Origin of the sequence: Denitromonas ohlonensis (genome assembly GCF_007625205.1) — a bacterium.
GTDB lineage: Bacteria > Pseudomonadota > Gammaproteobacteria > Burkholderiales > Rhodocyclaceae > Nitrogeniibacter > Nitrogeniibacter ohlonensis.
On the sequence record NZ_VMNI01000002.1, the window covers coordinates 1 to 230,686 of the forward strand.

A 230,686-nucleotide genomic window follows, 5' to 3' on the forward strand; every position below is an offset into this window, starting at 1 on the left:
CACCCTCAGCGCCACCATCGGTGAAACGGCCAGCTGGTTCAGCCACGCCGGCGGCATCAAGACCATCGCCGCCGCAGGCCGACACACCATCCAGGCCCACACCGCCGCCATGGCCGTTCACGCCGACAAGGCGGTGAGCATTACCAGTTCAAACAACGAAATCCGCATCCTCGCCAAGGGCCAAATCGTACTCAAGGCTGGCCAAAGCTCGGTGACGCTCTCAGGCGGCGACATCACCTTCGCCTGCCCCGGCACCTTCTCGGTCAAGGGCGGGGGGAATGCGTTTCAGGGGCCGGGGCGGGGGAGCGCCAGTCTTTACGGATTGCCAATGGGGACGGTGGTCGAGGTTCCTCACTGGATCGAAGTCGAGCGCAAGTACTACGACGGTTCCGCCGTTCAGGGGGCTCCAGTAGAAATCACGTTCGCCGGCGGAACGATTCGCACAGCACGCTTGAACGAGGCGGGCTTTGCCCGCGTTGAAGGAACACCAGGGGGTCTGGCGGAGATCGAAATTGGTGAAGATGCGAGGTCATGGACACTGGACGACAGCGCCCAACCCCAGGCCAATCCAGCGTACGGAAAACGACTGAGCGAAGAACAAGCCGTCGCACTTTTTGAGCTGTACACAAGGGAGATCGTCTGATGGACGAGGCGCTCGACTGGTTCTGGGGCGTCCTGCAAGGCGACTTCAACGAAGAGCCCAGCCTGTCGCAAACCATCGTGTCAGGCATCATCACCGCCATTCCGATCATCGACCAGATTGCTGATGTGCGGGACGTAATCGCCAATCTGCACCAACTGTCGAAAGACTCGAAAGACACTTGGAAGTGGGTCGCGCTGGCGATCACGCTGATCGGCCTGATCCCTATACTTGGGAGCGTCCTGAAAGGCGTTTTCAAAATCCTGATCCAGTTCGTCCGCAAAGGCGGCAAACATGCTGACGAAGCGCTGGAGATGATTCTTGCCGTGGTGCGCGGGGCCGGCAAGGGCGACCCGGTCAAGTGGCTCAAATCCCTCCCGATGGACGACTACGCCCGGCAGGCATTGAAGAACTTCAACGAGATTGTCAACAAGCTCAAACTGGGTGTCTCGGATGTGCGTCACATGTGGCTGGCGAAAGCCGTATTTGGCGACAAGCTCAAGCGCCTGGAACTCGTTGAACAGCAAATCGACAAACTCAAAGCCTTGGGCCAGAGCAAGATCCCCGAAGCGATGCGCTTCCTCAAGAAGGAACTGGACGAACTGCTCGCTCGCGCCAAACCGGCAAGATTGGACGGCACAGCCGATGCAACGAATACCCTGGCGCACAGCGCCAAGCCATTGATACGCCTTGACTATGAAGTCGCTGTTCGCCGTCGCATTGGCGCAAAAGTGGAAAGCATGAAGGCTGCGGGCCGGAGTTCCGAGGATATAGCCCGATTCGCCCACGCAGAACGGCGAGCCATTGGCAAAGAAGCGAAAGATGCAACGGACGCTGACTTGGCGGAAGTTATCTACAGAAGAAACCAGAAAACATATGGCGACCCTCTTGGGCCAAAATATGAAGACTTGCGCCGCGGCACACGAATTGACGAGCACGGCGATGAGATTAAAGTCGGGCGCGGCAAACCCAAAACCAACGAAGAAATCATCGAAGGTGCCCAACGCACCGGGGGTGACGATTTTCCCTGGGACCGTATTCTCGAGTACAACAGCGCCAAGCAGTCCGGTGATGCAGATCGCGCCAAAGCGTTACTCGCGGAGATCGACAGGATCGTAAATGGAGGGAAATAAGCGATGAATCTTAACGTACTTCTGTGTCGCCATCACACGGCAGACGATGTCATTTCCCTTTCAATGAGCACTGGTGACTGGTTCTCTGTGGAAGAACGAGACGCGCCTAGCGATGGCGAGGTGCCACTCGATGCCCGTTTCGATATGGCCATTCGCGGGACCTACTATCAGGGCGATACTGTTCGCTACTGCGCGTACTGGGATTACTCAGATCGATTTTGCTTTCGAGACAATCACGATCAGATAACCCCCCTATTTGAGCGGGCTCGCAATGGGAAAATTCGAGCCCTGCATACATCCATTGATGCTGTGGTCGAACCGGCTAAAAAGCCGTCGGGGGCGCTGGAGCAAGGGAAAAGCCGGTTTAAGCTCGTTGTTGACGGAAAAGTAACGACGGATGTCGTTTACGAATCACAATTATTCCTGCGCCTGTATGGTGCAGACGTAACGCCTTTTTCAGACCGCACTTTGGGAAGCTGGGATTTTTTTGTCGGCGTCGCAGAGGCGGTCCACTGCCTCTCATCCGAGCATACACATCCTGAGAAATCAGAAACTGCCAAACATGAATGGGCCAACGTAAGTCTCCCGATTTCTCAACACTCGGGTGAAGTATGTGAAAAGAATGGTCGATGGGGTCGGGTTGACGATCTCAAGGAATCTCATCTTCTATGGAAAGGCGAAAGGATGCCCAGAAATCACGGAAAAAACGTAGATTGGGTATGGCTGGGACCAAGCTAGCATTTCGGCATGTGCTCACAATGTGGGGTTACCAGTGGCCTGCCCCTGCATGAAGGACGAAAGGCATTGTGGGTTTGGTGCCGGACGGTATGAGCATTCAAAGCACGACGCAGCGGTGCCGTGCGGTCATTTCGAGATTGAACGGTTCCAGCGTTAGTTCAGGCTCCGACGCCTGGTTCGGGCGTGTCATAAAAAATGGTGAAAATCTAAATTTGAAATAGACCGCACTACGGAACGCCAATGCCTCAACTCCCATGTCCGCCTGCCGCGCTGCGCGAGGCGTTGATCTCGCGATATTCGGAACCGCACCGGCACTACCACACGCTCGATCATATCTACGCGATGTTGAAGCACTTTGCCGCGTTTGGCTCGCTGTGCCGGCAGCCTGAGTTGATCGATGCCGCGATATGGTTTCATGATGCGATTTACAACCCGACGCGTCGCGACAACGAAGCACGATCTGCCGATCTGGCGACTGAATATCTGAGCGACATCGGCTGGTCTGACGACGCCTGTCGGCGGGTCGCGTCCTTGATTCATATGACCGCAAAACACGCGGCGCTGCCAGGCGACTACGATGCTGCGCTGCTGATGGATCTGGATCTTTCGATTCTCGCCGCGGAACCGAGCGCCTACGATGATTACGTCGATCGAATCCGTCGCGAGTATGCACATGTGTCAGACGACGTATTTGGTGCCGGGCGACAGGCGTTCATCACCCACCTGTTGGCGCGCACGCATATCTACGCTACACCGGCGCTATTTGAGGCTTGGGAAGGCTTGGCGCGACGCAATCTTGAGCGTGAACGCCGTGTTTTGACCGGCGGCGGCTATGCGTGACCGCCCTGACGCATCGATCGGGGCCACCACGCAGCACACCTCAGACGCCTCGACTCGCGCAGTGCCCCCAGCCGCTACAGCGCCGGAATATCCTCGACCGGAATCGCGAACCCGATCCCCTGCGTCCCGAGCAATACCGCCGTATTCACGCCGACGACATCGCCCACTTCGGTGATCAATGGGCCGCCGCTATTGCCGGGATTGATTGGGGCATCAGTCTGGAGATATCGCCTCTCGCCTTCGTCCCGGTAGCCAGAAAAAACACCCCCGGTGACGGTATAAGTCAGGCCCGAAGGGCTGCCGACGGTGTATAGCCGTTCGCCCTGACTGAGAGCAGCACTTTGTCCGCGTTTGATGTAGGGGCAGTTGCTGGCGGGCAGCCTGAAGCTGGCAAGGTCGCGCTCGTCGACGTATTCAATCTGATTGACGTCGAATTGGGTGCCATCAACCAGCGACACCTTGTAGGTTGCCATGCGGGCGTAGAGCGCGGTTTTGCTGATCTCGTCATTGACTTGCTGGCGCACAGCCTCGGGGAGCGTGCGTATGCTTTCCTTCACCTTGTCGATCTTGATCTGCAGCGTCAGCGCACCACCGCTGCCCTTGCCGTTGCGAGCAACTTCCTCTCGATACGCCGCCGACAAGGCCTTGAGATCCTGCAGCAACTCGCTTTGCTGGCGCGCAAATTCTTTGGCGATCAGGGGAGATTGTTCTGCGGCGCGCCTGGCGCTGGCGCTATCGAAATGCAGCACATGGCGATTGGTCACGACCCGGCAATCGGCGCTCACGATAAAGCCCGATCCGAGGCTGCCCCATGGCGTCTGGATGAACACCGTGGCGTTGCGCGCGGCTTCGATTGCGTTGCGTGGTGGGTGAGATTTGTTGAGCTTGGCGGCAATACCGCCTTGTGGCTGCGATGGCGTCGAAGCAACCGCTGCTGGCGCCCCCTCAACTGGAGCGGTGTCGGCCCCGTCGCCGCCAAAGATGGCAAAGGCGCCGCCCAACACGATGACCAGCGCAATCGCGCTTTTAACAAGAGGGAACCCCGGCGCATCGTCACCACCGCTGCGCCGGGGCGCGCGTTTCGCAGAAGCCATGGCTTCCTTCTCGGCGAGATACTGCGCATATTTTTCGAAGAACACGCCGCAGGATTCGCACTGCTCGGTGTTCGACTGGCTATGTCCGCACTTGGGGCAATCCATTGTCTCTCGCAAATTTACGTAAGACCGAATGCCAGCCTTTCTCTGGCCACGGTCGAGTCGGTGCTGTCGCGCGTCCCCTGAGCTTAGCCGGCCCGAGGATCGAAGGCGTCACGCACGACGTCGGCAAGCAAATTAGCGGCAAGCACCAGCACAAACATGAACACAAACGCCGCCGCCAGAGACCACCACACCATCGGGTCGCGGGCCAACTCCATGCGCGCGGCGTTGATCAGCGTGCCAAAGCTCGCCATGTTGGGATCGACGCCAATGCCCACATAGGACAACACGGCTTCGGCCAGTACCAGTCCGGAAAAGTCCATCACCAACGCGATGATCACGATGTGCATGAGATTGGGCAGTACATGGCGCAACAGAATGCGCACCGTGGGCACGCCGAATGCCCGGGCGGCCTGCACATACTCCAGCTCCCGCAACTTCAGGGTTTCGCCTCTGAGCAGACGGCACAACCCGGTCCAGCTGGTCATGCCAAGAATGAAGCACAACGCCAGCAGCCGCGCATCGGATCGCTCGGCCGCGGTGGCAAACCACTCGGGGTGGTTTTCGATGAATACCTGCATCATCAACACTGCCGCAGCAATCAAGAGCACGCCGGGAATGGAGTTGAGCACGGTGTAGAGGTACTGGATGACATCATCAACCCACCCGCCGAAATAGCCGGCAAGAATGCCGAGCGCGATCGCCAGCGGGAGCGTCACCAGCGTGGTGAGCGTGCCGATCATCAACGCGGTGCGCACGCTCTTGAGGGTGAGGTAAAACACGTCCTGCCCGACCTTGTCGGTGCCGAACACGTGGTATCCCTGCGCCAGCGACAGCAGCATGCCCGCCACAACGGCCACAATCGACCAGGTCAGCCAGGCACTGCGCCAGGCCAGTTGCGTCTGGCCGCGTATCAGACGGCCGACACCACCATTAAATACACTCAGCACGGCAGCGGCCAGCAGCGAGAGCCCGACACCCACCGCAGCGCCCCGCATGAGATGACTGGCGATATCAGCGCCATGATCCTGCGCTGCGTCCTCAAGATGTGCGCCACCATGGACCAGCCGCGGGAAGTCTCGCCGCTGACCGCCGTCAGGCAGTTCGACCGTCTCTTTGACGAAGGCATGCGTCGCGAGCGGCGCCGAATAGGTGCGCTCGACATCGGTCCGCTGACGGTGCATGACAACATCCAGCACGCTCGTCACTTCCGTGGCGTAGACCGTCTCCGTCTGCCCTGCCGTCGGCGGCAAAGCGGCGCGAAAATGCAGGCTGTCGAGAATGCCGATGAGAAGAAAGACCAGCAACACAACCATGGCGGCCATGCCTGCCGGGCGCTCCCCAACCCGCGCCCAGGAACGACGAAGGTGCGGACGGCGCCAGGCGTGCAGCGCACCGACGGCGAACGCGCCGAGCAGCAGGAAAAAGCAGGCATCGGTCCACAACACGACCGTTTCGAATCCGTGCTCGATCATTCGAACCTCACACGCGGATCCACCAGGGTGTAGGACAAATCAGTGAGAATCAGCCCCACGATGTAGAGCACCGAACCAATAAACACCATCGCCCGCACCACGGCAAAGTCTTGCGCCTGAATGGCGTCGATGGTGTAGCTCCCCAGCCCCGGAATCCCAAAGAAGGATTCGATGATCAGGCTCCCCATGAACAGCAAGGGGATCACCACGACCACGCCGGTGAGGATGGGAATCATGGCGTTCTTGAGCACATGCCGGAACAGCACGGTCAGTTCGGACACGCCTTTGGCGCGCGCCGTCCGGACATAGTCCCGAGAAATCTCTTCAAGAAAAATGGTGCGATACCACCGGGTGCTGCTGCCGATACCGCCAATCACGCCAAGCACCACCGGCAAGGCCAGGAAGCGCGGCGCATCCAGCCCGCCTCCGTAGCCCGAGATCGGCACCAGATGCCATATCTTAGATATCAACCACTGTCCGCCGATAATGTAGAACAGGCTTGAAATCGACATCATCGCGACACACACCACCACGCCCCAGAAATCGAGTGGCGTAGCGCGGAAGAACACCAGCATCAGCGCGAAGCTGACGGTAACGAACAAGCCCAATACAAAGGTCGGCAGCGCGATGGCCAGCGACGGCCCCATGCGCTGCTGGATCTCGCGCGCGATGTCCCGACCGTCGTCGGCCGCACCAAAATCGAACACGAACATGCGCAGTGACTTGTCGAAGAATACGGTGTCAGTCAGCTGCGCGCCGCCCTCGGCGCTTTCATTGAAGAACAAGGGTTTGTCGTAGCCGCGCTCGACCTTCCAGCGTTCGATGGCTTCCGGTGTGACGCGCTTGACACCCAATTGCATCCGCGCCATGTCATCCGGCGTGTTGACCACGAAAAACAGGGCAAAGGTGAGCAGATTGACGCCCATCAGAATGGGCAGCGCATACAGCAGGCGGCGGACGAGATAGGCCCACATGGTTCAACCCTCCGCCGCGTCGGCCACGCGGACCGTTTGCCGTTCGTGCTGGCGATACCGACGCACCATCGGCCAGATCATCAACACCAGCAACCCGGCCATGAGGCCCAGCGGCCAGATCACTGGTCGGTTCCAGACCAGACGTTTTTCGCTCCGCTGAACCGTATCGATACGTTGATACTTCAGCGTGTTGCGCACGATGGCGCCCGGTTTCCGGTTTTTAAGCCAGCCATGCTGAAGCACAAACGCTTTTTGATGAAAGCCCCAGATCCACGGCGCATCGTGTTGCAAAATGCGGTTCATCTTGCGAATGATGCTCAGGCGCTCCGGGCCGTTCGGCATCACTTTCATGGCCTCGAAGAGTCGGTCGAACTCGGCATTTTCGTAGTTGCTCGCATTCTCGCCCTGCGTCGCCACGCGCCCCTGCGGGCCATACAGCAAAAAATAGAAATTCTCCGGGTCGGGGTAATCAGCATTCCAGCCCAGGAAAAACATCTGCGCGTTGCCCTTGCGCAATTTGTCCTGCAAGCGGTTCCAGTCGGAATCTCGCACCACCAGCTGGAGATCGATCTTCCTGAGTTGCTTGGTCAGCCAATTCACGTATGACTTCTGCCCCATGCCTGACGAGGTCGTATCGAGGTGAATCACCAAGGGCGCCCCCGTGTTGGCGTCGCGTCCGCCCGGGTAACCCGCGTCGGCCAGCAGCTTGCGTGCGACGTCGACCGACTTGCGCACCGGCGCACCATTGATCCAGTCGTACACCATCGGGTTGATGCCCGCCTCACCGGGTTCATGACCGAAGATGCCCGGCGGCACCGGGTGCATCGCAGGTGACCCGCGGCCATTGAGAAACACCGAAATGAATTCTTCTTCATCAATGGCAATCGACAGCGCCAGACGCAGCTTGCGCGCCGCTTCGCTGGTGCCGCCGACCACGGGGTCGAGCATGTTGAAACCCAGGTACATCACGGTGGGTGACACCGAGGTGATCAGTTCGATCCCCTGCGCGCGCATCTCGTCGCTGAGTCCAACCTCACCCTCGCCGCCCATCTGGACGGCCTGATCAAAATTGTCGGACGACAGCCCCGAAGCGTCGTAATAGCCCTGCAGGAATTTGTTCCAGTAGGGAATGCCCTCTTTCTCGCGAGAGAACACCGCTCGATCAATGAACGGAATCGCCTTGCCACAATCGGCCACCATGCCGGCTGCGACATCATCGTCACTGGCTTCACACGGGTAGGTTTCGCCACGATAGTTCGGGTTGCGCGCCAGCACCATGCGCGCATTCGGGTCGTTCTCAACCAGCATGTACGGGCCTGTTCCCACCGGCCACCAGTCCAGCGTCAAATTCTTTTCCGCCATGCCGGGCTGTGCGTAAAAGCGATCGACTTCGCGTGGCACGGGCGCGAAAAACGGCATCGTCATCCAGTAGGACAGTTGCGGATAGGTGCCTTCAACCCGAATCCGGTAGGTGTAGCGATCAACCACCTCCACGCCATCGAGCACAAACTCGTCCAGATCGAGCCAGGCATCCGGCCCCGCTTTCTCTGCTGCCGCCGCAAGCGCCTCGTGCAGGCCACTCAAGCCGCGGATATACCCCCGCATCAGTTCGAAGATCGGCGAGTGCAGCCTGGGGTGCGCAAGGCGCTTGAGCTGATAGACAAAATCCTCGGCAATCAGCTCGCGGGAACCCACCAGCGGGAAGTCGGGAATTGCCGTCGCGACCTCAAGCGCCGCAGCAGGCATCGGCACATAGGCTGGACGCCCCGACGCGTCCTTCGCAAACGCGGGGTGAGGCTGATAACGCACACCGGGGCGCACCCTGATTTCGTACACGGTATGGGCCACGTCGGCGGCGGCCGCACTGTCAGGCAGCAGCGCGCCATCCTTGCCATAGCGATACAGCACTGGCATCTGAGCGGCAGCGCCTGGGATCAACGCATACGGACGCTGCAGATAGTGATACTGAAGCGGCGGCTCGTAGATCTGGTACAGAAAGGTCGCCTCGTCTTCGGAATACGACTGCACCGGATCGAAGTGCTTCGGCCGGTTAACAAAGGCCGAATAGAGAATATTCTGGCCCGCCTCCGCCGCCGGATACGGATCATTCCAGGCATTACCGCAGCCCGACAGCACCCCACAAAGCCCCGCCGCACACATGATCGAGACGCCTCGCCGCACGGTACCAATAACTGCCGATACGCCCGCCAGCGGGCGTCGAAGCAAATCAAATCGAAGGACAAGGCGCATTGTGCGCAAGCGGTTGAGCATGGCCGGCAGTTTAGCCCAAGCAGCGAACGACTGGCATCGGCGTTCTCCCCGCACAGGCATCCGGCGCTCGCAGATGAGCACGGCTCACATGGCCTCGCGCAGCTCAGCCATGCAGCGACTTCCCTTGCCCCGTACACACCTCTCAACGCGTCACCGGAGATTACGGCCTACAACCCCTCGGTCTGTGTGGCTTCGGCTATAATTCGCCGATTGGCTCAACGGAGATTAGATAAAAATGGGGCTTCTCACAGGAAAGCGAATTCTGGTCACCGGCTTGCTTAGCAACCGGTCGATTGCCTACGGTGTCGCGCGTGCAATGCATCGCGAAGGCGCCGAGTTGGCGTTTGCCTATCAGAACGAACGTTTCCAGGAACGCGTCAGCAAACTCGCCGCCGATTTCGGCAGTGAACTGATTTTGCCGTGTGACGTCCAGGACGACACGCAGATCGACGACCTCTTTTCACAGATCGGCGACGCCTGGGGCGGCATCGACAGCGTGGTTCACTCGATTGCCTACGCACCCAGCGATGCACTTGAGGGCGACTTCCTCGAAGGGCTGTCACGCGAGGCTTTCCGCATCTCCCAGGAGATCAGCGCCTACAGCTTCCCGGCCATGGCCAAAGCGGCGCGGCCGCTGCTGGCCGGACGCAATGGCTCGCTGCTCACGCTGTCCTACCTCGGCGCCGTTCGCACCATGCCGAACTACAACATCATGGGTCTGGCCAAGGCCAGTCTTGAAGCCTCGGTACGCTACCTCGCCGCCTGCCTCGGCCCCGAAGGCACGCGCGTCAATGCCGTGTCGGCCGGCCCGATCAAGACGCTGGCAGCCTCCGGCATTGGCAACTTCGGCAAGCTGCTCTCCTTCAACGAGCGCAACGCGCCGCTGCGTCGCAACGTCACAATCGACGAAGTCGGCAACGCCGCCGCATTCATGTGCTCCGATCTGGCCAGCGGCATCACCGGCGAGATCATGTATGTCGATGGCGGTTTCAATACCACCGCACTGGGCAACCCCGATCAAGGTTGATTGGCCTGACAGTCAAAAAAAAAACCGGCGTATCGCGTCGGTTTTTTTCAGCGCCCATAAAAAATGCCTCCCGCTCGGGAGGCATTTTTTTAAGCGGACCAAAGCTCAATCGAAGCGCCGGTCTCAGCCGTTGCTGTCAGTCGCCAGCGCAGCCGCGTTGATTTTCACCGCATAACGCTCACGCAGCGCACTCAAGAAAGCGCGCAAATCCTGCGCCCCCATCAACTGTGCGTACTGATCAGTCATCGTCTCCAGGCGAGGATCCTTGTCGTCAATCGTCACCTTTTTGACGGCATCCACACGAAACAGCGCATACCCTGCGCCTGGCACGCTCACACCGGTGTAGGCCGGCAGGCTATCGGACGCCACAGCAAAGACAGAAGTCATCGCGTTTGGCGGCAGCATCGGCAAACCGCGCTGGAGCTTGATCGGGTCGCCCCAAGTCAGGTCAGCCTTCTCGCCCTTCGTCAGCGCGGCCAGCTGGTCTGCGCCGGCCTTCGCTGCGGCTTCTGCTGCCTGTTGCTGGCGCAGTTGCGATTCGACTTCGGCTTTTACCTCATCGAAACTCCGTCGCTGTGCCGGCTCATGCGATGTCACACGCGCCGCAACAATCGTATTGTTTCCGATATCGATCGCATCCGTATTGTGCTTGCTGGCAATGGCTGATTGCGAGAACACCGCTTCGGCCAAGGCGGGAGACTCGAACCCGGCGACCGTCGTGACCCCCTTCTCGATCCAGTCTTCCGTCGAGCGGATTTCAAGCCCGAACTGGTTGGCCGCCGGCTCGAGCGAGTCCGGCTGCTCATACACCAGGTTGGCAAACTGCTCGGCAGACTCCGCGAAACGACGGCTGGCAGCGCGCTCGCGCAGCGTCGCCTCCAGTTGTCCGCGCGCTTCCTCAAAAGACGGGATCGTCGCCTTGCGAATGTCGTCGACACGAATAATATGGAAACCGAAATCTGAACGAACAAGCTCACTCACTTCGCCCGCCGCCAGCGCAAACGCTGCATCTTCAAACGGCTTGAGCATGGCACCGCGACCAAAGAAACCCAGGTCACCACCATTGGCCGACGAACCCGGATCATCCGAGGCGGTCTTGGCGATGGCTTCAAAGCGAGCGCCATCCGTCTTGATCTCGGCCAGCAGCGCTTCCGCCTTTTTTCTCGCGGCAGCCACGTCAGCCTCGGAGGCATCGGCAGCCACTTGAACCAGAATATGGCGCGCCTTGCGCTCCTCGGGCGACCCAAGATTCAACTTGGTTTGCTCGTACTCGGCGCGCAGTTCATCGTCAGAGACGGTCACTTTCGATTTCAGCGTGTCAGCGCTCAATACGAGGTAGGACAACTTGACGCGCGCCGGCACGGCATAGCTTTCAATATTTGCTTCGTAATATGCCTTCGCCGCTTCCGGAGAGATCTCAAGCGACTTGAGATAGGTCTCTGGCTCGAAACGCACCATATGCACCGTCCGCTCCTCCAGCTGCGCCGACAGCACGCGCGACACCGCCGCCTTGGGGACCATGGCTGCCTCACCCATGGCGCTGAGCACTTGCTGATAGGCCAGCTCGCCGCGGAGGCGCTCCTGGAAGCTCAGATCATTCATGCCCTGGCCGCGCAACGCGGCCTGATAGCGTGCATTGGAAAACTGGCCGTCTTCCTGAAATGCGGGAATGCCGGCAATCGTCTGACGCAACTGCTCGTCCGACACCGACAAACGGTGTTCGCTGGCGAACAGCGACAGCAGCCGCTGATTCACGAGATTGTCGAGCACCGCGCGCCGGAACAGCGGATCCTGGAACGTGGCCGGATCGACCTGCCCTTCGTTGGATGCGCGGATTCGGTCTTGTTGCTCGCGAACAGCCTGCTCGAACTCGTAAGCGGAGATGGGCGTACCACCAACCGTCGCGACCTCACCAGCAGCACCGTTGTTATTGAGATAAGACTCGATACCGAAGAATGCAAACGTCACCGAGATCAGGGCGAGAATGACTTGCGCGATGCGCTTGTTGTTTCGAACTGCCTCAAACATGTTTATGACCAAGTAGAGCGTTGAAAGGCGGATGGTATCGCGAAAGCGAAACTCGCATAAAAAAAGGCGAACGCAACGCTCGCCTTTGTTTGGTCTGGCGGAGTGGACGGGACTCGAACCCGCGACCCCCGGCGTGACAGGCCGGTATTCTAACCAACTGAACTACCACTCCGCTGTGCGCTGGTGGGTGCTGACGGGCTCGAACCGCCGACATTCGCCTTGTAAGGGCGACGCTCTACCAACTGAGCTAAGCACCCGCGCTCGAGCCACGAGACTCGAAAGCGCGCTAGTTTACTGTATCTTTGAGGGCTTTGCCAGCGCGAAACTTCGGCACTTTTGCTGATTTGATCTTGATAGCTACGCCCGTGCGTGGATTACGCCCCGTTCTGGCCGCCCGCTTGCCAACATAGAAGGTACCAAAGCCCACGAGCGTTACCGTGCCGCCTTTTTTCAGCGCCGTCGACACAGCCCCGATAGCCGCATCGAGCGCCCGGCCAGCTGCCGCTTTCGACAGATCAGCCTGGTCAGCGATTTGATCGATCAGTTCGGATTTATTCACGGATGTCCCCTTTCATTTTTTGATGTGGGCAACCACCACCACGCCGCCCCAGAACGGTGCGGCGTCATGGCAGTGCTGGCGGGTAACGCAGAGGTTTTATAGCGTGGGCTTTTTGCGACTGTCAAGCCGCGGTGCAGCGCAAAGGCGCAAAAGAAAACGGCCGCAGACGCGGCCATTTTCTTGTATTTGAACGCTTAGTGCGCTCGCAGGTTCTGCGGATCGGACGCTTTCTCCGAATCCGACACCGTCGCTCCGCCATCGGCAGAGGCCGGCGGCAGCGGCTCAGGACGACGCTCCAGTGCATGCTCCAGCACTTGATCAATCCAGCGCACAGGCACGATCTCCAGCGCGTTCTTGATGTTGTCAGGCATTTCCGCCAGATCCTTGACGTTTTCTTCCGGAATCAATGCGGTGGTGATCCCGCCGCGCACGGCAGCCAGCAGCTTTTCCTTGAGGCCACCGATCGGCAATACCTCTCCACGCAAGGTAATTTCGCCGGTCATTGCCACGTCGCAGCGCACGGGGATACCGGTCAGCGCCGATACCATGGCCGTCGTAATCGCCCCACCGGCGGACGGACCATCTTTGGGGATGGCACCTTCGGGCAAGTGGATGTGCAGGTCGCTCTTCTGATAGAAATCCTCAGCGATACCAAGCGAACGTGCGCGACGGCGAACCACCGACAGCGCCGCCTGAATCGACTCCTGCATGACCTCACCGAGTTTGCCGGTGTTAACCACCTTGCCTTTACCGGGCAAAACGACGGCTTCAACCGTCAGCAATTCACCGCCCACCTCGGTCCAGGCCAGACCAGTCACCTGCCCCACCTGGTTTTCCTTCTCCGCCATGCCGAAGCTGTAGCGACGAACGCCCAGGTACTTATCGAGGCTCTTGCTGTTAACGACGACCTTGGTGGCGCGCTTGCGCAGGACCAGCGCACGCACGACCTTGCGACAGATCTTGGAAATTTCACGTTCCAGACTGCGCACACCGGCTTCCCGCGAGTAGTAGCGAATGGCATCGCGCAATGCGTCTTCGGTGATGGTGACTTCGTCCTTCTTCAAGCCGTTGGCGCTCAATTGCTTGGGCACCAGATAACGCTGCGCAATATTGACCTTCTCGTCCTCGGTGTAGCCGGACAAGCGAATCACTTCCATCCGGTCCAGCAGCGCCGCAGGAATATTGAGCGTATTTGCCGTCGCCACGAACATGACGTCCGACAAGTCGTACTCGACTTCGATGTAGTGGTCGACGAACGTGGAGTTCTGTTCCGGATCGAGCACCTCAAGCAGCGCCGACGACGGATCACCGCGGAAGTCCTGACCCATCTTGTCGACTTCGTCGAGCAGGAACAACGGGTTCTTGACCGCGACCTTGGTCATGTTCTGCAAAATCTTGCCCGGCATTGAGCCGATGTAGGTGCGTCGATGGCCACGAATTTCGGCCTCGTCACGAACCCCACCCAGGGACATGCGCACGAACTTGCGATTGGTGGCCCGTGCAATTGACTGGCCCAGCGAGGTCTTGCCAACCCCCGGAGGCCCCACAAGGCACAGAATCGGCGCTTTGAGCTTGTCGACGCGCTGCTGAACCGCCAGGTACTCAACGATGCGCTCCTTGACCTTCTCGAGGCCGTAGTGCTCCTTGTCGAGCACTTTCTCGGCTTCTTGCAGGTCCTTGTGGATGCGCGAGCGCTTTTTCCACGGCAAGCCGATGACGGTCTCAATGTAGTTGCGCACAACCGTTGCCTCTGCGGACATCGGCGACATCAGGCGCAGCTTCTTGAGCTCGCCATTGGCCTTGGCAAGCGCTTCCTTGCTCATCCCGGAAGCCTTGATCTTGCGATCAAGCTCCTCGAGATCGGCACCGTCTTCGCCTTCGCCAAGTTCTTTCTGGATGGCCTTGACCTGCTCGTTCAGGTAGTACTCGCGCTGGCTTTTTTCCATCTGCCGTTTGACACGGCCACGGATGCGCTTTTCGACCTGGAGAATGTCGAGCTCCGACTCAAGCTGGGTCAGCAGACGCTCGAGACGCGCCGTGGCGTCGAACATTTCGAGTACTTCCTGCTTCTGCTCAAGCTTGAGCGGCAGGTGGGCTGCGATAGTGTCGGCCAAACGACCGGACTCTTCGATACCGCCCAGCGAAGTCAGAATCTCCGGGGGGATTTTCTTGTTCAGTTTTACGTACTGGTCGAACTGGGCAATGATCGCCCGACGCATCGCTTCAATTTCGTGCGAGGCCACTTCAGCAATCGGGATCGGCGTTGCCTTCGCGGTGAAGACGCTATCCAGGTCTGTGACAGAGTCCAGATTCGCCCGTTGAACGCCTTCAACCAGCACCTTGATGGTGCCGTCCGGGAGCTTGAGCATCTGCAAAATATTGGCGACACAGCCGATATCGTAGAGGTCCTGAGCACCGGGTTCGTCTTGAGCGGCGGACTTCTGGGCGACAAGCAAAATACTCTTCGCGCCTTCCATCGCCATCTCAAGGGCTTTAATAGATTTCGGGCGCCCCACAAACAGTGGGATCACCATGTGGGGGAAAACCACCACATCACGCAGCGGCAGCAGCGGGAATTCCATCTGCTCCTGCGGCAACTCCTGGGTGCCAGACATGACTTTTCCTTCAGAAAGGGATCACGGGCCCAGATGGGGGCCCGTGATGCAAATTCAAGATAGCAACCCCGAATTCAGTTGGAACCGGCAACCTTTTGCTGATCTGCAAAAATCAGAATGGGCTGGGCACTGCCTTCAATCGCACCTTCATCAATAACAATTTTCTCGACGTTTTCCATCGTCGGCAAGTCGTACATGACGTCAAGCAATGTGGCTTCGAGAATAGAGCGCAAACCTCGCGCCCCGGTTTTCCGCTTCAAGGCACGCCGCGCAATCGCACGCAGCGCAGCGTCACGAAACTCGAGATCGACGCCTTCCATGGAGAAGAGTTTGCCGTATTGCTTGACCAGCGCGTTCTTCGGCTCCGTGAGAATCTTGACCAGGGCTTCCTCGTCAAGTTCCTGCAAGCTGGCAACCACGGGCAAGCGTCCAACGAATTCCGGGATCAGGCCGAACTTGACCAGATCTTCCGGCTCGACGTTCAACAGGGTCTCGGAGGCTGGCTTGCCTTCGCGGCTTCGCACTTCGGCACCAAAACCGATACCGGCCTGCTCGGTGCGATCGCGAATGACGCGCTCGAGTCCGTCAAACGCCCCGCCGCAAATAAACAGGATGTTTGTGGTGTCGATCTGGACGAAGTCCTGATTCGGGTGCTTGCGCCCGCCTTGCGGCGGCACGGCGGCCACGGTGCCTTCGATCAGTTTGAGCAGCGCCTGCTGCACGCCCTCGCCCGACACGTCACGCGTGATAGACGGGTTGTCGGATTTGCGCGAGATTTTGTCGATCTCATCAATATAGACAATGCCTCGCTGGGCCTTGTCGACATCGTAGTCGCACTTCTGAAGCAGCTTCTGGATGATGTTCTCGACATCCTCACCCACATAGCCGGCTTCGGTCAGCGTGGTGGCATCGGCCATCACGAAAGGCACGTTGAGCAAGCGCGCGAGCGTTTGGGCCAGCAGTGTCTTGCCCGAACCGGTTGGGCCGACGAGCAGGATATTGCTCTTGGCGAGCTCGACATCGTCCTTGGTGGCCTCGAGGTGCTTGAGGCGCTTGTAGTGGTTGTAGACCGCCACCGCCAGAATACGCTTGGCTTTGGGCTGGCCGACCACGTACTGATTGAGGATCTCGAAGATCTCAAGCGGCGTGGGCAAGTCAGTGCGGCCTTCTTCGCCGCCGTGGTCACCCGCCAGTTCATCACGGATGATGTCATTGCAAAGCTCAATGCATTCATCGCAGATGAAGACGGAAGGGCCAGCGATGAGCTTGCGCACTTCATGCTGGCTCTTGCCACAAAACGAGCAGTACAGGAGCTTTTCGCCGCCCGTTTTCTTCTCAGTCATAACACTCTCTCGTTGGCGCTCAGACCGTATCGGCCCGGCTGGTCAGAACCTTGTCGATGATGCCATAGCGCACCGCCTCTTCGGCTGACATGAAGTTATCGCGATCCGTGTCCTTCTCGACCTGTTCAATGCTCTGGCCGCTATGATCGGCCAGCATTTTATTGAGCCGGCTGCGCAAGGTCAGAATCTCTCGCGCGTGGATTTCGATATCCGACGCCTGCCCCTGGAAACCGCCCAGCGGCTGGTGAATCATGATCCGCGAGTTCGGCAGGCAGTAACGCTTGCCCTTCTCACCCGCGGCCAACAGAAAGGCCCCCATGCTGGCCGCCTGGCCAATGCACAGTGTGCTGACGTTCGGCTTGACGAACTGCATGGTGTCGTAGATCGCCATACCGGCGGTCACGGCGCCACCCGGCGAGTTGATGTAGAAGTAGATGTCCTTGTCCGGATTCTCCGATTCAAGGAAAAGCATCTGCGCCACAATCAGATTCGCCGTCGTGTCGTTAACCGGACCGACCAGAAAAATGACGCGTTCCTTGAGCAAGCGCGAATAGATGTCGTACGCGCGCTCGCCCCGGCCGCTTTGCTCGATGACCATCGGCACCATGCCGAGGCCAACGGGATTCCAATCACTGGTCATTGCCATGCCTGAATGGTTTGTTGTCGGATGTCCGACGTTGATCATGCCGTAGCGCCCATGAGTTCGTCAAAGTCGACGACCTTGTCTTCAGTCTTGGCGTTATTCAGCACCCAGTCAACCGCGTTCTCTTCGATCACCAGTGCCTCGGCCTGCGCCATGCGCTGCGGCTGGCTGTAATACCACTCGATGACTTCTTTCGGGTCTTCGTAGCTCTGGGCGAAATCTTCGATCAGGGCACGAACCTGCTCCGGCTTGGCGTACAGATCCTTGGCGGCGACCAGTTCAGCCAGCACCAGACCCAGCTTGACGCGACGCTCGGCCTGCTCGGTGAACCAGTCTGCAGACACCGGCAGATCCTTGGTTTGCATGCCACGGCTTTCCATGTCGCGGCGGGCGTTTTCAGCCAGCTGCTCGGCTTCGCGGGTGACCAGCGCCTTGGGCACGTCAATCGGGTTGGCGGCCAGCAAGGCATCCATGGCCTGCTCTTTGATGCGGGTCTTGATCCGACGGCTGACCTCGCGCTCCAGATTGGCTTTCACTTCGTCACGCATCTTGGTCACGTCGCCGTCGGCCACGCCCAGCGACTTGGCGAACTCGGCGTCGATTTCCGGCAGCTTGGCAGCGCCAACTTCCTTGACGGTGATTTCGAACTCGACGGTCTGACCGGCGAGATTCGCTGCGTGGTAGTCCTCCGGGAAGGTCATGTTGAAGGTCTTGGACTCGCCGGCCTTGAGACCATCAACCGCGTCTTCGAAATCCTTCAGCATGCTGCCTGCGCCGATCACGAACGGGAAGTCGCTGGCCTGACCGCCTTCAAACACTTCGCCATCCTTGCGGCCGGTGAAGTCGATCACCACACGGTCGTCAGCGGCCGCGGCACGCTCGACGGTTTCGTAGTTGGTGCGTTGCTTGCGCAGCACATCGATGGTCTTGTCGATTTCAACATCGCTGACGGTCAGCGAGGGGCGCTCGATGGCCTTGTCACTGACTTCACCCAGCGTGATTTCGGGATACACCTCGAACACGGCGGTAAAGGCCAGTGCACCGTCTTCGGCTTCGGCTTTGGGCTCAAGACGCGGCTGACCGGCCACGCGCAGTTTTTCTTCCTGCACTTTCTGTGCAAAGGCTTTCTCAAGTGCGGTGCCGACGGCTTCGGAGCGCGCCTGACCACCGTAGCTCTGCTCGATCATCTTGAGCGGCACTTTCCCAGGACGAAAACCCGGCATTTTCACGGTACGGCCTAGATGCTTGAGACGCGCCTGAACCTCTTGCTCGACGGCCTCCTTGGCGACCGTAATGTCGATGCGACGTTCGAGGGCGTTGGTGGTTTCCTGGTTGGTTTGCATGAACATTCCCGACTAATGACTGGCGCGCCACGACCCGATGGCCGGACGCACACGCTACGTTGAGTGAAGACAAACGGTAAGTTTATCACAGGGGTAGGCCGGAACAGCGCAACGCAAATCACCCCATGTGCGAGCGCACGACACGCATCCGTCAATCATTGAAAAAACCCACCACATGGGGGGAACCCGTGACACTTTTCCTCCTCTGAACCAAGGAAACGCGGAAACTAATCATCACGCCGATGGCATCAAGTTATGGGATGGGCTGTCGTTAGAACACCCGAAGACCGCAACACCCCGGCACACCGGCTCCCCTCCGCCTGATCATGCGGCACCTAGCAGGAGACGTCAGATGAGCATCTTCAACGCCTACCAAGCCCGGTTTGAAGCGACACGCGAAGAAGAGATGTCGCTCCAGGAATATCTCGACCTGTGTCGTGACGACCCGAGCGCCTACGCAACGGCAGCCGAACGACTGCTACTGGCCATCGGCGAGCCGGAGTTCATCGACACCCGGGACGACCCGCGCCTGTCGCGGATTTTTTCCAACAAGGTGCTCAAGCGCTACCCCGCCTTCCCGGAGTTCTACGGAATGGAAGAGGCGATCGAGAACATCGTCTCTTACTTCCGCCATGCGGCGCAGGGTCTGGAGGAAAAGAAACAGATTCTCTACCTGCTCGGCCCAGTCGGCGGCGGCAAGTCGTCGCTGGCTGAACGTCTGAAGAGCCTGATGGAACATGTGCCCTTCTATGCCATCAAGGACTCGCCCGTCCATGAATCGCCCCTCGGTCTGTTCAAGCCCGAAGAGGACGGCAAGCTCCTGCAGGACGACTTTGGCATCCCCGCGCGCTATCTGAATACCATCATGAGTCCGTGGGCGGTGAAGCGGCTCCACGAGTTTGGCGGCGACATCACGAAGTTTCGTGTGGTCAAGCTGCGGCCCTCGGTGCTGCGCCAGATCGCGGTCGCCAAGACCGAACCGGGCGACGAAAACAATCAGGACATCTCCTCGCTGGTCGGCAAGGTGGACATCCGCAAACTCGAAGCGCACTCGCAGGACGACCCGGACGCCTACAGCTACTCCGGTGGCCTGTGCCTGGCCAACCGCGGTCTGCTCGAATTTGTGGAGATGTTCAAAGCGCCGATCAAGGTGCTTCACCCCTTGCTGACCGCCACCCAGGAAGGCAACTACAAGGGCACCGAGGGCTTTGGCGCGATCCCCTTCGACGGCATCGTGATGGCCCACTCGAACGAGTCGGAATGGGCCGCGTTCAAGAACAACAAGAACAACGAGGCCTTCCTCGACCGGATCTATACCGTCAAGGTGCCCTATTGCTTGCGCGCATCGGACGAGATCCGCATCTACGAAAAGCTGCTGCGCGAAAGCTCGCTCGCCGAGGCGCCGTGCGCCCCCGACACGCTGCGCATGATGGCGCAGTTCGCGATCCTGTCGCGTCTGGCCGAGCCCGAGAATTCCAGCATCTATTCCAAGATGCGGATCTACGACGGCGAGAGCCTCAAGGACACCGACCCGAAAGCGAAGTCGTACCAGGAGTACCGCGACTACGCCGGCGTCAATGAAGGCATGAACGGTCTGTCGACCCGCTTTGCATTCAAGGTGTTGTCGCGGGTCTTCAACTTCGACCACCGCGAAGTCGCCGCCAACCCGGTGCACCTCATGTATGTGCTCGAACAGCAGATCGAGCAGGAGCAGTTCCCGCAGGAGGTCGAAGACCGCTACCGCGCCTTCATCAAGGAATTCCTGTCGGCGCACTACGCCGAGTTCATCGGCAAGGAGATTCAGACGGCCTACCTCGAAAGCTACTCCGAGTACGGTCAGAACATTTTCGACCGGTATGTCACCTACGCCGACTTCTGGATTCAGGATCAGGAGTTCCGTGATCCGAACACCGGCGAGATCCTCGACCGCAACTCACTCAATGACGAGTTGGAAAAGATCGAGAAGCCCGCGGGTATCAGCAATCCGAAAGACTTCCGCAACGAGGTGGTCAACTTCGTGCTGCGCGCCCGCGCCCAGAACGCCGGCAAGAATCCGAGCTGGACGAGTTACGAAAAGCTGCGCGCGGTGATCGAGAAGAAGATGTTCTCCAACACCGAAGACCTGCTGCCGGTCATCAGCTTCAACGCCAAGGCCAGCGCCGACGAGCAGCGCAAGCACCAGGATTTCGTCAATCGCATGATCGAAAAGGGCTACACCGAGAAGCAGGTTCGCTTGCTCTGCGAGTGGTATCTGCGCGTCCGCAAATCCTCGTAAATCGGACGGCCGCAGCCTTCGGGCAGCGGCCACCGGCTTGCGGCAAAAGGGGGGAGGACGATGGTCCGGATCATCGACCGACGTTTCGACAGCAAGAAAAAGAGTACGGCCAATCGCCAGCGCTTCATGCGCCGCTTCAAGCGGCAGATCCGCAAGGCGGTGGCTGACGCGATTGACGGGCGCTCCATTCGCGACCTGGAAAGCGGCGAAGAAATCTCGATCCCGTCCAAAGACCTCTCCGAGCCGAGCTTTCAGCACGGCAAGGAAGGCGTCTGGGAGCAAGTCTTCACCGGCAATGACCGCTTCGCCTCGGGCGACGGCATCGACCGGCCCATGGGCGGTGGCGGCAGCGGGGGCGGCGGTGGCGCCTCGAACGAAGGCGAAAGCGAGGACGATTTCGTTTTTCAGCTCTCGCGCGACGAATTTCTCGACGTCTTTTTCGACGACCTCGCCCTGCCCAACCTCGTTCGCACCGAACTGGCCAAGCTCACCGAGTTCAAGACGCAGCGCGCCGGCTTTACGTCTGACGGCGTGCCGACCAACATCAACGTGGTTCGCTCGCTGCGCGGCGCCATTGGTCGGCGCAAGGCGCTCGGTGCGCCACTGGCCGCACGCGTGCGCGAGATCGACGACGAAATCGAAGCGCTGGAGCAGGACACCACCGCTCACCTCGACGAAATCGCCGCGCTGCGCGAAGAGCGCTCCCGACTGCTCATCCGCATCGAAGCCATCCCCTTCATCGACCGCTTCGACCTGCGCTACAACAACCGCATCCGCATCCCAAAGCCGATTACCCAGGCCGTGATGTTTTGCGTCATGGACGTCTCCGGCTCCATGGACGAGCAGAAAAAGGCCACGGCCAAGCGCTTCTTCATGCTGCTGTATCTGTTTCTTCGCCGCAACTACGAACATATCGACGTGGTGTTCATCCGCCATCACACCATCGCCAAGGAAGTGGACGAAGACGAGTTCTTCCACTCCCGCGAGTCCGGCGGCACCGTGGTGTCGAGCGCCCTTCGCCTGATGACCGACATCGTGCGTGATCGCTACCCCCCAGGCGCCTGGAATGTTTATGGCGCGCAGGCCTCGGACGGCGACAACTGGGATAACGACTCGCCCATTTGCTGCGACATCCTCGACAAAGAGTTGCTCGCCCTGTGCCGCTATTTTGCCTACATCGAGATCACCACCGGCGAAGCCCAGAACCTGTGGCGGCAATACGAAGGCCTGACCGCGCATCACCGAAATTTCGCCCTGCAGCGTATCGAATCCCTTGAAGACATCTACCCGGTATTCCGGGAACTGTTCAAAAAGGAGCCGGCATGAGCGACACCACACTGGCCAGCAAAAAATTGCCGAGCGGCGCCGAATGGACGTTCGAAGCCATCGGCCAGTATCACGAAGAGATCGCCCGGGTCGCGGCCAACTACAAGCTCGACACCTACCCGGTGCAGGTCGAGATGATCACCTCCGAGCAGATGATGGACGCCTACGCCTCCGTCGGCATGCCGGTCAACTACCATCACTGGAGCTTCGGCAAGCAGTTTCTGGCCACCGAGAAGCGCTACAAACGCGGCCAGATGGGCCTCGCCTACGAGATCGTGATCAACTCCGATCCGTGCATCGCCTATCTCATGGAAGAAAACACCCTCACCATGCAGGCGCTGGTCATCGCGCACGCCGCCTACGGACACAACGCCTTCTTCAAGGGCAACTACCTGTTCCGCACCTGGACCAGCCCCGACGCCATCGTCGACTACCTGATTTTTGCGCGCAACTACATCGCCCAGTGCGAGCAGCGTCACGGCGTCGACGCGGTCGAAGAGCTGCTCGACTCCTGCCACGCGCTGATGAACGTCGGCGTCGATCGCTACAAGCGCCCGCCCAAGCTGTCGCTGCTCAAAGAACAAGCCCGCCAGAGCGAGCGCGAAACCTATCTGCAACGCCAGGTCAACGAGCTGTGGCGCACGCTGCCCACGCGTACCACCGCCGATACCAAGGAAGAGGCGCCACGCTTCCCGCCCGAGCCGCAAGAGAACATCCTCTACTTCATCGAAAAACACGCGCCGCTGCTCGAACCCTGGCAGCGCGAAATCGTGCGTATCGTGCGCAAGGTGGCGCAATACTTCTTCCCCCAGCGCCAGACGCAGGTCATGAACGAGGGCTGGGCCAGCTTCTGGCACTACACCCTGCTCAACACGCTGTACGACGAAGGCCTGCTGGCCGACAGCTTCATGATGGAGTTCCTGCACTCGCACTCCAGCGTGATGTACCAGCCCAACTACAACGACCCCTGGTACAACGGCATCAACCCCTATGCCCTCGGCTTTGCCATGTGGCAGGACATCAAGCGCATCTGCGAATCGCCCACCGACGAAGACCGCGAGTGGTTCCCCGACATCGCCGGCAGCAACTGGCAAGAGACTTTCGATTTCGCCATGCGCAACTTCAAGGACGAGAGCTTCATCGCCCAGTTCCTCTCGCCGCGTCTGATGCGCGCCTTCAAACTCTTTGCCGTGCAGGACGACGACAAGAAGAGCAAGCTCTTCGTCTCTGCCATTCATGAAGAACGCGGCTACCGCGAGCTGCGCGAGCGGTTGTCCAATCAATACAACCTGGGTTGCCGCGAACCCAACATCCAGGTCTGGAGCGTCGACTTCCGTGGCGACCGCTCCCTCACCCTGCGCTATCAGCCCTACAACCGGCGCCCGCTCGGCAAGAGTGTCGAAGAGGTGATGAAGCATCTCGCCCGCCTGTGGGGCTTCGCGGTGCGACTCGAAACCGTCGAACCGAACGGCAGCACCACGCTGACATACGAATGCCGTACCGAAAAGCGCCGCGGCGACAGCAAGGAAAAGCGCGCCCGAAATTAACACCGGCGCGCGCCATTTCAGCGTGCCTGTAAACCGCAAGACTCCTTCGCCCTAAAGCACGGTTGGCGGCGGCCGTTAATTCGGCCATGATGCGTCGCAGTGTCGCAGGCGCTATCTGTAGCCGCACCAAACAAGGGGTCGTTGCCATGTCTACATCGCTTGAAGTCCAGTCCGAAGATCCGTTCGAGAACGCGCTCGACGCATTCTCCCGCACCATCGAAAACGATCTCGCGACCCGGCAGCTCACCTTCCCGACCTTTCTGGATCTGACCATCCGCATCAAACGCGTCTGCGACGACCCACAGGCCTCGCTGGAAGACATCATTCGCGTCATCCGCGCCGACCCCCTGCTCAGCGCGCGCATCATCCGCCTGGCCAACTCGGTCGCACTCAACCCCTATAACCGATCCTTCACCTCAATCAGCGAAGCGGTGCGTCGCGTTGGGTTGGTCAACGTCCGCTCGCTCGCTTACGCCGTCGCCACCGAACAGCTCGCCGCCGAAAGCCGCAGCGCCGATGCGCGCCTGGTCGCCTCCGGCCTGTGGATGCACACCATCGATGTCGCGTCCTGGTCCTACGCCATCACCCGCCACCTGCGTATCGGCGACCCCGACACCGCCTTGTTTGCCGGCATGTTGAGCAGCATCGGTCAGTTCTACCTGCTCGCCCGCGCCACCGCGCACCCGGTGCTCGAACAAGACCTGAACCGCCTCGGCGAATTCATCGGCCTGTGGCACGAGCCGGTCAGCCGCGCCCTGCTCGGCGCGCTCGAAGTGCCCAAAACCGTCATCGACATCTTCGACGACGGCAACCCCTATGGCGGGCAATGGCCACCCGTCGAGTTACGCGATGTTCACTTCATCGCCGGCCTGTCGGCCGACACCCCCAACCCCTTCCTGCGCTTCAACAGTGCCGCCAAGCTGTCCCTGCTCGAAGCAACAACACAAACCGTGCCCGAGCAAGAGCTCTCCGCGCTGCGTGCCGACGCCCGCGACTCGCGCAACGGCCTGCTCTCCGCCCTGCGCGGTTGAGCGTGCCCTCGCCGGCGCGACGTGTATAATCCGCGTCGCGCTGGATCAGCGCACCACCTCGCGAGGGTGGCGGAATTGGTAGACGCACTGGATTTAGGTTCCAGCGCCTCACGGCGTGAGGGTTCGAGTCCCTCCTCTCGCACCAGCTTTTCCCATCGGGCGCCATGCCGGTCGATCACTACGAGAATTTTCCCGTCGCGTCGTTCCTGCTGCCGGCGCGCTTGCGCGAACCGGTCGAGGCCATCTACGCCTTCGCCCGCAGCGCCGACGACATCGCCGATGAAGGCGACGCGCCCGCCGTGGTGCGCCTCGCACAACTCAACGACTACCGCCGCGAACTGCACCTGATCGAGCAAGGCAAGCCATCGGGCGCGCCCATTTTCACGCGGCTCGCGCCCCACATCGCCGCGCACGAACTGCCGATCCAGCTTTTCCGCGACCTGCTCGACGCCTTCAGTCAGGACGTCGGCAAAACCCGCTACGCCGATTACACCGAGTTGCTCGACTACTGCCGTCGCTCGGCCAACCCGGTCGGCCGCCTGATGCTGCGCCTCTACCGCGCCGACACGCCGGCCCATCTGACGCAGTCCGACGCCATCTGCACCAGCCTGCAGCTGATCAACTTCTGGCAAGACGTGGCCATCGACTGGCAAAAGCAGCGCATCTACCTGCCCGCCGACGACATGGCGCGCTTCGATGTCACCGAAGCCCACCTGATTGAGCAGCGTGTCGACAACGCCTGGCGCGCGCTCATGCGCTTCCAGGTCGACCGTGCCCGTGCCCTCATGCACAGCGGCGCACCGCTGGCCACCGCACTGCCCGGCCGCATTGGCTGGGAATTACGTTTGATCGTGCTCGGCGGCCTGCGTATTCTCAAACGCATCGAAGCCGTCGGCTATGATGTCTTCCGCCATCGGCCCAGCCTCGGCAAGCGCGACGCCCCCGGTATCGCCCTCGCCGCGCTCAACTTCCACGCGAACACACGATGAACCCCCACGAGTATTGCCAGCAAAAAGCCGCCACCAGCGGATCGAGCTTCTACTACAGCTTCCTGTTCCTGCCCATCGAGCGGCGGCAAGCCATCATGGCGCTGTACGCTTTTTGCCGCGAAGTGGACGACATCGTCGACGACAACCTCGACCCCTCCATCGCCCAAAGCAAACTCGATTGGTGGCGCAGCGAAATCCTGCGGCTCGACAAGTCCGAAGCCACCCACCCCGTCGGCCTGGCGCTCACCGAAGTGCGCAAACGCTTCAGCCTGCCGACCGAGCAGCTGCTCGAAATCATCGACGGCATGCAGATGGATCTGGCGCAAACGCGCTATCTCGACTTCAAGACCCTGCGCCTCTACTGCTACCGCGTCGCCAGTGTGGTCGGCCTGCTCGCCGCCGAAATTTTTGGCTACCAGGATCGACAGACGCTCAAGTACGCCCACGACCTCGGCCTCGCCTTCCAGCTCACCAACATCATTCGCGATGTCGGCGAAGATGCCCGCCGCGGCCGCATCTATCTGCCCGTCGAAGACCTGCAACGCTTCAGCGTGCCCGCCAGCGACCTGCTGCAAGGCGAGCACAGCGACAAGTTCGTCGCCCTCATGCAGTTCCAGACCGAGCGCGCCATCAGCTTCTACGACCAGGCCATGGCGCAACTGCCCGCCATCGACCGCAAGGCTCAGCGCCCCGGCCTGATCATGGCTGCCATCTACCGCACCCTGCTCGACGAAATCGCCCGCGACGGCTTCCTCGTGCTCGATCGCCGCACCTCGCTCACCCCCGTGCGCAAGCTGTGGATCGCCACAAGCACCTGGCTTAAAAACTAGATGGTTCAGCGCGCCCGCCTCGACGCCCCGCAAGTCGCCGTCATCGGCGGTGGCTACGCCGGCATGGCCTGCGCGGTCGAGCTGGTGCGCAAAGGCGCCCGCGTGGCCGTGTTCGAGCGCGCCAGCGTCATGGGCGGCCGCGCCCGTCGGGTCGAAAAAGACGGCCTGTCGGTCGACAACGGCCAGCACCTGCTGCTCGGCGCCTACAGTGAAACCCTGCGCCTGCTGCGCTACGTTGGCGTGCGCCCCTCGGTGTTCTACAACGCCCCGCTCGATCTCTACTACCCCGGCAAGTTCCGCCTCACCGCCGCCAGCCTGCCCGCGCCGCTGCATCTGGCCGTCGGCCTGCTGCGCGCCCAGGGCATGGACTGGTCCGAGCGCCGCGCCTGCCTGCGCTTCATCCAGCACCTCAAGGCCCAGCGCTTCCGCCTGCCGGTGCACCTCACCGTCAGCCAGCTACTCGACAACGCCACCCAGCCCGAGCGCCTGCGCCGCTTCCTGTGGGAGCCGCTGTGCGTCGCCGCGCTCAACACCCCGGCGGCCGAAGCCTCAGCCCGCGTGTTCGCCAACGTACTGCGCGACACCCTAGCCGCCGGCGCCTCGGCCAGTGAACTGCTGATCCCCAAAGTCGATCTGTCTGAGCTGTTTCCGGTGCCCGCCGCCCGCTGGCTTGGCCGCAATGGCGGCCAGGTCTACGTCACCGAAGCCATCACCGAGATCGTGCCCGACGGCCAACGCTACCGCCTCGAAGGCGACCCGGTGTCCGCCCGTCGCTTCGACCATGTCGTCGTCGCCACCGCGCCCTACCACGCAGGCGATCTGCTCGCGCCCTTCGCCGCGCTCGCCTCGCTGGTCGCATCGATCCAGGCCCTGCCCTACGAGCCCATCCTCACCACCTACCTCCAATACGACGACAGCGTCCGCCTGCCCGCGCCCATGATCGGCGCCGAAGGCGGCCTCGCCCAATGGTTCTTCGACCGCGGCCAGACCGGCGGCCCCGCCGGCCTCATCGCCGCCGTCATCAGCGCCCTCGGCCCGCATCTCGACATCCCCAAACACGAAGTCGAACTCGCCGTCCACAACGAACTCGAAACCCTCCTCGACCGCCGCCTGCCACCAGCCGAGAGCATCCTCACCATCACCGAAAAACGCGCCACCTTCGCCTGCCGACCGCAGCTTGCGCGGCCGGGCGTGAAGACCGCGCAGCACGGTATCTGGCTGGCAGGGGATTACGTGGAGGGGCCGTATCCGGCGACGATTGAGGGGGCGGTGCGAGCGGGGGTTGGTTGTGCTCAAGCAGTTATGGCTGCCCAACGATCATGAATTCCGCCTTTCAACCAGGCAGGCGAGTTCAGGTCACAAGTATCCCTGATTGGCTATTGCACGACCTGCCTGCCGAAGACCAGCGCCGACTTCTAGATCAAAAGGGCTGCATCGTCGAAATCCGGAAGCTCCTGCCTCATGGTTACCTTTGGCTTTCGTTCGCAGATGGCACTGAAGGCTTCAGCGCCCTGCCTTCAGACGTTCTGCTAGTTGACGACATCAGCATATCCATGGATAGCGCAAAGCTCGGCCAAGCATTTCTCGATCGAACCCCTATTGCGGGCGTTTGGTTCTCCCATCGAGATACTGTCAGCGTTGTCGCTGGTTCTCATACAGGAGCCATTGGCGAGTTGTTGACAATCATCGCCTTGCAGCCAGAGCCGAAATTTGTTGTTGAAACAAGCCTCGGCATTGATATTGAAGTGCTTCAGTCAGAAATCGAGCGTCTATGATGCTGAAGAATTCCAAGAATCTCACTTCTCGCTGAGATGCTCCGCTTAACAGAGTTCCCGCTATGTTGCTCATCGGCCATGGCAGCGATCTAAAGTTCAGCCGTCACCCCCGCCTCACTCAACACCCCACCCTGCATATGCAGCACCCGGTCGCAACGCGAGGCGAGCGCATCATCATGGGTCACGAGGATCAGCGTCGTACCGTGTTCGCGGTTAAGTTCGAAGATGAGTTCGATGATCGCGGCGCCGGTTTCGGCGTCGAGGTTACCGGTCGGCTCATCGGCCAGCAGCACGGCGGGGGATGGGGCGAAGGCGCGGGCGAGTGCGACGCGTTGTTGTTCGCCGCCGGAGAGGTGCTTGGGATAGTGGCCGGTGCGCCCTTCGAGGCCGACGCGCTTGAGCCAGTCGCGGGCGGTGGCTTCGGCCTTGGGCTGGCCGGCGAGTTCGAGCGGGAGCATGACGTTGTCGAGCGCGGTGAGCGCCGGCAGCAACTGAAAGGACTGGAACACGAAGCCCATCTGGGCGCCACGCAATTGGGCGCGGGCATCTTCGCTGAGCGCGAACAGGGATTGCCCGGCGAGTTGAACCGATCCGCCCGTTGGCACGTCCAAGCCCGCAACAAGCCCGAGCAGCGTGGATTTGCCGGAGCCGGAGGCGCCAACGATGGCGACCGACTCGCCCGCTTGCACGGCAAAGCTGATGTCTTTGAGAATGGGCAGCACGCCGCCCTGCCCTTCGCGCGCAGGCACTGATTTGGACAAGCCGGTGACTTCGATGACCGGCCCGGAGTTGGAGAGCATGATTCGATCCATTATTGGTTTACTGTTGGTTCTGACGGCAACACTGGCGCAGGCCGCCACGGTGCTGGTGCTCGGCGACAGCTTGTCGGCCGGTTTTGGCCTGTCGGCCGACCAGGCCTGGCCGGCCCATTTACAGCGCAAGCTCGATGCCTTGCCGGGCAAGCATACCGTGATCAACGCCAGCGTGAGTGGCGAGACCACCGCCGGTGGGCGGGCGCGGCTGCCACAGGCGCTTGAAGCACACGCGCCGAATGTGGTCGTCATCGAGCTGGGCGCCAATGATGGCTTGCGCGGGCTGCCGGTCAAACTGATGCGGGAGAACCTGCTGGCAATGGTCGACGCGGCCGAGGCCGCGGGCGCCAAGGTGGTGCTGGTGGGCATGCGTCTGCCGCCGAACTACGGGCCGGTGTATACGCGGCTGTTCCAGAACACCTTCGCCGAGGTGGCCAAAACACGCCATCTGGCCTTTGTACCGTTTTTGCTCGATGGCTTCGCCGAAGACCGCGCGCTGTTCCAGGCCGATGGCATGCACCCGACTGCCGACGCCCAGCCGCGCATTGTTGACACCATGTGGCCGGCACTCAAACCGCTGCTACCGGCGGCGGTATCACGGCGCTGACGGATTTGGTGGGCAGCGAGCTGCCCACCCTACGAGAAGCGCGCCAAGGCCTCTGAAGTACAGACAACGCAACTCGAAATCATTTGATGTCCGGCGCAGTGGCTACCGGACTTCGCCACACACCGCGGCGACGACTACGGTCGTAGGGTGGGCGGCTCGCCGCCCACCAAGCGGCGTTTGTCGTGAGGCGCGGCGTTTGTCGTGAGGCGCGGTGGTGGGCGGCAAGCCGCCCACCCTACGAGCATTGCATCACGGTCGCTGCACGGCTGGCGGCATGAGTTCTTTCATGGTCGGCGCATTGGCAGCAGCAAAACGCCACGCGCCCTGGCGGCGACCACGTCGTAGGGTGGGCGGCTCGCCGCCCACCAAGCGGCGATTGTCGTAAAACGCGATGCTTGCGTCAGCGAACCTGGACCGTCGGCCCACCCGCGTTCATTTGGCCAATCACCGCAGCGCTGCCGAAGCCCTGCTCACGGAACACTTCGAGCACCTGATCGACCGAGCCCGAATCGCAGGCCACCAACAAGCCGCCGCTGGTTTGCGGGTCGGTCAGCAGCGCTTGCTGCCATGCGCCCAGCTCATCGGCCAGATGCACATTGTTCCCGTAGCCTTCCCAGTTGCGTCGCGAGGCGCCGGTGACGACACCGGCCTGGGCAAAGCCGAGGGCCGCGTCGATCATCGGAATATCGTCAAACACCACCTCGGCCGACAGCGCCGAACCCCGGCACATTTCGAGCAGATGGCCCGCCAGGCCGAAACCGGTCACGTCGGTCACCGCATGCACGCCGTCAATCTGCGCCAGCGCAACGCCCGGCGTATTGAGGCGCGTCGTGGTGTCGATCATGCAGGCGTAGCCGTCGGCGTCTAGCTGGCCTTTCTTGAGCGCGGCGGAGAGCACGCCGACGCCCAGCGGCTTGCCGAGCACCAGCACATCGCCGGCGCGAGCCGCATCATTGCGCAGCACGCGATCGGGGTGCACGATGCCCAGCGCTACCAGCCCGTAGATCGGCTCGAGCACATCGATGGAGTGCCCGCCGGCAATCGGAATGCCCGCCTCGCGGCACACGCTGGCGCCGCCTTCGAGGATCTGGCCGATCACTTCGGGGGCGAGTTTATCGAGCGGCATGCCGACAATCGCCAGCGCCATGATCGGCGTGGCGCCCATGGCGTAGATGTCGCTGATAGCGTTGGTGGCGGCGATGCGGCCGAAATCGGTGGGGTCGTCGACAATCGGCGTGAAGAAATCGGTGGTCGCCACGATCGCCTGCTGGTCGTTGAGCCGATACACTGCGGCGTCATCGGACGAGGCGTTGCCCACCAGCAGCTCAGGCGGCATCACGCCCATGGGTGAGCGCGAGAGAATGTCGGACAGTACGGCGGGCGCAATTTTGCAGCCGCAGCCACCGCCGTGGGAAAATTCGGTCAAACGAACAGCAGTCATGATTTACACACAGAGGCGCGCGAACGGCGCCGGCACAGGATGGTGATGAAAAAAGGCAGCGCGACCGTAGCACAGCTTTCCGAGTTTGACGAGATCATCGATGTGCGCTCGCCGGCCGAGTTTGCGGACGACCACATCCCCGGTGCGGTGAACATGCCGGTGCTGGACGACGAACAACGGGCGCGCGTGGGCACCATCTACAAGCAGGTGTCGCCATTCGAGGCGCGGCGCATCGGCGGCGCGCTGGTGGCCGAGAACCTGGCCCGCCATCTGCTCGCGCACTTTCAGGACAAGCCCAAGCACTGGCGCCCCTTGGTGTATTGCTGGCGCGGCGGGCAGCGCAGCGGCGCCTTCGTGACCTGGCTGCGCATGGTCGGCTGGGATGCCTGCCAGCTCGAAGGCGGCTACAAGAATTTTCGCCGCCTGGTGATCGATGCGCTGGCGCAGCAACCGGCCGCACTCGACTTCCGCATCATCGGCGGCGCCACCGGCAGCGCCAAAACACGCATTCTCGAAGCCCTGGCCGCGGCTGGAGCGCAGGTGCTTGATCTGGAGGGGCTGGCCTCGCACAAAGGCTCGGTGCTCGGCGCGCTGCCCGGCATTGCCCAGCCGACCCAGAAGAAGTTCGAAACCGCCTTGCATGCCGAGCTCAGCCGGTTCAGCCCTGATCAACCGGTGTATGTGGAAGCCGAGAGCCGCAAGATCGGCCGGGTACACCTGCCCACCGAGTTGATGGAGGCCATGCGAGGCTCGCCCTGCTTCGCCATCGACGCCAGCCGCGAGGCGCGCATCGAATTTTTGCTACGCGACTATGCCTACCTGGGCGACGACGTGGCCGACCTGCAGCGCAAGCTCGGCTGCCTCAACCGCATCGTCTCAAACGAGACCCTGGCGCGCTGGCAGGACTACGCCGCCGCGCACGATCTGCCCGCCTTGTTTGCCGAACTGGTCGATCTGCATTACGACCCGCTCTACAAGCGCTCCCAAAACAGCAACTATGTGCGCTTTGGCGATGCCATTCATGTGACGACCGACGACCTGAGCCCGTCCGGCGTCATCGCCATTGCCGACGCCATTCTGGCGAAAACACCGGCGCGGGCCGACGCCCGCTGATCATTCCGGCAGACGGCCCGGCGCTTCGCCTTTGCGGGCGCAAATACGCTGCACCATGGCCGGCGCCGGACGCGCGATCTCGCCCTGCTCAAAGGCGAGCACGGTGAAGGCCTCTCGCGTGCGCTCAAGCAGCTCTCCCGGCATCAGGAGAAAATTGGGATTACTGGGTTTGCCAAAGGCCGCATTGCCGAGCATGAAGGTTTCGTAGATCAGTAGGCCGCCTGGGCACAGCAAAGCCGCCAGGCGGTCAAAACTCGGCCGATGCAGATAATTGGTCACCACGATCGCGTCAAACGAAGCGTCCGGCCACGGCCAGGCGTCGCCGGACTCCAGATCGAGCGCGCAAGGCGTGACCCCCGGATGAGCGTCAATCGCCGCCAGCGCGGCCGGATCGCGATCCGCGGCAGTCACATGGCAACCCCGATCGGCCAGCCACCGCGCATGGCGCCCGCGGCCGCAAGCCAGATCGAGCACGCTTGACCCTGCCATCAACCCGCCGGCATGGCGCTGAACCCAAGCCGAGGGCTGGCCGCCGCCATGTTTGATTGCGGCAACGCCCGGCTGACTGATCGGTTCGGACATGAGAGACCTCAAGCTGAATGAAGTGTTGAATTCTAGCTTGCTGTCCTCGGCTGTTCGCAGTAGACCTGAATGGGTGACTTTGAACGCGCCCTTGGCTCACTGGGCAAACGCGTATTATTCGATCAACGCCCTACGGCGCCGCGACCCGGGCCCCTTGGTCTCGAGAGCACGAAGGCTCTGACGGCGATACACCACGGCACCCGACATGGATTCACACGACAAGCCTGCCGACCTCCACGCCACGCCGTCCTCGGCGAAGCGCTTGCTGCACCGCTCCTTGGCCCTGGCGGGGCTGGCGCTGGTCGTCTTGCTGGTGCTGTCTGGAAAATGGTGGGCCGCCCGAAACAACCAGGCTGTCGCCGCGACGGACAATGCCGGCAGCCTCCCAGCCCTGAACGATGCGACTGGCTGGATCGGCCTCGCGTTGCTGGTGGTCGTGCTTGGCGTCGCGCTGAGCCTGGGCTTCCGCTCGATTCGCAACTACCGTTTCGCCGTCGACTTTGCACACCGCGCCACCGCCGTCACCGAATTCAATCAGCGCCGGCTGATGGACTTTGTTGAACTGTCCAGCGATTGGCTGTGGGAAACCGACATTGAGCACCGCTTCACCTTGATGAGCGAAGGCATGCGCAGCATGGCCAACATGGACAGCGCCGAGTTTGTCGGTGCACACCTGTGGGAGCTGCCCTGCAACAACATGGACGCCGGCCGCTGGTCGGACCACCAACAGCGCCTGGCAAAGCACGAACCCTTCACGCTTCTGATCTCCCGCTACGATCTGTCCGGTGCGCTGCGACACCTCGAATTCGTTGGCAAGCCGCTGTTTCGACATGGCCATTTCGAGGGGTATCGTGGCGTCGGCCGCGACCTCACCCAACGCATCAACGCCGAGCGCGAACTGCGCGACAGCGAGGAACGTTTCCGCACGCTGGTTGAAGGCTCCTTCGACTGGTTCTGGGAGCAGGACACCCAGTTCCGCTTTACGCGCCTGGTGACCAGCCCGCGCAACGAGCACGACCTCGACATCGACGCCGTCATCGGCAAGACCCGCTGGGCGCTGGCGGAGGCCACCGGCACCGAACCCCACTGGAAAGCCCATATCCTTCGTTGTGAACACCACGAGTCGTTCAGCGATTTTGTCTATTCACGACGAATGTCCGACGGAAGCAGCAGCTGGTTTTCCGTCAGCGGGCGACCCTATTACGATGACGCCGGCCGCTTCTGTGGCTATCGCGGCGTCGCGCGCGACATCACCGCCGAGCGCAACATCCAGCTCGCGCTGGCGGCCAGCGAAGCGCGCTATCGCACCACCTTTGAACACGCACCGGTTGGCATCATCACGCTCGACGCCGACGGCCGGCGGCAGAGCGTCAATGCCGCATTCGCACACATGCTGGGTTATCCAAGACGAGCGCTGCTCGGTCGCGACTTTCGCACCTTTACCCACCCGGACGACCAGGCCGCTGACGATCAGGCCTATCGGGCCTTTGTCAGCGGTCAGATCTCGTCGCACCAGGGCGAAAAGCGCTACGTCCACCAGGACGGGCATACGGTGTGGGCGCATATCTCCGTCACCGCCCTGCGTGACGAACATCGCGGCCTCAAGGGCTTCATCACCATCGTCGAAGACATTACCGCCCGCATTGTCGCGCAGCGCGAACGGCGCGCCGCCGAAAGTCGCTACCGGCGGCTTGTTGACGTCACCCCCGACGGCATCATCGTGCATCGCGACGACCGGATACTTTTCGCCAATGCCGCGGCCACCCATGTCTTTGGCGCCCCCAACACAACGGCGTTGCTCAACACCCCGCTGAGCCGTTTCTTTGAGCGGCCGCACACCGAGGACGCTCGCAGAACCCTCGCACTGAACCGGCATTTCCACGCCGGCCAGACGCTACCGCGCGCGCAGTTCCGGTTCCAGGGACTGAGCGGCACCGACGTCGAGGTTGAATCGACCGGTGTGGTCGTCGACTTCGAAGGCGGGCCGGCAACACTTCGCGTGATACGCGACATCTCCGATCGCGTGCTCGCAGAGCGTGCCCTGCAAGAGAGCCGCACCCGCTACCAAGAGGTGGTCGAATCAGTCAACGAAGTCATTTTTCAGACCGATCTCAATGGCGTGTTCACCTTTCTCAATCCTGCCTGGACGCAGATCTCCGGACACCCCATTGACAGCAGCGTCGGCCAGCCTCTGGCGTCCTTCCTGCACCCCGACGATCGCGGCCGTGCCCGTGTGCTGTTCAAGCGACTCAATGCCGGCGCCGCCCACGACGAAATCATGGAGCTGCGGATCCGCACCACCGAAGGCGAAATCCGCTGGCTCGAAGCCCATGCACGACAAATGATCCGCTCCGCCGGCGGGACCATCGGCATCATGGGCTCGCTCGATGACATCACCACCCGCAAGGTCGCGGAGCTGACGCTCAAAAACGTCAATATGGAACTCGAAGCCCGAGTACGGGCGCGCACCGCCGAACTCGAAGCATCCAACCGGGAGCTCGAAGCCTTCTCCTATTCGGTGTCGCACGATCTGCGGGCGCCCCTGCGCGCCATCGAAGGCTTTGCGAGCATTCTGCAAGAAGACATGGCCGAGCGGCTCGACGCCACCTCGGGCGCCTACCTTGCGCGGATTCGCGCGGCCACGCTCAGAATGGCCCATCTGATCGACGACCTCATCGAGCTGGCCCGCCTCACGCGTCAGACCCTGCGCCGCGAAAACATCGACCTCAGCCAGCTGGTGGAAGAGATCACCACCGAGATGCGCCACGAATCCCCCGAGCGGGTCGTCGACATCGACATCACCCCCGGGCTGACCGCTCACGCCGACCGCGCGTTGATGCGTGTCGTCCTCGAAAATCTGCTGCGTAACGCCTGGAAGTTCTCTGCCGGCCAGGCAGTCACGCAAATCGCCTTTTTTGCGACCCGCGACGAGGACGAGGTGATGTTCTGTGTCGCTGACAACGGCGTCGGCTTCGACATGGCCTACGCCGACAAGCTGTTTCAACCCTTCAACCGGCTACATGTCACCAGCGAATACGCCGGCTCGGGCATCGGACTGGCCACCGTGGCCCGCATCATCCAGCGTCACGGCGGTCAGATCCGGGCCGAATCCGCCCCCGGCGAAGGCGCACGCTTCAGCTTCTCAATCGGTCATTGACGTCTTTGCGTCTGCGCGCACAGCGATTTCAAACCGGCGCGCCGCGGCGGTCGACAGCACTTTGCGGCGCCAACGCCACATCGCATGCCAAACATTCCTCAAACATTCTGCAAACTGAGCCGTAGTAAAACTGATCTGTGTCAGAATGAGCCATGTTGCACTGCACTATGTTTCGGTATTCGCTCCCCGACAGTTTCTTCGGTGTCCGCGAACGCGTTGATATCGAATGTCATTGAGTACGGACTACGACGATGAAAGAAAAGCACTATCTCACCCCCCTGTTCGAGCCCAAATCCGTTGGTGTCATAGGCGCCAGCGAGCGCGAGACTGCGATCGGCGGCGTGCTGATCCGCAACATGCTCGACGCCGGCTTCAAGGGCAAGATCTTTGCCATCAACCCCAAGCACGACAAAGTGCATGGGGTGAAGTGCTACAAGAGCGTCGAAGACGTGCCGCAGCGCCTCGACCTGGTGGTGATCGCCACTGCAGCGCAAAAAGTGCCCGCCATCATCGACAGTTGCGGCCGTGCCGGCGTCAAGGCCGCCATCGTGCTCTCAGCCGGTTTCTCTGAAACCGGCCCGCGCGGCGCCGCACTCGAACGCTCGGTGATGGATACCGCCCGCCGACACAAGATCCGGCTGCTCGGCCCGAACTGTCTGGGCATCATGCGGCCCGACCTCGGCCTCAACGCCACCTTTGCCCACGGCCGCGCCCTGCCTGGCTCAATCGGCCTGATCTCGCAGTCCGGCGCGCTGTGCACCGCGATTCTCGACTGGGCACGCCCGAACAATGTGGGCTTCTCGGCTGTGGTATCGCTGGGCTCGTCGCGCGACGTCGATTTTGGCGAAGCCCTCGAATTCATGATTTCGGACCCGCGTACCGAAAGCATTTTCCTGTACGTCGAAGGTCTGCGCGATGCGCGCCGCTTCATGAGCGCCCTGCGCGGCGCCGCCCGCGTCAAGCCGGTGCTGCTGATCAAGGTCGGCCGCCACCCTGAGGCCTCCAAGGCCGTGCTCAGCCATACCGGCGCACAGGTGGGCGACGACGCCGTGTTCGACGCGGCCATCCGCCGCGCCGGCGTGATCCGCCTCTACAGCCTCGGCCAGCTTTTTGCCGCGGCCAACGCGCTGTTCTCGCACTTCCGCCCCCGCGGCAATCGTCTGGCCATCATCACCAACGGTGGCGGACCGGGCGTCATGGCGGCCGACCGCGCACTCGACCTGGGCATTCCGCTGTCGCAGCTGTCCGACGCCACCATGGCCAAGCTCAACGCCTGCCTGCCAGCCACCTGGTCGCATGGCAACCCCATCGACATCCTCGGCGACGCCGATGTTGACCGTTACCGCGGTGCGATCAAGGCCGTCCTCGAAGGCCCGAATGTCGACGGCGTGCTGGTGATGCTCACCCCGCAAGCCATGACCCGGCCGACCGATGTCGCCAAGGCCCTGATCGAAGAAGAACGCAGCGCTGACAAACCCGTGGTGACCTGTTTCATGGGCGAAGAGCAAGTGGGCGAGGCACGCAAGCTGTTCGAAGCCGCAGGCATCCCGACCTTCCGCACGCCCGAACCGGCGGTGGAGTTGTTCAGCCATATCTCGGCCTACTACCGTAACCAGAAGCTGCTGGCACAAACGCCGGCATCCTTGTCGCAAAACAACCCGCCGTCGATCGAAAGCGCCCGCCTGGTCATTGAAACCGCCCTCAACGAGCGCCGCAAAGTGCTCAACGAGATGGAATCGAAAGCCATCCTCGCGGCCTTCCGCATCCCCATCGCCCAAACGGTGGTCGCCCGCTCGGCCACCGAAGCCATGGTGCTGGCCGAAGAAATCGGCCTGCCGGTGGTGATGAAGATCGACTCGCTCGATATCACCCACAAGTCCGACGTGGGCGGCGTGCGCCTCAACCTCACCAGCCTCGCAGCCGTACGGACGGCCTATCAGGAAATCCTCGAAGGCGTGCGCCGCACCCATCCGAATGCCAGCATCAACGGCATTGCCATCGAACCGATGGTCATCAAGCGCAACGGCCGCGAGCTGATGGTTGGCGTGCGCCGCGATCCGGTGTTCGGCCCGATCATCACCTTCGGTGAAGGCGGCACCCGTGTCGAAGTGCAAAAAGACCGCGCCATCGCCCTGCCGCCGCTCAACTCCTATCTGGCGCGCGACCTGATCCGCTCGACCCGCGTGTCGTCCTATCTCGACGAATTCCGCAACATGCCGCCGATCAACATGGAGGCGCTGGAGATGGTGTTGCTGCGCGTCTCCGAGATGGTGTGCGAACTGCCGTGGCTCAAGGAACTCGACATCAACCCGCTGATCGTCGACGAGAACGGCGCCGTCGCGGTCGATGCGCGCATCGTGGCCGACAATGTCTCGCCGACGGCGGATCGCTACGATCACATGGCGATCCACCCCTATCCGCAGCACCTGACCACACACTGGACACTGCCGGACGGCACCGATGTCACCATCCGCGCCATCAAGCCGGAAGACGCCGACCTCGAAGTCAATTTTGTGCGCAAGCTGTCGGCCGAAACCAAGTACTTCCGCTTCATGAACACCATGCGCGAGCTGCCGCCGGCCATGGTCGTGCGCCTCACGCAGATCGACTACGACCGCGAAATGGCCTTTGTCGCCACCGTCACCGAAGACGATCAGGAAACCGAGATCGGTGTCTGCCGCTACGCGGTCAATCCCGACGGCGAGTCTTGTGAATTTGCGGTGGTGGTGGCCGACGACTGGCAACACCGCGGCCTGGCTCGCCGCCTGATGGGCGTGCTGATTGAAACCGCCCGCAACCGCGGCCTGGTCTACATGAACGGCGTCTTCCTGGCCAATAACGACCGCATGCTGCGCTTCGTGCAAAGCCTCGGCTTTGTGCTCTCCAGCGATCCGGACGACAGCACGGTCAAACTCGGCGTCCTTTCCCTGCAGGACTGAGCGCCGCACAAGGCTACAATGACGCCTCCAACACCGGAGGCGCCATTGTGGCCGACATGCATTCTTCCGACCGCTGCCCCTGGTGCGGCACCGAACCACTTTACGTGGCCTATCACGACGAAGAATGGGGCGTGCCGCAGCATGACGACCAGATGCTGTTCGAGATGCTCACGCTCGAAGGCGCGCAGGCCGGGCTATCGTGGTGGACGGTGCTGCAAAAGCGCGAGGGCTATCGGCGCGCCTTCGATCATTTCGACGTGACGCGCATTGCGGCCTACACCGACGATGACATCGCGCGTCTGGTCGCCGACGCCGGCATCATCCGCCACGCAGGCAAAATCCGCGCAAGCATCGGCAACGCCCGCGCCTTTCTTGAACTGCAGGCACGAGAAGGCAGTTTTGACCGCTGGCTATGGCAATTTGTCGACGGCCAGCCACAGATCAATCGGCGGCAAAGCATGGCCGAGGTGCCGGGTAAAACGACGCTATCCGACACCCTCAGCCGCGAGCTCAAACGCCACGGCTTCAAGTTTGTCGGCTCCACCATCTGCTACGCCTTCGCGCAGGCGACGGGGATGGTGAATGATCATTTGCTCAGCTGCCCCCAACACCCCGAACACGCCGCGCAATCACGATAAAAGATGAAATCAACCATTTCCACTGAAACACTTCACGGCCAGCCGGTCATTCAAGTCCGCACGGCCGAGGGCGCAGAAGCCACGGTCAGCCTTTTTGGCGGCCAGGTACTGCACTGGCAACCGGCAGGGGGCCGACCCTGGCTCTACCTGAGCGACCAGGCCGTGTTCGACGCCCGCAGCGCCATCCGTGGCGGCACGCCGGTGTGCTTCCCCCAGTTTGCCGCGCACGGCCCGCTGCCCCGCCACGGCCTGGTTCGCACGCGCCCCTGGCGGCTCATCAACCAACGCGAAGTCGACGGGCAAGTCATGCTCACCCTCGGCATCGACAGCGATGACGCATCGCTGAGCGTATGGCCCTATCTGTTTTCGCTGGAGCTGACGGTCAACATTGGCGGCAACCGCCTGGACATGGAGCTGGAAGTCACCAACACCGGCGCCGACGCGCTCGAATTCACCGCCGCGCTGCACACTTATCTGCGCGTCGGCGAAGTCGAACTGGCCGAACTCCATGGCTTGAAAGGCCTGCACTACACTGACCAATGCGATGGCGGCGCGCGCAAGACCGACCCGATGCCGATGCTGCAGATCGATGACCCCATCGACCGCATCTACCACGAGGTTCGCCGCCCGATGGTGCTCGACGATGGCGGCCGGGCGCTGCAGATCGATCAGGAAAATTTCACCGATGTGGTGGTCTGGAATCCGTGGGAGGCTGGCGCCGCCGCCTTGGCCGACATGCCCGACAAAGACTTCCGCCGCATGCTGTGCGTCGAAGCTGCGGCGGTCAAAACGCCGATCACGCTAGGCGCGGATGCGCAGTGGTGGGGTCGCCAGAGCCTGCTCGTGGGTGCTAATTGACCGGCGGTGCGCTCAGCAATTCACCGTTGATACGCACCTGCGCACGCTCTGAATCCTCGATTTTTTCGCCCAAGGGCTGCACGCTGAGTTCGCCGCCATCGAGCATTTCCTGCAAGCGCTGGCGTGCCAGTTCGCCACGATCGTCGGTCACCACCGGGGTATCGAGAATGTACTGCTGCCCGCCGTAGAAAAAGCTGCGGCCATCGATCGCGTAGGCCCGCACCGGCGGCACTGGCGCCACGCTGCCATCGCCCTCGGGGATGCGCACCGTGCCCAGGCGCGACGGATCGACCACCGCCGCGGCAGGATTGGCCGCCGAGGCGGTGCCCTGCATCAACAGCAGGGCGGCAAGCAGCACGAAGCTTGAACGAAACACAAACATCATCGACAGGTCACGCAAGAGAAACAAGAGCGTCAAATTGTATCCCGACTCTCCGGCCGGCGCTTGCCGCCGAGCCTCTGCTTCTGCACACTAGCCCGTTTTTCAAAACGCCAAAGCGCCCATGCCCCTCTCAATCGAACACCGCCTGGCGGACGAACTCAAGGCCACTCAACGTCAGGTAGTGGCCGCCATTGCCCTGCTCGACGAAGGCGCCACCGTGCCCTTCATCGCCCGCTACCGCAAGGAAGTCACCGGCGGCCTAGACGACACCCAGCTGCGCACGCTAGAAGACCGCCTCGGCTACCTGCGCGAGCTCGAGTCCCGCCGGGCTGCCATCGTCGAGTCCATCGAATCGCAAGGCGTCATGACCGACGCGCTGCGTGTGCAGATTGCCGAGGCGGACACCAAGCAGCGCCTCGAAGACCTCTACCTGCCCTACAAGCCCAAGCGCCGCACCAAGGCGCAGATTGCCCGCGAAGCCGGCTTAGGCCCGCTGGCCGAGGCCCTGCTCGCCGACCCCACGCTGACGCCAGAGACCGAGGCCGCGCGCTACCTCAACACCGAGGCCGGCATCGCCGACACCAAAGCCGCACTCGACGGCGCCCGCCAAATCCTGATCGAGCAGTTCAGCGAAAACGCCGCCCTGCTCGACGCCCTGCGTGGCCTGCTGAATGAGCGCGGCCGCATTGTCTCGGCGGTGATCGAGGGTAAAGAGGCCGAGGGCGCCAAATTCCGCGACTGGTTCGATTTCTCCGAACCGGTCGGCCACATCCCGTCGCACCGCCTGCTGGCGCTGCTGCGCGGGCGCAACGAAGGCATGCTGCGCCTCAGCATCGAACTGCCCGACGCTCCGCCGGCCGGCGAAATGGGGCCCTGCGAATCACTGGTCGCACGCCACGCCGGTATCCGCGACACCGGCCGCGCGGCCGATCGCTGGTTGATGGAAACCGCACGCTGGGCCTGGTCGGTGAAAATCGCCGTGCATCTCGAACTCGAACTGATGAACAGCCTGCGCGAGCGCGCCGAAGAGGAAGCCATCCGCGTGTTCGCCGGCAACCTCAAGGATCTGCTGCTCGCCGCGCCGGCGGGCCGGCGCGTGACCATCGGACTCGATCCGGGCCTGCGCACCGGCGTGAAAGTGGCCGTGGTCGACGGCACCGGCAAGCTCATCGACACCGCCACCATCTACCCGCACGAGCCGCGCCGCGACTGGGATGGCGCCCTGGCCGAAGTGGCCCGCCTGGCCAAAAAGCACGGCGCCGACCTGATCGCCATCGGCAACGGCACGGCATCGCGCGAGACCGACCGCCTCGCCGCCGAGCTGATCAAGCGCCATCCGGAGCTCAAGCTCACCAAGGTGATGGTGTCCGAAGCCGGCGCCTCGGTGTACTCGGCCTCGGCGCTGGCCGCGGCGGAATTTCCCGATCTGGACGTGAGCCTGCGCGGCGCCGCCTCGATCGGCCGCCGCCTGCAAGACCCGCTGGCCGAACTGGTCAAGATTGACCCCAAATCCATCGGCGTTGGCCAATACCAACACGACATCAACCAGACCCGCCTGGCGCGCATGCTCGACGCCGTCGTTGAAGACTGCGTGAACGCGGTCGGCGTCGACGTGAACACCGCCTCCGCCGCCCTGCTCAGCCGCATCTCCGGCCTCAACAGCACGCTGGCCAACAACATCGTGGCCCACCGTGACAGCCACGGCCCCTTCCCGGACCGTCGCGCACTCAAGGCCGTTCCACGTCTGGGCGACAAAACCTTCGAACAGGCCGCCGGCTTCTTGCGCGTGATTGGCGGCGGCAACCCGCTCGACGCCTCGGCAGTGCACCCGGAAGCCTATCCGCTGGTCGAAAAGATCCTCGCCGACATCCAGCGCGATGTGAGCAGCATCATCGGCGACAGCCCCACGCTCAAGGCACTCGACGCCAAGCGCTATGCCGATGATCGCTTCGGCGAGCCGACGGTGAACGACATCCTCGCCGAACTCGATAAACCCGGCCGCGACCCCCGCCCCGCCTTCCGCACCGCCAGCTTCCGCGATGGCGTCGAAAAGCTCAGCGACCTGACCGAAGGCATGGTGCTGGAGGGCGTGATCACCAACGTCACCAACTTCGGCGCCTTTGTCGATATCGGCGTGCATCAGGACGGTCTGGTGCACATTTCGGCGCTGTCCAACACCTTCGTGAAAGACCCGCGCAGCGTCGTCAAAGCCGGCGATGTGGTGCCGGTCAAGGTGATTGAAGTCGACCTGCCGCGCAAACGCATCGCGCTGACCATGCGCCTGTCCGACACGCCGGCCGAACCGCGCAAGCGCCCCGAGCGCAAGCCTGCCGAACGCCCAAAAGCGGCGCCACGTGCGGATCGCGCGCTACGCAAAGACGACGCCCGCGGCCACGGCAACATGGCCGCCGCACTCGCCAAAGCATTGAAAAAATAAGGGCTTGGGGTTTTCTGAGACAATGCCAGCCAACACACACGACACGAACATGATCCACATCTACGGCATCCGCAGCTGCGACACCATGAAGAAGGCCTTTACGTGGCTCGACAGCCACCACATCGCCTACACCTTCCACGACACCAAACGCGATGGCATCGACGAAGCCACGCTGGCCGACTGGGTCGCCCGCGTGAGTCGCACACCGCTGGTCAACACCCGCGGCACCACCTGGCGCAAGCTGCCCGACGAGGCCCGCCAGATCGACACCGATGCCGACGCCATCGCGCTGATGGCCGCCCACACCAGCCTGATCAAACGCCCCGTGCTCGACACCGGCGACGGTCGCCTGCTGGTGGGTTTCAACGCCGACACCTACGCCACCGAACTCACGGAGCCCCGCTGATGCTGCGCGAAGACAGCCTCGTCCAACCGTTCTTGTTTGACGATCTCGACATCCGCGGCAGCATCGTCCAGATCAACGACGCCTGGCGCGCCATAACCGCCCAGCGCGGCTACACCCCGGCCGTGCGCACCGTGCTCGGCGAGCTGACCGCGGTCACTGCGATCATGTCGGCCAACCTCAAGCAACCCGGCCGCCTCACCTTCCAGATGCAAGGCCACGGCCCGCTCTCGCTGATGGTGGTCGACTGCACCGAAACGCTCAATCTGCGCGGCTACGCAAAAACCGACGAAACGGTCAGCAGCAGCGAACTGAGCGGCCTGATCGGCGATGGCCACCTGCAGCTGACCCTCGACATCGCCGGCCTCGACCAGCCCTATCAAAGCCTCGTGCCCGTCGAAGGCGATACCGTCGCCGCCGTCTTCGAACACTATCTGGCGCAGTCCGAACAGCAACCCGCCGCACTGTGGCTGGTCGCCAACGGCGACACCGCCGCTGGCCTGTTTCTGCAAAAGCTGCCCGACGCCGACCTGCGCGACCCCGACGGCTGGGCGCGTGTCACCAGTCTGGCCGCCACCGTCAAGCCCGACGAGCTGCGCGGCTTGCCGCCAGAAGACGTCCTGGCCCGGCTATTCCACGAAGAAACGGTACGCGTGTTCACCCCACGCCCGGTGCTCCATCGCTGGCCCGCCGACCCCGAAAAGGTCAAGACCATGCTGCGCGGACTCGGCCGCGAAGAGCTCGAATCGGTGATCGAAACCCAAGGCGTGGTCGAGATTCACGACGACATGTCCAACCACACCTACCGCTTTGACGCCGACGCCATCCACGAACTGTTCGCCGCGCCCGACGCACCACCGACTCAACACTGAACCGCCCAGCGCACAGATTCCACCGGAATCTTGCCCCCAGCCTCTACGGCCAGTAAACTCGCAGGATTTGACAGCTCATCGGCCCCGAATGAACCCAGCTTCCGCATCAAACAAACCCATAGAATTCCGGGGCGCAACACTGGGCGTCATGACCGCGCGCCTGCGCGATACCGACCCGATGCGCCTGGCCGATGCCATGCACACCCTGCTCGGCGGCATGCCCGACTTCTTCAACCGCGAAGCGACCATTCTCGACTTTGCCGAGCTGGCCAACGCGCCCGAACGCATCGACTGGCCGGGGATCGCCAGCCTGCTGCGTCGCTACCGCCTGCAACCGGTGGCTGTGAGCAATCTGCCCGAGGCCTTCATTGAAGGCGCACGCAAGATTGGCCTGGCCGTGCTCGATGCCGACAACGCCAGCGTCAGCGCGCCCGAGGCGCCGGCATCTGCCGCTCCTGCGCCGGCACCCGCACCGGCACCGGTGGTCGAAGCCCCCGCAGCGGCAGCGCCTGTCGCCGCCGCCGCGGCAAGCACACTCATCATCGACCGCCCGCTGCGCTCCGGCCAGCAGGCCTATGCCCGCGGCGGCGATCTCGTGCTGCTGTGTGGTGTCAGCCACGGCGCCGAAGTCATCGCCGACGGCAGCATCCACTGCTACGGCCCGCTGCGCGGTCGCGCGCTGGCCGGCGCGCAGGGCAACACCCGCGCCCGCGTGTTCAGCACCAATTTTGGCCCCGAACTGGTCTCCATCGCCGGGGTCTATCGCACCTTCGAAAAAGGCATCCCCGAGTCCGTGGCCGGCAAAACCGCCCAGGCCTGGCTCAAGGGCGAAGGCGACAACCCGATTTTGACGATTGCGCCGCTGCAGACTGTCTAAGCACGGCACTCACAGGAAGGAAGTATTGTGACTCGAACCATCGTAGTAACGTCCGGCAAGGGCGGCGTCGGCAAGACGACCACCAGCGCAGCGTTCGCCTCGGGCCTGGCCCTGCGCGGATTCAAAACCGCGGTCATCGACTTTGACGTCGGCCTGCGCAACCTCGACCTGATCATGGGCTGCGAACGCCGCGTGGTGTATGACCTGATCAACGTCGTCAATGGCGAAGCCAAGCTGAGCCAGGCGCTGATCAAGGACAAGCACTGCGAAAACCTGTTCATCCTGCCCGCCTCGCAGACCCGCGACAAGGACGCGCTGACCGAAGAAGGCGTCAAGACCGTGCTCAAGGATCTCGAGCACATGGGCTTTGACTACGTGGTCTGCGACTCCCCCGCCGGCATCGAGCGCGGCGCCGTGATGGCGCTGACCTTCGCCGACGAGGCGATCATCGTCACCAACCCCGAAGTGTCCTCGGTGCGCGACTCCGACCGCATCCTCGGCATTCTGCAATCCAAGTCGCAGCGCGCCAAGGACGGCATGGATGCCGTCAAGGAGCACCTGCTGATCACCCGCTATTCGGCCAAGCGCGTCGAAGATGGCGAGATGCTGTCCTACAAGGACGTGCAGGAGCTGCTGCGTGTTGAATTGATTGGCGTCATCCCCGAATCCGAAGCCGTGCTCCACGCCTCCAACCAGGGTTCACCGGCCGTGCACCTCAAGGGCACCGACGTGTCCGAGGCCTATCTGGACGTGGTCGCCCGCTTCCTGGGCGAAGAGCGCCCCATGCGTTACACCACCTACGAAAAGCCGGGCCTGATGAAGCGCCTGTTCGGAGGGAAGTGAAATGTCCCTGCTCAGCATGCTGTTTGGCAGCAAACCCAAGACGGCAAATCTGGCCAAAGAACGCCTGCAACTGATCATTGCCCGCGAGCACGGCCCGCGGGACGGCTCGCCCGACTTTCTACCGGATCTCCAGCGTGACCTGATCGCGGTGATTTCGAAGTACGTCAACGTCAACCCGGACGATATCAAGGTCAACCTTGAGCGTCAGGACAACTACGAAGTGCTCGAGGTCAACATCGTGCTCCCCGAGAAGGAGCACTGATCGCGTCACAAATGCCCGGATGGTGAAATCGGTAGACACAAGGGACTTAAAATCCCTCGGCCTTTGGCTGTGCGGGTTCGATTCCCGCTCCGGGCACCAGTAAAAACAGGCGGGTATCTCCCACAGAGATACCCGCCTGCTTTTTTAACACCGATTTTTCACCACGACCGAGACTTGCCGCTCAAGCAGCGCTTTCTCGTGCCAGCTTGTCTTCGGTTCTCAGTTCGAAATCCGACGCGTCATGACGCTCATGCAACTGGTCGGACGGCTCACCCCAGGTCCGATTGACCTTGCGACCGCGCTGGACCGCGGCACGCGCCAGAATATCGTCTGCCCAGCGACGCAGGTGCGTGTAGCTGTCGACCTGCAAAAACTCACCCGCACCGTAGGATTGCCCCAGCACCAGGTTGCCATACCAGGGCCACGTCGCCATATCGGCGATGGTGTATTCGTCTCCCCCCAGATACCGGTGCTCGGCCAGTTCGCGGTCAAGCACGTCCATCTGACGCTTCACCTCCATGGTGAAACGATTGATCGGGTATTCGAACTTTTCGGGCGCATATGCGTAAAAATGACCAAAGCCGCCGCCCAGATAGGGGGCTGAGCCCTGCAGCCAGAAAAGCCAATTGAGCACCTCGGTACGCGCTGACGGGTCTTTGGGAAGGAATCGCCCGAACTTTTCGGCCAGATAAAGCAGGATTGCACCACTTTCAAAAACCCGACGCCCCGCTTCCGTATCAAACAACGCGGGAATTTTTGAATTCGGATTCACCTCAACAAAGCCCGTCGAAAACTGATCACCCTGACTGATCCGGATCAGATGGGCGTCGTATTCTGCGCCGCGCTCACCGACCGCCAACAACTCTTCGAGCAAGATGGTGACCTTCTGACCATTGGGCGTGCCCATTGAATACAACTGTAAAGGATGCTTCCCGCGCGGCAAGGTGGCTTCATGCGTGGGGCCGGCGATGGGTCGGTTGATCTTTGCCCATTCACCGCCGTTCTCGGCATCCCAGGTCCAGACTTTTGGGGGGACATACGGCTTCGAGTCAGACATGGTTCTCAATTCCTCATTCATGTTGAGCGCGTGCTCAGTCCTGCATCTGGGCCAATTGTTCCAGAATGCGCGTGTAGTTTTCCACTCCTTGCGCACCACTCACCAGATAGCGATGCTTGAATATCATCGCCGGCACACTGTGAACCCCTTGCTTCAACCAGCGGCTCTCAGCGTCGCGCACGTCGGTAGCAAAGCGCTGATCCGCCAGTACGGCAAGTGCCTCGGCGCGCTCAAGCCCGGTCTCGCCGGCCACATCGGCCAGCACGGCCTTGTCGGACAGGTTTCGGCGATCCGTAAAATGTGCATCAAAGAACGCCAGCTTCAGTGCATGCATACGACCGTGCTGATCGGCCCAATGAAGGAGTTGGTGCACGTTGAAGGTATTGTGCATGCGCATGTCGTCCGAAAAACGGAACGCGAACCCGAGCTCGGCGCCGATGTCGGTCATCCTGACGCGACTGTCTGCCGACGCCTCTGGTGTCGTACCGTATTTTTCTGCCACATGCTCCCGCAGGTTCTGGCCTTCGGCCGGCATATCGGGGTTCAGCTCGAACGGATGCCAGCGTATTTCGCCTGCGGTTCCCGTCGCCACCAGCGCCTGCTGCAGCTGTCGGTAACCAATGAGACACCACGGGCACATCACGTCGGAGACGATATCGATGTGAAGACTTTGGACCGGCTCAGTCATGCTGCCCCTCTTTCGATTGATCAATGATCATTTGCTGTTTAGATCGAGCGGTTTAAATATACACAATGTGAACCGACTGATCAAAACGCGATGAAAAACGGGCCGTCTGTCATGCCACGGCGCCGATGCGGCAAGGACACCAGCCAGAATGCACTGGGGGGATACCCGGCACACATCGATTTACCAGCGTACGGCGCTGGGGCATGAGTCAGAACGCTGACGCAACATATAATGCCTGCCTCGACGCCTTGACCTGGAAGCACGATGAGATTGAATTTGAGAGTCCCCTTCGCAGAAAAGGATGAGGCAAAAAAGCTTGGCGCACGCTGGGATGCCGCACGCAAGATCTGGTACGTCGAAGGCAAGGACGACGTCACGTCCTTCTCGAGGTGGTCACCTACGCCCCATGATGCATCCACCAGCGCCGCCCCCGCGCCAAAGCGCGCCCCGTCAAAAGCCCAAAGCACATCGAGCGGCGTTCAGATCGGCAGCCGCTATGTTGAATCTCCCCGTATCTGCGATTGCGCCCCTTGGGATGTTTGCGACATCTGTCGGGCCACCGCCCTGTCCAGCTAGGCGAGGGAGGCACGATCATGGAAACAGTGGCGGTCATCGACTTTGAAACAACAGGGCTGTCGCCCGGCCAGGGCGATCGCGCCACCGAGATTGCGGCGGTCATTCTCAAAGACGGCGAAATTATTGGGCGCTACCAGAGCCTGATGAACACGGGCGCCTGGGTACCCGCCTTCATCGAATCGCTGACCGGCATTACTAACGAGATGCTTCGCAGCGCGCCGCCGGCATCCTTGGTCATGCAGGAGGTGGCCGACTTCGTGGGTGATTACCCCTTGGTCGCTCACAACGCTTCGTTCGACAGCAAATTCTGGGATGCGGAGATGGCTCGCATCGATCGGACCCGACGGCAGGAATTCGTCTGCTCGCTGCTGCTGTCACGGCGGATCTTCCCTCAGGCGCCAAGTCACAAACTCAGCGCCTTGATCGAGTATGCGAATCTGCCGGTGGCAGGACGGTATCACCGCGCCTTGGCCGATGCGGAAATGGCCGCCAGCCTTTTGCAGCGCCTGGCGCACGAGTTGCGTGAGCAGCACAAGGTCAACACCGTTTCGGTCGACCTGCTCAGCCGGATTCAGCGTGCGCCCAAGTCGCAACTGACAAAATGTATTGCCCACGCGCAGGCCGTGTGACGCCCTGCAATCGCCCAGGTGAGATACTGGACGGCACACTCAAACCGACCGTGCATCCACCGCACCCGACGCTGTCGTTCAGGGCGTGACTTCTGAGTGTAGAGAAAGACTCAGAGACCTTGGCGCCGGCGATCCAAAGGCAGGACGCCGACAACACCCCACAAGATGACCTTCATCGCCCGGTTCGCGCCACCACACCAGCCAGAGAATAACTCGTGATCGTCCTCAATCTACGCTGCAGTAACGGCCATGGCTTTGAAGGCTGGTTTGGCTCATCGGATGCTTTTGAGGCGCAACGTGCGGAGGGCCAGATCAACTGCCCGGTCTGCGCCAGCGCCGACATCCGCCGCCTCCCCAGCGCGCCTTACGTGCAAACCGGCGCCCCGTCGCCCAAGGGCGGCGACACGCCAGCGCGCATCGACGACACTGCGGCACGCGCCGTTGCCGGTTTGCGCCAGCTCGCACAAAAAGCCGAGGACGTCGGCAAGGCCTTCCCGGCGGAAGTGCGCCGCATTCATCAAGGCGACGCGCCGGATCGAAGTATTCGCGGACAGGCATCCATTGAAGAGGTGGCTGAACTCCTTGATGAAGGCATCGGCGTGCTGCCGATTCCCGTCCCCAAAGAAGACCTTCACTAACGCGTTTTCAGCAGGGAATCGCCACCAGCGGAATCAGCATTTCGGCAGCCGAGATCCCGGCGTGTACGCCGAGCATCGGGAAACGCCGTTCATTCGGTAACCAGTCGTAGAGTGTCCAGTTGTCGCGGCCGATCAGGGCAAAATCGCCGACTCGTTCCGCCAGTCGCCGCGAGGGCTTTGCCGTCGGGCCGAACACACCGGAATCGATCAGGCGCGGGCCTGGCACGACATGAAAACGATCGCCCAACTGGCTAATCGCCTCAAGCTCGAACTGCGCTCGATGCGCATTTTTCACGCGACAGTAGGCGACCCGTCGCTCACCCCACAGCGGACCGTCCAGATAGGATTGCAGTTGGCCTTCCGCGGCGATATCGCATTGTCGCTCGGGCGGAGAGTCGATGAATCCATGATCTGCGGTCACCAGCAGTAGCGCCCCGCTGCCGGCAAGTTGGGCACTCACCCGCGCGACCATGGCATCCAGCGCTTCAAAGTGCGCATCGCACTCAAGCGAGGCAATCCCGAACTGGTGCGCCAGGGCATCGTAGTCGGCGTGATAGGCGTAGACAAAGCCGTCGAGACTGCCTAGATCGCGCACCGACTGAACAAGCTGCGACTCCAGCTCAGGCAAATCCTGATACGCGTATCGCCGCGCCACGCCGCGCGAGTGACGCAGATTGAAGGGTGAGCCCAGAATCGATTCTGGTCCGACCATCACGCTCCGCGTATCCAGGCGCTGAAACAGGCTGTGGTAGGGAAACAGGCGCGGCATGCGCCACCAACCGGTCATTGGCGCCCGATCTCGACGCACCATCGGCAAGGGCGCGAGCACGCCACCAAACCGGTCGTCGCGGATATACCACCCGGTGAGCCCATGTTCGGCTGGCGATATACCGGTCAAGGTGGTGGTGATTGCGCTGGCAGTGGTGGGCGGGAAAACGCTGGTCAGCGTGCGGGCTTGATGTTGCGCGAGAAAACTGCCCGCGCCGCGCGTGGCCAGATCGTGCGCACCGAGACCATCGATCACCAGCAAGACCACAACGCGCGCGGCGCTCAGCGGCATGGCCTCGGGATCGCGCAAACCCGGCGTATCGACCCGGCGGTCGCCAAAACGCCGCCGTAAGGAAGCCATCAGGTTCAGCAGGCTGCCCCCCTGGTAGTCCGGAGCAACGGTATCTGGCAAATCGAGAAATCGGGGAAATGTCATTTCGGCCGTCCGGCAAGCACACGCCCATGATAGCGTCGCCGGAAGCCAACGGAAAAACAGAAGGGGAAGCCAGCGGCTTCCCCTTCGTGTTTTTGGAGCGGGAAACGAGGCTCGAACTCGCGACCTCAACCTTGGCAAGGTTGCGCTCTACCAACTGAGCTATTCCCGCAATACTTTCCTGGAGGCGCGGGGCGGAGTCGAACCGCCCTGGAGGGATTTGCAGTCCCCTGCATAACCGCTTTGCTACCGCGCCACTGACCGACTGCCAAGTCGGCCATTCACTATCCGATTTCTCGGGAGTGAAAAGGGGAAAGCTGCGCTTTCCCCAGAATACTGGAGCGGGAAACGAGGCTCGAACTCGCGACCTCAACCTTGGCAAGGTTGCGCTCTACCAACTGAGCTATTCCCGCAAAACAGACCGCCATTATAGGCAGCCATTTTCTTCTGTCAAGGCGTTTTCAGCCTTTTTCACTGTCCCGCAACATGGGCATGGCTCGGTGCAAATAATAGCCCATGGACCACAGGGTCAGCACCGCCGCAATGTAGATCAAAATGGTCCCGACCCACTGCGATTGCACCGAAAGCAGCGGCGCATTATACAGAAGCAACGGGATCGCCACCATCTGTGCAGCCGTTTTTAATTTACCGACAAAGGCGACCGCCACACTGGCGGAACGCCCCACTCGCGCCATCCACTCCCGCAGTGCGGAAATGGTGATCTCGCGGCCGATGATGATTACCGCAATTGTTGCGTCAGCACGCCCCAACTGCACCAGCATGATCAACGCGGCCGCCACCATCAGCTTGTCGGCCACCGGATCGAGAAAGGCGCCAAAAGCCGAGGTTTGACCGAGGCTGCGCGCCAGATAGCCGTCGAACCAGTCGGTGATTGCGGCCACGCCGAACACCAGCGTCGCCGCAAGATTCCGCTCCGGCAGCGTCATCATGCCGTCGGGCAAATAATAGACGCCGACAAACACCGGAATCATGATGATCCGGGCCCAGGTCAGCGTGTTGGGAATATTCAATGGCATGAGTCAGTGGATGTCATTGTCTCGCCGATCGAAGCCGACCGTGAGTACAGGCGCGAAGTGTAGCCGCTGGCGGCGCAGCTTGTCACGATTCACCGCCAGTGAGCTCGCCATGGATCAACTCTGCGAGCGTCCGGCTGATGCCTTCGACCCGGCACAGATCGTCCACCGTCGCGCTACGCACGCCATCCAGACCGCCAAAGGTGGCGAGCAGCGCACGCCGTCGCGTCGGCCCGACGCCGGCGATACGCTCAAGCTTGGAGCCGATACGCGCCTTGCCACGCTTGGCGCGATGCCCGGTGATGGCAAAGCGATGCGCCTCGTCACGGATCTCCTGCACCAGATGCAGCGCGGCCGATTCGGGCGACAAATGCATGGGCGGTCGGCCATCGCCGAAAATGAGCGACTCCAGCCCCGGCTTGCGCCCCTCCCCCTTGGCCACCCCGACCGCCGGCAAGGCCGCCAGACCAAGCTCGGCGAACACCTCGAGCGCCATCGACAGCTGGCCGCGACCGCCGTCAATCAACACCAGATCAGGCAACACGCCGTCGCCGCTGGCGACTTTCTCGTAGCGTCGCGACAGCACCTGACGCATGGCGGCGTAGTCGTCGCCCGGCGTGATGTCGGTGATGTTGTAGCGCCGGTATTCGCCACGTTTCATCGCCCCGCCTTCGCACACCACGCAGGAAGCGACAGTGGCCTCACCCATCGTATGGCTGATGTCGAAGCATTCGATCCGCGCGGGCGGCTCAGTCAGGCCAAGCGCCTGCTGCAACGCCTCAAGCCGGGAGGCGCTGCGGTCGGACATCGCCAGCCGAGCCTGAATGGCGAGCGTGGCGTTGCGCTCGGCCATTTCCACCCAGCCTTTTTCCATCGGCCGACGTGGCGCAGTCACGACCGCCTGTTTGCCAAGGCTCTCCAGCACCGACCTGACGAGCGCGGCGTCGATGGCGGCCACGATCTTGCCGGGCAGCGGCAGCATCGCGTAGTGCTGCTCAATGAAAGCCAGCAACACATCCTGCGTAGAGCATTCGCCATCGACCACCGGAAACTGCGGTCGGTCGCCCAGGTGACGGCCACCACGGATCATCGCCAGATTGACGCACACCAGGCCCTCGGACTGGACCGCACACAGCACGTCCACGTCTTCTTCCTTGCCGCTATCGACGTACTGCCGGTGCAGCACTTGCTGGAGCGCGCGAATCTGGTCGCGCAGCGCCGCGGCTTCCTCGAAGGCCATACGCTCAGCCGCGGCCGCCATGCTGTCGGTCAGGCCGTTGATGACTTCGGAGGTGCGCCCTTCGAGAAACAGCGTGGCCAGACGCACATCGGCGGCGTAATCCTGCTCGGAGATCAGCCCAACGCAGGGCGCCGTGCAGCGCTGGATCTGATGCAACAAACAGGGACGCGAGCGGTGATCAAAGACGCCGTTTTCGCAGGTGCGCAGCTTGAAGACTTTTTGCAGCAGATGAATGCTGTCGCGCACCGACACGCTTCCCGGGAACGGGCCAAAATAGCGCGCGCCCTTGGTGAAGCCGCCGCGATGGAAGGCCAGTCGCGGAAAGCCATGCGCCGTGAGCGTGATATAGGGGTAGGACTTGTCGTCCCGAAACAAGATGTTGTAGCGCGGCGCCAGCGACTTGATGAGGTTGTTTTCGAGAATCAACGCCTCGGCTTCGGAGCGTGTCGCGGTGATTTCCACCTGCACGATCTGCGCCACCATCATGGCGATCCGCGGGCTGGCCAGCTGGCTACGGAAGTAGGAGGACAGCCGCTTTTTGAGATTCTTGGCCTTGCCGACATACAGCACCTGCCCTCCCTCGCCGATCATCCGGTACACCCCGGGGTCGGACGGCGCGTTGCGCAGGAAGGTCTGATGGTCGAAGCTGGTCACGTGGTCTTGCTCAGGCGCGCCGGGTGCGCTCAGCCAAGGCCGCCAGCTGTGCTTTGGCCTGGTCATAGGCTTCGCTGCCTGGGCAGACGCTGTCAGCGCAGGGGCGCGCGTGCAAGGCGCACAGGCGATCCGATAGTGTTGGCGGCACCTCGGGCTGCCAACGCGACAGCAAGGTGTCGGCCAGGTCCGGCCGGTTGCATACCAGCACCATGTCGCAACCCGCGACACGCGCGGCCTCGGCGCGTGCGACGATGTCGCCCGCTTCGGTGGCCGCTTCCATGGTCAGATCATCACTGAAAATCACGCCGGCAAAGCCGAGTTGGCCGCGCAGCACGGTCTGCAGCCAGAACGGGGAAAAACCCGCAGGCCGGGGATCGACCGCCGGATAGATGACATGCGCCGGCATGACACCGGCCAAGCGTGGCGCCAGCGTATGGAACGGCCGCATGTCCTGCGCGCAGATGGCATCGAAATCGCGCGCATCGCGCGGCATGTCGACATGCGAGTCGGCCTCGACAAAGCCGTGACCGGGAAAATGCTTGCCCACGCAACCCATGCCGGCGTCGGCCATGCCGTCGATCAGCGCGGTTGCGAGCGCGATGGTGGCGTCCGGGTCGCGATGGAAGGCACGATCGCCGATCACGCGGCTCACGCCGTAATCGAGATCAAGCACCGGGGTATAGCTCAGGTCCACGCCATGCGCGATCAACTCGCTGGCCAGCACCCGGCCCGCATCGCGGGCCAGCTGGCAACCGGCGACCGGGTCATCCGACCAGGCCTTGCCCAACACGCCCATTGCGGGCACCGCGCTGAAGCCTTCGCGAAAGCGCTGCACCCGCCCGCCTTCATGATCGACCGTGATCAACAAGGCCGGCACGCGCAACGTGCGAATGTCAGCGGTGAGCGCCGCCAGTTGCGTGGGATTGTCGTAGTTACGGGCAAACAGGATCACCCCGCCAACCAGCGGATGACACAGGCGCGTGCGCTCGTCATCAGTGAGGGCATGGCCGGCAACGTCGAGCATCACCGGTCCGAGAGGCAGCGTCATCGCCATCAGGCGGCATCCTTTTCAATCACCGCAAAGGCGATCACATAGTCGAGCTCGTCGCTCAGGCTGACATGCGTACGCAGGCCGTCGCGGGCAACAATCTCGGCCATCTGGCCATGAAAAATGTAATGCGGTTTGCCCAGCGCGTCGCGAGAGATCGCCACTGAATGCAGGGTGGCCGGCACCGCAACACCGGTGCCATAGGCTTTGCCAAAGGCTTCCTTGGCGGCAAAACGCTTGGCCAGCAGGCGCTCGGGCTGCGGGGCATCGTGGTAGGCCTGACGCTCGCTTGGCGCCAGAATGCGGTAGGCGAAACGATCGCCGTGCCGCGCCAGCGCCTGGCGGATACGCGCGACGCTGACCATGTCGGTGCCGATGCCGTGGATCATGCCCCGCCTGACTCGCCTTGCCGGGCGGCTTCGCGCATCAGGCGTTTCATTTCGCGCACCGCCTCGCGCAGACCCGAGAATACCGCCCGGGAGACAATGGCGTGGCCGATGTGCAACTCGCGAATGCCGGCGAGGCGCGCAACGGGCTGAACGTTGTAGTAGTTGAGCGCATGGCCGGCGTTAAAGCGCATGCCGGCCGCACGGATCATCTCACCGGCGCGGCGGATCTTGTCGATCTCGGCGACCACGGCGGGGCTTTGGGCATCGCGCCCGGCGCGATGGAAAGCCGCGGCATACGGCCCGGTGTGGATTTCGCACACCCGCGCGCCGATACGTGCCGCGGCATCAACCTGCGCCGGATCGGCATCGATGAACACGCTCACCGAGATGCCGGCGTCAGCGAGCCGGCTGACCGACGCCCGCAACGCGACCTCTTGCGACACGATGTCGAGCCCGCCTTCGGTGGTGACTTCCTGTCGCCCCTCGGGCACGAACATGGCCATCTCGGGTTTGAGCGCGGCGGCAATGCCGACCATTTCGTCGGTGGCCGCCATTTCGAGGTTGAGCTTCACCTGCGTGAGGTCACGCAGCTTGCGCACGTCGTCGTCGTTGATATGCCGCCGATCTTCGCGCAAATGCACGGTAATGCCGTCCGCGCCACCCAGATGCGCCTCAACAGCCGCCCAGACCGGGTCCGGCTCCCAGGTGCGCCGCGCCTGTCGCAAGGTGGCCACATGGTCGATATTTACGCCCAATTCAATCACAGTGCTTGCAACTCCTTGAACATCCGGCGCGAATGCAGTGGCTGAGCGCCGAGGTGGTGCTGGATCAGGTGGCGCAGCAAGGCCTTGCTCTGCACCAGCGTTTTCGGGTCGTCAAAACGGCCGGCGGCCATGTCGAGCAGGGTCTGGCCCGTGACCATCGGCAGGCCATCTTCGGGCGATACGTCTCTCACCGGGCCGCGATCAATTATATAGCCGTAGTGCGCGTCGGCCTCGATGGGCGACTCGGTCTCGGCATCGTGTTCCAGCGGAACGCCATAGCCAAGCTCGGAGAGTAGCGTCAGTTCAAACGCGCGCAGCACCGGCTCGAAGCGTGTTTCGCCCGGCAGGCGCTGAATCAGAGCGGCGTAGTGCGCGTAGAGTTCGGCATGCGCGTCTTCGCGCGGCAGCAGTTTGACGAGCAGTTCATTGAGGTAGTAGCCGCAGAGCAACTCCTTGCCGGAAAGCAAGGGCTGGCCGCCCAGCCACTCGGCACGTATCAGCGTCTTCACCTCGCCACTGCCCGACCAGTCCAGCAACAAGGGCTGGTAGGCCATCAGCACGCCGCGCAGCGCGGACATCGGGCGACGCGCGCCCTTGGCGACCAGGGCCATGCGGCCATAGTCGCGGCTGAACACTTCAACGATCAGGCTGGTTTCCCGATACGGGTGGGTGTGCAGGACAAAACCGGGTTGTTGATCGACGCGCTGCTTCTGGCCCACGGCGCGCTCACTCAGTCGTAGCCGAGGCTCTTGAGTGCGCGCTCGTCATCGGCCCAGCCGGACTTCACCTTGACCCAGACTTCGAGGTAGATCTTGGCGCCAAACAATTCTTCCATGGCCTTGCGTGCTTCGGTCGAAATGCGCTTGAGATGCTCGCCGCCTTTACCGATGACGATGCCCTTGTGCCCCGGCTTGTCGACGATGATGGCGGCATTGATACGGCGCAAGCCGCCGTCGGCCTCGAAGCGCTCGATCTCGACCGTCATGCCATAGGGCAGCTCGTCGCCAAGCAAACGGAAAAGCTTCTCGCGCAGAAATTCAGCGGCGAGGAAACGCTCGCTACGATCGGTGACATCGTCCGGCCCGAACATTGGCGGGCCTTCGGGCAGATAGGTGCGCGATACCTTCAGCAAGGCGTCGACGTTCTTGCCGCGCTCGGCCGACAAGGGCACGACCTCAGCGAACGGGAAAGCCCCACGAATACGCTCGATAAACGGCAGCAGGCTGGACTTGTCAGCCACCGTGTCGACTTTATTGATGACCAGAATCACCTTGGCGTCGCGCGGCAGCAAGGCCACGACTTGCTCGTCTTCGGGGCCGAACTTGCCCGCCTCGATGACCAGATACACCAGATCCACATCGGCGAGCGACTGAGTCACCGTGCGATTCATGGTGCGATTCAGCGCATTCTGGTGACGGGTCTGGAATCCCGGCGTGTCGACAAAAACAAACTGCGCCGTATCATCGGTGAGAATGCCTGACACCCGGTGTCGCGTAGTCTGCGCCTTGCTCGAGACAATGCTGACCTTCAGGCCGATCAACCGGTTCATCAGCGTCGACTTGCCCACATTGGGTCGACCAACGATCGCGATGAAACCCGTATGGAAGGCCGTGCCGTCCGGAGTGTGATTATCCTGCATGTTTTTCCAAGGTTTCCATGGCAAGCAGCGCCGCTTGCTGTTCCGCCGCTCGCCGGCTTGAACCGAGGCCCCGTGTTTGCAGGCCGCCATCGATGGTGCATTCGACATCAAATTGTTGCGCATGCGCCTCGCCGAGCGTTTCGACCAGGCGGTATTTCGGCAACTGCTTCCGGCGCGCCTGCAGCCATTCCTGCAGCCGGGTTTTCGGATCTTTCAGGCTGGTGTTCGGATCCAGTCTCGCCAGATGGGATTTGAACAGGTGGTCGATCACGGTTTTGGCCGCGTCAAACCCACCATCAAGATAGACCGCCGCGAACAAGGCTTCCAGGGCGTCCGAAAGAATCGACGGGCGCTCGGCGCCACCGCTCTTCTGCTCCCCCTCTCCCAAACGCAACACCGTGCCAAGTTCAAGGCTGGCGGCAATACCGTGCAGCGCGTCCTGGCACACCAGTTGCGCCCGCAGGCGAGACAAATCGCCCTCGCGCAGCTCAGGGAATCGCGAGAACAGCGCCAGCGCAACCACATGATTGACTACGCTGTCGCCGAGAAACTCCAGCCGTTCGTTGTTCGGCTGACCGTAACTGCGGTGGGTCAGTGCCTGACGCAGCCGGGAGGCATCCTTGAAACGGTAATCGAGCCGTTCTTGAAGCGTGTCGAAAGTCACCCGACCACCATCAGGAACCACCGCGCAGCACACCGGTATCGAAGTCGATGAGCAAACTCACGTTGCCGGCGATGGGCACCTTGCGTGAATAGGTCACTGACATTTCGAATTTGTTGCCACGCTTGACGATGAGCAGGTCGCGTCCCGTTACCGTGCGCACATCGCCGATGTAAGCCCGCTTATCGAAATCGGCACGCAACTGCGAAACCGGGGTTTCGGGCGACGGATTGGATTCGATGATCGCGTTCATGACCCGCTTCACTGCTATGTACTCGGTGACCACCGGTACCGTGCGCATCCCGATCAGGAACAAAAAACCGAGAATGGCGCCAACGATCAGCACACCGATCAGGGATATCCCCGTTTGCTTGTTCTTCATGCGATAGCCCTTCAGTGGAAAAAGCCGATACGGCTCGGCTCATTGAAGTTGAACCAGATCATAAACGCTTTGCCGACAATATTCTGCTCTGGCACGAAACCCCAGAATCGGCTGTCGCTACTGTCGTCCCGATTATCGCCCATGACAAAGTAATGCCCCTCCGGTACCGTACAACGCACGCCGTTGTTAGTATAGGTGCAGTTCTCGCGTTGCGGGAACTGCTTGGGTTGCGGCACATAGGCCGGTTTGTCGGCATCATTGAGATAGGCGTGCGCCACATTACCCAGCTTCTCACTGAACTGCGCGCTGGCATAGAGGCGGTCGAGATGAACATACTCGCCCTCAGACGCCACTTCGAGCGGCTCGCCGTTGATCGTCAGGCGTTTGTCGAAATACGCGACGGTATCGCCCGGCAGACCGACGACCCGCTTGATGTAGTCGAGCGAAGGGTTTTCCGGATACCGGAAGACCATGACGTCACCCCGCGCCGGCGCATTCATTTCCACAACTTTCTTGTTGATGACCGGCAGACGAATACCGTAGGTGTATTTGTTGACCAGGATGAAATCACCCACCAGCAAGGTCGGAATCATGGATCCCGACGGAATCTTGAACGGCTCGACCAAAAAAGAGCGCAAGAAAAAGACCGCGAGAATGACTGGAAAAAAGCTGGCACCGTATTCGACCCACCACGGTTCGCTCGCACCGGGGGCACGCAGCTTGCGCGCGTAAAGCTTGTCAAGCAGCCACAGTACGCCGGTTGCAACCAGCAGCAGAAAAAGGATCAGGGCAAAATTCACATCAACTCCGGATTGCGTTCCAGGGAGGTTACTTGCTGTCGTCGGTACGCAGTACCGCCAGGAAGGCTTCTTGCGGAATCTCGACCGCACCAACCTGCTTCATCCGGCGCTTGCCGGCCTTCTGCTTTTCGAGCAGCTTGCGCTTGCGGGAGATGTCTCCGCCGTAACACTTGGCGAGCACGTTTTTGCGCAAGGCCTTGATGTTCTCGCGCGACACGATGGTCGAGCCGATGGCCGCCTGCACGGCCACGTCGAACATCTGGCGCGGAATGATGCCGCGCAGCTTGGCGGCCAACTCACGGCCGCGGAAATGCGCATTGGCACGGTGTACGATCACCGACAGCGCATCGACCTTCTCACCGTTGACCAACATGTCGAGCTTGACCAGATCGGCCGCTTGATAGCAATGCAACTCATAGTCGAGCGAAGCGTAGCCACGCGATACCGACTTGAGGCGATCAAAGAAGTCCATGACCACTTCATTCATGGGAATGTCATAGATCAGCTGAACCTGCCGGCCGTGATAGCGCATATCCACCTGCGAACCGCGCTTCTGGGTACACAGCGTGATCACCACCCCAACATATTCCTGCGGCAAGTAAATCGTCGCGCGAATGATCGGCTCACGGATCTCGTCCATTTTCGACGGGTCGGGCAGTTTGGCCGGGTTCTCGATCTTGACCAACGAACCATCCTTCATCAGGATTTCGTAAACCACGGTCGGTGCCGTGGTGATCAGGTCGATATTGAACTCACGCTCGAGTCGCTCTTGCACTATATCCATGTGCAACAGGCCGAGAAAACCGCAGCGAAAACCAAAGCCCAGCGCTTGAGACACTTCCGGCTCAAAGCGCAGCGCAGCGTCGTTGAGTTGCAGTTTTTCGAGCGATTCACGCAACTGCTCGTATTCGTTGGATTCCACCGGATACAAGCCGGCAAACACCTGCGATTTGATTTCTTTGAAGCCCGGCAGAGGTTTGTCAGCCGGACGCGACGCCAGCGTGACCGTATCGCCAACCTTGGCGTCGGAAATCACCTTGATGCCGCTGATGACAAAGCCCACCTCACCCGCCGATAGCGTTTCGCGCACCAACGATTTCGGCGTAAACACCCCCACCTGGTCGACCGGATACTCGGCGCCGTTGGCCATCAGGCGCATACGATCCTTGGCCTTGATGCAGCCGTCGATCACGCGCACCAGAATCACCACGCCGACATAGCTGTCGAACCACGAATCGATGATCAGCGCTTTCAGCGGCGCCGTCGGATCGCCCACCGGCGGCGGCACACGCCGCACCACGGTCTCGAGAATGTCGTCGATCCCCAGGCCGGTCTTGGCCGAGCACAAGGTCGCCTCCGACGCATCAACGCCAATCACATCTTCGATCTCGGCGCGCACGCGTTCAGGGTCGGCGGCGGGCAGGTCGACCTTATTCAGCACCGGAATCACTTCCAGGTTCTGCTCGATCGCCATATAGCAGTTCGCTACGGTCTGCGCTTCCACGCCCTGCGACGCATCCACCACCAGCAGCGCGCCCTCGCAGGCCTGCAGGGAGCGCGACACTTCATAGCTGAAGTCCACATGCCCCGGGGTGTCGATCAGATTGAACTGATACTCCTGACCATCCTTCGCCTTGTAGAGCAAGGAGGCGGTCTGCGCCTTGATGGTGATGCCACGCTCCCGCTCCAGATCCATCGAGTCGAGCACCTGGGCATCCATCTCCCGGTCCGCCAGGCCGCCGCAGCGGTGGATCAGGCGATCGGCCAGCGTCGACTTACCGTGGTCAATGTGGGCAATGATGGAGAAGTTACGTATGTGGCGCATATTCACAACAAAAAAGGTGCCTTGCGGCACCCTCGTTTCCCGGGCGTAGTCAATCGGCGGATTCTATCGGAAATCGGGCCAAATAGGCACGCAGCGCCGCCTCGTCAAGGTGGTAATGGCACAGTTCCTGACCATCGATCGCCAACAACACCGGCACCAGCTCACCCCAGCGCGCCTCCAGCGCGGGATCGCTATCCACATCGACGACGTCGATCTCCGCGCCCGCCGCATCGGTCAATGGCTTGGCCGCCGCCAACATCTCGTCGCACAGATGACACCAGCTGCGGCTGAGCAATCGCAACGTGCCCATCAACGCGACTCAATCGCCACAAAACTCCGGCCAGCGCCCCGCTGCAGCAAGACGGTTAACGCCTCCTGCGGCCCAAGGCGGTTCAAGACGGCATCGAGATCTTCGAGTGTCTTGAGCGGCGTTTGCTTGCCAGCAATCACCGAGGCCACCAGCAAATCACCCTCGCGCAGACGGGCGCGTGCCGCCGGACCTTCTGCCTTCCGTACTTCAAGCCCCCACTGCGCACCAACGGTCTTCAATCGAGCGCCATTGGGCTCGGACACGGTCAGCCCGCGTCGGGCCAGATCATCCAGTTTCGGCGGAATGTGCCGCTGCGGCGATGACGCGCGCTCAGCACTTGGCCAATGACCCAGCGTGACGGTCAGCGTGTGGCGGGCCCCATCTCGAATCACTTCCATCGGCACATCACGACCCGGCGCCACGCGCGCCACAATGCGTGGCAAGTCGTCTGAGCGCCGAACGAGCGTCTCGCCGAAACGAGCGATCACATCGCCCACCCTCACCCCGGCGTGCAACGCCGGGCTATCGGGCTCGACCATTCCGACCAGGGCTCCGTCTAGCGACGACAGCGCGAAAGCGCCCGCCAATGCCGGCGTCACTTCCTGAATGCCCACTCCGATCCGACCCCGCGCCACCTTGCCCGTACTTCTGAGTTGAGACTGGATGTCCATGGCGACGTCAATCGGAATCGCGAAGGACACGCCCATGAAACCGCCGGTGCGGCTATAGATCTGGGAATTGATCCCCACCACTTCACCCGCCAGATTGAACAGCGGCCCGCCAGAGTTGCCGGGATTGATCGCCACATCAGTCTGGATGAAGGGCACGAAGCTCTCTTCGGGAAACACACGCCCCTTCGCGCTGACAATCCCTGCGGTCACGCTGTTCTCAAATCCGAACGGTGACCCGATTGCCACCACCCATTCGCCGACCGCCAGGCCATCCGGCGCCCCCATCCGAACCGCCGGCAGGCCACTGCCATCGATCTTCAACAAGGCGATATCCGCGCGCTTGTCCGACCCGATCAGCGTGGCCGAATACACCCGACGGTCGAGCAGGCGCACCTGAATCGTCTGGGCATTAGCCACCACATGCGCGTTCGTCAGAATGTAGCCATCATCAGAAATGAAGAAGCCCGAACCCTGCGACTGCTCAAGTTCTTCCGGCTGTGGCTCAGGCGCCTCCGGCAACAGGCGTCGCAGAAAATCGGGCACATGCGGATTTTCCGATATGTCGGGATGCACCGGCTTTGTGCTGGATTCAGGCTGGGAAATACTGATATTGACCACGGACGGACCGTGCTCTCGCACCAGCGCGCGAAAATCTGGCAGAACATCGGCCACCGACACACCGGCGGCAAACAGGCACACGGCCGCCGCCATCACATGCAAACAGACCCGCCTAATCATGGCGTGAGGCGGTTTCAGTGTGCGTCGATGAACACAGCGCCGAGTCAGCAGCCAACCGAACTGACAGCTTTTGCCGCCAGAATCGCCGACCACCGATCGAGCGAACGAAAAGCACCGAGGCAATCAATGCGACCACCAGTCCAGTCAGCGCGCCGGTATTGCCAGCCCACCACGTACCCAGGCCGGCACCGAGCAGCGCGCCGAGCGTCGGCACACCATAGGTCACCGCGGCTGCGCCCAGCGCCGCGCCATCATCAATCTGAAGACGCACACGATCCCCGGCGACAAAATGCTGCGGATTTTCAACATGAAAGACTTCGTCGGGCTTGCCAAAAGCGTGGGCAATCTTTGCCCCGCCACAACCGCCCGGCTCATTGCAACGGCCACACCCCGTGGGTTGGTCGTCGACACGCACCCACGCCTGATCCTCGCCGGCACGCAACACAATGCCCCGCGCTTCGATCACTGGCTGGCCGCCGTCATGCCGTCACCAACACGGCGCAGTGCCTCATTGGGCGCTTCGCCCAGTACCGTCAGACGATGTCCGGCCACGTTCCTGGCATAAACGGCGATTGAACCGGCATCCATGAACCCGGCGCTGTCATCGGGGGATTGCGCAGGCTCGACAAAGACCGAAATATTGGCCAAGCCATCCGACACCACCATGTGCAATACCGACTGGCCATGAGCGCCAACCGAGCGTCGTACCGTCGACACCAGGCGATAGCCCGGCAGCATGTCGCCCAACTGCCAGGCGGACGCATCTGCGCTGGCCTCGTCGCCCTTGGCGTTAACCGTCTGCCAGTCGTCGGCGACCGCATATTTTTGCTTGAGCAGATCGGGGTCGATGTCTCCGCCGATGCGTATCTCGTTGAACGCAAACTGCTCGATCAACTCACCGTTGCCATCGAGCAAGCGGGCCTTGAGCAACAAACCACTCTCTTCGTCTGCCCACAACTGGTGGCCATAACGAAGATTGTCTTTGGGTTCGAGGATAATCAACTGCGCCTTGCGTCCGGCGACCCGGCTCATATCCCCGCGGGAAATCCGGTAATACTCGTTCAGGGCCGCAACCGCCACCGGCAGGCGGGCCGGAAACGCACGTCGATTCCCGATACGGTCGATGATCACCGTCTTGAGGTCGGGCAGAACACAACGAACCTCCGAATTCGTACGAATCACTTCCCGGGGGTTTCCATCGAGCGTCTCGATGCGCTCCACGTCGCCCTCCGGGCCTGTCACATGGGCAATCCGCAGCGTCTCCAAGCGTTTTCCGCTGAGATAGGAAAACGTGCCGGAAAAGTTGACCTTCTGCGCTGCGCCCGCCATCCGGTTCATCCAGGACAGGGCGTCGTTCTCCGGGCCGGCCGAGGCTGCGCCGCAAAAAACGAAAAGGCAGACGACGAGGAGGCGGTGCCTCATCGCCGCACCCCGGCAGACACATCAGCGACCGTGCGGACGAACGGTGCGACAGCAGGAATAGCGCCTTGATTCGCCAGGCTCTGATGCGCAAACAGATACGCGCGCAAGGGCTCCCGATCCTGTCGGTTTGTCTCGACAGCGCTCGCCATCAGCGGCTGAGGCGCAACGCTGGCCATTTGAATGACCGACGTATCCGTGCTTTGCGGAATCGCCAGCCACCCCACCACGGCCACACCGGCCACCGATGCAGCCAAGGGAAGGAGCTTCCCCCAAGACTTGCCAAGTGGCGACGCCGATGTCGGCGGCCGGCTGGCCAACGGCGCAAGCACGGTAGGCTCCTGCGCCAGACTCGCCATGACCCGTACCGACAAATCGCAAGACAACTCGGGCTCATTGCGAAGCGCATCGCCGATCAGACAATAGTGATCCCATTGACGGCGAACATCGGCGGACTCGCCAACTGAATTCAGGACCGGCTCCACCGCTTGCGCATCCAGATTGCCATCAAGCAGTGCCGAAATACGTTCCTTCATACCTACCACCGTTGATCAGGGGCCGTATCCAACAACGGCCGGAGTTTTTCTGCAATCGCCTCGCGCGCCCGGAATATTCGCGAACGCACAGTACCTATCGGGCATTCCATGATGCCGGCGATTTCCTCGTAGCTCAGTCCCTCGATCTCGCGCAAAACAATGGCCGTTCTCAACTCTTCCGGCAACGCTTCCATCGCAATATCGACGGTCTGTCCGATCTGACGAGACATCATCAAGCGCTCAGGCGTATTGATGTCCCTCAGCTGATCTCCATCATCAAAAGTCTCTGCTTCTTCCGAATTGAAACCCGTGGTCGTCGGCGCCCTGCGGCGCTGAGCAACCAGATAATTCTTCGCCGTATTCACCCCGATGCGGTAAAGCCAGGTGTAAAACGCGCTCTCGCCTCGAAACGCTGGCAGCGCGCGATAGGCCTTGATGAATGTTTCCTGCGCAACATCCTCCACCTCAGCAGGGTCGCGGATCAGGCGCGACAGCAAGCGCAGCAACTTGCGCTGATACTTGGAAACCAACAGGCCAAAGGCCTGTTTGTCTCCGCGCTGTACGCGCTCAACAAGTTGTTGATCCAGTTCTCGGTCGGTCATTTGGCTTGGGGAAACGAAAATCGATCGCGGCAGCGAATAAACCGCGAAAGTATAACCAACCCGGTGCCTCACGCCAAAAACAGATCAACCTGAGCAATCGACCCCTCGTTGAAAGAATAGTTCAGACAGCGCAAGGGTTTTTGCGTCACCAGCAGGGTGACACCGAGTGATATAGTTGGCGCCGACCATTTTTTCGCTGGAACCAGTCGGTGGAAACCTTCGACGTTGTCATTATTGGAAGCGGCCTGGCGGGCCAATCCCTCGCGTTGCGCCTGGCGGAACACCGCCGGGTGGCGATCGTCACCAAACGGATGCTCTCTGACAGCGCCAGCGCCTGGGCACAAGGCGGCATTGCCGCCGTTCTCGATCCGGCCGACAGCGTCGAGTCTCATGTCTCGGACACCTTCGACGCCGGTGCCGGCCTCAACAGCCGAGCCGCCACACAACATGTCGTCGAAAACAGCCGGCGCGCCATCGAGTGGCTGATCGATCGAGGCGTACCATTTACCCGCGACGAGGACACCCCCACCGGCTACCACCTGACCCGCGAAGGCGGCCATAGTCACCGGCGCATCATTCATGCAGCCGACGCCACCGGCGCAGCCGTCCAAGCCACACTCAGCCAACAAGTCGCGGCCCACCCGAACATCACCGTACTCGAGCGACATATCGCGATTGACCTCATCCCCGGCAGCAAGCTGGGGCAGACGGATCGAGGCTGTCTTGGGGCATATGTTCTCGACATCGACAACGAGCACGTCAAGACCCTGCGCGCCTCGGCCACGGTGCTGGCCACAGGCGGCGCCGGCAAGGTCTACGTCTACACCACCAACCCCGACACCGCGACAGGCGACGGAATCGCCATGGCCTGGCGGGCCGGTTGCCGGGTGGCGAACATGGAGTTCATCCAGTTTCACCCGACCTGCCTGTATCACCCGCAAGCCAAGTCCTTCCTGGTGTCAGAAGCGGTTCGTGGTGAAGGCGGCCTGCTACGCCTGCCCAGCGGCGAGCGTTTCATGCCCGAGCATGACCCGCGCGCCGAGCTTGCACCACGCGACATCGTCGCGCGTGCCATCGACTTCGAGATGAAGAAACGCGGCCTGGACTGTGTGTTCCTGGACATCAGCCACAAACCCGCCGAATTCCTGAAATCGCACTTCCCCACCATTCTCGCGCGCTGCGAGGAACTGGGGATCGACATCACCCGCCAGCCGATTCCCGTCGTGCCTGCCGCCCACTACACCTGCGGCGGCATCGTTACCGATCTGCACGGTCGCACCGACCTCTCCGGCCTCTACGCCGTTGGTGAGGCCACCTGCACCGGCCTGCACGGCGCCAACCGCCTGGCTAGCAACTCACTGCTGGAATGTGTGGTGTTCAGCGAGGGCATTGCTGACGCCATTCTGGCGCAGCCCGTCCTCCCGCCCCTGCCCCTGCCGCCATGGGACGAAAGCCGGGTCACCGATGCCGACGAGGAAATCGTGATCTCCCACAACTGGGAAGAATTGCGCCGCTTCATGTGGGACTACGTCGGCATTGTTCGCACCAACAAACGCCTGCTGCGCGCACAACACCGCATTCGGCTGCTGACCCGTGAGATCGACGAGTTTTACGCCAACTTCCGGGTCACCAATGACTTGATTGAGTTGCGCAACCTGGTCACCACCGCCGATCTGATTGTACGCAGTGCGCTGCGACGCAAGGAAAGCCGCGGTCTGCATTTCAGCCGCGACTATCCAGGGACTCAGTCACGGCCGCGCGACACGGTGCTTCGGCCACGGAAAACGTCAGCAAAGTAGTTCAGGTGCGAGCCTCCGCCGGACGACGGCCCGGCGCATTTCGAAACCAGACACACAGCCAGCGCCATCCTTCCGGGTGAGTCAGCGCGTCTGGCGTAAGCATGACCGCATGACGCCGCCCGTCCTCGCCGCGGCCATGCAGCCAGAACACGCCAAAGAGATCCACGCTCGACGCCGCGAGTTCGCACGCCGCCACTTCGCCGGGCGCAACCCAGCACCCGTCCGGCAGCAGCGTCAGATGTCGTGACGGGCCAGGGGGACGCCACCACGCCAATACCGACAGCACGGCCCATGCGGCGACCCAGCCCGCGCTCAACCATGCACTGACGCCCGGCGTCACGATCAAAAGCAAAGCCGCCGCGCCACCTGAGACCATCGATAGATGGCGCAAGTAGCGCGACGGCTTCAATTCCAGCGTAAGCGGCAGGCGGAACACCGCCTCCGTCATGTTTTCAGACTCGGGCCAGCGCCAAGGTCCCGTTCGTACCACCGAACCCGAAAGAGTTCGACAGGGCGACACGGATATCCATCGGCCGCGCCTTGTTGGCCGCGTAATCCAGATCGCAGGCCGGGTCCTGATCCACCATGTTGATCGTCGGCGGGGCAATCTGATGATGCACCGCGAGCGCCGTGAATACCGCCTCCACGCCGCCAGCAGCGCCGAGCAAGTGACCCGTCATGGATTTGGTGGAGCTAACAACCAGATCCTTGGCATGTTCACCGAAGCAGCGTTTCACCGCCACGGTTTCAGCCACGTCGCCCAGCGGCGTCGAGGTGCCGTGTGCGTTGATGTAATCGAAATCCGTCGGTGACAACTTGGCGTCACGGATGGCGTTGGTCATCGAGCGGGCTGCGCCGTCACCGTCCTCGCAAGGCGCGGTCATGTGATAGGCATCGGCGCTCAGACCGTAACCCACCACCTCGGCATAAATCTTGGCACCACGGGCTTTTGCGCGCTCGTATTCTTCGAGCACCACCACGCCGGCACCTTCGCCCAGCACGAAACCATCACGTCCTGAATCCCACGGACGACTGGCGGTTGCGGGGTCGTCATTGCGGGTCGACAGTGCTTTCGCCGAAGCGAAACCACCGATGGCCAAAGGCGTGATCGTGGCCTCGGCACCACCGGCGACCATCACATCGACGTCACCGTATTTGATCATGCGTGCTGCTTCGCCAATACAGTGGGTGGCCGTGGTACATGCCGTCACCATGGCCAGACACGGGCCTTTGAAGCCATACATGATCGACAGGTGGCCCGCGATCATGTTGATGATGGTGCCCGGGATGAAGAACGGCGAAATCTTGCGATGACCCGCCCGAAGGTAGTCATCGTGCGTCGCCTCGATCATCGGCAAGCCGCCAATGCCCGAACCGATGTTCACACCGATTCTCTCGGCGTCCGCACCAGTGACGCCCTCAAGCCCGGCATCGCGCACAGCCTGCATTCCGGCGGCCATACCGAAGTGGATGAAGGTATCCATCCGTCGCGCCTCTTTGGGCGACAGATAGGTGCCGACATCAAAATTCTGGACCTCCCCGGCGATACGCACCGGGAAGGCCGACGCGTCAAAGCGCGTAATCTCCGTGATGCCGGAGCGGCCATTTACAATGTTGTCCCAAGCATCCGGGATGGTATTTCCGACTGGGGATACGATCCCCAGGCCGGTCACAACAACTCTGCGACGGGTCAATGTTCGCTCCGATATCAGTTGATTACTTGCTCAGATGCGCAGTCACGTAGTCGATCGCTTGCTGCACGGAGGTGATCTTCTCAGCCTCTTCGTCCGGAATCTCGCACTCAAACTCTTCCTCGAGTGCCATCACCAGTTCCACGGTGTCCAGCGAATCAGCACCAAGATCGTCCACGAACGAGGACTCGTTCTTGATTTCGGACTCGTTAACACCGAGTTGCTCCGCGACGATTTTCTTGACGCGTTGTTCGATGTTCTCCATGAAATAGCTCCTTCCCGGATATGCGGGTATGTAGTTAAGGCGGGCGTATTCTACCAAAAAGGTAGCGCACCCATAGCGTCAAGTTTACGCCATGTACATGCCACCATTGACATGCAAGGTCGTACCAGTGACATAGGACGCAGCTGGCGATGCCAAAAAGCCCACCGCAGCTGCAATTTCTTCAGGTTTTCCAAGGCGTCCGGCCGCAATCTGCCCCGTCAATGCCTCACGTGCGCCATCAGGCAGCGCACGGGTCATGTCGGTATCGATGAAGCCCGGCGCAACACAATTGACCGTGATATTCCGGCTGCCCAGCTCACGCGCCAACGCACGGGCCATGCCCGCCACGCCGGCTTTTGCGGCTGCGTAATTGGCCTGCCCCGGGTTACCGGAGCTACCAACCACCGAGGTCACGTTGATGATGCGACCGTGGCGCGCCTTCATCATGCCCCGCATCACAAGACGCGACATACGGAACACGGCTTTGAGGTTGGTATCGACGACGGCATCCCATTCGTCATCCTTCATGCGCATGGCAAGGTTGTCACGCGTGATGCCGGCGTTGTTAACTAAAATACCAACCGCGCCAAATTCTTTTTCGATCGTGGCGATCGCAGCATCGCAGGCTGCTGCATCGGTCACATTCAGCGCCAGGCCGGTGCCACCAAAACCGCGTTCAGCCAAGGCCTTGGCAATATCAGCGGCGCCAGCGTCAGACGTGGCGGTACCGATCACGGTCGCCCCCATCCCCGCCAGTTCCATGGCGATGGCTCGGCCAATACCTCGGGACGCGCCCGTTACCAATGCAATCTGACCCTCAAGTACTTTCGTCATGCGCTTTCCTTCACCAAAGCAATCGCCTCTTGAATTGAGGCTTCGTCGACCAGTGCCGCGCCCTGCACGTCGCGAACGATGCGCTTCGTGAGACCGGCCAGCACTTTGCCTGGGCCGCATTCAATCACGGCAGACGCACCGCGCGCAGCGATCGCCTCCACAGATTCGATCCAGCGCACCGGAGAATACGCCTGACGCACCAAGGCATCGCGAATATCCGTCGCTGACGAGCACACCGCAACATCTACGTTATTCAGCACAGGAATGCTTGGCGCATTCAGTTCAACCGACGCCAGACGCTCTGCCAACTGCACCGCGGCAGGCTTCATCAGGGCACAGTGGAACGGCGCACTCACCGGAAGCAGCACCGCGCGCTTGGCGCCGCGTGTTTTCGCCAGGGCCATGGCGCGTTCTACCGCGGCGTTACTGCCCGCAATAACGATCTGCCCCGGGGCATTCAAATTCGCAGCTTCGACAACATCGCCCTCGGCCACTTCGGCACAAACCGCTACCACGGCATCGGCATCCAGGCCAAGCAAGGCCGCCATGGCCCCCTGACCCGCAGGCACGGCCACTTGCATGGCCGCGGCGCGAAAACGCACCAGCGGCACGGCGTCTGAAAACTTCAACACCCCGGCTGCTACCAGCGCACTGTATTCACCCAGACTATGGCCGGCCACCACATCAGGCACCGGGCCGCCCGCGGCCAACCAGGCGCGATAGACCGCAACGCCGGCCGTGAGCATCAGCGGCTGCGTATTGACGGTCTGAGACAGCAACTCGGCAGGGCCGTCGGCAACCATGGCCCACAAATCTTCGCCAAGCGCGTCGGACGCCTCCTGGAAGGTTTGACGGATTTCGGGCGAATCGCCATACGCCGCCATCATGCCAACCGCTTGCGAACCCTGACCGGGAAAAACGAGAGCAAACTTCATTGTTATTCCTTGAACAGCCTGACTCAATACTGAACCAGCGCAGCGCCCCAGGTAAAGCCGCCACCCACACCTTCGAGCACCAACCGCTGCCCGCGCTGGACGCGGCCATCGCGAATCGCGGTATCGAGCGCCAGCGGAATCGACGCGGCCGACGTATTGCCGTGGCTCGCGACGGTACTGACCACGCGCTCCAAAGGCAAGCTGAGGCGCTTCGCGGTGGACTGAATAATACGGACATTTGCCTGGTGCGGAATCAACCAGTCGACCTCATCCACGGTCGAGCCCGTTGCGGCGAGCACTTCCTGCGCCACATCACCGAGCACTTTGACAGCAAATTTGAACACGGCCTGCCCGTCCATGCGCAGGAAGGGATCGCCCAACACCTTGCCCGACGCAACGGTTCCCGGTACACACAAAATCTCGTTGTGCGCACCGTCGGCATGCAGTGCCGTCGCAAGAATACCCGGCTGATCCGACGCTTCAAGCACAATGGCGCCGGCGCCATCACCGAACAACACACAGGTCGTCCGGTCATTCCAGTCGAGAATCCGAGAAAACACTTCGGCACCGACAACCAGCGCCTTCTTGTGGCTACCCGAGCGGATAAACTTATCGGCCACAGACAATGCGTAAACAAAGCCGCTGCAAACGGCCTGGACGTCAAACGCGGGGCTCTCGTTGCGAATGCCAAGTCGCGCTTGCAACAGTGCCGCCGTGCTCGGGAAAATATAATCCGGGGTCGAGGTCGCAACGATGATCAGATCAATATCGTCAGCCTGAATACCCGCCGCCTCTATGGCTCGGCGCGATGCGGTTTCTGCCAGGTCGCTCGAATTCTGTCCGTCGGCGGCGAAGTGGCGCGCCCGAATCCCGGTACGGGTGGCGATCCATTCGTCCGACGTATCAATGCCGCGTGCCACCAGATCATCATTGGTCACCGGCGTGCCTGGCAAACAACTGCCCGTCCCGGCGATTCGCGCGTAAATCATTCAGCGTCCTCCCGCATTCCCATCCGCTCGGTAATGCGCTCTAGCAAACGGTTACCTGCCGCCTCGGCCGCCCGTGCAATGGCTTGCTCAAACGCAAACGCATCGGCAGAGCCATGACTCTTGACCACCACGCCGCGCAAGCCGACCAAGGCTGCGCCATTGTAACGCCGGTGATCCACCCGCCCCTTGAAACGTGTCAGCACTGGCATCGCCAGCACCGCCAGGGCTTTGGTCAGGAGATTACGGCCAAACTCTTCACGCAGGAAGGTGGCCATCATCTGGGCGAGCCCTTCGGACGCTTTCAGCGCAACGTTACCGACAAACCCATCGCACACGACCACATTGGTGGTGCCTTTGAAAATATCGTTACCTTCGACATTGCCAAAGAAATTCAGACCACTCCCCCGCAACAACTCGGCGGCACGCTTCACCACCTCATTACCCTTGATTTCTTCTTCACCGATATTAAGCAGCCCCACGGTGGGTCGATCAATATGCTCGACCGCCGCGACCAGGCTGGCGCCCATGATACCGAACTGAAGCAGGTGCTCTGCCGTGCAGTCGACGTTGGCACCAAGATCCAGCACATAGGTACGGCCGCGCATCGAAGGCAGAATTGAGGCAATCGCCGGTCGATCGACACCCGGCAAGGTCTTGAGGACAAAGCGAGAGATCGCCATCAGCGCACCGGTATTTCCGGCAGATACCGCGGCCTGCGCCTCGCCTGACTTGACCAGATTAATGGCCACCCGCATCGACGAATCTTTCTTGTTGCGCATTGCCGTGGCGGGCGGCTCGTCCATCCCGACGACTTCGCTTGCAGCCTGTATGCGCACGCGCTGGCGCACCTCTGCCGGCATCGCGGCCAAGTGAGGCTCAATGGCTTCGGCCCGGCCAACCAGCACAATCTGAGGGCCAGCACCGCGCTTGAGAAAGTCGCAGACAGCAGGAACCGTCACGGACGGGCCGTGATCGCCACCCATGCAGTCGACAGCAATAGTTACATTCATCGACGTCGGGTCAGTAATTCAGGGGGGATAGGGACGAAAAAACGGCGCGAACGCAGGACGCGTCGCGCCGAATTTTTCGACAAGGCTTACTCGCCCTTGGTCTTGATGACTTTTTTGCCGCGGTAGAAACCGTTCGGGCTGATGTGGTGACGCAGGTGAACTTCACCCGTGGTCGACTCAACCGCCAAAGGTGCAGCGGTCAGGCCGTCGTGCGAACGACGCATGCCACGCTTGGAGGGCGATTTTTTGTTCTGTTGAACAGCCATTGCAAAAACTCCTTGGAGCAATCATTTTTCAGTGCCTTTTGTCGTATTCAAACCTTCGAGTACGGCAAACGGCGATTTTTTAACAGCACCGCCCAACGGCAGCGGCGCTTCACAATGTTCGTGCCTCGGCGCAAAGGGCATTCCGAGCAGAATCTCTTCCTCAACCAGCGGCAACACCTCAAGGGCGCTATCGGCTCGAATCGGATCGTATTCATCCACCTCGAGATCTTCATCCGGCATCGGCTTGCCCGGCGGGACAAGCAACAAACGACCGGAGACCTCGACTGGCCAGGACATCGCTTCAAGACACCGCTCGCACCGCAGCACCAAAGTGCAGCTCGCAGCGATCTCAAGAAAGGATTCATCCTGGTTGTTCTGCACACCCGTCACGGTGAAATCCACATCACCCGACGGCGCGCATACCAGACTGGACAGGCGTTCAAAGCCGCTTACTGGCTCCCGCCCTGCCTTCTGCCTACCTTCGCGCGCGAAGACCAGCGAATCAATCACGTAGGTATCTCGCGACATAAGCGGCGCATGATAGTATTTTCGATTACCTGTGTCAAAGCCCAACTGCCTTCCGTGCCATGCCCCTGATCCTCGCCTCCACATCCATCTACCGTCGTCAATTACTGGAGCGCCTCGGCCTGCCGTTCGTGGTCGCGCGCCCCGAGGTCGATGAAACACCGCTTGATGGTGAAATGCCGGATCAAACCGCAGAGCGGCTGGCGATCGCCAAGGCCAATGTCCTCGCGGATCGTTCGCCCGACGCCTTGATCATCGGCAGCGATCAGGTCGCCTACCTCGGCGCCCAGCGCTTCGGCAAGCCGGGTAGCGTGCCGAAGGCTGTTGCACAATTACAACAAATGCGTGGCCAGCGCGTGGTCTTTCACACCGCTGTCGCACTGATCAATAGCAGCACCGGCAACACGCAGGTCGCCGGCGTACCGACCGTGGTGCACTTCCGCGACCTGAGCGACGATGAAATCATCCGCTACGTTGAAAAGGAAATGCCGCTCGATTGCGCCGGCAGCGCCAAAGTCGAAGGCCTGGGCATCAGCCTGCTCGAAGCGCTGAGCGGCGACGACCCGACCGCGCTGATCGGCCTGCCCCTGATCGCGCTCACCCGGATGCTGCGCGCCGAAGGCGTCGCGATCCCATGAGCAACGCTCACGGCAAGCTCTACCTGGTACCCGCCAGCCTGGGCGACAGCCCATGGACGGCGACGCTACCGCAGGACGCCGCGGCCATCGCCCGTGCATTAACCCACTTCGTCGTGGAAAACGCCAAGACCGCGCGCGCCGACCTCAAGCGACTCGAGCACCCGACCCCGCTGCGCGAGCTGAATATCCAGCCCCTGCCCGAGGCGCCAACACCCACCGCACTGCGCGAGCTCCTGGCACCCGCCCTGCGCGGCACCCACATCGGCCTGATGTCGGAAGCCGGCGTGCCGGCGGTGGCGGATCCTGGCGCCTTGCTGGTTGAAGTCGCACACGAATTGAGCATTCATGTCGTCCCGCTGGTCGGCCCGTCCTCCCTGCTGCTCTCACTCATGGCCTCGGGGCTGAACGGACAACAGTTTGCGTTTCACGGCTATCTGCCGGTGCATGATAACGAGCGCGCCGCGGCCATCAAGTCACTCGAGGCCGAATCGACACAGAAGTCGCAAACCCAACTGTTTATCGAAACACCCTACCGCAACCAGCGCATGCTCGAATCGCTTGTCGCCACCTGCCGGCCAAACACGCGGCTATGCATCGCCCGCGGCGTCACCACGGCCGACGAATGGATTCAAACGCGCAGCGTCGCGAACTGGAAAAAACAAACGCTGCCGGAGCTGGGCAAAGTCCCGACGGTATTTCTCCTGCTGGCCTGACCCGCGCCTAATCGTCAGCGCCAAGCAGCCAGACCGCAGCATCGGCCTCGACCACCGCGAGCTTTTTTAGCGCCGCACCGCGACACGGGCCAAAGACACAGGCGCCGGACACCGGATCGTAGGTCGCGCCGTGAGTGGCGCAAATAAGATAGCGGCCATCCGCATCAAAAAAAGCGCCCTCCTGCCAATCGAGTTCGACGGGCACGTGCGCGCACTGATTCACGAAGGCTCGCGGCTGCCCCTCGAAACGAACCACGAAGGCGGGCAGTCGCCCGGACGTTGTATCCACTTCGAAGCGCACCCCGTCGCCCCCCTCGGCCAGGTCGCTCGACGCACAGATCAGGCGTTCTGGCGCAGCCACTGGTCCAACTCCGCAGGCGTCGCCAACAAAGCCACTGACGGCACCGACGCCAGCGCATCGACATCATGCGCACCAAAACTGACCGCCAGCCCATCGACACCGGCGTTCTGCGCCATCTGCAGGTCATGCGTGGTATCACCGATCATCAGGGTCCGTTCAGGCGCAACCGACAACTCGCTCATCAATTCCTGAAGCATCGCCGGATGCGGCTTCGAAAAGCACTCATCCGCGCAGCGTGTCGCATGAAAATGCGCGCCAAGGCCACTATGCACCAGGGCGCGATCCAGCCCGACACGGCTCTTGCCGGTCGCCACCGCCAGCAGCCAGCCCTCTTCCGCGAGGTGCGCAATGGTCGATGCAACGCCATCGAACAGAACCAGCTCCTGATCACGCGACAGATAGTGGTGCCGGTAACGCGCCACCATCTCGGGGTAACGATTTTTTGTCAGCTCGGGCACCGCATAGTGCAAGGCATCGTCCAGCCCGAGACCGATCACATGACGCGCGCGGGCGTCCTCGGGAATCGGCAGCCCAAGATCGCCACTGGCCGCCTGGATGGCCCGCACGATGGCGCCCGCCGAATCCAGCAAGGTGCCGTCCCAATCAAACACGATCAACTCATACCGCTTCGCCGGCATCTCTCACCTCGTTCGCATCCAGTTGTTTCAGAAACGCCTGCAATTCGGGCGGCAAGGGCGCCTCGACCCGTATCTCCTTGCCGGTCAGTGGATGAGTAAACTGCAAGCGCGCCGCATGGAGAAACATGCGCGCAAGCCCCGCTTCTTTCGCCAGACGCTTGTTCAGCGCGAAGTCGCCGTACTTGTCGTCGCCCACCAGCGGAAAGCCATGATTCGTCAGATGCACACGGATCTGGTGGGTGCGCCCGGTCTTGAGCTCAACGCCCAGCTCACTCATCGTTTTCCAGCGTCGCCGCAAGGTGACGATACTGTGCGCCACCTTGCCATCGGCCTGGACCCGCACGCGTCGCTCGCCATCAGCGGTCAAATATTTATAGAGCGGCGCACGAATATGCTCACGCGGGTTCATCCAGCGACCGCTGACCACCGTGATGTAATGCTTCTCGATCCCGCCATTGCGCATCAGCTCGTGCAATGCCGCCAGTGCCGTGCGCTTCTTGGCCACGATAAGCAACCCGGAGGTTTCGCGATCCAGGCGATGCGCCAGCTCAAGCAGCCGCGCCTCGGGGCGCTGCTTGCGCAGCTGTTCGATCACGCCAAAGCTCACCCCGCTGCCACCATGCACCGCCTGCCCCGCCGGTTTGTCGAGGACCAGCAGCGCATCATCTTCGTAGATTACCGGCAGCGCATTGCCGACCGGCACCACCCGGTGTTCGCTCGCCGTACTCACTTGCACCGGCGGTATCCGCACCATGTCTTCGACCTGGAGCTTATAAGTCTGGCTGGCCCGTCGCCCGTTGACGCGCACCTGACCACTGCGCAAAAGACGATAGATATGACTCTTCGGAACGCCTTTGAGGATGCGCATCAGATAATTATCGATGCGCTGACCTTCCGACTCCGCGTCGATCTGTTCATGTCGAACTTCAAGCTTTTTGCTTTGCGCCATCATCCTGCCATATACTTGCGCTCTGACCGGTTTGGTCCGGCGCCATGCGACCTTGTGCGGAATTGCCAATGCTCGCGACGGCAACAAGAACCCGTTTTTTGTGGTTCCCGGCCAGTCAGCAGTTTCCGCTCGCAGCCCTGAAAGGCTGCGATGGTAACGCAAGCAAACCCTGATTTGTCTTCTTGCTTATACGCGTCACCCACACGCAGGATCAGAAGTTCCGGCCCTTAGGGCGGGAAACATGAGAATCGACCAGCCCACCTTCGACAGCTAGAACCTACCGGATGAGAGCCGTTTTCCTAAAAAGATAACTCGCAAGACTCCGTCTCGCACGATGGTGCGCGCCGCTCGTCCTGCCCGTGTGGAACACGCGGGAGAACGAACCCATGAAACGCATGCTTTTCAATGCGACGCAAGCCGAAGAACTACGCGTCGCGATCGTTGATGGTCAGAAACTGATCGACCTCGATATCGAATCGGCCGCAAAAGAACAACGCAAGAGCAACATTTACAAGGCAGTCATCACCCGGGTTGAACCCAGCCTGGAAGCCGCCTTTGTTGATTACGGGGCAGACCGCCACGGCTTTCTTCCTTTCAAGGAAATTGGCCGTAACTACCTGGGCGCCGGTGGCGACGGGCAGGGGCGCGTGCGCCCGCAGGACGTCCTCAAGGAAGGTCAGGAACTGATCGTCCAGGTCGAGAAAGATGAGCGTGGCAACAAGGGCGCTGCCCTGACCACCTACATTTCTCTGGCCGGTCGTTATCTGGTCCTGATGCCCAACAACCCGCGTGGCGGTGGCGTATCGCGCCGCGTCGAGGGTGACGAGCGCGCAGAACTGCGTGAAGTCATGGACGCCCTGGAAGTGCCTGCCGGCATGAGTCTGATCGCGCGCACCGCGGCGATCGGCCGCAGCGCCGAAGAACTCCAGTGGGACCTCAACTACCTCCTGCAATTGTGGAGTGCCATCGATGGCGCGGCCCACGCGCAGGCGGGCGCGTTCCTGATCTATCAGGAAGGCAGTCTGGTCATCCGCGCCATTCGCGATTATTTCCAGCCCGATATCGGCGAGATCCTGATCGACACCGACGACGTCTACGAGCAGGCGCGCCAGTTCATGGCCCACGTCATGCCGCAGAACGTCAATCGCGTGAAGCGCTACAACGATGACGTGCCGCTGTTCTCGCGTTTCCAGATCGAGCACCAGATCGAATCCGCCTATGGTCGTCAGGTCACCCTGCCCTCCGGCGGCGCCGTGGTCATCGACCACACTGAAGCGCTGGTGTCGGTCGACGTGAACTCCGGTCGTGCCACCAAGGGCGCCGACATCGAAGAAACCGCGTTGCGCACCAACCTGGAAGCGGCCGACGAAGTGGCCCGCCAGTTGCGTCTGCGCGACCTCGGTGGCCTGATCGTCATCGACTTCATCGACATGGAGTCGAGCAAGAACCAGCGCGAAGTCGAAAACCGCCTGCGCGATGCGCTGCGCCATGACCGCGCCCGCGTCCAGACCGGCAAGATCAGTCGCTTCGGCCTGCTCGAGCTGTCGCGTCAGCGCCTGCGTCCGGCCCTGGCCGAAACCAGCTACATCCCCTGCCCCCGTTGCAGCGGCACCGGCCACATCCGCAGCACCGAATCGTCGGCGCTGCACATCGTCCGCATTCTCGAAGAAGAGGCGATGAAGGAAAACACCGGCGCTGTGCACGTCCAGGTGCCGGTCGATGTCGCCACCTTCCTGCTCAACGAGAAGCGGGTCGACATCGCCCACATCGAGCTGCGCCACAAGGTCAATCTGCTGATTGTGCCGAACCGCCACCTCGAAACCCCCCAACACGAGATCGTCCGTCTGCGCCACGACCAGCTCAATCAGGACGAAGTCGCCCTGCCGAGCTACCAGATGGTGCAGATGCCGGCCGAGGTGAATTACGCCGATGCCGCGATCGAAGACAGCAAAAAGCCCGCGCGTGCCGAAGCGGCCGTTCGCGGCATCTCGCCGGCACAGCCCGCACCGGTGGTTGCGCCCAAAGAAGAGGCGCCTGCCGTCGCTGCGGTGCCGGCGACATCGGGCGGATTCTTCGGCTGGGTGAAGCGTCTGTTCAGCTCCGAGGCGCCGGCGGTCGAAACGCCCGCCGCTGAAGCCCCGCGCCGCAAGCGCAGCGAGTCGTCACGCGATGAGTCCTCCCGAGGCGACAACCGCCGTGGTCGCGGCCGTCGTGGTGAACGCAATGAGCGCAACGACCGTGGCGATCGCAAGGAAGGCGGCCGCAACGAGGCTCAGGCCGACGGCCGCCAGCCGCGTGAGAGCCGCGCCGACAACGACGAGGCGCGCGGCAACAACCGTCGCGGGCGGAATCGTCGCGGTGGCAATCGCAACGACGAAGCGCAAGTCGATGTCCAGGCAAACGACGAAGCGGGCAAAGCAACGGCTGAAACCGATGCGCTCACCGCCGGCGCCGTGGCCGTTGCGGCAACACAAACCGAAGAGTCCACAGGCAACCGCCGCCGCCGCAGCCGCCGCGGTCGTGGTCGCCAGAACGACACAGCGGACAGCAACACGACTGACGAGTCGCAAGACGACTCTGCGGCCAACGCCGATGCGACGGTCGCATCCGAGGCGACTGAAGACGACGCCAACGCAGCGCCTGCCGATGCGGGCACCTCCGACGAAGCGTCCGAGGGCCGCAGCCGCAGCCGTCGTCGTCGTCGTTCGCGTCAGAACCGCAACGAAAATGGCGAAGCCACTGGCGAAGCCTCGGCAGACGACAACAGCACCACCGAAGCGACCTCAGAGACCGCTGAACCGGTCGCTGACACCACCGAGGTAGCGCACGCCGAAGTCGCCGCTGCAGCCGAAGCCCCTGCGGCCGACGTTGCGCCGGTCACTGCGGAAGCCACGCCTGCGGCTGAAGCGGCGCCAGTCGCTGCTGAGCCCGCTGCAAGCGAGCCCGCCACGGCACAGATGTCGCTCGAAATGCCGGAAGTCGTTGAAGCCGCCCCGGTGGCGACAACGACGGAGATGGCTGCACCCGTGGCCGAGGTGACTCCGCCCGAGGTGTCGCAAGCGCCGACGGCCGCCGAGCCGGAACCGGTCGAAGAAGCCGCGGCAGTCGAATCGGCAACACCAGAAGCAGAACTCACGGTGTCCGCTGAGCCGATGCAAGAGGCACCCGCCCCGGTCGCTCCGGTCGCTGAGAAGCCGGCCCCCGCACCAGCGGTCGCACCGATCGATCTGGCCAAGAGTGGCCTGACCATGATCGAAACACGCTCGGACGCAGCCACGGCGCAACCCGTGACGACGCCGGCAACGCCCTTGGGCCGTCCGCGCCCGGCACCGGTGGCCATGGCGCAAGCAGGCGAGCTTCAGCAGGTTGAAACACAGAAGTAAGGTTTTCCGCCGTTCGGCCTAATGGCCAGAAAAAAGGCTCAGCGCACCATGGCTGAGCCTTTTTTCATTGCGCCGTCAGGCGAGGAACGTCAGTGGATGTCCCGGAGCATATCGACCAGGCCCTGCACGCCGGTCTCGCACAGATCGAGCACCTCATCAAACCCGCGCCCTGCACCGTAGTACGGGTCGGGCACCTCAAGCCGGCCACAATCAGGGGCGAGGCTCAGAAACAACCGGACTTTGGACAGATACTCGGGGGGGCACTTGCGCTGCATGACCGCCAGATGTCCGGCATCCATCGCGAGCAAAAGATCGAAGCGCGCAAAATCATCTTCGGTCAGCTTGCGCGCCCGCAGCCGCGACAGATCGTAGCCACGAATGGCCGCCGTGCGCTGGCTGCGCGGGTCTGGCGGCTCACCGGCATGGGCGCCCTGTGTGCCGGCGGAGTCGACACTCACCACGCCATCGAGCCCGACCATTTTCAACCAGTGACGTGCCACGGCTTCTGCCGTTGGCGATCGACAGATATTGCCCGTGCAGACAAACAAGATTCGTTTCACCAATGTCGCCCTCGCCTCCTCAGATTTCATCATGTCGATCAGCGCCAAAGGCCTGACTGCGCAGGCGGAACAGCTCATCGCGCAACTTGGCGGCCTCTTCAAACTCCAGATTGCGCGCATGGGTCTGCATCTGTTTTTCAAGCTGCCGAATGGCGCGTGCCAAGGCCTTCTCGTCCATGGCCGCATAGTCGACTGGCGCCGCCTTGCCGGTCGCTTTTGACACATCATCCTGTGGCGCATAGACGCCGTCGATGATGTCCTTGATGCGCTTCACCACCGACGCCGGCGTAATGCCGTGCTCAAGATTGTAGGCGGTCTGTTTTTCTCGACGTCTTTCGGTTTCGGCCATTGCCCGGCGCATGGATTCGGTAATCACATCCGCATAGAGAATCGCGGTGCCGTGCACATGGCGCGCCGCGCGACCAATGGTCTGGATCAGCGCGCGCTCGGATCGCAGGAAGCCCTCTTTATCGGCGTCCAGAATGGCTACCAGTGACACCTCGGGAATATCGAGACCTTCACGCAGCAGATTAATGCCGATCAGTACATCGAATACGCCGAGTCGCAAATCCCGGATGATCTCGACCCGCTCGACGGTCTCGATATCCGAGTGCAGGTAACGCACCCGGATACCGTTCTCGAGCATGTAGTCGGTCAGGTCTTCGGACATGCGTTTGGTGAGCGTGGTGACCAGCACCCGTTCGGTCTTGTCGGTTCGCCGCTTGATTTCACTGAGCAAATCATCAACCTGGGTGACCGCCGGACGCACCTCGATCATCGGATCAACCAGCCCGGTCGGACGCACCACTTGCTCGATGACCTGGGCCTGGTGTTCGGCTTCGTACTTTCCGGGTGTCGCCGACACGAACAGCGTCTGCGGCATCATCCCCTCGAATTCTTCGAACTTGAGCGGGCGATTGTCCATGGCCGAGGGCAGCCGGAAGCCGTAGCCGACCAGATTTTCTTTGCGCGACCGGTCGCCCTTGTACATGGCGCCGACCTGCGGAATGCTCACATGGGACTCATCGACGAACAGCAGCCCGTCCGGCGGCAGATAGTCGATCAGGGTCGGCGGCGGCTCGCCGGGCGCGCGACCCGACATGTGGCGGGAGTAGTTCTCGATGCCCTTGCAGAACCCCAGCTCGTTGAGCATTTCGAGGTCAAAGCGGGTGCGCTGCTCGATCCGCTGCGCTTCAACCAGCTTGGCGCCGTGCTGAAAAAATTCGATCCGATCGCGCAGCTCGGTCTTGATGCCTTCCATGGCCTTCAGAACGGTCGCACGCGGCGTGACGTAGTGACTTGAGGGATACACCGTGAAGCGCACCAGTTTGTGCTTGAGATGGCCTGTGAGGGGGTCGAACAGCGTGAGATGTTCAATCTCTTCATCAAACATCTCCACCCGTACCGCAAGTTCGGCGTTTTCGGCAGGAAAGATATCGATCACATCACCGCGCACCCGGAACGTGCCCCGCCGGAAATCGATGTCGGCCCGCGCGTACTGCATGCTCACCAGACGCTGGAGCAGGTCACGATGCGCCGTGCGCTCGCCTTCGCGCAGATGCAGCACCATGCTGTGATAATCGACCGGGTCACCAATACCGTAAATGCATGACACCGTGGCCACGATCACCACATCGCGCCGCTCCATCAGGCTCTTGGTGGCGCTCAGGCGCATCTGCTCGATGTGCTCGTTGATGCTGGAGTCTTTCTCGATGAACAGATCCCGCGACGGCACGTAGGCCTCGGGCTGGTAGTAATCGTAGTACGACACGAAATACTCCACCGCGTTTTCGGGAAAAAACTCCTTGAACTCGGAATACAACTGCGCCGCCAAGGTCTTGTTGTGCGCCAGCACCAGGGCCGGTCGGCCACAGCGGGCGATCACGTTGGCCATGGTGAAAGTCTTACCCGAACCGGTCACGCCCAACAGCGTCTGGTACATCAGACCGTCCTGAACGCCCATCGTCAGTTGCTCGATGGCGTTAGGCTGGTCGCCCGCCGGCTCAAACGGCCGGTGCAGCCGGAACGGACTGCCTTCAAAGGTCAATAGGCGATCGGAATTCGTCGACTTCGTCATGCTAGAATTTTCGCCTTGTGCGCACAGGTCAATCTGTGTGCCATGAGTGAACATAGTTTTCGATTATTTCGCGTCGCCCCGGTCGGCGCAACTCACCCAGGGTGGCCAAGCGCCACCCACAGATGGAGCGAACATGACCTCGTCGATCTTTGCTGCGGTAGAAATGGCTCCGCGCGATCCGATCCTCGGCCTTAACGAAGCCTTCCAGGCGGACACCCGTGCCGAAAAAGTTAACCTCGGCGTTGGCGTGTATTACGACGACAACGGCAAAATTCCGCTCCTGGCGGCGGTCAAGATCGCCGAAGAGCAGCGTCAGAAACTGGCACCGCCGCGTGGCTATCAGCCCATCGAAGGCGCCGTCGCCTACAACAAGGCCGTTCAGACCCTGCTGTTTGGCGCCAATTCGGCCTTGGTCGATGCCGGCCGTGCCGTCACCATCGAAGCGCTGGGCGGCACCGGCGCCCTGAGAGTCGGCGCCGACTTCCTGAATCGCCTGGACCCGAAAGCCAAGGTTTACATCAGCGATCCGAGCTGGGAAAACCACCGCGCCCTGTTCGAAGCCGCCGGCTTCGAGGTCGGCACCTACCCGTACTATGACGCCAGCACCCGCGGCGTCAACTTCAGCGCGATGCTCGAGGCGCTCAATGGCTACGCAGCCGGCTCGATCATTGTCCTGCACGCCTGCTGCCACAACCCCACCGGCGCCGACCTCACGCTCGCGCAATGGCAGCAAGTGATTGATGTCATCCGCTCGCGCAACCTGGTCGCCTTCGTCGACATGGCCTACCAGGGTTTTGCCGACGGCATCGAAGCAGACGCCGCGCCGCTGCGTCTGTTTGCCGATTCGGGTCTGGAATTCTTCGTTTCGAGCTCCTTCTCCAAGTCGTTCTCGCTGTATGGCGAACGCGTCGGCGCACTGACCGTGGTCACCGCCGATCGCGAGACGTCGGCCCGCGTGCTCTCGCAGGTCAAGCGCGTCATCCGCACCAACTACTCCAACCCGCCGACGCATGGTGGCATCGTGGTCGCCACCGTACTGTCCGACCCGAACCTGCGTGCGCAATGGGAAGACGAACTGGCCGGCATGCGCGACCGCATCCGGCTGATGCGTACCCAACTGGTCGAACGTATTGCAGCCGCTGGCGTCACGCGGGACTTCTCCTTCGTCATCCAGCAGCGCGGCATGTTCTCCTTCACCGGCCTGACCGCCGCACAGGTCGAACAGATGAAAGACGCGCATGGCATCTACGCCGTGTCGACCGGTCGCATCTGCCTGGCAGCGCTCAACAGCAAGAATATCGATGCCGTCGCCAAGGCAATTGCATCCGTCATCGCAAGCTGACGCTATCGCAAGCATCAACAAAAACGGCGCCCTCACAGGCGCCGTTTTTATTACGACTCACAACTTTCAGCGCAAACTCCCCGGCACCACCGGCACCTCCAAAGACGCGCCGGGCGTTTCCGGGCCCAAGCTTGCTTCGAACGCATCGACGCCGACGGCTGGCGCAGCCGGGGCCTCAACGACCGGCGGCGGTAAACGCGCTTCCAGCGTCGGCGCGGCAAGCGAACCACCGATATCCACAGGCAAACGAACGCGCCGATCGCCCCGGCCAACCACCGTCGTCAGCGCGCCAGACAGCGACTCCAGCGCCCCGATCTTGAATGTGCCGCTCGCCTCGAGCGCGCCGGCCTCCAGGCGGGACACCTTGACTTCCAGCGACTCCGCCTTGCGCGTCAGCGTCCCGGACATGGTCTCGAAGCGGGTCTCTCCGCCCTGAATTTTTCCACTCCCGCGCTCACGCATCGCCGCACCCAGATCGATACCGCCCAGCGCGCCGTTGGTGACATCAAAACGCCCATTCACACTCGACGCATAACGGATCTCCGATGGATGCGCGGCAACACCCCCCAACGTAAAGGCGCCCGACACGGATCCGCTCAAACGAACGCTGCTGCCCAAGCGCTTCAGCAAACCTTCTGCATTGATCTGGCTAAGCGCGACCTCCGCGGTCATCCGCGTATTGTCTTCCCAAACCAGCTTGGCCGAGCCAGACAGCTTGCCATCGAGCGCGCTCGCACCAAAACTGCTCACATCAAAGCCCTCATCACTGAGCCGGCCAACGACTTGCATCGTGTTGAACGGAATCTGTGAAAAGACCGGCAACACCTGGTTTACTGCCACCGCGTCGACGCGCAAGGCATCGCCGTCTCCGGTCGCCGTCACCGACAAACCGCCCAGGGCATCACGCAGCGTCGCGGTCGCGCCGTTCTGGTCGTGCGTAACGCTGCCCGACAGCAGCGCCCACTGCTCGCCCCCAGCCGTCACGCTCAAGCGCTCAAACAGCGTCTCAACCACCGCCGACGAACGCGCGGGCATCGCCAAGACCCGGGCAAAGGCCGAAGGCGTACCCCGCAGCTCGGTGATCTTCACCGTGACGCGCCAATCCACCGCACGCAACGAGGCCGGCCAATCCGGGATCAGATAGACCTCCGACGCGCGCAAAGACGGAATGGCCTCGACCCGCACATCACTCAGTTGCAAGGAACCGCCGCCCGCAAAGGACGCCCGCAGGCCGCCAAAACGCACCGAAGTGCCCAGCTGGTTACTCATGGCCGATTCGACGTCGGCCCGATAGCGTTCTGGCAGCAAGAAAGCAGCAACCACCAGCGCACCAATCAAAAGAAACGCAGCGATCGGCAACAAACCCCGCCAAAGCCGCTCGACGAAGAAGCCCAACGCGATCATGCCCCCCCGGGTGCTATCGCCCAAGCGCGGACTCACCACCAGGGCAGGCGGCTCGTCTGTGATCGGCTTGTCGCGTTCGGACTCACCCACCACCGGCTCTTGCACCCCGTCGGGGTCAATCGGCTCGTCGAGCCCGGGGATCTCCCCCTCGGGCTCAATGCGCTCGTCTTTGACGCTTTGCGCGCCAGCGCCGGCGGCAACTTCGTCCGTGTCAACCTCCGCCACATCGATGACTTCTACCGCTGGAGCCTCGGGCGGCGCTTCAACGACGACAAGCAAGGATTCGGCGGCTTCGTCGTCAGGATCCGGCTCTGCTGTGAGCATGGCCGCAGACGCATCAGCCGCGGCCGATTTGGCTTGAATCAAACCCTCACGCAGCAATTCACTCACCGCCGGATCAATCGCCAGCGATGAGCCAAAGCGTCGCTTCATCTCGCGGACGGTAATACGCCCATCGATCAACAGCAGCGTCGCACGCAGCTCATGCGAACTGATCGAGCGGGGCTGTTTCGCCCTCGCATCACCGAGTTCCGTCTTGACGTAGACTGTGTCTTCAAAGTTCATAGCGGGTCGCAGCGGGGGCCCTCTGGCACATTAGTCGGATGGCATTTTGACACAAAAATCGTAAAAGACGTTGACAGCGGTTTTTGGCATTCCTATAATTCGCGCTTCTCCAGTTCCCCGATAGCTCAGTTGGTAGAGCAACGGACTGTTAATCCGTGTGTCCCTGGTTCGAGCCCAGGTCGGGGAGCCAAGAATACAAGGGGTTGTCGCTTAGCGACAGCCCCTTTTTCTATTCCGCCGGCAAGCGTATCAGATCGACACGATCTGCTGCTCACCCATGCTTCGGGTTTGCGGGAAATACACACCGGATTTGCCCACGGACAAGACCCCACAAGCACCGTCTGCTATAACATCGGCAAGTGATCACAAAGCCGATGAATCCGATGTCCGCCACTTCGATCGACACAGCCGAGCCTTTCAAACTCACCGATCAACGCGGTCGCCCAGTGCGCGACCTGCGCATCTCGGTCACCGACCGCTGCAATTTCCGCTGTGTGTATTGCATGCCCCGCGCGGTCTTTGGCAAAGACTACACATTCCTCGCACGCTCCGAACTCCTGAGCTTCGAAGAAATCGTCCGCATTGCCCGCATCTTTGTCGCCAACGGCGTGCGCAAAATCCGCATCACCGGCGGCGAGCCTCTGTTGCGTCGGAACGTTGATCAATTAATCAAGGCGCTCGCCGCCCTGCCCGAGGTCGAGGTCACCCTTACCACCAATGGTGTGTTGCTGCCGCGCATGGCCCAAAAACTGGCCGATGCCGGCCTGCGCCGGGTCACGGTGAGCCTGGACGCGCTTGACGACGAAATATTCAAAAAGATCAACGACGCCGACTTCCCCGTCGCCGATGTGCTCGCCGGCATCGAAGCCGCGCGCGACGCCGGGCTGATGCCCGTCAAAGTGAACATGGTGGTCAAGCGCGGCGTCAACGATCACCAGATCGTCGACATGGCGCGCCACTTCAAGGGCTCGGGCCACATCCTGCGCTTCATCGAATTCATGGATGTCGGCGCCTCCAACGGCTGGCGCCTGGATGACGTGGTGCCATCGCGCGAAGTCATCGACCGCATCCACGCCGTCTTCCCGCTCGAATCCTCCCAACCGAACTACACCGGCGAAGTCGCCGAACGCTGGCGTTATCTGGATGGCGACGGCGAGGTCGGCGTCATTTCTTCGGTCACACAAGCCTTCTGCAGCACCTGTACGCGCATCCGCCTGTCGACCGAGGGCAAGCTCTACACCTGCCTGTTTGCCAACGAAGGACACGAGCTGCGCGCCCCGCTGCGTGGCGGCGCCAGCGACGAAGAACTGGCCGCCATCATCCACCGCACCTGGCAGGCCCGCAGCGACCGCTATTCGGAAATCCGCACTGAGAACACGCACGAACTCAAGCGCATCGAGATGTCCTACATTGGTGGCTAAAGGCCTCCACGCAAACGCCACTGCGGGCGCTTTGACAGTTCAAGCTTGAGGCCACGGTGGAGCTTCGTCGCTCAGCGCCTACTGCACCGACGTTATGTCGCGAACAGCACGCAGTTTCAGCCAGTCTCCACCACCAGCACCCTCCCCCTCAATCGTCACCGAAAAAATGGCAGTTTGTGGTGTAAACGGTTTTTCTGATGCTGGAGTGAAGTCACCGTGCCAACGATTGTGCATTTCGGCATGCACCACTTTGCCTTGATAGCGAAAAACCATCAGCATCTCCGAGTCATCCACTGACTCGGCGGTGATCACGGATTTGCATGCCGCTGACATCAGGTCCAGGCGCCTGCAAACGCCATCCGTTGGTTGATAGGGTCCAAACAGGAAAAACTCATCCCACTGAAATGTGGTGAGCATCGCCAGTTCAATACGTGTGCTTTTCTTGTCGCGCAACGCGTTTTTCAATGCCCAACCGACGTCGCCGGTTTTCACATACCGATAGACCTCATCGCAGGCGGACAGGCTCAGGGTGAGCAGGATGACGAACACCGCCCGCATGGCAGATCGACCCGGCGTGGTCGCGATCAATTGCCTTCCGCGTCGTCGGCGCCTTCACCGAGATCCTCGGGCAACTCGTCCAACTGGGCCGATTCGATCTTCTGGAAATGCGCAGTGATCTTGCGTGAGCTGACCTGAACGTCCTTGACGTCCTTGCCGGCCTGCTCGATATGCCGGGCCAGCGCCTGCATGCGATCGTCGAAGCGGTGAAAGTCCTTGGCCAGCTTGGACAGCGCGTCCTTGATCACATGAATCTGTTTGCGGGTTTCAACATCCTTGAGCACCGCACGCGCGGTATTGAGCACTGCCATCAAGGTGGTGGGCGACACAATCCACACTCGCCGCTCTTGCGCATACGCCACCACTTCCGGGTGGTAGGCGTGGATTTCGGCAAACACCGCCTCGGCGGGCACGAACATCACCGCACCATCCGAGGTTTCACCCGGAATGATGTACTTGCTGGCAATGGCATCCACATGGCGCTTCACATCGAGACGGAAGGCGCTTTGTGCCGCGCGTCGATCAGACTCCCCCACACCGATCTCGAACATCCGGTGATAGTTCTCCAGTGGAAACTTGGAATCGACCGCGACCCGGCCCGTGGGCTCAGGGAGTGTCAGCAAGCAATCGACCCGCACATTGCCCGACAGCGTGGCCTGAAACTCGAAACCATCCGGCGGGAGTGAGTTGCGCACCAGCGCTTCAAGTTGCACTTCGCCGAAGGCGCCGCGGGCGCGCTTGTCGCCAAGCAACTCCTGCAGGCTCACCACGTTGGTCGTCAGACCATCGATTTTCTTCTGCGCTTCGTCGATGGTCGCCAGGCGCGCCATCACATTGGTAAAGGTTTCGTTGGTCTTCTTGAAGCCTTCGTCGAGGCGCTGATGCACCTGGCCGGTGATCGCCTCCAGGCGCTCGTTCACCGTCCGGTTAAGCGCCTCGCTGCCCTTGGCCATCTGCTCAGAGGCGCTACGCAAACCGTTCTGCAACAACTCGCGGTCGGCGCGCGCGTGTTCGCCCAGACGCGCCAGCGTCTGCTCGATCATTTCGCTGCGCAAGCGGGCGTTGGCGGCTTGCAGGCCGCTGTTCAGGTCGTTCAGGCGAAGCTGCATTTCGCTTCGCTGATCGGCCAGCTGCGTCTGCATGAGTGATTGCAGGCCGTGCATGGCATCGCGCGTCAGGCGAAGCTCGCCATCCACCCGGGCACGCAGGCGCTCGCCCTGCATCTCGCTGACTTCGGTCAAACGATCGGCCTGGCGTCCAAGGCCGCCATGCAGATCACCGAGCATCTCGCGGTGTTGTGCTTCCAGCGCACCGTGCACGGCACCTACGAGCTGCCCGGGCAGCTCGGATTCAAGACGACGCACCCGCAGGATCAACACCAGCACCGCCACCAGCAAAACCAACAGGGCGGCGATCAATGCGTACTGAATCTGTTGCTCGGTCACTGCGCTATCCACCGGAAAAAAGAGGGCGAGTATAGCAGTGGCATGGACTCAAACCGCCTCGCGCAAGAGCTGCAAGGGCGACTGACTCAAGAGCCGGCCGGCGCCGAGCCAACCAACCAGCATGACCCCCAACGCACCGACGAGCGCTCCGACCAGCACCGGCCCCGGCGCCGGCGCGTAGGGCATGTCGAATACCCGCACCGCCAACAGCCAACCCACCAGGCTGGCGCCGATACCCGCCAGCGCCCCGGCCGCGGCGCCCATGGCGGCAAACTCGACCAGCAGGCTCTGCTTGAGTTGCCGCGCCCGCGCGCCGAGCGTACGCATGACGGCGAACTCGCGTGCTCGCTCGTCGCGCGTCGACTGCAGCGCGGCGAACAGCACCACCACGCCGGCAATCACCGCGAAACCGAACACCAGTTCGACGATGGTGATCAATTTGTCGATCATCGCCTCGACCTGCCCCATCACCGCGCCCACATCAATCACCGAGATATTCGGGAAGGCGCGGATCAGCGCCAGGGAAAATTCCTGCGCCTCGCGCGGCAAATAAAAACTGGTGATCAGACTGGCCGGGAACTGATCGAGCACGCCCGGCGAGGCGAGGAAAAAGAAATTCACCCGCATGGAGTCCCAGCGCAGGCTGCGCTGGCTGGTGACCGGCGCGGTGACCTGCTGACCGGCCACATCGAAGGTCACCGAATCACCCACCGACACCCCCAGCGACTTGGCCACGCCGGCTTCGACCGAAAAGGCAGGGCCGGCGGCGCCATGCCATCGCCCTTCATCGAGCACGTTGCCCAGCGGCAGCGCGGTCGAATACGAGAGGTTGAACTCCCGCTCTGCCAGCCGTCGGGCCCGATCATCGGCATAGCCCTCGGGTGCCACCGCCTTCCCGTTGATCGCCATCAGTCGGCCGCGGATCATCGGCATCAAGTCGGGCTCAGGCTGCCCGGCCTCGCGGAAGAACGCGAGAAAGGCCTGCTGCTGATCGGGCTGAAGATTGATCACGAAGCGATTCGGCGCGTCGGGCGGCACGGTGTCTCGCCAGGCCGACAGCAGATCGGCGCGCACCAGCGTGAGCAACAAGAGCGCCATCAATCCGAGGCCCACCGCCGTGGCCTGGATCACCTGGCTGCCCATGCGCCGCCTGAGCGCCAGCAAACCCTGCCGCCACCCACCGCCGACCGCCAGCGCAAAGCGCGCCAGCAACGCAAAGCCGACGCCGCTCAAGGCGGCAAAGCCGCCGAGCGCCGCCAGGAAGCCGGCCGAAATCCAGGCGCCCAGCGTGAAATCATTGGCCACCCACAAAATGATCGCGACCAGCACGGCAAGGCCGCTGGCCCAGGCGGCACGCGCCGGACCGACGCCCTCCCCCAGTTCCCGGCGCATGACACGCAGACTCGGCACCCGCGCCAGCCCGATCAGATGCGGCAGCACAAAGCCGAGCAACAAGGCGAGGCCAACCACCAGACCGTGCATCACGGGGAGGATCGACGGCGCCGGCAAGGCCACGCGCAAGACCTCACCGAGCCCGTCGGCCAGCAAGGCCTGAAAGGCCCAACCCAAGGCCACGCCAATGACTGACGACACCACGCCGAAGACCACGAACTCAAGCAAGAACAACTGGATCAGCTGCGCCTGCCGGGCGCCGAGGCAGCGCAGCACGGCACAGCCATCGAGATGGCGTGCCATGAAGCGCCGGGCGCTCAGGCCGATGGCAACGGCCGCCAGCACCACCGACAGACTGGCGGCGAGGCGCAGAAAACGCTCTGCGCGCTCCAGCGCAACGCGCACTTCAGGGCGGGCATTGTCGATCGATTCGATGCTTTGGCCACGCGCGAGGATGGCCGTCGCGCGTTCGCGAAACTGCGCCACGGCAGCCGTCTCACCCGCCACATGCAATCGATAGGACACGCGCGAGCCGAGCTGGATCAGGCCGGTGGCCGGCAAGTCGGCGGCGTTGACCATGACCCGCGGCAACATGCTGAAGAAGTTGGCGCCGCGATCGGACTCAAAGGTGAGCACACCGCCGATCTTCATGCTTAACAGACCGAGCTGAACGGTGTCGCCCACCGACACGCCAAGCGCCGCGATCACCCGCTCGTCGGGCCAGATCTCGCCTTGCGGGGGGATGTCAGCCACCGTCGCATCCGGCGCATTGCGCGCGGGCGCGATGCGAACACTGCCGCGCAGCGGATAGCCGTCGCCAACGGCCTTCACCGCCGCCAGCTGCACCGCGGCGTCGGTGCCGACCATGCTGGAGAACACATAGGTGTCGGCGGTCTGCAGCCCCTCGCTGCGTGCCAGTTCGCGGAACGGATCGGGCCAGGCGTGGTCGGCGCTGAGCAGCAAATCGCCACCGAGCAGCTGGTTGGCCTCGCGATCGAGACTGCGCCCGACGCGGTCCGTGAGAAAACCGACGCTGCTCAGGCTGGCGACGGCCACAATCAAGGCCAGGGCGAGCAGATGCAGCTCGCCCGCGCGCAGATCGCGCAGCAACATGCGCAGGGCAAGACGAAGAATATTCATGCCGGCATCACGCGGTGAGCAGCCGGTCGACCAGGCCCACCCAGTAACTCACGCCGGTCGGGATCACGGCATCATTGAAGTCGTAGTTGGGGTTGTGCAAGGTGCAGCCGCCCTCGCCGGGGCCATTGCCCAGCCAGACGTAGCAGCCCGGCTTTTCATGCAGAAAGTAGGCGAAATCTTCGGCGCCCATGCTGGGTTTGAGGTCGGTGCGCACCGCGCCCTCACCCACCAGCGCACCAGCCACTTCAGCACACAGCGCGGCCTCGGCGGGCGTATTGATGGTAGCGGGATAACCACGAATGTAGTTGAAACGCACGTTCACGTTGTAGGCGGCGCCGATGCCCTGGCAGATACGCTGCATCGCCGCTTCAATCTGCGACTGCACTTCGGTGGAGAATGCCCGCACGGTGCCGGTGATGCGCGCCCGGTCGGGGATCACGTTGTAGGCTTCGCCGGCATGGAACTGGGTCACCGACAGCACGGCCGGGTCGAGCGGATCGAGCGTGCGGGTGACAATGGTCTGCAAAGCCTGCACCAGCGCCGAACCGGCGACCACCGGGTCCACGCCAAGATGCGGCATGGCGGCATGCGCGCCATGGCCGAGCACGTCGATGTCGAAGCGATCCGCCGAGGCCATCACCGGGCCGGCGTGCACGGCAAAGCTGCCGGCGGGCAGACCGGGCCAGTTGTGCAGGCCAAACACGGCATCCATGGGGAAGCGTTCGAACAGGCCGTCTTCGACCATCTCGCGGCCACCGCCGTCGCCCTCTTCGGCCGGCTGGAAGATGAACACCACCGTGCCGTCGAAGTCGGGATGTTTGGCGAGGTGCTCCGCGGCGCCCATCAGCATCGCGGTGTGTCCGTCGTGCCCGCAGGCATGCATGCGCCCGGGGTGCTTCGAGTGATGCGGAAAGGTGTTGCGCTCCTGCATTGGCAGGGCGTCCATGTCGGCGCGCAGGCCGATGGCCCGCTTGGAGGTGCCGGCGCGGATCACGCCAACCACGCCGGTGCGACCGATGCCGCGATGGGTCTCGATGCCGGCGGCTTCGAGGCGATCGGCCACCAGCGCGGCGGTGCGATGCTCATCGAAAGCCAGTTCCGGGTGAGCATGGATGTCGCGGCGCAAATTGGTGAGCGCGGCGTGTTGTTGTTTGACGGCGTCGAGGATCTTCATGCGCCCTCCTGTGGGGTGATTCAGTCGGTCAGTGTAACGTCGTCGGCCGAATCCTCGCTCGGCAGCACCTCGGCGGTGACGCCGCGCGGCGGTGGCAGCGTGGCGAGGAAGGCTTCGACTTCTTCAGGCACGCGGGTGCGGCGCATCGGCGGCAGGCTGCGCCAGACGCGTTTGCCATAGGGCTTGTCGATCATGCGCGGGTCGCACACCGCGAGCACGCCGCGGTCCTGCTCGGTGCGGATCAGTCGCCCGGCGCCCTGCTTGACGTTGATGACGGCACGCGGCAGCTGGTAGGTCATGAAGGGATTGACCCCGGCTTCGCGCAGATGTTCGATGCGCGCGGCGAGCACCGGGTCGTCGGGCGGCGCGAAGGGGAGCTTGTCGATGACCACCACCGACAGCGCGTCGCCGGGCACATCGACGCCTTCCCAGAAGCTCTGGCTGGCCACCAGCACGGCATTGCCGAGTTCGCGAAAACGCGCCAGCAACTGGCTGCGTGAGCCCTCACCTTGCAGCAGCAAGGGCAGCTTGAGGCCGGCACGTTCGAGCTTGTCGCCCAGGCGCTCGTGGATGCGGCGCATGGCCCGCAGCGAGGTGCACAGCACAAAGGTGCGGCCGTGGGCGGCGCGGATCAGCGGGAAGGCGATATCGGCGACCACGTCCGGGTACTCCGGCGCGTTCGGGTTGGGCATGCCGGCCGGTGCGTACAGCACCGCCTGCTCCGGGTAGTTGAACGGGCTGCCCCAGACGGCCGTGTGCGCTGGCGGCTCCAGCCAGTTGAGGCCGAGGTCGCGGTTGTAGTGCGAAAAATCGGTACCGACGGCGAGCGTGGCCGAGGTAAAAATCCAGGCGCTGGGGTAGCGCTGCATCTGGCGGGCGAACACATTGCCGATCTCGAGCGGCGTGCTGTTGACCGCCAGCGACTGGGTGAAGACCTCGACCCAGCGCACCACCTTGGGCTCGGGCGGATGCTGCCAATGATCGAGCCGTTCGGCCATCTCTTCGAGCCGGCGCAGGCAGTTGGCCAAGCCCTCCGAGCGCTCGGCCTGGGTCTTGAGAATGGCGCCGACCTCGGCCAGCGTTTTGGCCAGCATCTCGATGGCGGGCATGAAGCCGGTGTGCTGGGCGAGTTGCTCCAGGCTGATGCGCGCGTTCTCGTCGCTGACCGACAGGCGCCAGTCGCGGGCCGCCTTTTCGAGCGTGCGGGTGCCTTCGATCAGCACCCGGCAGTCGGAGGCGCCGGCCAGCGCCTCGGCGCGCATGTCGCGCGCCAGATCGATCACCTGGGCGGTGCTGACCGACTCGCCAAAGAACAGGCTGGCGGTCTCGGGCAGCTGATGCGCTTCGTCAAACACCAGGGTGTTGCAGGCCGGCAGCAGCTCGCCCATGCCCTCGTCGCGCAGCATCACGTCGGCGAAAAACAGGTGGTGATTGACCACCACCACGTCGGCGTCCATGGCCTCGCGCCGGGCCTGCAGCACGAAGCACTCCTTGACGTTGGGGCAGTCCTGGCCGAGGCAGTTGTCGCGCGTCGAGGTGGCGGAGATCCAGGCGGCGCTGTCTTCGGGCACATCCAGGCATTCAGACTTGTCGCCGCTGCGGGTCATCTCGGCGAAACGCGTGATCTTGCGCAGGTTGGCCGCGTCTTGCGGCGTCGCGAAGCGCCCGTCGTTGGCATGGCGCGCCAGATGGTAATGGCAGACGTAATTGGCGCGGCCCTTGAGCAGCGCGATGCGCAGCGGCAGCTTGAGCGCCTTGCGCACCGTGGGCAGATCGCGCCGGAAGAGCTGGTCTTGCAGTGTTTTGGTGCCGGTCGACACCAGCACCTTGCCGCCGGACATCAGCGCGGGCACAAGATAGGCGAAGGTCTTGCCCGTGCCCGTGCCGGCTTCGGCCACCAGCACGCCCTGCTCGCGGATGGTCTGGCCGATCTTGACCGCCATTTCAATTTGCTGCGTCCGCGCGGCAAAGCCCGGCACGACTTGCGCCAGGGCGCCCTCGGGCGAGAACGCGGCTTCGACATCGCGTTGAACGCTATCGACCTCAGTCACGCACGGCTCCTGCGGAAGTCACCCGCACCCAGAACGCGGCAGTGCTCTGCGTGTCGGCGCTTGATGTGCTACCGATCGCGACCCCGCTCGACTCGGTGTCGGCGCCGGTGGTGGTGGCGCCGCCGACAGCGATCCATTCACCGAGCCGGCCTTCCACTTCGGTTTCGAGGCGCATGACTTCAATCCGTCCATCGTTTGCCAAGGCGCTGGCCTCGGGGCTCAACACCAGTCGCACCCGCTGTCCGACAACGGTCGGGCGCACCGAGACGCCCTGCCCCACCTCGCGGTAGATGGTGCCTCGCACCACCCGCGCGCCGTTGGGTTGAATGAAGACCTGGCGAAACGCCAAGGGTTCGGCGGTGCCGACAAAGAGTGTGGCCGTGCCGCCGTCGCGGGTTTCGACAAACTGGGTGCTGCCGCGATGCACGCTGCGGGTGGATTCATTCACCCCGACCTGCACGCTGCCGATCTCGATACGAGCGCCGCGCGCCGACACCTGCCCTGGAAAGCGAACGCCGACATCGCCGCTTTTGATCTCGCCACCGACACCAGCGTCAAACCGCTGCTCACTACCGCTGCGATCGCTTCGCACCTCGATGCGCAGCCGAGCGGGCGGCGTGTCGATGGCGCCGAGTACGTCGCGCAATACGCGCAGGTTGTCAGGGGTCGTGCGGATCAGCAGTTTGTCGTTGATGCCGCTGAGCTGCCCCTCGGGCGCAAGCATCGGGCGCAAGGCGGGGAGCACCTCGCCAACGCTGCGATGCTGAAGTGTGATGATGGTCAGCGGCAGTGCGCCGTGGGCGACACCACTCAGGCCGAGCACCGTGACGAACAGCAGCAGCCAATGCGAGATCCGACGCGTCAGGCGTCGCTTACTCGGTCCGGTGGGCTTCCGCAAGATAATCCCGGGTACGCATTTCCATGAGCCGGCTGACGGTGCGTACGAATTCGTTGGCGTTGTGACCTTCGCGATACAGATCATGGGCTTCGGCCTCCGCGCTCATGATGAGTTTGACCCGGTGATCGTAAAGCACGTCGATCAGCCAGGTGAAACGGCGGGCTTCATTGCTTTGCCCTGCAGCCATCTTTGGCACGCCAGACACGAGGATCGTGTGATATTCGCGGGCCAACTCTAGATAGTCGTTTTGCGAGCGCGGCCCCTTGCACAAGGCGTTGAAGTCGAACCAGATCACGCCCGGCGCAACGCGTATGGCTTCGAAGCTACGCCCCAGTACATCGATGGCCCCCGGCGCGCCTTCGACCGCAGCGATGCGGTAGAAGTCGTCGGCCATGCGCTCGCGCGCCTCGTCATCGTCGGGCACCAGATAGATCTGCAGTTGCTCCAGCGTTCGCAAGCGATAGTCGGTGCCGTAATCGACCTCGACCACATCGAAACGCTGCTTCATCAGCGCGATGGTCGGCAGGAAATTGATGCGTTGCAGGCCATTCGGATACAGCCCGTCGGGCGGATAGTTGGAGGTCATCACGAAGATCACCCCGCGCGCCAGCAAGGCGTCGAGCAGCCGCCCGAGAATCATTGCGTCGGCAATGTCGGAGATGTGGAATTCGTCGAAGCACAGCAGACGCGTCTGCTCACTCACCCGGTCGGCGATGATCTGCAGCGGATCGGGCAGATGATTGAGCGATTTGAGATCGTTCTGCACTTCCTGCATGAAGGCATGGAAATGCACCCGGCGCTTGCGCGTATAGGGCACCGCCTCGTAGAAGCAGTCCATCAAAAAGCTTTTGCCGCGCCCCACCCCACCCCAGAAATAGACGCTGCGTGGCTCAGACGGCTTTGAAAACCATTTCTTGAACAGACTGCGTCGCGCAACCTTGTAGCCGAGCAGATCGGAATACAGCGTCTGCAAGCGTTTGACGGCCGACTGCTGCGCGGGATCGGCTTCATAGCCGCGCGCGATCAGTGCCTCATTGTAGGCATCGATCATGCCGAATTCCGGGACATCAAGTTCGCGATGAGGCATGGTCAGGACGACATATCAAGTAGAAACAAAATGCACAAGGGTGAGCTCCGGGTAGCCACGCTACCCCGAACCCACCCTTGATCTTACGGCAGCGTCGCTCAGAAGTGCAGCGGACGCTTATCGACGGCCAGCGCGGCCTCGTGCACCGCTTCCGACATGGTCGGGTGAGCGTGGCAGATACGCGCGAGGTCTTCGGCCGCACCATGGAACTCCATGGCCACGACGGCTTCGGAAATCAGCTCCGAGGCATTGGCGCCGATGATGTGCACGCCGAGGATGCGGTCGGTTTCAGCGCAGGCCAGCATCTTGACGAAGCCGGTCGGTGCACCCATGCCCAGCGCACGGCCGTTGGCCATGAACGGGATCTTGCCGGCACGGTAGGCCACGCCGTCGGCCTTGAGTTGCTGCTCAGTCTTTCCGACCCAAGCAATCTCCGGCGAGGTGTAGATCACCCACGGGATGGTGTTGAAGTCGCAATGGCCGGCCTGGCCTGCCATCAGCTCGCACACCATGACAGCTTCTTCCATGGCCTTGTGCGCCAGCATCGGGCCACGCACCACGTCGCCCACCGCCCACACGCCCGGCAGATTGGTCTGGCAGTGATCGTTAACATCGACCATGCCGCGATCGGTCAGCTTGAGGCCAACGGCTTCGGCGTTCAGCCCGTCGGTGTTCGGCACACGCCCCACCGATACGATGAGCTTGTCGAACACGGCCTTCTGCGCACCGTCCTTGTCTTCGAACTCGACGGTGACCGACTTCTTGTTCTTGGCCGGCGTGACCTTGCCCACCTTGACGCCCAGCTTGACCGCCAGGCCCTGCTTGGCGAACACCTTCTGAGCCTCTTTGGCCACGTCCTGGTCGGCCGCGCCGAGGAAGCTGTCCATGGCTTCGAGGATGGTGACTTCCGCACCCAGACGACGCCACACCGAGCCCATTTCCAGGCCGATCACGCCGGAGCCGATCAGGCCGAGGCGCTTGGGCACCGCGTCTAGATCCAGCGCGCCGATGTTGTCGCAGATCAGGGTGTTGTCTACCGGAATACCCGGCAGGTGACGTGCGGTCGAGCCGGTCGCGATGATGACCTGCTTGGCGCCGATAACCTCGTCGCCCACCTTGATGTCCCAGCCATCCGCAGTCTGGCCGACAAAGCTGCCATGACCCGGCAGCATGGTGACCTTGTTCTTCTTGAACAAGCCCTTGATCCCACCGGTGAGCTGATCAACGATCTTGGCCTTGCGCGCGACCATGGTCGGCACGTCAATGCTCGGCGTCCCGACCTTGATGCCTTGGTCGGCGAAGTCGTGCGACGCTTCCTCGAACATGTGCGAGGTATGCAGCAGCGCCTTCGACGGGATGCAACCGACGTTCAGGCAGGTGCCGCCAAGACGCGGCTCGCCTTTCGGGTCGGCGTAGGGGTTGGATTCGGCGCAAGCGGCGCTGAAACCCAGTTGGGCGGCGCGGATGGCGGCCACGTAACCACCCGGGCCACCACCGATCACCAGCACATCAAATTGTTTCTTCGACATTGTTCTCTCCCTCGATGTCGACAACGGGCGCCGAGGCGCCCGCTGTATTCCTTATCAGACGTCCAGCAGCAGGCGCGCCGGATCTTCAAGCGCTTCCTTCATGGTCACCAGACCCAGCACGGCTTCGCGGCCGTCGATGATGCGGTGATCGTAGGACATCGCCAGATAGTTGATCGGACGGATGACGATCTGACCGTTCTCCACCACCGGACGATCCTTGGTGGCATGGATGCCGAGAATGGCCGACTGCGGCGGGTTGATGATCGGGGTCGACAGCATCGAACCGAACACACCACCGTTGGAGATCGAGAAGGTACCGCCGGTGAGCTCTTCCATCGTGATCTTGCCTTCTTTGGCCTTCTGGCCATATTCGGCAACTTTCTTTTCGATGTCGGCGATCGACATCTGATCCACGTCACGCAGGATCGGCACTACCAGACCACGCGGGCTGCCGACAGCGATGCCGATGTCGAAGTAGCCGTGATAGACGATGTCATTGCCATCGACCGACGCGTTCAGCACCGGGAACTTCTTGAGCGCAGCCACGGCGGCCTTGACGAAGAAGCCCATGAAGCCCAGGCGCACGCCGTGCTCTTTCTCGAACTTGTCCTTGTACTGAGCGCGCAGGGCCATCACCGGACCCATGTTCACTTCGTTGAAGGTGGTGAGAATGGCGTTTTCGTTCTTGGACTGCAGCAGACGCTCAGCGATGCGAGCGCGCAAACGCGTCATCGGCACACGCTCTTCCGGACGGTCACCGGACACGACCACTGCCGGGGCAGCCGGCGCGGCCTTGCCTGCGGCGACTGCGTCGCCCTTGGTGACACGACCACCACGGCCGGAGCCGGCGACGTCATCGGCGGCTACGCCTTTTTCGTCGAGGATCTTGCGCGCGGCCGGGCTGGCCGAACCGCCGGCTGCCTTGCTGGCGGCGGGCGGCGCGGTCACGGCCGGTGCCGGCTCGGCAGCCTTGGTGCTAGCACCGGCAGCCGCTTTGGCTTCGGTATCGATCTGGGCGATCAGGTCACCGCTGGCCACGGTCGAACCGTCGCCAAGGATGATCTTGACCAGCACGCCATCCGCCGGTGCCGGGGTTTCGAGCACGACTTTGTCGGTCTCGATGTCGATCAGGTTCTCGTCACGCGAAACGGCCTGGCCTTCTTTCTTGTGCCAGGTGACGAGCGTCGCTTCGGACACGGACTCCGACAACTGGGGGACTTTAACTTCGATCAGCATGAATTGACTCCCTCTAATGCGTGGTTTTTTCGTTGTTCGATCAATCGTTGATGGGACCGAAAGCGTTCTCAAGCACCGCTTTCTGTTGGGCATTGTGTTTGGCGTAGTAACCCACCGCAGGCGATGCCGAAGCCGGACGGCTGACGAGCAGCAACTTCTGTTTCGGGCCGAGCACGTTGATCAGGTGCTGACGCGAAGCAAACCAGTACCAGGCGCCCTGGTTGCGCGGCTCTTCCTGACACCACACCACTTCCTTGGCGTTCGGGTACTTGGCCAGTTCGGCACGGAAAGCCTCCCGCGGGAACGGGTAAAGCTGCTCGATACGCACCACGGCGATGTCCTTGATCTCCTGCTCGCGGCGATAGGCCATCAGCTCGTAGTAGATCTTGCCGGAGCACAACACGACACGCTTGACCTTCTTGGCATCCAGCTTGTCGACCTCGCCGATGACCGTACGGAAGGAGCCCTTGGTGAGCTCATCCATGGTCGACACTGCCTCTTTATGACGCAGCAGCGATTTCGGCGTGATGACGATGGCCGGCTTGCGCAGCTGACGTACCATCTGGCGACGCAAGAGGTGGAAGATCTGCGACGGCGTGCTGGGCACCAGCACCTGCATGTTGTTTTCAGCACACAGCTGCATGTAACGCTCGAGGCGGGCCGAAGAGTGCTCCGGACCCTGACCTTCGTAGCCATGCGGCAGCAACACCGTCAGACCGACCTTGCGGCCCCACTTGGCTTCGCCGGACGAAATGAACTGGTCGAACACGACCTGCGCACCGTTGGCGAAGTCACCGAACTGCGCCTCCCAAACGACCAGGTCGTCAGGCACCGCAGTGGAGTAACCATATTCAAACGCCAGCACAGCCTCTTCAGACAACACGGAGTCGAAGACCTGAATCTCGGCCTGACCATCCTGGATGTTCTGCAGCGGAATGTAGGCGCCCTCGTCCCAACGCTCACGCTTCTGATCGTGGAACACGGCATGACGGTGGAAGAAGGTACCGCGGCCGATATCCTCACCGGACAAACGCACCCCGTAGCCCTGAACCAACAAGCTGGCGTAGGCGAGGTTCTCGCCCATGCCCCAGTCGATCAGCGCTTCGCCGCGCGCCATGGCGGCACGGTCGGAAACAATTTTCTTGACCCGGGGCTGCAACTCAAAGCCTTCTGGCACCGTGCTGATCCGCTCGGCCAGACGCTTGAGCTCGACCATCGGCACGGCCGTAACGGCTTCGTCGGTGTACTCGGCCTTGAGATAAGGCGTCCAGTCCACCGCGAACTGACGGTTATGACCGGACAGCACCGGGTTGGCCAGCAGTTCGCCGCGATCGAGGTGCTCGCGGTAGTCCTGAATGATCGCTTCGGGTTCATCGGCCGCGCACACGCCTTCACGCACAAGGCGATCGGCATACAGCTTGCGCGTACCCGGGTGTAGCGCCACCTTCTTGTACATCAGCGGCTGCGTCACCATCGGCTCGTCCTGCTCGTTATGGCCGAGCTTGCGATAGCAGACGATGTCGATGACCACGTCTTTCTTGAATTCGTTGCGGAACTCGACCGCCAGCGCGGTGACCAGTGCAACGGCTTCCGGATCATCACCATTCACATGGAAGATCGGCGCCTCGACCATCTTGAAGATGTCGGTGCAATACAGCGAGGAGCGATAATCGCGCGGATCGGAGGTGGTAAAGCCGATCTGGTTGTTCACCACGATGTGAACCGTGCCGCCCGTGCCGTAGCCGCGGGTCTGCGAGAAGTTCAGCATCTCCTGGTTCACACCCTGGCCGGCCACTGCCGAGTCACCATGGATGATCACCGGCAACACCTGCGTCTTGGCCTTGTCCTTGCGACGCACCTGGCGCGCATAGACCGAGCCGGCCACCACGGGGTTGATGATCTCAAGGTGAGACGGGTTGAAGGCCAGCGTGAGGTGAACCGGACCGCCCGGAGTCATCACATCGCTCGAGAAGCCGTTGTGGTACTTCACGTCACCGGCACTCAGGTCAACTTCGGCCTTGCCTTCAAATTCGGCAAACAGGGTCGAAGGCGACTTGCCCAGCGTGTTGACCAGCACGTTCAGACGGCCACGGTGAGCCATGCCGATCACGATTTCCTGCGCACCGAGACGACCGCCGACGCTGATCACCTCATCCATGGCGACGATCATCGACTCGCCACCTTCGAGCGAGAAGCGCTTCTGGCCGACGTACTTGGTGTGCAGATATTTTTCGAGCGTCTCGGCAGCAGTCACACGGCCAAGGACGTGCTTCTTCTGCTCAACGGAAAACTGCGGCGTGCCGCGAATGCTCTCCAGGCGCGCCTGAATCCAGCGCTTCTGGGCGATATCCGAGATGTACATGTACTCGGAGCCGATCGAGCCGCAGTAAGTCTGCCGCACGGCCTCCAGAATCTCGCGCAGGCTCGCCTGCTCGCTGGAGAACGCGTGGAAAGAGCCCACATTGAACTGCTCGTTCAGGTCGGCCTCGGTGAAGCCGTAATAGGACGGCTCCAACTCCGGCACATGCATGCGCTCGCTGCGCTTGAGCGGATCAAGATTCGCCCAGCGGGTACCGAGGAAGCGATAGGCGTTGATCAACTGCAGCGTGCTGACCTGACGCTTGTTGCCGTCGCCGGAGGTAATGGTGCGCACCGGGCCACGTTTGGCGAGTTGCTCGAAGGCGTGGATGATCGGCGTATGCGCCACATCGCGCACCGCAGCGGCGGCACCCGCTTTCAGACCATCAAAATAGGTTCGCCACTCTTCCGGAACGTTTTCCGGATCGGCGAGATATGACTCGTACAGCTCTTCGACGAACGGTGCATTGCTGCCGAACAGCATCGAGGTGCTATGCAGTTGCTTCATCATCTTGGAATTCACCCGAATTCTGTTGCCTAGTCTGGTAATCGCCATCCGGCGATCACGGCCAATTGGGGCATAAGGAAAACGGGATGATCACGACAGGCGGTGATCATCCCGTGACGGACTGATTTAAGTGCTCACTTTCCCAGCCCGCATGGGTGTTACGCCCGCTGGTCGATCGCCACGACGTCGCGGCGAGCCGCGCCGACATACAACTGACGCGGACGACCGATCTTGTATTCCGGATCGGTCATCATCTCTTCCCACTGCGTCATCCAGCCCACGGTACGGGCCAGCGCGAAGATGCAGGTGAACATCGAGGTCGGGATGCCCAGTGCTTTCTGCACGATGCCGGAGTAGAAATCTACGTTCGGGTAGAGCTTCTTCTCGACGAAGTACGGATCTTCCAGCGCGATCTTCTCGAGCTCCATGGCCAGCTTGAACAGGCGGTCGTTTTCGAGGCCCAGTTCGGTCAGCACGTCGTAACAGACTTTGCGCATCAGCTTGGCGCGCGGGTCGAAGTTCTTGTAGACACGGTGACCAAAGCCCATCAGCTTGAACGGATCGTTCTTGTCCTTGGCACGGGCGATGTACTCGCTGACCTTGGAGACGTCGCCGATCTGCTCGAGCATGTTCAGGCAGGCTTCATTTGCACCGCCGTGGGACGGGCCCCACAGGCAGGCGATACCGGCCGAGATGCAGGCAAACGGGTTGGCACCGGAGGAGCCGGCCAGACGCACGGTCGAGGTCGATGCGTTCTGCTCGTGATCGGCATGCAGCGTGAAGATGGTGTCGAGCGCGTGCACCAGCACCGGGTTCGGCTTGTACTCTTCGCAGGGCGTGCCAAACATCATGTGCATGAAGTTGGCGGTATAGCCCAGATCATTGCGCGGGTACATGAAGGGCTGCCCGGTGTTGTACTTGTACGCCATCGCGACGATAGTCGGCAGCTTGGCCACCAGACGATTGAAGGACACGTTACGGTGCTCGGCGTCCTGCAGATCCAGCGCGTCGTGATAGAAGGCCGACAAGGCACCCACCACACCGACCATGACGGCCATCGGGTGTGCATCACGACGGAAGCCCGAGTAGAACTTGGTCATCTGGTCGTGCAACATCGTGTGGTTCTTGATGGTGTCTTCGAAATCGGTCTTCTGCGTCTTGTTGGGCAGCTCGCCGTTTTTCAGCAGGTAAGCCACTTCGAGGAAGTTGCAGTGCTCTGCCAGTTGCTCGATCGGATAGCCGCGATACAGCAACTCGCCTTTGTCACCATCGATAAACGTCACGGTGGACGCGCAGCTAGCGGTGGAAAGGAATCCGGAATCGTAGGTGAACAGACCGGTTTTGGCGCCCAGCGTACGGATGTCGATGACATCGTTGCCGTGCGTTCCGGTCATCACCGGAAATTCGACCGTTTTCCCATCGACCGTGAGGGTGGCGTTACGTTCATTGCTCATAACTTGTCCTTTGGCTTACCTGTTATTTTCCATCTGCCTAGGCAGAATCATCCTGTGTTCCGCTATCACGCAGCATGCTGAGGAGTGGCATCCAGCGATCTTCGGGACACGGTGCGCTTCCGTTGACCATGGCCCAGAGGTCATGGTCTTCGATATCCAGCAGGTCCTGAAGGTCGGCCAACTGAGCATCGCTCAGCTGGTCGAACCTGTTTTCAAGAAAGCGTGCGAACACCAGGTCGAGTTCCAGTAGCGCCCGACGGCAGTGCCAGCGCATGCGTCCTTTATTTGGCGTCATACCGCGCGACGCACCATCATGTCCTTGATCTTGCCAATCGCCCGGGTCGGGTTCAGGCTCTTCGGACAGACATCCACACAGTTCATGATGGTGTGGCAACGGAACAAACGATACGGGTCCTCGAGGTTGTCGAGGCGCTCGTTTGTCGCTTCATCCCGGGTGTCGGCGATGAAACGGTAGGCTGCAAGCAGACCCGCGGGGCCGACGAATTTGTCAGGGTTCCACCAGAACGACGGGCACGACGTCGAACAGCAAGCACACAGAATGCACTCGTAGAGCCCGTTGAGCTCTTCGCGCTCTTCCGGCGACTGCAGACGCTCGCGCTCCGGCGGCGGGTTGTCATTGACCAGGTACGGCTTGATCGAGTTGTACTGCTTGAAGAACTGGGTCATGTCGACGATCAGATCGCGAATGACGGGCAGCCCCGGCAGCGGGCGCAGCACGATCGGCTGCGGCAAGCTGTCGACATCGGTCAGGCAGGCCAGACCATTCTTGCCGTTGATGTTCATGGCATCGGAGCCACACACACCTTCGCGGCACGAACGGCGGAAGGACGTGGAATCGTCCTTCACCTTCAGGCGAACCAGCGCATCCAGCAGCTTCTTGTCGGACGGCTCGAGGTCGACCGAAATATCCTGCATGTAGGGCTTTTCGTCGCGGTCCGGATCGTAACGGTAGATCTTGAATTGAACGGTACGTTTGCTCATCTGTTCGACTCCCGGCCTCTCAGTAAGTCCGCGTCGCAAGCGCGATCGGATCGACGCTTTCGGACATCGGCTGCAAATTCACAGGCTTGTAATCCAGGCGGTTGCCTTCGCTGTACCACAAGGTGTGCTTGAGCCACTCGTCGTCACGGCGGCCGTTCGGAAACTCTGCAGTATCCGGTGCGTCATCGCGCACGTGGGCGCCGCGAGACTCTTTGCGCGCTTCGGCCGAAATCATGGTGGCCTTGGCAACCTCGATCAGGTTATCCAGTTCAAGCGCTTCCATGCGCGCCGTGTTCCAGACCATGGACTTGTCCTTGATCTCGGTGGTTTTGGCTTGCTCGGCCACCTCGAGAATCGCGGTCACGCCCTGCTGGAGCAGTTCGGAGAAGCGGAACACGCCGGCGTGCTTCTGCATGGTGCGCTGCATGGCCAGACGGACTTCGTGCACATTGGTGCCGTCTTTCTGGTTCTCGAGACGCGCCATCCGTGCGAGCGAGAAATCGGCCGCATCGTCGGGCAGCGGCTTGAGACGCAGATTGCCGCTCTGGATATCCTCAACCACGGTTTCACCCGCCGATTTGCCAAACACCAGCAGATCGAGCAACGAGTTGGTACCAAGGCGGTTGGCGCCATGCACCGAAGCGCAGGCACACTCACCCGCGGCATAGAAACCGGTCACCGGTGTATTCGGGTTATCACCCTTGGGCGCAACCACCTGACCTTTGTAGTTGGTCGGAATACCGCCCATCTGGTAGTGGCAGGTCGGTACAACCGGAATCGGCGCCTTGATCGGGTCGATACCGGCAAACTGGATCGAGATCTCGCGAATGCCAGGCAGACGCTTCATGATCGTCTCGGGCGACAGGTGCGTGATGTCGAGAAGGACGTGGTCCTTGTCGGGTCCGCAGCCACGGCCTTCGTTGATCTCGGTCACCATCGAACGGGACACGACGTCACGCGAAGCGAGATCTTTCAGGTTCGGCGCATAGCGCTCCATGAAACGCTCACCCGCCGCGTTCCGCAGAATGCCGCCCTCACCACGCACACCTTCGGTAATCAGCACGCCCGCGCCGGCTACGCCGGTCGGGTGAAACTGCCAGAACTCCATGTCTTCGAGCGGAACGCCAGCGCGCGCCGCCATACCGACACCGTCACCGGTGTTGATGAAGGCGTTGGTCGAGCTGTAGTAGATCCGGCCGGCACCACCGGTGGCGAAGATCACTGCCTTGGCATGGAAGATCGACACTTCGCCGGTTTCCATTTCCATCGCTGTCACACCGACCACGTCGCCGTCGGCATCGCGGATCAGGTCCAGCGCCATCCACTCGACGTAGAACTGGGTCTTCGCGCGCACGTTGCGCTGATACAGCGCGTGCAGCATCGCGTGACCCGTCCGGTCGGCAGCGGCACAGGAGCGCGACACCGGCGACTGGCCGTAGTTTTGCGAGTGACCACCAAAGGGACGCTGATAGATCTTGCCGTTGTCGAGACGGTCAAAAGGCATGCCGTAGTGCTCGAGCTCGACGACGACTTCGTTCGCCTTGCGGCACATGAACTCGATGGCATCCTGGTCACCCAGCCAGTCCGACCCCTTGACGGTGTCGTACATGTGCCAGTGCCAGTTGTCTTCTGTGGAATTACCCAACGAAGCGGCCACGCCACCCTGTGCAGCCACGGTATGGGAGCGCGTCGGGAACACCTTGGTCAGGACCGCCGTTTTCAGACCGGATTCTGACAGCTGCAGTGCGGCGCGAAGACCCGCACCACCCGCGCCGACGATCACCGCATCATAAGTATGCTTTGCGATTTTCACCCTTACAGCCTCCACAGAATCTGGGCTGCCCAACCGGCGTAGCCGATGAGCAGGAACATGACGATCACGTGCAAGGTCAGTCGAATACCGACCGGCTGGATGTAGTCCATGAAGATGTCACGGACGCCAACCCAGGCGTGATAAAAAAGCGACATGAAAAAGAGGAAGCTGAAGAAGCGCATGAAGCCGCCGGCGAACATGCCGCTCCAGGCCTCGTATGACATTTCCGGCAGCATCAGCGCGCAGATTCCGAAATACACCGAATACAGCGCCATCACGATGGCAGTCACGCGCTGGCCAATCCAGTCGCGAAGACCGTAGTGGGCGCCGACAACAATCCGTTTCACCATAGTTTCACCCCGATCAGAACGGTCAGCACCAGGCTGACAATGAGAACGAGACGGGCCGACTGACGCGACGAGGCGAGATCCAGACCCTTGTGAACGTCCAGCAGCAAGAAGCGGATGCCGGCACAGAAGTGGTGCAGGAACGCCCACAACAGACCGAACAGAATCAGCTTCACCAGCGGATTGGAAACCGTGTCCTTGTAGTCAGCGAAGGTCTCTGCGGACCCGAGGCTGTCAGCAAACAAAGACAACAGCAACGGCAACATCAAGAACAAACCTGCGCCACTGACGCGGTGCAGAATCGAGACAAACCCCGCCAAGGGCAGCCTGATTTCGTGCAACGCCAAGTGTTTCGGGCGCTTTTTTCTGACTGTCATTTCAGACATCTTTTCCCCCAATGCTAGGCCGCACGAATGCCGCCTTACTCCCACGAAAAACGTCGATTATAACCGTTGACGTCGCGTCACCTGAATGCGTCGCACGCCATTAATTCAGCTCGTTCAAATAAAAATGTTCGTCCGTCGAATACAGGCCACGGCGCCATTCTACTGGCCGGTCGCCATAGGTGAATGTCACCCGCTCGACCGACAACAAGGGCACACCCTCTTTGACGCGCAACATTTCCGCCGTTCGCCGATCAGCGGCCACCGCCCGAATGCGCTCTTCGGCGCGAATCATGCGCAGACCAAAGCGGGTTTCAAAAAGGCTGTAAAGCGACCCCTTCCAGCCCTGCAGCATTTCGAGCGTCAAGCCCTGGAAAACTTCGCCAGGCAGATAGATTTCGTCGACAACGACGGGTTTTGCGCTAAATTCTAGTAAGCGCCGAACAATGATGATGGGCGAACCAGGCTCGATTGCGAGCACACGCGCCGCCTCCTGGCCCGCCTTGGCACGCCAGCATTCGAGCGGCACGCTAACGGGATGAGACAGATCTTCACCCTCAGGCACCAGGCGCAAAAAGCGGAACAAGGAGCGCGGGTCATTATGCGATGCAACATAGGTGCCTTTACCCTGCTTGCGCACCAGCAGGTTCTCGGCCGCCATTTCATCGATGGCCTTGCGCACCGTCCCCTGGCTGACGCCGAAACGCGCCGCCAGTTCCTGCTCACTGGGAATGGCCTGGCCCGGACTCCATTCGCCGGATTCAAGCGCCACCAGCATCAGACTTTTGATCTGACGATAGAGCGGACTAAAGGTGGGGGACGTCTGGGCCATTGGCGTATTTCATCACAAAAGTTGAAAGGCGTCTATATCAACTCATATATCTTATATAAGACGTATGACATGAATTGACTTTGTCCATCCGCAATACTACTATCTTGCGCGAATCGGCAAACACCGACGCCCGCCTCACACACGAGGCACACGGTCAGCCGAATGTCCGCTTTCACACACTCACATCGAGAGGGAGTCGTCCATGAGCAAAGCCCCCGTACGTGTCGCCGTCACTGGCGCAGCCGGTCAAATCGGTTACAGCCTGTTGTTCCGCATCGCCAGCGGTGAAATGCTGGGCAAGGATCAACCGGTCATTCTTCAGCTTCTGGACCTGCCGCAGGCACAGAAGGCCGTCAAGGGCGTGATGATGGAGCTGGAAGACTGCGCCTTCCCGCTGCTCGCCGGCATGGTTGCCACCGACGACCCGAATGTCGCCTTCAAGGATGCGCAAATCGCCCTGCTGGTCGGCGCCCGTCCGCGTGGCCCCGGCATGGAACGCAAGGACCTGCTGACCGAAAACGCCAAGATCTTCACCGTTCAGGGCGCCGCCATCGGCCAGTACGCTGACCCGAACATCAAGGTGCTCGTCGTCGGCAACCCCTGCAACACCAACGCCTACATCGCCATGAAGACCGCCGAGAAGTTCGGCCGCGTCAACACCAAGAACTTCACCGGCATGCTGCGTCTGGACCATAACCGCGCCCTGTCGCAGCTCGCCGGCAAAACCGGTCGCAGCGTGTCCAGCCTGACCAAGCTGGTCGTGTGGGGCAACCACTCGCCCACCATGTACGCCGACTACCGTTTCTGCCTGTCCAACGGTGACAACGTCAAGGCCCTGGTGAACGACGACGTCTGGAACAGCGACACCTTCCTGCCCACCGTCGGCAAGCGCGGCGCCGCCATTATCGAGGCGCGTGGCCTGTCGTCCGCCGCATCGGCCGCCAACGCTGCGATCGACCACATCCGTGACTGGGTACTCGGTTCGAACGGCGAATGGGTCACCATGGGCGTGCCGTCCGACGGCTCCTATGACATCCCCGAAGGCATCATCTACGGCGTGCCCTGCATCACCGAAAACGGTGAGTACAAGGTCGTCAAGGATCTGGAAATCGACGCATTCTCCCGCGAGCGCATGACTGTCACGCTCAACGAGCTGCTCGAAGAGCGCGAAGGTGTGAAAGACCTGCTCTGATCCTTTATCAGGATTCAGCAGCAAAGCATCGGGGGCGAGAAATCGCCCCCGATTTTTTTGCTATTCTGCCCAGCAATACTCACCACACAGACATGACCGCCATGCATCCCGATCAGGTTCTTTTCCAGGGCGAGCGCACGCTCCCCGACATGCCCGCCATCGACCACTACGCCGGCAGCGAAAAGCTCATCACCAAGGCGCTGGCCATCCAGCAGGACATGGGCCCGGTGTTCGACATCACCTGCGACTGCGAAGACGGCGCCAAAGCCGGCCAGGAAACCGAGCACGCCCACATGGCCGCCGCCATGGTCATGTCACCCGCCAACCAGTTTGGCCGGGTCGGCGCGCGCATCCACGACATCACCCATCCGCACTGGCGCCGGGATGTCGACATCCTGGTCGAAGACGCTGGCCAGCGCCTCGCCTTCATCACCTTTCCCAAACCGCGCTCGGTCGACGATGTCCGCGAACAACTGGCCTATCTGCGCATGCAGGAAGCGGCTAACCACACCGGCATCGCGCTCCCGGTGCATGTCTTGATCGAAACGCACGGCGCGCTGCGCGATGCCTGGCATATCGCCGCGCTCGACGGAGTTGAAAGCCTCGATTTCGGCCTGATGGACTTCGTCAGCGCCCATCACGGCGCCATCCCCGGCGAGGCCATGCGCAGCCCCGCGCAGTTCGAGCACCCGCTGGTGGCGCGCGCCAAGTGCGAGATCGCCGCCGCCGCGCTCGCCCATGGCGTGGTGCCCAGCCACAACGTCACCACCGAGATCAAGGACGTCGACTACATTCGCAAAGACGCCGAACGCGCCCGCCGGGAATTCGGCTATCTGCGCATGTGGAGCATCCACCCCAACCAGATCACCCCGATCCTCGAAGCCATGCGGCCCGACTTTTCCGAGGTCGAAAGTGCGATCGCCATTCTCGAAGCCGCGCAAGACGCCAACTGGGGCCCGATCCAGCACGCCGGCAAACTGCACGACCGCGCGTCCTACCGCTACTACTGGACGCTGCTCAAACGCGCCCGCGCCACCGGCCAGGAACTGCCCGCCGAGATCACGCAGCGCTTCTTTACCGCCTGACGCATCCACTTCAACCGAAGCGCACCCCCTGCGCCAGCGGCAGTTCGTCCGAGTAATTGACCGTCGCCGTCTGCCGCCGCATATAGCCGCGCCAGGCGTCCGACCCCGATTCCCGCCCGCCGCCGGTGGCTTTTTCGCCCCCGAACGCACCGCCGATTTCCGCCCCGCTGGTCCCGACGTTCACATTGGCGATGCCGCAGTCGCTTCCTGTGGCGGCCAGAAACCGCTCGGCTTCGCGCACGTCGGTGGTAAAGATGGCGGACGACAGCCCCTGCGGCACGGCGTTCTGACGCGCAATGGCCTCGTCGAGGGCGTCATAGGCAAAGCAGTACAGCACCGGCGCAAAGGTCTCTTCAAAGCTGTTGTCGAGCGCACCCCCACCTTCGATCAGCGCGGGCTGCACGTAATACGCGTCGGGGTATCGATCTGCGAGCACGCGACCGCCACCCACCACTTTGCCACCCTGCTCCCGCGCAACCTGCAAGGCGTGCTCCATCTGCGCAAAAGCACGCGCGTCGATCAAGGGGCCGACCAGCGTGCCGGCCTTCCGCGGGTCACCAATAGGCAAGGCCGCGTAGGCCTGCTCCAGGCGCTCGAAAAGCACCCGGGCCACCTCACGCTGAACAAAGACGCGGCGCGTGGTGGTGCAGCGCTGGCCGGCGGTGCCGACAGCGCCGAAGACAATCGCCCGCACGGCGAGATCGAGATCGGCGGAGGCGGTCACGATAATGGCGTTGTTGCCACCGAGTTCCAGAATCGATTTGCCAAAACGCTGCGCCACTCGCGCGCCCACCTGGCGCCCCATGGCACAACTGCCGGTCGCGCTGATCAGCGGCACACGCACATCATCGGCCAGCGCCACACCGGTCTCCCGGCCGCCCAGCACCACCTGCGACAAGCCGTCGGGGGCATCGTCAAAACCGGCCATGGCCTGCGTAAACAGGTGCTGGCAGGCGATGGCACACAGCGGCGTCTTCTCGGACGGCTTCCACAACAGGCTGTTGCCACACACCACGGCCAGCGTGGCGTTCCAGGCCCACACCGCCATCGGAAAATTAAAAGCCGAAATCACGCCCACCGGACCCAGCGGGTGCCAGGTCTCGCGCAGGCTGTGCTCCGGGCGCTCTGAGGCGATGGTTCGGCCGTAGAGTTGGCGGGACAGCCCGACCGCGAAGTCGCAGATGTCGATCATCTCCTGTACCTCACCCTCGCCCTCCGCGGTGATCTTGCCGGCTTCGAGCGTAATCAACGCGCCCAGCGTCGACTTGTGCTCACGAAGCAAAGCACCAAAGCGTCGGATCAGCTCACCACGGCGCGGGGCCGGCACAATCCGCCACTGAGCAAAAGCCTCGACACTGCGCGCTACCTTGGCCTCCAGCGCCTCGGGCGAATCGAGCGCCACACGAGCAATCTCTGCGCCATCGATCGGAGAACACACCACCCAGTCGCCGTCGGACAGCCGCCCCTGGTCAAGCCCCAATGCCTCAAAAATACGCGCTGCGCTCATCCATCGTCTCCTAGGGTTGTTATCACAAGCCACCGCTGGCGGCGGTCTGTGGCTCCTCACCATCGGTCACATAGTGGCGACCAAAGCGATTGCTCAGAAAATCGTCCAGACAGATATCTTCCTGCCGGACAAAGCCATGCTGCGGCAAGCGGCCATCCATCAACAAATCGAGTACGGCACAGATCGCGCTGGCTGTCGTGACCTGAATCGCGCTGCGCATCCGCCCGCCGAGCTCACGGCTGTAGATCTTGCGGGCAAAGGTCTCCTGCATCAGCAAGCCGTCGCGCATGCCGCTCACGTTGACGAACACCAGCACCACATCCTGCATGGTGACCGGGATCGATGACTCGAGTATTTCCTTGAGCAGCGCACGCCGTTCGCCCAGGCGCAGGTCGTGCAGCAGCAGCTTCATCACATCGCGATGCCCCGGATAGCGCACCGTGCGGTAGTTCAGATTGCGCACCCGCCCATTGAGCGTGTCGCACAGCGTACCGAGGCCGCCGGAGGTGTTGAAGGCTTCGTAGTCGTCACCGTCGAGCGAGAAATGCTCCAGCTCTTCGAGCGCCGGCATCTCCTTGCGCACCCCGCCGACAATCGCTTCGCAGGGATTGAGGTACTCGTTGATGAATCCGTCGGTGCTCCAGGTGAGGTTGTATTTGAGGCCGTTGGAGGGGAACTTGGGCAGCGCGCCGACCCGCATGTGCACATCGTGCAGTTCGTCAAAACGCCGGGCCAGATCGTAGGCAGCGATGGAAATGAAGCCCGGGGCGAGACCGCATTGGGGCACCACCGCCGTTGGTGCGCCATCGGCGAGCGCCCGTATCGTGCGTGCGCTGCCCACGTCTTCGGTGAGGTCGAGATAGTGCGACCTTGCCGAAACGGCGGCGCGGGCCAGGGATTCACTCAGGTCGAAGGGGCAGGCGTTGATCAGCGCGTTCTGGCCGGCCAGCACCGCAGCAAGCTGGCGGGCATCGGCCACGTCAATCTGGCGCAGCGTGGCCGAGGGTAACGCCTGTGCGAGCCGCGCCAACACCTTTGCGTCGCGATCGACCACGCTCACCGCGTAATCGCCGCTCGACACCAGAAAGTCGGCAATCACCTCACCGATCTTGCCCGCGCCAACGATGGTCACCTGTCGCACGTCATGCTCCCGGCCATGTCTCTGAGGTCGGACCGAGATTACGCCAAAACGTGCCCACCGGGGCTCATGCGAAACGCGCCGTCGTCGCTTTCAGTGCTTCGGCGAGCGCCCGCAGCGCCCGCGAAGTGTCGCTGAGTTCGCTGCTGTGCGCCACGGCGCGCTCCGAGCGGCCCTGGAATCCACGCATGCGCTCGGCAATGGTCTCGGTGATCCCCTCCTGCGAATGCACGGCGGACGCGACGGCCTGGTTCAGCTGCACCACGCCGCCGATCTGCTCGGCAATATCCGAGAAGCGCGCGTTGAGCACCTCGGTCTGTTGCTGGGTGTGGCGCATGGCCTCGCCCACCGCGTCGAGCCGATCGACCGCACCGCTGACGTCTTTCGACAGCCGCTGCAGGATACCGCCGACCACTTCGGTCGATTGGCGCGTCCGTCCGGCCAGCTTGCGCACCTCATCGGCCACCACGGCAAAGCCGCGCCCCTGTTCGCCCGCCCGTGCCGCCTCAATGGCCGCATTGAGGGCCAGCAGGTTGGTCTGGTCGGCGATCTCGCCAATCTCGCCCAGCACCTCGGTCACCTGCGCGGTCAGCCCGTGCACTGCCCGACTGGCATCCGTGGCCTGCGCCAGCGTCGTCGACAGCACGGCGACGGCGTCACGGTTTTCGGCAATCGCCTCACGTCCACGCGCCGACAAACGCTCGATCTGCACCGCAGCAGCATTGGCCGAGCGGGTGCTATCGACGATCTGACCGATCGAGCAGGTGATCTCGTCCACCGCTTCGGTAATGTCACGGCACTCCCCGTGCTGGGCCAGCAGATCGACATGGCCATCCTGCACGCCGAGATCGAGTTGCCCCGCAGCGGCATCGACCCGGGTCGACACCTGGCCGATGTCAGCCACCAGCGCCTGCAACCCGCCGACCATCTGTGCCATGGCGCCCTCCAGCGTGGCCACTTCAGCCACCCCGCCGCGCGCCACCTCAACCGACAGCCGGCCAACGGCGATGGCTTCAGCCACTTCGGCCGCCCGCACCAACGGCGCCAGATAGTGCTGCATCAGGGCGTACAAGCCCGCGATGCTGAGCGCCACGATCAAAACCAGCGCCACCCCCGCGACAATCAGAAAACGCGATTCCTCAGCCAGCGCCGCGGTGGCCTCGCGCACAGCCAGCCAGTGGCCGATCGTCTCCCCGCTGGCGTTGACCACTGGCAAACGATTGACTCGGTAGGCAGCGTTCGCGGTGCGCCACACCGTCTGCCGCGCCTCGCCGGCGAACGCCGCCTGCAGCCGGCCCGCATCAACACCGGACGGCAGCGCACTGGCCAGTGCCGCGCCGCCCTCGCCCCATATGGCAACCCCCTGCTCGCTGCCGTCGGCCATCGCCGCCGCCATCGGCCCCAGCCCCTTGACCAGAACCGCCACGCCAATCAAGCGCTCGCGCGAGGTCAGCGGAAAAGCCTTCACCGCCCACGGTGCGCCGCCGGCGACGGACAGATCGGTCAGCGCATCCTTCTGCCGCGCCGCGGCGGTCACCAGATCACCGATCGGCAATGGCGGTGACGACGGGCTGCGATAGAGCGCCCGGCCGTCCGGTGCGTGAATCGACAGGTGGTCGTAGCCACCGCCATCGCCGGTCAGAGCGATGAAGCGTTCGGCATAACCCGCCAATGCCTCGGCGTCACCCTGCTTGAGGGCCGAGCGCAGATCGAACTCGCCCGCCAGCGCAGTGACGGCACCATCCATCTGCCGGTAAAGCTGGCCAAGCGCTCGGGACCATACGCCAGCGTTGCTGCGCTGCTCAGCGTCAATCAAACGTTCGCCCATCTGGTGATGGCCGACAGCACCGAGAGCGCCCATCAGAAGCGCCACCAGAACGGTGATCAGCGCACTGAACAAAGTGATTCGTAGTTTCAGGGACATTATGTGCACTCGCATTATTTCCGGACGAAGAGGCTATCGTCACCGAGGCAGAGTGCTTTATATATGTAACCAAAACTTAATATCGCGCCGCAACACAACCGGGCGCAAACTGCCCCCCAAAGGGCTCAGTTGGGCGCGTCCTGCGAGACACCGGCGGCGAGTTGCTCAAGCACTCGGGGATACAGCGCGCGGGCCTGGGCCGGGTCGAAATCGGCCTTCTTGAGCTTCTTGACGCCGAAGGCGTCCAGCCGGACATGAACCGTCGGCGTCAGGCCATGCTGCGCGAGCGTTTCGCGCACACAGGCCAGCACGCAGCCATCGAGTGCCAACATGGGTCGGCCCGAGCGCGCCAGTCGCACCAAGGGCGCCACATGCCCGCCAACACCTGCGATACACGACATATCGGCCCGCCCTTCACGATCGAGTTGAAGCGCGAAATGATTGGCCAGCTGCGCCGCGCTGGAGCAACCCGAACAGGAATAGACAATCGGCTTCGCGCTCATTGCGCCGCGAAACCGCGCTCAACCGCAAACACCGCGGCTTGCACCCGGCTGCTCAGATGAAGCTTCTTGAGCACGCTCTGAACATGGATCTTGACCGTGCTTTCGGCCACCTCGAGGTTGCGCGCGATCTGCTTGTTGCTCTGCCCCTTGGCAATGCAGGCGAGGATCTCGCGCTCACGCGGGGTGAGCTTGTCGAGCTCGGCGTCCGCCGCTGCCGGGTTGGCGGCACTGGGTCCACCATGGCTGCGATTGGCCAGCAGCTTGCCCATCATCAGGGGAGACACCACCGGCTCGCCGCGCGAGGCCATGCGGATGGCGTCAATCAGGGTTTCGGCTTCGATATTCTTGAGCAGGTAACCCGTGGCGCCGCCGCGCAAGGTGGTGAGCAGATCTTCCGAATCTTCCGACACGGTCAGCATCAGCACATGCGTCTGCGGCACATCTTCGAGAATGAGCTTGAGCGCATCCAGCCCCCCGACGCCGGGCATGTGCAGATCGAGCAGCACCACATCGGGCGCGAGTTGCTTGGCGCGCTTGGCGCCTTCGAGCCCGTCCGCCGCCTCGCCAACCACTTCAAACTCGTCGCTGCGCTTGAGCAAGGACTTGATGCCACTGCGAAACAAGCCGTGGTCATCCACCAGTAAGATGCGAATTCGTTCCGTCATGTCTGTGCCGCCTCCTGCTCGGTCGCCGTCAGCATCAGGCTGACCGAGGTGCCGCCGCCCTTTTGCGACTGGATGTCGAGCACGCCGCCAATGCGGGCCGCCCGCTCACCCATGATGTGCAAGCCCACATGCTCGCCGTATTCAGGTGCGCCGGCGGCCATTTTGTCAAAACCGACGCCATCATCGCGGATTTCAAGCCGCACCCCCTCCGCATCACGCCACAAGTCGACGCTCACATGCTTGGCATGCGCGTGCTTCCGAACATTCGACAAGGCCTCCTGGGCAATGTACAGCACCTGGACATCCACTTCGGCCACTGTCGGCGGGCTCGCACCATGCACCCGCAATTCGCCGCTGACGCCGCTTTGCTGCGAGAAACGCTCAAGCGCAAGGCGCAGCGCGGCTGCCAGGTCCTGTTGCGGCACGCGCGCCCGGAAATGCTGCAGCAGTTCGCGCACATCCGCGTAGCTCTCCTGGATGCCCTGGCGGATCATTTCGAGCACTTCGCCGATGTCTTCCTGGCGATCATTGGCCAACGCATCGTCGAGCATCTGCACCTGCAAATTCAGGAAAGCCAGGCCTTGGGCGATGGAGTCGTGCAGTTCACGGGCGATCAGATTGCGCTCTTCGGAGACCGCCATTTCCTTCTCACGCGACTGCAGCCGAACGTTGTCGATGGCCATGCCCAGATGCTGACCGAGACTTTGCAGCACCTCGCGATCACCCTCCGACACCTCGACCTTGCGCCGGAAATACAGATTGAAAATGCCCAGCGCGCGATTGTTGTGATTGACGGGTACCGCGCTCACGGTCACGAAACCGGCGCGCAGGCAGGTGTCCCGGGTGCGTGCGCCGTCCGGATCAGACGTGCTGCTGACAATCGGAATATCGCCCAGCACCGCTTGCCCGCACAGACAGTTGCCGCAATCGAGAATCGCCTCTTCGTCGATGAATTCGGTGGCCAGCCCCTGGTGGGTGGTGATGTAGAGGTTATCGGCCTCGGCGTCGAAGAGCCGCACCGAGGCCGCGTCCGCCTCGAAGGTGTGACGGACCTCTTCGAGAAAGCTGCGCGACAGCTCTTCGATACTCATCGGCCGCCGCAACAGCCGCGCGATGTTGTAGAGAATGGACAGCTCGCGATTCTTCTCGGCCAGGGAGCGGGTTTTGTTGGCCACCCGCTCTTCGAGTGTGCCGTATAGCCCTTCGAGGTGGCCGGCCATGCGGTTGAAGCCGCGCGACACTTCACCGAACTCATCGTTGGTGAGCACCGGCACGCGGGCGCTGAAATCTTCGCGCTCCATCCGTTGCATGCCGCTTTGCAGGGTATCGAGCGGGCGGATCACGGCGACAAAGAAGAACCGCATCAGCACCACCGTGCCAATCACCGCCAGCGCCACCAGCAACACCTGGTAGCTGCGCAACACATTGGTGTGCGCGGTAAAGCTACGCTCCATCTTCTTCACCACGGTGTCGATGCGGGTGACGTAGGTATGCGTCGCCCCCTCCAGCGACACCGAGGCCTGCGCAGCAGCCGCCGCCGTTTGCGCGCCGACCACACGTTCAACCAGTGGACGCATCTCCGAATGCCAGATCCGGGCAATCGTGGCCACATCGTCAGGGATTCCGTCGTCGCGCGGTATGAACAACGGGCGGGCCGGGTCACCCAGCGCGAGGCCGGACTGCACGCGCTCGATGTCGGCGATGTCCTTGTGCAAGACCGCCAGGCGGGCATTGCGGGTGGCACCCTCGAGCGGCAATACGGCGGTGTGATGCACGACTTTCCAGGAGCGCATGCGCAGGCTGCCGGCATCGTTGATCGCCGCGGCCACGCCTTCGAGCTTCCACGACGAATACAGGGTGAGCCCGATGGCCACCAGCGCGAGCAGGAAGAAGGCCACCAGCACGCCGATGATCCGGGTGGCAAGTTTCTGGCCAAACAGCATGTTCAACAGATCAAATTCCGTCCGAACGGGGTGTTCGCTATTGGCTGGCAACATGCTCTCCTCGGCGCTCGAAGTCATTGAGCCGGGTCAACGGAAATGGGCGACCGCCCAAAACGGCGGTCGCCCCGAAGTGCTGCGCAATGCGTCAGACTGTCCGACGCTTGGTCCGCACGATCTGGTAGGCGCGGCCCACATAGCTCAGTGGCGCGGTGAGGATGTGCACCAGACGCGTAAAGGGGAAAATCAGGAACACCGTCATGCCGAAGAAGATATGGGCACGGAAGACGGCGTCCACCTTCTCGAGCAGCTCGGGCTGCGGGTTGAGCAGCAGGATGCTCTTCACCCAGTCCGCCAGCGCCAGCATCACCGACGGATCGTTATGGTTGGCATGCCCGATCGAGAACGGCACGGTGGACAAGCCCAGCAGCAGCGTCACCATCAACCAGCTGATCACGAACATGTCGTTCTTGCGACCGGTGGCCCGGATACGCGGATTGAACATGCGACGCGACCACAGCATGGCGCCACCGATCAGACACATCACGCCAAAGATGATGCCGGCGATGATGGCGATCCACTGGTGAGTCATGTCGGAGATGCCCAGGCCCAGCCACAGGCCGTGCGGCAACACCAGGCCTGCGAAATGGCCGCCGAAGATCGACAGGATGCCGATGTGAAACAGGTTGCTGGCGACGACCATGCTCTTTTTGGAGAGCAGCATGGAAGAGTCGGTCTTCCAGGTGTATTGCTGATAGTCATAGCGAATCCAGCTGGCCACCACAAAGACGGTCAGACAGATGTACGGATAGACCGCAAACAGAAATTTCATCAGAGACATGTCACTCTCCTCACGCTGCCAGACGGGTCAGCGTGCCGTGGGTTTCGAGAATGCGGATCAGCGGCGCGTACGGACTGCCCGCCTTTTCCAGGTTTTGTGCCAGCACAGTGAAGATCTTCGCCACATCGGCGAGGAAGACCTTGGCGCCCTGCACGTCGAGTTGTGAGACGAACTCCAGCATCAGCGGCAGAAAATCCGGAATCTCGGTTTCTTCATGCGTGAAACCGAAGGACTTGTAGTACTCGGACAAGTCGATCAGTGCCGGCCCGCGGTTCTTGTCGTCACCGAACAGGTGGTGCGTCAGGTGCAGGCTGTGGTCGGGCACCATGTCGAAGGTGGCCACGTAGGCCGCTTCGCGTTCGGTCGCGTCCTGCGCGACCAGCGCATCGATAAAGGCCGCGATGGCCTGGCGGTCGGCCGGCGAAAACACGTCGTCACGGTCGATCTCGGCCAGCCAGACAAGCGCCGTGCCGTGGGCGGTCACCGCGTTGTCCAGCTCGCTGACCAGTTCCCGGTTCGGGTAGTCCAGCAATTCGGCCAATAGTTTGTAGGTCTGCATGGGTTTCCCTCCTCAGTACTGTTCGCCGGACGCGTCACGCGTCGGCTCGGCCAGCGGCGCTTCTTCACGCGACTCCACCGTTTCTTTCCGGCGTGCCGGGAACAAGGCGTTGTTGGTCATCCCCAGCGACGAGGCGTTGCCGAAGGTGAAGCCGGTCTGGCCCTGGAAGCCGTAGTAGTCGTCCAGACGCTCTTCTTCTTTCGAGCTCGGGATGACGAAACGGTCTTCGTAGTTGGCGATGGCCAGGTAGCGGTACATCTCCTTGGCCATGTCCTCGGTCATGCCGGTGGCGTCGAGCGCGCGGGTGTCGGGCTTGCCATCGACATGGATCGAGCGCTGGTAGGAGCGCATGGCGATCATGCGGTTGAGCGCACTGACGATCGGCGCTTCCTTGCCGGCGGTGAGCAGGTTGGCCAGATACTGCACCGGCAGACGCATGGCTTCGGCTTTGGGCAGCACGCCGTCGGCTTCGGTCGGCAGGTTCTTCTGGTCGATCTGCGACTGCACCGGCGAGAGCGGCGGCACGTACCAGATCATCGGCAGCGTGCGGTACTCGGGGTGCAGCGGGAAAGCGATCTTCCACTCCACAGCCATCTTGTAGATGGGCGACTTCTGCGCGGCGAGAATCCAGTCGTCGGTGATGCCGTCTTTCTTGGCCTGGGCGATGATCTTCGGATCGAAGGGATCGACGAACATGTCCAGGTGGTTCTGGTACAGATCCTGAGTGTCATCGGCGCTGGCGGCGGATTCGATCTTGTCGGCGTCGTACAGGATGATGCCGTTGTAGCGGATGCGGCCGACGCAGGTTTCCGAGCACACGGTCGGCAAACCGTTCTCGACGCGCGGGTAGCAGCCGATGCACTTCTCGGCCTTGGACGACTCCCAGTTGAAGAACACCTTCTTGTACGGGCAGCCGGAGATGCACATCCGCCAGCCGCGGCAGCGGTCCTGGTCGGACAGCACGATGCCGTCTTCTTCACGCTTGTACAGCGCGCCCGACGGGCACGAGGCAACGCAAGCCGGGTTGATACAGTGGTTGCAGATGCGCGGCAGATACATGTGGAAGGTGTTTTCGAACTGCTTGTACATCTCCTTCTGCATGTTGGCGAAGTTGGCGTCGCGCGAGCGCGAAGCAAATTCGCCGGCCAGATCGTCTTCCCAGTTCGGGCCCCAGGTGACCTTGTCCATCTTCTCGCCGGTGATCTGCGAGATCGGGCGCGCGGTCGGCGCGGCCTCGGACAGCGGTGCGTTCTGCAAACGGGCGTAGTCGAAGGAGAACGGCTCGTAGTAGTCGTCGATCTCGGGCAGGTTGGGGTTGGCAAAGATCTGAACGATCTTCTTCACCCGGCCACCGGCCTTGAGTTCGAGCTTGCCGTTGATCTTCTCCCAGCCGCCCTTCCATTTTTCCTGGTCTTCCCACTGCTTCGGATAGCCGATGCCGGGCTTGGACTCGACGTTGTTGAACCAGGCGTATTCCATGCCTTTGCGGTTGGTCCACACGTTCTTGCAGGTCACCGAGCAGGTGTGGCAACCAATGCACTTGTCGAGGTTGAATACCATCGCGAATTGCGCGCGGATTTTCATGTGATTCTCCAGTTCCTGTGTCGTCGTAGGGCGGAAAAGCGCAGCGCCTTCCGCCGTGTTGCATACGGCGGATGACGCCGCGTTGCGGCTTGTCCGCCCTACGTTGTCGTCTTATTTCGAGCCGATGCCCTCGGGGTTGCGCTGGGCTTCGCGTTCATCCGTCAGCGGTCGCTCGAGCCAGTCGATGTCCTGGTCCTCGATCTTGTGCAGCACCACCATCTCGTCACGCTGGCAACCCACCGTGCCGTAGTAGTTGAAGCTGTAAGACAGCTGGGCGTAGCCGCCGACCATGTTGGTCGGCTTGACTACCACCCGGGTCACCGAGTTGAGGATGCCGCCGCGCTTGCCGGTGGTGTTCGAGCCGGGCACGTTGATGTTCTTTTCCTGGGCGTGGTACATCAGCGCCATGCCTCGCGGCACGCGCTGCGACACCACCGCCCGGGCCACCGTGGCGCCGTTGCTGTTGATCGCCTCGACCCAGTCGTTATCGCGGATGCCGACCGTCGCCGCCTCTTCTTCGGACAGCCAGATGTAGGGGCCGCCGCGGAACAGGTTGAGCATGCGCAGGTTGTCCTGGTAGCTCGAGTGGATGCCCCACTTGGAGTGCGGGGTGATCCACGACAGCGTCAGGTGCGGCTTGGCGCGGACGCTGGCCGGCACATTGTTGTGGGCCTTGAGGTCGACCGGCGGCTTGAAGGTGCAGAAGCCTTCGCCGAAATCGAGGAACCACTCGTGATCCTGATAGAAGTGGGCGCGGCCGGTCAGCGTGCGGAACGGGATGTGTTCATGCACGTTGGTGTAGCCCGCGGTGTAGGACACGGTCTCGGACTCGATCCCCGACCAGGTCGGCGCGGTGATGATCTTGCGCGGCTGGGCGACGATGTCGCGGAAGGTGATCTTGTCTTCGTGACGACCGGCATACAGATGGTGGTGATCGATACCAGTCTTCTTCGACAGCGCGCTCCACGACTTGTGTGCCACCTCGCCGTTGGTCTCCGGTGCCATGCGCATGATTGCATCGCACACGTAGATGTCTTCTTCGAGCGACGGCATGCCTTTCGACACACCCTCTTCCGTGACCGTGTAGTTACACTTCTTGAGCTCTTCGTACTCGGCTTCGGTATTCCAGTCGATGCCCTTGACGTTGTTGCCCAGCTCGACCATCAAGGGGCCCAGCGCGATGTACTTGTTGTAGGTGCTGACGTAATCGCGCTCGACGACCTTCAGGATCGGCATGGTCTTGCCCGGAATCGGCTCGCACTCGCCCAGTTTCCAGTCACGCGCTTCACCCAGCGGCTGCGCCAGTTCCATGGCCGAGTCGTGCTGCATGGGCAGCGCGACCAGATCCTTGGCGTCGGGCAGGTGCTTGGCGGCGAGCTTGGAGAACTCCTTGGACAGTCGCTTGAAGATCTGCCAGTCGGACTTGGACTCCCAGCCCGGCGTGACGGCTTCACCCAGCGGGTGGATGAAGGGGTGCATGTCGGTGGTGTTGAGGTCGTTCTTCTCGTACCAGGTAGCCGTCGGCAGAATGATGTCCGAGTAGGCACCGGTGGAGTTGAGGCGGAAGTTGATGTCCACCATCAGGTCCAGCTTGCCGGTCGGGCCTTCTTCACGCCACTTCACTTCCTTGCAGCCGTTGCCGGCGCCGCCTTCGCTCATCACGCCGTTTTGCGCGCCGAGCAAGTGCTTGAGGAAGTACTCGTGGCCCTTGGCGGACGAACCGATCAGGTTGGCGCGCCAGACGATCAGGTTACGCGGCCAGTTCTCTTCGGCATCCGGATCGGCAAAGGCCATGTCCAGCTTGCCGCTCTTGAGCTGCTCAACCACGTACTTCGACACGCCGGCTTCATCAGTGGCACCGGCGTTTTCGGCTTCGGCGACCAGTTCGACCGGATTACGGTTGAAGTGCGGCATCGACGGCAGCCAGCCCATGCGGGTGGCCTTGACGTTGTAGTCGGCCAGGGTCAAGCCCTTGTTGCGGTTCTTGCCGGCCGGCGACATCAGCGCGTCGGCGTCGATGGTCTCGTAGCGCCACTGGTCGGTGTGGAAATACCAGTAGGACGTGGAGTTCATGTGGCGCGGCGGACGCTGCCAGTCAAGCGCGAAGGCGATCGGTGCCCAGCCGGCTTGCGGGCGCAGTTTTTCCTGGCCCACGTAGTGCGCCCAGCCACCGCCAGTCTGACCCACACAGCCGCACATGTGCAGCAGGTTCATGATCGAGCGGTAGGCCAGATCGTTGTGGTACCAGTGGTTGATGGCCGCGCCCATGATGATCATGGACTTGCCCTTGGTACGCGAGGCGTTGTCGGCAAACTCGCGACCGGTGCGCTCCATGTCAGCGGCTTTGACGCCGGTGTACTTGGCCGCCCAGGCCGGCGTGTAGGCCACATCAGCGTCGTCGTAGGACGAGGCCACATTGCCGCCACCGAGGCCACGATCGATACCGTATTGCGCCACTTGCAGGTCGAACACCGAGGCGACATACACCGTCTCGCCCGAGGCCAGCGTCAGCTGACGCACCGGCACATTGCGGTACAGCAGTTCGTCTTCACCCGGCGTGAAGTGCGGGAAACCGACCGACACCACGGCGTCGCGGTTGTCGATGCAGGTCAGCTCCGCTTCGGTCTCGGCTTGATCGGCACCGGATTTCTCGAGCAGGTTCCACTTGCCCTCTTCGCCCCAGCGGAAACCGATCGAACCGTTCGGCGCGATGAAGCGCTTGCCCTTGCTGTCGAAAACAATGGTTTTCCATTCGGGGTTGTTCGCTTCACCCAGGCCGCCATCGAAGTCGGAGGCGCGCAGGTTGCGGTCGCTCACGAAGCCATCTTCATGGGCGCGCAGAATGACCTGCATCGGCAGGTCGGTGTACTTGCGGGCGTATTCCTGGAAGTACGGGTCTTGCTTGTCGATGTAGAACTCTTTGAGCGCGACATGGCCCATGGCCAGGAAGGCTGCGCCGTCGGTACCCTGCTTGACCGGCATCCAAAGATCGGCAAATTTCACGTACTCGGCGTAATCCGGCGCCATGGAGACGATCTTGGTGCCCTTGTAGCGCACCTCGGTAGCGAAGTGGGCATCCGGCGTGCGGGTCATCGGCAGGTTGGCGCCGGTGATGATCAGGTAGGTCGAGTTGTACCAGTCGGCCGCTTCGGGCACGTCGGTCTGCTCACCCCAGGTCTGCGGGCTGGCAGCCGGCAGGTCGCAATACCAGTCGTAGAACGAACCGCAGGCAGCACCGATCAGCGACAGGTAACGCGAACCGGCGGCATAGGAAATCATCGACATCGCGGGGATCGGCGAGAAACCGTAGATGCGATCCGGGCCCCACTTCTTGATGGTGTAGACGTTGGCGGCGGCGACGATCTCGCTCACCTCGTTCCAGCTCGTGCGGACAAAGCCGCCCAGGCCGCGCACACGCACGTATTTGTCGCGCTTCTTCTGGTCTTTCTGGATCGCTTCCCAGGCTTCGACGGGGTCCTTGCCGCTCTGACGCTCGGCGCGATACAGCTCGAGCAGGCGGCCGCGGATCATCGGGTGCTTGATGCGGTGCGGCGAGTACAGATACCACGAGAACGAGGCGCCCCGCTGGCAGCCGCGCGGCTCATGGTTGGGCAGATCCTCGCGGGTACGCGGGTAGTCGGTCTGCTGCATTTCGAACGACACCAGCCCGTTCTTGACGAAGATCCGCCACGAGCAGCCACCGGTACAGTTCACGCCGTGGGTGGAACGCACCACCTTGTCATGACGCCAGCGGTTGCGGTAAGCGTCTTCCCAGTTGCGGTCTTCGTCGGTGACGATGCCGTGACCATTGGAGAACGTTTCTTTAATCCGTTCTAAGAACTTCAGTCGATCCAGAAAGTGACTCACTTGATGCTCCTTCTAACTTGTGAGGTACAGGGCGACGCCGCCGCGCTGCCGTGGGGCTGCATGCTCAGGGGTTTTTTACGTAAGCGTTGGGACGCAGGTAGAACCACCAGTTAATAACCAGGCACACCGCGTAAAACACCGCGAAGCCATACATGGCGTTCTCCGGCGTACCGGCGTGGATTTGTCCGCCAATCATGGTCGGGGCAACAAAAGACCCGTAGGCCGCCACCGCGGACGTCCAACCCAACACGGGGCCGGCCTGTTCGCGGTTGAAGATGTGGCCCACCGAGCGGAAGGTCGAGCCGTTACCAACGCCCGACGCGAGGAAAAGCGACGAAAAGAGCAGCATGAAGACCAGGAAGTACTGCTCCGGCGTCTCGGAGTGAAAGGCCAGGAACATCACGTAGCCCGTGGCGACCGAGGCCACCGCCATCACTGCTGATACCGCCTGCGTCACGATGGAGCCGCCAAGCTTGTCGGAGATCCAGCCGCCAAACGGACGTGCCGCCGCGCCCACAAAGGGGCCGATCCAGGCGTAGGTCAGCGCGGAGGGCGCGGCCGGGTTCTTGACGTGAGTCCACACTCCCGTCGCCGCATCCAGAATGTGCTTGTCACCAAAGATCACTGTGATCGCCAGCGGCAGCGCCAGCGAGAAGCCAATGAAGGAGCCGAAGGTCACGACATAGAGCGCGGTCATGGCCCAGGTGTGCTTGTTCGAGAAGATCGCGAACTGCTTCGCAACGTTCTCCTTCATTGGGCCGAACGCCGCAAGCTTCATGATCAACAGCGCCATCACGATGTCGAATGGCACCAGAAACCACGCGTTGATCAGGCCCAGGCCGGTCGGTGCCGGCAGGTAAAGGTAAAGACCGACAATCGCGGGAATGAAGGCCAGCGTGTAGAGCCAGGTGATCTTGGAGAAGCTGGCGACGACGCCCGTCTGCGGTGAGACCGAACGCAGATTGTTCATGCCAAACCAGGCGGCAATCGACACCGGCACGAGAATCAGAATGCCCACGAAACCGGCGTTCTGGATGTAGGTGGGCGCGCCCGCCGGAATCTTGCCAAACAACCAGCCCGAGTCCTTGACGAGTGTCATCGGCTCGCCGCCGATGGCGCCAAACAGGCCAACGGTCATGAACAGCGGAATGAAAATCTGGGTCGCGGTCACACCGAAGTTGCCCAGACCGGCATTCAGCCCCAGGGCGGTACCCTGCAGCCGCTTGGGAAAGAAGGGGTTGATGTTTGACATGGAGCTGGCGAAGTTGCCACCGCCCACACCGGACCACAGCGCCAGCAGCTGAAATACCCACAGCGGAAGATCCTGGTGTTGCAGCGCGATACCGGTACCGACGACCGGCGTCAGCAGCATCGCCGTGGTCAGGAAGATGGTGTTGCGCCCACCGGCGAGTCGAATGAAGAACGACGAGGGGATACGCATCGTCGCGCCCGACAGACCGGAGATCGCGGTCAGCGTAAACAGCTGCTCCTTGGAGAAGGGGAAGCCGAGGTTCAGCATCTGCACCGAGATGATTCCCCACATCGCCCACACCGCGAATCCGCAGTACAACGCCGGGATCGAGATCCACAGGTTGCGGTTGGCGATGCGCTTGCCGGTACTCTCCCAGAACTTCTCGTCCTCGGGATCCCAGTGCGCTACGTCCGCACCACCTTTGTTCTGTGTTGCGAGCGGCACGCGCTCGACACGGCTGGAATTCACATTCACCCCCTCGTTTTTTGAATCAAGACTTTGTCGCCGCCGAGTGCATCACGTCGGTCGCGCGCACCTCGGTCCAGTACATCCAGATGAGCGATACCCAGGTCACGCCATAGAGCAACATGAAGCAGCTGGAGCGCACGCCGGTCAGATCGACCATTGCGCCAAACAGGATCGGCAGCAGGAAGCCACCCAGGCCACCGACGAGACCGACGATGCCGGACACCGCGCCGATGTCATGCGGGAACTCGTCGGAGATGTACTTGAAGACAGAGGCCTTGCCGAACGCAAAGGCCACGCCCACGGCGAACAACAACACCGTAAACATCCACGGATTGAGTCCAATATCGAAGGTCTTGGGACCGCTGACTGTCTGAACGGTGAGATGCGTCTGCGGGTAAGAGAGCAGGAACAGGCAGATCCACGACACCCACATCACCCACCAGGTGACCTTGTGCGCGCCGAAGCGGTCGGAAAACCAGCCACCGAAAGCACGCAGGATGCCGCCCGGCAACGAAAACGCCGCCGCCAGCAAGGCCGCCATCTGCAGCGAAAAGCCGTACTCGGTGACGTAGTACTTGGTCATCCACAAGGCGAGCGCCACATAACCGCCAAACACGATGGAGTAGTACTGGCAGTACTTCCATACGCGCGGGTCTTTCAAGGCGCGCAGCTGTTCAGCAAAGCTCACATGCGAGGCGACGCGATGAGTGGGGTTGTCATAGCTGAAGACCCAGAACGCAAGCGCAGTCACCAACATCGCGATGGCATACACCGTCGGCACCATCTCCCAGCCCCAACCGGCGACAATCGCAGGCGCCACGAACTTGGTCAGCGCCGCACCCGAGTTGCCGGCGCCGAAGATGCCCATTGCCAGGCCTTGGCGACTGCGTTCGAACCAGCGGGCGCAGTAGGCAATGCCGACCGAGAACGAACCGCCGGCCAGGCCGACGAACAAGCCGATCACCAGAAATTGCCAGTACTCGGTGGCGTGGCCGATGAGATAGATCGGCAGCACCGTGCTAAGCATCAACACGAAGAAGACCAGCCGGCCGCCGTACTTGTCGCCCCACAGACCGAGCGGCAGACGCACCAGCGCACCGGTGAGCACCGGCATCGAGGCCAGCAGGCCAAACTGGGTTTCGTTAAGGTTGAGCTGGGCCTTGATGGGCACGCCGATGACCGCGAAGATCATCCACACCGCAAAGCACACCGTGAAGGCCACCGTACTCGACGAGAGCACCGAAATCTGCTGATAACGCAGTGTCGCCATTGCCGTTTTTCCTCCTGCCGCGCACGGATGTTTCATTGCCATGCAGCGTATCGGCCAACAGGCAAGCGCAACATTGGTCGTCCGCAGGAGTTGAGCGGTGCACAAGGACTAGTCAGAAAGGACTAGGCGACGGCGCATCCGGCACGGCGCGCGTCAACCGCGACATGCCGGCGCGGCGGGTCGGCCGTGCCGGACAAAAAAACCACGGATGTGGATCAGGTGTTGAGCAGCGCGCTCAGCCCCTTGTAGTCGAGAATGCGGATGGTGCGCCCACCGCCTTCGATCATGCCGGCATCGCGCAGCTTGCGCAGCGCGCGGGACAGCGCCTCGCTGCTCATGTTGAGCATGGAGGCAATGGTGTATTTCGGCGCCGCCAGGTGCACCCATCCCGGCTGAACATCGCCGATCCCATCCTGCTCAATGAGGTAGGCCGCAACCCGCTTGTAGGCAAGCAAGGGGGCGGTCTGGCTGATCGACTCGATCAAGGCCTGCACTCGGCCGGACACTTCGGACAACATGCGCAAGGACAGTTCGTGGTCTTCGCGTACGGCCTGGCGCAAGGCATCGGAGGGCACATGCAGCAGCTCGGTCGATCGCACTGCCTGCGTCCACGCCCGATAGCGCGACAACCGAAAAACGCCAATCTCACCGAAAAAACGCTTTTCGGTGAAGAGTTCGATCACTTTTTCGCGCCCGTCGGGCTCCAGGGCGAGCAGCTTGATGCTGCCTTCGAGCACAAAAAACAAGCCCGTCGGCACCGAGCCACGACGAAACACGATCTCCTCACGCTCATAGCGCAGTCGGGTTGCCTCCTGCGCCAGCAACTCGAGCGTGCGAGCCTGCAGACCTTTGAGCAAGGGCATCGACCGGAGCACGGAGATGACCTCGGCCTGACCCTCTGCGTGGCCAGCAGCCAAATGCCGTCGTGCCTGACTGATCCTCATGTCCATACGTACCTCGTCGCGCCGCCAGGGAGGCACATCGGCGGCGACAACAGCGCGCACGGCCGGAGCCTCTACGGGGGACACAATACGAAGACACGCTGAGCACGACAATCGGCCGGACGACCACCCCCCGAATGACCGAGGCGATCTAGCCCAAAAGAACTAGGTCGCCCGCGCTATGCCGCGAGGGCCGATTGCGCTCACGTGCGGCGGGCCTGATCGACACCGACGACATCCCCCATCAGCAAGAGCGCGCGCTGGATCTGCTGCGAGCCATTGACCTCGATGGTGAAGCGCATGCGCGCCTTGCCTTTTCGGGTGAGGGTGTTGACGGCAATGACATTGAGCTTTTCTCGCGAGAGCACATCCGACAGGTCACGCAGGAGACCTTGACGGTCGCTGGCATCGACAATCACATCCACCGGATAGCGGCTGCCCGGCGCATCCACCCCGTCCCCCCAGGTGGCCGGAATGGCGCGCTCGGGATGGCGCTTGAGCAAGGCCTGGAAATCGGGGCAATCGACCCGGTGCACCGACACGCCGCGCCCGCGGGTGACGAAGCCTTCCACCGCGTCCGGCGGCGCCGGCTTGCAACAGCGCGCCAGCGAGGTCATCAGCTTGCCAACGCCGACCACCAGAATATCGTCATCGTTGCTGCGCTGGTGGCTGCGCCCAATGACCACGTCGTCAGCGACGGGGGGCGCCGCCTCTTGTGCGTGTGTGGCCAACTGCACCGCGCGCGGCCCCACCTCGCCACGGCCGGCCGCCACAAACATGGCTTCGGCATTCTTGAAGCCCAGGCGCTGCGCCAGCGTGTCGTTGTTGAACTGGGTCTGCCCTTCGCGCTGCAACTCACGGTGAATCACGGCCCGACCGCGATCGAGCAATTCGCCCTGCTCCTGCTGCGCGAAGTATTGCTTGATCTTGCGCCGCGCCTTTCCGGTGGTGACGTAGTTTTGCTGCGGATTGAGCCAGTCCCGCGACGGGCCGCCCTCCTTGGCGGCGGTGATTTCTACCGTCTGCCCGCTCTCCAGCGGCTTGTTCAGCGGAATCAGATGGCCATCGATCTTGGCGCCACGGCAACGATGCCCCAGGTCGGAGTGCAGCGCATAGGCGAAATCCACCGCCGTCGCGCCGCGCGGCAAGTCGACCACCCGTCCCTGCGGCGTCATCACATACAGCGTGTCGTCGAGCGAAGCGTCGCGGTATTTTTCTTCCCAATGGTCGGCATCGGTCACCTCATCGCGCCAGGACAGCAGGTCACGCAACAAGGCAATTTTTTCGTCGTAAGTGCCGCCACTGCCACCGCTGCCTTCTTTGTAACGCCAGTGCGCAGCCACGCCAAATTCGGCGTGCTGGTGCATGTCCTCGGTGCGGATCTGCACTTCGAGCGCACGGCCATCGGCCGCGCGCACGGCGGTGTGCAGCGACTGGTAGTTATTGCCCTTGGGCTTCAGGATGTAGTCGTCGTATTCCCTCGGGATCGGCGTCCACAACTGATGCACGATGCCGAGCACGGCGTAACAGTCGCGCACCTGCTTGACCAGCACGCGCAGCGCCCGCACGTCGTACACCTGCTCAAAGTCCAGATCCTTCGACTGCATCTTGTTGTAGATGCTGTAGATGTGCTTGGGTCGGCCATAGACCTCGCCCTTGATGCCCGCGTCGGCCATCTCCTGGCGCAAACGGGTCACCGCGTCGGTAATGAACTGCTCGCGCTCGACCCGACGCTCATCGAGCATCTTGGCGATCCGCTTGTAAGTGGCCGGCTCCAGAAAGCGGAAGGACAGGTCCTCCAGCTCCCACTTGAGTTGCCACACCCCCAGCCGATTGGCCAGCGGCGCATAGATGTCCAGGCTTTCGCGTGCGGCGTCTTGCTGCTCATCCTCGTCCGGATGTTCGGCGTAGTAGCGCAAGGTCTGGGTACGCGAGGCCAGGCGCAGCAACACCACGCGGATGTCCTCGACCATGGCCAGCAGCATCTTGCGCAGGGTTTCGGACTGCTGACGCATTTCGGGCGCGCGATTGGTGGCCGTCTTGCGCGTGATTACCCGCAAGCCATTCAGCCGGTACAGCCCGCCCACCAGCTTGGCCACCCGCGCGCCGAAGTGCTTCTCGAGATACTCGGTGGCGTTATCCATGTGGCTGTGCAGCGCAAACAGCAAGGCTGCCAAGCGCGCATCGCCATCCATCTTGAGCGACACGCAGATCAGCGCCATCCCCAGCGCATGGCGCAAGGTCGGCTCGCCGGTGCCCAGCGGCTGCTGGCTGTAGAGCTCGGTGATCAGCGACAGGGCCGCTTCAATGCGCGGCCGGTCGGCCTCGGGCAAGCCTTCGCAGATACGATCGACCGGTGGCGTTTCCGAGTCGGCGTAGGAAATAGCGTGAGTGACGGATACCATGACTGCAATTATCTCTCATTGAGCAGATTGGATGCCCCGATGATAATCGCGCCGCCTTCCGACTGCCTTACACCGACCTCTCCCTATGCGCCGCCTGTTTGATCTGCCCTACCTGCTGCTGACCCTGACCACGCTGTTCTGGTCGGGCAACATGGTCATCGGTCGCGGTATCCGCGCCGACGTGCCGCCCTTCGGTCTGGCCTTCTGGCGCTGGACGCTGGCGCTGTGCCTGATCCTGCCGTTCGCCTGGCCGCATTTGCGCACGCAATGGCCGCTGGTCAAACGCCACTGGCGGCCCATCGTGCTGCTCGGCGCGCTCGGGGTGGGCGGCTACAACACCTTTGCCTACCTGGCCCTGCAATACACCACGGCGATCAACGCCACCATGATCAACTCGCTGATCCCGGTCGCCACGTTATTGCTGGCTGTGTTGCTGCTGCGGCGGCGCTTGCAACGCTTTGAAGTTTTCGGCGTGGTGTTGTCGCTCATCGGCGTGAGCGTGATCGTCACCCATGGCAACCCGGCCATGATCCTCGACTGGCAATTCAACCCGGGCGACTTCTGGATGCTGGTCGCGGTGACGGTCTGGGGGCTGTACACCGTCGGCCTGCACTGGCGCCCCGGCGGTATGCACCCGATGGTGCTGCTCGCCGCCATGACGGTGGTCGGCATCACCGTGCTCGCACCGGCTTGGGCGTGGGAGTTGTCGCAAGGCCGGCACATCGTGCTGCACACCGGCAGTCTCACCGCCATCGTCTATACCGCCATTTTTCCCGGCTTTCTGGGTTACGTGTTCTACAACCGCGGCGTGGCCATGGTCGGCCCCAGTCGCGCCGCGCTGTTCATTCACTTGATGCCGGTGTTTGGCACGGTGCTGTCAGTGATTTTCCTCGACGAATTGCCCGCCCTCTACCACGGCGCCGGCATCGCGCTCATCCTGTCGGGCATCTGGCTGACCACGCGCCAGCCTGAAATCCGCTGACATGCTGCGCCGCTTGCAACGCTGGCTGTTTGGCCAGGCAGACCGCCCCGCCGTGACCGAAGAACAATGGGCACGCGTCGAAGCCGGCCTGCCGTTTCTCGCCTATCTACCCGCAGACGCCCGTTCGCGCCTGCGTACACTCGCGCTCGAATTCCTCGATCAGAAGACCTTCCACGGCGCCCACGATCTGGTGCTGACCGACGACATCCTGCTATCCATCGCCCTGCAAGCCTGCCTGCCCATCTACCACACCGGGCTCGACGCCTATCGCCAATGGGTTGGCGTGGTGGTCTATGCCGGCGACTTTGTCATCCCGCGCGAAGAGATGGACGAAGACGGTGTGGTGCACGAATACGACGAGCCAGTCCTCGGCGAAGCCTGGCCCGACGGCCCGGTGGTCGTCTCCTGGCAGCCACAGCAACGCACTGACGGCCTGAACGTCGTCATCCATGAATTCGCCCACAAACTCGACATGTGCAATGGTCAGGCCGACGGCTTCCCGCCGCTACCGGCCGACATGCGCCGCGCCGACTGGGCGCGCATTTTCACCGCGGCCTATGACGATTTCTGTCACCGGGTCGATCACGATCTACCCCATGCCATCGACGCCTACGCCGCCGAAAATCCGGCCGAATTCTTTGCCGTGATGAGCGAAGCCTTCTTCGAAGTACCGCTCAGACTGCGTGCCGCCTACCCCGCCGCCTACGCTCAACTCAAGCGTCTATATGGCCTCGACCCCGCCGCCGGCGCGAACCCCCACCCCACTCACGACTCCAACCCGCAGGAACACTGAAGCGCGCGAGGTTTGCCCATGAAACGCCTGTTGATCGTCTATCACAGCCAGTCCGGCCACACCGCGCAACTGGCCGACGCGGTCAAGGCCGGCGCCGACACCGCCGACGGCATCGAAGTACGTTGCCTCAAAGCCTTCGACGCCGGCGTAGACGACCTCGCCCACTGCGACGCCCTGCTGCTCGGCACGCCGGAGAACTTCGGTTATATGTCCGGCGCGCTCAAGGACTTCTTCGACCGCACCTACTACCCGCTCGAAGGCCAGCTCACTGGCCTGCCCTTCGCCATCTTCATCAGCGCCGGCAACGACGGGACCAACGCCGTGCGCGAAATCCGCCGCATCGCCACCGGCTACGGCTGGCGCGAAGTGTCCGAAGCCCACATCGCCCGCGGTGAGGTGCAGCCAGCCGATCTCGACGCCTGCCACGCGCTCGGCGCCGCCATGGCCGAGGGGCTGGCGATGGGCATTTTCTGAGCACTGCGGTGAATTGTCACAACCCAAAGTGTCTGACGAACGGTTGATCGCCGCCCGAGCCACGCATGGCACGGCTTTCGCGGTCACGACCAACGGCGCGCCACAAAATTCTGCATCAAACGCTTTTGAAGTGTTCGCGTGCGCCTTCTACGCTGAGAGTTCTGCGTCCACCGTCTGGACGGATCGGCTGGACGCGGAAGACCCACCACTCTTTCGGAGGATGTTCTATGGCTATCACCTGGATCCTGGTCGCTAACGCCAGCCTTGCAAAACTCTACGCCAACTATGGCCCCAACAAAGGCCTCAAACTGGTCAAAGAGTTGATCCACCCGGAAAGCCGACAGAAAAACCAAGACCTCGTCACCGACCGAGCCGGCAGCATTCAATCGACCCACGGCAGTGGCTACGAGTCTCACACCCCCCCAAAAACCCAAGCCGCACGCGCCTTTGCACAGGAACTGGCGCAGGAGTTCTACCGAGGCCGCAACAAGCACGCCTTCGGCCGTGCCATTCTCGTTGCACCACCGGCTTTCATGGGCATGCTCAATGCCGTCATGGACGGCCCCACCGCCCAACTCATCACCGATCGGGTCGAGAAGGACTACACCAAAACCACCGAACCCGATCTGGCCATGCGACTGGGTGGCAGCATCTGCCTCTGAACATTTGACTCCCCACCACAACGGGCGCCGCTGGCGCCCTTTTTGTTGCCCCGGCAAATTGGCTTCCACGCAGCCACTGGCAACTTACGCCAATATTGCATAGAATAACTGCCACATGGCACACAAGGAGTCCGTATGAGCACCGCTGCTGCAATCGCACCCGAACCGCTCTCGGTCGACCGCCTGCTGGGCGGGCGTAAAGTCCTGCACAGCCAGCCGCGCACACCGCTGGACTGGGTCGGCCTGATCCGCCACGGCATCTCCTCCACCGCCATCGACGCGCTGTCCAAAACGCTGCGCCTCACCCAGAGCGAACTGGCGGCCGCCCTCGCCATCCCCGAGCGCACGCTGGCGCGGCGTAAAAAGGAAGGCACGCTCAGCAGCGAAGAGTCCGCCAAGGTCGTGCGCCTGGCCCGTGTGGTCGAGCGCGCCGAAGAAGTCTTCGAAGACCTCGGCGCCGCCCTCGACTGGCTCAAATCCGACAACGCTGCCCTCGGTGGCGACACCCCGCTGTCGCTGATCGACACCGACATCGGCACGCAGAGCGTGATGGATACGCTGGGGCGGATCGAGCATGGTGTGTTCGCCTGAGCGGATACATTTCGTGACCCGCTCGGCAACAGACGCGATCCCGTTTTCAATACTTCAACCCGCGATCGCGCCACCCCGTAGGGTGGTCAGCTCGCTGCCCACCAAGTGGTCTATCTCGGGACAAACGATGGTGGGCAACGCGTTGCCCACCCGACGAAGCCAAACACGCGCAGCCCCTATTTCCGCCCGCCCCCTCCTCCGGTTGGCGCGGCAGCGGGCGGGTCAGCTGTGCCCGACTGAACGGCTACGGTGGCTCCGTAAGGTGGTCAGCTTCACTGCCCACCATTCAACACCGGTCGTAAGCCATGTAGTGGTCCAATTTCCGCGGACACCTTGATAGGTGGATCATTCACCTGTTGAGGAGGAATAGATGGTTCAGAAACGCAGGACGTTCGATACGCACTTCAAACTTCAAGTTGTGCAGATGATCAAAGACCAGGGACTGAGCGTCGGACAGGTCTGCCGCGATATGGATTTGGGGGAGACTGCGGTGCGGCGTTGGCTTGCACAGTACGCAGCCGAGCAGTTGGGTCGCAGGGGGATCGGCAAACCGCTGACGGCCGAGCAGCAGCGCATTCGTCAGCTCGAGGCTGAGAACCGGCAGCTCAAGCAGGACAACGAGCTGCTAAAAAAAGCGTCGGCCTTCTTCGCACGGGAACTGAAGTGATTTATCAGTGCGTAGATCAGTTGCAGAAGAAGGCCTCGACAAGCGTGACATCACTGTGCCGGTTGTTGGACGTGAGCCGATCGGGCTATTACAGCGCACGCCGTCGTGTGGCCAGTGCGCCGAAGCTTTGCCCGTTTAGTGTTGAGCTTCAGGCCACTTTTAATGCATCCGGACGTAGCTACGCCAGCCGGCGCCTGCGGGCCGGGCTTCGTGCCCGAGGCATCAACGTGGGGCGCCACCGAGTCCGAACACTCATGCGGCGTCATGGCTTACGACCGGTTTGGAGGCGCAAGTTTATCCACACCACAGACAGCCGTCACACCCTGCCCACAGCCGACAATCTGTTGAATCGACAATTCGATCCACCCACAGCCAACACCGCCTGGGTCTCGGACATCACCTACATTCGCACACGCAGTGGTTGGCTGTATTTGGCCGCAGTGATGGACCTGTTCTCACGCAAGATTGTCGGCTGGGCCATGGCGCCGAACATGCCCGCCGAGCTCGCTTGTTCCGCCCTGCACATGGCGATCGCCCAGCGCCAACCGGCTCCGGGGCTGATCGTGCACTCCGATCGCGGCAGTCAGTATGCCAGCAACGCCCACCGCGCCTTGCTGGCGCGCCACCGCTTATGCCCGAGCATGAGCCGTAGGGGCAATTGCTGGGACAACGCGGTGATGGAGCGCTTCTTTCTGAATCTGAAGATGGAGCGCGTCTGGCAGCGAGACTACGCCAACCAGGCCGAAGCAATACGCGACGTTGGCGACTACATCGTTGGTTTCTACAACAACGTGCGTCTTCATTCGAAACTGGGCTATTTGTCGCCCACCAACTACGAGCGACAAATGGCTGAAAAGCAACCTATCACGGTGTCCGTTAATACTTGACCACTACACCACGTTGGTGGGCGGCAAGCCACCCACCCTACAAAACTTCGCCCTCGCCCGCTTGATGGGCACCTCGTAGGGCGGATAAGCGAAGCGCATCCGCCGCATGGCGTATCCGTTAGGCTCGAACGGCGGATGCGCCTGCGGCCTATCCGCCCTGCGAGAATGCCCTCCGCTGTTGCAGGCAGGCACCCCGTTCCCCTCTGTCGTGCCGAGCGCAGCGAGTACGGGGCGGAACAAGCGGCTTCGCTGTTTGAGCCCGCAGGGCGAGTTTGCGAAGCTGCCCGCCACGCCCTTGCGGAGGGAGGGAAGCCCGAAGGGCCACGACAGCGGGGTATGCTTCTTTGCCTAGCTTTCTTGCACAAGCAAGAAAGTAGGTCGCCCGCCGGGGCGAGACCCGGCCAACGAACCGTCGAAGCATCAGCCCCCCGCCGCCAAGGCGGCAAACCATGACCCCCCTCTGGCGCCTCGTCACTGCCCGCTTCGCCGACACCGCCTTCAGCGGCGAAGGCGCGCGTTTGTATGGCGGGCGCTGGAATCGCAAGGGCGTGCCGATGGTCTATACCGCCGCCAGCCAGTCACTGGCGATGCTCGAAATCCTGGTACAGGACGAACCGCTGCGGGCACGCTACGTGATGATCCCGGCCACGCTGCCGAAGCGCTTCAAGATCGAGACCATCGCCCTCGCCGACTTGCCGGACCAATGGAATGCCCCAGCCAATCGTGCGCACCTGCAAAGCCTCGGCAGCGATTGGGTGCGACGCGGCAGCAGCGCGGTGCTGGCGGTGCCGAGCGCGGTGATTCCGGCCGAGACCAATTACCTGATCAATCCGCTGCACCCCGACTTTGCCAAGATCGAGATCGGCGCACCGCAGGACTTCGTCACCGATCTGCGGCTGATCCGCAAATAGGCCTCAGCTCAGCGCGTGCCTGACGGCTGCCGCCGCATGAATGGCCGTGGTGTCGTATAGCGGCACAGCCGTGTGTTCGGCCTGCACCAGCAGCGCAATCTCGGTGCAACCCAGAATCACCGCCTGGGCGCCCTGTGCCTGCAAACCGGCGATGATCTCGACATAGCGCGCACGTGAGACGTCCGAGACCACGCCACGGCACAACTCGTCATAGATTACCGCATGCACGACGTCGCGATCTGACGCCTCCGGCACCACCACGTCCATGCCGAAACGCTCGCGCAGACGGCCGACGTAGAAATCCTGCTCCATCGTAAAACGCGTGCCGAGCAGGCCGACGCGATGCACGCCGTCGGCCTGCAAGACCTCGGCGGTGGCATCGGCGATATGCAGCAACGGAATCGACAGCGCCGCTTCGATCTGCGGCGCGAGCTTGTGCATGGTGTTGGTGCAGATCAGCAGAAAGTCCGCCCCGCCGGCTTCAACCGACCGCGCCGACTCAACCAGCATTTGCGCCGTGGCATCCCAGTCGCCGCGATGCTGGGCGGCTTCGATGGGGGCGAAGTCCACGCTGGCGAGCATCACCCTGGCCGAGTGCAGCCCGCCGAGCGCGGCATTCACGCCACGGTTGATGGCCTGGTAATAGCTCACGGTGGATTCCCAACTCATGCCGCCGAGCAAGCCGATGGTCTTCATGCTGCCTCCTGTCCTCACGCCGCCGTCCAGCGCCGGCGAATCTCATAACGCGCGCCGCTGGCGTCCCGGTGCGAGACCGCCAGCACACCGCCTTCGACCGCCCATTCAACGGGTTCGATCACTGTCGCGCTTGCCTGCCGGCATCGACGGGCCAACGTGACATGCGGAACAAACGGGCGTGCCGCCAGCGTAATTCCGATGGTCTGCAAACCCGAGGACAGTTCGCCGGCCAAATTCGCCAATGCGTCCGGCGGCGACTGGCTGCCCGCCCACAGGATCTGGTTGTGTGGCCAATGGCCAAGCTGATCGAGATGGAGTGTGCAACGCGGCCAGACCAAGCGGTCGCCGATGGCTTCAATCGCTGGGAGGCAATCAAGCGCCACATCGCCGATGAAGGCGAGCGTCAGATGCAGGGTGTCGACGCGCATGAGGCGCGCGTCGGTTGCAGCCGCCTTGCGCGCGAGTTGATGCAGCCGATTTGCGATGGCCGGGCTCGGCCAGAGGGCGAAAAACACACGGGTGGTCGGCGCCGCGACCGGCGCATCGTCGCCCGGGCGCGGTGCGTCAGCCGGCATCCGCCCGGAACAGCAGCGCCACCGCCTGCGCGGCAATGCCTTCACCGCGGCCGGTGAAACCGAGCTTCTCGGTGGTCTTGCCCTTGATGTTGATGCAATCGGCCGCCACGCCCAGATCGGCGGCGATGTTGGCGACCATGGCCGGCACATGCGGCAGCAGCCTGGGCGCGCGGGCGATCACCGTGGCGTCGACGTTGCCCACCGTGTAACCGGCCGACCGCACCGCCGCCATCGCTTCGCGCAGCAGCACACGGCTATCGGCGCCGGCATGCGCCGGATCGGTGTCGGGAAAATGCCGGCCGATGTCGCCCAGCCCCGCCGCGCCGAGCAGCGCATCGGTGATCGCATGCAACAACACGTCGGCATCCGAATGGCCAAGCAAGCCGCTGGCGAAGGGAATCGTCACGCCGCCGATGATCAACGGCCGGCCAGCGACCAGCGCATGCACATCAAAGCCCTGGCCGATGCGAAAAGGCACCGTCATCTCAACTCTCCCGGTTTTTCAGAATCCACTCGGCCAGATGCAGGTCGAGCGGATACGTGACTTTCAGATTGGTCGGATCGCCGCGCACCAGACGCGGGCGCAGGCCGGCCGCCTCAATGGCGCTGGCTTCGTCGGTGACGTCGCGCGCCGATTCGAGCGCGCGGCGCAGCATCATGTAGCGAAACATCTGCGGCGTTTGCGCCTGCCACAGGCTGTCACGCGGCACGGTGGCCACGGCGCGGCCTTGCGGGTCGGCGCGCTTGAGCGTATCGGCCACCGGCACCGCCAGCAAGCCGCCGACTTCATCGTCGTCCAGCGTATCGATCAGCGCATCCACATGCCAGGGCGCCAGGCACGGACGCGCGGCGTCGTGCACCAGCACCCAGTCGCCATCGCGCACATCCGGCCGGATGGCACGCAGGCCGTTGAGCACGCTGTCGGCACGCGAGGGGCCACCCACGTAAATCGGCTTGAGCTTGTCGCCCAGGTCGGACCAGTCGAAGCCGTTCCAGGTCTGGTCGCCGACCGACAGCACCACATACACGCGCTCGATCTGCGGTACCGCACACAGCACACGCAGCGTGTGGCGCAGCAGCGGTTCGCCCATCAGATTCAGGTATTGCTTGGGGGTTTCCCGCCCCATGCGGGTGCCGCCGCCGGCGGCAGGCACCAGGGCGAAATGGCGATGGGCAATTTTTTGCATGGCGCGATTCTACCTGCGAGCGGCCGCCGCGGCACACTCTGAACCACCGGCAATGCGGCGTAGAATGGGCGCTCAGGCCCACCTCACAGTCCAAACGAATGGCCCCTGACCTGCCTCTCGATACGCAACAACTCCAGGCCATCCTGGTCGCCCTCGGCATCGGACTCATGCTGGGGCTGGAGCGCGAACGCCAATCGGCACCGCGCGCCGGGCTGCGCACCTTCGGCTTGGTCGGGCTGCTCGGCGCACTCGCCGGACTGCTGGGCGAGCGCTTCGACAGCCTGTGGCCCTTCCTCATCAGCCTCGCGCTGATCGGCATCATGATCATCGCCGCCTACCTGCAAAACCCCGACCCGCAGGACGCCGGCACCACCTCGGTGGCGGCACTGTTGCTCTGTCATGTGCTCGGTTTCATGGTGTGGGAAGGCGAGGTGCGACTGTCGATCATGATCGCGGTCGGCACCACCGCCCTGCTCTACTTCAAGACCACCTTGCGCGGCTGGGCCACCCGACTCACCGCGCGCGACTGGAACTCGATTCTGCAGTTCAGCGTGATCTCGCTGGTGATCCTGCCGGTGCTGCCAAATCAGAATTTCGGCCCCTTCGACGCGCTCAACCCCTACCAGGTCTGGTTGATGGTGGTGCTCATCTCGGGCGTCAGCCTGGCCGGCTACGCCGCCTTGCAACTGGTGGGCGGGCGCTACGGCGCGCCACTGGTCGGCCTGTTTGGCGGTCTGGTGTCGAGCACGGCCACCACGCTGGTGTTTGCCCGCGATGCACGCAAGCGCCCTGAGTTCGCGCCGGTGTCGGCGCTGGTGATCGTCATCGCCAATCTGGTCATGCTGGCGCGCGTGGCGGTGGTGTGCGCCGTGCTGGCGCCCGGCCTGCTGTGGCAGGTGCTCAGCATCGCGGCGCCCGGTCTGGCCTTGGGCCTTGTCGCGCTGGGCGTGCAGTGGAAAACCTTGATGACGCACGAAGGCAGCCCGGTGCCCGACACCAAGAACCCGACCGAACTGCGCTCCGCGCTCACCTTCGGCGCGCTCTACGCCGCAGTCCTGCTGGGCGCCGCGTGGTTGTCCGAGGTCGCCGGCAGCGCGGGGCTGTATCTGGTCGCGCTGGTATCGGGGCTGACCGATGTGGACGCCATCACCTTGTCGAGCCTGCGCCTGTTTTCGCTGGACCGCCTCGAATCCATCCCCACCGTCACCGCCATCGGTCTGGCCATGCTGTCCAATCTGGCCTTCAAGACCACCCTCGCGATCAGCGTGGGCGGGCCCAGCGTGGCCAAACGGGTGCTGGCCGCCATGCTGGCAGTGGGTCTGGGGCTGGGCGGCGGCCTGGCCTGGGTGGGCTGGGGTGCGGGTGGTGTCGCGGGGTAATCAGAACAAACGCCGGGCGGCAGCCTCAGCTGGCGCCGACCTCGGGAATACGCACCACTTTCAATGCCACCAACGCGGCGCCGTCGGGCATCTCGGTGGCCGCCCGGTAGTTGTCGAACGCGGCTTTCCCCCGCGACCGGTAGGCGCATTCGACCTGTGTTTGATACGCCGTGTTGATCACCAGCGTGCCGGCAGCCCGCCCGGCGTCGAAGCGCGCTTTGGCCTCGGCCAGTCCCTTGAAGGTGAACACCCGCCCATCGAGTGGCGGATGCGCCATGGCGGCGGTGACATCGACGGCCTCGTAGTTGCGCTCCCGTTGCTTGAGCCGCGCGAACTCCTCCTCGCTGACCGCCACAAGAACCCCCACGACCTGCTGCGATGCGTCCGGCGCCACATCCAGAAAGCAGACATACACCGCCGGCACGCTGTCGGGCATGTCGGCGCGAACATAGTGCTTGTAGCCGGGCAGGCTGACGCGATTGTCCATTGCCACGCCCCATACCCGTTTGTGGCCCTTCAAGGTGGCCAGCGGAAAGTCTTCCAGAAGCCACGCATCCCGGCCAATGGTGCGACTGAACGACGCCGGGTCGACCAAGGAACCAAACCCGAACACATAGATTTTGTCGGCCTGCGTCGCCCAGGGTGGCGCGTTGAGGTGACACGCCCGAACGATGTCGCCCGGCGGCGTGAGTCGTCGGAACAAACCCTTGCGCCGCGCATACGGGTAGTCGGAATCGACCGACCGGTGGCGGCCATGAAACAACGCCTTTTCAGCCAGGCAGTACCGCAAGGCGCCCTGCACCGGCTGCTCGATGCCCAGCATCACACCGCGGATTTCGGCATAGATCTCTTCAATCGGCAACGGCTGCGGATCACGCTCGCTCCGCACGCTCGCCGCGCTCACAAAGCCCTGCGCATCCACGCCGTTGATGGCAATGCCAAGATCATCCAGCGGCGCCCGAATGCGCAGCGGAATATATGGCTCGGCCAGCGGCTGGCGCGGCGCTTCGTCGCGCAACACCACGTTGCGAAGCGTGGTGCCGTCGATGCGCGCGCGCGCGATGAGGCGCACATGCAGCTGGCTGAGCGTCACCGGCGAGGCGTTGTAGACGCTGAAGATCAGATCGTATCGACCTTCAGCACGATGCAGATTGAGACACGGCTTGAATTCAAACACCGACTTGGGACGCAGCACCACCGCCGTCACAAAGGCAACAATGGCGGCAAAAAAAAACAAGCCGCACAAAATCTGCACCGCAGCAATCGCCTTGTCCAGCCAAGGCACCGGCACCACGCACTGAGTGTTACCGCCCGACAGGGTCACAAACTCAAGAAACGCCCGCTCAACACAAGGCAAAAACGGCTTGTCGGATACCCCCGGCAGGTTGCGCCAACTCAGTTGATCCAGTGGGCCGGCCGCGTGGTAGAGCATGGCAAACCCGAACACCACGGTCGCCGTGAGACACACGATGAGCACGAGGAAATGCCAGAGCGGCTGCTCGTTCCAAAGATTGAAAAAGAAGTTGCGTAGTCGGTGTCGTGCGGTCATGTCGAAAGCCCGGCCCATCCTCAACTGGGTTTGTTCCGCCATACCTTAACGACTGCAAAGCCTCACGGCCAGCCTCCGGCCAGGCGCATCGCGTTCAAGCGCATCGGGCTCGGCCTATAATACCCACAACAACCTTACGGTCTCCCGGAGACTGACATGGCCAACGCCTCCATCCGACCCGCCGCTGTTGCCGGCGCGTTTTACCCTGCCGACCCACGCGCCCTGCAGATCATGATTGGCGACATGCTGAACGCCGCCATGCCGCTGGAAACCGTGCACTGGCCCAAGGCGCTGATCGTGCCGCACGCCGGCTATGTGTATTCCGGCCCGATCGCGGCATCCGCCTACGCCGGGCTGCGCAGCACGCAGGCCTTCTACCGGCGCGTGATCTTGCTCGGCCCCTGCCACCGGGTGCCGGTGCAAGGCTTCGCCCTGCCCGCCGCGCAATCGCTGGCCACGCCGCTAGGCGAGGTGGCGGTCGACCGGCCCGGCTGGCTGGCGATTCAGGACGAGCCCGACGTGGTCGTCGACGACGCCCCGCATGCCCTCGAACACGCGCTCGAAGTTCAGCTGCCCTTCCTGCAAACCGTGCTCGACCACTTCACCGTCGTGCCCATCGTCGTCGGCGACACCACACCCGAGCGCGTCGCCCATCTGCTCGACCGCCTGTGGGGCGACGACGAAACGCTCATCGTCATCTCCTCCGACCTGTCGCACTACCTGCCCTATCACCAGGCGCGCTGGCGCGACCGCTCGACGGTGGAGCAGATCGAGCGCCTGCAAGGCGGCCTCGCGTTCGATCAGGCCTGCGGCGCGCTGCCCATCGAAGGCATGCTGCTCGCCGCCCAGCGCCACCATCTCGCACCCACCGTGCTCGATTTACGCAACTCCGGCGACACCGCCGGCGACCGCAATCGTGTGGTGGGCTACACCAGCATCGCCTTTACCCCGGCCCAACGCCATGTCGCTCACTGAATCCGAACTCGGCACCCGACTCCTCGCCCGCGCCCGCGCGGCGATTGAGCACGCACTCGATCTCGGCCCCGCGCCCGCCGACGACCCGGACCTGGCCGAGCGCGGCGCCACCTTCGTCACCCTCACCCGCAATGGCCAGTTGCGCGGCTGCATCGGCAGTCTCAAGCCGCAGCGTGCGCTGGGCGACGACGTGGTCGCCAATGCGCTGTCCGCCGCGCTGCACGACCCGCGCTTCACGCCGATGACGGCCGACGAGTGGCCCGAAATCCGCGTCGAAGTCTCGCTGCTCGGCCGCGCTGAATTTCTCGACGCCAAATCCGAAGCCGAGGTGCTGGCGCAACTGCAGCCCGGCAAAGACGGCGTGATCTTCTTCAACGGCTGCCAGCAGGCCACATTTTTGCCGCAAGTGTGGGCGCAGCTGCCCGATCCGCGCGACTTCCTCACCGAACTCAAAAAGAAAGCCGGCCTCAGCGCCGACTACTGGAGTTCGGCAGTGATGGTCGCCACCTATCCGGTCCAGAAATGGCAGGAGGACGACGCCTAAACCGACAGGAGGCGAACATGCACGACGCAGCATCCCGAGTTCCCGCCCGTTACTGGCACACGCTGGACGACGGCCGCATCGAATGCGACCTGTGCCCGCGCACCTGCCGCCTGCACGAAGGCCAGCGCGCCGCCTGTTTTGTGCGCCAGCGGGTCGGCGACCACATGGAGCTCACCACCTGGGGGCGCAGCTCCGGCTTTTGCATCGACCCCATCGAAAAGAAGCCGCTCAACCATTTCTACCCCGGCAACAGCGTGCTGTCCTTTGGCACCGCCGGCTGCAACCTGGCCTGCAAGTTCTGCCAGAACTGGGACATCAGCAAGTCGCGCGACATGGACCGCCTGATGGACACCGCCACGCCCGAGGCCATCGCCGCCGCGGCCGAGCGCTGGGGCTGCAAGAGCATCGCCTTCACCTATAACGACCCGGTGATCTTCGCCGAGTACGCCATCGATACCGCCATCGCCTGCCATGCGCGCGGGCTCAAGACCGTGGCCGTCACCGCCGGCTACATCCACGGCCAGGGGCGCGCAGACTTTTTTGCGCACATGGACGCGGCCAACGTCGACCTCAAGGCCTTCACCAATGACTTCTACCGCAAGCTGTGCGGTGCCGAGCTGGCGCCCGTGCTCGACACCCTGATCTGGCTGCGCCACGAGAGTCAGGTGTGGTTCGAGATCACCACCTTGATCATCCCCGGCGAGAACGACTCCGACGCCGAAATCACCGCCATGGCCGAGTGGATTCACCGCGAGCTGGGCGACGACGTGCCGCTGCACCTGACCGCCTTCCACCCCGATTTCAAGCTCACCGACCGCCACGGCACGCCGCACGCCACGCTCACCCGCCTGCGCCGCTGCGCGCGCGACGCCGGCCTGCGCCATGTGTATCTCGGCAATATCGCCGACCGCGACGGCGCCAGCACCTACTGCCCCGGCTGCAACGCCCCGGTCATTGTCCGCGTCGGCTACGACATTCTCGACTACCGGCTCGACGTGCGCGGCCAGTGCCAGCACTGCGGCGAACGCCTCCCCGGCCACTTCGGGCCCTTCGAACACCCCTTCGGCAATCGGCGCATTCCGGTCGCCATTGGCTCGACAGCGGCCGAATAGCCGTGCGATGCTCACGCCATGTCGCTCACGCTCCGTCACTCCACCCTCAGCCTGCCCGCCGGTCCCGTCTGGCTGGCCGCCCGGCTCGCGCATGCGCCGGATGTTCGCGGCCTCGTCATCATCGCCCGCAGCACGCTCGATGACGAAGAAACGGCCCGCGAACGCGCCATCAGCGACGCGCTGAACCGCGCCGGCTTCGCCACGCTCGGGCTCGATCTGGCCACCCCGCACGAAGACGAACGCGACCCCGACCTGCGCTTCAACACGCCGCTGCTCGCCAACCGCGTCGAAGCCGCGCTCGCCTGGATCGACCACCAACCCCCGCTGCACGGCCTGGCGCGCGGCCTCGTGGCAGGCGGCACCGCCAGTGGCGCCGCCATTCGCGCGGGCAGTCGCTCGGCCGATCGATTGAGCGCGCTGTTCTGTCTCGGCGGCCGCATCGACCTCGCCGGCGCCGGCCCACTCGGCGCGCTGGCGCTGCCGCTATGCGTCGCCGTCAGCCATGCTGACCCGAGCCGCGCCATGATGCGCAAGGCCTTCGAGCTGATTCACGCCGACACCGCCTGGCAAGATATCGACGACACCGGCCTCAGTTCGCCAGCCGCGCTGGCACGCATTATCCCGACGCTCGTCCGCTGGTTCGAACACCAGCTGCCCAGCACCACCGAAGACACGCCTGACGGCACTTAAACCCTTGCCATGCAAGGAAAACACCCCCTGCAACAAAGCCCATCTAACCCTTTTGCATGCTTGAGAAAAGCACTAAAGTGGGGGCGTTGACTGTTTTAGGGGATATCTCATGATGTCCGTGTCCGCCGCTTCGCCAAGCTACTTTGCCGCGCTTCAACGCGCGCCGGCAGGCGACGCCGCGTCGACAACCACCGCACAACCCAAAGCAGAAACCGACAACGCAAACATTGCTGCCAGCAAAACGGACGCCAAGCAAACAGACTCCCACGAAGCGGCTGCCATTGCCGCCGAAGTCGCTGCGCTCGCCAGCACCGATCGCAAAGTCCGTTCGCACGAGGCAGCACATTTGGCTGCCGCCGGCGGCCTCGCGCAAGGCGGTGCCAGCTTCTCCACCGTACGCGGCCCGGACGGGCAGATGTACGCGGTGGGTGGCGAGGTCGGCATTGATGTGTCCCCCGGCCGCACACCGGACGAAACCATCGCCAAGGCGCAACAGATCCAGCGCGCAGCGCTGGCCCCGGCAGATCCGTCATCGCAGGACTACCGGGTCGCAGCCATTGCCGCCCAACTGATTCAACAAGCCCAACGGGAACTGGCGACTCAGAACGAGCCAACCGTCGGCGCCGATGGCGCCAGCCGTCAGTTGCAGACGGCCTTGTCGCAGATCGAGCCCAATCCGGCCTCGGGCGAACAGGTCAATATTTTCGCCTGACGCGCTTAGGCAGTCGCGCGCTTAACGGCGGTCGTCGGTCTCGCCGGGTTCATTCACCTCGCGGATCACCTCACCCTCGATCACCAAACCTTCCTGAGCCTGCTGCTGCGCCTGCGTCTCGCGCATCTGCTTACGCAAATTGCGCGTCTTCCACCAGAACCAGCCCCACACCGCAGCGCCCACGGTGAGCACCACCGCAAACACCACCACCGAAAACACCAGCGCCAGCCCAAACAGACCGATCGCCGCCACCGAGCCGACAATCTTCTGCCACGGGCTGAGCGGACGGCCATTGCGGCGTGCAAAGGCCTCAAAAACGCGTTGTTGGTTCGGATCGATACGCATGGTGCTTCCTGTTTACGACATGGGTGCAATGCACAACGCTAACACCGATCGAACATCGATGCGCGGCGCATCCACCAAGTGGGGGCATCGGCGCCAATATCAACAATGCCATTCGCACGCAGGCCAACTACCCTGAAAGAACGGCGCCTCTTCGCGTCGATCAACCCCAGGGAACCTGCGCACATGGCCTACACGCTCATCAAAGGCAGCTTTCACATCCACTACCCGCACATCCCGCTCAGCGGCCCCGAGCCCGATGGCGACACCATAAAGTTTCAGCCCGACAACCCGCAGCTGGTCGAGCGCCTGCCCCGCCCCAACCGCATGCCCGGCTTCAACCAGGCTGGCATCACCAGCATCCGCTTCGAAGGCGTCGACGCGCTCGAAACCCACTTTGACGTCGAAGACACCGAGTTCCACCAGCACCTGCCACTGGCGCTCGCCGCGCGTGACGCGCTCATGACGCGCATCGGCTTCGGTGCCATCAAGTACTTCGACAGCCACCCCTACAAGGTCGAAACCGTCGAGACCCACCCGGTGCGCGGCTACATCCTGTCGATGGGGCTCGACACCTACGGCCGCAGCGTGGCCTTTGTGTATACCGGCGAGCACCCCTCCATCGACGGCTCGCGCATCTTCATGCAGCCGCACATGCTCGACACCAGCCTCAACGCCTTCATGCTGCACCAGGGCCACGCCTACGGCGCCTTCTACCTCGGCCTGCCGCCCGAGCTGCGCGAACACCTGCGCCGCAGCGTGCGCCACGCGCGCGACAACCGGCTCGGCTTCTGGGCGCAAGCGCCGTCCATGAGCACCGGCATCACGCTGGATGGCGTCGACGCCCTGCAAAACGGCATCCTCTGGCCCAAACTGTTTCGCCGCATCGCGCCCTACTTCCAGGCCGGCCACACCAACTTCGACGCCTTCGACGCCTGGCTGCGCCAGGACACTCGCAACCGCGACGACCGCCTGCTGCTGCCCACCATGGAAGTCGGCAACCTGCATGACATGATCCGCGCCCAAGGCACCACGCTGCGCCTCATGTTTGCCCCCGAAGACGTCGTGATCGTGCCCGACGACTACATCCTCCCCGCCACCGTTGGCGGCGTGCTGCCCTCCCGCCCGCGCCATCCCAGCGGCGTGCGCATCATCTGCGCGCTGGTCAACCCCATCGAGCGCCCCGAACACGGCAACGAAACCGTCACCCTGCTCAACGCCAGCAATCAAGACGTCGACCTCACCGGCTGGCAAGTCGCCGACGCCAAAGGCAGCCAGACCATCAGCGGCCAAATCGCCCGCGGAGAGACGCTGCGCATCGCACTCACCAGCGCCGTCAAACTCAACAACGACCGCGACACCATCACCGTGCTCGACCCCAGCGAACAGATCGTCGACCAGGTCGCCTACGAACCCAAAGACCTGCCCGACGAAGGCGTCAGCGTGACGTTCTGAACACATTCCTATGACAATAAAAAAGCCCCCGACGAATCGGGGGCTTGTCTGAGATGCGGGCTTCTCGTAACGAGAGTCAAACTTGCATTTAACTCAAGCCCCGCGCTTGGACAAACCCATGCCCAACAATCCAAGGCCGAGCAGAGCAAGCACGCCTGGCTCTGGCACCGACAGCGGGTTTGTCGAAATCGTGAACCCGAATGCCAGCGTGGTTGACGCATTTTCGGCCGTTGTAAAACCAATACAACCGAAAGGTTGGCTTGCCGCAGCGCAAACCCCGTTATCCAGGGTCGACAACACCCCGCCCGTGGTCGGGAAAATATTCACGAAATACGTCAGCAGACCGTCTCCGTCGCCCGCGTCATACATGAATGATTGATTGAGCAGACCACTCGTCAGCACAAAAATATCGTTACACGGCGTTGGGCTACCGAGTACCGCACAGGTGCCAGAGTTAGGCGTCTCAGCAAATGCAATATCAAAATTGACCACTTGATCCGGCAACGCAGCACCAGCCGGTACCGTCGGCGTCAGCGTGACGGCATTGCGCAAGGTCGCCGACGTCAATGAATTCCCGGTGATCGGGTTGTTATTGTGAGTCAGAGACGTACTGAAACCAAGATACGGCGCCACAGCCGGGGGGGCACCGCCAATGTAGGTATCGACCGAACTTCCAATAATGCTTGGGTTATTGATCACCAACGAACTCTGGCCGGAGCCAGTGGACGTCCCCCACGACAAGGATGTCGTTCCCGGAACGGGGTAATTGGTCGTTGTGGGACCGATGATCGACTGAGTGAAGCCCGACAGAATGTCGTAGCCCCAAGTAGCGACTGCAGCCTGAGCGCTTCCAGCGATCAGAAGGCCCGGTGCAAGCAAGACACCAACCAAGGCTCGGCGGGGAAATGTAGTCTTGAACATGACTTGTCTCCTATGCCAAAAACGGTTTAAACACCGTCAGTTGATAGCAAGCATAAGTTGTACCGCAGTTATTTTTCACAATAAAAACAAGCCACTAAAAAGTCACCACTTAACAGAACGCTCGCAACTGTAAAGTCCCCCGACAACTCCGCCTGAAATCGCCACAGCCCCGGCACCTCGCCGGCCCTACCATCCCCGACACCAATCTGGTAAAACCCGCGCAAGCGAACACCGCAATACTTTCGTAGGGCGGATCAGCCGCAGGCGCATCCGCCGGTCTTCCCTTCCATGTGGCACCGATGGCGGAAGGCGCTACGCTTTTCCGCCCTACCCGAACTCAAACCTATCGAGACACCATGGACACTGTCGACTGCGTCATCATCGGCGCCGGCGTCGTCGGGCTGGCCTGCGCGAAAGCGCTCGCTGAGTCCGGCCGCGAGGTCATCGTGCTCGAGCGCGAATCCGCCTTCGGCACCGGCATCAGCTCGCGCAACAGCGAAGTCATCCACGCCGGCCTGTACTACCCGACCGGGTCGCTCAAGGCCCGTCTGTGCGTTGAAGGCCGCGATCTGCTCTACGCCTACTGCGCTGAGCGCGGCATCGGCCACGCGCGCTGCGGCAAGCTTGTCGTTGCCCCCCGCGCCGAACACGCCGGCGCGCTCGACCAGATCCGCGCCAAAGCCACCGCCAACGACGTGCACGACCTGCAACGACTCGACCGCGCCCAAATCGCCGAACTCGAACCCGCCCTCGACGCCCACGCCGCGCTGCTCTCGCCTTCCACCGGCATCATCGACAGCCACGGCCTCATGCTCTCGCTGCTCGGCGACGCTGAAGCCCACGGCGCCATGCTCGCCCTCGGCAGCCCGGTCATCGATGGCTACGCCGACAATGGCACGTTGGTCTTGCGTGTGGGTGGCGAGCAGGAACTGGAACTGCGCGCAAACTGGGTCATCAACGCCGCCGGGCTCGACGCCGTCGCCCTCGGCCAGCGCATCACCGGCCCCGCCCAAGCCGCGCTGCCCCAAGCCTGGTTTGCCCGCGGCGTGTACTTCACCCTCACCGGCAAAGCCCCCTTCTCGCGGCTGATCTACCCCTTGCCCGAGCCCGGCGGCCTCGGCGTGCACCTCACGCTCGACCTCGGAGGTCAGGCCAAGTTTGGTCCCGACGTCGAGTGGATAGACACCCCCGACTACCATGTCGACCCCGCCCGCGCCGAGCGCTTCTACCAGGCCATCCGTGCCTGGTGGCCGCAACTCGAGGACGGCCGCCTGGAGCCCGGCTACGCGGGCGTGCGCCCCAAGATTGTCGCCGCTGGCATGGCCGATGCCGATTTCCGCATCGACGGCCCGACCCAGCATGGCACGCCCGGGCTCATCCATCTGTTCGGCATCGAATCGCCCGGCCTCACCGCGGCGCTGGCCATCGGCCGACAGGTGGCGGTGATGGCGGCGGGCTGAGCCGGGTGTGTATCGCCCGTTCGGCGGGCGAGTCTGGCACCTCGGCTCGGCCAGCGGGCGGACGGCACGCTGGCGAATGCGTGGCTGTCGCAGCGCGACCGTGCGCCAAAATCCTCCCTCTATCCGAGTACCGACCTTGAATGACCGACCGGATGCCCCCATCCCATCAATGACTTGAATCCGGCGTGCCGCCGGCCAGATCGCGGCATCGCGATCGCAAAACCGCACACCACCACGAACCCAGGGCCCGCTCACAAACTCCAAGCGGCATGACCACCAGCCGCTTCCGCTTCTATGCCGAACTGAACGACTTCCTGGCGCCGGACCGACGGCACCGGGAGTTCGCCACGAGCAGCCCGGAGACCGCCTCGGTCAAGCATGTCATCGAAGCCCTCGGTGTGCCTCACACCGAGGTTGAGCTGGTGCTGATCAATGGCGAGTCTGTCGGCTTCGACCGCCAGCTGGCCGAGGGCGATCGGGTCGCGGTCTATCCGGTCTTCGAGGCCTTCGACGTCTCATCGCTGTTGCGTGTGCGCAGCGCGCCGCTGCGGCACACCCGCTTCGTCGCCGATGCGCACATGGGCGGTCTTGCCCGGCTGCTGCGCATGACGGGCTTCGACACGCTGTACGACAACGCCTATGAAGACCGCCAGATCGAACGGCTGGCCGCGCGGGACCATCGCATCGTGCTCACCCGAGACCGCGATCTGCTCAAACGCCGCAGCATCACCCACGGCTGCTACATCCACGCGAGAAAGCCGTCGAAACAAGTCGAAGAAGTTTTCACGCGCCTCGATCTGGCGCACAGCGCACGCCCATTCACCCTGTGCCTCGACTGCAACGCGCCGCTGCGCCCGCTCGACCGCGACGAGGCGATCAACCGCGTACCGCCCGACGTGGCCCGCCGACACCACAATTTCAGCACCTGCGACCACTGCCGGCGCGTGTTCTGGGAGGGTTCGCACTGGCAGCACATGAAGGCCCTCATCGCGCAACTCAGAATCGAATGAAGCGCACCGCCATCGCGAACATTGGTGCCCTGCCGCCGGGGGGATCGAGCGGCTGCGCGCCCGAGGCCTCGCACCATCTCGAGTCGCCCTGAACCCGCCCTCATGACGCGCCGGGCTCGCCCGTCACTCATTCGCCGCCCCGTTGCAACAGGGCCAATCGACGCCTGCGGCTCGCCCCGCGCCCCCGTCCAATTCTGACCGCGACGCCTTCACCGACCTGCCCGGCCGCCACGCCACGTACTACAAAGAATAAGGTGGGGGTTCATTCCTGCACCCTCAGGCACATCGCCGGCATAAGAACGTTCGCGTTCGACGACCCGTCCGCGACCGCACCGGCGAACACGAGGAGACCGGGCGAATGGCCAAGGCACAAGCTCGACACCATGAACTGAGCGAAGAAGAACTGAAGCAGATCGTTGCCGAGGCGGACACCGGCGGGCGCAAGCCGACCGGCGTCACCGCCGCGATCATTGCTGCCACCGGCATCGCGTGGTCGCTGTTCCAGTTGTGGTTCGCCTCCCCGCTGCCCTTCGTGTTCAACATCGGCATCCTCAACGACACCGAGGCGCGCTCGATCCACCTGGCCTTCGCGGTCTTCCTCGCCTTCATGGCCTACCCGGCCTTCAAGCGCTCGCCGCGCGCTCATGTGCCGGTACTCGACTGGGCGCTGGCACTCACCGGCGCCTTCGTGGCCGGCTACCTCTTCCTCTTCTATGCCCAACTGGCCGAGCGCCCCGGCCTGCCGATCACCATGGATCTGGTCGCCGCCGTCATCGGCCTGACGCTGCTGCTCGAAGCGGCGCGTCGCGCGCTGGGGCTGCCGATGGTCATCCTCGCGCTGGTCTTCATCGCCTACATCTTCCTCGGTGCCTACATGCCGGACGTGATCGCGCACCGCGGCGCCTCGATCAGCAAGGGCATGAACCACCTGTGGCTGTCGACCGAAGGGGTATTCGGGGTCGCGCTGGGCGTGTCGACGAGCTTCATCTTCCTCTTCGTGCTGTTCGGCGCGCTGCTCGAGACGGCCGGCGCGGGCAACTACTTCATCATGTCGGCGATGTCGATGCTGGGGCACTTCCGCGGCGGGCCGGCCAAGGCCGCGGTGGTGGCCTCGGCCTCGACCGGCATGATCTCTGGCTCGTCGATCGCCAACGTGGTGACCACCGGCACCTTCACCATCCCGCTGATGAAGCGCGTCGGCTACGCGCCGAAAAAGGCCGGCGCGGTCGAGGTGGCGGCGTCGGTGGATGGCCAGATCATGCCGCCGGTGATGGGCGCGGCCGCCTTCCTGATGGTCGAGTATGTCGGCATCCCCTATGTGCAGGTGCTCAAGCACGCCATCCTGCCGGCACTGATCTCGTACATCGCGCTGTTCTATCTGGTGCATCTCGAAGCCATGAAGGCCGACATCCGCGGCCTGCCACGGCCGCCCAGCCCGCACAGCTGGCAGACACGGCTGATGCGCACGATCATGACGATCAGCGGCGTGATCGTCCTCGCCGGCATCGTCTATTGGGGCATGGGCTGGATCAAGGATGTCGCAGGCGACGCCTCGTTCATCGTCGTCGCGGTGCTGATGTTCTTCGCCTATCTCGCGCTGCTGTGGTTTTCGGCGCAGCAGCCCGAGCTGCACATCGAAGACCCGAACGACGAAATCACCGTACTGCCCGAGGTCGGCCCGACGCTCAAGTCCGGTCTGCACTTCCTGCTGCCGGTCATTTCCCTGATCTGGAACCTCATGGTCGAGGAACTCTCGCCCGGCCTGTCGGCCTTCTGGGCGACGAGCTTCATGATCTTCATTCTCGTCACCCAGCGCCCCATCCTCGCGCTGATGCGCGGCAAGGGCGACACCCTGGCCGAATTGCATCAGGGCTTCCGTGACCTCTACGACGGCCTGTCGATCGGCGCGCGCAACATGATCGCCATCGGCATCGCCACCGCCGCCGCCGGCATCATCGTCGGCACCGTCACGCTGACCGGCATCGGCCTGGTGCTCACCGAATTCGTCGAGGCGGTCTCGGGCGGCAACCTGATGGCCATGCTGTTCATGGTCGCGGTGATCTGCCTGATCCTCGGCATGGGCCTGCCGACCACCGCCAATTACATCGTGGTGTCGACACTGATGGCACCCGTGGTGGTCGAGCTCGGCGCACAGAGCGGCCTGCTCGTGCCGCTGATCGCGGTGCACCTGTTCGTCTTCTATTTCGGCCTGATGGCCGACGTCACGCCGCCGGTCGGCCTCGCTTCGTATGCCGCCGCCGGCATCGCCCGCTGCGACCCCATCGCCACCGGCGTGCAGGCCTTCATCTACTCGATCCGCACCGCAATCCTGCCCTTCATGTTCATCTTCAACACCCAGCTGCTGATGATCGGCATCGACAACCTGTGGGCCTTCTTCCTCACGGTGAGCAGCGCAATACTCGCCAATCTGATCTTCGCCGCCGCCACCCAGGGCTGGTTCCTCACCCGCAGCCGCTTTTACGAGACTGCACTGCTGCTGCTCGTCACCTTCAGCCTGTTCCGGCCCGGCTTCTGGATGGACCAGATCTATCCGCCCTACAACACGGTGCCGGCAACACGCCTCAACGAACTGGTCGAAGCCACCCCCGCAAACGGCAACCTGCGCGTGTGGATCGAGGGCATCACACTCGAAGGCGACGAAGTCTCCAAAGGCGTGCTGCTACCGCTCGGCGACACCGCGCAAAACGCCCGAGCGCGCCTCAAGCAGTCGGGCCTGACCGTGATGGCGTTCGGCGACACCACCCAGGTCATGATGGTCGATTTCGGCAGCCGCGCCGACAAGCTCGGTATCGAACAAGGCTTTAACGTGACCCACATCGAACTGCCCGCCGAACGCCCCGCAAAAGAATGGATTTTCGTGCCGACGCTACTGGTGCTGGCGCTCGTGGTCATGCTGCAGCGGGGACGGGCACGACGGGCTGCAGCGCGGGCCGACTGACGCGTGGGTCGCCGGCAGGAGAGTCGCACGCCCACCATCGTCGCATCCGATACACCCTCACCGGCCTTGGCCGGCGGGCAGCGACACCAAGAATTTATCGCGCAGGGGCGTCGTATTTCATCACCGACACCGAGGTGGATTCAAAAAAAGGAAAGGGCCGGCATGACCGGCCCCTGTCGATTCGGCTCCGGCGGAGCCTACTTCTTCGGCTGCGATGGCGTACTCATACCGCCAGTGTCGTCCTTGGCCTTGTCTCCTGTGCAAGCGACTGCCGATAGGCTGCCGAAGGCGAAGAGCGCGGTGAGCAACGCGGTAAGGAATCGATTCATGCCTTCTCCCTTCGATTGGGAGATTCCAATTTAGGCCCGGCGCGGTCGGGCGGCAAGCGGCGTCCGTCGAACGGTGAGTCGAACCGCCGGCCAGGGCTGTACACAAGCCCCCATGCCGGCGTCTGGCGAATTTTGTAACGACTGGCGTTGTCGAAGATGCAGACGGTAAAAACGCCACAAGCGCTCGCCCAGCCCAGCCACGGGCAGAGCACGCAACGCGACGGCACACCACTCACAGGAGGTCAGCCATGAACCGACGCCAATCACTCCAGACCCTGATGGGAGCCGCCCTGCTCTCGATCGGCGGGCATCGCGTCGCCGGGGCGGCCGGCCCCACCTTGATGAAATCCAAAGACGAATGGGCCAAGCTGCTGCCCCGTCCGGCCTACGCCGTACTGTTCGAGGAAGACACCGAACCCCCCGGCAGCAGCCCGCTGAACAATGAGAAGCGCGACGGCACCTACCTCTGCGCGGCGTGCTATCTGCCTCTGTTCGACAGCGCCACCAAATACGACAGCGGCACCGGCTGGCCCAGCTTCTGGCAACCGCTGGCCGGCGCGGTCGGCACCGAGCGCGACTTCAAGCTGCTCTGGCCGCGCATCGAGTACCACTGCTCGCGCTGCGGCGGGCACCAGGGCCATGTGTTCGACGACGGCCCGCAGCCTACCGGCAAGCGCTACTGCAACAACGGGCTCGCGCTACAGTTCGTGGTGCGCGGCGACACACTACCGGCGCTACGCACCTGAACGCCGGGCACCGCCCGCCACACATCAATTTGGCGGTCTCGCCCAGTTTGTCTGAACCCTGGTCAACGCCCAGCGCAGGCACCACAAATTCGAGGTACTCAAACGAAAACGCCCTCAGTCGAGGGCGCCTTCTATAACAGGCCGAGCCAAACACGGCGGCGCCCGGCCTCCGAATCCTTCAAGGCCTGCGCACGCGCCGATGAACCGTCAAGGAAACAACGGCCAGACCCGCGAGCAACATCGCGAACTGGCTTGGCTCCGGCACCGGCGCAATCGTCGCAGATCCGGCAGCAAGCAGGTAGCTGAACGCGGCACCCTGCGATACATCTGCGGTGAGCGAAAAGTTGATGGCCAGATCAACTTGCCCCACAAACGAGCCAAGGTTGATCGCATTGTTGACGAAGAAGCCACGGGCATCGGACAAAGTGATGAAACTACGAGAAAACATTGTTTGGCCGGCGTTCGCTATCGAAAAATCCAGAGCCATCGGATTTAACGCGTCATAACCAGAAAAATCCATCAGCCCAAGCAGTACATCGGTCGCCTGATCGAGAGTGTACGAATACTGCGCACTCCCAGTGTAGGTACGTTGCCCAGCTGCAAACTCGCTGTAGTTCGCGCCGATTACACCAGTGCCAATCATGCGGCGCTCCGCGCCCGCGACAAACGACGCCTTGATTGCATTATGGCCATTGACCAGGCTGTCGAACTGGCCGCTGGACAGCAACCCGTCAGCATAAGAAAACGCTTCAATGCCGTTGCTGCCGCCGGACAGATTTGGCAGCACTTTCGAGGCACCTCCGGAAAATCCGGTCATGGCAACACTATTGACCTGCTGCGCCACATCAGAGGCATTCGCCGTATTCTCGCCAACCTGCGCGCTTGCTCCTGCCTTGATCACCGGGTGGATATATCTGCGTGCGGTGCCGCTGCCAACCTCGAAGGAGTGATTGGTCATACTCGACGCATTGGCGTGGCCACCATTCCCTGCCGCATATGCGCTGGCCTCTGCAAAGCCAACACCGCGCGAGCTGGCAGAAGCATCGGCATTGGCCTTACCACCTAGGACCCACGGGGTGCTTGGTGAGATGGCCCGGGCGGTTGCCCGCGCAGTCGAACCGAAGTGATCTGTGCCGATGGATATATAGGCGGTTGCGTTTCCGCTGTTGCCGGCAGCCCCCGTACTCGTGGTTCCGCCTCGCCCACCCGATGCCGTAACAACCCCTGAAACGCTACGCTCACTATAGGGCCAGAAGGTCTGAACCAGCCGGGATAGCGCATTACCACCATTTCCTGCGAACGCGTTCTCGGAGTAGCCGCCGTCGCCACCTTTGGCAAACTGCGACAACGACAGCGAGTTATTAGATGACCCTCGCGCACCATCAACAATGCTTGTGTCCGCGCCATTTCCGCCCGATGCACCCGAATAGCCGGATCCACCGTTACCACCGATAGCATCAGTCCTGACGCTGAGGTGTCCGGAACCTTGTTGCCCATAGGTTGAGCCAATCGAGGCGACCCCGCCATCGCCCCCTCGACCGCTTCCATAGCTCGCAGTACCGCCAGCACCGCCGACAACCTCGTTGATAAGGCTGGCATTCCCAAAGCCAACGAAATGCCCCGACGACGCACCAACGGCACTCCCGCCGTTTCCGCCATCGCCAAAGTAGCTGCTGCCCCCCGAACCGCCAACCGCGCGGGCGGTCACACCGTAGTACGACCCGTTTCCACCAGACATACCCCGCGCCTTCGCGCTGGCATCTCCGCCCTCGCCGCCGTCGTACCCGACCCCTGCCGCCACGCCACCCGCGCCACCTGTCGCCTGGCCAAGAACCGAGGCACTGCCCGACAATACGTTGGAGCTCCCGTCTGCAGTCGCCGAACCGCCATCGCCACCACTTCCAAGAACACTCGGCTGACCATTGATCACCCCAACGCCCAGATACTTGTCACCGGCCCACCCGCCTTGACCACCAGTTGCTTTCGCACTACTGGTGTTGTCATTGTTAAGCGGAAGCGTGGCGGTTGCGCTACCACCGTTCGTGCCTCCACTACCATTGACACCGTCGCTACCATCTACACCCAACACATCCATTGTCACTGCGTAGGTAGGTAAAGGCGATATGCCAAAGCTGGCCACAAACAAGCCAATAGCCGGCAAAGATCGGCGAACACTTCCAAATTTTTTGCGATGCATTAATTTCTCCAGACGGCACGTCTATGCTTCGATCGGCCCCTTGAAAACCGATCGCATTATGCAAGAAAGATGCCCAAAGAAAAATGTCTATTTACTACATACGGTTACCCTTTCGACAAAACATACCTGCATCTACCTCCGTAAAATCTCCCGACATCCCCTGCCACGCTAACCACGTCCAGCCGACCAGAGTTAGCCGCTACCGTGGCCACGCGCATACCGTTCTCGATTGAGCTCGGTCAACGCCATCGTCCCGGCAATCGCTGGGCATCGGCTCCCGTATAATCAACGCCCCGCCTCCAGACGTCTTCGCCCCGCATGCCCGCCCCTCACCCCCTGCTCCCCTCGCTCACCGCCCTCCCCACAGCCAAACCCGGCCAACGCGTCGACCTGCCGGCGCTGGCCGGTTCGTCCGACGCGCTGGCGATTTCGGCATTGGGCACGGGCACGATGCAGGTTGTAGTGGTGGCGAATCCGATTGATGCGCAGCGGCTGCGGGACGAGATTTTGTGGTTCGCGCCGGACTTGCGGGTTTGCGTGCTGCCGGACTGGGAGACGCTGCCCTACGACGCGCTGTCGCCGCACCAGGATCTGGTATCGGAGCGGCTGGCGACCTTGTATACGGTGACGCGCGGCGAGGCGGATGTGGTGTTGGTGCCGGCGTCGACGGCGTTGTATCGCATGGCGCCGCCGAGTTTTCTGGCGGCGCATACCTTTTTTGTGAAGCGCGGCGAGCGGATGGATGGGGATGCGTTTCGCGAGCAAATGACGCTGGCGGGTTATGCGCATGTGACGCAGGTGGTAAGCCCGGGGGAGTACAGCGTGCGCGGGGGCATCATCGATCTGTTTCCGATGGGTTCGACGCTGCCTTACCGCATTGATCTGTTCGACGACGATGTTGACACCATCCGCACCTTCGACCCGGACACGCAACGCACGGTGTATCCAGTGGACCAGATTCGCCTGCTGCCGGCGCGGGAGTTTCCGCTCGACGAGGCGGGCCGCACGCGATTTCGCAGCACGTTCCGCGAGACGTTTGAGGGCGACCCGAGCCGGGCCTCCATTTACAAAGACGTGTCGAACGGCATCGCCTCAGCCGGTGTGGAATATTTTCTGCCGCTGTTTTTCGAAGACACAGCCACGCTGTTTGATTACCTGCCGACGGCGTGCCGGGTGTTGCTGCATGGCGATGTGCCGACGGCGATTGCCGACTTCTGGCGCGATACGCAGTCGCGCTACGACTTGCTCGATGGCGACCGCAGCCGGCCGGTGATGGCGCCGCGCGCGCTGTTTCTGGATCAGGAGGCCTTCTTCTCGCGGCTGGCCGACCACCCGCGCTTGCAGATTGGCGCACCGCGCGAGGGCGAGGTGGCGTCGCTACAGGTGCCGACGGTGGCGGTCGAGCGCAAGGCGAATGATCCGCTGCAGGCGCTCAAGCGCTGGCGGGAGGGCTTTGACGGCCGGGTGCTGGTGCTGGCCGAATCGGCCGGACGGCGCGAGACCATGGCGGAGTATTTTGCCGAGTACGACCTGGCCTACACGCCCTGCGACGACCTGGCCAGCTTCCTGAGCGGCGACGCGCCGCTGTGCCTGTCGGCCGGGCCGCTGACGCGCGGCTTTATCCTGCCCGAGGCGAAGCTGGCGATCCTCACCGAGACCGAGCTTTACGCCAACACCGCACGCACCCAGCGCCGCCGCGATGGCGGGCGCAAGGCCACCGTCGAGGGTTGGCTGCGGGATTTGTCGGAGCTGAAGATCGGCGACCCGGTGGTGCATGTGTCGCACGGCGTGGGGCGCTACCTCGGCCTGGTGCACATGGACCTGGGCGAAGGCGATACCGAGTTTCTGCATCTGGAATATTCGGGCAGCGACAAACTCTATGTGCCGGTGTCGCAGCTGCATGTGATCACCCGCTACGCGGGGGCCGACCCCGAGGCGGTCGATCTGCACCGGCTGGGTTCCGGCCAGTGGGACAAGGCCAAGAAGAAGGCCGCCCAGCAGGTGCGCGACACCGCCGCCGAGCTACTGGCGCTGTATGCCCAGCGCGCGGCGCGCACCGGCCACCAGTTCAGCTTCAAGACGCATGACCTCGACGCCTTTGCCGAGGCCTTCGGCTTTGAAGAAACGGCCGACCAGCAAGCCGCCATCGACGCCGTCATCAAGGACATGCAGTCCGGCCGGCCGATGGACCGGCTGGTGTGCGGCGATGTGGGCTTTGGCAAAACCGAAGTCGCCCTGCGCGCCGCCTTCATTGCCGTGGCGGATGGCAAGCAGGTGGTGGTGCTGTGCCCGACCACGCTGCTGGCCGAGCAGCATTACCAGACCTTTGCCGACCGCTTTGCCGACTGGCCGATCAAGATCGCCGAGTTGTCGCGCTTCAAGAGCGCCAAGGAGCAAGCGCAGGCGCTCAAGGAGCTGGACGAAGGCAAGGTGGACATCATCATCGGCACCCATCGTCTGCTGCAAAAAGACGTGCAGTACAAGCGCCTGGGGCTGGTGATCATCGACGAAGAGCACCGCTTTGGCGTGCGCCAGAAAGAGTCGCTCAAGCAATTGCGCGCCGAGGTGGACATCCTCACCCTCACCGCCACGCCGATCCCGCGCACGCTCGGCCTCGCGCTGGAGGGGCTGCGCGAGTTTTCGGTGATCGCCACGGCGCCGCAGAAGCGGCTGTCGATCAAGACCTTTGTGCAGCGCTGGAGCAAGGGCATCATCCGCGAGGCGGTGCTGCGCGAGTTCAAGCGTGGCGGGCAGGTGTACTTCCTGCACAACGAAGTGGACACCATCGAGAACGTGCGCGAGTCGCTCACCGAGCTGCTGCCCGAGGCGCGCATCGTGGTCGGCCACGGCCAGCTGCCCGAGCGCGAGCTGGAGCGCGTGATGCGCGACTTCACCCAGCAGCGCGCCAACCTGCTGCTATGCACCACCATTATTGAAACCGGCATCAACATCCCGACCGCCAACACCATCATCATGAACCGCGCTGACCGCTTCGGTCTGGCGCAGTTGCACCAGTTGCGCGGCCGGGTCGGGCGCTCGCACCATCAGGCCTACGCCTATCTGCTGACCGACGCCCACGCCAAGCCGACCGCGCTGGCGCAAAAGCGGCTCGAAGCCATCACGCAAATGGAAGACCTGGGCTCGGGCTTTTTCCTTGCCATGCACGATCTGGAGATTCGCGGCGCGGGCGAGGTGCTGGGGGAGAACCAGTCGGGCGAGATCCAGCAGATCGGCTTTTCGCTTTACACCGAGATGCTCAAGCGCGCGGTGCGCGACCTGCAGGCCGGCCGCGAGCCGGACCTGACCAAGCCGCTGGACGTGGTGTCGGAAATCAACCTGCACAGCCCCGCCCTGCTGCCCAGCGCCTACTGCGCCGACGTGCAGGAGCGCCTCACGCTCTACAAGCGCCTCGCCAACACCGACACCGAAGACGAGCTGCGCGAGCTGCAAGAAGAGCTGATCGACCGCTTCGGCGAAATGCCGCCGCAAACCTTGGCACTGCTCGAAACCCACCGCCTGCGCGTGATGCTCAAAGACATGGACGTGGTGAAGCTGGATGTGTCGGAAAGCCAGCTGAGCATTCAGTTTGGCGTAGCCGCGCCGATCGACCCGATGAAGGTCATCGGGCTCATCCAGAAAGACCGCAACATGCGCATGGCCGGGCAGGATCGCCTGATCTGCAAGATCCTCGCACCAACGGTCAAACAGCGCGCCGCCGCGGTCAAAGAACTGCTGAAGCTGATCACCTGATCAGGCGGCGGACGGCGTTCCCGACTCGTTGGCCACGCGCGACAAGGCCCGCGACAAGGCCGCCGGGCTCTCGTACCCCGCCGCCTGCGCCGCCCGCTTGAGGCCGCGCCCGGCGGCAATCTCGCGCCGCGCGATGGTCAGCCGGAAGGCGTTCAGATAGCGCCGCGGGGTGATGCCGAGGTTGTCGCGAAAGCGCTCGGCAAAGGTGGTTCGCGATACCCCTGCAGTCTCGGCCATGGCCTCTAGTGACCACGGCGCGGCCGGCTGCGAATGCACCGCCACCAGCGCCCGCGCCAGGCCCGGATCAGCCAAGCCAGCGAGCACGCCGCGCGGCAGAATCTGATTGGACAGCAAATGGCGCAGCAGACCGATCAGCAAAATCTCGCCGGCGCGGCTCAGCAACACGCCCCCACCACAACGCGGCGACTCGACTTCCAGCGCGATGAGCCCAATGGTTTGGGTGAGCCCCGGCATCGCCGCCGTCATCGGCAAAAACAGCGGTGCGTCGAAGGCTTCGAGCAGCAGCGGCGCGGCCGGCCCGTCGAAAAACGCCTCGGCGCAAAACACCCGGCAGGTCACATCATCCACCGGCCGCAGATCATGCGCCTGATCATTGCGAAACACCGCAATCGCCGGCGCGGTCAGCGTTTGCGTGCCCTTTGGGCTATCGAACGCCACGCTGCCGGCCACCACCAGACGCAAGTGCAGGCAATCGGCGGCGTCGCTGGCCACTGTGGCGGCATCGGTCAGATCGCCCATATGACGGATCTGCATGCGCGGCATCAAGCCGGTCAGGAGCGAAGTCAGGCGATCGAGGCGTGGTGCTGTTGGCATAATTTTGTACTCGCTGCAAACATTTACGGACAAAGTGTTGCACATCGTACGCAATACTCCAAGCATCGAATCTCTCGCTGGAGTCCAAAAAATGCTCGTACCCCGCCAGGCCGTCCCCGAACTGAAAGTTGCCACGCTCGCCGGCGTGCCCTTCGATCTGGCCACCGACAACGCCGACACCTTCACCATGGTGGCCTTCTATCGTGGGCTGCACTGCCCGATCTGCGCCAAATACCTGATGGAGCTGGAGCGTCTGGCCCCCGAGTTTGCCGAGCGTGGCGTGAAGACCATCGCCATTTCGAGCGACAACCAGGAGCGCGCCCAAGCCATGGCCGACAAGGTTCAGGCCAAGCACCTGCGCTTTGGCTACGACCTGCCGCTGGCCGTCGCCCGCGATTGGGGTCTGTACATCTCGGCCAGCCGCGGCAAGACCTCCATCGGCATCGAAGAGCCCAGCCTGTTCAGCGAGCCCGGCCTGTTCTTTGTGCGCCCGGACGGCACGCTGTACTACGGCGCCGTGCAGACCATGCCCTTCGCCCGGCCGCTGTTTTCCGAGTTGCTGGGCGCGATGGATTTCGTGCTCAAGAACAACTACCCGGCGCGCGGCGAGTTCGTCGGCGACGTCTGAATCTGCCCCTGCTGCGTCGTTCGAAACGGGCCGTCGAAAGACGGTCTTTTACGTTCACGGAGCGATTTTTTGACCGCCGCCGGCGAGCCCTTTGTCGGATGACAAACGCCTTGAGGTTTTCCCATCTGACGAATCGCCCGCAAACGCAGTAAACTACGCGTTTTTCGCCGCCTGAAAAGAGCGCACCATGACCGTCGCCCAGACAGAAAACCTTAATATCATCGCGCAAGACCACATGCCCTCGCCCGAAGAGGTGAAGGCCCAGGTGCCGATGACCGACGCGGCTACCGCGACGGTACTCGAAGGCCGCCGCGCCCTGCAGGCCATCCTGGATCGCGAAGACCCCCGCCTGTTTGTGGTGGTCGGCCCCTGCTCGATTCACGACCCCGTCGCCGGCCTGGATTACGCCCGCCGCCTCAAGGCGCTGGCCGACGAGCTGTCCGACACGCTGATGCTGGTGATGCGCGTGTATTTCGAGAAACCGCGCACCGCCACGGGCTGGAAGGGGTATATCAACGACCCCTACATGAACGACTCTTTCCGCATCGACGAAGGCATGCAGAAAGCCCGCCAGTTTCTGCTCGATGTGAACGAAGTCGGCCTGCCCTGCGCCACCGAAGCGCTCGACCCGATCGCCCCGCAGTACTACGGCGACCTGATCGCCTGGACCGCCATCGGCGCCCGCACCGCCGAATCGCAGACTCACCGCGAAATGGCCTCAGGTCTGTCGACGCCGGTGGGCTTCAAGAACGGCACCGACGGCTCGCTCGACGCGGCCATCAACGGCATCGTCTCGGCCGCCAACCGCCACAGTTTCCTCGGCATCAACGGCCAGGGTCGCTCGGCCATCCTGCGCACCCGCGGCAACCCCTACGGGCATGTGGTGCTACGCGGTGGCGGTGGCCGGCCGAACTACGACACCGTGTCGGTCAACCTGGCCGAGAAGGCGCTGGCCAAAGCCAAGCTGGCGCAAAACGTGGTGGTCGACTGCTCGCACGCCAACTCGTGGAAGAACCCCGAATACCAGCCGCTGGTGCTGCGCGACGTGGTGCATCAGATCCGCGAAGGCAACCGCTCGGTGGTTGGCGCGATGATCGAGAGCTTCATCGAAGCCGGCAACCAGTCGATCCCGACCGATCTGTCGCAGCTCAAATACGGCTGCTCGGTGACCGACGCCTGCGTGAGCTGGGAGACCACGGTCGACATGCTGCGCCACGCCCGCGACATTCTGCGCACCACCTTGCCGACCCGGACCTCGCCTTGATGAATCTTGTTGTGCTTGGCACCGACATCGAAACGCCGGTGCTGAAAAACCTGGCCCGCCACAGTGGTGCGCGGGCCATCGAACAAATCGACGCCAGCGCCTTCCGCCTGGTCGACGCGCAGCGCCGCGACGGCGTTGCTGAACTCTGTGACGCGGCCGGCGTGGACTTTGCCTTTGTGCCGGCCGGTCGGCGCCTGACCGACTTCGGTCTGTTCGTCACCGACATGGATTCGACGCTGATCGACATCGAATGCATCGACGAGATCGCCGACCAGTGCGGCAAGAAAGACCAGGTCGCCGAGATCACCGAAGCGGCCATGCGCGGCGAGATCGATTTTCGCGAATCGCTGACTCGCCGTGTCGCCCTGCTCGAAGGCCTGGAGGCCAGTGCACTCGACACGGTGTATCGCGAGCGGCTACGCCTCAACCCCGGTGCGCGCGAGCTGATCAGCGCGCTCAAGGCAGCCGGTATTGTCACCGTGCTGGTGTCGGGCGGTTTCACCTATTTTACCGAGCGCCTCAAGGCCGAGCTCGGCTTTGACCACGCCTACGCCAACACGCTCGAACGCGCCGACGGCAAGCTCACCGGTCGCGTGTGTGGCCCGGTGGTCGACGCCCAGGCCAAGGCCGATCACCTCATCCGCATCCGCAATCAGCTCGACTTGAGCGCCGAGCGCGTGATGGCTGCCGGCGATGGCGCCAACGACCTGCCCATGTTCCGCGCGGCCGGCTTTGGTGTGGCCTACAAGGCCAAACCGGTGCTGCGCGCCCACGCCGACTGCAGCCTCAATCACAGCGGTCTGGACGCGGTCCTCAAGCTGTTCGCCTGACCCCGCCCGGTCCGGATGCTTTCCTTCGCCTCCCGTGAGCCGGTCGCGTTGTTCGACGACAACCTTGTCGAACAACGCGCCCGCCGGCTGCACGGCCTGATCGACACCATCGTCTGCGACGCCCCGGAAGGACTCAACGCTGCCTTTGCCCGCATCGAATCCGCCACTGCGGCCGGCCACTGGGTCGCGCTCGCCGCAGCGTACGAGCTTGGCTACGCGCTCGAACCCCGGCTTGCGCCGCTACGCCCGGCCAGCCCCACGCCGCTGCTGCGCGCCTGGGTGTTTGCCCAGTGTGCCGAACTCGACGACAACGCCTGCGACGCCTGGCTCGCGACCCACGACGACGGCCAGGCCACCGGCCTCATGGACCGCCAGCTCGGGCTCGCAGAGGCCGACTACCTGCGCGCGGTCGACCGCATCAAGCACTACATCCTCGACGGCGACTGCTACCAGACCAACTTCACCTTCCCAAGCCACGGCCGCGCCTACGGCAACCCCTGGCGACTCTACCGCAAGCTGCGCCAGGCGCAGCCGGTGCGCTATGGCGCGCTGATCCTCCATGCCGACGGCGCGCTCATGAGCCGCTCGCCGGAACTGTTCGTCGCCCGCCGCGGCGACACGCTCACCTGCAAGCCCATGAAAGGCACGGCGCCGATCGATGCGCCGGCGAGCGCGCTAACTGCGAGCGAAAAGAACCGCGCCGAAAACCTGATGATCGTCGACCTGCTGCGCAACGACCTCGGGCGGCTCGCCCCGCCGGGCGGCGTGAGCGTGCCGGCGCTGTTCGAAGCCGAGGCCTACCGCACCGTCTGGCAGATGACCTCCACCGTCACCGCCGCACCGGTGCAGGCGGGCCTCGCCGAGATCTTCCGGGCCCTCTTCCCCTGCGGGTCGGTGACCGGTGCGCCGAAGATCCGCGCCATGCAGATCATCCGGGAGCTCGAACGTAGCCCACGCGGCGTGTACTGCGGCGCGATGGGCTGGATCGCCCCGCACGGTGACTTCCAGTTCAACGTGCCGATCCGTACCCTCGACATCGCTGTCGACGGCGCGCTGCGCAGTCACACTGGCAGCGGCGTCGTCGACGACTCCGTGGCCCGCGACGAGTGGGCCGAATGCCGCCTCAAGCTGGCCTTCCTCGACCGCCTCCCCGTCGACCTGCGCCTGATCGAAACCCTGCGCTTCGATGGCCAGACCATCCCTTGGCGCGACGATCACCTCGCCCGCCTCGCCCGCTCGGCGGCCGCCCTCGGCATGCCCTGCGAGCTCGACACGGTGCGCACCGCGCTCGACGCCGCCACTTCGCCGCTTAGCGGCGAACACCGCTTGCGCCTGAGCCTCGGCCACGCCGGCGACCTCGACCTTGCCGCCGAACCGCTGGCACCGCTGGCGGGCCCTCAGACCGTCTGCCTGGCCGACGAAACGCTCGACAGCGGCAACCCGTTGCTGACACACAAGACCACCGCCCGCGCGATCTACGACCGGCAGCTCAAGGCGGCGATCGCCCGCGGCCATTTCGATGCACTGTTCTTCAATGAGCACGGCCAGCTGGCAGAAGGTGCGCGCAGCAGTGTGTTCGTGGAAATCGACGGCCAGATTGTTACGCCGCCACTGGCCGCCGGCCTGCTGGCCGGCGTCTGCCGGCAACGGGCGTTGCGCGAGGGCTTCGCCCGCGAGCGCCACCTGACCCGGGGCGACCTTGCCCGCGCCACCCGGCTGTGGGTCGGCAATGCCTTGCGGGGCGTGATCGCGGTACGTCTGGACGATTGAGCCCCGCCGACCGGCAGGATCGAGCGTCGGCGCCCGTTGCCTCCGACATGCGCCCCGACGACGCCTACATGCTGAACATGAACACCACGGTGGCGACATAGGCCACCAGCACGAACACGCTCTCGAAGCCGATGTTCGCCAGACCACGCTTCTCGCGATACAACAGGCCCATCAACAACACGCCGGCCTGCAGGATCGCCACGCTGACCAGAAAAACCTGTCGGTCGCTGACCGCATGCAAGATAGACCCGGAGCGGTAGAACAGGTCAGAGACGGCCACAAACAAGGTGTCGAAGACATTCCCGCCGATGATGTCCCCGACCGCCAGCGTGAGTGCCCCCTGTCGCACGGCGGCAATCGCCGTGACGAGCTCAGGCAAGGACGTGGTCACCGCGGTGAACACGCCACCGATCGCAGACTCGTTGATGCCGGTCTGTCGCCCAAGCGCGATGGCGCTGCCCGCCAGCGCCCAGCCCGCGGTGCCGACCAGGCCAGCGAGGAGCGCGAACTCGGCCCACAGGCGTGACATGCCGGCAAAGCGCAGGCGCCGCCCCGGCGTCTCGCAGCGCGTCTCCTCGGTCTGCTCGGGCAACCACATCGGCCGCTGGTGGGCCGAGGACACCAGCCGCAGCCCATAGACATAGGCCATCGGCAACAGCACCGATACCGGGTGCACACCCCATAGCGAGATCTCGGGCGTGGTCATCGCCACCAGGATCAGTGCAAGCAGGCTCACCAGCATTGCGGCCTGCATGATGTTGGCTGCCGAGGCGGCGGCATGTTCGAGGTTGGCGCGCGGATAGGCCAGATCGGCAATGGCCAGGAATGCCGTCTGCGCGGCGATGCCGCCGAGCGCATTGGCCACCGCCACCTCGGCGTGCCCGCCGGCAGCCGCGGTCATCGACGTGACCGAGCCGGGCAGCGACGTGGCGGCGCCGAGGAAGAGCGCTCCGGTCACGGCCTCGCCAAGACCGGTGCATCGGGCAATGCGCGCCGCCACATTCGCCAGCCGCCAGCCGCCGATGCCGATCAATACCCCCATGGCCAGAAACACCGCGACATTGATGGCGAGCGGCAGCGCATCGAAATCGATCATGGCTCTCCCTTTTGGCGGCCCGCGCCAGACCCGCGGGCAAGTCCATGCCGGACGCGGACCGGAGCGAGATCATCGTCTCTCAGTGGTCCATTAGTCATTGGTGGCCGGTCGCAGTTCAACGCCGCCACCGGGGGCCCGCGAGCGGTCTGCCTCGTCGACCAAGCACTCGACAGCACCGCCCCGCGACTGGCGCACAAGACCGTCGCCCATGCTATCCACGTCCGGCAGTACAAGACGGCAAACGGCCACAATCCGTCCGATGCGCGGGTCTGCAATGCGCGCGACGGGTCAGTCCGGCGCGGGCGGGGGCGGCACGCTCAGGCGACAGGCGGCGTATTTGAATTCGGGAATCTTGCCAAAGGGGTCGAGCGCCGGGTTGGTCAGTACATTGGCCGCGGCCTCGCTGTAGCAGAACGGCACAAACACCATCCCGTCAGGTAGCGCCGTATCCATCCGCGTGGCCAGCGAAATATGGCCTCGGCGCGTGGTGATGGTCAGCATCTCGCCTTCGCGCAAGCCCAGCCGCTGTAGTTCGCCTGGCGCGAGCATGGCCACGGCCGAAGGCTCCAGTGCATCGAGCACGCTTGAGCGGCGCGTCATCGAGCCGGTATGCCAGTGCTCGAGCTGGCGTCCGGTGGTGAGTATCGTGGGGTAGCCATCATCCACCGGTTCATCGGGCGGCAGCGGCGCGGCCAGAGAGAAGCGGGCGCGGCCGCTGGCGGTCGGAAAACGGTCACCAAACACGACGTCCAGCCCCGGCGCGTCATCGGCCGGGCATGGGTAGGTTACCGAGCCCTCACGCTCGAGCCGGTCCCAGTCAATATGCGAGAGCGAGCGCATGCCGCGCTGCATTTCGGCAAACACCTCGCGCGGGTGGGTGTAGCGCCAATCCAGTCCGAAGCGACGCGCAATCTCCTGGGTGATCCACCAGTCGGCTTTTGCCTCGCCGGGCAGCGGCACGGCGGCGCGGCCCATCTGCACCTGGCGGTTGGTGTTGGTGACCGTGCCGTCCTTTTCGGACCAGGCCGAGGCCGGCAGGATCACGTCAGCAAACTGTGCGGTTTCGGTGACGAAGATGTCCTGCACCACGAGGTGTTCGAGCGTGGCGAGCGCGGCGCGCGCGTGATCGAGATCGGGGTCAGACATGGCCGGGTTTTCGCCCATGATGTACATGCCGCGGATGGTGCCGGCGAGAATCGCGTCCATGATCTCGACCACCGTCAGACCAGGCTTGTCGGCCAGCGGGGTGTTCCACAGTTCTTCGAATGCGGCGCGCAATTGCGCGTCGCCGACGCGCTGGTAGTCAGGCAGCATCATCGGGATCAGGCCCGCGTCGGAGGCGCCCTGCACGTTGTTCTGACCACGCAGCGGGTGCAGGCCGGTGCCCGGCTTGCCGACCTGCCCGCAGGCCAGCGCCAGCGAAATCAGGCAGCGCACATTGTCGGTGCCGTGGGTGTGTTGCGACACGCCCATGCCCCAGAAGATCATCGCCCGTTCGGCCGTGGCGTACAGGCGGGCGATCTCGCGAATCTCGTCGGGTGCGACACCACAGGCGGCGGACATGGCCTCGGGCGTCATCGGCGCGACATGCGCCTTGAGCGCTTCGAAGCCTTCGGTGTGCTGGGCGATGTAGTCGGTGTCGACCAACTGTTCGGCGACGATCACATTGAGCATCGCGTTGAGCAAGGAGACATCCGAGCCGAGCGTGAAGCGCACCGCGCGATGGGCGTAGCCGCCGAGCGTCTGGCCGCGCGGGTTGAGACTGATGATCTTGGTGCCGCGCTTGGCAGCTTGCTTGAAATAAGTGGCGGCGACGGGGTGGTTAGCCTCGGGGTTGCAGCCGATCAGCACCACCACATCGGCCTCAAGCGCCTGCATGAAGGACGCGGTGACCGCGCCCGAGCCAATGCATTCGATCAGCGCCGCGACGGAACTGGCATGACACAGGCGCGTGCAGTGGTCGACATGATTTGAGCCAAAGCCGGTGCGCACCAGCTTCTGGAACAGCCACGCCTCTTCATTGGAGCACTTGGCGCTGCCAAAGCCGGCCAGTGCATCCGGACCGTGCGCATCGCGCAGCGCGATCAGGCCGTTGGCGGCGACATCGAGCGCTTCGTTCCAGCTGGCTTCCCGAAAATGGGTGAGCGGATTGGCCGGGTCGAAGTCCGGGTCCATGCCCTTGGCAACGCCCGCGCGGCGGATCAACGGGCGTGTGAGCCGCGCGCGGTGATTCGGGTAGTCGAAGCCGAAACGCCCCTTCACGCACAAGCGCCCGGCGTTGGCCGGGCCGTTGCGGCCTTCGACAAACAGAATCCGCTCATTCTTGACGTGGTATGTCAGCTGACAGCCGACCCCGCAATACGGGCACACCGAGTCCACCTGCCGATCCGCCGAGGCCGAGTCGCCGCGCCCCTCGGCGTCGATCAGCGTGGCCGGCATCAGGGCGCCCGTCGGGCAAGCCTGCACGCACTCACCGCAGGCCACGCAAGTGCTGACGCCCATGGCGTCGTCAAAATCGAACACCACCTTGGACGCCGCACCGCGATAGGCCAGGCCGATCACGTCATTGACCTGCACTTCGCGGCAGGCACGCACGCACAGATTGCAATCGATGCAGGCGTCCAGATTGACGCGCATGGCGGCATGGGTGGCGTCTTGCCGCGCGGCGTCGGGGGCACGCTGTGGCAAACGGGCGCGCACCGAGGCGGCGTCCATGTCGAGCTGATCGACCGTCTTCCAGAAATGACTGGCGCGATCGGGGCTGTGCTCACGGTCGGGCTGATCGGCCAGCAGCAACGCCATCACCCCCTCGCGCGACACCTGGGCGCGGGACGAGGTGGCACTTTTCACCACCATGCCGGGCCTGGCTTCGCGGATGCAGCTGGCCGCCAGCGTGCGCTCGCCCTCGATCTCCACCATGCAGGCGCGGCAATTGCCGTCGGCACGATAACCCGGCGCGTCCTTGAAGCACAGGTGCGGAATGCGCTCGCCGGCGCGTTTGGCGACTTGCCACAAGGTCTCACCGGGTGAGGCCTCGATCATCACGCCGTCGAGGCTCAGTTCAAAGGCAGCGGACGCCGTATCGTCTTGTGTAGGCTGGCGCATCAGGCGTCTCCCCCGTCGCGGATCTGCACACCTTGCCGCGCCAGGTCCACCGGAAAATACCTCAGCAAGCTGAGGACCGGGTTAGGCGCCGCCTGTCCGAGGCCACAGATGGATGAATCCTGCATCACCTGAGCGAGCCGGCGCAGCACCGCTGCATCCCAGGCCTCAGCTTCCAGCAAGGCCAGCATCTTCTCAGTGCCCACCCGGCAGGGCGTGCACTGGCCACAGGACTCATCCGCAAAAAAGGCCATCAGGTTTTTAGCCACGGCACGCAGATCATCCTGATCCGACACCACGATGACCGCCGCCGAGCCAATGAAACAGCCGTGCGGCTGCAAGGTATCAAAGTCCAACGGGAGATCGGCTTTCGACGCGGGCAAAATACCGCCCGACGCGCCCCCGGGCAGATAGGCCAGCAAGCTGTGCCCGTCGGCCATGCCACCGCAGTATTCATTCACCAGCTCGTTCAGAGAGATACCCGCCGGCGCCAGATGCACCCCCGGCTGCTTGACCCGACCCGACACCGAAAAACTGCGCAGGCCTTGCCTACCACGCCGCCCCTGGCTGGCAAACCACGTCGCGCCCTTTGCATGCAGCGCCGGAATCCAGAAGACCGTCTCGACGTTGTTCACCAGCGTCGGCCGACCAAACAAACCGATCTGTGCCACAAAGGGCGGGCGGTGCCGCGGCTTACCGGGTTTGCCTTCCAGCGACTCGATCAGCGCCGACTCTTCACCGCATATGTAGGCACCCGCGCCGCGCCGCAGCACGATGAAGCCCGGCGCCACCAAGCCAGCGCCTTCCAGCTCGGCAATCGCCTCGCGCAACACGCCGCGCAGGCCCGGATACTCGTCACGCAAGTAGATATAGAGCGCGCAGGCTTCAATCGCCGTCGCGCTGATCAACGCACCTTCGAGAAACTGATGGGGCGCCTGTTCGAGGTGATAACGATCCTTGAACGTGCCCGGCTCGCCTTCATCGGCATTGATGACCATGTAGCGCGGCGCCGGCTCGGCGCGGACGAACTGCCATTTTTTGCCGGTCGGGAAACCCGCGCCGCCCAAACCACGCAGGCCCGCACGCTCAAGCAGATCGCTGAGCGCATCGACCGACACCTCACCCGCACGGAGCGCGGCCAGCAGCGCATAGCCCCCCTCCGCCTGATAGTCCGCCAGACGCGGCCAGACAATGGGCTCAGGGTGGAGCTCACCCGAGTCGAGCAGCGCCTGAACCGCCGCGACACTGGCCTGGCCAAGGTGCCGGTGCCCCACCTCAAGCACCGGCGCCACGTCACAACGTCCCATGCAGGGCGCACGAATCACCCGAACGTCGGCCGCATCCAGGCCGCTCGACAGCGCGCTGTGCAGCGCCTGCGCGCCGGCAAGCTGACATGACAGCGAGTCGCACACGCGCACCGTCTGCGCCGGCGGCGGCGCATCATCCTCACGAATCAGATCGAAATGCGCGTAGAAGCTCGCGGTTTCGTACACCGCGGCCATGGGCAGGTTCATCCACTCGGCCAGCGCACGCAGATGCGCCATCGAGATATGCCCGAAGTGGTCTTGCAGGCAATGCAGATGCTCGATGAGCTGATCGCGGCTGCGCGAGCGCTGGCCAAGCAGCGCCTCGACGGCAGCGAGCGCCTGGGGCGCCACCGCGCGACCGCGCGGGCCTGTACGTGACTTGCGCCGCAGTGGGGCGGCAGTCGGTTGCGTCATGAGATCGGTTTCCGCTTTGGTTGTGCCCTGGGTGCCACTCGGCTGACGTGGCGATACACCCCAGCTCGCGTCAGACGCGTTCCGACGATCCTAATCGCTCAGTCAGCCAACGTACACACCCGGCAGAATGGATCGCCCGTGCAAGCACACCCAGCGACGGCATCCGTCTTTTAACGGGCACCCGGCGGCTACCGCGACTAAAGCGCGCGCGCGAAAAATCGAAAGGAAACGTAGGAATACGGACCACAGAAACAATAAAGGGCATCTCTAGGAGATGCCCTTTATTAAAACTGGCGCGCTCGGCAGGATTCGAACCCACGACCCCCTGGTTCGTAGCCAGGTACTCTATCCAACTGAGCTACGAGCGCGTTGCCGGTTTCAGGTGATGACCTTCATTCCGGACTAAAAAAGCCGCGCTGGACGCGGCCTTTTCGCTTTTTTATTACTTGTTCGATGTGGCGCGCTCGGCAGGATTCGAACCCACGACCCCCTGGTTCGTAGCCAGGTACTCTATCCAACTGAGCTACGAGCGCAACCGCGAAGCCAGCGATTATACGATGAAGAATAAACGCCGTAAAGCACTGTGAGTGGCGGAGACGGAGGGATTCGAACCCTCGATACCGCTTTTGACGGTATGCTCCCTTAGCAGGGGAGTGCCTTCGACCTCTCGGCCACGTCTCCTCACCACAGGGCCGCGATAATATCGGTTTCAGGCCCTGCGGTCAAACCGCTTTTGCTGCAATTGCGTTACTGCGAAATCGCTTGCATTGTGCGTGCGCGACCAGCGGGCGAGACTTCTCGCCAATTCCCACCGAGATCCCGATTCAGGCGGTCGAAATCATCGCGCCATCCCCGCTCGACTCACGCTTCAGAGGGGTCATTCGGAGGGGCTGCGCCGCAGCAAGCGGCACGCCGGCGCAGTGACGACCTGCCTCACCAGAAGGTCAGCGCGTTCGTCGCGACAAGCCAGCCAAGCGCACGGGCCATGGCGGCCATATCGAGCCGGAACCGCAGCTGGCACCGCCGCCACCGGATGAGCAATGAAAAACTCGCCCAAGACTGCGAATGGCCTTTAAGCGGACCACACAGGCGGCGGGCGAGTATCAGGAAAACACCCTTCCGGGCGTACGCCCGGAAGGGATCAAGCGAGGCCTACCAAAGCCGCTCAAGCGCGGCCAAGGTGTTGTGACGCGACAATTGCCCAACCAGACGACCATCATCCATCACCGGATAGCAGCGATGGGCTTTGGACACAAACATCTCGGCGGCATCGGTCAAAGTGGACTCGACGTCGATGGTGATCGCCGGTGACGACATGAACTGACTTACCTGACCGCCAAACTCCTCGTAATAGGTCGCGTTGAGCGCGGCCTTGAGGCAGTCCTTTTCAGACAGAAAACCCACCACTTTGCCCGCCTCATCAACCACTGGCGCACCACTCAGGTGATGGGTCAGCAATTGATGAACGGCCTTCAGCACTTCCATCTGGGGTGAAAACGACAGCGGATCCCGCGTCATGTAATCTTTGACTTTCAACGAACGCAGCATGCTTTATTCCTTTCCTTCCGCCTGCGCTTTCATGCGAGCGCGTCGCTTCGGACAGGGTTTCGCACAGCCGGCCTCACATTCGAGTCCCACCGCACCCATCCCGCCACAACTTCCACCAATCGGCTTGCGACCGGCGATGACACCGATCGCCATCGCCAGCACCACAAAGAGAATGACCGCAAAGGTCACAACGAAAATACTCATCTCGCGCTCCTCGTCCGTCTGCCGCCTCGATCAACCACCGAAGTCGTCGAGCATGATGTTTTCGCGCTCGACACCGAGATCGACCAGCATATTGATCACCGCCGAGTTCATCATCGGGGGTCCGCACATGTAGAACTCGCAGTCTTCCGGCGCCGGGTGATCCTTGAGATAGTTCTCGTAGAGCACGTTATGGATGAAGCCGGTGTAGCCCGTCCAGTTGTCTTCGGGTAGCGGATCGGAGAGCGCCAGATGCCAGGTGAAGTTCGGGTTCTCTTCCTGCAGCTTGTTGAACTCATCGACATAGAAGGTCTCGCGCAGGGAGCGCGCGCCGTACCAGAAGGTGATCTTGCGCGTGCTCTTGAGACGCTTGAGCTGGTCGAAGATATGCGAGCGCATCGGCGCCATGCCGGCACCACCACCCACAAACACCATCTCATTGTCGGTCTCGCGGGCGAAGAACTCACCGAACGGGCCGTACACGGTGACCTTGTCGCCCGGCTTCAAGCCGAACACCCACGACGACATCTGCCCCGGCGGAATGTCATCACGATTCGGCGGCGGCGAGGCCACACGAATGTTGAACTTCACCACGCCCTCTTCTTCCGGATAGTTGGCCATCGAGTAGGCGCGAATGACGGTTTCGTCCACCTTGGAGACAAAGCGCCACAGGTTGAACTTGTCCCAATCGCCGTGGAAGCGCTCTTCGATGTCGAAATCCTTGTAATTCACGACGTGCGGCGGGCATTCGAGTTGCACATAGCCGCCAGCGCGAAAGTCGACACTCTCGCCGTCCGGCAGGCGCAGCGTGAGTTCCTTGATGAAGGTCGCCACGTTGGGATTGGACTCGACGGTGCACTCCCATTTCTTGACGCCGAAGACCTCTTCCGGCACTTCGACCTTCATATCCTGCTTGACCGGGGTCTGGCAGGACAGGCGCCAGCCTTCGCCACGCTGACGCTTGGTGAAGTGCGACTCTTCGGTGGGCAGCATTTCGCCGCCGCCCTCTTCGACGATGCACTTGCATTGCGCGCAGGTGCCACCGCCGCCACAGGCGGACGACAGGAAAATGTTGTGATTGGCAAGGGTTTGCAGCAGCTTGCCGCCCGCCGGCACCGTCAGTTTGTGCTCACCGTTGATATCGATCGTGACATCACCGCTTGAGACCAGCCGTGCGCGCGCCATCAGAATGAAGACGACGAGGGCCAGCACGATCGCGGTGAACATCCCGATTGCGAGGATGATTTCCAGATTGTTCATTGGGTCTGTCCGTCCTTACAGCTGAACACCGGAGAAAGACATGAAGCCAAGCGACATCAGCCCGATGGTGATGAAAGTAATGCCCAGGCCTTGCAGGCCCTCGGGCACATCGCTGTACTTGAGCTTCTCGCGAATACCTGCCAGCAGCGCAATGGCCAGCGCCCAGGAGAACCCGGAGCCGAGGCCATACACAACGCTTTCGGACATGTTGTAGTCGCGCTCGACCATGAACAGCGTACCGCCGAGGATGGCGCAGTTCACGGTGATCAGCGGCAGGAACACGCCCAGCGCGTTGTACAGGCTGGGGACGTATTTATCGAGCAGCATCTCCAGAATCTGCACGATCGCGGCGATCACGCCGATGTAAGACAGCAGGCCGAGATAGGACAGATCGACGTCAGGGAAGCCGGCCCAGCCCAGCGCGCCTTCGCGCAACAGCAGATTGAAGATCAGGTAGTTGGCCGGCACGGTGATGGTCTGCACCACAACCACCGCCACACCCAGACCGATCGCGGTTTCAACCTTCTTCGAGATGGCAATGAAGGTGCACATCCCGAGGAAGAAGGCCAGTGCCATGTTCTCAATGAACACCGCCCGAACAAACAGACTGATGAGATGCTCCATATCAATGCACCTCCTGATTGGCGACTTGGGGCGCCAGCGTGAATGCCGGCGCTTCGACTTGATTCTTCTTCCAGGTGCGCAAGCCCCAGATGATCAGACCGATCAGGAAGAAGGCTGAGGGCGGCAGCAGCAGCAGGCCGTTGGGCACATACCAGCCGCCATCTTTGGCCAGCGCCAGCACTTCGAAGCCCAGCAGCTTGCCGGCGCCGAAGAGTTCGCGGATCACGCCGAGCACGATCAGCATCACGCTATAGCCGAGGCCGTTGCCGATGCCGTCCATGAAGGACAGCAGCGGCGGGTTCTGCATGGCAAAGGCTTCGGCGCGGCCCATCACGATACAGTTGGTGATGATCAGGCCGACGAACACCGACAACTGCTTGGCCAGCCCGAAGGCGTAGGCACGCAGGATCTGGTCAACCACGATCACCAGCGAGGCGATGATCACCATCTGCACGATCATGCGGATCGAGCTGGGGATCTGCTTGCGGATCATCGAGATGAACAGGTTCGAGAACGCCGTTACCAGCGTGAGCGCAATCGACATGACCAATGCGGTCTTGAGGTTCGACGTCACCGCCAGCGCCGAACAGATACCGAGGATCTGCAGGCCGATCGGGTTGTTGTTGAAAATCGGGTTGAGCAGTACTTCCTTGATGGTTTGCTTCGCCATGATCAGACCCCCTCTGCGCGCAGTTTTGCCAGATACGGGCCAAAGCCCTGCTCACCCAGCCAGAATTGCAGCAAACGATCGACACCATTGCTGGTCAGCGTGGCACCGGCCAGCGCATCAACCTGATGCACGGCCGATGCACTGGCAGGATCGACGCCGCCCTTGACGATGCGAATGACCGGCTTGCCGGCGTCGTCAAAGAGCTGCTTGCCCGGCCAGATGCCCTTCCACTTCGGGTTGTCGACTTCGCCACCGAGGCCCGGTGTTTCGGCATGCTGATAAAAACCGAGGCCAACGACGGTGTTCAGGTCGGCCTTGACGGCGATGAAGCCGTGCAGCGTCGACCACAAGCCATAGCCGCGAATCGGCAGGATCAGTGATTCGAGCCTGCCGTCCTGCTCGACGGTATAAACGGTCGTGTACCGCTCGCGCCGTTTGATCAGGGCAATATCTTCGTTGCCCGCCAGTTCGGCGGACAGCTTCGGATCGCGCGCCGCCTTGAGCGGATCGAAGGTCGTGGGGTCGAATTGATCGACATAGTCGCCGGAGTTCAGATCCACCACTTTGGCGGAAATCCGCTCACCGAACAGCTTTTTCACCTCGGCGCCACTGAGCTTGGCCTCACCCAGGCCGGCAATGGCCAGAATGCTGCGCTGCTTGTCGAGTTGGCGATTCTCAACCTGGATCGGCTTGAGCGATACCGCTGCGCCGGCCACGAAGATTGAGCTCACCAGACTGACCGCCAACGCGACCATCAGCGTGCGGGAGGTCGTTTCCTTATTAGACATTACGGGCCAGCCTCCGCTTGATGTTTGCCTGCACCACAAAATGGTCGATCAGCGGCGCACACAGGTTGCCGAACAGGATGGCCAGCATCATGCCCTCGGGGAAGGCCGGGTTGACCACGCGGATCATCACCGCCATGCCACCAATGATGGCGCCGAAGATCCACTTGCCGGTATTGGTCATGGATGCCGACACCGGGTCGGTGGCCATGAACATCATGCCAAAGGCAAAACCGCCAAGCACCAGATGCCAGTACCACGGCATCGCGAGCATCGGGTTGGTATCGGAACCGATAGCGTTGAACAGCAGGCTGATCACGATCATGCCCAGCATGACGCCCGCCACGATTCGCCAGGCGGCGATCCGCATGATCAGCAACGCGATGCCGCCGATCAAAATGGCCAGCGTGCTGGTTTCACCGATCGAGCCTTGCATGAGGCCCAGGAAGGCGTCGGTCCAGGTCAGACCGGCCATCACGATCGCATCCACACCGCCGGCCGCACCATTGGCCAGCGCCGTTGCGCTGGTATAGCCGTCAACCGAGGTCCACACCGCATCGCCGGACAATTGCGCCGGGTAGGCAAAGAACAAGAACGCCCGCCCCGCCAGCGCCGGGTTGAGGAAGTTCTTGCCCGTGCCACCAAACACTTCCTTGCCGATCACCACGCCGAAGCTGATACCCAGCGCCACCTGCCACAAGGGAATTGACGGCGGCAGCGTCAGCGCGAACAGCACGCCGGTCACAAAGAAGCCTTCGTTCACCTCGTGGCGACGAATCGTGGCGAACAACACCTCCCAGAATCCACCGACCACGAAGGTCACCAGATAAATGGGCAGAAAGTAGGCCGCACCGTGAATGAAGTTGTCCCAGACGCTGCCGGGATCGAAACCCGCCATCGACTGAATCAGCCCGATGCGCCAGCCCTCCTGGAGGGCCATCAGCTCAGCATTTGCAGCCAGTGCCGTGTTGGCTTGATAGCCGACGTTCCACATGCCGAAGAACATGGCCGGAAAGGTACACAACCAGACCGTGATCATCATCCGCTTGAGGTCTAGGCCATCGCGGACATGTGATGTCGTTCGGGTCACGCTGCCGGGGCGGTAGAAGAAGGTATCGGCCGCTTCAAACAATGCGTACCACTTCTCGTACCTGCCACCCTTTTCGAAATGATGCTCGATCGAATCGAGGTATTGACGAAGCCCCATAATCAGCCTTCCTTCTCGATGCGGGCCAGGATATCCCTCAGGATAGGACCGTATTCATATTTACCGGCACAGACATACGTGCACAGCGCCAGATCGTCTTCGTCCAGTTCCAGCGCACCGAGCTTCTGCGCCATTTCGGTATCGCCGACCACCAGATAACGCAGCAGCTGCGTTGGCAGGATGTCCAGCGGCATGACCAGCTCGTAGTTGCCCACCGGCACCATGGCCCGCGGGCTCCCGTTGGTGGTGGTGGTCATATCCAGGCGTTTTTCGCCCAGCAGCCTGGAGATGAAGATATTGAGTACCGAGTGCTTGTTCACGCCCGCACGCATGAAGTGCATGAACTCGCGGTCATTGCCTTCTTTCAGGCAAGACACCTGCTGGTGGTATGGCCCGAGATAGGCCAGCGCTTCGCGCCCGGTACGCCCGCCGAACACCGAGCCGGAGATCAGACGGTTCTTTCCCGCGTTCAACTGCCCTTCGGTCAGTTCGACCAAACTGGCACCAACACGGGTGCGCACCAGACGCGGCTGCTTGACCACGGGCCCTGCCAGCGACACCACCCGGCTCACATCAAGCTGACCGGTCGTAAACAGCTTGCCGATCGCGATCACGTCCTGCGCACCGACGTACCATGCTGTGCGGCTTTCGCTCACCGGCGACAGGAAGTGAATATGCGTCCCCGGCAAACCGGCCGGATGCGGGCCTTCAAAATCGGCGCGCGCAATCTGCGCAGCGCCATCGGGCAGTGCAATCTTCGCACCCGGCGCAGCGCATACCCAGACCTTGCCCTCGGTCAGACGAGAGAGCACTTTCAAGCCGTTCTGGAAATCATCCGGGTGCTGAGCAATCAGCAGGGACACATCCGCCGCCAGCGGATGGGTGTCCATCGCCGTGACAAGGATGGCGCTGGGTCGCGTCTGAGGATCGGGCACCTTACTGAACGGGCGGGTTCGCAAGCTGGTCCACAGACCTGACGCGCAGAGTTGTTCCACCGCGCGGTCCGTATCCAGCGTCGCGAGACTTGCTGCGTCATGAGTATCGAATGTAACGGCTTCCTCGACCTCATCCACCCGGATCACGATCGACAACAAGGCGCGGCGTGCGCCTCGATGAATGGCGACGATTTCGCCCGCCCCCGGGGCGGTGTAACAGACGCCGGGTAGTTTCTTGTGCTCGAACAACGCTTGACCGCGCTTGACGCGATCTCCCTCGGCAACCCGCATGGTCGCTTTCAGGTCGTTGTAGTCAACACCAACGACCGCGACATGCTGTACCGGTGCCGCATCATGGATGCGCTGCTCCGGCACCCCGCTGATGGGTAGATCCAAGCCTTTCTGTAGCCTGAAATGCATGAAAACGTGCCTATCAATAGAGAGTGAGCAACAGAGCCACGCCATCCCGTCATGGGACATCGCAACCCCAGAGCAAAACGCCACGATGTTACCGATTGAAACGCTCTGCTTCCAGTCTTATAGAAAAACATTGCTGAATCGACCGTTCGGTCGATATTTTATGGCGAGCGATCTTTTCATTTTTTGATCAATGACAAGGCATCTCACCTAATGGGATAGGCACGAAATCACGCACCGATCCACGATGCATCGGGCATCACCGACGCGCATGCGTGTGATTTATTCCACGCCGCCGATTTCGCCGACGAACGGCAAAATCAGAATGCCATCCGAAATTCACGCCCCCCCCGGCACGCCCAATCCGCATCGCCAGGCCTCCCAAAAAAACCTGACAGCCAGCAACCACGCCGGTTTCGCCCGTTCCGGGTAGCAACAATCTCAAGGGCAACCCATACCCACGACCACACAAACCCTCGATAGATATTCAAAAGAACTACGCACAAAGTCGAAAATAATGCTTGTGTGGTTTCCAGAGAGTTTTCTATACTCCAACCATCGTATGACCAAAGTAGTAACGTGAACTCTTGTTCAAGAACTTGGTCATACCCCTACAAAATACGCAATATTGATGGAGAGCAAAGATCATGAAAGCCAACGACAAGATTGACGTCCGCGAAGTACGTCGCAAGCTCGGTCTCAACCAGTCCCAGTTCTGGTCGCGCATTGGCGTCACCCAGAGCGGTGGCTCGCGCTATGAAAGCGGCCGTAACATCCCCCGCCCGGTTCAAGCGCTGCTGCGTCTGGTCCACATCGAACAGGTCGACATCGAGAAGGTGCGACGTGACGACATGGAAATGGCCGACTACCTGAAAAAATCCAACCCCGAGCTGTACAAGACGCTCAAGAAAGAAGCCCGCGCGGCACGCAAACCAAAGAAGGCGTGACCGGCCTTACGCCGGACATCAAGGGCTGACGCGAACCGTCAGCCCTTTTTCTTTGATGCGCTCGGCAATCAGCATCAGGCCCGCTTCATCCAGCGCGCTCACCCGCACGGCCTCCGGCTGCATCGACGCGCGCACCACGCCATAGAGAAGAACACCTTCGAGCGCATCCAGCCCGGCCACCTCAAGCGTATTCAGATAGCCTGCCAGCGCCGCCTCACTGGGCACCTCGCCATCCCAGGCAAACATGCAGGTCTGCACCCAGGTCGGACACAATTCGGCAGACTTTGCCAGCGCACGCGAGACCGACGCCGGGTCCAGATCCACGCCGTTGATACGCGCAATATCCTCACGACGCCCGCCGTCGACCTTGAACCACACCTCACCACCGCCCGCCGCCAACCGGCGCAACCCGTCCTGCACCGCGCGTCGCCTGACCAAAGAGCCGTTGGTGATGAGCCGCACGGGCACCGCCGTCAATCCTGCCGCATCGCGTATCGCCAGCACGTCACTGACGATGTCGGCGAAGTCGCCCGCGCTGGTGGGCTCGCCGTTGCCCGAAAATGCGATGTCCTTGATCGTTCGCAAGCCCTCCGGCACATGCTGCTGCATGTAGTCACCTTCGACCAAAGCGGTCAGAAAACCCGACAACTCCTGGCGCAACTGCGCACGGTCGATCACCGGCGCGGCCCCGCGCACGAGGTTTGGCACCTGGCAATACACACAATGCCAATTGCACGCGTTGTTCGGATTCAGGTTGATGCCAACCGACACGCCGCCCGCGCGACGTGACAACACCGGATAGACATAGGTCATACCCGCAAAATCGCGGCTGTGATCTGAGACGTTCAAAAGCGTCATGACGGTGGTCCTTGCCTGCTGAAAAGCGCGATGGGGAGCCTCAATGATATAGAATTGCGCCCCTGACCAAGGGGAAACGCATGCGCATCACTCGCCGACTTGAGTTCGACGCCGGCCACCGAATTCCTGACCACGCCAGCCAGTGCAAACACCTGCACGGGCATCGTTACGTCATCGAGATCACCCTCACCGGCGACATCATCCAGGCCGATGGCAACCCCGCCAACGGCATGGTGATGGACTTCGGCGACATCAAACGCATCGCAAAAACGCATCTGGTCGATCAGTGGGACCATGCTTTCCTGGCCTACCGTGGCGACGCGCCCATCGTCGACTTCCTCGCCAGTCTGCCCGATCACAAGACCGTATTGCTGGACGCCGTTCCGACCGCCGAGAACCTCGTCGTCATTGCCTTCCGTATTCTTGACGCGCAGTACAAGGACAGCTTCGGCAACCACCTCCGCCTCGAGCGCGTGCGCCTATACGAAACCCCCAACTGTTGGGCCGACGCCACGCGCGACATGGTTCAGGCCTAGTCGCTACCGCGTCTGCCTGACCTCAAAATGCACCACAACGGTGCGCCACTAACATCTCACGCCACGCCAGCGGGCGGAATCTGCGCCGTCCGCCGTGTTTAACCCGGAATACGCTTGGCACGAAGTGTGCACACACTGCACCGTAGCCACTCGAACAAAGCGCGTGTCACGCATGCATCCATCGCACCCCGCAGCCGACCCCGCGCCCTGGCATCCGTTTCCACCCCGGTACAGCACGTCCGCGCGACCACATACCGACATGCAGAAATCCTTGTTATGCTGGTTTGCAAAGCACTCAGGTGATTCCCGCGCACCTGCACTGCCTGCCGTGGCGATTCTCGATTTTCCGTCTACAGGAGTTTGCCTGTGTCGATTCACGTTGCCCTGAACCATGTGACCGAGTACCACTATGACCGCCCGGTCGAGCTCGGTCCGCAAGTCATTCGCCTGCGCCCCTGCGCTCACTCGCGTACGCCGATTCACGCCTATAGCCTGAAAGTCACGCCCGACAACTACTTCATCAACTGGCAGCAAGACCCGCAAGCCAACTGGCTGGCCCGGCTGGTCTTCCCCGAGCCGACCACGAGCTTTCGCGTTGAGGTCGATCTGGTCGCCGAAATGTCGGTCATCAACCCCTTCGACTTCTTCCTTGAGCCCCACGCGGAGGAGATCCCGTTCAAGTACGAGCCGTGGCAACGCCATGAGCTCGCGCCCTATCTGTACTGCCTGGACCTGAACAAAGACAACGCGCCCTTGTTCGCCCAGTACGTCGCCGACGTCGATCTCACCCCCCTGCGCAGTGTCGACTTTCTCGTCGCCATCAACACGCGCATCCAGAACGACATCGACTACACGATTCGCATGGAGCCTGGCGTCCAGACGCCGGAAGAAACCCTCGAGAAGCGACTCGGCTCCTGCCGCGACTCGGCCTGGTTGCTGGTGCAGGTGTTGCGCCACCTCGGTCTGGCCGCCCGTTTTGTCTCAGGCTATCTGATTCAGCTCACGCCCGACGTCAAAAGCCTGGACGGCCCGCAAGGCACCGAAGTCGACTTCACCGACCTGCACGCATGGTGCGAGGTTTACCTCCCCGGCGCGGGCTGGATCGGCCTCGACCCGACCTCGGGCCTGTTCGCCGGCGAGGGGCACATTCCCCTGTCCTGCACGCCCGAGCCCTCCTCAGCTGCGCCCATCACCGGCGCCGTCACCAAGAGCGAGGTTGAATTCTCCCACTCGATGGAAGTCACCCGGGTACACGAAGCGCCGCGCGTCACCAAGCCCTACACCGACGAACAGTGGTCAGCCATCGAATCGCTCGGCCACCGCATCGACGAAGCCCTGGTCGCGCAGGATGTCCGCCTGACCATGGGTGGCGAGCCCACCTTTGTATCCATCGACGACCCCGATGGCGACGAATGGAACACCGCCGCGCTCGGGCCCACCAAGCGCCTGCTGGCGGCCGAAGTGTTCCAGCACATGCGTGAAAAATACGCCCCCAAGGGCCTGACCCACTTTGGCCAGGGCAAGTGGTACCCCGGCGAGCAACTGCCACGCTGGAGCCTGAACTGCTACTGGCGCGAAGACGGCGAGCCCTTGTGGCACAACCCGGCCCTGCTCGCCGATGAAAAGAAAGACTACGGCGTCACCACCAAAACGACCGAGCAATTCCTGCGCAAGGTCGCTGAAAACCTGGGGCTCGCGCCAAAGCATGTCTTCCCGGTCTTTGAGGATGTCTACTATTACCTGTGGCGCGAGCGCACGCTGCCAGTCAACGTCGACCCCTTCGATGCACGCCTCAAAGATCCATTGGAGCGAGAGCGCCTCCGCAAGGTCTTCGACAAAGGCCTCGACGCCGCCGTCGGCCATGTGCTGCCGATCGACAAGGACGCGACCGAACACTGGAAGAGCAGCGACTGGTACATGCGCACCGGCCGCTGCCACCTGGTGCCCGGCGACTCGCCCATCGGCTATCGCCTGCCGATCGACTCGCAGCCCTGGATCAAGGAAAGCGATTACCCGCACGTCCTGCCGCCCGACCCGATGCAGCCCGTCGCGCCACTGCCGGCGCGCGCGCACATCGCCGCGCAACTGAGTCGCCGACGCCAGGCCGCCTCCGCCGCTGCCAGTGCACCGGCCGCGCAGACGCAGACCAGGGTCGCACCCGCGCACGGCGAATCGGCCGACGAAATCAGCCGTCTGGCCATGTGCGCCGAGCCGCGCGACGGCCGACTGTATATCTTCATGCCGCCGACCCGCAGCCTTGAGGACTACGTCGAACTGCTGGTTGCCATTGAAGACGCCGCCGACGCCATGTCGCTGCCGGTCATTCTCGAGGGCTACGAGCCGCCGAAAGATCCGCGCGTCACGGTGTTCCGCGTCACCCCCGACCCCGGCGTCATCGAAGTCAACGTGCACCCGGCCAAATCCTGGGACGAGCTGGTCGATCGCAGCGTGCACCTCTATGAAGCCGCCCGCATCAGCCGCCTCAGCACCGAAAAGTTCATGGTCGACGGCCGCCACACCGGCACCGGCGGAGGCAATCACTTTGTGCTCGGCGGCGCCACACCGGCCGACTCGCCCTTCCTGCGCCGCCCCGACCTGCTCGCCAGTCTGATCGCCTATTGGCACAACCACCCGAGCCTGTCCTATCTGTTCTCCGGCCTGTTCATCGGCCCGAGCAGCCAGGCGCCGCGGGTGGATGAGGCGCGCAACGACAGCCTCTACGAACTCGAACTGGCCTTCAAGCAGATGCCTGACGCCGGCAAGGAATCCCTGCCCTGGCAGGTGGACCGACTGCTGCGCAACCTGCTGATCGACGTCACCGGCAACACCCACCGGGCCGAGTTCTGCATCGACAAGCTCTACTCACCCGACGGCGCCACCGGCCGCCTCGGCCTGCTCGAGTTGCGCGCTTTCGAAATGCCGCCGCACGCGCAGATGAGTCTCGCCCAGCAATTGCTGCTGCGCGCCCTGGTCGCCCGTTTCTGGAAAACGCCTTACCAGCCGGATCGCCTCGCCCGCTGGGGCACCGAGCTGCACGACCGCTTCATGCTCCCGCACTTCATCGCGCAAGACTTGAAGGACGTGATCGAAGAGACCCGCGATGCCGGCTTCCCGCTCGAATTCGAGTGGTTCGCCCCGCACCTCGAGTTCCGCTTCCCGCGTCACGGCGATGTCACCGTGCGCGGCATGACCCTCGAAGTGCGCCACGCCCTCGAACCCTGGCACGTGATGGGTGAAGAAGGCGCGGCCGGCGGCGCGGTGCGCTATGTGGACTCCTCGGTCGAACGCCTGCAGGTCAAGCTCACCGGCATGGCGCCGGATCGCTACCGCCTCACCTGCAACGGCGAAACCGTGCCGCTGCAAAACACCGGCACCGTCGGCGAATACGTGGCTGGCGTTCGCTACCGTGCGTGGCAGCCGCCATGGTGCCTGCACCCGCTGATTCCGGTGCATGCGCCGCTGGTGTTCGACCTGGTCGACACCTGGACGCAACGCTCGCTCGGTGGCTGCCAGTACCATGTGGCGCACCCGGGCGGTCGCAGCTTCGACACCTTCCCGGTCAACGCGTTTGAGGCCGAAAGCCGCCGGCTGGCGCGCTTCTTCGCCTTTGGTCACACCCCCGGCAAGATCACCCCGGCGCCGGTGAACACCAATCCGGAGTTCCCCTTCACCCTCGATTTGCGCCGCAGCTAGCGCATAAAAAAACCGGACTGCGCTTTCTCAAGCCAGTCCGGGTGCGAACAGGCGCCCGAGGGCGCCAGCGAGGGAGGATCCTCAGGGCCTGCTCACTTCATTGGTGAGCAGGCCTTTTTCTTCAAGCGGTCGCAGCGTCGTTCAGCCCCAGCTCCTGCTTCATGCGTTCGCGGATCTGGAACTTCTGAATCTTGCCGGTCACCGTCATCGGGAAGCTGTCGGTAAAGCGGATGTAGGCCGGGATCTTGTAGTGCGCGATCTGCCCCTGGCAGAAGCGGCGCACCTCGTCTTCGGTCATCGACTCGCCTTCGCGCAGGATGATCCAGGCGCACAGGGCTTCGCCGTATTTCTGGTCGGGCACGCCGACCACCTGCACGTCGACGATCTTGGGGTGGCGATAGAGGAATTCCTCGATCTCGCGCGGGTAGATGTTCTCGCCGCCGCGAATCACCATGTCCTTGATCCGCCCGACGATATTGCAGTAGCCCTCATCATCGATGGTGGCGATGTCACCGGTGTGCATCCAGCCGGCCGCGTCGATGGCCTCGCGGGTCTTGGCCTCGTCGCCCCAGTAGCCGAGCATCACCGAGTAGCCACGGGTGCACAACTCGCCGGGGGTGCCGCGCGGCACGATGCGCCCGTCGGTGTCGACGATCTTCACTTCGCAATGCGGCTGAACCCGCCCCACGGTCGACACGCGCCGATCGAGCGGATCATCCCGGCCACTCTGAAAGCTCACCGGCGAGGTCTCGGTCATGCCGTAGGCGATGGTCACCTCGCCCATATTCATCTTGTCGACCACGCGCTTCATCACCTCGGTCGGGCACGGGCTACCGGCCATGATGCCGGTGCGCAGCGTCGACACATCGAACTCACCGAAACGCGGGTGATCGAGCACGGCGATGAACATGGTCGGCACGCCGTACATGGCGGTGCAGTGCTCTTCGGCCAGGGTTTCGAGCGCGGCCAGCGGCTCGAAGGCTTCGGACGGATACACCATGGTCGCGCCATGCGTGAGGCAGCCGAGGTTGCCCATCACCATGCCGAAGCAGTGATAGAGCGGCACCGGAATGCACAGCCGGTCGGCCTCACTCAGGCCGATCGCTTCGGCCACGAAGAATCCGTTGTTCAGAATATTGTGGTGCGAGAGCGTGGCGCCCTTGGGGTTGCCGGTGGTACCGGAGGTGAACTGGATGTTGATCGGATCGTCGAATTGCAGGGTCTCGCCCAGGGCTTCCAGCGCCTGCAATTCGGGCAGACTGGGCGCACTCAGCAGCGTGTCGAAATTCAACATGCCGTGGCTTTGCACCTCGCCCATACGAATCACCGTCTCCAGCGCCGGCAAGCGCTCGCTGCGCAGCGCGCCGGGCGTGCAGGTCGCCAACTCGGGCGCCAGATCGGTGAGCATCTCGAGATAGTCGCTGCTCTTAAACGCGGGCGAGAGAATCAGCGCGCGGCAGCCGACCTTGTTGAGCGCGTACTCCAGCTCGGCGCGGCGGTAGGCCGGGTTGATGTTGACCAACACCAGACCCGCCTTGGCGGTGGCGAACTGGGTCAGCGTCCATTCCAGATTGTTCTGCGACCAGATGCCGATGCGCTCACCGGGTTTGAGGCCGAGCCGGATCAGCGAACAGGCCAGGGCATCGACCTTGAGTTTGAGTTCGGTATAGCTCAAGCGCACGTTCTGATGGCGCACCACCAGTGCGTCATGCGCGGCGTAGCGCGCGCAGGCCGCGTCAAAATATCGCCCGATGGTCTCGCCGATCAGGGGCTGGGCAGCGGCCCCGTGAACATAGCTGGCGTGTGTCATGTGTTCTCCGTGAATAAAGCGCGATCCGCCGCAAAGCTTCTACTGTAGCGGCGGATCGCGGGGCGTGCGCTCAGAGCATCATCACCACGGACTTGCTCTCGGTGTACAGATCAAGCACCGCGCGCCCCATCTCCCGCCCGATGCCGGACTGCTTGTAGCCACCGAAGGGCATGGCGCTGTCGAGCATGTTGTGGCAGTTGACCCACACCGTGCCGGCCTTGATCTTGGGGATCAGGCGATGCACCCGGCCGAGGTCGTTCGACCAGATCGAGGCGGCCAGCCCGTAAGGCGTGTCGTTGGCCCGGCGGGCGACCTCATCGAGATCGTCATAGGGCAAGGCCACCACCACCGGTCCGAAGATCTCCTCGCGCACCACTTTCATGTCGTCGCGCACATCGACCAGCACGGTCGGTTTCACGAAATAGCCCTGGCGCGCATCGCGCTCGCCGCCAACGGCCGCACGGGCGCCCTCTTCAAAACCGCTGTTGATATAGCCCATCACGCGCTGCTGCTGCACGGCCGACACCAGCGGACCGATCTGCGTGGCCGGGTCGATGCCCGGCCCCATTTGCATGGCCGCGGCAATCTCGCTCAGCCCCTCGACCACCTGCTCAAAGCGGCTTTTGTGAATGAACAGGCGCGAACCGGCGGTGCACACCTGGCCCTGGTTGAAGAAGATCGCCTGCGCGGCGCCGGCCGCCGCAATTGCCGGGTCGGCATCGTCGAGCACGATCACCGGGCTCTTGCCGCCCAACTCCAGCGAGAAGCGCGTCATGTTCTTGATCGCGGCCTGCCCCACCAGCTTGCCGACTTCGGTCGAACCGGTGAAAGCCACCTTCTCGATACCGGGGTGCGAGGCCAGCGCCGCGCCGGCGGTGTGGCCGAGACCGGTGACCACGTTCAGCACACCCGGCGGGTAACCGGCTTCGAGCGCCAGCTCGGCAAAACGCAGGGCCGACAGCGGTGTTTCTTCCGCCGGTTTGAGCACCATGGTGCAGCCCGTGGCCAGCGCGGGGCCGACCTTCCAGGCCGCCATCAGCAGCGGGAAGTTCCACGGAATGATCGCGCCGACCACGCCGACCGCTTCGCGCCGGGTAAAGCCGAAGAATTCGCGGTCGCGCACCAGCGGCACCGACACGTCCATGGTGCTGCCTTCAATCTTGGTGGCCCAGCCGGCCATGTAGCGCAGGAAGTCGATCGCCAGCGCGACGTCGACATGGCGTGCCATGGTCACCGGCTTGCCGTTGTCCAGCGCTTCGATTTCCGCCAGCTCCTGGGCGTTGACCTCCAGCAGATCGGCCAGCTTGAGCAGCAGGCGCTCACGGTCGACCGGGCGCATCTTCGACCACTCGCCCTGTTCAAACGCATGGCGGGCCGCGGCGACCGCACGGTCCACATCGGCGGCATCAGCGGCCGGCACGCGGCAAAAGGCCTCGCCGCTGGCCGGATCGGTCACCGACAAGGTCTCACCGCTCAGGGCATCGACCCAGTTGGCACCAATCAGCATGCGACCGGCGCGGGCCAGAAAGGCGCGTGTTCCGTCGCCCATGGGAAAGTCGGGGTAAAGCTGCATCGTGCTGTCTCCTTGCGTGTTGTTTTGGAAAACCATTTACTGCCCGCCCTCGCGCAGCGGCATCAAGCCGGCGCGAGACACGGCTTCGATCCGGGCCGTCTCGGCGACGTCCGCCGGCAAGCGGAGTTGCTTGGCCAGGCGTTCGATCAGACGGTCTTCCAGCTTGAGCAGGCGGCCGTCGGCATAGGCCACCTCCCACAGCATGGTGAGAATCTCGCGCTGCTCACCTGGGGTGAAGCCACGCCGCACCGCCTGCACAAACTCCCAGTCGTCGAGCACTTCGGCGTAACGCTGTTCGGCCACGGCAATCAGCTCGGCCACCCGCGCCTCGCGCAAGCCGAAGTGCCTGCGCAGCAAGCGCGCGATGGCTTCGGCCTCCATGGGGCTGGCGTTCTGATCAACATGCATGGCCTCGATCAGCAGCGCGGCGACGGCGATGATGCGGCGCTCGAAGGGACCGTGCTCCGAGCCTTCGGCTTCGAGATCGCCTTTGAGCAGTTGAATGAATCGTTTCAGCATGGGCGCACCTCAGGGCTTGTTCACAAGGGGCGGAAGCACGCCGGACTGACCGGCGACGAACACCGTGCCATCGGCGGCCACGGCGATCGCGGCGAGGTTCTGCCGGTCGTCGCGAACACTCACCGCCAGGCGAGTGCTCCCTGGCGACAGATGGGCCATCACCCCGCCGCTGCCCACCAGCACCAACTCGCCATCGGGGGTTTCAATCGCATCGGCCAGCGCCTGGCTCAACTCGCCCGGCACGCTGGTCCAGTTCGCGCCATCGTCACGACTGAGCAGCACCCGACCGCTCATGCCGTAGAGCATCAGGCTGCCATCGCGGCGCTGCAGGCCGCCCCACAGCGATCCGCTGGCGCCGGTGTCGAGCAAGGTCCAGTGCGCACCACCATCGGTGGAGCGGAAGGCCGCGCCCATCTCGGCGGCGATGAACAAGTCGCCATGCCGGCCGACAAACAGCTTGTTCAAATGCATGTCGGCGGTATCGCCCTCGCCCACGCTCAGGCGGGTCCAGGTGGCGCCGCCGTCATGGGTGACCAGCGCCGTGCCGTAGCCGCCGACGACAAAGCCGGTCGCCGCGTTCAGGAATCGCACCGACAGCAGCACCGGATCGCCGCCCACGCGATACGCGAGGCGCCAGTTTTCGCCACCGTCGATGGTGCTGAGAATCACCCCGCCGTGACCGACCGCCCAGCCATGCGTGGCATTGATGAAACTGACGCCGGTGAGCAGGCTGGACACCGGCACCGAGTGCGCCTGTTTCCAGTGCTGACCGTTGTCGCGCGAGAGCACCACGGTGCCGTAGTCGCCCACCGCCACCAACCGGTCGCCCGCGCGGGCCATGGCGGTGAGCGGCACCTGCGCCGCCAGCCGGGCCGACATCGCCGGCGTGACCGGCTCGGTCGCCGCTTGCGCGGCTGTGCCACCCAGCGTCAGCGCCACCATCAAGAGCGTGAAGAATCGCATCGCAAACACCTTGTTCAATGCGCCATCAGCGGCGCGGCCACCGGACGACGACGGGGAATGAGCAGATCGAGCGTGACCGCAATGGCGGGCAGTAAGGTGATGGCCATGATCATGTTCATCATGAACATGAAGGTCAGCAGCATGCCCATGTCGGCCTGAAACTTGAGCGCCGAGAATGACCAGGTGGCCACGCCCACCGACAGCGTGATGGCGGTGAACACCGTCGCCACGCCGACTTCGCGCAGGGCCTGCTTAAAAGCGGTGACGATGTCCTCGCCATGGGCCAGGTGCATCTGGATGCGGTTATAGATATAGAAGGCGTAATCGACGCCGATACCCACGGCCAGCACCATCACCGGCAGCGTGGCGACGGTCAGGCCGATGTCGAGCGACTTCATGAACCAGTAGCCGAGGAAGGTGGCCACCGTGAGTGGCACGCAGCAGGCGACCATGGCGCGCCAGTCGCGATAGACCAGGAACACCAGTACCAGGATGGTGGCGTAGACATAGAGCATCATCGGCAGCTCGGAGTGCTCGACGATCTCGTTGGTCGCGGCCTGCACGCCGGCGTTGCCGCTGGCCAGGCGAACCGTCACCGACGGCAACGTGTGCTGCTCGCGATAGCGTTTGACCGCATCGACCACGCCCTTGATGGTGCTCGCCTTGTGGTCAGCCAGATACAGGTTGATCGGCATCACCGTGCAGTCGGCGTTGTAAAGGCGCATGCCTTCGGGCACTTGCCGCACCACCTCGCCGAGGGTCAGTTCCTCGCGCGGCAGCGCCGCCCATTTGGGGTTGCCTTCATTCACGCCAGCGTTGGCAAGCTTGGCCATGACCGGCAACGACTGCGCCGAGAGCACGCCCGGCACATTGGCCAGATGCCAGCTCAGGCGATCCACATAGGCCATGTTCTCGTAGATGAAGCAGCCATCCTTGGGCGTCTCGACCACCACGGTGAGCAGATCGAGGCCGAGCGCGAAGCGGCTGACCACGCTCTCCACATCCTTGTTGTAACGCGAGTCGTCGTGCAGCTCGGGCGCGCCGGGCAGCACATGGCCCACATGTCGCCCCTGGCTCTGCCACACCGCCACACCAAACAGCAGCACGCCCACCAGCGTGCCGATGGCCGCGTTGCGCGGGGTGGCGATGTGCACGCCGAGGCGCACCATCAAGCGGTTGCGCAGGCTCTCCATCTTGCCGGCACGCAGCACAAAGCCTTCGTCGAAACGGAAGTAGCTGGCCAGCACCGGCAGCATGATCAGGTTGGTGATGATCTTGTAGGCGACGCCCACCGAAGCAGTGATGGCCAGTTCGCGGATCATCGGGATCGGTACCAGCGCCAGCGTGGCGAACCCGACAAAGGCGGTGATCAGCGCCAGCGTGCCCGGCACCAGCAGGCCGGTGAAGCTGCGCACGGCCGCGGTGTAGCCATCGGCGCCGTTGATGACTTCCTTGGCGATGTAGTTCACCTGCTGGATGCCGTGCGACACGCCGATGGCGAACACCAGGAAGGGCACCAGCACGGCCAGCGGATCGAGGCCGAAGCCGAGCAGCGTGATGGTGCCGAACTGCCACACCACCGACACCAGCGAGCAGGCCAGCGGCAGGAAGGTGAGCACCAGCGAGCGCGTATACCAATAGACGGCCAGCGCGGTGAGGACGAAGGCCAGCGCGAAAAATTCGATCACCGAGGTCGCGCCTTCGGAGATGTCGCCCATCTGTTTGGCGAAACCGATGATCTGGATCTCGATCTCGGCGTCGGCGTATTTGTCGCGCAGGTCGGTTTCCAGCCGACGGCTGAAGTCGAGATAGTTGAGCCGCTCGCCGGTTTTGGGGTCGGGGTCGGCCAGCTCGGCCACCACCATCGCGCTGGTCGAATCATTGGCCACCAGCGAACCGATGAAACCACCGATCACGGTGCGCTCGCGGATGCCGGAGATCGCCTCGGGGGTGAGCGCATTGACGGTGACATCACCGCCGACGACATCCTCGGCCTTCATGCCCTCTTCGGTGATCTGCACCGCACGGGTGTTCGGCGTCCACAGCGAGGTCACGGTGCGCCGATCGACACCGGGCATGAAGAACAGCGCCTGGGTCACGTCGTACAGCCGGGTCAGCGCCTTTTCGTTCCAGACATCGCCGGTTTTCGGGTGCACCACCGCAATGATGCGGTTCGCGCCAAACAGCACGTCGCGATACTGGTTGAAGGTTTTGACGTATTCATGGTTCTGCGGCAGTTGCTTGTCGAAGCCGGCCGACATGCTCAGCTGTGCGGCAAAGCCGCCCATCACCACGGTGAAAGCAAGCAGCGACAGCAAGGTGGCCAGGCGATGCGCGAAGAAGGCGCGCTGCAGGCGAAGAACGAGTTGTTCGATCATGTTGAAAGTCCCGGTCGCCGGGCACCTTGGCGGTGCCCGGCTTGCTGCATCAGAACGAGTAGGAAATGCTGGCGCCGAAGAAGTCTTTGTCACGCGCCAGGTTGTTCGCGCCGCCGCCCGAGAAATTCACGTACTGAATCGAGCCCTTGACGCTGTCGCGGTAGTTGAACAACAGCGACAGTGCAGCCGCCCGACGCCCGGCCACGAAGGGAATGGTGTTCGGGCTGGTGCCCGACACGTCGTGATACCAGTCGATCTGCGGCGTCAGCGTGATGCCCGAACCGAAGGCATTCGGGTAGTTGATACCGATCTCGGTCACATAGCCCCAGGAGGTGCGATCGGGCAGCGCGTAGTTGGGCAGGAAGTACGGAATCTTGCCGCTACGGTCGAGCCCCGGGTAATGCGCCACCGCCGCCTCGGCCAGGATGAAGCCGTCCGCCGCGCCCAGCGCCTTGGCCAGCCCGCCCAGCGGGTCGTTGTGGCCGAAGGTGTAGAAGCCGGTCAGGTGGAACTGCCACTTCTCTTCTTCGACATAGCCGGGGTGCGAGCCCACGTCGTACACGCTGTTCTTGTCGAAGGCACCGCCGCCCAGCGCCGCGCCGAAAGGCACGGTCGGATCGACGCCCACGCTGTCGCGCGGACGGTAGGACAACTCCGCCCCCACCGCCACCGGGCCGGCCTTGGTGTTCAGGGCCACGGCGTACAGATCGCGGTCTTCGCCATAGGCCAGGAAGTAGCCGGTCACCGAACCGGCGCTGGTGCCGGTGAAGCCCAGGAAGGGCAGTTTGTCGTGGTAGCGCTGATAGACAAAGGAGAATTCGGTATCGATCTCCTCCGCGAAGTAGCGCAAATTCACCCCGTACTGACCGCTGTTCTTCGGCTCGCGCTGACCGAGGTAGGGAATACCGCTACCGTTGGCAATGCGCGCCGCGTCGGTCAGCCCGGTCTGGTCACCGCAGGGGCCGGTCAGGCCGAAGTCGTTACACACCGAGGTCGGCAGGTAGGCCATGCGGTTGCCCTTGCCCACCACGTCGGCGCCCGAAAAGAAGGTGCCGACCGGGTCGAACTTGAAGCTGTTCCAGCGAAACTGGTAATAGGCCTCCATGCTGAAGCCATTGCCCAATCCGGCGGCCAGCGAGAGCATGGGCGCAGGGATGAAGATCTCCTTGAGCTGGGTGCCCGGCACATGGAATTTCTGGATGTCCAGCGCGTTCATCTGGTTCACCCCGCCGAGGATGAAGATGTCCTCGCCCCATGACAGCACCTGATTGCCCAGCTTCACCTTGGCGGTTTCGCCACCGAGGTCGAACTCCTTGGCGATCCACGCATCGAGCAGCGACGCCTGGCCGGTGGCCGAGGATTCGGTCACCCCGGTGCGACGGGTCTGGTCAGCCTGGAAGTCGTGGAACCAGGTGACCCGGCCCAGCGCACTCCAGCCGCCGGGGTAGCGCAGCGAGATGTCGTGCGTGCCCTTGAGCGCGGCGGACACCATGTCGCCCTTGCTGTAGTTGAGGTTGCCGTCGTCGAAGTTCAGGTAATTGAAGTCGGCGTTGGCGTAACCGTTGCTGCCCTGCTTGCGTTGCAACTCGTTATTGGTGCCGTTGTTGCAGCCACCGTTGTCGTTGCCGATCATGCGGCAGTCGGCGTTGGAGGCCCGACTGATGACGCCGAAAGACAAGGTCGTATCGAAGCTGCCGCGCAGGCCATCGGTCTCGCCAAAGCGGAAGGCATGCGCGCTGCCGGCAAAGCTCAGGCAGGCCAGCGCGACCGCCGCGGTGACGGTTGAGACGCGCCCGGTCGCGGACACAGGCTTGTGTTGTTGAGTGTTCATCTGATGACCTCCGACTTAGCGCTCGCCCATGCGACGAATCGCACCGGCACTGAAGAAGCTGTCGTTGTACTTCTCGCGGTTGGCGGCTTCGAGCTCGATCACGTCGCCTTCCTGCGTCCAGTTGTCCATCGCGTAGCGACGGGCCACCAGGTCGTACATCTGCTGCTCAAAGGTCACGCAGGCCTGGATGTCCGGCGAGGCCCACAGGCTGCCTTCCTGCACACGCCAGAGGTTGCCCTTGGCGTCGTACATATCCACATGCAGCAGCGCCCAGGAGTCTTCATCGAAGTAGAACTTGCGCTTGGCGAAGGAGTGACGCTTGTCGGACTTGACGGTGGCCTCCACCTCCCACACGCGGTGCACTTCGTAGCGCATCTTGTCGCGGTCGATGAAGTCCGGCTTGATCAGATCCTTGATCTTGTTTTTCTTGTCGATCAGCTTGTAGGAGTTGTACGGGACGACCATCTCCTTCTTACCGATCAGCTTCAGGTCGTAGCGGTCGAGCGCGCCCGAAAACATGTTGATCTGGTCGACGAAGTACAGGTTGTCGAAACCGGCGATCGGGTTGTCATAGGCAAAGGCCGGCGCGCGGCGCACCCGGCGCTGGCCGGGGAAGTAGATCCACGCATCCGAAGGCTGGTCGTGGAAGGTGTGGATCAGATACACCTCACCCGCCCGCGAGGCCGGCGTCAGCAGCTCATAAATCTGCTTGGACTCCACCGAGCTGACCTCCTGCGGGCTCTGCATCTTGGGGTCGGCAAACGGATACCAGTCGTAGAACCACTGCTTGTTCTCGGTGTAGCTGCCGTCCTTTTCGGGCAGCACGGCCGAGATCTGCTGGCGACGCGCATAGCCGACGTAGCGGGTCTTGAAGTTCCACATCGCCTCGTAACCCGTCTTCGGAATCGGGAAGGCCAGCCCGCCACCAAACGCCTTGGCCAGCTTCCAGCCGTCTTCGGTGGTTTCGGCATGCGTGGCGTTCTTGCGGGTCTGGTCCTGGAACCAACCGGGGAAGGTACAGCTGCGCCGAGTGGGGTACACATCCATCCGGTAGCCCTTGTAGGCCTTGATCAGCGCCACCTGCCCTTCGGGCAATTTGTCTTTGTATTGATCGACGTTGCTGGCATCGATGGAGTACAGCGGTTTGTCGGCGGCAAAGGGGTCGACATGGCCGGGCTTCCAGCCGGCGGGCGCGGTGCTCATGCCGCCCTTCCATTCCGGAATCGTGCCGTCCTTGCTGGCGGCTTTCTCGGCGCCGGAGGGCGTCAGTTCGGCGCCCAGGCGAGCGGCGTCCTGCTCGCTCACCGCGGCGTAGGCCGAAAAGGTCATCGATGCCAATACGCCGAGACCGAGATGCTTCCAGCGCGGCGTCCTCTTGATGGATTGCTTCATGGACTTGTCTCCCCTTTTTTAAAGGTTGGTTGTGTTATTCGACGACGACACCGCGCGCGGCGAGCTGCGCGACGATGGCCGCACGTGCGCCTGGCACGTCGTCCAGCGGTGCATTTCGGTAGGCCGCCACTTCGGCTTCGGTGTAAGGCGTGAAGTCGGCCGGCAAGGTGGCTTCGGAGAACTCGTGCGCCATCCAGTTCAGCATCCGCGCGACGTCGGCATTGGAAAACGCCGAGTTGGACGTGCCCGGCACCTTCACCAGAAAGGCACGTCCATCGGGCAGGCTCAGAAAGTGGCCCAGCTGATTGCGCATGGTCGGGATCCCGCTGCGCGAGACGCCACTGCCGTCCACCTGATGGCAGCCCGCGCAGCCGAGGATGTATTGCGCCCGCGCCTTGCCGTCCGGGCCGGCATGCGCCAGCGCCGGAACAGCACCCAGCAGGGCAGCGAGGACGGTGGCGGCAAGGCGGGTTTTCATGGCCGCCTCAGCTCCCGTCCGCCATGCCGACCACGACACCGGTGGTGCAGTGGAACATCGACGAATCGTTGGCCATGCACCAGTTGATGTCGTTGTGCAGACCCATCCGGTAGCCCGGCATTTCGCGCTCGTTGGTGTTGCACAGGCAGCGTCCGCAGGCGGTCTTGCCGCAGCAGTCGTTGTAGCTGATGAGGTAGTCCTTGCCGTCCTCCGGGTTGTGGCAGGTGCCGACCCAGGCCACTTTGGATGGTTCGGTGCCCGGCGGGCAGGTCGAGGCACTGCCGCCGCAGCAGGCGCACAGGAAGCCATCGAGCGCGCAGAAACGCCAGTAGTCGCAATCGGTCTCACCGGCGGCCGCGCCCTTGGCCTTGTGGGCCTGGCCGGCCGCGGCCTGCGCGGTCCGGTCGAAAGGCAGCACCGGCAGCACAAAGGCCGTGCCCACCATCAGCTTGCCGATGCGGATGAGCGCGCCGCGCCGTGACGAGCGCTGGGCGACCGTCCGGGTCTTGCGCTCAAAGAGGTCGTCAAACCATTTCATTGTCATGTCTCCTTGGGATTGACCGGGCTCAGGCGCGCTGATGGTCGTGCTGGTGGTCGATAAAGTCCTGCACCGAGGCCACGCCCAGTTCCTTGGCGGTAAAGAGGCTCTCGAGCTGCTCGCGGGAATTAACCAGGCCCTTGGCGGTGATCCGTCCCTGCTCATCCATCAGCACGGCGTAGGGCAGCTTGCCCACATGGAAGCCGATGCCCAGGTCCTGCGAGAGCAGATACGGAAACGGCTTGAGATCCGCTTTTTCGTAGAAGGCCAGGTGTTCGGGTTGCTCGCCATCGGAGGCGAGCACCACGCGCAGCCAGCTGCGTTCGGTCTCATTCACCGAGCGCAGGATGGGCAGCAGTTTTTTGCACACCGGGCAGGTCGGCGACAGGAAGAACAGCAGCGTGCTCTTGTCGGCCGCGCCGCCGATGCGCACCCGGGCGTTGCCGGTCAGCGTCGGCAGCTCGAAACTCGGGGCCGGCTCGCCGACCTTCGGCCCGGTGTCGATCATCAGCGCGCCCATCGGCGCGACGCGTTCGTACAGCACACCGATCTGACGGGCCAGGGCAAACAGCCCGATCAGTGCGGCCAGTACGGCGACCCACAGCAGCGCGTTGGAAATCATCAGGGCTTCGTTCATGATCCGTTCCTCAATTGCATCAGTCGGGGATGGTTGGCGAGCAGTTGGTTGCCCGCGGCATAGATGCCGAGCAGCGCGAGGGTGCCGCCGGCGACAGTGATGAAATCGACCCACACCAGCGGTCGGGCCAGGCCGGCTTGCGCACCGGCCACGGCCAGCAGCATCAGCACCGCATTGCGCACCGGCAGCGCCCAGGACAAACGGGTGTTGCCGTCCGCCCCGCCACAACCGCAGTCGATGTCGGTATGGCCACGCAGCAAGTTGATGAGCACCCCGCCGGTCGAGATGCCGAGCACCACCAGCGCCAGCACCAGACCGATGCCGCGGGTGGATTCGAGCAGCAGCGCCGCACCGGCCGCTGCCTCCAGCATCGGAAGCGCACGGGCAAACAGCGGCACCATCCGGTCGGGCAGCAATCGGTACAGCTCGACCGCCGCTTCGAACACCGCCATGTCGCGCAGCTTCTGCCACGCACCAAGGAGCAGGATCACCGCCAGCGCCGAACCACAAGCCCGCGCCAGCACCGGGTCAATCAGCAGCGCGTCCATCACTGCAGCTCCATCAGCGTCGGCGTCTCGCCAACACCTTCCATGCGTCCGGACAGCTTGAGCTTGCCGTCGGCGTCGTAGGTGGCGATGCCGCCTTTCACACCGTCGTAAGCAAACAGCTTGGGCGCCGCACCGCGGCTGACACCGATGGCGATGGCATCACTGCCGGGTGCCTTGGCCACCCGCTTTTTGGCCGCGAGATCAAAGGCCCAGATTTCCTTGGCCGGCCACTTGTGGCTGCCGTCCTTACCGCCGGCATGCATGCCGACAAACAGCCGCCCGCTCTCGTTGTGCTGGGCGATCACCTGGTAGCCACCGGGACGCCAGCCAGCCTTGCGCTCGGCCGCACTCACCAGCGGCCAGGGCGCGTCAAAGCGGGCCTCTTCGCCGCCCAGGTGTGCGGTATAGACATCGCCCAGATAGGACACGAAGCGGTAGGTATCGCCGTCCTGCTCGCCGTGGATGAAGATCGGATCGCGGTCGGCGTCAAAGAACTTCTCGCTGCGTTTCTGCGTGGTCGGCCGCCCCTCGGCGTCGAGCGAGATGGTCAGCAGCGTGCCGTCACCACACACCGTCGAGAAGCGGGTGGGCACGGTTTGCGCGGGCAACACGATCCAGCACCCCGGCGTGGCCACCTCGGCCACCGGCTTTCCGGCCTGAAGATCAACGATGGTCACCGAGGTCGCAGGCGTCGCGTTTTGCACATACAGCCAACGACCATCGCTGGACGGTCGGATGATGCCCTTGTAGTTGAGTGCCTGCGCATGGCGCGGCGGGATCACGATCTCGCCCGTCTTCGCCAGCGTCTCGGTGTCGTGAATATCGACCACGTCGGTACGCTCGCCGTGGTTGAGGCGCGAGTAGTAGGTCGTCGCCACGTAGATCGTCTTGCGATCGGGCGACAGAATCGACTGCCCGGCAAAACCGGTGGCGATCATGCCAAGGTAGGCATTGCGCTCGCCATCGATGACATGCAGGCGGCCATCCACGATGTGGTCAATCGATACATCGGACAGATAGATCCGGTAGGGATTGGCTGGCGCCAGCGGCTTGACCGAAATGATTTCGGGTGCGATCTCGGCGACCGCCGCTGTGCTGGACAGCGCCAGCAACAGCGAGAGGCCGAGTCCACTCAGGGTGTGTCGAACCACGTTAAACCTCCTTGTCGATGGGGCGCCCGGCGATCGCTCTGTGTGTCGGGGCCCGTTGTCCTGGTGTCCCCGACGCGCAATCGTCGGGGCATCCCTGCCGTCCGGAGCAGGCGCTCTGGCGGCGGGTTGGACGCATCTTGTGACCGGGAGGGCGCAGGCCGTTATCCCAATTCGGCAATGCGCAAGTTCCGCAACTGTCTGTACTAAAAGGATTTTTACTAGTGCACTGCAGCATTTGCAGGAAAACAAAGGGGGACATCGAAAAATCTTGCACGACACATCGAAATTGACTTAGCTTAAAAAAGAGGCGTCGCAGAACGCCCGAGCCAGCCAAAGGAGATAGTCCATGACGGACCTTAGGGAAGCGGCACTTGCCGGCGCCCTGCCCCCGCATTGCACCGTGAGCGAAGTCACCAGCTTCGACGCGGACGATCACGCCTCAAACCTGCAACACTGGAAACAGCATTACGTGCAACTGTCGGCGGGCCGTTTCGAAGGCCGGCTGGAGGAAGCCTGGTTCGGCAATGTGCAGGTGTTTCGCGAGCGCACCAATCAGTCTGTGCACGAGGGCGGCGTCGCCTGGGAAGGCTCACGAACGTTCGGAATTCCGGTCGAAATGGACGGACTGGGCTGGTACTGCGGCGAGGTGTTCGATCAGAACTCCATCCTCACCTTGCGCGGCGGCGCCGAACTCAATTTCCGCACGCCGAACATGCTCGACATCGTCGCCGTCACGGCGGACTCCGACGCCCTGAACCAGTACGCCATGCAGGTTGAACACCTGGATCTGGAGGCGCTGCTGGGCTCACGCCGGATTCTGCCCAACACGCCTGAGCAAGTCGCCGAATTGCGCAGTTTCCTGCTCACCGTGCTGGCGTCGATCAATGCCGCGCCGGCCATGGCCAATCACGCGCAGATGCGAAAAGCCATCGAACAAGCCATCTACAGCAGCCTTCTGGCGTCGATCGCCAATGAAAGTGACGCCACGCGTCCGAGCACCACCTCGACATCCCGGGTTCAGATCGTCGAGCGGGCACGCGAGTACATGCGCGCCCACATCGAAGATCCGATCACCGTGGCCGATCTGTGCCAGGAATTGAATGTGTCGCGGCGCACCTTGCAGTACAGCTTTCAGGATGTGCTGGACCTCAACCCGGTCAGCTTTTTGCGCGCCATGCGACTTAACGGCGCCCGGCGCGAACTGCGACGCCGTCCGGAACAGGAATCCGTCGCCGACATCGCCGCCCGGTGGGGGTTCTGGCATCTGTCGCACTTCGCGGCAGACTACAAGGCGATGTTCGGCGAACTTCCGTCAGAAACACTCAACAAGGCGCGATCAGGCGGCTTGATAGGCGCATAGCGACACGATCAAAGCCACACGGCAAGGCCTTACATCCGGCCCAGCTTCCGGTACAAGGTATTGCGGCTGATCCCCAGCCGCCGCGCGGCGGCGGATACATTGCCGCCCTCCTCTTCGAGCACCTGCTCGATCGCCCGTTTTTCGATTGTTTCGAGCGACTCGGCCCCCTGCAGAGGCGCCACATCAATGCGCCGCGGCCGTGGCTCGGCCCGCTCAACGGGTTCGTCGGAATCGCTTTCCATGGCGAAAAGCTCTTCAGGCAAATGGGTGGAGTCGATCAGATCTTCATCGTCATCGAGCAAGGCCACCGCCACCCGCAGCGCGTTGTGCATCTGGCGGATATTGCCCGGCCAGCGATAGCGCTCGAAGAAGGTCAGCACCTCTTCCGACACCGCAATATCGCGCATGCCGTCGGTTTCAATCGCGATGATGTTGGCGACGATGGCGCGGATGTCCGTGCGCTCTCGCAACGACGGCAAGGTGACCGTGAGCCCGTTGACCCGGTAGTACAAGTCTTGACGGAAGGCGCCTGTCTTGACCGCGTCGACCAGATTTCGGTGGGTCGCGCACACCAGCGACACATCCACCGGCACCGGCTTGGCGCCACCGAGCGGCGTCACGACCCGGTCCTGCAGCACACGCAGCAAACGCGCCTGCAGGTTGAGCGGCATATCGCCGATTTCGTCGAGAAACAAGGTGCCGCCGCAGGCTTGCTGGATCTTGCCGGTATAGCCTTCCTTGCGTGCGCCGGTAAATGCGCCACCGAGGTAGCCAAACAACTCGGACTCGATCAGGTTCTCGGGGATGGCCGCGCAATTGAGCGCCACGAAAGGCGCGCTGCGCCGCGGGCCGACATCATGAAAGGCCTTGGCGAACATCTCCTTGCCCACACCGGACTCACCGAGAATCAACAGCGGAATGTCTTTGCCGACCATGCGGGTGGCGCGTTGAATCGCTGCGCCCATGCGCGCGTCACCGGTATCGAGACAGTCAAAGCTGACACGGCCATCGCTGCAGGCCGATTTGCGCGTTCGCACGGGTGCCGCGGCAATCTTCGCGGGGGCGGGCGGCGGCGCGGAACGGGCGGCAGGCATCAGCGCCGCAGGCATGTTCATGCGGGCATACACACGCTCGCCATGGCGGCGCGGCAGGGACGACAAGGCATGCGGATCACGCATGCTCCGATCCACAAAAACGCCGAAATTCTGATCGAACAACAGGCCGAAATCGAGCTGGCGCAGCATGTTGCGTGTGAGCTTGAGCAGCTCGAGTGCGCAGCGGTTGGCCCCCAGCAACTCGCCGCCCTGGTTGAAGGCCAGCACCCCCTCTTGCAAGGAACCGACGTATTCCATGCGCGGATGGAAAAACACCAGAATCTCGCGCCCGAACTCCGCCTCGAACAGCCGCTTTTCGAGCAACTGAGCGGACATGCGGACCAAGCCAAGCGTGTGCCGTTCGTGTGAGCGGGAGTCGCCGGAGATATCGAGCACCCCCATCAACTGACCACCGGCATCAAAAATGGGCGACGCACTGCAGGTGAGGAAGGCGTTGCAATCGAAGAAGTGTTCGGCGCCCACCACCTCGACAGGGCGTTGCTCGGCAATCGCGGTGCCGATGGCATTGGTGCCGCGCAGCCCCTCGGCCCACTGGGCGCCAGCCTTCAGCGCCACCTGATCGGCGCGGCTGACAAAGTCGGCATCGCCCATGCCTTCGAGCACGAGTCCGTTGCCGTCGGACAAAATCACCACACTGCCAGTCGATCGGATTTGTTCATACAGATGACTGAGCACGCCGCGGGCATGGGAGAGCAAGAACGCATTGCGATCGCGCGTCTCGCGCAGTTGGCTGTCGGACACCGGATCCACGCCAGCAGAATGCGCCGACGCCTCCAGCCCGACCTGTATGCAGCGCGACCAGGAATTGGCCACCGGCCCCACCACTGGCACCAGCGCGTCGGCCGGCGCACCTTGTTCAAAAAAAGCCGTGCGAGCGTCGCGAACGCGGACATCGCGGTGCTCCACTGATTGCAGCGGATTCTCCATCGTCTCCTCCATCCAGCTATTTATTATTATTTTTCTGATAGTTATGCGGACCTGTTCCTCAACGTAGCAACTGCTCCAAGCTGGAGCACGCTGGGCAGATCCATGTGTCACCTATCACGCAACTAGTGTGCCAGCGAACACTGACAAAAGGCTGACCATCCGTCGCTTCGGCGCTATCAGCCGCTTCCGCTTGGGATGAGCGCGCCGTGAAAGCAACTGGCACAGCCTTTGCGGGGGAGAGCTCACCCCCTGCCCTCGAGCAGTGGATCGAACTCAACCAAGATAGAGGAACCCGTCATGCCTTACCTGCCCACTCTCCGTCCCTTGCGCCACGCTGCGGTGATCCTCGCCCTCGGCGTCTCGGGCCAAGCCCTTGCACACGGCGACGTGACACCGCAAGCCGTCGATACCAGCACATTGAAGTCGCTCGGCGCCGACTGGCTGCCCGAGAACCCCTACCGGGGCGACAAGGAAGCCATCCGCATTGGCGACTCCGCCTACAACCAGAACTGTGCGCGCTGCCACGGCCTGGGCGGCATCTCCGGCGGTATCGCGCCTGACCTCCGCATGCTGCCCGAGGGCATGGAAGGCGATGAGATCTTCATGCAGCGCATTCGCAATGGCGCCACCCGCAACGGCAAAGTCTACATGCCCCCGTTCGAAGGTATTCTGCAACAAGAAGCCATGTGGTCGATTCGTGCCTGGTTGGAGACTGTCCATGAAGAATAATCTGCGCCGCATCGCTCTCGGATCGCTCGCCGCTGTCGCCTGCCTGGCGGCCAGCCTGAGCCACGCCACCGCCGCCGACGCGCTGGAAATCCAGCAGCCGGGCCGCCTGCGCGTTGCCGTGTATGCCGACTTTCCGCCCTATTCCGCCAAAGGCAAGGGCGTCGACATCGCCATCGGCCGCGAGCTGGCCAAGCGCATGGGCCTGACCGCCGATGTGGTTGAAGTCACCGCCGACGAGGACATGAACGACGACCTGCGCAACATGGTCTGGAAAGGTCACTACCTGGGCACCCGCCCCGGCGACGTGATGCTGCATGTACCGGTGGATCAGCGCCTGGCTGAACTCAACGACAAAGTGCGAATCTTCGCACCCTACCACCTCGAATCGCTTGCCGTGGCGCGCGATCCGGCACGTGTACCGCCGGTCAAAGGCTCGGCCGCCACGGCGCTGGAGGTGTTCACGCGCGAAAAGGTTGGCGTCGAAACTGCCAGCCTCGCCGACGACTTCCTGCTCGGCGTGCTCAATGGCCGGCTGCGCGACAACGTGGTGCACTTCAAGACCGTCAATGACGCCGTCGCCGCGCTCAAGGCTGGCAGCATTGCCGCGGTGATGGCCTCTCGCGCCGAGATCGAGGGTGCGCTGGGCGCGCCGGGGAACATTGATGTCGGCCCCGTCTCGATGCCGGAACTGCGCATCAAGGGCTGGTCGCTGGGCATGGCCGTCAAGGCAGACAGCACGGTGCTGGCCGAGGCGCTCTCACAGGCCATGATCGACATCCAGCGTGACGGCACACTCGCGCGCATCTTCAAAGAACACGGCATCACTCACCAAACCCCCTGACCACAGAATCGATGGCATGACCATCGGCGAGGAGACACCCATGCGTAAAACAACACTGAAATCAGCACTGACCCTGGCGCTCTGCGGCTTTGCCGGCGCCGTTCTGGCCGCGCCACTGGCCTACGTACCCAACGAAAAATCGGGCACCGTCAGCGTCATCGACACCGCCACCGACACCGTCACCACCACGCTGAAGATCAGCGAGCGGCCGCGCGGCATCGCCATCGCACCCGACGGCAGCCGGCTGTACCTCACCGACTCGCCGACCGAATCGCTCGTCGTGGTCGATCTGGCCAGCGGCAAACCCGTTGCCAGCTGGAAACTCGGCGACTCGCCCGAGGGCCTGTACATCTCTCGCGACGGCAAGCTGCTGGCCGCGGCGGTTGAAGAAGACAACAGCGTCGCCCTGCTCGAAGCGGCCACCGGCAAGACGCTGGCGCACATCAAGGTGAAGGGCGAAAACCCCGAGCACGCCGTCTTCAGCCCCGACGGAAAATGGCTCTACGCCAGCGCCGAAGACGCCGAACAGGTCGACGTGATTGACGTCGCCGCTATGAAGCAGGTTGCGCAGATTCCGGTCGCCAAACGTCCGCGCGGCATCGGCTTTACGCCCGACGGCAGCCGCGCCTATGTGGCCTGCGAGATCGGCAACACGGTGTTCGCCATCGACGTCGCCACCCACTCCGTGATCGCCAGCATCCCGGCCGGCAAGTTCTCCAACGGCATCGCCATCAGCCCCGACGGCAAGCGGGTGTACGTCTCCAATGGCAAGGACGCCACGGTCATGGCCATCGACACCGCGACCAACACCGTGGTGGGCACGGTCCCGGTCGGCAAGCGCCCGTGGAACATGGCGATCACGCCCGACGGCGCCAAGCTTTACGTGGCCAACGGCCGCTCCGACACCGTCACCGTGATCGACACCGCCAGCCTCAAGGCGATCAAGGACGTTCCGGTCGGCAGCTTCCCCTGGGGTGTGGTGATCCGATGAGCCCGCGCTACAGCCGCGTTGCCATGGGCCTGCACTGGCTCATGGCGGTGCTTGTGACCGGGCTGATTGGCTGGGGGCTCTGGATGGCGGATCTGCCCAAGGGGCCGGAGCGCGGCTGGGCGATCGGCATTCACAAATCCTTCGGGATGCTGGCCTTGATGCTTGTTTTTGTGCGTCTGGGCTGGCGCATCGGCCACCGCCCGCCGCCAAACCCGGTGCTGACCGCCATCGAAACACGCCTGGCCAACGCCGCGCATCACCTGCTGTATGTGCTGCTGGTGGTGGTGCCGTGCATGGGGCTGACCTCGGTCAATTTCACCAAGTACCCGCTCAAGTTCTTTGGTGTCGAAATACCCAAGGCCGGCTGGCCCGATGAATCACTCAACGCGCTGTTCAGCACCACCCACAAATATCTGGCCTGGACGCTGATCGCGCTGATCGTGCTGCATGTGGCTGCTGCCATTCGTCACACCGTACGTCGGGACGGCACTTTGCAACGGATGCTGCCGGCCAGGCGCTGAACACCTCGCGATACACATGTGCATCGAAACGGCACATCTGCTCCATTTCGGAACAGGTGTGCCGTGCAAGTCTTGTGGCCGCTACGTCAACCGCCTGCCAGCGACGGCCGAAGTACGATCAAAAAATTGAATGCGCGGCTCGGCAGCATCGCGCCCGGCAGACACTCCTCACGATCAGTCGTCGCGCGGACCAATCCAGGCAAACGGGTTGTGGGCCAGTTCCCACAAATATCCGTCCGGGTCTTTGAAGTAACCGCTGTAGCCACCCCAGAACACTTTTTGCGGCGCTTTGGCCAGCGTCGCACCCGCCGCCAGCGCCTGCGCCATCACCCGGTCCACCTCGGCTTCAGAGGCCAGATTGTGGGCCAGCGAAAAACCGGGAAAGCCTTCGCCCTCCTTGCTCACCTGTGCGTCCTCGGCCAGCGCATCGCGGCCATACAGCCCGAGCCACGTGCCATTGAGCGTGAAGAACGCGACCCCCGGCGGCGATTCCATACGCGGAAAATCCAGGCCTTCTTCGTAAAAATGGATGGATGCGGCCAGATCGCGCACCCCCAGGGTGATCATGCTGATACGCGGCTTCATGTCATTTCCTCCGTCGTGTAAGCCCCTGCGCATGCCACTGCGCGACAGGCAAACGGTACCAGCAGTGCGCACGCAAGGGGCTGCCATCGGCCAGCAACGGATGCATGAACTGCCCCGTCTGGCGCATCCCGAGGCGCGACATGACCGCGCGGGAGCGAGTATTGATGGTGGCGGTAAACGACACGATCTCGGACAGCGCCAGCTGCTCAAAGCCCACCGCCAACGCGCCGCGCGCCGCCTCGCTGGCATAACCCTGCCCCCAGAACGGCAGCGCCAGCCGCCAGCCAATCTCCACGCAAGGTGAAAACGGCAAGGCAGCGGGGGGCTCGTGCAAACCCACAAAACCGATGAACTCGCCGGTGCGTTTCAGCTCGCAGGCCCAGAAGCCCCAGCCGCGCGCCTCGATCAGCGCCGCACAGCGTGCTGCCAAGGCGTCGCTGGCCTCATGGCTCAGTGTCGAGGGAAAAAACGCCATCACCTCCGGATCGGCATTGAGCGCCGCGAACGGCCCGCGGTCGGTCGTCCGCCACTGGCGCAGACGCAAACGTTCCGTTTCAAACTCGATCACCGCCTCGGCTGTCAGCATGTTCACCGCGCTCTCCTCTACCGCTTCAGCATAGAAAAGCCGCGCCGCGGCGTCCACGCAAGCGGCCGGCACCGCCGGCACTGATTCACATCAGTCCGGCGGGCCGGCCCACTGCGCGATGACGATACGCGAGCTACTTTTCGGCGCCCGCCAGAATCCAGGCAATCGCCGCGTTCAGGTTGTCGTTGCTGATCTTGGCCTCGTCATTCGGGGTCATCGGAATCTGCCCCCAGACCCCGGCGCCACCCTCACGCACCTTGGCAAACAAGGCGCTCTGCACATCGGCCTGACCCGCATACTTGGCCGCGATATCGCGAAAAGACGGGCCCACCATTTTCTTGTCGAGCGCGTGACAGCTGATGCAGCGCGCTTTTTTCACCACGTCGTACGAGGCCGACGCAGGCTGAATGAATCCGAGCGCAAGCGCGACGACGAGCAACACTTTTGTACGCATGAAAATTTCCTTGAATAAATTATTTCACCAGGCCGGAGGCTGCTAGCTCGGCCCACTCAGCATCGGTAAACAGACGGGATCGCGTATGAAAGGACACGCCTTCCGGCCCTTCGAGCGAGAAGGTGCCGCCGCCTCGCGCCTCGATCACGTCGATGATCAATTGGGTGTGCTTCCAGTACTCGTACTGCGAGCTGCTGATGTAAAACGGCGTGCCGCCGATCTCGCCGAGAAACACGTCGTTGTCGACAGTGATCTCGCCCTTCAGGTAGCAATTGGCCGCGCTGCCGTCACAGCACCCGCCCGACTGATGAAACAACAGATCGGGGCCGTGCTTGGCCTTGAGCCGGTCGATCAGCGCCAGTGCCGCGTCGGTGGCTATCACTCGGTCGATCATGAAACACTCCTAGAACACGCCGCCAGACAAGAAAAACGGGGCGACCGAAGCCGCCCCGAAAAGACTCCTGACTGCGAGGAGGGAGAACACAGTGTGCGGCCGACCCCGGGGCATCCGCGCCCGGCCGCGTATGGCTTGGAAGTTGTTTAGAAGAAACCCAGCTTCTCTTCCGCATAGCTGACCAGCAGGTTCTTGGTCTGCTGGTAATGGTCGAGCATGACCTTGTGCGTTTCGCGACCGATGCCCGACTCCTTGTAGCCACCGAAGGCGGCGTGCGCCGGGTAGGCGTGGTAGCAGTTGGTCCACACGCGCCCGGCCTGAATGGCGCGGCCCATGCGGTAAGCGACGTTGCCGTTGCGACTCCACACGCCGGCACCCAGGCCGTAGAGCGTGTCGTTGGCAATCGCCAGGGCTTCGGCTTCGTCCTTGAAGGTGGTCACGGCCAGCACCGGCCCGAAGATCTCCTCCTGGAAGATGCGCATCTTGTTGTGACCCTTGAACAGCGTCGGCTGAATGTAATAGCCCTCTGCCAGTTCGCCATCGAACTGCGCCGGGCTGCCGCCGCACAGCAGGCTCGCGCCTTCCTGACGGCCCAGATCCAGATAGGAGCCGATCTTGGTCATCTGCTCGGCAGAGGCCTGCGCGCCCATCATGGTTTCGGTGTCGAGCGGGTTGCCCTGCTTGATGGCTTTCACGCGGGCCAGGCAGCGATCCATGAATTCGTCATAGATCGATTCCTGAATCAGCGCGCGGCTCGGGCAGGTGCACACTTCACCCTGGTTGAAGGCAAACAGCACCAGACCTTCGATGGCCTTGTCGAGGAAGCCGTCGTCCTTGTCCATCACGTCGGCAAAGAACACGTTGGGCGACTTGCCACCGAGCTCCAGCGTGGCCGGGATCAGGTTGTTGGCAGCGGCCTGGGCGATCACGCGGCCGGTCGAGGTCGAGCCGGTAAAGGCGATCTTGGCGATACGCTTGCTGGTGGCCAGCGGCATACCGGCTTCGCGACCAAAACCGTTGACGATGTTGAGCACGCCCGGCGGCAGAATGTCAGCGATCAGTTCCATCATGAGCAGGATCGAGATCGGGGTCGACTCGGCCGGCTTGAGCACGACGCAGTTGCCGGCGCCAATGGCGGGCGCCAGTTTCCAGGCGGCCATCAGGATCGGGAAGTTCCACGGAATGATCTGACCCACCACGCCCAGCGGCTCGTGGATGTGATACGCCATGGTGTTTTCGTCGATTTCCGAGATACCGCCTTCCTGCGAACGCAGGCAACCGGCAAAGTAGCGGAAGTGGTCGATCGCCAGCGGAATGTCGGCGTTCAGCGTCTCGCGGATCGCCTTGCCGTTATCGACGGTCTCGGCGTAGGCCAGCAGTTCCAGGTTGGCTTCGAGGCGATCGGCGATCTTCAGCAGCGTGTTGGAGCGAGTCGTCGCGTCGGCCTTGCCCCATTTCGGGAAGGCGGCATGAGCGGCGTCGAGCGCCAGCTCGATATCCTCGGCGGTGGAGCGCGCCACCTGCGTATAGGGCTTGCCGGTGATCGGCGTCACCACATCAAAGTATTGCCCCTTGACCGGCGCAACCCACTTGCCACCGATAAAGTTGTCATAACGGGATTTGTATTGGACTTTGGCGCCAGCTTGGCCAGGCATCGCGTAGATCATGGTGTCTCCAGTGGTCTGAACTATTCGGGTGCGGACACTCGTCCGTCGCAGAACACCATCGCAGGCACCGTGCCAAGCCGCACCCACCACCCGGAATTCCAATCGAATCCCACGCCACACAAGGCGTGACGCGCCGGGCACGGCGCCACGCCCACTGCCCAGCCGGGCAGGTGCACACCGCGCGGGATGCTTCGAAAAAGCGCAACTGTTCCATCATGGAGCGCTTGCGAGCAGATGGCACACCTGAAAAGCACCGGATCACGCCCGTCTTCGAGCGGCACGAATCCTGCTGACATGACACCCATGTCGCCGCCCAAACCCGCCGCTGCCAACACCCCACACATCGACGCCTCCTGGCAGCGCTCGACCGACTACGGCCTCAGCCCCGAGCATCCGCTGCATCTGGACATCGCCAGCCGCTCGCTGCTCGCCGAGCGGCTCGAAGCCAACGCCCGGCTGATGAGCTTTGCCCAGCCGGTCATGGAATACCTGCATCGTCAGCTCACCCAGTCCTCATCCATGGTCTTGCTGGCCGACCGTGACGGGCTGGTGCTGCGCACCGTGGGCGACGGCGATTTTGTCGACCGTGCCCAGCGTGTCGCCCTCGCCCCCGGCGCCCACTGGCGCGAAGCGGTGATGGGCACCAACGCTATCGGCACCGTCGCGCATGAATCACGCACCATTGCCGTGTGCGGCGAGCAACACTTTCTGGAGCGCAACCGCTTCCTCACCTGCATCGCCACGCCCATCCACGCCCCCACCGGCGGCATGCTCGGCATCCTTGATCTATCGAGCGACACCCGCGTCACCCTGCCCCACGCCCAGGCGCTGCTCACCTCCACCGCCGAGATGATCGAACACCGGCTGATCGAATCGCTCGACACCGGCAAAGTCATCGTGCGTTTCAGCCCCCACGCCGAAATGCTCGGCACGCCCATCGAAGGCATCGCCCTGTTTGACGACGCCGGCCGCATGATCGGCTGCAACCGCCGCGCCCGCGCCCTGCTCGGCCTCACCGACCCCACCGCGCTGCCCGACTTCACCACCTGTTTCCAACGCGACTGGCAGCGCCTGCCGCATCTGGTCGAGGCCTGCGCCGCCGGCCCCATCGTACTGCGCACCTCACCACCGCCCGCGCTGTCGGCCCGCCTGCAATGGCGCAATCCGCCGCCGTCCACCCCGCACTACCGCCAAGCGGCACCCCCGGTGCGACATAAAACCACCGGGCTCAAAAGCGGCTTCGACGCGCTCGACCATGGCGATGCGCGCATGCAACTGGCCATCCGACGCGCCCGACGCATCGCCGGGCACAACATCCCGCTGCTCATCCAGGGCGAAACCGGCTCGGGCAAAGAACTCTTCGCCCGCGCCTACCACGCCGACGGCCCGCGCCGCGACGCCGCTTTTGTCGCCGTCAATTGCGCAGCCATCCCCGCCACGCTGATCGAATCCGAACTCTTCGGCTACGCCGCCGGCGCCTTCACCGGCGCCAAAGCCAAAGGTGCCCCCGGCCGCCTGCAAGACGCCGACGGCGGCACCTTGTTTCTCGACGAAATCGGCGACATGCCGCTCACCCTGCAAGCCGTGCTGCTGCGCGTGCTCGAAACACGCCGCGTCACCCCGCTCGGCAGCAGCGACGAAACCCCCATCGACATCGCCCTCGTCTGCGCCAGCCACCGGCCGCTGCACACACTGGTCACCGAAGGCGCCTTCCGTGCCGACCTGCTCTTCCGGCTCAACGGCCTCTCCGTCACCCTGCCCGCCTTGCGCGAGCGCGCCGACTTCGACCGCTTCCTCGACACCTTGCTCGCCGACGCCGCCGACGGCCGCCCCGTCCGCCTCGCCAGTGCCGTGCGCAGCCAACTGCGCGCCTACCCCTGGCCCGGCAACGTCCGCCAGCTCAAGAACGCCCTGCGCGTCATGGTCGCCCTGCTCGACGACACCGACACCGTCATCGACCTCAAGCACCTGCCCGAAGACCTCGTCACCGCCATCGCCAACACCCCGGCCCACACCCCCGCCGCCGAAGACCTGCGCAGCTGCGAACAACGCCTCGTCCGCGCCTGCCTGCAACGCCACGGCGGCAACGTCTCCGCCGCCGCGCGGGAGCTCGGCATCACGCGGACCACGCTGTACCGGAAATTGCGTCAAGATGACAATGCCGCAAAGAGCCACGCCCCCGACGAACCAACGTAAATCGGAGCGTAGATTGGGTTGAGCAAAGCGAAGCCCAACAATCACCACCTCGCCACGTCGAAAACGTTCGAAACACCGCGTTGGGCTTCGCTTTGCTCAACCCACCCCACCAAAAAACAGGAGACACCCCATGATCAAAGTAAGCGTCATGTACCCCAACACCCCGGGCGCCCGCTTCGACCACGACTATTACCGCGACACCCACATGCCCATGGTCAAGTCCCGCCTCGGCGCGGCTTGCCGCTACTACACCGTCGACAAAGGGCTCGCCGGCGGCGCGCCTGACCAGCCCGCCACCTATGTCGGCATGTGCCACATCTTCTGCGACTCCGTCGAGACCTTCCAGAACGCCTTCGGCCCCCACGCCGACGCAATCATGGCCGATATCCCCAACTACACCGACCTGGCACCCATCCTGCAGATCAGCGAAGTTGCGGTCGAACGCGGATAACACCACCGCCAGCGCCACCATCAGCAATGCGGCGGCACGCGACTGAGCGGACCGCCGCATTGCCGTTCACCGGCGCGGCCGCGAGCCTGCCCGCACGTCGGCCGCCATGTTTTCCACGACGGCAGACCAGCCGGTTCGGCTAAGTTAACACCACCGGCACCCGGTGGTAGCCCCCCACCGGTGCCACCTCTCGTTCCGGCGATTGGTCAGGCGCCGGTTCGATGGTGTTCACCGACGCCAGCAACGCCTGCAGCGCAATTCGCAGTTCCCAGGTCGCCAGCAAGCGTCCCGGACAAACGTGTTTGCCGATGCCGTAGACGAGGTTCGCTGCCGCATTCCGCTGCGGATCGAAACGGTTGTTGTCGAAGACGGTTTCGTCACGATTGGCCGACGTCCAGTTCAGCTTGACCCGCGCGCCGCTCGGGATCTCCACACCGCCGATCCGTACCGGGCAGGTGGTGACGCGCCGATTCGACACAAACGGATCATCAATGCGCAACATCTCATCGATGATCGCATCCACCTCGGCGTCCGAGGCGGTGCGCAGCCGCGCTGCCAGGCCCGGTTGCTCGGCAACCTGGGCCACGATGACACCGACACACAGCGCGATGGAACCCAGATCACCGCCAGTCCAGTTGCGCAGGATCGACACCAGTTCCGTCTCGGTCAGCAGGCGACCGTCCACCGTCTCGCGACACAGCCGGGTCGTCACATCATCGGGTGCATCGACCTGCGCCGCACGCCGGGGCTGGATGACCGAGCGGATGATTTCGTCGAACTGTTCGGCCACATCGCTCGTCCAGGCGCGATCCCCGGAACGGGTGGCCGCGTGGTTCTCCTGCATCCACGTCAGCAAGCGCGGCTCCAGCTCGGCAGGCCAACCCAGCCACTCACACTGCGCACGCACGGCGAAAACCGCGCCGATGTCGCTGACCGCATCCAGCACAACACCTCTTGGCAAATCCACCACCAGTTGCGCTGCGACGCGTTTGAAGACCGGCACGAACGGCACCAGTGCGTCATGAGTCAGGTAGCGCTCGATCACTTCCCGGTAGCGGGCATGCTCGTCGCCATCCAGGCCGTTGGGTACCTGCAAATACCGTGAGACTGCGCTGGAGAATCGCTCATGGTCCAGGGCCGCAGCGGCAACATCGGCATGTCGAAGCAGCACCCATTCATCGGCAACGTTTCTGACAACGGGATGCTTGGGACGCAACTCATCGGTGTAAGCGCGCAGGTCCCGCCCGGCGGCGGACAAGTCGTCTGGCATATGGTCGGTCATGTTGGCTCCTTGACGATCAGGGCACACGCCTTGGTGAATGAATCAATGAAAACGCCGTCGAAGCGCGTGACTCAAGTGCCCTGCAGAAAACAACAGAGCGTCACACCCGGATGCCCGCAAGCGTTCTAATTTACCGGCAGGCGCGTGCTTTGCCAACGGCGCAGCAAGTCGAAAACAAATCCGTAAAAGGCGGCAGACCATGCGATGTATGCGGCGTACAAAAAGATCGGCGGCAGGAAATCAAGAAAATCGAAGGCCAGCGCCTCAATCATTTCATGGGTGCTGACGGTATACATGCCGAGAGGGAACACCGCCCCCCAATAGAGTGGGTCGTATTTCAGCGGAAAGCGTTTATAGAGGTGACGCCACAAGCCGAGGATCAGCAACATCGGAATCCACCAGGTTCCGGTCGCCCAGTAGAAGATGGTGAAGCCCTTCAAAAACGGCAGAATCGACAACAGAAATGGCGCCTCGGGCGCATTGATAATCAACAAGGCGCCGGCCAGCGTGGAAATCGCCATGGCCCCCATATTGATCCAGTACGGTGGCGACAGGTCGCCGGGGGAGAAGCGGAAAAACGTATAGCGGTAAAAAATGAGCGACATCATCCAGATGTACAGCATGCCGCCCCACAACCACATGGACAGCGCAAAAAAATTCAGCTCCAGCTTGTAGGGCTGCCCGAGGTGCACCGCCAGCAACGCGCTGAGCACCGCCATTGACTGTGTGGCCACCACCGCGAGCAACCAGCCACCGCTGATCCCCTTGTCCAGCGAGGGCTTTTCCTGCTTGACGGTGAAGGCAGTGAAAATGGTGTAGGTCAGCCCGATCCAGAGCACAATCGCCACACCCCAAAACGCCACCCCCACCCGATAGCTGCCGGTCAGCACCACAAACTCGCTTCCCAGAATGCTGGAAGCGGCCACCATCGTGAAGAATCCGGGTCCGCGCAGGTGATCGATCATGTCCGCAAAGAACGGACGCGGGTAATGAATCACGCGCAACACGGTCAACACCCAAAGCACGCCGTAGATCGCAATATTGAGATAAAAAAGGGCCGCAGCAACGCTTGGCATACCACGGTGATGGGCCGCAAGAGCAACGATCCCGGTCGCCATCGCCATGCCAAAATAGGCAGGTGACATATCCGACAAATGCGCAACCAATCGATTGCCGGGCTGGCTTGGTGTACTCATGCTCGCCTCAGAATATTGGTACGACATCGCCGAGCACGCCGCGAAACGATGACCCGACGGCAGCACCGCGTGCCGTGTGCGGACTCAGGATGGCGCGCTCCAACAGAACACCGACCACCCGAAGGATGACGGTGGGAATTCTACGCCCGGCATACGCGCACCGGATAGTGTCGATTACTTTGATGCCCGCGCCATCACCGGCATGGTATTTATGATGAAGAATCCGACGTTCGACGCTTTGAATCGCCCCGGGTTTGATGGAGGCCAGCTGGTTAAAGTTAGACCACGGCTGGTCCGCTTGGCGAGTCAGGCGGCGTGGATCGCCCTTACTCCTGGTCGTACCCGACCCCGATCAGCATGCCTGCTTCGCGTCGCACCGACCGCGCTGTGGGCTTTCGGCTGAGGTCATCCGCCGCGGAAGTATCGGCAGAATGAGCCCCCCGGCGGCGAGTGCGACGCCCACACGCGGTGACACGCCGCCCGGCTGTTCAGCTGGCCGCGGCAGGCGGGCGCGACTGTGCCAACAACGTCACCACGGCGTCGTAAAGTTGTTCGGGGTGGACGGGTTTGTGGATCTGCGCGCTCACCCCGGCGGCGCGACGGGCCTCGGCATCCGACGCGTCGGTGTCGGCGGTCAGCGCGAGAATCGGGGTCTGCCGGTGCTCGGGCAAGGCGCGGATCGCGGTGGCGGTATCCACACCGTCTCTCCGGGATCGATGCAGATCCACCAGGATCAAGTCGTAGCCGGCACGGCCGGCCATCGCCAGCGCCTCGCTCCGGGTCTCGGCCACCGCCACCACCAGACCGACGTCCTCCAGCAGCACGCGCGACAATTCCTGACTGAGCGGCTCATCGCTGGCCAGCAATATGCGCGCACCGCCAAAGTCGGCCTGGAGGCGGACTTGCGCTAAATCGACCGGGTCATTCGGCGGTGCGGGCGGCGTGTGTTTCGCCGCCCGCGCGAGCCGGACGGTAAGCCAGAACGTGCTGCCGACGCCTGGCGTGCTACTCGCGCCGATCTGACCATCCATCATCCTCGCAAGGCGCTGGCTGAGCGCCAGCCCAAGGCCGGTGCCTCCATGGCTACGGGTGGTCGAACCATCGAGTTGTTCGAACAGGACAAACAAGCGATCCCGTTCCGCCGCCGTCATCCCGGGGCCGGTGTCCTGCACCTCGAAGCGCACATTCACCTCATCGGAATTCTGTGTGCACAGCGCCGCCCGCACGACCACCTGACCGGCGCCGGTAAACTTGATGGCGTTGCCGGCCAGGTTGAGGAGTATCTGGCCAAGGCGCACCGGGTCGCCGCGAAGCGGTAGCGCGGCCAGCGTCGGCGCCACTTCAAAGTGCAGCGCCAGTTGCTTTTGTGCCGCGAGGTGCTGCACCTGAGCACGGAGCGTGTCGAGCACCTCGCCGAGGGTGAAATCGGCCCACGCCAGTGTCAGCCGATCGGCCTCGATGTTGGCGATGTCGAGGATGTTATTGAGCAGTGCCAGCAAATCGCGGGCGGCACGATCGACATGAGACAGGCAACCACGCAGCGCCGGATCGTCGGTGCGGCGCTGGGCCACGGCCGTCATGCCCATGATGGCGTTCATTGGGGTGCGCAGCTCGTGGCTCATGTTGGACAGAAAGATGCTCTTGGCCCGGCTGGCGGCTTCGGCCGCCTCGCGCGCTATCGACAAGTCCGCGGTGCGTGCCTCGACCATCGCCTCCAGGTGATCGCGATGCTGCATCAGCGCTTCGCGCTGGGCATCGACTTCCTTGCGCAACTGCTCACGCTCCACCAGATTGCGGATGCGCAAGCGGGCGATGTCGACATTGACGGGCTTGCTCAAATAGTCGGACGCGCCCAGATGCAGGCCGCGGACTTCGGCACCGAGGTCGTCCAGGGCGGTCACGAACACGACTGGCACATGCACCAGCGACGGGAGCGCCTTGAGGCGCTGACACACTTCGTAGCCGTCCATCTGAGGCATCATCACGTCCAGCAAAATGATGTCTGGCGGCGCGGCCTCCGCCAACGCAAGCCCCTCCGGCCCGCTCAACGCCACCCGCACGTCGAACTCGTTGGCCAGCGCGGCGCACAGCGTGTGCAAATTGCTCGGGGTATCGTCGATCACCAGAACGGCAGGTTTGTTCATCATGCGCATGGATCGTCCGGTGTGTCCGTCGCAGCAAAGGTTTCGTGCAATTGCTGCATAGCGTCAGCGAATTGAAACACCGACAGTGATTTTCCGGCCTCGGCCACTCCGTCGGCCTGTGGGCTGCCAACCACGGCCGCCTGCAAGTCGCGAAACACCGCGAGCGCATCGAATTTTCGCTCGGCCAGCAGGGGGAACAGGCGAGCCAGAATTGTCTCGATGCGAGGGTCGCATTCGGGCGCCTGAGCCGCCAGCGGCGCCCTTGTGGCGTCCGGCGCAAGCATCGATGACGCCGTTGCAGCGGGTTCCGGGAGACTGGCGGGCAGCCAGCGGGCGAGGCTGGTTCGCAGGAGACTGATCGACACCGGCTTGACCAGGAAATCATCCATACCTGCCGCCAGCGCACGCTGCCGGTCGCCTTCGTAAGCATTGGCGGTGAGGGCGACCACCGGCAACCTGGGTCGGCCGCACTGTGTCTCCCACTGTCGGATTCGGGCGGTGGCATCGTCGCCATTCATCACCGGCATCTGGAGGTCCATCAGCACCAGATCGACAGCCATGCCGCCTTCGAGCGCCGCCACCGCCTGTTGGCCGTCACCCAGCAAGGTGACAGACACGCCTAGCTGGCCGAGCAAGGCCTTGATGACCTTCTGATTGCTCGGCTGGTCCTCCACCACCAACACATGGCCGCTCAGGCTGCCCACCCTGCCCACGTCCGTGACCAACCGAGTGGCGACGCCGATCTCATCACACGCATCAACTCGCTGGACCTGAATACGAAACCAGAACCGCGAACCCACCCCTGAACGGCTATCGACACCGACATCCCCCCCCATCAAACGGGCGAATCGACGCACGATCGACAAACCCAGACCGGAGCCACCGTACTTGCGCGTAACGGAGTCGTCTGCCTGTGAGAAGGCCTCAAAGACCATTTTCTTCGATGCATCCGGGATGCCGATGCCGGTATCGATGACCGCAAATTCGAGCACCGCCTTTGTGCCCTCAGCTCCCACTTCACCGGCTTCGATGCGAACACTGCCCTTGGCGGTAAATTTAATGGCATTGCCGATCAGATTGACCAGCATCTGACGCACCCGATTCGCGTCGCCCAAATAGCGCCGCCCGGTGCGCCCGTTCCACTGCACAGTCAATTGAAGGGCCTTGGCCTTGGCAGTTCGGCTGAACAGGGTTTCAACCTCGTCGAGCAACAGGGCCGGTTCGAACTCACCAGACTCCAGCGCCATCCGCCCGGCCTCGATCTTGGACAAATCGAGGATATCGTTGAGCAAGCTCAGCAGCGACTGACCGGAACTCAGAATGGTGCCCGCGTATTCCTTGCGCTCGGCTTCAGTCAATTCGGGCAACTGCAACAGCTGCGCCATGCCCAGTACCGCATTCATCGGGGTGCGTAGTTCGTGCGACATGGTGGCCAGAAAGCGGCTCTTGGCCAGATTGGCAGACTCGGCAGCCTGCTGCGCTTCATACAGCTCGTGGGCCACAACTCGCTGTGCCGCGAGCACCTCGAGGTGACGGTTGAAGCCGGTCACCATATCGCTGATCTCGTCCTCGGTATCGGCCAGCGCCAAGGGCGCCGGAATGTCGTCGGGATGGTCCTTGAGGCGACCGAACCCCTCCGATACATCTCGCACCGGCGCCACCACGCGGCGCACGAAACGCCAGGCAATCAGGCCAATTACGACAATACCTATGAGCAAGAGCACCACGCCGGCGTAGATCAGCGCATTGGTCGGCGCGACCAGCACGCTGCGCGGCAGCGCCCCCGCCAGCAGCAGCCCGGTGCGCGCTACCGGCACGGCGGCCAGAATCACGTCTTCATCGTCAAGCCTCAGTTCGCGAACAGGGGCGTCCGCTCGCAGCACATCGGCAAAGCCGGTCGCAGCCGGCAGGCCGAGCAATCCTGCATCGCTGTGATAGACGAAAAGTCCTTTCTGGTCGAGCAGCATGAGCGTGAGCCGCTCGGGCGTTTTCACCGCCGCGAGGAACTCGTTCATGATGACGCGGGTGTCGATGTTGATGACCAACAGGCCGACCACCTCCGTGGTGCCGGTCTCCGGTTTGAAATGCCGCACGACCCGTGTTGCCATCAGCACTTTCTTCTGGGTCGACGCGCGATTGAGGTTCTCCTCGATACCGCGCCAGTGGATTGACGTCGCGCTCCGGTGCGCTTCGCGCAGCATCTCCGGCACGCGCGCCTGATCGACATCGCGGGCGTCGAGCGTATCGCCGACATGAAAGTGCTTGCCTTCCGGCGAGAACAGGTCGATCGACACCAGCCCCTTGATGCCCACATAGCTGTTCAGAATGTAGCCAATCTGCGCCTGGGTCTTCAGGACCGAAAAAGAATCGGTCCCGGCTGGCGGGGTATGTTCGTCCAGCGCCTCGCTCAGCGCCTCGTTGCCCGCCACGTCGGCGGCAAGGTTTTCGATCTGGTCGGCATACAGGGTGAGATAGGCGCTCAGATCGGTCATGCGCTGGTGGTGGAACTCGCCCGCCTGCTCAATGATGATGCGACGCGAGATGTCGAACGACGACACGGCCAGCAGCGTGAGCGGCACGATGCCGGCCAGCAGCAAATACCCCAAAAGACTGACGGCAATACCGATCCGCCGCTTGCGCTTCACTAGAGCCCTCCCGTAAGTGCCGCGCTATTTTTTAAGACTGTCGGCGGTCACCAATCGTGTATCGACTAATACCACATCCGGAGTAGGTTCCTCATTGATCAGCCGCATGGCCATGGCGACGCCCTGAAAGCCCTGTTCCGCCGCCTGCTGGTCCACCGTCACCGCCAACCGCCCCGCCTCGACCTCGACCACAGCTTCGTCCAAGGCGTCGAATGCGCCGACGCGCACGCCCGTCTTGCCTGTGTCCTGGAGATATTTCAGCGCCCCCAGGCCCATCATGTCATTGGAAGCAAAGATCAGCGTGACCCCGGGATGCCGGGCAAACAGCGCCTCGGACACGGTGTAGCCTTCGTCGATCTTCCAGTTGGCACTCTCCGAGGCGACCAGCGTCACCTGCGGATTCTCTGCCAGTGCACGCTGAGCGCCCATCAAGCGTTGTTTAGCGTTGTCAGCGCTGCGGATGCCTTCCAGAATGACGGCCTCGGCGGGCTGGGTGAGGTCCTTGACGAGATAACGCACTGCCGCATAGGCACCCTTCTCGTTATCGACACTGATGAAGGGCACCGGCGCCATGCCGGCTTGACGGATGGCCTCCGGATCGAGCCGATTGTCGATATTGACGACCTTGATGCCCGCGTCGATTGCCGTCTTCAATACCGGCACCAGGCGCTGTGAATCACCGGGCGCAATGACAATGGCGTCCACCTTCGCGGCGATCATGTCGTCGACGATCTGGATTTGCTGCTCGATGGACGTCTCCTGAGCCGCTGTCCTGACCAGGAGGTCGACATCGAGTGCCCGTTCTGCACGACGCGCGCCCTGCTCCATCTGCACAAAGAACGGGTTGGTCAGTGTTTTCATGACCAGCGCAACACGCTTCCTGACCGGCGCAGGTGCCGGGTCCGCCATGACGTTGTCCGGCGCCTGTGCCACCGTACGGACCGCAGGCACACTACCGTTGTCGCACGCGGTCAAAGCCAACATGAATCCACATGCATAGAGCCACCGAACCATCATTCATCACCTCGTTCCGGATATCGATAGCCCGGACGCATCGAAATGCCATTTTGTCCGGACCGAGGCGAATCATGTTAGTAGATTAAGTCGGTTAGTGCGCCAGGTTTTGCCATCATCGGCGGCCGACACCGGCCACGATCACTCCTGGTAGTACCCCACCCCGATCAGCGCCCCACCTTCGCGGCGCACATACGAGCGCTTTTTCTCGACGGCATTGGTCACCGGGTTGCGCCACACGTAGTCCACCACGGCCTCTTCACCCGAGGCCGTCTTGTCGATCATTTCCTTGACGATGGCGTGGCCTTCGGCGTCGGTGAGGCCGACGGCGTCTTTGCCGGTGAGCGTGGGGTTCATGCCCATGGCGCTGAAGTTGCCGCTGCCGAGGTCGACGGCGAAGACGTAGAGGTCGTTCTGCACAAACACGCCATGGCGGTCGTTGAAGGCAGCGTTGGCTTTGTCCAGACCTTCGGTCTTGGCATAGGCGATGGCGCGAGTAAGCATTTTTTGCGCATCGGCGGCAGTGGAGCGCGGGGCGAAGTAGCCGACGCCGAGCACGTAGTCATTGACCTTGCTCACATAGCTCACCTTGGGCTCGACGTGGTTGGTTTGGCGGTTGAGCCACATGTAGCGCACCTGGCCTTCGCCATTGCGGGCGGTGGTGTCGATCATGTCGCGGAAGAGCGGGTTGCCGGCGGCGTCGGTGGTGCCGAGCACGTTGAGGCCGACCAGGGTTTCGGGCGCAGCGCCGCTGGCGTGATAGGTGCCTTTGTTGTCAATCACGAAGACATAGAGGTCCTTGCTGACGAACTTGCCTTTCTGATTGTTGAAGGCGGCAAAGGAACGCTCGGGGCCGTTGGCCTGCATGTATTTGACGGCCTGGTCGAACAGGGCGCGCGCTTCGCGCGGAGTGCCACGGTCGGCGGCGAAGGCGCCGGTCATCAGGCCCAGGCCAAGGATCGCGGCAGCAGTGCAGTTCAAAGAGTGACGGCGGGTCATGGTTTTCAGTTTCCTGTTTTTTGGTTGAATGACGTCTGGATCAGCACGGCACGGACGACGGGGTCGGAAGCTCGACGAGACCGTGACGTGCCGCCAGTCGGAGAAGCGAGAAATCTGTTTCGGTGTCCAGCTTCTGGCGGACCGCCGAGAGATGGTTGAGGATGGTTTTGTGACTCAGGTGCATGTGCAGCGCGATGCGCGGGGGCGACTCGCCGCTGGCGGCCATGCGCAGCACTTCGAACTCGCGCGGAGTCAGTCGCGAGAGCAGGTCGTCCTCTTCAAGCGCCGCGTTGGCCACCCCTTGCGCAACATCCGCCGACAGCACCCGGCGACCTGCCGCAACCTGCCGGATGCCGCCGATCAGCTCGCCCGGATCGCTGCTCTTGGTGAGATAGCCCATGGCACCGGCACGGAAGGCCTGGGTCACGAAACCAGGGCTGTCATGCATGGTGAGCACCAGCACCCGAATGCCGGACGATCGGGCCAGGATGCGCCGCGTAGCCTCGATACCGCTCGCACCGCGCAGACTGAGGTCGACAACGGCGACATCGAGCGCGGTATCGCGCGCGGCGGCGTAAGCGTCATCAACGGTGGCGGCTTCGGCGGCCACGCACATGTCCGGCTCGGCATCGATCAGGCGTCGATAACCGGACCGCACGATGTTGTGGTCGTCGAGCAGAAGAATGCGGATCATGCGCCCTCCCTTTTTGTGGCGTCGAGTGGGAGTTCCCAAGCAATCATCACGCCAGCGGCTTGTGCGTCTTCAATGCGCAGGTGGCCACCGACCATGGCGGCGCGCTCACGCATGCCGCGAATGCCGTTGCCGGCATCTCGCGCGACCGCCGCGGCACGGCCCCGACCGTTGTCGATCACGCACATGCGCAGATGCTGGCCGACGGCCTCCAGTGCGATGCGCACCTGCGTCGCGCCGCTGTGTTTAAGCACATTGGTCAAGGCTTCCTGCAAGGTCCGGTAGAGCGCCAGCGCAGCGGGGGCCGACAGCCGCGGCAAGGCGCCGGGGAGATCGATGGTCGTCGTGATACCACCGGCACGCGCCGCCCAGCCATGGGCATGCTCACGCACGGCAGCGAGCACGCCCATGTGTTCGAGCCCGTGGGGCTTGAGGCGGGCGAGCAACTCACGCACATGGGCCTGAACCCGAACGGCTTCGCCGCGAATCGTGGCGGCTGACTCGGCCAGCGCCGACGGTTCAGCGCGCATGGCGTTGCGCTCGATATAGCTGGCCGACGCGGCGATAGCCACCAGCGACTGACCCAGTTCGTCGTGCAGCTCACGGGCGATATCTCGACGCTCTTCCTCTTGCACGGTGATCAGACGGCGCGTCAGATCGCCTTCGCGCGCCTGCGCCGCAGCCAACTTGGCCGCGAGTTGATCGATCGCCCGCGAGATTCGGGCGAACTCAGGCAGCTCGAAACTGGCAGCGCCGTGGCTGAAACACCCCTCGCCAATCGCTTCGAGACGACGCTCCAGATCACGAACAGGCGACAACGCGCGTCCGACCGCCCACCATACCGAAAGCAGCGACAGCACGCCGAAGGCCGCCAGCGCGGCGAGCAGACGCGAGGCGTCGTGAACGATCTCGTCAATTTCGCTGCGCGGATCGGCACGAATCACGAAGGTGTCGGCGCCGAGGGAAAAACGCTGCTCGGCGACGGGCTCGGCGTCGTCTCCCGGCAACCACGCCGCAATGGCATCGACCAGCGCCAGTGATTCATTCTGGAGCGGTCGCTCCATATCGGGACGCTCCTGCTCCACCGCCAGATGGCGCAGTTCATGCGTTCCGATCGCGCCCAGGGCCTGCGGACCGCGCTCGGCTACCGCCAGCAACAGGGTCGCCAGATGGGAGGACGCCGCCATTTCCTCGGCCACATCCTCGCGCAAGGACGTCAGCACCAGCGTACAGGCGACCGCCAGCAAGGCCATCAGCGCAGCGCCGAGGTACAGCACGAGTTTGTGTCGCAAGTCCATGGATCGCCTCCGTTTCTGGATGACTCCTTCGCAAGCGACGTGCCTGCACCGGCATGGTCGCCGGGAAAATTTCCCGGTTCGCGCGGGAAAGCATCCCGCGCCGTCGCCAGGACCGGACCCGATACTGAGTGCGTCACTCAACGCTGCGCCGCAAACACCCGAGCCGGCGGACACATCAACACCATTCACCCCCGGAGACAAGGAACCACCATGACACCACGCCCCCTGCCATTTCGGCCTCAACTGCGCCCCCTCGTGCTGGCCATCGCGGCCTGCATTGCCATGCCCGCCGCTGCGGCCAAACTGGTCAGCTGGGAAGACATCCAGAACGACCACCAGACGACCACCGATGTTCTGTCCTACGGTCTGGGCCTCAAGGCTCAGCGTCACAGCCCGCTCAAGCAGATCAACACAAAAACGGTCGCCGCACTGGCGCCGGCCTGGAGCTTTTCCTTTGGTGGCGAAAAGCAGCGCGGCCAGGAAGCCCAGGCGCTGGTGCACGAAGGCGTCATCTATGTGACGGCGTCGTACTCGCGCTTCTTCGCCATTGATGCCAAGAGCGGCAAGCGCCTGTGGGAATACGAGCATCGTCTGCCCGATGACATCCGCCCGTGTTGCGACGTGGTTAACCGGGGTCCGGCCATCTACGGTGACAAGGTGTTCTTCGGCACGCTCGACGCCGCCATGGTGGCGCTCAACAAGGACACCGGCAAAGTCGTGTGGAAGAAGAAGTTTGCCGACCACAAGGTGGGCTACACGATGACCGGCGCACCGTTTGTGGTGAAAGACCAGAAGAGCGGCAAAGTGCTGCTGGTGCACGGCTCGTCGGGTGACGAATTCGGCGTGGTCGGCTGGCTGTTTGCGCGCGACCCGGACACCGGCGAGGAAGTGTGGGCACGGCCGATGGTCGAGGGCCACATGGGCCGCCTCAATGGCAAAGACAGCACGCCCACCGGCGACGCCAAGGCGCCGAGCTGGCCGAATGACCCGAAGTCGCCCACCGGCAAGGTCGAGGCCTGGAGCCACGGCGGCGGCGCGCCCTGGCAGACCGCCAGCTTCGACATCGAGAACAACATGGTGGTCATCGGTGCCGGCAACCCGGCGCCGTGGAACACCTGGAAGCGCACCGCCCCCGGCGACGATCCGCGCAACTGGGACAGCCTGTTCACCTCCGGCCAGGCCTATGTCGACGCCAGCACCGGCGAGCTCAAGGGCTTCTACCAGCACACCCCGAACGACGCCTGGGATTTCTCGGGCAACAACTCGGTGGTGCTCTTCGAGTACAAGGATCCGAAGACCGGCAAGCAGGTCAAGGCCTCGGCACACGCCGACCGCAACGGTTTCTTCTTCGTCACCGACCGCGAGAAGCTGGCCAAAGGGGCGGGCTACCCCAACAAGCCCACATCGCTGATCGGCGCATGGCCATTTGTTGATGGCATCACCTGGGCGACCGGTTTCGACCTGAAGACCGGCAAGCCGATCGAGAACAACAACCGCCCACCACAGCCCAAGAACGGCGCCGACAAGGGTGACTCGGTCTATGTTTCACCGCCCTTCCTCGGCGGCACCAACTGGATGCCCATGTCGTACAGCCCCGAGACCGGTCTGTTCTACGTGCCGGCCAACCACTGGGCCATGGACTACTGGACCGAGCACCTGACCTACAAGGCCGGATCGGCCTATCTCGGCCAGGGCTTCCGCATCAAGAAGCTGTTCGACGACCACGTCGGCGTGTTCCGCGCCATCGACCCCAAGACCGGCAAAATCGTCTGGGAACACAAGGAAGCCTTCCCGCTGTGGGCCGGTACGCTCACCACCGCGGGCGGCCTGATGTTCTCGGGCACCTCCGATGGTTACGTCAAGGCATTTGACGCGAACACGGGTGACGAACTATGGAAGTTCCAGACCGGCTCGGGGGTGGTCTCGGTACCGATCACCTGGGAAATGGACGGTGAGCAGTATGTCGGCATCCAGTCCGGCTACGGTGGAGCGGTACCGCTGTGGGGTGGCGATCTGGCAGAGCTGACCCGCCAGGTCACCCAAGGCGGTTCGTTCTGGGTGTTCAAACTGCCCAAGCAACTGGCTGCCAACTAAGGCGACAAGTCCGGGGCGGCCCACAGGCTGCCCCGGCGCACCCCGGAACCCACACCATGTCCCGATCTGCATTACTCATCCCCCTGATCGCCACGGCGTTGATCAACCAGGCCAGCGCCGCCGATACCGCATCGACCGATGCGGAGGAAACGCTGGTCATCAACGGTTGCCCAATCTGGCCCTATACCCGTTGCCCCGGCGCCGATCTGCGCCACGCCGATCTGCTCGGCAAGAACCTCGCGGGTGCCGACCTGCGCGGCGCCAATCTGACGCGGGCCGACCTGCGTGCCGCCAACCTCGCCGGCGCCAACCTGGAGGGGGCCAACCTCACCGCCGCACGCCTGCAAAAAGCCAACGCACCGGCCGCCAATTTCCGCCACGCCACACTGGTGGGCGCCGATCTGGAAGCCGCACGACTGATGCGCAGCGATTTGTCCGGCGCCGATCTGACGGGGGCCAGCCTGGAGTTCGCGCGGCTGAACTTCGCTTGGCTCGCAGGCGCTCAACTGGTCTCGGCCAATTTGCAGGAGGCGAAATTTGCGACGGTCAATCTACGCGGCGCTCGAATGGAGGGCTGTGTGACGCGTTTCACCATCTTCCCCGACGCTGATTTTGAAAACTGCCAGGGTTGCCCAACCGGCTGGTAGCGCACGCCGACAAGAGACTATCTCATGCCACACACACCAAGCCGCCTCGCCGCCATCGGTCTGCTCTGCGCCAGCGCGCTGATGGCACCCGCACATGCCACGACACCGCGTGCGCCGGAAGTCGACAGCTCGGCACTCGCTCCGCTCGCCAACCCAGACGGCGAGACCAACCCCTATCGAAACGACCCGCGCGCGATCGCCATCGGCCGCGACGCCTTCAATCAAAGTTGCGCCAGCTGCCATGGCGTCGATGCCGACGCAAGTCGCTCGCCTGCGCCTGACCTGCGCCGCATCGGCCGTCTCTGTGCTCGCGTGCCCGAACCGGATCTCAAGCGCCGCTGCCTGGCCGACGCAGATGTGTATTTCCGCAGCACGGTCGAAAAAGGCAAGATCAAACTCGGCATCGAACACATGCCGCCATGGAAAGACATTCTTCCGACAGAGCTGATCTGGGCAATCCGCAGCTTCGTCGAAACCGCTCAGGGCCAGCGCCTATGACGCACCCCGTCGCAGCGTCCACGCAAACGGAGCGGCATGCGCAGCGTTTCGCGCATGCCGCCCCGCCGGCGAAGGTCAAACGCGGTGGATCAGCTCTTGTGGAGCTTGAACACCCACACCGAACCGCCCTGCTCGAGGAAGTTCACCCGCTTGGCGACATCACCGCCCCACAGCGGCACCGCGCCACCCCAGCCGGAGACCACGGCGATGTACTGCTCGCCGTCCTGCTCCCAGGTGACCGGAGGTGCGACCACGCCGGAGCCGGTCTGGAAGCTCCACACTTCCTTGCCGGTGGTAGCGTCCAGCGCCTTCAGGTAGCCCTCAGGCGTGCCATAGAAGGCGAGGTTGCCGGCGGTGGTGAGCACACCACCCCACAGCGGGGCGTAGTTCTTGTTTTCCCACACGATCTTGCCGGTGACCGGATCGACCGCGCGCAGCGCGCCGATGTAGTCCTCGTTCAAGGCCTTGATGGTGAAGCCAGCGCCCAGGTAGGCGGCGCCTTTCTTGTACGACACGGGCTCGTTCCAGATGTCCATCGCCCACTCGTTGGCCGGCACGTAGAAGTAGCCGGTCTTCGGGTTGTAGGCGATCTGCTGCTGGTTCTTGCCGCCGAGGAAGGACGGTGCGGAGGTAACCACTTCGCCTTTCTTGCCGTCAGCGCCCTTGGTCGGGTCGCCGGGGCGATTGGCGTCGTCATACACCGGGCGGCCGGTCTTCAGGTCGATGCTCTTGGCCCAGGTGATCTTGTTCACGAACGGGAAAGCGTTGAGCAGCTTGCCGTTGGTGCGGTCGAGCACGAAGAAGAAGCCGTTGCGGTCGGCCTTGCCACCGGCCTTGATGGTCTTGCCGTCCTTGACGTAGTCGAAGGAGACAAACTCGTTCACCCCGTCGTAGTCCCAGCCGTCGTGCGGCGTGGTCTGATAGTGCCAAACGATCTTGCCGTTTTCCGGGTTGATCGCCACGGTGGAGGACGAGAACAGGTTGTCGCCCGGGCGCAGGTGGCTGTTCCACGGGGCCGGGTTGCCGGT

General features: G+C 62.8%; 201 protein-coding genes, 11 tRNA genes and 1 pseudogene (1 of these 213 cut by a window edge). 76 read left to right on the forward strand and 137 right to left on the reverse strand.

Annotation, left to right across the window (positions count from 1 at the left end; genetic code table 11):
* From FHP89_RS00735 to FHP89_RS00750, 4 genes are all read left to right on the forward strand, one after another.
* Positions 1-643: DUF2345 domain-containing protein (locus FHP89_RS00735; protein WP_144176559.1), on the forward strand; the 643-nt coding region annotated here is incomplete at its 5' end.
* Positions 643-1,773 (forward strand): hypothetical protein, encoded by a 1,131-nt coding sequence (locus FHP89_RS00740; RefSeq protein ID WP_144176560.1) that lies wholly within the window; start codon positions 643-645, stop codon positions 1,771-1,773. The genes FHP89_RS00735 and FHP89_RS00740, both read left to right, overlap by 1 nt.
* Before the next feature lie 3 nt (positions 1,774-1,776).
* Complete coding sequence (locus FHP89_RS00745; protein ID WP_144176561.1) at positions 1,777-2,511, forward strand: hypothetical protein; 735 nt, start codon at positions 1,777-1,779, stop codon at positions 2,509-2,511.
* 390 nt (positions 2,512-2,901) lie between these two features.
* Positions 2,902-3,351, forward strand: a complete 450-nt coding sequence (locus FHP89_RS00750; RefSeq protein WP_144176562.1) for an HD domain-containing protein — start codon at positions 2,902-2,904, stop codon at positions 3,349-3,351.
* A 74-nt stretch (positions 3,352-3,425) separates the two neighbouring features.
* On the opposite strand, the gene FHP89_RS00755 is transcribed toward FHP89_RS00750, so the two are convergent.
* From FHP89_RS00755 to FHP89_RS00770, 4 genes are all read right to left on the reverse strand, one after another.
* The gene (locus FHP89_RS00755; protein WP_144176563.1) at positions 3,426-4,550 is read right to left on the reverse strand and encodes a S1C family serine protease; all 1,125 of its coding nucleotides are present in this window, start codon (positions 4,548-4,550) and stop codon (positions 3,426-3,428) included.
* An 83-nt stretch (positions 4,551-4,633) separates the two neighbouring features.
* The gene (locus FHP89_RS00760; protein ID WP_144176564.1) at positions 4,634-6,022 is read right to left on the reverse strand and encodes an ABC transporter permease; all 1,389 of its coding nucleotides are present in this window, start codon (positions 6,020-6,022) and stop codon (positions 4,634-4,636) included.
* A complete protein-coding gene (locus FHP89_RS00765; protein ID WP_144176565.1) occupies positions 6,019-6,996 on the reverse strand; it encodes an ABC transporter permease in 978 nt (325 codons plus the stop codon). The genes FHP89_RS00760 and FHP89_RS00765 overlap by 4 nt, the downstream gene beginning before the upstream one ends.
* A 3-nt stretch (positions 6,997-6,999) precedes the next feature.
* A complete protein-coding gene (locus FHP89_RS00770; RefSeq protein WP_144176566.1) occupies positions 7,000-9,156 on the reverse strand; it encodes an ABC transporter substrate-binding protein in 2,157 nt (718 codons plus the stop codon).
* 346 nt (positions 9,157-9,502) lie between these two features.
* On the opposite strand from FHP89_RS00770, the gene FHP89_RS00775 reads away from it, so the two are divergent.
* Entirely contained in the window at positions 9,503-10,294 is a 792-nt protein-coding gene (locus FHP89_RS00775) for an enoyl-ACP reductase FabI (RefSeq protein ID WP_144176567.1), read from the forward strand.
* Positions 10,295-10,417: 123 nt separating this feature from the next.
* Here FHP89_RS00775 and FHP89_RS00780 read toward each other — a convergent pair whose 3' ends face one another.
* The 8 genes from FHP89_RS00780 to tig all read right to left on the reverse strand — a co-directional run bounded on the left by FHP89_RS00780 (position 10,418) and on the right by tig (position 18,825).
* Complete coding sequence (locus FHP89_RS00780; protein ID WP_144176568.1) at positions 10,418-12,322, reverse strand: SurA N-terminal domain-containing protein; 1,905 nt, start codon at positions 12,320-12,322, stop codon at positions 10,418-10,420.
* 95 nt (positions 12,323-12,417) lie between these two features.
* Positions 12,418-12,494 (reverse strand) — tRNA-Asp (locus FHP89_RS00785).
* A gap of 9 nt (positions 12,495-12,503) precedes the next feature.
* Positions 12,504-12,579 (reverse strand) — tRNA-Val (locus FHP89_RS00790).
* Between the two features lie 29 nt (positions 12,580-12,608).
* Positions 12,609-12,881 carry an HU family DNA-binding protein gene (locus FHP89_RS00795; RefSeq protein WP_144176569.1) on the reverse strand — a complete coding sequence of 91 codons (273 nt, stop codon included), beginning with the start codon at positions 12,879-12,881 and terminating at the stop codon, positions 12,609-12,611.
* A gap of 194 nt (positions 12,882-13,075) precedes the next feature.
* Positions 13,076-15,496: an endopeptidase La gene (gene lon, locus FHP89_RS00800; protein WP_144176570.1), complete on the reverse strand. Its 2,421-nt coding sequence runs from the start codon at positions 15,494-15,496 to the stop codon at positions 13,076-13,078.
* A 74-nt stretch (positions 15,497-15,570) separates the two neighbouring features.
* Positions 15,571-16,839, reverse strand: a complete 1,269-nt coding sequence (clpX, locus tag FHP89_RS00805) for an ATP-dependent Clp protease ATP-binding subunit ClpX (RefSeq protein ID WP_144176571.1) — start codon at positions 16,837-16,839, stop codon at positions 15,571-15,573.
* A gap of 19 nt (positions 16,840-16,858) precedes the next feature.
* Positions 16,859-17,485 (reverse strand): ATP-dependent Clp endopeptidase proteolytic subunit ClpP, encoded by a 627-nt coding sequence (clpP, locus tag FHP89_RS00810; RefSeq protein WP_144176572.1) that lies wholly within the window; start codon positions 17,483-17,485, stop codon positions 16,859-16,861.
* Between the two features lie 35 nt (positions 17,486-17,520).
* Positions 17,521-18,825, reverse strand: coding sequence for a trigger factor (gene tig / locus FHP89_RS00815; protein WP_144176573.1), 1,305 nt, complete (start codon positions 18,823-18,825; stop codon positions 17,521-17,523).
* Positions 18,826-19,177: 352 nt separating this feature from the next.
* Here tig and FHP89_RS00820 point away from each other — a divergent pair, with 352 nt between their 5' ends.
* The 9 genes from FHP89_RS00820 to FHP89_RS00860 all read left to right on the forward strand — a co-directional run bounded on the left by FHP89_RS00820 (position 19,178) and on the right by FHP89_RS00860 (position 28,598).
* Entirely contained in the window at positions 19,178-21,100 is a 1,923-nt protein-coding gene (locus tag FHP89_RS00820; RefSeq protein WP_144176574.1) for a PrkA family serine protein kinase, read from the forward strand.
* A gap of 60 nt (positions 21,101-21,160) precedes the next feature.
* A complete protein-coding gene (locus tag FHP89_RS00825) occupies positions 21,161-22,426 on the forward strand; it encodes a YeaH/YhbH family protein (RefSeq protein WP_144176575.1) in 1,266 nt (421 codons plus the stop codon).
* Complete coding sequence (locus tag FHP89_RS00830) at positions 22,423-23,973, forward strand: SpoVR family protein (RefSeq protein WP_144176576.1); 1,551 nt, start codon at positions 22,423-22,425, stop codon at positions 23,971-23,973. Before FHP89_RS00825 ends, FHP89_RS00830 begins: the two co-directional genes overlap by 4 nt.
* A 146-nt stretch (positions 23,974-24,119) precedes the next feature.
* Positions 24,120-25,004: an HDOD domain-containing protein gene (locus FHP89_RS00835; RefSeq protein WP_144176577.1), complete on the forward strand. Its 885-nt coding sequence runs from the start codon at positions 24,120-24,122 to the stop codon at positions 25,002-25,004.
* Between the two features lie 60 nt (positions 25,005-25,064).
* Positions 25,065-25,149, forward strand: a tRNA-Leu gene (locus tag FHP89_RS00840).
* A 19-nt stretch (positions 25,150-25,168) separates the two neighbouring features.
* The gene (gene hpnC, locus FHP89_RS00845; RefSeq protein ID WP_144176578.1) at positions 25,169-25,993 is read left to right on the forward strand and encodes a squalene synthase HpnC; all 825 of its coding nucleotides are present in this window, start codon (positions 25,169-25,171) and stop codon (positions 25,991-25,993) included.
* Entirely contained in the window at positions 25,990-26,823 is an 834-nt protein-coding gene (gene hpnD, locus FHP89_RS00850; RefSeq protein WP_144176579.1) for a presqualene diphosphate synthase HpnD, read from the forward strand. The genes hpnC and hpnD overlap by 4 nt, the downstream gene beginning before the upstream one ends.
* On the forward strand, positions 26,824-28,146 hold the full coding sequence (gene hpnE / locus FHP89_RS00855) for a hydroxysqualene dehydroxylase HpnE (RefSeq protein ID WP_144176580.1): 1,323 nt from the start codon (positions 26,824-26,826) through the stop codon (positions 28,144-28,146).
* Complete coding sequence (locus tag FHP89_RS00860; protein WP_144176581.1) at positions 28,143-28,598, forward strand: hypothetical protein; 456 nt, start codon at positions 28,143-28,145, stop codon at positions 28,596-28,598. The genes hpnE and FHP89_RS00860 overlap by 4 nt, the downstream gene beginning before the upstream one ends.
* A gap of 89 nt (positions 28,599-28,687) precedes the next feature.
* Here FHP89_RS00860 and FHP89_RS00865 read toward each other — a convergent pair whose 3' ends face one another.
* Positions 28,688-29,410, reverse strand: coding sequence for an ABC transporter ATP-binding protein (locus FHP89_RS00865; RefSeq protein WP_144176582.1), 723 nt, complete (start codon positions 29,408-29,410; stop codon positions 28,688-28,690).
* Between FHP89_RS00865 and FHP89_RS00870 the strand changes: the two genes are divergently transcribed.
* The gene (locus tag FHP89_RS00870; RefSeq protein ID WP_144176583.1) at positions 29,397-30,017 is read left to right on the forward strand and encodes an arylesterase; all 621 of its coding nucleotides are present in this window, start codon (positions 29,397-29,399) and stop codon (positions 30,015-30,017) included. The genes FHP89_RS00865 and FHP89_RS00870 overlap by 14 nt on opposite strands.
* Before the next feature lie 400 nt (positions 30,018-30,417).
* Here FHP89_RS00870 and selD read toward each other — a convergent pair whose 3' ends face one another.
* The gene (selD, locus tag FHP89_RS00875) at positions 30,418-31,458 is read right to left on the reverse strand and encodes a selenide, water dikinase SelD (RefSeq protein ID WP_144176584.1); all 1,041 of its coding nucleotides are present in this window, start codon (positions 31,456-31,458) and stop codon (positions 30,418-30,420) included.
* Positions 31,459-31,503: 45 nt separating this feature from the next.
* Between selD and mnmH the strand changes: the two genes are divergently transcribed.
* Positions 31,504-32,571, forward strand: coding sequence for a tRNA 2-selenouridine(34) synthase MnmH (gene mnmH, locus FHP89_RS00880; RefSeq protein WP_144176585.1), 1,068 nt, complete (start codon positions 31,504-31,506; stop codon positions 32,569-32,571).
* On the opposite strand, the gene FHP89_RS00885 is transcribed toward mnmH, so the two are convergent.
* A complete protein-coding gene (locus tag FHP89_RS00885; protein WP_144176586.1) occupies positions 32,572-33,153 on the reverse strand; it encodes a class I SAM-dependent methyltransferase in 582 nt (193 codons plus the stop codon).
* Between the two features lie 205 nt (positions 33,154-33,358).
* Between FHP89_RS00885 and FHP89_RS00890 the strand changes: the two genes are divergently transcribed.
* The 4 genes from FHP89_RS00890 to FHP89_RS00905 all read left to right on the forward strand — a co-directional run bounded on the left by FHP89_RS00890 (position 33,359) and on the right by FHP89_RS00905 (position 40,745).
* Positions 33,359-36,310 carry a PAS domain S-box protein gene (locus tag FHP89_RS00890; RefSeq protein WP_144176587.1) on the forward strand — a complete coding sequence of 984 codons (2,952 nt, stop codon included), beginning with the start codon at positions 33,359-33,361 and terminating at the stop codon, positions 36,308-36,310.
* Positions 36,311-36,561: 251 nt separating this feature from the next.
* Complete coding sequence (locus FHP89_RS00895; protein WP_144176588.1) at positions 36,562-39,249, forward strand: bifunctional acetate--CoA ligase family protein/GNAT family N-acetyltransferase; 2,688 nt, start codon at positions 36,562-36,564, stop codon at positions 39,247-39,249.
* Positions 39,250-39,305: 56 nt separating this feature from the next.
* Positions 39,306-39,887, forward strand: a complete 582-nt coding sequence (locus FHP89_RS00900) for a DNA-3-methyladenine glycosylase I (RefSeq protein WP_144176589.1) — start codon at positions 39,306-39,308, stop codon at positions 39,885-39,887.
* A 3-nt stretch (positions 39,888-39,890) separates the two neighbouring features.
* Entirely contained in the window at positions 39,891-40,745 is an 855-nt protein-coding gene (locus tag FHP89_RS00905; RefSeq protein ID WP_144176590.1) for a D-hexose-6-phosphate mutarotase, read from the forward strand.
* Here FHP89_RS00905 and FHP89_RS00910 read toward each other — a convergent pair.
* A complete protein-coding gene (locus FHP89_RS00910; protein WP_144176591.1) occupies positions 40,738-41,163 on the reverse strand; it encodes a hypothetical protein in 426 nt (141 codons plus the stop codon). The two genes, FHP89_RS00905 and FHP89_RS00910, sit on opposite strands and share 8 nt — an antisense overlap.
* 85 nt (positions 41,164-41,248) lie before the next feature.
* Between FHP89_RS00910 and FHP89_RS00915 the strand changes: the two genes are divergently transcribed.
* From FHP89_RS00915 to FHP89_RS00945, 7 genes are all read left to right on the forward strand, one after another.
* On the forward strand, positions 41,249-43,564 hold the full coding sequence (locus tag FHP89_RS00915; RefSeq protein WP_144176592.1) for a Tex family protein: 2,316 nt from the start codon (positions 41,249-41,251) through the stop codon (positions 43,562-43,564).
* Positions 43,565-43,613: 49 nt separating this feature from the next.
* Entirely contained in the window at positions 43,614-43,970 is a 357-nt protein-coding gene (locus FHP89_RS00920) for an ArsC family reductase (RefSeq protein ID WP_144176593.1), read from the forward strand.
* Complete coding sequence (gene hslO, locus FHP89_RS00925) at positions 43,970-44,839, forward strand: Hsp33 family molecular chaperone HslO (RefSeq protein ID WP_144176594.1); 870 nt, start codon at positions 43,970-43,972, stop codon at positions 44,837-44,839. Before FHP89_RS00920 ends, hslO begins: the two co-directional genes overlap by 1 nt.
* Before the next feature lie 88 nt (positions 44,840-44,927).
* On the forward strand, positions 44,928-45,716 hold the full coding sequence (gene minC / locus FHP89_RS00930) for a septum site-determining protein MinC (protein WP_144176595.1): 789 nt from the start codon (positions 44,928-44,930) through the stop codon (positions 45,714-45,716).
* Between the two features lie 27 nt (positions 45,717-45,743).
* Positions 45,744-46,559, forward strand: coding sequence for a septum site-determining protein MinD (gene minD / locus FHP89_RS00935; protein WP_144176596.1), 816 nt, complete (start codon positions 45,744-45,746; stop codon positions 46,557-46,559).
* A 1-nt stretch (position 46,560) separates the two neighbouring features.
* Entirely contained in the window at positions 46,561-46,821 is a 261-nt protein-coding gene (minE, locus tag FHP89_RS00940) for a cell division topological specificity factor MinE (RefSeq protein WP_144176597.1), read from the forward strand.
* Between the two features lie 13 nt (positions 46,822-46,834).
* Positions 46,835-46,920 (forward strand) — tRNA-Leu (locus FHP89_RS00945).
* 82 nt (positions 46,921-47,002) lie between these two features.
* On the opposite strand, the gene yghU is transcribed toward FHP89_RS00945, so the two are convergent.
* Both yghU and FHP89_RS00955 read right to left on the reverse strand, forming a co-directional pair.
* Positions 47,003-47,899: a glutathione-dependent disulfide-bond oxidoreductase gene (gene yghU, locus FHP89_RS00950; RefSeq protein ID WP_391525197.1), complete on the reverse strand. Its 897-nt coding sequence runs from the start codon at positions 47,897-47,899 to the stop codon at positions 47,003-47,005.
* Between the two features lie 13 nt (positions 47,900-47,912).
* On the reverse strand, positions 47,913-48,566 hold the full coding sequence (locus FHP89_RS00955; protein ID WP_144176598.1) for a DsbA family oxidoreductase: 654 nt from the start codon (positions 48,564-48,566) through the stop codon (positions 47,913-47,915).
* A gap of 264 nt (positions 48,567-48,830) precedes the next feature.
* On the opposite strand from FHP89_RS00955, the gene FHP89_RS21015 reads away from it, so the two are divergent.
* From FHP89_RS21015 to FHP89_RS00970, 3 genes are all read left to right on the forward strand, one after another.
* The gene (locus tag FHP89_RS21015; protein ID WP_144176599.1) at positions 48,831-49,142 is read left to right on the forward strand and encodes a DUF5710 domain-containing protein; all 312 of its coding nucleotides are present in this window, start codon (positions 48,831-48,833) and stop codon (positions 49,140-49,142) included.
* A 17-nt stretch (positions 49,143-49,159) separates the two neighbouring features.
* A complete protein-coding gene (locus FHP89_RS00965; protein WP_144176600.1) occupies positions 49,160-49,771 on the forward strand; it encodes a 3'-5' exonuclease in 612 nt (203 codons plus the stop codon).
* 215 nt (positions 49,772-49,986) lie between these two features.
* On the forward strand, positions 49,987-50,409 hold the full coding sequence (locus FHP89_RS00970) for a DUF1178 family protein (RefSeq protein ID WP_144176601.1): 423 nt from the start codon (positions 49,987-49,989) through the stop codon (positions 50,407-50,409).
* A 7-nt stretch (positions 50,410-50,416) separates the two neighbouring features.
* Here the strand turns inward: FHP89_RS00970 and FHP89_RS00975 are convergent, their stop codons facing one another.
* The 21 genes from FHP89_RS00975 to rpoE all read right to left on the reverse strand — a co-directional run bounded on the left by FHP89_RS00975 (position 50,417) and on the right by rpoE (position 66,322).
* Positions 50,417-51,613 (reverse strand): alkaline phosphatase family protein, encoded by a 1,197-nt coding sequence (locus FHP89_RS00975; protein WP_144176602.1) that lies wholly within the window; start codon positions 51,611-51,613, stop codon positions 50,417-50,419.
* Positions 51,614-51,706: 93 nt separating this feature from the next.
* Positions 51,707-51,782 (reverse strand) — tRNA-Gly (locus FHP89_RS00980).
* Between the two features lie 10 nt (positions 51,783-51,792).
* Positions 51,793-51,866 (reverse strand) — tRNA-Cys (locus FHP89_RS00985).
* Positions 51,867-51,947: 81 nt separating this feature from the next.
* Positions 51,948-52,023 (reverse strand) — tRNA-Gly (locus tag FHP89_RS00990).
* Between the two features lie 48 nt (positions 52,024-52,071).
* A complete protein-coding gene (gene pgsA, locus FHP89_RS00995) occupies positions 52,072-52,647 on the reverse strand; it encodes a CDP-diacylglycerol--glycerol-3-phosphate 3-phosphatidyltransferase (protein WP_144176603.1) in 576 nt (191 codons plus the stop codon).
* 82 nt (positions 52,648-52,729) lie between these two features.
* Complete coding sequence (uvrC, locus tag FHP89_RS01000; protein ID WP_144176604.1) at positions 52,730-54,604, reverse strand: excinuclease ABC subunit UvrC; 1,875 nt, start codon at positions 54,602-54,604, stop codon at positions 52,730-52,732.
* Entirely contained in the window at positions 54,549-55,586 is a 1,038-nt protein-coding gene (nagZ, locus tag FHP89_RS01005; RefSeq protein ID WP_144177239.1) for a beta-N-acetylhexosaminidase, read from the reverse strand. The genes uvrC and nagZ overlap by 56 nt, the downstream gene beginning before the upstream one ends.
* Positions 55,587-55,591: 5 nt before the next feature.
* Positions 55,592-55,975 carry a holo-ACP synthase gene (acpS, locus tag FHP89_RS01010; protein ID WP_144176605.1) on the reverse strand — a complete coding sequence of 128 codons (384 nt, stop codon included), beginning with the start codon at positions 55,973-55,975 and terminating at the stop codon, positions 55,592-55,594.
* Positions 55,972-56,739 (reverse strand): pyridoxine 5'-phosphate synthase, encoded by a 768-nt coding sequence (locus FHP89_RS01015; RefSeq protein WP_144176606.1) that lies wholly within the window; start codon positions 56,737-56,739, stop codon positions 55,972-55,974. The genes acpS and FHP89_RS01015 overlap by 4 nt, the downstream gene beginning before the upstream one ends.
* Entirely contained in the window at positions 56,736-57,458 is a 723-nt protein-coding gene (gene recO, locus FHP89_RS01020) for a DNA repair protein RecO (RefSeq protein ID WP_144176607.1), read from the reverse strand. The genes FHP89_RS01015 and recO overlap by 4 nt, the downstream gene beginning before the upstream one ends.
* 11 nt (positions 57,459-57,469) lie before the next feature.
* Positions 57,470-58,378, reverse strand: coding sequence for a GTPase Era (era, locus tag FHP89_RS01025; RefSeq protein ID WP_144176608.1), 909 nt, complete (start codon positions 58,376-58,378; stop codon positions 57,470-57,472).
* Entirely contained in the window at positions 58,368-59,042 is a 675-nt protein-coding gene (rnc, locus tag FHP89_RS01030; RefSeq protein ID WP_144176609.1) for a ribonuclease III, read from the reverse strand. Before rnc ends, era begins: the two co-directional genes overlap by 11 nt.
* A 10-nt stretch (positions 59,043-59,052) precedes the next feature.
* Positions 59,053-59,421, reverse strand: a complete 369-nt coding sequence (locus tag FHP89_RS01035) for a DUF4845 domain-containing protein (RefSeq protein ID WP_144176610.1) — start codon at positions 59,419-59,421, stop codon at positions 59,053-59,055.
* Between the two features lie 11 nt (positions 59,422-59,432).
* Positions 59,433-60,221 (reverse strand): signal peptidase I, encoded by a 789-nt coding sequence (gene lepB / locus FHP89_RS01040; RefSeq protein WP_144176611.1) that lies wholly within the window; start codon positions 60,219-60,221, stop codon positions 59,433-59,435.
* Between the two features lie 28 nt (positions 60,222-60,249).
* On the reverse strand, positions 60,250-62,046 hold the full coding sequence (lepA, locus tag FHP89_RS01045; protein ID WP_144177241.1) for a translation elongation factor 4: 1,797 nt from the start codon (positions 62,044-62,046) through the stop codon (positions 60,250-60,252).
* 49 nt (positions 62,047-62,095) lie between these two features.
* Positions 62,096-62,356, reverse strand: a complete 261-nt coding sequence (locus tag FHP89_RS01050; RefSeq protein WP_144176612.1) for a glutaredoxin family protein — start codon at positions 62,354-62,356, stop codon at positions 62,096-62,098.
* Complete coding sequence (locus FHP89_RS01055) at positions 62,356-63,699, reverse strand: Do family serine endopeptidase (RefSeq protein ID WP_260851432.1); 1,344 nt, start codon at positions 63,697-63,699, stop codon at positions 62,356-62,358. The genes FHP89_RS01050 and FHP89_RS01055 overlap by 1 nt, the downstream gene beginning before the upstream one ends.
* Positions 63,700-63,757: 58 nt before the next feature.
* A complete protein-coding gene (locus FHP89_RS01060; protein WP_144176613.1) occupies positions 63,758-64,231 on the reverse strand; it encodes a SoxR reducing system RseC family protein in 474 nt (157 codons plus the stop codon).
* Positions 64,228-65,187 carry a MucB/RseB C-terminal domain-containing protein gene (locus FHP89_RS01065; RefSeq protein ID WP_260851433.1) on the reverse strand — a complete coding sequence of 320 codons (960 nt, stop codon included), beginning with the start codon at positions 65,185-65,187 and terminating at the stop codon, positions 64,228-64,230. The genes FHP89_RS01060 and FHP89_RS01065 overlap by 4 nt, the downstream gene beginning before the upstream one ends.
* Positions 65,184-65,720, reverse strand: coding sequence for a sigma-E factor negative regulatory protein (locus FHP89_RS01070; RefSeq protein WP_144176614.1), 537 nt, complete (start codon positions 65,718-65,720; stop codon positions 65,184-65,186). Before FHP89_RS01070 ends, FHP89_RS01065 begins: the two co-directional genes overlap by 4 nt.
* Positions 65,721-65,722: 2 nt before the next feature.
* Positions 65,723-66,322 (reverse strand): RNA polymerase sigma factor RpoE, encoded by a 600-nt coding sequence (gene rpoE / locus FHP89_RS01075; RefSeq protein WP_144176615.1) that lies wholly within the window; start codon positions 66,320-66,322, stop codon positions 65,723-65,725.
* Between the two features lie 209 nt (positions 66,323-66,531).
* On the opposite strand from rpoE, the gene nadB reads away from it, so the two are divergent.
* Positions 66,532-68,121, forward strand: coding sequence for an L-aspartate oxidase (nadB, locus tag FHP89_RS01080; protein ID WP_144176616.1), 1,590 nt, complete (start codon positions 66,532-66,534; stop codon positions 68,119-68,121).
* Position 68,122: 1 nt separating this feature from the next.
* Here the strand turns inward: nadB and FHP89_RS01085 are convergent, their stop codons facing one another.
* The 9 genes from FHP89_RS01085 to FHP89_RS01125 all read right to left on the reverse strand — a co-directional run bounded on the left by FHP89_RS01085 (position 68,123) and on the right by FHP89_RS01125 (position 74,621).
* On the reverse strand, positions 68,123-68,569 hold the full coding sequence (locus FHP89_RS01085) for a protein YgfX (protein WP_144176617.1): 447 nt from the start codon (positions 68,567-68,569) through the stop codon (positions 68,123-68,125).
* 4 nt (positions 68,570-68,573) lie between these two features.
* The gene (gene fabF / locus FHP89_RS01090; protein WP_144176618.1) at positions 68,574-69,815 is read right to left on the reverse strand and encodes a beta-ketoacyl-ACP synthase II; all 1,242 of its coding nucleotides are present in this window, start codon (positions 69,813-69,815) and stop codon (positions 68,574-68,576) included.
* Positions 69,816-69,837: 22 nt separating this feature from the next.
* Positions 69,838-70,077, reverse strand: coding sequence for an acyl carrier protein (acpP, locus tag FHP89_RS01095; protein WP_144176619.1), 240 nt, complete (start codon positions 70,075-70,077; stop codon positions 69,838-69,840).
* An 84-nt stretch (positions 70,078-70,161) separates the two neighbouring features.
* Positions 70,162-70,911: a 3-oxoacyl-ACP reductase FabG gene (fabG, locus tag FHP89_RS01100; protein WP_144176620.1), complete on the reverse strand. Its 750-nt coding sequence runs from the start codon at positions 70,909-70,911 to the stop codon at positions 70,162-70,164.
* Positions 70,908-71,846 carry an ACP S-malonyltransferase gene (gene fabD / locus FHP89_RS01105; RefSeq protein ID WP_144176621.1) on the reverse strand — a complete coding sequence of 313 codons (939 nt, stop codon included), beginning with the start codon at positions 71,844-71,846 and terminating at the stop codon, positions 70,908-70,910. Before fabD ends, fabG begins: the two co-directional genes overlap by 4 nt.
* A gap of 23 nt (positions 71,847-71,869) precedes the next feature.
* Positions 71,870-72,835: a beta-ketoacyl-ACP synthase III gene (locus tag FHP89_RS01110; protein ID WP_144176622.1), complete on the reverse strand. Its 966-nt coding sequence runs from the start codon at positions 72,833-72,835 to the stop codon at positions 71,870-71,872.
* Positions 72,832-73,845 (reverse strand): phosphate acyltransferase PlsX, encoded by a 1,014-nt coding sequence (plsX, locus tag FHP89_RS01115; RefSeq protein WP_144176623.1) that lies wholly within the window; start codon positions 73,843-73,845, stop codon positions 72,832-72,834. The genes FHP89_RS01110 and plsX overlap by 4 nt, the downstream gene beginning before the upstream one ends.
* Before the next feature lie 86 nt (positions 73,846-73,931).
* Positions 73,932-74,111, reverse strand: coding sequence for a 50S ribosomal protein L32 (rpmF, locus tag FHP89_RS01120; protein ID WP_144176624.1), 180 nt, complete (start codon positions 74,109-74,111; stop codon positions 73,932-73,934).
* A gap of 21 nt (positions 74,112-74,132) precedes the next feature.
* Positions 74,133-74,621, reverse strand: a complete 489-nt coding sequence (locus FHP89_RS01125) for a YceD family protein (protein ID WP_186300272.1) — start codon at positions 74,619-74,621, stop codon at positions 74,133-74,135.
* Between the two features lie 77 nt (positions 74,622-74,698).
* Here FHP89_RS01125 and FHP89_RS01130 point away from each other — a divergent pair, with 77 nt between their 5' ends.
* Together FHP89_RS01130 and FHP89_RS01135 are read left to right on the forward strand one after the other, a co-directional pair.
* Positions 74,699-75,274 carry a Maf family protein gene (locus FHP89_RS01130; protein WP_144176626.1) on the forward strand — a complete coding sequence of 192 codons (576 nt, stop codon included), beginning with the start codon at positions 74,699-74,701 and terminating at the stop codon, positions 75,272-75,274.
* Positions 75,271-75,987 carry an SAM-dependent methyltransferase gene (locus FHP89_RS01135; RefSeq protein ID WP_144176627.1) on the forward strand — a complete coding sequence of 239 codons (717 nt, stop codon included), beginning with the start codon at positions 75,271-75,273 and terminating at the stop codon, positions 75,985-75,987. Before FHP89_RS01130 ends, FHP89_RS01135 begins: the two co-directional genes overlap by 4 nt.
* A 7-nt stretch (positions 75,988-75,994) precedes the next feature.
* Here the strand turns inward: FHP89_RS01135 and FHP89_RS01140 are convergent, their stop codons facing one another.
* Genes FHP89_RS01140 through FHP89_RS01150 form a run of 3 tightly spaced genes read right to left on the reverse strand, consistent with a single transcriptional unit; the run spans position 75,995 to position 77,938 of the window.
* Complete coding sequence (locus FHP89_RS01140; RefSeq protein WP_144176628.1) at positions 75,995-76,348, reverse strand: Rieske (2Fe-2S) protein; 354 nt, start codon at positions 76,346-76,348, stop codon at positions 75,995-75,997.
* A complete protein-coding gene (locus FHP89_RS01145) occupies positions 76,327-76,986 on the reverse strand; it encodes an HAD-IIIA family hydrolase (RefSeq protein WP_144176629.1) in 660 nt (219 codons plus the stop codon). Before FHP89_RS01145 ends, FHP89_RS01140 begins: the two co-directional genes overlap by 22 nt.
* Positions 76,967-77,938 (reverse strand): RluA family pseudouridine synthase, encoded by a 972-nt coding sequence (locus FHP89_RS01150; RefSeq protein WP_144177247.1) that lies wholly within the window; start codon positions 77,936-77,938, stop codon positions 76,967-76,969. The genes FHP89_RS01145 and FHP89_RS01150 overlap by 20 nt, the downstream gene beginning before the upstream one ends.
* A gap of 383 nt (positions 77,939-78,321) precedes the next feature.
* On the opposite strand from FHP89_RS01150, the gene FHP89_RS01155 reads away from it, so the two are divergent.
* Positions 78,322-81,318, forward strand: a complete 2,997-nt coding sequence (locus tag FHP89_RS01155; RefSeq protein ID WP_144176630.1) for an Rne/Rng family ribonuclease — start codon at positions 78,322-78,324, stop codon at positions 81,316-81,318.
* Positions 81,319-81,407: 89 nt separating this feature from the next.
* On the opposite strand, the gene FHP89_RS01160 is transcribed toward FHP89_RS01155, so the two are convergent.
* Together FHP89_RS01160 and uvrB are read right to left on the reverse strand one after the other, a co-directional pair.
* Complete coding sequence (locus FHP89_RS01160; RefSeq protein ID WP_144177249.1) at positions 81,408-81,878, reverse strand: low molecular weight protein-tyrosine-phosphatase; 471 nt, start codon at positions 81,876-81,878, stop codon at positions 81,408-81,410.
* Between the two features lie 19 nt (positions 81,879-81,897).
* The gene (gene uvrB / locus FHP89_RS01165; RefSeq protein WP_144176631.1) at positions 81,898-83,955 is read right to left on the reverse strand and encodes an excinuclease ABC subunit UvrB; all 2,058 of its coding nucleotides are present in this window, start codon (positions 83,953-83,955) and stop codon (positions 81,898-81,900) included.
* Positions 83,956-84,088: 133 nt separating this feature from the next.
* On the opposite strand from uvrB, the gene FHP89_RS01170 reads away from it, so the two are divergent.
* Positions 84,089-85,297 (forward strand): amino acid aminotransferase, encoded by a 1,209-nt coding sequence (locus FHP89_RS01170; RefSeq protein ID WP_144176632.1) that lies wholly within the window; start codon positions 84,089-84,091, stop codon positions 85,295-85,297.
* Positions 85,298-85,363: 66 nt separating this feature from the next.
* On the opposite strand, the gene FHP89_RS01175 is transcribed toward FHP89_RS01170, so the two are convergent.
* Entirely contained in the window at positions 85,364-86,701 is a 1,338-nt protein-coding gene (locus FHP89_RS01175) for an AsmA-like C-terminal region-containing protein (protein ID WP_186300273.1), read from the reverse strand.
* Between the two features lie 99 nt (positions 86,702-86,800).
* Between FHP89_RS01175 and FHP89_RS20885 the strand changes: the two genes are divergently transcribed.
* From FHP89_RS20885 to moaA, 3 genes are all read left to right on the forward strand, one after another.
* The gene (locus FHP89_RS20885) at positions 86,801-87,115 is read left to right on the forward strand and encodes a hypothetical protein (protein WP_186300274.1); all 315 of its coding nucleotides are present in this window, start codon (positions 86,801-86,803) and stop codon (positions 87,113-87,115) included.
* 264 nt (positions 87,116-87,379) lie between these two features.
* Positions 87,380-87,455, forward strand: a tRNA-Asn gene (locus FHP89_RS01180).
* Positions 87,456-87,648: 193 nt separating this feature from the next.
* Positions 87,649-88,686: a GTP 3',8-cyclase MoaA gene (gene moaA, locus FHP89_RS01185; RefSeq protein WP_186300275.1), complete on the forward strand. Its 1,038-nt coding sequence runs from the start codon at positions 87,649-87,651 to the stop codon at positions 88,684-88,686.
* A gap of 78 nt (positions 88,687-88,764) precedes the next feature.
* On the opposite strand, the gene FHP89_RS01190 is transcribed toward moaA, so the two are convergent.
* The 17 genes from FHP89_RS01190 to FHP89_RS01270 all read right to left on the reverse strand — a co-directional run bounded on the left by FHP89_RS01190 (position 88,765) and on the right by FHP89_RS01270 (position 109,893).
* On the reverse strand, positions 88,765-89,274 hold the full coding sequence (locus FHP89_RS01190; RefSeq protein ID WP_144176635.1) for a hypothetical protein: 510 nt from the start codon (positions 89,272-89,274) through the stop codon (positions 88,765-88,767).
* Positions 89,271-90,689, reverse strand: a complete 1,419-nt coding sequence (locus tag FHP89_RS01195; RefSeq protein ID WP_449240210.1) for a DNA recombination protein RmuC — start codon at positions 90,687-90,689, stop codon at positions 89,271-89,273. Before FHP89_RS01195 ends, FHP89_RS01190 begins: the two co-directional genes overlap by 4 nt.
* A gap of 48 nt (positions 90,690-90,737) precedes the next feature.
* Entirely contained in the window at positions 90,738-93,221 is a 2,484-nt protein-coding gene (locus FHP89_RS01200; protein WP_144176636.1) for an ABC transporter permease, read from the reverse strand.
* Between the two features lie 7 nt (positions 93,222-93,228).
* On the reverse strand, positions 93,229-94,395 hold the full coding sequence (locus FHP89_RS01205; RefSeq protein WP_144176637.1) for a M20 aminoacylase family protein: 1,167 nt from the start codon (positions 94,393-94,395) through the stop codon (positions 93,229-93,231).
* A gap of 20 nt (positions 94,396-94,415) precedes the next feature.
* Positions 94,416-96,446: an ATP-dependent DNA helicase gene (locus FHP89_RS01210; RefSeq protein WP_260851434.1), complete on the reverse strand. Its 2,031-nt coding sequence runs from the start codon at positions 96,444-96,446 to the stop codon at positions 94,416-94,418.
* Entirely contained in the window at positions 96,439-97,344 is a 906-nt protein-coding gene (locus FHP89_RS01215; protein WP_144176638.1) for a hypothetical protein, read from the reverse strand. Before FHP89_RS01215 ends, FHP89_RS01210 begins: the two co-directional genes overlap by 8 nt.
* Positions 97,319-98,431, reverse strand: a complete 1,113-nt coding sequence (zapE, locus tag FHP89_RS01220) for a cell division protein ZapE (RefSeq protein WP_144176639.1) — start codon at positions 98,429-98,431, stop codon at positions 97,319-97,321. Before zapE ends, FHP89_RS01215 begins: the two co-directional genes overlap by 26 nt.
* Positions 98,432-98,529: 98 nt before the next feature.
* Positions 98,530-99,960 (reverse strand): dihydrolipoyl dehydrogenase, encoded by a 1,431-nt coding sequence (gene lpdA, locus FHP89_RS01225; RefSeq protein WP_144176640.1) that lies wholly within the window; start codon positions 99,958-99,960, stop codon positions 98,530-98,532.
* Between the two features lie 54 nt (positions 99,961-100,014).
* Positions 100,015-101,196 carry a 2-oxoglutarate dehydrogenase complex dihydrolipoyllysine-residue succinyltransferase gene (gene odhB, locus FHP89_RS01230; RefSeq protein WP_144176641.1) on the reverse strand — a complete coding sequence of 394 codons (1,182 nt, stop codon included), beginning with the start codon at positions 101,194-101,196 and terminating at the stop codon, positions 100,015-100,017.
* Positions 101,197-101,236: 40 nt separating this feature from the next.
* Positions 101,237-104,065, reverse strand: a complete 2,829-nt coding sequence (locus FHP89_RS01235; protein WP_144176642.1) for a 2-oxoglutarate dehydrogenase E1 component — start codon at positions 104,063-104,065, stop codon at positions 101,237-101,239.
* A 155-nt stretch (positions 104,066-104,220) separates the two neighbouring features.
* Positions 104,221-105,516 carry a citrate synthase gene (gene gltA / locus FHP89_RS01240; RefSeq protein WP_144176643.1) on the reverse strand — a complete coding sequence of 432 codons (1,296 nt, stop codon included), beginning with the start codon at positions 105,514-105,516 and terminating at the stop codon, positions 104,221-104,223.
* A 37-nt stretch (positions 105,517-105,553) separates the two neighbouring features.
* Positions 105,554-105,811, reverse strand: coding sequence for an FAD assembly factor SdhE (locus FHP89_RS01245; RefSeq protein WP_144176644.1), 258 nt, complete (start codon positions 105,809-105,811; stop codon positions 105,554-105,556).
* A complete protein-coding gene (locus FHP89_RS01250; RefSeq protein ID WP_144176645.1) occupies positions 105,808-106,518 on the reverse strand; it encodes a succinate dehydrogenase iron-sulfur subunit in 711 nt (236 codons plus the stop codon). The genes FHP89_RS01245 and FHP89_RS01250 overlap by 4 nt, the downstream gene beginning before the upstream one ends.
* 19 nt (positions 106,519-106,537) lie before the next feature.
* On the reverse strand, positions 106,538-108,331 hold the full coding sequence (sdhA, locus tag FHP89_RS01255; RefSeq protein ID WP_144176646.1) for a succinate dehydrogenase flavoprotein subunit: 1,794 nt from the start codon (positions 108,329-108,331) through the stop codon (positions 106,538-106,540).
* A 2-nt stretch (positions 108,332-108,333) separates the two neighbouring features.
* Positions 108,334-108,681, reverse strand: coding sequence for a succinate dehydrogenase, hydrophobic membrane anchor protein (gene sdhD / locus FHP89_RS01260; protein WP_144176647.1), 348 nt, complete (start codon positions 108,679-108,681; stop codon positions 108,334-108,336).
* Positions 108,675-109,064: a succinate dehydrogenase, cytochrome b556 subunit gene (gene sdhC / locus FHP89_RS01265; RefSeq protein ID WP_144176648.1), complete on the reverse strand. Its 390-nt coding sequence runs from the start codon at positions 109,062-109,064 to the stop codon at positions 108,675-108,677. Before sdhC ends, sdhD begins: the two co-directional genes overlap by 7 nt.
* A 100-nt stretch (positions 109,065-109,164) precedes the next feature.
* Complete coding sequence (locus FHP89_RS01270) at positions 109,165-109,893, reverse strand: GntR family transcriptional regulator (protein ID WP_144176649.1); 729 nt, start codon at positions 109,891-109,893, stop codon at positions 109,165-109,167.
* 202 nt (positions 109,894-110,095) lie between these two features.
* Between FHP89_RS01270 and FHP89_RS01275 the strand changes: the two genes are divergently transcribed.
* Both FHP89_RS01275 and FHP89_RS01280 read left to right on the forward strand, forming a co-directional pair.
* On the forward strand, positions 110,096-111,085 hold the full coding sequence (locus FHP89_RS01275) for a malate dehydrogenase (RefSeq protein ID WP_144176650.1): 990 nt from the start codon (positions 110,096-110,098) through the stop codon (positions 111,083-111,085).
* Between the two features lie 92 nt (positions 111,086-111,177).
* Entirely contained in the window at positions 111,178-112,170 is a 993-nt protein-coding gene (locus FHP89_RS01280) for an HpcH/HpaI aldolase/citrate lyase family protein (RefSeq protein ID WP_144176651.1), read from the forward strand.
* Positions 112,171-112,180: 10 nt separating this feature from the next.
* Here the strand turns inward: FHP89_RS01280 and amaB are convergent, their stop codons facing one another.
* The 14 genes from amaB to FHP89_RS01350 form a co-directional block, all read right to left on the reverse strand.
* On the reverse strand, positions 112,181-113,677 hold the full coding sequence (gene amaB, locus FHP89_RS01285; RefSeq protein WP_144176652.1) for an L-piperidine-6-carboxylate dehydrogenase: 1,497 nt from the start codon (positions 113,675-113,677) through the stop codon (positions 112,181-112,183).
* Between the two features lie 22 nt (positions 113,678-113,699).
* A complete protein-coding gene (locus FHP89_RS01290) occupies positions 113,700-114,818 on the reverse strand; it encodes a saccharopine dehydrogenase family protein (protein ID WP_144176653.1) in 1,119 nt (372 codons plus the stop codon).
* A 64-nt stretch (positions 114,819-114,882) separates the two neighbouring features.
* Positions 114,883-116,739: a methyl-accepting chemotaxis protein gene (locus FHP89_RS01295; RefSeq protein ID WP_144176654.1), complete on the reverse strand. Its 1,857-nt coding sequence runs from the start codon at positions 116,737-116,739 to the stop codon at positions 114,883-114,885.
* A 125-nt stretch (positions 116,740-116,864) separates the two neighbouring features.
* Positions 116,865-117,242, reverse strand: coding sequence for a putative zinc-binding protein (locus FHP89_RS01300; protein ID WP_144176655.1), 378 nt, complete (start codon positions 117,240-117,242; stop codon positions 116,865-116,867).
* A complete protein-coding gene (locus FHP89_RS01305) occupies positions 117,239-117,907 on the reverse strand; it encodes a response regulator (RefSeq protein ID WP_144176656.1) in 669 nt (222 codons plus the stop codon). Before FHP89_RS01305 ends, FHP89_RS01300 begins: the two co-directional genes overlap by 4 nt.
* Positions 117,904-119,928, reverse strand: a complete 2,025-nt coding sequence (locus FHP89_RS01310; protein WP_260851435.1) for a type IV pili methyl-accepting chemotaxis transducer N-terminal domain-containing protein — start codon at positions 119,926-119,928, stop codon at positions 117,904-117,906. The genes FHP89_RS01305 and FHP89_RS01310 overlap by 4 nt, the downstream gene beginning before the upstream one ends.
* 67 nt (positions 119,929-119,995) lie before the next feature.
* Positions 119,996-120,688 carry a respiratory nitrate reductase subunit gamma gene (narI, locus tag FHP89_RS01315; protein WP_144176657.1) on the reverse strand — a complete coding sequence of 231 codons (693 nt, stop codon included), beginning with the start codon at positions 120,686-120,688 and terminating at the stop codon, positions 119,996-119,998.
* 10 nt (positions 120,689-120,698) lie between these two features.
* Complete coding sequence (gene narJ, locus FHP89_RS01320) at positions 120,699-121,247, reverse strand: nitrate reductase molybdenum cofactor assembly chaperone (RefSeq protein WP_144176658.1); 549 nt, start codon at positions 121,245-121,247, stop codon at positions 120,699-120,701.
* A 12-nt stretch (positions 121,248-121,259) separates the two neighbouring features.
* Entirely contained in the window at positions 121,260-122,831 is a 1,572-nt protein-coding gene (narH, locus tag FHP89_RS01325) for a nitrate reductase subunit beta (RefSeq protein ID WP_144176659.1), read from the reverse strand.
* A gap of 111 nt (positions 122,832-122,942) precedes the next feature.
* A complete protein-coding gene (locus tag FHP89_RS01330) occupies positions 122,943-126,698 on the reverse strand; it encodes a nitrate reductase subunit alpha (RefSeq protein WP_144176660.1) in 3,756 nt (1,251 codons plus the stop codon).
* Positions 126,699-126,762: 64 nt separating this feature from the next.
* Entirely contained in the window at positions 126,763-128,418 is a 1,656-nt protein-coding gene (locus tag FHP89_RS01335; protein ID WP_186300276.1) for an MFS transporter, read from the reverse strand.
* Positions 128,419-128,440: 22 nt separating this feature from the next.
* Positions 128,441-129,688 (reverse strand): MFS transporter, encoded by a 1,248-nt coding sequence (locus FHP89_RS01340; protein ID WP_144176661.1) that lies wholly within the window; start codon positions 129,686-129,688, stop codon positions 128,441-128,443.
* Positions 129,689-129,903: 215 nt separating this feature from the next.
* Positions 129,904-130,638 carry a Crp/Fnr family transcriptional regulator gene (locus FHP89_RS01345; protein WP_144176662.1) on the reverse strand — a complete coding sequence of 245 codons (735 nt, stop codon included), beginning with the start codon at positions 130,636-130,638 and terminating at the stop codon, positions 129,904-129,906.
* Positions 130,639-130,832: 194 nt separating this feature from the next.
* Positions 130,833-133,034, reverse strand: a complete 2,202-nt coding sequence (locus FHP89_RS01350) for a RelA/SpoT family protein (RefSeq protein WP_144176663.1) — start codon at positions 133,032-133,034, stop codon at positions 130,833-130,835.
* A gap of 85 nt (positions 133,035-133,119) precedes the next feature.
* Between FHP89_RS01350 and FHP89_RS01355 the strand changes: the two genes are divergently transcribed.
* The 7 genes from FHP89_RS01355 (at position 133,120) to FHP89_RS01385 (ending at position 139,001) form a co-directional block, all read left to right on the forward strand.
* Positions 133,120-134,016 carry a DMT family transporter gene (locus tag FHP89_RS01355; protein WP_144176664.1) on the forward strand — a complete coding sequence of 299 codons (897 nt, stop codon included), beginning with the start codon at positions 133,120-133,122 and terminating at the stop codon, positions 134,014-134,016.
* Position 134,017: 1 nt separating this feature from the next.
* Positions 134,018-134,809: a M90 family metallopeptidase gene (locus FHP89_RS01360; protein ID WP_144176665.1), complete on the forward strand. Its 792-nt coding sequence runs from the start codon at positions 134,018-134,020 to the stop codon at positions 134,807-134,809.
* An 18-nt stretch (positions 134,810-134,827) separates the two neighbouring features.
* Positions 134,828-135,283, forward strand: a complete 456-nt coding sequence (locus FHP89_RS01365; protein ID WP_144176666.1) for a flavodoxin family protein — start codon at positions 134,828-134,830, stop codon at positions 135,281-135,283.
* A 227-nt stretch (positions 135,284-135,510) separates the two neighbouring features.
* Positions 135,511-135,945 (forward strand): host attachment protein, encoded by a 435-nt coding sequence (locus tag FHP89_RS01370; RefSeq protein ID WP_144176667.1) that lies wholly within the window; start codon positions 135,511-135,513, stop codon positions 135,943-135,945.
* A gap of 135 nt (positions 135,946-136,080) precedes the next feature.
* Positions 136,081-136,536, forward strand: a complete 456-nt coding sequence (gene parS, locus FHP89_RS01375) for a type II RES/Xre toxin-antitoxin system antitoxin (protein ID WP_144176668.1) — start codon at positions 136,081-136,083, stop codon at positions 136,534-136,536.
* Between the two features lie 370 nt (positions 136,537-136,906).
* Positions 136,907-138,090 (forward strand): IS3 family transposase gene (locus FHP89_RS01380; RefSeq protein WP_222105289.1). Its coding sequence is split into 2 segments (ribosomal slippage): positions 136,907-137,174 and positions 137,174-138,090, totalling 1,185 coding nucleotides; the frame shifts between segments, so codons are not numbered across the junction.
* A gap of 449 nt (positions 138,091-138,539) precedes the next feature.
* Entirely contained in the window at positions 138,540-139,001 is a 462-nt protein-coding gene (locus FHP89_RS01385; RefSeq protein ID WP_144176674.1) for an RES family NAD+ phosphorylase, read from the forward strand.
* A gap of 3 nt (positions 139,002-139,004) precedes the next feature.
* Here FHP89_RS01385 and FHP89_RS01390 read toward each other — a convergent pair whose 3' ends face one another.
* Genes FHP89_RS01390 through ispD form a run of 4 tightly spaced genes read right to left on the reverse strand, consistent with a single transcriptional unit; the run spans position 139,005 to position 141,459 of the window.
* Positions 139,005-139,697 (reverse strand): aspartate/glutamate racemase family protein, encoded by a 693-nt coding sequence (locus tag FHP89_RS01390; protein ID WP_144176676.1) that lies wholly within the window; start codon positions 139,695-139,697, stop codon positions 139,005-139,007.
* Between the two features lie 14 nt (positions 139,698-139,711).
* Positions 139,712-140,272 carry an RNA 2',3'-cyclic phosphodiesterase gene (gene thpR, locus FHP89_RS01395; RefSeq protein ID WP_144176679.1) on the reverse strand — a complete coding sequence of 187 codons (561 nt, stop codon included), beginning with the start codon at positions 140,270-140,272 and terminating at the stop codon, positions 139,712-139,714.
* Complete coding sequence (ispF, locus tag FHP89_RS01400; protein WP_144176681.1) at positions 140,262-140,756, reverse strand: 2-C-methyl-D-erythritol 2,4-cyclodiphosphate synthase; 495 nt, start codon at positions 140,754-140,756, stop codon at positions 140,262-140,264. Before ispF ends, thpR begins: the two co-directional genes overlap by 11 nt.
* A 1-nt stretch (position 140,757) precedes the next feature.
* On the reverse strand, positions 140,758-141,459 hold the full coding sequence (ispD, locus tag FHP89_RS01405) for a 2-C-methyl-D-erythritol 4-phosphate cytidylyltransferase (protein ID WP_144176683.1): 702 nt from the start codon (positions 141,457-141,459) through the stop codon (positions 140,758-140,760).
* A gap of 98 nt (positions 141,460-141,557) precedes the next feature.
* On the opposite strand from ispD, the gene FHP89_RS01410 reads away from it, so the two are divergent.
* The gene (locus FHP89_RS01410; RefSeq protein WP_144176686.1) at positions 141,558-142,838 is read left to right on the forward strand and encodes an MgtC/SapB family protein; all 1,281 of its coding nucleotides are present in this window, start codon (positions 141,558-141,560) and stop codon (positions 142,836-142,838) included.
* Between the two features lie 25 nt (positions 142,839-142,863).
* Here FHP89_RS01410 and FHP89_RS01415 read toward each other — a convergent pair whose 3' ends face one another.
* Complete coding sequence (locus tag FHP89_RS01415) at positions 142,864-144,387, reverse strand: hypothetical protein (RefSeq protein ID WP_144176688.1); 1,524 nt, start codon at positions 144,385-144,387, stop codon at positions 142,864-142,866.
* Between the two features lie 156 nt (positions 144,388-144,543).
* On the opposite strand from FHP89_RS01415, the gene amrB reads away from it, so the two are divergent.
* From amrB to FHP89_RS01440, 5 genes are all read left to right on the forward strand, one after another.
* On the forward strand, positions 144,544-145,362 hold the full coding sequence (gene amrB / locus FHP89_RS01420) for an AmmeMemoRadiSam system protein B (protein WP_144176690.1): 819 nt from the start codon (positions 144,544-144,546) through the stop codon (positions 145,360-145,362).
* The gene (amrA, locus tag FHP89_RS01425; protein ID WP_144176692.1) at positions 145,349-145,906 is read left to right on the forward strand and encodes an AmmeMemoRadiSam system protein A; all 558 of its coding nucleotides are present in this window, start codon (positions 145,349-145,351) and stop codon (positions 145,904-145,906) included. The genes amrB and amrA overlap by 14 nt, the downstream gene beginning before the upstream one ends.
* Before the next feature lie 17 nt (positions 145,907-145,923).
* The gene (gene amrS / locus FHP89_RS01430) at positions 145,924-147,018 is read left to right on the forward strand and encodes an AmmeMemoRadiSam system radical SAM enzyme (protein ID WP_144176694.1); all 1,095 of its coding nucleotides are present in this window, start codon (positions 145,924-145,926) and stop codon (positions 147,016-147,018) included.
* A gap of 18 nt (positions 147,019-147,036) precedes the next feature.
* Entirely contained in the window at positions 147,037-147,708 is a 672-nt protein-coding gene (locus FHP89_RS01435; RefSeq protein WP_144176696.1) for an alpha/beta hydrolase, read from the forward strand.
* A 109-nt stretch (positions 147,709-147,817) separates the two neighbouring features.
* A complete protein-coding gene (locus FHP89_RS01440) occupies positions 147,818-148,420 on the forward strand; it encodes a putative metalloprotease CJM1_0395 family protein (RefSeq protein ID WP_222105291.1) in 603 nt (200 codons plus the stop codon).
* Positions 148,421-148,441: 21 nt separating this feature from the next.
* Here FHP89_RS01440 and FHP89_RS01445 read toward each other — a convergent pair whose 3' ends face one another.
* Positions 148,442-148,765, reverse strand: a complete 324-nt coding sequence (locus tag FHP89_RS01445; RefSeq protein ID WP_144176698.1) for a hypothetical protein — start codon at positions 148,763-148,765, stop codon at positions 148,442-148,444.
* A 183-nt stretch (positions 148,766-148,948) separates the two neighbouring features.
* On the opposite strand from FHP89_RS01445, the gene FHP89_RS01450 reads away from it, so the two are divergent.
* Complete coding sequence (locus tag FHP89_RS01450; RefSeq protein WP_186300277.1) at positions 148,949-150,217, forward strand: lamin tail domain-containing protein; 1,269 nt, start codon at positions 148,949-148,951, stop codon at positions 150,215-150,217.
* 93 nt (positions 150,218-150,310) lie between these two features.
* On the opposite strand, the gene FHP89_RS01455 is transcribed toward FHP89_RS01450, so the two are convergent.
* A complete protein-coding gene (locus tag FHP89_RS01455) occupies positions 150,311-151,138 on the reverse strand; it encodes a THxN family PEP-CTERM protein (RefSeq protein WP_144176702.1) in 828 nt (275 codons plus the stop codon).
* A 275-nt stretch (positions 151,139-151,413) separates the two neighbouring features.
* On the opposite strand from FHP89_RS01455, the pseudogene FHP89_RS01460 reads away from it, so the two are divergent.
* The 3 genes and pseudogenes from FHP89_RS01460 to FHP89_RS01470 form a co-directional block, all read left to right on the forward strand.
* A pseudogene (locus FHP89_RS01460) lies at positions 151,414-152,598 on the forward strand (NAD(P)/FAD-dependent oxidoreductase); the annotation flags it as partial.
* 269 nt (positions 152,599-152,867) lie between these two features.
* Complete coding sequence (locus tag FHP89_RS01465; protein ID WP_144176706.1) at positions 152,868-153,608, forward strand: Mut7-C RNAse domain-containing protein; 741 nt, start codon at positions 152,868-152,870, stop codon at positions 153,606-153,608.
* A 358-nt stretch (positions 153,609-153,966) separates the two neighbouring features.
* Positions 153,967-156,567, forward strand: coding sequence for a TRAP transporter permease (locus tag FHP89_RS01470; RefSeq protein ID WP_144176708.1), 2,601 nt, complete (start codon positions 153,967-153,969; stop codon positions 156,565-156,567).
* Positions 156,568-156,764: 197 nt separating this feature from the next.
* Here the strand turns inward: FHP89_RS01470 and FHP89_RS21120 are convergent, their stop codons facing one another.
* The gene (locus tag FHP89_RS21120; RefSeq protein WP_260851436.1) at positions 156,765-156,896 is read right to left on the reverse strand and encodes a hypothetical protein; all 132 of its coding nucleotides are present in this window, start codon (positions 156,894-156,896) and stop codon (positions 156,765-156,767) included.
* A 248-nt stretch (positions 156,897-157,144) separates the two neighbouring features.
* Between FHP89_RS21120 and msrB the strand changes: the two genes are divergently transcribed.
* Complete coding sequence (gene msrB / locus FHP89_RS01475; protein ID WP_144176716.1) at positions 157,145-157,642, forward strand: peptide-methionine (R)-S-oxide reductase MsrB; 498 nt, start codon at positions 157,145-157,147, stop codon at positions 157,640-157,642.
* Between the two features lie 178 nt (positions 157,643-157,820).
* Here msrB and FHP89_RS01480 read toward each other — a convergent pair whose 3' ends face one another.
* Positions 157,821-159,839, reverse strand: coding sequence for a PEP-CTERM sorting domain-containing protein (locus FHP89_RS01480; RefSeq protein ID WP_144176725.1), 2,019 nt, complete (start codon positions 159,837-159,839; stop codon positions 157,821-157,823).
* A gap of 318 nt (positions 159,840-160,157) precedes the next feature.
* On the opposite strand from FHP89_RS01480, the gene mfd reads away from it, so the two are divergent.
* On the forward strand, positions 160,158-163,589 hold the full coding sequence (gene mfd, locus FHP89_RS01485; protein ID WP_144176734.1) for a transcription-repair coupling factor: 3,432 nt from the start codon (positions 160,158-160,160) through the stop codon (positions 163,587-163,589).
* Here mfd and FHP89_RS01490 read toward each other — a convergent pair whose 3' ends face one another.
* On the reverse strand, positions 163,590-164,423 hold the full coding sequence (locus tag FHP89_RS01490; protein WP_144176744.1) for a cupin domain-containing protein: 834 nt from the start codon (positions 164,421-164,423) through the stop codon (positions 163,590-163,592). It abuts the gene before it with no gap.
* Between the two features lie 91 nt (positions 164,424-164,514).
* On the opposite strand from FHP89_RS01490, the gene FHP89_RS01495 reads away from it, so the two are divergent.
* The 4 genes from FHP89_RS01495 (at position 164,515) to pabB (ending at position 168,915) form a co-directional block, all read left to right on the forward strand.
* Complete coding sequence (locus FHP89_RS01495; RefSeq protein WP_144176751.1) at positions 164,515-165,051, forward strand: peroxiredoxin-like family protein; 537 nt, start codon at positions 164,515-164,517, stop codon at positions 165,049-165,051.
* Between the two features lie 187 nt (positions 165,052-165,238).
* Positions 165,239-166,315, forward strand: a complete 1,077-nt coding sequence (locus FHP89_RS01500) for a 3-deoxy-7-phosphoheptulonate synthase (RefSeq protein ID WP_144176755.1) — start codon at positions 165,239-165,241, stop codon at positions 166,313-166,315.
* Positions 166,315-167,145: a phosphoserine phosphatase SerB gene (gene serB / locus FHP89_RS01505; RefSeq protein WP_144176757.1), complete on the forward strand. Its 831-nt coding sequence runs from the start codon at positions 166,315-166,317 to the stop codon at positions 167,143-167,145. The genes FHP89_RS01500 and serB overlap by 1 nt, the downstream gene beginning before the upstream one ends.
* A 15-nt stretch (positions 167,146-167,160) precedes the next feature.
* Complete coding sequence (gene pabB, locus FHP89_RS01510) at positions 167,161-168,915, forward strand: aminodeoxychorismate synthase component I (RefSeq protein ID WP_144176759.1); 1,755 nt, start codon at positions 167,161-167,163, stop codon at positions 168,913-168,915.
* A 64-nt stretch (positions 168,916-168,979) separates the two neighbouring features.
* On the opposite strand, the gene FHP89_RS01515 is transcribed toward pabB, so the two are convergent.
* The 14 genes from FHP89_RS01515 to FHP89_RS01580 all read right to left on the reverse strand — a co-directional run bounded on the left by FHP89_RS01515 (position 168,980) and on the right by FHP89_RS01580 (position 182,529).
* On the reverse strand, positions 168,980-170,011 hold the full coding sequence (locus FHP89_RS01515) for a sodium:calcium antiporter (RefSeq protein WP_144176761.1): 1,032 nt from the start codon (positions 170,009-170,011) through the stop codon (positions 168,980-168,982).
* A 288-nt stretch (positions 170,012-170,299) separates the two neighbouring features.
* Complete coding sequence (gene fdhF / locus FHP89_RS01520; protein ID WP_144176763.1) at positions 170,300-173,116, reverse strand: formate dehydrogenase subunit alpha; 2,817 nt, start codon at positions 173,114-173,116, stop codon at positions 170,300-170,302.
* The gene (locus FHP89_RS01525) at positions 173,116-174,834 is read right to left on the reverse strand and encodes an NADH-ubiquinone oxidoreductase-F iron-sulfur binding region domain-containing protein (protein ID WP_144176765.1); all 1,719 of its coding nucleotides are present in this window, start codon (positions 174,832-174,834) and stop codon (positions 173,116-173,118) included. The genes fdhF and FHP89_RS01525 overlap by 1 nt, the downstream gene beginning before the upstream one ends.
* 291 nt (positions 174,835-175,125) lie before the next feature.
* Positions 175,126-175,202 (reverse strand) — tRNA-Arg (locus FHP89_RS01530).
* An 88-nt stretch (positions 175,203-175,290) separates the two neighbouring features.
* Positions 175,291-175,367, reverse strand: a tRNA-Arg gene (locus tag FHP89_RS01535).
* A 55-nt stretch (positions 175,368-175,422) separates the two neighbouring features.
* Positions 175,423-175,515: transfer RNA gene (locus tag FHP89_RS01540), tRNA-Ser, on the reverse strand.
* 471 nt (positions 175,516-175,986) lie between these two features.
* Entirely contained in the window at positions 175,987-176,382 is a 396-nt protein-coding gene (locus tag FHP89_RS01545; RefSeq protein ID WP_144176767.1) for a CBS domain-containing protein, read from the reverse strand.
* A gap of 3 nt (positions 176,383-176,385) precedes the next feature.
* Complete coding sequence (nqrM, locus tag FHP89_RS01550; RefSeq protein ID WP_144176776.1) at positions 176,386-176,586, reverse strand: (Na+)-NQR maturation NqrM; 201 nt, start codon at positions 176,584-176,586, stop codon at positions 176,386-176,388.
* Between the two features lie 30 nt (positions 176,587-176,616).
* Complete coding sequence (nqrF, locus tag FHP89_RS01555) at positions 176,617-177,843, reverse strand: NADH:ubiquinone reductase (Na(+)-transporting) subunit F (protein WP_144176784.1); 1,227 nt, start codon at positions 177,841-177,843, stop codon at positions 176,617-176,619.
* 15 nt (positions 177,844-177,858) lie between these two features.
* Positions 177,859-178,467, reverse strand: coding sequence for an NADH:ubiquinone reductase (Na(+)-transporting) subunit E (gene nqrE / locus FHP89_RS01560; protein WP_144176791.1), 609 nt, complete (start codon positions 178,465-178,467; stop codon positions 177,859-177,861).
* Between the two features lies 1 nt (position 178,468).
* Positions 178,469-179,137, reverse strand: a complete 669-nt coding sequence (locus tag FHP89_RS01565; protein ID WP_144176793.1) for an NADH:ubiquinone reductase (Na(+)-transporting) subunit D — start codon at positions 179,135-179,137, stop codon at positions 178,469-178,471.
* A gap of 2 nt (positions 179,138-179,139) precedes the next feature.
* Positions 179,140-179,925 carry a Na(+)-translocating NADH-quinone reductase subunit C gene (locus FHP89_RS01570; RefSeq protein ID WP_144176795.1) on the reverse strand — a complete coding sequence of 262 codons (786 nt, stop codon included), beginning with the start codon at positions 179,923-179,925 and terminating at the stop codon, positions 179,140-179,142.
* The gene (locus FHP89_RS01575) at positions 179,918-181,129 is read right to left on the reverse strand and encodes an NADH:ubiquinone reductase (Na(+)-transporting) subunit B (protein WP_144176797.1); all 1,212 of its coding nucleotides are present in this window, start codon (positions 181,127-181,129) and stop codon (positions 179,918-179,920) included. The genes FHP89_RS01570 and FHP89_RS01575 overlap by 8 nt, the downstream gene beginning before the upstream one ends.
* 2 nt (positions 181,130-181,131) lie before the next feature.
* Positions 181,132-182,529 carry a Na(+)-translocating NADH-quinone reductase subunit A gene (locus FHP89_RS01580; protein WP_313792181.1) on the reverse strand — a complete coding sequence of 466 codons (1,398 nt, stop codon included), beginning with the start codon at positions 182,527-182,529 and terminating at the stop codon, positions 181,132-181,134.
* Between the two features lie 599 nt (positions 182,530-183,128).
* Between FHP89_RS01580 and FHP89_RS01585 the strand changes: the two genes are divergently transcribed.
* Complete coding sequence (locus FHP89_RS01585) at positions 183,129-183,428, forward strand: helix-turn-helix domain-containing protein (protein ID WP_144176805.1); 300 nt, start codon at positions 183,129-183,131, stop codon at positions 183,426-183,428.
* Positions 183,429-183,446: 18 nt separating this feature from the next.
* On the opposite strand, the gene FHP89_RS01590 is transcribed toward FHP89_RS01585, so the two are convergent.
* A complete protein-coding gene (locus FHP89_RS01590) occupies positions 183,447-184,286 on the reverse strand; it encodes a radical SAM protein (protein WP_144176814.1) in 840 nt (279 codons plus the stop codon).
* Between the two features lie 80 nt (positions 184,287-184,366).
* Here FHP89_RS01590 and queD point away from each other — a divergent pair, with 80 nt between their 5' ends.
* Positions 184,367-184,822 (forward strand): 6-carboxytetrahydropterin synthase QueD, encoded by a 456-nt coding sequence (gene queD, locus FHP89_RS01595; RefSeq protein WP_144176822.1) that lies wholly within the window; start codon positions 184,367-184,369, stop codon positions 184,820-184,822.
* 366 nt (positions 184,823-185,188) lie between these two features.
* On the forward strand, positions 185,189-188,515 hold the full coding sequence (locus FHP89_RS01600; RefSeq protein ID WP_144176831.1) for a transglutaminase family protein: 3,327 nt from the start codon (positions 185,189-185,191) through the stop codon (positions 188,513-188,515).
* A 121-nt stretch (positions 188,516-188,636) separates the two neighbouring features.
* On the opposite strand, the gene FHP89_RS01605 is transcribed toward FHP89_RS01600, so the two are convergent.
* The 12 genes from FHP89_RS01605 to FHP89_RS01660 all read right to left on the reverse strand — a co-directional run bounded on the left by FHP89_RS01605 (position 188,637) and on the right by FHP89_RS01660 (position 202,333).
* Positions 188,637-190,325: an AMP-binding protein gene (locus FHP89_RS01605; protein WP_144176838.1), complete on the reverse strand. Its 1,689-nt coding sequence runs from the start codon at positions 190,323-190,325 to the stop codon at positions 188,637-188,639.
* 70 nt (positions 190,326-190,395) lie between these two features.
* Positions 190,396-191,898: an aldehyde dehydrogenase family protein gene (locus FHP89_RS01610; RefSeq protein ID WP_144176840.1), complete on the reverse strand. Its 1,503-nt coding sequence runs from the start codon at positions 191,896-191,898 to the stop codon at positions 190,396-190,398.
* A gap of 36 nt (positions 191,899-191,934) precedes the next feature.
* Entirely contained in the window at positions 191,935-192,417 is a 483-nt protein-coding gene (locus FHP89_RS01615) for a tellurite resistance TerB family protein (RefSeq protein WP_144176842.1), read from the reverse strand.
* 9 nt (positions 192,418-192,426) lie between these two features.
* Positions 192,427-193,380, reverse strand: a complete 954-nt coding sequence (locus tag FHP89_RS01620) for a WD40/YVTN/BNR-like repeat-containing protein (protein ID WP_144176844.1) — start codon at positions 193,378-193,380, stop codon at positions 192,427-192,429.
* A gap of 14 nt (positions 193,381-193,394) precedes the next feature.
* Positions 193,395-195,758, reverse strand: a complete 2,364-nt coding sequence (locus tag FHP89_RS01625; protein ID WP_144176846.1) for an efflux RND transporter permease subunit — start codon at positions 195,756-195,758, stop codon at positions 193,395-193,397.
* Positions 195,759-195,807: 49 nt separating this feature from the next.
* Complete coding sequence (locus tag FHP89_RS01630) at positions 195,808-197,589, reverse strand: DUF1302 domain-containing protein (RefSeq protein WP_144176848.1); 1,782 nt, start codon at positions 197,587-197,589, stop codon at positions 195,808-195,810.
* Between the two features lie 15 nt (positions 197,590-197,604).
* Complete coding sequence (locus FHP89_RS01635) at positions 197,605-198,981, reverse strand: DUF1329 domain-containing protein (RefSeq protein ID WP_144176850.1); 1,377 nt, start codon at positions 198,979-198,981, stop codon at positions 197,605-197,607.
* Positions 198,982-199,015: 34 nt separating this feature from the next.
* A complete protein-coding gene (locus FHP89_RS01640; RefSeq protein ID WP_144176852.1) occupies positions 199,016-199,459 on the reverse strand; it encodes a c-type cytochrome in 444 nt (147 codons plus the stop codon).
* 7 nt (positions 199,460-199,466) lie between these two features.
* Complete coding sequence (locus tag FHP89_RS01645) at positions 199,467-199,997, reverse strand: methylamine dehydrogenase light chain (protein ID WP_144176854.1); 531 nt, start codon at positions 199,995-199,997, stop codon at positions 199,467-199,469.
* A gap of 28 nt (positions 199,998-200,025) precedes the next feature.
* Positions 200,026-200,634, reverse strand: a complete 609-nt coding sequence (gene mauD / locus FHP89_RS01650; RefSeq protein WP_144176856.1) for a methylamine dehydrogenase accessory protein MauD — start codon at positions 200,632-200,634, stop codon at positions 200,026-200,028.
* A complete protein-coding gene (locus tag FHP89_RS01655) occupies positions 200,631-201,182 on the reverse strand; it encodes a MauE/DoxX family redox-associated membrane protein (RefSeq protein WP_144176858.1) in 552 nt (183 codons plus the stop codon). Before FHP89_RS01655 ends, mauD begins: the two co-directional genes overlap by 4 nt.
* A complete protein-coding gene (locus tag FHP89_RS01660) occupies positions 201,182-202,333 on the reverse strand; it encodes an amine dehydrogenase large subunit (protein WP_144176860.1) in 1,152 nt (383 codons plus the stop codon). The genes FHP89_RS01655 and FHP89_RS01660 overlap by 1 nt, the downstream gene beginning before the upstream one ends.
* A gap of 346 nt (positions 202,334-202,679) precedes the next feature.
* Here FHP89_RS01660 and FHP89_RS01665 point away from each other — a divergent pair, with 346 nt between their 5' ends.
* Positions 202,680-203,693, forward strand: a complete 1,014-nt coding sequence (locus tag FHP89_RS01665; RefSeq protein WP_144176861.1) for a helix-turn-helix domain-containing protein — start codon at positions 202,680-202,682, stop codon at positions 203,691-203,693.
* A gap of 29 nt (positions 203,694-203,722) precedes the next feature.
* On the opposite strand, the gene FHP89_RS01670 is transcribed toward FHP89_RS01665, so the two are convergent.
* Positions 203,723-205,735: a sigma-54-dependent Fis family transcriptional regulator gene (locus FHP89_RS01670; RefSeq protein WP_144176863.1), complete on the reverse strand. Its 2,013-nt coding sequence runs from the start codon at positions 205,733-205,735 to the stop codon at positions 203,723-203,725.
* 297 nt (positions 205,736-206,032) lie between these two features.
* On the opposite strand from FHP89_RS01670, the gene pedF reads away from it, so the two are divergent.
* The 4 genes from pedF to FHP89_RS01690 are packed head-to-tail and all read left to right on the forward strand — an operon-like array spanning position 206,033 to position 208,817.
* Positions 206,033-206,464, forward strand: a complete 432-nt coding sequence (pedF, locus tag FHP89_RS01675) for a cytochrome c-550 PedF (protein WP_144176865.1) — start codon at positions 206,033-206,035, stop codon at positions 206,462-206,464.
* The gene (locus FHP89_RS01680) at positions 206,454-207,305 is read left to right on the forward strand and encodes a substrate-binding periplasmic protein (protein WP_144176867.1); all 852 of its coding nucleotides are present in this window, start codon (positions 206,454-206,456) and stop codon (positions 207,303-207,305) included. The genes pedF and FHP89_RS01680 overlap by 11 nt, the downstream gene beginning before the upstream one ends.
* Positions 207,306-207,345: 40 nt before the next feature.
* Complete coding sequence (locus tag FHP89_RS01685; protein ID WP_144176869.1) at positions 207,346-208,296, forward strand: beta-propeller fold lactonase family protein; 951 nt, start codon at positions 207,346-207,348, stop codon at positions 208,294-208,296.
* Positions 208,293-208,817, forward strand: coding sequence for a cytochrome b (locus FHP89_RS01690; protein ID WP_144176871.1), 525 nt, complete (start codon positions 208,293-208,295; stop codon positions 208,815-208,817). Before FHP89_RS01685 ends, FHP89_RS01690 begins: the two co-directional genes overlap by 4 nt.
* Positions 208,818-208,991: 174 nt before the next feature.
* Here the strand turns inward: FHP89_RS01690 and FHP89_RS01695 are convergent, their stop codons facing one another.
* The 5 genes from FHP89_RS01695 to exaC all read right to left on the reverse strand — a co-directional run bounded on the left by FHP89_RS01695 (position 208,992) and on the right by exaC (position 212,503).
* The gene (locus FHP89_RS01695) at positions 208,992-209,402 is read right to left on the reverse strand and encodes a VOC family protein (RefSeq protein ID WP_144176873.1); all 411 of its coding nucleotides are present in this window, start codon (positions 209,400-209,402) and stop codon (positions 208,992-208,994) included.
* Position 209,403: 1 nt separating this feature from the next.
* Entirely contained in the window at positions 209,404-210,045 is a 642-nt protein-coding gene (locus FHP89_RS01700; RefSeq protein ID WP_260851437.1) for a GNAT family N-acetyltransferase, read from the reverse strand.
* Between the two features lie 76 nt (positions 210,046-210,121).
* Positions 210,122-210,442 (reverse strand): c-type cytochrome, encoded by a 321-nt coding sequence (locus FHP89_RS01705; protein ID WP_144176875.1) that lies wholly within the window; start codon positions 210,440-210,442, stop codon positions 210,122-210,124.
* A gap of 19 nt (positions 210,443-210,461) precedes the next feature.
* Entirely contained in the window at positions 210,462-210,836 is a 375-nt protein-coding gene (locus FHP89_RS01710) for a DUF779 domain-containing protein (RefSeq protein WP_144176877.1), read from the reverse strand.
* Positions 210,837-210,982: 146 nt separating this feature from the next.
* Positions 210,983-212,503 (reverse strand): acetaldehyde dehydrogenase ExaC, encoded by a 1,521-nt coding sequence (gene exaC, locus FHP89_RS01715; RefSeq protein WP_144176879.1) that lies wholly within the window; start codon positions 212,501-212,503, stop codon positions 210,983-210,985.
* A gap of 294 nt (positions 212,504-212,797) precedes the next feature.
* Between exaC and FHP89_RS01720 the strand changes: the two genes are divergently transcribed.
* Both FHP89_RS01720 and FHP89_RS01725 read left to right on the forward strand, forming a co-directional pair.
* Positions 212,798-214,699 carry a sigma-54-dependent Fis family transcriptional regulator gene (locus FHP89_RS01720; RefSeq protein ID WP_186300278.1) on the forward strand — a complete coding sequence of 634 codons (1,902 nt, stop codon included), beginning with the start codon at positions 212,798-212,800 and terminating at the stop codon, positions 214,697-214,699.
* 130 nt (positions 214,700-214,829) lie between these two features.
* Positions 214,830-215,150 carry an EthD family reductase gene (locus FHP89_RS01725; protein WP_144176883.1) on the forward strand — a complete coding sequence of 107 codons (321 nt, stop codon included), beginning with the start codon at positions 214,830-214,832 and terminating at the stop codon, positions 215,148-215,150.
* 139 nt (positions 215,151-215,289) lie between these two features.
* Here FHP89_RS01725 and FHP89_RS01730 read toward each other — a convergent pair whose 3' ends face one another.
* The 8 genes from FHP89_RS01730 to FHP89_RS01765 form a co-directional block, all read right to left on the reverse strand.
* On the reverse strand, positions 215,290-216,432 hold the full coding sequence (locus FHP89_RS01730) for a cytochrome P450 (RefSeq protein WP_144176885.1): 1,143 nt from the start codon (positions 216,430-216,432) through the stop codon (positions 215,290-215,292).
* A gap of 125 nt (positions 216,433-216,557) precedes the next feature.
* A complete protein-coding gene (locus FHP89_RS01735; RefSeq protein ID WP_222105292.1) occupies positions 216,558-217,628 on the reverse strand; it encodes a tellurite resistance/C4-dicarboxylate transporter family protein in 1,071 nt (356 codons plus the stop codon).
* A 488-nt stretch (positions 217,629-218,116) separates the two neighbouring features.
* Complete coding sequence (locus tag FHP89_RS01740) at positions 218,117-219,775, reverse strand: response regulator (RefSeq protein WP_186300279.1); 1,659 nt, start codon at positions 219,773-219,775, stop codon at positions 218,117-218,119.
* Positions 219,772-222,417, reverse strand: coding sequence for a hybrid sensor histidine kinase/response regulator (locus tag FHP89_RS01745; protein ID WP_144176889.1), 2,646 nt, complete (start codon positions 222,415-222,417; stop codon positions 219,772-219,774). Before FHP89_RS01745 ends, FHP89_RS01740 begins: the two co-directional genes overlap by 4 nt.
* A gap of 24 nt (positions 222,418-222,441) precedes the next feature.
* Complete coding sequence (locus FHP89_RS01750) at positions 222,442-223,326, reverse strand: substrate-binding domain-containing protein (protein WP_222105293.1); 885 nt, start codon at positions 223,324-223,326, stop codon at positions 222,442-222,444.
* A 246-nt stretch (positions 223,327-223,572) separates the two neighbouring features.
* The gene (locus FHP89_RS01755; RefSeq protein WP_144176894.1) at positions 223,573-224,430 is read right to left on the reverse strand and encodes a cache domain-containing protein; all 858 of its coding nucleotides are present in this window, start codon (positions 224,428-224,430) and stop codon (positions 223,573-223,575) included.
* A gap of 40 nt (positions 224,431-224,470) precedes the next feature.
* Positions 224,471-225,124, reverse strand: a complete 654-nt coding sequence (locus tag FHP89_RS01760; protein ID WP_144176896.1) for a response regulator — start codon at positions 225,122-225,124, stop codon at positions 224,471-224,473.
* Positions 225,121-226,419, reverse strand: a complete 1,299-nt coding sequence (locus FHP89_RS01765; RefSeq protein ID WP_144176898.1) for a sensor histidine kinase — start codon at positions 226,417-226,419, stop codon at positions 225,121-225,123. The genes FHP89_RS01760 and FHP89_RS01765 overlap by 4 nt, the downstream gene beginning before the upstream one ends.
* A gap of 210 nt (positions 226,420-226,629) precedes the next feature.
* Here FHP89_RS01765 and FHP89_RS01770 point away from each other — a divergent pair, with 210 nt between their 5' ends.
* From FHP89_RS01770 to FHP89_RS01780, 3 genes are read left to right on the forward strand one after another with little or no spacing between them, the layout of a single operon-like run.
* Positions 226,630-228,513 carry a methanol/ethanol family PQQ-dependent dehydrogenase gene (locus tag FHP89_RS01770; RefSeq protein ID WP_144176900.1) on the forward strand — a complete coding sequence of 628 codons (1,884 nt, stop codon included), beginning with the start codon at positions 226,630-226,632 and terminating at the stop codon, positions 228,511-228,513.
* Between the two features lie 56 nt (positions 228,514-228,569).
* On the forward strand, positions 228,570-229,160 hold the full coding sequence (locus FHP89_RS01775) for a pentapeptide repeat-containing protein (protein WP_144176902.1): 591 nt from the start codon (positions 228,570-228,572) through the stop codon (positions 229,158-229,160).
* Between the two features lie 24 nt (positions 229,161-229,184).
* A complete protein-coding gene (locus tag FHP89_RS01780; protein WP_144176905.1) occupies positions 229,185-229,658 on the forward strand; it encodes a c-type cytochrome in 474 nt (157 codons plus the stop codon).
* Between the two features lie 89 nt (positions 229,659-229,747).
* Here FHP89_RS01780 and FHP89_RS01785 read toward each other — a convergent pair whose 3' ends face one another.
* Positions 229,748-230,686, reverse strand: the 3' portion of a protein-coding gene (locus FHP89_RS01785; RefSeq protein WP_144176907.1) for a methanol/ethanol family PQQ-dependent dehydrogenase. The gene runs 846 nt beyond the window's last position; 939 of the gene's 1,785 nt are visible here — the last part of the coding sequence; its start codon lies off the right edge, out of view; its stop codon occupies positions 229,748-229,750.

Excerpts from the sequence above, each read along its gene's own strand:
- FHP89_RS00740 (WP_144176560.1), top strand. The coding sequence starts at position 643 with ATGGACGAGGCGCTCGACTGGTTCTGGGGCGTCCTGCAAGGCGACTTC.
- FHP89_RS00745 (WP_144176561.1), top strand. The coding sequence starts at position 1,777 with ATGAATCTTAACGTACTTCTGTGTCGCCATCACACGGCAGACGATGTC.
- FHP89_RS00755 (WP_144176563.1), bottom strand. The coding sequence starts at position 4,550 with ATGGATTGCCCCAAGTGCGGACATAGCCAGTCGAACACCGAGCAGTGC.
- FHP89_RS00760 (WP_144176564.1), bottom strand. The coding sequence starts at position 6,022 with ATGATCGAGCACGGATTCGAAACGGTCGTGTTGTGGACCGATGCCTGC.
- FHP89_RS00765 (WP_144176565.1), bottom strand. The coding sequence starts at position 6,996 with ATGTGGGCCTATCTCGTCCGCCGCCTGCTGTATGCGCTGCCCATTCTG.
- FHP89_RS00770 (WP_144176566.1), bottom strand. The coding sequence starts at position 9,156 with ATGTGTGCGGCGGGGCTTTGTGGGGTGCTGTCGGGCTGCGGTAATGCC.
- FHP89_RS00775 (WP_144176567.1), top strand. The coding sequence starts at position 9,503 with ATGGGGCTTCTCACAGGAAAGCGAATTCTGGTCACCGGCTTGCTTAGC.
- FHP89_RS00780 (WP_144176568.1), bottom strand. The coding sequence starts at position 12,322 with ATGTTTGAGGCAGTTCGAAACAACAAGCGCATCGCGCAAGTCATTCTC.
- lon (WP_144176570.1), bottom strand. The coding sequence starts at position 15,496 with ATGTCTGGCACCCAGGAGTTGCCGCAGGAGCAGATGGAATTCCCGCTG.
- clpX (WP_144176571.1), bottom strand. The coding sequence starts at position 16,839 with ATGACTGAGAAGAAAACGGGCGGCGAAAAGCTCCTGTACTGCTCGTTT.
- clpP (WP_144176572.1), bottom strand. The coding sequence starts at position 17,485 with ATGGCAATGACCAGTGATTGGAATCCCGTTGGCCTCGGCATGGTGCCG.
- tig (WP_144176573.1), bottom strand. The coding sequence starts at position 18,825 with ATGCAAACCAACCAGGAAACCACCAACGCCCTCGAACGTCGCATCGAC.
- FHP89_RS00820 (WP_144176574.1), top strand. The coding sequence starts at position 19,178 with ATGAGCATCTTCAACGCCTACCAAGCCCGGTTTGAAGCGACACGCGAA.
- FHP89_RS00825 (WP_144176575.1), top strand. The coding sequence starts at position 21,161 with ATGGTCCGGATCATCGACCGACGTTTCGACAGCAAGAAAAAGAGTACG.
- FHP89_RS00830 (WP_144176576.1), top strand. The coding sequence starts at position 22,423 with ATGAGCGACACCACACTGGCCAGCAAAAAATTGCCGAGCGGCGCCGAA.
- FHP89_RS00835 (WP_144176577.1), top strand. The coding sequence starts at position 24,120 with ATGTCTACATCGCTTGAAGTCCAGTCCGAAGATCCGTTCGAGAACGCG.
- hpnC (WP_144176578.1), top strand. The coding sequence starts at position 25,169 with ATGCCGGTCGATCACTACGAGAATTTTCCCGTCGCGTCGTTCCTGCTG.
- hpnD (WP_144176579.1), top strand. The coding sequence starts at position 25,990 with ATGAACCCCCACGAGTATTGCCAGCAAAAAGCCGCCACCAGCGGATCG.
- hpnE (WP_144176580.1), top strand. The coding sequence starts at position 26,824 with ATGGTTCAGCGCGCCCGCCTCGACGCCCCGCAAGTCGCCGTCATCGGC.
- FHP89_RS00860 (WP_144176581.1), top strand. The coding sequence starts at position 28,143 with ATGAATTCCGCCTTTCAACCAGGCAGGCGAGTTCAGGTCACAAGTATC.
- FHP89_RS00870 (WP_144176583.1), top strand. The coding sequence starts at position 29,397 with ATGATTCGATCCATTATTGGTTTACTGTTGGTTCTGACGGCAACACTG.
- FHP89_RS00865 (WP_144176582.1), bottom strand. The coding sequence starts at position 29,410 with ATGGATCGAATCATGCTCTCCAACTCCGGGCCGGTCATCGAAGTCACC.
- selD (WP_144176584.1), bottom strand. The coding sequence starts at position 31,458 with ATGACTGCTGTTCGTTTGACCGAATTTTCCCACGGCGGTGGCTGCGGC.
- mnmH (WP_144176585.1), top strand. The coding sequence starts at position 31,504 with ATGAAAAAAGGCAGCGCGACCGTAGCACAGCTTTCCGAGTTTGACGAG.
- FHP89_RS00885 (WP_144176586.1), bottom strand. The coding sequence starts at position 33,153 with ATGTCCGAACCGATCAGTCAGCCGGGCGTTGCCGCAATCAAACATGGC.
- FHP89_RS00890 (WP_144176587.1), top strand. The coding sequence starts at position 33,359 with ATGGATTCACACGACAAGCCTGCCGACCTCCACGCCACGCCGTCCTCG.
- FHP89_RS00895 (WP_144176588.1), top strand. The coding sequence starts at position 36,562 with ATGAAAGAAAAGCACTATCTCACCCCCCTGTTCGAGCCCAAATCCGTT.
- FHP89_RS00900 (WP_144176589.1), top strand. The coding sequence starts at position 39,306 with ATGCATTCTTCCGACCGCTGCCCCTGGTGCGGCACCGAACCACTTTAC.
- FHP89_RS00905 (WP_144176590.1), top strand. The coding sequence starts at position 39,891 with ATGAAATCAACCATTTCCACTGAAACACTTCACGGCCAGCCGGTCATT.
- FHP89_RS00915 (WP_144176592.1), top strand. The coding sequence starts at position 41,249 with ATGCCCCTCTCAATCGAACACCGCCTGGCGGACGAACTCAAGGCCACT.
- FHP89_RS00920 (WP_144176593.1), top strand. The coding sequence starts at position 43,614 with ATGATCCACATCTACGGCATCCGCAGCTGCGACACCATGAAGAAGGCC.
- hslO (WP_144176594.1), top strand. The coding sequence starts at position 43,970 with ATGCTGCGCGAAGACAGCCTCGTCCAACCGTTCTTGTTTGACGATCTC.
- minC (WP_144176595.1), top strand. The coding sequence starts at position 44,928 with ATGAACCCAGCTTCCGCATCAAACAAACCCATAGAATTCCGGGGCGCA.
- minE (WP_144176597.1), top strand. The coding sequence starts at position 46,561 with ATGTCCCTGCTCAGCATGCTGTTTGGCAGCAAACCCAAGACGGCAAAT.
- yghU (WP_391525197.1), bottom strand. The coding sequence starts at position 47,899 with ATGAATGAGGAATTGAGAACCATGTCTGACTCGAAGCCGTATGTCCCC.
- FHP89_RS00955 (WP_144176598.1), bottom strand. The coding sequence starts at position 48,566 with ATGACTGAGCCGGTCCAAAGTCTTCACATCGATATCGTCTCCGACGTG.
- FHP89_RS21015 (WP_144176599.1), top strand. The coding sequence starts at position 48,831 with ATGAGATTGAATTTGAGAGTCCCCTTCGCAGAAAAGGATGAGGCAAAA.
- FHP89_RS00965 (WP_144176600.1), top strand. The coding sequence starts at position 49,160 with ATGGAAACAGTGGCGGTCATCGACTTTGAAACAACAGGGCTGTCGCCC.
- FHP89_RS00975 (WP_144176602.1), bottom strand. The coding sequence starts at position 51,613 with ATGACATTTCCCCGATTTCTCGATTTGCCAGATACCGTTGCTCCGGAC.
- pgsA (WP_144176603.1), bottom strand. The coding sequence starts at position 52,647 with ATGCCATTGAATATTCCCAACACGCTGACCTGGGCCCGGATCATCATG.
- uvrC (WP_144176604.1), bottom strand. The coding sequence starts at position 54,604 with ATGACCAGGCCAAAGCACAGCTGGCGGCCTTGGCTGAGCGCACCCGGC.
- nagZ (WP_144177239.1), bottom strand. The coding sequence starts at position 55,586 with ATGACGCTGCCTCTCGGACCGGTGATGCTCGACGTTGCCGGCCATGCC.
- acpS (WP_144176605.1), bottom strand. The coding sequence starts at position 55,975 with ATGATCCACGGCATCGGCACCGACATGGTCAGCGTCGCGCGTATCCGC.
- era (WP_144176608.1), bottom strand. The coding sequence starts at position 58,378 with ATGCAGGATAATCACACTCCGGACGGCACGGCCTTCCATACGGGTTTC.
- FHP89_RS01035 (WP_144176610.1), bottom strand. The coding sequence starts at position 59,421 with ATGAAGAACAAGCAAACGGGGATATCCCTGATCGGTGTGCTGATCGTT.
- lepA (WP_144177241.1), bottom strand. The coding sequence starts at position 62,046 with ATGCGCCACATACGTAACTTCTCCATCATTGCCCACATTGACCACGGT.
- FHP89_RS01050 (WP_144176612.1), bottom strand. The coding sequence starts at position 62,356 with ATGGGCACGTTGCGATTGCTCAGCCGCAGCTGGTGTCATCTGTGCGAC.
- FHP89_RS01065 (WP_260851433.1), bottom strand. The coding sequence starts at position 65,187 with ATGAGGCACCGCCTCCTCGTCGTCTGCCTTTTCGTTTTTTGCGGCGCA.
- FHP89_RS01070 (WP_144176614.1), bottom strand. The coding sequence starts at position 65,720 with ATGAAGGAACGTATTTCGGCACTGCTTGATGGCAATCTGGATGCGCAA.
- rpoE (WP_144176615.1), bottom strand. The coding sequence starts at position 66,322 with ATGACCGACCGAGAACTGGATCAACAACTTGTTGAGCGCGTACAGCGC.
- FHP89_RS01085 (WP_144176617.1), bottom strand. The coding sequence starts at position 68,569 with ATGACGGAGGCGGTGTTCCGCCTGCCGCTTACGCTGGAATTGAAGCCG.
- acpP (WP_144176619.1), bottom strand. The coding sequence starts at position 70,077 with ATGGAGAACATCGAACAACGCGTCAAGAAAATCGTCGCGGAGCAACTC.
- fabG (WP_144176620.1), bottom strand. The coding sequence starts at position 70,911 with ATGACGAAAGTACTTGAGGGTCAGATTGCATTGGTAACGGGCGCGTCC.
- fabD (WP_144176621.1), bottom strand. The coding sequence starts at position 71,846 with ATGAAGTTTGCTCTCGTTTTTCCCGGTCAGGGTTCGCAAGCGGTTGGC.
- FHP89_RS01110 (WP_144176622.1), bottom strand. The coding sequence starts at position 72,835 with ATGATTTACGCGCGAATCGCCGGGACGGGCAGTTGTTTGCCAGGCACG.
- plsX (WP_144176623.1), bottom strand. The coding sequence starts at position 73,845 with ATGAATGTAACTATTGCTGTCGACTGCATGGGTGGCGATCACGGCCCG.
- rpmF (WP_144176624.1), bottom strand. The coding sequence starts at position 74,111 with ATGGCTGTTCAACAGAACAAAAAATCGCCCTCCAAGCGTGGCATGCGT.
- FHP89_RS01130 (WP_144176626.1), top strand. The coding sequence starts at position 74,699 with ATGCCCCTGATCCTCGCCTCCACATCCATCTACCGTCGTCAATTACTG.
- FHP89_RS01135 (WP_144176627.1), top strand. The coding sequence starts at position 75,271 with ATGAGCAACGCTCACGGCAAGCTCTACCTGGTACCCGCCAGCCTGGGC.
- FHP89_RS01145 (WP_144176629.1), bottom strand. The coding sequence starts at position 76,986 with ATGCCGGCGAAGCGGTATGAGTTGATCGTGTTTGATTGGGACGGCACC.
- FHP89_RS01150 (WP_144177247.1), bottom strand. The coding sequence starts at position 77,938 with ATGATGGCGCAAAGCAAAAAGCTTGAAGTTCGACATGAACAGATCGAC.
- FHP89_RS01155 (WP_144176630.1), top strand. The coding sequence starts at position 78,322 with ATGAAACGCATGCTTTTCAATGCGACGCAAGCCGAAGAACTACGCGTC.
- uvrB (WP_144176631.1), bottom strand. The coding sequence starts at position 83,955 with ATGACGAAGTCGACGAATTCCGATCGCCTATTGACCTTTGAAGGCAGT.
- FHP89_RS01170 (WP_144176632.1), top strand. The coding sequence starts at position 84,089 with ATGACCTCGTCGATCTTTGCTGCGGTAGAAATGGCTCCGCGCGATCCG.
- FHP89_RS01175 (WP_186300273.1), bottom strand. The coding sequence starts at position 86,701 with ATGATCGCGTTGGGCTTCTTCGTCGAGCGGCTTTGGCGGGGTTTGTTG.
- moaA (WP_186300275.1), top strand. The coding sequence starts at position 87,649 with ATGTCCGCCACTTCGATCGACACAGCCGAGCCTTTCAAACTCACCGAT.
- FHP89_RS01200 (WP_144176636.1), bottom strand. The coding sequence starts at position 93,221 with ATGAATATTCTTCGTCTTGCCCTGCGCATGTTGCTGCGCGATCTGCGC.
- FHP89_RS01205 (WP_144176637.1), bottom strand. The coding sequence starts at position 94,395 with ATGAAGATCCTCGACGCCGTCAAACAACAACACGCCGCGCTCACCAAT.
- zapE (WP_144176639.1), bottom strand. The coding sequence starts at position 98,431 with ATGCCTCATCGCGAACTTGATGTCCCGGAATTCGGCATGATCGATGCC.
- lpdA (WP_144176640.1), bottom strand. The coding sequence starts at position 99,960 with ATGTCGAAGAAACAATTTGATGTGCTGGTGATCGGTGGTGGCCCGGGT.
- odhB (WP_144176641.1), bottom strand. The coding sequence starts at position 101,196 with ATGCTGATCGAAGTTAAAGTCCCCCAGTTGTCGGAGTCCGTGTCCGAA.
- FHP89_RS01235 (WP_144176642.1), bottom strand. The coding sequence starts at position 104,065 with ATGATGAAGCAACTGCATAGCACCTCGATGCTGTTCGGCAGCAATGCA.
- gltA (WP_144176643.1), bottom strand. The coding sequence starts at position 105,516 with ATGAGCAATGAACGTAACGCCACCCTCACGGTCGATGGGAAAACGGTC.
- FHP89_RS01245 (WP_144176644.1), bottom strand. The coding sequence starts at position 105,811 with ATGACGCCAAATAAAGGACGCATGCGCTGGCACTGCCGTCGGGCGCTA.
- FHP89_RS01250 (WP_144176645.1), bottom strand. The coding sequence starts at position 106,518 with ATGAGCAAACGTACCGTTCAATTCAAGATCTACCGTTACGATCCGGAC.
- sdhD (WP_144176647.1), bottom strand. The coding sequence starts at position 108,681 with ATGGTGAAACGGATTGTTGTCGGCGCCCACTACGGTCTTCGCGACTGG.
- sdhC (WP_144176648.1), bottom strand. The coding sequence starts at position 109,064 with ATGTCTGAAATGACAGTCAGAAAAAAGCGCCCGAAACACTTGGCGTTG.
- FHP89_RS01270 (WP_144176649.1), bottom strand. The coding sequence starts at position 109,893 with ATGGCCCAGACGTCCCCCACCTTTAGTCCGCTCTATCGTCAGATCAAA.
- FHP89_RS01275 (WP_144176650.1), top strand. The coding sequence starts at position 110,096 with ATGAGCAAAGCCCCCGTACGTGTCGCCGTCACTGGCGCAGCCGGTCAA.
- FHP89_RS01280 (WP_144176651.1), top strand. The coding sequence starts at position 111,178 with ATGACCGCCATGCATCCCGATCAGGTTCTTTTCCAGGGCGAGCGCACG.
- amaB (WP_144176652.1), bottom strand. The coding sequence starts at position 113,677 with ATGAGCGCAGCGCGTATTTTTGAGGCATTGGGGCTTGACCAGGGGCGG.
- FHP89_RS01295 (WP_144176654.1), bottom strand. The coding sequence starts at position 116,739 with ATGTCCCTGAAACTACGAATCACTTTGTTCAGTGCGCTGATCACCGTT.
- FHP89_RS01300 (WP_144176655.1), bottom strand. The coding sequence starts at position 117,242 with ATGAGCGCGAAGCCGATTGTCTATTCCTGTTCGGGTTGCTCCAGCGCG.
- FHP89_RS01305 (WP_144176656.1), bottom strand. The coding sequence starts at position 117,907 with ATGACGGAACGAATTCGCATCTTACTGGTGGATGACCACGGCTTGTTT.
- FHP89_RS01310 (WP_260851435.1), bottom strand. The coding sequence starts at position 119,928 with ATGACTTCGAGCGCCGAGGAGAGCATGTTGCCAGCCAATAGCGAACAC.
- narI (WP_144176657.1), bottom strand. The coding sequence starts at position 120,688 with ATGTCTCTGATGAAATTTCTGTTTGCGGTCTATCCGTACATCTGTCTG.
- narJ (WP_144176658.1), bottom strand. The coding sequence starts at position 121,247 with ATGCAGACCTACAAACTATTGGCCGAATTGCTGGACTACCCGAACCGG.
- narH (WP_144176659.1), bottom strand. The coding sequence starts at position 122,831 with ATGAAAATCCGCGCGCAATTCGCGATGGTATTCAACCTCGACAAGTGC.
- FHP89_RS01340 (WP_144176661.1), bottom strand. The coding sequence starts at position 129,688 with ATGGCGACACTGCGTTATCAGCAGATTTCGGTGCTCTCGTCGAGTACG.
- FHP89_RS01345 (WP_144176662.1), bottom strand. The coding sequence starts at position 130,638 with ATGGACATGAGGATCAGTCAGGCACGACGGCATTTGGCTGCTGGCCAC.
- FHP89_RS01350 (WP_144176663.1), bottom strand. The coding sequence starts at position 133,034 with ATGGTATCCGTCACTCACGCTATTTCCTACGCCGACTCGGAAACGCCA.
- FHP89_RS01355 (WP_144176664.1), top strand. The coding sequence starts at position 133,120 with ATGCGCCGCCTGTTTGATCTGCCCTACCTGCTGCTGACCCTGACCACG.
- FHP89_RS01360 (WP_144176665.1), top strand. The coding sequence starts at position 134,018 with ATGCTGCGCCGCTTGCAACGCTGGCTGTTTGGCCAGGCAGACCGCCCC.
- FHP89_RS01365 (WP_144176666.1), top strand. The coding sequence starts at position 134,828 with ATGAAACGCCTGTTGATCGTCTATCACAGCCAGTCCGGCCACACCGCG.
- FHP89_RS01370 (WP_144176667.1), top strand. The coding sequence starts at position 135,511 with ATGGCTATCACCTGGATCCTGGTCGCTAACGCCAGCCTTGCAAAACTC.
- parS (WP_144176668.1), top strand. The coding sequence starts at position 136,081 with ATGAGCACCGCTGCTGCAATCGCACCCGAACCGCTCTCGGTCGACCGC.
- FHP89_RS01385 (WP_144176674.1), top strand. The coding sequence starts at position 138,540 with ATGACCCCCCTCTGGCGCCTCGTCACTGCCCGCTTCGCCGACACCGCC.
- FHP89_RS01390 (WP_144176676.1), bottom strand. The coding sequence starts at position 139,697 with ATGAAGACCATCGGCTTGCTCGGCGGCATGAGTTGGGAATCCACCGTG.
- thpR (WP_144176679.1), bottom strand. The coding sequence starts at position 140,272 with ATGCCGGCTGACGCACCGCGCCCGGGCGACGATGCGCCGGTCGCGGCG.
- ispF (WP_144176681.1), bottom strand. The coding sequence starts at position 140,756 with ATGACGGTGCCTTTTCGCATCGGCCAGGGCTTTGATGTGCATGCGCTG.
- ispD (WP_144176683.1), bottom strand. The coding sequence starts at position 141,459 with ATGCAAAAAATTGCCCATCGCCATTTCGCCCTGGTGCCTGCCGCCGGC.
- FHP89_RS01410 (WP_144176686.1), top strand. The coding sequence starts at position 141,558 with ATGGCCCCTGACCTGCCTCTCGATACGCAACAACTCCAGGCCATCCTG.
- FHP89_RS01415 (WP_144176688.1), bottom strand. The coding sequence starts at position 144,387 with ATGACCGCACGACACCGACTACGCAACTTCTTTTTCAATCTTTGGAAC.
- amrB (WP_144176690.1), top strand. The coding sequence starts at position 144,544 with ATGGCCAACGCCTCCATCCGACCCGCCGCTGTTGCCGGCGCGTTTTAC.
- amrA (WP_144176692.1), top strand. The coding sequence starts at position 145,349 with ATGTCGCTCACTGAATCCGAACTCGGCACCCGACTCCTCGCCCGCGCC.
- amrS (WP_144176694.1), top strand. The coding sequence starts at position 145,924 with ATGCACGACGCAGCATCCCGAGTTCCCGCCCGTTACTGGCACACGCTG.
- FHP89_RS01435 (WP_144176696.1), top strand. The coding sequence starts at position 147,037 with ATGTCGCTCACGCTCCGTCACTCCACCCTCAGCCTGCCCGCCGGTCCC.
- FHP89_RS01440 (WP_222105291.1), top strand. The coding sequence starts at position 147,818 with ATGATGTCCGTGTCCGCCGCTTCGCCAAGCTACTTTGCCGCGCTTCAA.
- FHP89_RS01445 (WP_144176698.1), bottom strand. The coding sequence starts at position 148,765 with ATGCGTATCGATCCGAACCAACAACGCGTTTTTGAGGCCTTTGCACGC.
- FHP89_RS01450 (WP_186300277.1), top strand. The coding sequence starts at position 148,949 with ATGGCCTACACGCTCATCAAAGGCAGCTTTCACATCCACTACCCGCAC.
- FHP89_RS01455 (WP_144176702.1), bottom strand. The coding sequence starts at position 151,138 with ATGTTCAAGACTACATTTCCCCGCCGAGCCTTGGTTGGTGTCTTGCTT.
- FHP89_RS01465 (WP_144176706.1), top strand. The coding sequence starts at position 152,868 with ATGACCACCAGCCGCTTCCGCTTCTATGCCGAACTGAACGACTTCCTG.
- FHP89_RS01470 (WP_144176708.1), top strand. The coding sequence starts at position 153,967 with ATGGCCAAGGCACAAGCTCGACACCATGAACTGAGCGAAGAAGAACTG.
- FHP89_RS21120 (WP_260851436.1), bottom strand. The coding sequence starts at position 156,896 with ATGAATCGATTCCTTACCGCGTTGCTCACCGCGCTCTTCGCCTTCGGC.
- msrB (WP_144176716.1), top strand. The coding sequence starts at position 157,145 with ATGAACCGACGCCAATCACTCCAGACCCTGATGGGAGCCGCCCTGCTC.
- FHP89_RS01480 (WP_144176725.1), bottom strand. The coding sequence starts at position 159,839 with ATGCATCGCAAAAAATTTGGAAGTGTTCGCCGATCTTTGCCGGCTATT.
- mfd (WP_144176734.1), top strand. The coding sequence starts at position 160,158 with ATGCCCGCCCCTCACCCCCTGCTCCCCTCGCTCACCGCCCTCCCCACA.
- FHP89_RS01490 (WP_144176744.1), bottom strand. The coding sequence starts at position 164,423 with ATGCCAACAGCACCACGCCTCGATCGCCTGACTTCGCTCCTGACCGGC.
- FHP89_RS01495 (WP_144176751.1), top strand. The coding sequence starts at position 164,515 with ATGCTCGTACCCCGCCAGGCCGTCCCCGAACTGAAAGTTGCCACGCTC.
- FHP89_RS01500 (WP_144176755.1), top strand. The coding sequence starts at position 165,239 with ATGACCGTCGCCCAGACAGAAAACCTTAATATCATCGCGCAAGACCAC.
- serB (WP_144176757.1), top strand. The coding sequence starts at position 166,315 with ATGAATCTTGTTGTGCTTGGCACCGACATCGAAACGCCGGTGCTGAAA.
- pabB (WP_144176759.1), top strand. The coding sequence starts at position 167,161 with ATGCTTTCCTTCGCCTCCCGTGAGCCGGTCGCGTTGTTCGACGACAAC.
- FHP89_RS01515 (WP_144176761.1), bottom strand. The coding sequence starts at position 170,011 with ATGATCGATTTCGATGCGCTGCCGCTCGCCATCAATGTCGCGGTGTTT.
- fdhF (WP_144176763.1), bottom strand. The coding sequence starts at position 173,116 with ATGCGCCAGCCTACACAAGACGATACGGCGTCCGCTGCCTTTGAACTG.
- FHP89_RS01525 (WP_144176765.1), bottom strand. The coding sequence starts at position 174,834 with ATGACGCAACCGACTGCCGCCCCACTGCGGCGCAAGTCACGTACAGGC.
- FHP89_RS01545 (WP_144176767.1), bottom strand. The coding sequence starts at position 176,382 with ATGCTGCGTTCGTTGAAAGTCAAAGATTACATGACGCGGGATCCGCTG.
- nqrM (WP_144176776.1), bottom strand. The coding sequence starts at position 176,586 with ATGAGTATTTTCGTTGTGACCTTTGCGGTCATTCTCTTTGTGGTGCTG.
- nqrF (WP_144176784.1), bottom strand. The coding sequence starts at position 177,843 with ATGAACAATCTGGAAATCATCCTCGCAATCGGGATGTTCACCGCGATC.
- nqrE (WP_144176791.1), bottom strand. The coding sequence starts at position 178,467 with ATGGAGCATCTCATCAGTCTGTTTGTTCGGGCGGTGTTCATTGAGAAC.
- FHP89_RS01565 (WP_144176793.1), bottom strand. The coding sequence starts at position 179,137 with ATGGCGAAGCAAACCATCAAGGAAGTACTGCTCAACCCGATTTTCAAC.
- FHP89_RS01570 (WP_144176795.1), bottom strand. The coding sequence starts at position 179,925 with ATGTCTAATAAGGAAACGACCTCCCGCACGCTGATGGTCGCGTTGGCG.
- FHP89_RS01575 (WP_144176797.1), bottom strand. The coding sequence starts at position 181,129 with ATGGGGCTTCGTCAATACCTCGATTCGATCGAGCATCATTTCGAAAAG.
- FHP89_RS01580 (WP_313792181.1), bottom strand. The coding sequence starts at position 182,529 with ATGGCGTGGCTCTGTTGCTCACTCTCTATTGATAGGCACGTTTTCATG.
- FHP89_RS01585 (WP_144176805.1), top strand. The coding sequence starts at position 183,129 with ATGAAAGCCAACGACAAGATTGACGTCCGCGAAGTACGTCGCAAGCTC.
- FHP89_RS01590 (WP_144176814.1), bottom strand. The coding sequence starts at position 184,286 with ATGACGCTTTTGAACGTCTCAGATCACAGCCGCGATTTTGCGGGTATG.
- queD (WP_144176822.1), top strand. The coding sequence starts at position 184,367 with ATGCGCATCACTCGCCGACTTGAGTTCGACGCCGGCCACCGAATTCCT.
- FHP89_RS01605 (WP_144176838.1), bottom strand. The coding sequence starts at position 190,325 with ATGACACACGCCAGCTATGTTCACGGGGCCGCTGCCCAGCCCCTGATC.
- FHP89_RS01610 (WP_144176840.1), bottom strand. The coding sequence starts at position 191,898 with ATGCAGCTTTACCCCGACTTTCCCATGGGCGACGGAACACGCGCCTTT.
- FHP89_RS01615 (WP_144176842.1), bottom strand. The coding sequence starts at position 192,417 with ATGCTGAAACGATTCATTCAACTGCTCAAAGGCGATCTCGAAGCCGAA.
- FHP89_RS01620 (WP_144176844.1), bottom strand. The coding sequence starts at position 193,380 with ATGCGATTCTTCACGCTCTTGATGGTGGCGCTGACGCTGGGTGGCACA.
- FHP89_RS01625 (WP_144176846.1), bottom strand. The coding sequence starts at position 195,758 with ATGATCGAACAACTCGTTCTTCGCCTGCAGCGCGCCTTCTTCGCGCAT.
- FHP89_RS01630 (WP_144176848.1), bottom strand. The coding sequence starts at position 197,589 with ATGAACACTCAACAACACAAGCCTGTGTCCGCGACCGGGCGCGTCTCA.
- FHP89_RS01635 (WP_144176850.1), bottom strand. The coding sequence starts at position 198,981 with ATGAAGCAATCCATCAAGAGGACGCCGCGCTGGAAGCATCTCGGTCTC.
- FHP89_RS01640 (WP_144176852.1), bottom strand. The coding sequence starts at position 199,459 with ATGAAAACCCGCCTTGCCGCCACCGTCCTCGCTGCCCTGCTGGGTGCT.
- FHP89_RS01645 (WP_144176854.1), bottom strand. The coding sequence starts at position 199,997 with ATGAAATGGTTTGACGACCTCTTTGAGCGCAAGACCCGGACGGTCGCC.
- mauD (WP_144176856.1), bottom strand. The coding sequence starts at position 200,634 with ATGAACGAAGCCCTGATGATTTCCAACGCGCTGCTGTGGGTCGCCGTA.
- FHP89_RS01655 (WP_144176858.1), bottom strand. The coding sequence starts at position 201,182 with ATGGACGCGCTGCTGATTGACCCGGTGCTGGCGCGGGCTTGTGGTTCG.
- FHP89_RS01665 (WP_144176861.1), top strand. The coding sequence starts at position 202,680 with ATGACGGACCTTAGGGAAGCGGCACTTGCCGGCGCCCTGCCCCCGCAT.
- FHP89_RS01670 (WP_144176863.1), bottom strand. The coding sequence starts at position 205,735 with ATGGAGAATCCGCTGCAATCAGTGGAGCACCGCGATGTCCGCGTTCGC.
- pedF (WP_144176865.1), top strand. The coding sequence starts at position 206,033 with ATGCCTTACCTGCCCACTCTCCGTCCCTTGCGCCACGCTGCGGTGATC.
- FHP89_RS01680 (WP_144176867.1), top strand. The coding sequence starts at position 206,454 with ATGAAGAATAATCTGCGCCGCATCGCTCTCGGATCGCTCGCCGCTGTC.
- FHP89_RS01685 (WP_144176869.1), top strand. The coding sequence starts at position 207,346 with ATGCGTAAAACAACACTGAAATCAGCACTGACCCTGGCGCTCTGCGGC.
- FHP89_RS01690 (WP_144176871.1), top strand. The coding sequence starts at position 208,293 with ATGAGCCCGCGCTACAGCCGCGTTGCCATGGGCCTGCACTGGCTCATG.
- FHP89_RS01695 (WP_144176873.1), bottom strand. The coding sequence starts at position 209,402 with ATGAAGCCGCGTATCAGCATGATCACCCTGGGGGTGCGCGATCTGGCC.
- FHP89_RS01705 (WP_144176875.1), bottom strand. The coding sequence starts at position 210,442 with ATGCGTACAAAAGTGTTGCTCGTCGTCGCGCTTGCGCTCGGATTCATT.
- FHP89_RS01710 (WP_144176877.1), bottom strand. The coding sequence starts at position 210,836 with ATGATCGACCGAGTGATAGCCACCGACGCGGCACTGGCGCTGATCGAC.
- exaC (WP_144176879.1), bottom strand. The coding sequence starts at position 212,503 with ATGATCTACGCGATGCCTGGCCAAGCTGGCGCCAAAGTCCAATACAAA.
- FHP89_RS01720 (WP_186300278.1), top strand. The coding sequence starts at position 212,798 with ATGACACCCATGTCGCCGCCCAAACCCGCCGCTGCCAACACCCCACAC.
- FHP89_RS01725 (WP_144176883.1), top strand. The coding sequence starts at position 214,830 with ATGATCAAAGTAAGCGTCATGTACCCCAACACCCCGGGCGCCCGCTTC.
- FHP89_RS01730 (WP_144176885.1), bottom strand. The coding sequence starts at position 216,432 with ATGACCGACCATATGCCAGACGACTTGTCCGCCGCCGGGCGGGACCTG.
- FHP89_RS01735 (WP_222105292.1), bottom strand. The coding sequence starts at position 217,628 with ATGAGTACACCAAGCCAGCCCGGCAATCGATTGGTTGCGCATTTGTCG.
- FHP89_RS01740 (WP_186300279.1), bottom strand. The coding sequence starts at position 219,775 with ATGATGAACAAACCTGCCGTTCTGGTGATCGACGATACCCCGAGCAAT.
- FHP89_RS01750 (WP_222105293.1), bottom strand. The coding sequence starts at position 223,326 with ATGGCGGACCCGGCACCTGCGCCGGTCAGGAAGCGTGTTGCGCTGGTC.
- FHP89_RS01755 (WP_144176894.1), bottom strand. The coding sequence starts at position 224,430 with ATGACCCGCCGTCACTCTTTGAACTGCACTGCTGCCGCGATCCTTGGC.
- FHP89_RS01760 (WP_144176896.1), bottom strand. The coding sequence starts at position 225,124 with ATGATCCGCATTCTTCTGCTCGACGACCACAACATCGTGCGGTCCGGT.
- FHP89_RS01765 (WP_144176898.1), bottom strand. The coding sequence starts at position 226,419 with ATGGACTTGCGACACAAACTCGTGCTGTACCTCGGCGCTGCGCTGATG.
- FHP89_RS01770 (WP_144176900.1), top strand. The coding sequence starts at position 226,630 with ATGACACCACGCCCCCTGCCATTTCGGCCTCAACTGCGCCCCCTCGTG.
- FHP89_RS01775 (WP_144176902.1), top strand. The coding sequence starts at position 228,570 with ATGTCCCGATCTGCATTACTCATCCCCCTGATCGCCACGGCGTTGATC.
- FHP89_RS01780 (WP_144176905.1), top strand. The coding sequence starts at position 229,185 with ATGCCACACACACCAAGCCGCCTCGCCGCCATCGGTCTGCTCTGCGCC.